Origin of the sequence: Sediminibacterium roseum, from assembly GCF_009939005.1 — a bacterium.
GTDB lineage: Bacteria > Bacteroidota > Bacteroidia > Chitinophagales > Chitinophagaceae > Sediminibacterium > Sediminibacterium roseum.
In genome coordinates this window covers 173014-403699 of the sequence record NZ_JAACJS010000011.1, presented here as the reverse complement: position 1 = coordinate 403699, position 230686 = coordinate 173014, and the positions used below count along the sequence as shown (strand labels likewise).

Below are 230686 nucleotides of genomic sequence, written 5' to 3'. Positions count from 1 at the left end.
GTTTGCCATCTGCAGGCGAAGTGAAAAAATGGAAGGAAGCCTCATTCGACGCCACCGGCTGGCAACACATGAAAGTGCCGGGGTTATGGGAAACGCAATCGCTGCAGAATGTGGATGGCGTTGTATGGCTGCGCAGGGAATTCCATATCGACCCCTCGATGCATAAGGGCAATGCCGACCTGCTGTTGGGCATGATCGATGACAACGATGAAACCTATATCAACGGCGTACTGGTTGGTTCTACAAAAGGGTACAACCTGAAACGCCTTTACACGATTCCGCAGGGTACTTTACGCGATGGAAAGAATGTGATCGCCATCCGCATCGACGATACCGGTGGCGGTGGCGGTATATACGGTGAGCCGGGCGATGTAAAAATGATCTTTGCAGGGTCATCATTGCCACTCGCAGGCGACTGGCAATACCGTGTAGAATCGGTGATACAAAGCAATGCAGTTGATCCCAACAGTTATCCAACGCTTTTGTACAATGCAATGATCAATCCCCTGATCCCATACGCCATCAAAGGCGCCATCTGGTACCAGGGCGAGAGTAACGCAGGCCGCGCATACCAATACCGTACCGCTTTTCCATTGATGATCGGTGATTGGCGCAGCCGTTGGAAACAGGGCGATTTCCCTTTTTATTTCGTTCAGCTCTCCAGCTTCAATGCAAACGGTGGAACCGTTGAGAAAGGAAGTGAATGGGCCGAACTGCGCGAGGCGCAGGCGCTTAGTTTATCGGTTCCCAATACAGGAATGGTTGTTACAACAGACATCGGTGAGCCCAAAGACATTCATCCACGCAACAAACAGGAGGTTGGTAAAAGGCTTGCTGCCGTTGCATTGAACAAGACGTACAAACGATCAAACGAATTCAGCGGGCCTGTTTTCAAGTCGATGAGAATTGAAGGAAACAAAGCGATAATCGATTTTGATCACAAAGGCGGCGGGCTGATCACCACCGACCCCGGAGGATGGGTAAAAGGATTTGCGATCGCAGGCACAGATAAAAAATTCATACCTGCAACCGCAATGATAGAGGGCGAGCATATTGTTGTGAGCGCAGCCGGTGTAAACGGTCCGGTTGCCGTTCGCTATGCATGGTCCGATTTTGCAGGTGATGCAAACCTTTACAACCTTGAAAAATTTCCCGCCGTGCCATTCCGTACAGACAAGTGGAGCGGTATTACGGACCTGCGCAAATACAGGATCACGGGTAAGTGATCATCATACACCACAATTCACAACCATGAAAAAAACAGTTTTGGTCTTGCTCCCGGTATGCGTCGCGCATTTTGCTTTTGCGCAAACCGCTGTTCTTGCGTTGCGTACAGAAAATGCGGTGAACCCGCTTGGCGTTGATGCGGTAACGCCGCGCTTCAGCTGGCAATTATCGGGCGCAAAAAGAAACACGATGCAGACGGCTTACGACATAACTGTTTTTTCGCCCGATAAAAAGATCGCCTGGCATTCGGGAAAGACCAGTTCGTCGCAATCTGTTTATGTTCCCTACGCAGGTTCGACGCTGGAAAGCGGGAAGAGATACAAATGGATCGTTCAGGTTTGGGACAACAACGGCACCGCACCATCGAAAAGTGACACCGCTTTTTTCCAGATGGCATTCCTGAATACAGGCGACTGGAAAGCGAAATGGATAGGGCCCGGATTTACGGAGGATAGTACGCGCCCGAGCCCGTTGCTGCGAAAGACGTTTACAACCAATAAAAGAATTGCATCGGCAACAGCATACATCACGGCGCACGGCATGTACGAGGCACAAATCAACGGGCAGCGGGTGGGAGATGCCTATTTCACACCGGGATGGACATCCTACAACAAACGCCTGCAATACCAGGTGTACGACGTTACAAAGCTTCTTGTGAACGGAACAAACGCGATCGGTGTAACGCTGGCAAACGGCTGGTACCGCGGGTTTATAGGGTTTTCCGGGCAACAGAATGTGTACGGAAAAGACATTGCATTGCTGATGCAGATTGAAATCTCTTACAACGATGGCAGCACAGAAAGGATCATTACCGACGAAAGCTGGAAATCATCAACCGGTGCGATCCGTTCTTCAGAAATATACAATGGAGAATTCACAGACAGGCGATTGGAAAAACAGGGCTGGTCGCTCGCGAATTACGATGATTCAAAATGGGATGGTGTGAGCCTTGTAAACGGCGATATGAAAACACTCATCGCCACTTACAATGAACCGGTGCGGCCAATTGATACGATTGGTGTAGCCGAGGTTTTAAAAACACCAAAAGGTGAAACGGTGATTGATTTCAGGGTCAACGCAGTTGGCTGGGTTGCCTTTAAGCTTAAGGGCAAAGGCAAGGCCGGCGACAAGATCATCATATCACACGCGGAAGTTTTAGACAAGGCAGGGAATTTTTATACAGAAAACCTGCGCGCAGCAAAAGCACAGGATGTTTATATTTTAAAGGGCGGCGAAACAGAAATATTACAGCCGCATTTTACCTGGCACGGCTTCAGGTACATCCGCATCGAAGGATACCCGGGCGATATCAATCCTGGCGATTTTAAATTGATCGGGTTTCATTCCGATATGGCGAACACTGGAACATTTACGTCTTCAAGCAATTTGGTAAACCGATTGCAAGGAAACATCAGGTGGGGGCAAAAGGGGAACTTTATTGACGTCCCAACCGATTGCCCGCAACGCGATGAACGGTTGGGATGGACCGGCGATGCACAGGTTTTCTCGCGCACCGCATCGTTCAACATGGACGTACACAATTTTTTTGTGAAATGGCTGAAAGACGTGGCGGCGGATCAACTGGAAAACGGAAGCGTTCCGCATGTGATCCCCAATGTATTGGGAAAAGGAGCGGCAGGTTCTGCAGGATGGGCGGATGTTGCAAACATCATTCCCTGGAACATGTACCTCGCTTACGGTGATAAAAAAATACTGGAGGATCAATACCCGAGTATGCAAGCATGGGTGAATTACATCACCGGTGTGAGCAAAAATGACCTTTGGAACACCGGCTCCCATTTTGGCGACTGGCTCTTCTATCGCCCCGACGATGACAACGATGGGCGCGCGGCCGTTACAGACAAACACCTGATCGCCCAATGTTTTTATGCCAACTCAACACAACTGCTCATCAATGCAGCGAAAGTGTTGAACAGGACAGAAGATGTAAAAACCTATGAACTGTTATTGAAAAGGATCAAAGACGCTTTCATCAACGAATACATGACCGCGGGCGGCAGATTGGTATCGGGTACACAAACTGCATTGGTGCTTGCACTGAACTTTGATATGCTTCCGGAAGGATTGCGACAACAGGCTGCACAGCGTTTGGTCGACAACATCAAATCATACGGCAACCACCTCACTACAGGATTTCTTGGAACGCCTTATCTCTGCCATGTGTTAACACGTTTTGGCTTTACAGATGTGGCGTATAAATTATTGCTGCAGGAAACTTATCCTTCCTGGTTATACCCGGTAAAAATGGGCGCCACTACCATATGGGAGCGCTGGGATGGCATCAAGCCAAACGGAACTTTTCAAACACCGGGCATGAACTCATTCAATCACTATGCTTACGGCGCGATCGGTGATTGGATGTACCGCGTGATGGCCGGACTGGATACCTACGAAGACGGCCCTGGCTACAAGCACATAAGGATTCAACCGCATATCGGGGGCGGGTTTACAAATGCATCCGCAACCCTCAAGACCTTTTACGGCACGCTCAGCAGTGGCTGGAAAATAGAGGGTGGCAAGCTTATGATGGATGTAACCATTCCTCTAAATACAACAGCTACTTTGTTCGTTCCTGCATCCAATGTTGACCAGGTTACAGAAAATAACAAACCGCTCGGTTCCATCAAAGAAATAAAGACCGGGGAAGCGGGCAGTGGCTATCTTTCGCTTACGCTTGGTTCGGGCGAATATCATTTCGTGGTAAACGGTGTCCCGGATCAGAAACCCGCAAACAATTAAACCTATTCATCAATCTATAAACATCACATGAAAACAAAAGTTCTTTCCAGCCTCTTCCTGTTGTTGCTAAGCGTACTCTCTGTGCAATCGCAGACACAAACGATCGCCCCTGTTGCGCCTGTGTGGCCGATAGAGAAGGCCAATGCTTGGTACGCCAATCACAAATGGTTAACGGGTGCAGACTATATCCCGGCCAATGCGATCAACCAGCTCGAAATGTGGCAGGCAGAAACATTTGATCCGGCAACCATAGACAAAGAACTGGGCTGGGCAGAAGGCATCGGTTTCAATACGATGCGCGTGTTCCTTCACAGCGTTGCATACAAACACGACCCGGAAGGATTTAAAAAAAGAGTGGACCAGTTCCTCGGCATTGCAGCGAAACACAAGATCGAGCCGATGTTTGTTTTCTTCGACGACTGCTGGAACAAGGAATCAAAACCAGGCAAACAACCCGAACCCAAAACAGGCATACACAATTCGGGCTGGCTGCAGGATCCGGGACAACCCGCTTCCAGCGACCCGAGAAATTTTCCTGAACTCGAACGCTATGTGAAAGACGTGATGAAACATTTTGCACACGATAAACGCATACTGCTCTGGGACCTCTACAACGAACCTGGCAACAGCGGCAAAAAAGATTCTTCATTGCCCCTGCTCAGGAAAGTGGTGGAATGGGCGCGCTCAACAGGCGTTGACCAGCCGATCAGCATTGGTTTGTGGGATTGGAGCTTTGAAAAATTAAACGCGTTCCAGGCGCTCAATTCAGACATCATCACGTATCACAATTACGATGAGCCCGATAAGCACCTGCGCGTGATCCAGCTGCTCAAGGCATTCGGCCGCCCGTTGATCTGCACGGAATACATGGCACGCATCCGCAACAGCCGCTTTTCAAATATCCTTCCCTTGTTGAAAAAAGAAAATGTGGGAGCGATCAACTGGGGATTTGTTGCAGGGAAAACCAACACCATCTATGCATGGGATACACCACTCAAAGACGGATCACAACCCATCGAATGGTTCCACGATATTTTTCATTCGGATGGAAAAGCATACAGGCAGGATGAAGTGGACCTGATCAGGAAAATGAACAAACAATAATATCCGGCGATCGTAAATTTTTGAGTAATACGCCGTCTTTGTTTCACTGATAAGTTTTTTGTATGAAGCTGATTTCATCGGTTGTTCTGCTGTTTGTTTCGGTTTGTTCGTTTGCACAGGATGTAAAGAAAATCAATCCTGCATTGCTCAACGATTACTGGAACGCATCGTGGGTTACGTGTCCTGATGTGGCCCCGCGCGATTACGGCGTATACCATTTCAGGAAGAACCTGAAGCTTGCGGAAAAACCCGCATCCTTTATCGTTCATGTGTCTGCCGATAACCGCTACCGCCTGTTCGTTAACGGCGCTGCCGTTTGCAGTGGGCCCGCGCGCGGCGACCTGTACAACTGGTATTTTGAAACGATCGATATCGCTCCTTACCTGAAAGCCGGCGACAACACGATCGCCGCACTGGTATGGAACATGGGCGTATATGCACCGGTGGCGCAGGTAACCAACCAGACAGGATTCGTGTTACAGGGAAACACCAGCGCAGAACATGCGGCCAATACAAATGACTCCTGGAAAGTATTTCACGATACGGCTTACAAACCCTGCTCAACAGACAACGGCGCACGGCTGCGGACGTACATGGTGATTGGTCCCGGCGATGAAGTAAATGCCGCAGCCTATCCATGGGGATGGGAGCAACCCGGATACGCCGATACGATGTGGGCGAAGGCCAAACGCATCGCGAGCCCGGTGCCATCGGGCATCGGTTCAGACAATCTCTGGACACTCGAGCCGCGCAACATCCCGTTGATGCGTGAAACGATGCAACGCATTTCAAACGTGCGCCGTGCAACAGGCATCGCAGTGTCGAATGAACTTTTAGACGGGAAACACGCCCTTACCATCCCGGCAGACACAACCGTATCGATCCTGCTCGACCAAAGCTTCAACACGGTTGCATACCCCGAGTTTGTGATCAGCAAAGGGAAAGGCGCAAATGTGAAAATAACATACGCGGAAGCCCTTTTTGCGAAAGACGGATCGAAGGGGAACAGGAACATCGTCAACGACAAGGAGATCAAAGGCAACTACGATGTTTTTCTGCCGGATGGCCAGGAGAAACGGCATTTCCGCCCGTTGTGGCAGCGCACCTACCGTTTCATACAACTCGATATCAAAACGGGAAAAGAACCTTTGGTGATCGATGATGTTTTTGGATATACGAATGGTTACCCGTTTGAAGCAAAAGCATCTTTCACGAGCAACGACGAATCGCTGCAGGATATATGGGATATTGGCTGGCGTACCGCGTTGTTGTGTGCAGGTGAAACTTATTTCGATTGCCCGTATTACGAGCAATTACAGTACGAAGGCGATACACGCATCCAATCGCTGATCTCTTTATACGTAACCGGCGATGACCGTTTGATGCGCAAAGCGATCCTTGATTTTTATCATTCACGTGTACCTGAAGGGTTAACACAGGGGCGTTACCCCAGCAGCAGGCTGCAGGTGATACCGCCGTTTTCATTGTTCTGGGTGTCGATGCTGCACGATTACTGGATGCACCGCAAGGACCAGCAGTTTGTTTCCGAGATGCTGATCCCTGTAATGGGTGTGCTGGATTGGTTTGAAAAACACATCGACAAAAAAAGGAACATGCTGGGCCCGATGAAGTGGTGGAGTTTTGTAGACTGGAACAAGGCATTTCCCGGAGGTACGCCGGATGGCGCTATGGATGGCAATTCGGCCATCATCACACTTCAGTATGTAAACACATTGCAACAGGCCGCTGAATTGTTTTCGTTTTTCGGGAGAACAAACGATGCACTGCATTACAAACAACTGGCGGATCAGTTGAGCAGGTCCACCTATGCACAGTGCTTTGATGTGAAGAAAGGTGTGATGGCAAATACGCCTTTGAAAAAAACATTCAGTCAGCATGCAAGCATCCTCGCCGTGCTCACTGGCGCCGTTCCGCAGGCGGAAACAAAAAATCTGATGAATAAAATACTGTACGATACCTCGCTCAGCCAGGCAACCTTTTACTATCGTTTTTACCTGAACCGTGCGTTGAAGAAAGCGGGTATGGCAGACTTATATTATTCACAACTCACCCCATGGAGAGGAATGATCGCAAACGGATTAACCACATTCGCAGAAGAACCCGACCCGACACGCTCAGATTGCCATGCCTGGAGCTCCAGCCCTAATTATGATTTCCTCGCAACCATATGTGGGATCGTTCCAGCATCGCCGGGGTTCTCAACCGTACGTATAGAACCGGCGTTGGGAGAACTAAAAGAAGCAAAAGGTAATATGCCACATCCCGACGGTGAGATCAAAGTTGCGCTGACAAGGAAAGGGAAAGACGGCATAGAAGCAGAGATCTCATTGCCGGCAAAACTGAAAGGGGATTTTATCTGGAAAGGAAAGGCCGTAAAACTAAACGGCGGCTTGCAAAAGATCTCCCTGTAGCAATGGTTGTTCTGCATGGTTGAATGGCTAATGGCCGTTAGTTACACGCGTACGCGGGGGATACCGCCAAAATATGATCCGGACTGTTATACCAGTCATACAAAAAACCCACAAAAAAAACGCGAAAATAATTGTCTATTGAAAAAGTAGACTATATTTGTTTTAATCTATCATTTAAGTAGACTGATATTCATGCGTAGCACGTTCACTATATCAAAGAAGACCTGTTGTTGGTAATACAATACCCGACCGGTCTCAATATACCTCTCACAACATGCCACCATGGAAGCATCAGCACAATCGATAAACACCTTAGCAGCACAGATAGATTCGCTTACGATCAGCGAATCGCTCAGGCGTTTGACCGAAGCATTCCCTGGTAAGGTAACTTTTTCAACCAGTTTCAGTTTTGAGGACCAGTTGATCACGCACGAGATCCTCCACAATGCACTGCCCATCCACGTTTTCACCCTCGATACCGGGCGTTTGTTTGCAGAAACCTATTCTGTTTGGAACAGTACCAATACGCGTTACGGTTCGAATGTGAAAGCCTATTATCCAGACCGGTTGGCGCTCGAAACCTATGTTGAACACAACGGGCCGAATGCATTTTACGAATCTGTGGAACTGCGTAAACAATGTTGCCACATAAGAAAAGTGGAGCCCCTGAAACGCGCGCTGGCAGGGAACGCAGTGTGGATAACGGGTTTGCGCGCTGAACATTCCGCCGCAAGAAACGACCTGCGGTTGCTGGAGTGGGATGCGGCCAATGCGATCATTAAATACAATCCCCTCTTGCATTGGACCACGGCCCAGGTACGGGAATACATCGATCACCATAACATTCCTTACAACCCGCTGCACGACCGCGGCTTTGTGAGCATCGGATGTGCCCCCTGTACGAGGGCGGTAAAGAACGGCGAAGATTTCAGGGCGGGGCGCTGGTGGTGGGAAGACAACAGCAAGAAGGAATGCGGGTTGCACGAAAAACAGATTGATCATGCATTTATAAATAACAAAGATGTCGAAATACAGGCTGGATCATCTTGATCAACTCGAGTCGGAAGCGATCCATATCATGCGGGAGGTTGCAGGGCAGTTTGAAAAACCTGCTTTGCTGTTCAGTGGTGGCAAGGATTCCATTACGCTGGTTCATCTTGCGCTCAAAGCGTTCAGGCCCGGTAAATTTCCTTTTCCACTGGTGCATATCGATACAGGGCACAACTTTCGTGAGGCAATTGATTTCAGGGATGCACTAGCCGCGGAGATCGGCGAAAAACTGATCGTGCGCAAAGTGGAAGATACCATCAAACAACAAAACCTTTCGGAACCCAGGGGCAAATTCGCGAGCCGCAATGCACTTCAGACCTTCACTTTGCTCGACGCGATCAACGAATTCAAGTTCGACGCCTGTATTGGCGGCGCAAGGCGCGACGAAGAAAAGGCAAGAGCGAAGGAAAGGATCTTTTCCGTACGCGACGAGTTTGGCCAATGGGATCCCAAGCTGCAACGCCCTGAACTGTGGAACACTTACAACGGCAGGATTCACAAAGGTGAAAACGTGCGCGTGTTCCCGATCAGCAACTGGACAGAACTGGATATCTGGAACTACATCAAAAGAGAGAACATTCCACTTCCATCCATCTATTTCGCACACGACCGTGAAGTGCTTGAACACGAAGGACAGCTTGTTGCCGTGTCGGAATTCATCAGGCTGGATGAAACAGATACAACGAGCACCCGGAGAGTGAGGTACAGAACCGTAGGCGATATGACCTGCACCGCCGCAGTAGAATCGTCTGCTTCAACCATCGACGATATCATCGCCGAGATCATCGCCACCAAAACCAGCGAACGGGGCGAAACCCGGATCGATGATAAAGTATCGGAAGCGGCCATGGAAGACAGGAAGAAGAGCGGGTATTTTTAAATCAATTGTCAACCAGCGATCAATAAAAAAACACCAATGGACATACTAAGATTCATCACCGCAGGAAGCGTAGACGATGGGAAGAGCACGTTGATCGGGCGGTTGCTGTACGACAGCAAATCGATCATGATCGACCAGCTCGAAGCGATAGGAAGGCAGACGAAGAACAGGGAGGACGGCGGGATAGACCTCGCTTTGCTTACAGACGGCCTGCGCGCCGAAAGAGAGCAGGGCATTACGATCGATGTGGCGTATAAATATTTTTCAACGCCGAAAAGAAAATTCATCATCGCTGATGCGCCCGGGCATATACAGTACACACGCAACATGGTAACAGGCGCATCCAATGCAAACCTGGTGATCATTTTGATCGATGCAAGACAGGGTGTGATCGAACAAACAAGAAGACATTCCATTATCGCTTCTTTGTTGAACATTCCGCATGTTGTTGTGGCGGTGAATAAGATGGATATGGTGGATCATTCGCAGGATACCTACAACAATATAGTGATCGATTATGCGAATGTAGCGGACACGCTTGGTTTGAGAAACGTAACCTATATCCCGATCAGCGCATTGAATGGCGACAATATTGTTGACCGCTCGGCGAACATGCCCTGGTATGAAGGAGACACATTGCTGCACCTGCTCGAAACCGTAGAAATCGCGACAGATATAGACCTGGAACATGCCAGGTTTCCCGTTCAGTATGTGATCAGGCCGCAGTCAGATGACCTGCACGACTACCGCGGTTATGCAGGGAAACTCAACAGCGGCATTTTCAGGAAAGGTGATAGAGTTACGGTGCTCCCATCGGGTGTTCAAACCTCTGTTGCAAAAATAGAAACGGGAGGAAAGGAGATCGAACTTGCATTCGCTCCGCAAAGCGTTGTGCTTCATCTTGCAGATGATGTGGATGTAAGCCGTGGCGACCTGATCGTTCCTTCAAATGACCTTCCCCAAACAACCACGGAGCTCGATGTTTTGCTTTGCTGGATGGGGAGCAAACCATTAACAGAAGGGAACCGTTATCTGCTCCAGCTCAACAGCCGTGTAGTGAAAACAGTGGTGAAAGAGATCCGGTACAGGCTCGATGTAAACGCATTGCAACAACAGGCTTCGCCAGGATCGGTTGGTTTGAACGAGATCGTGCGTGCTTCCATCAAAACAGCAACGCCTGTTTCGTATGATGCTTATAAGGACCTGCGGGCAAACGGAGGCGCGATCCTGATCGATGAAACAAGCAACGTAACCGTTGGCGCCTGTATGATCCAGTAACAATTTTACAACGAATACATGAACAACAAAACGCAAACAGGGAAAGTGATCCTCGCCGGCGCCGGTCCGGGAGACCCCGATCTTGTTACGGTAAAAACCGCGAATTATTTGCAGCAGGCAGATGTTGTATTAACAGACAGGCTTGTGAGCAAAGTAATTCTGAAGCGTTATGTACGCCCGTCTGCAGAAATCATTGAAGTGGGCAAGCAATGCAGGAGAGGCGTTTCAACACCCCAGCAAACGATCAATGAACTATTGGTAGCGTATGCATTGCAGGGCAAGTTTGTTGTTCGTTTAAAAGGCGGCGACGTTTCTTTTTTTTCAAATGTGCTGGATGAATTGCAGGCATTGCAATCGAACGGCATCCCGTACGAGATCGTACCGGGTATTACCGCTGCTTCAGGCGCTGCGGCATATGCAGGCATTCCCCTTACGGGCCGCGATCATGCAACGGCGGTTCGCTTTCTCACTTACTATAAATCAAGCGTGGTAAGCGATGCCTATTGGAAAGAACTGGCGGAAACGGATGATACCCTCGTGTTTTATATGTCGTCCGAAACGATCGATGCATTGATCGATAGACTGATCATACACCGGATCTCACCCGATAAAAAGCTGGCTGTGATCGAGCAGGCCACCACCACTTACCAGCAGGTGTATGTTTCGGATATCTATGCATACAAAGAGACTTTAAAGGGACAATCTTTTCTTTCACCATCGTTGATCGTGATCGGCAAAGTGGTGAACCTGCAGGAGAAATACGGTTGGTTTGCGGGCAACGGGCTAAGAGAATATTATTTCAAACCATTGACCAGTGCGGTAAAATCAATCGCACCGGGCGCATCAATCGCAGGGTATGTTGGACGCGCATAAACAAAAGAACATAGAACAACTGGTGGCCGGCGCGTCCAAAGATGAGCTGATCTGGATGAACGGCTATATCTCTGCCCTTATCAATGCCCTGCCACAAACCCAGGCACCCACGGCGGCGCCGAAGAAGATCACATTGGTGTATGGAACGGAAACGGGCAATTCAAAACGTGTGGCCACTGATCTTGCGGCCAGGGCCAGGAAAAACAACATCGCGGTTAAGCTGGCCAGTCTTGACCAATACCGCCTCACCGATATTACGCGGGAAGAAAAATTGTTCGTGGTGATCAGCACACAGGGCGATGGAGAACCCCCGGTTGCCGCGCAGAAGTTTTACGATCACATACACCGCAACGGATTTCGCCTGGATCAATTGCAATACAGCGTGCTCGCCCTGGGCGATACGTCTTATCCCTTATTCTGCAAAACCGGAGACGATGTTGATGCGCAACTCGAGAAGCTCGGCGGTAAACGCATCGTTCCGATCCGCCGCTGCGATGTTGATTTTGAAAGGGATGCAGACGCATGGTTTGCAGATGTATTGCGCGCTGTTGAACAATCGGCGGGCATTGTTCCCGCGGTACTTAAAGTTGAAGCAAAGGTTGAGCGAACGGCCAGGAAAATACATACCGGTGTGGTGGCTTCCCATACCAACCTGAACGATATAGGATCGGAAAAAGAAACCTACCACATCGAATTGATCGCAGACGAAGTGGACTACCTGCCGGGCGACTCGGTTGGCATTGTTCCCGGGAATGAGATCCGTCTTGTGAACGAGATCATTTCATTGACGGGGATCGATGCAGGGAAAACCGTTTCTTTCAAAGAGAATACCTATACGGTTTTTGAACTGCTGCAAAAAAAAGTATCGATCGTTCACCTGCACGAACGCGTGGTGAAAAAATATGCAGCGCTTTCAGGGCAGGAAATACCGGAAGTAAAAATGGACCTGTTGCGGTTGCTGCAACTCTATCCCCTTCAATCACCCGCGCAGTTTGAAGAGCTGATCGCGTTGCTGCCGGCGCAGTCGCCAAGGATCTATACGATCGCTTCATCACCCGCTGCGCACAGTGGAGAGATCCATCTCACGGTTGAGAAAGACAGGTTCGAATGCAATGGAGAAAAAGGGTCCGGTCTGTGCTCTTCTTACCTGGGTTTGTTGAAGAATGAGGACAGAATAGATTTTTTTGTCCAGAAAAACAAAAGGTTCCGTCTTCCCGAAAATGACCGCGACATAATAATGGTGGGCCCCGGCACAGGCATTGCGGCGTTCCGTTCTTTTTTGAGTGAACGTGCTGCCGTTGGTGCTACCGGTAAAAACTGGTTGTTCTTTGGTGAGGATCATTTTGTCTCGGATTTTCTTTACCAGACGGAAATACAGGATTGGCACAGCACCGGCGTTCTTACGAAGGTGTCGCTTGCATTCGCAAAGGACCAGGATGAAGAAGTATTTGTGAACCAGAAATTGATTGCCGAAGGAAGGGAAGTGTTTGGGTGGCTGCAGTCGGGCGCATATTTATATGTGTGTGGACAAAAAGCGCCCATGAGTGTTGAGGTGGAAAATGCCTTGCTTGAAATATTTCAGCAACATGGATCATTGAGTGAAGCAGAAGCAGTAAAATATTTTGAGAAACTCAAAGAAGAAGGGCGGTACGCAAAAGATGTTTACTAGGATGATGGTTGCGATAATAAAACAGGAAAGATCATCAAGAAATTAACCGCCGAAACAAAACGGTAAATCATACAGAACATGCCTGATAAATCCCCGATAGAAAAGATCAAAGAAAACAGCGAGCACCTGCGTGGTACGTTGAAGGAAAGCCTGCGGGATGAACTGACGGGCGCCATCCGCGAAGACGACCAGGCGGTGATCAAGTTTCATGGCATGTACCAGCAGGACGACCGCGACAGGCGCGAGGAACGGGCCGCGAAAAAGCTTGAGCGCCTGTACTCATTTATGATCCGCCTGCGTTTGCCAGGTGGTTTTTTAACGCCGGAGCAATGGATCGCTGTGTATGAAGTTGCCGGCGCCCATTCAACAGGCGTGATCAAAATTACTTCGCGGCAAACTTTGCAACTGCACGGTATCATCAAGTCTGCTGTCAAACCAACGATCAGCTCGTTCAACGAGGCAAAACTCGATTCGATTGCCACCTGCGGAGACATCAACAGGAACGTATTGTGCAGTTCGCATCCCAAACAATCTCCTTTGCATGCAACGGTTTTTGCGTACGCCGATAAGATCAGCCAATTGCTCATGCCCAAAACAAAAGCGTATTACGAGATCTGGCTGGACGAAGAGGTTTTGGTTGATAAGAAAAAAGAGGAAGACCCATTGTACCAGGACCGTTATCTCCCCCGTAAATTCAAGATCGCGATCGCCGTTCCTCCAAACAATGACGTGGATGTTTTTGCAAACGATATCGGTTTGATCTCGGTGATAGAGGATGGCGCCTTAAAAGGATTCAATATAGCGATCGGTGGAGGTTTGTCGAGCACGCATGGAAACCCCGAAACCTATCCGCGCCTTGCAAGCATGATCGGTTTCGTAGATACCGAAGAAAAATTATTAAAGGCCGTTTACGAGATCGCAACCATACAGCGGGATTACGGCAACCGCAACGACCGGAAACTTGCGCGTTTGAAATACACGGTTGACAAGTTTGGATTGGATTGGTACAAAAAAGAACTCGAAGTAAGAACAGGGTTCGCACTTCAACCCGCAAAAGAATATGTTTTCAACAGCCGGAAAGATTTTTTTGGATGGGAGCAGAACGATGAGGGTCTTTGGTATTACACTGCGTTTGTAGAGAACGGCAGGATCTGTGATGATGAATCGACTCAGCTTAAATCGGCGCTGCTCGCCATTGCAAAAACGGGTAGGGCAAATTTCCGGTTCACCTGCAACCAGAATGTGATCATCAGTGATGTAACGCCAGCGGACAAACACCTGATCGACGGGATCATTGTATCGTTTGGTGTTGGTGCGCATACTGAACAGACTTCAGTGGTCCGCAGGAATTCGATGGCATGCGTTGCCTTGCCTACCTGCCCGCTTGCGCTGGCGGAGGCGCAGCGTTACCTGCCTTCGCTGATCGATAAGATTGAAACGCTGCTGGATAAACATAGGCTGAAAGAAGAAGAGATCATCATCCGCATGACCGGCTGCCCCAACGGCTGCGCCCGGTCATATGCAGCGGAGATCGGTTTTGTAGGAACGGCGCCGGGTAAATACAATATGCACCTGGGCGGCGACCGGATAGGGGAGCGGCTCAATAAAATTTACAAGGAAAACATTGGTGAGGAAGAAATATTGCGCACACTGGATCATTTGTTTGGTGAATACGCTGCAGGAAAAAATGACAAAGAAACATTTGGCGATTTTGCATTGCGTATGCAGGTGGTCTAACGTACTGTTGTTTTGTGAATGATCGTAAAACGGATCTGCCTTACAGCAGGTCCGTTTTTTTTGACTGGCCAATTCTATCGCTGTGAAAGAATATCTTATAGAGACGAAAAATATTTTTATAAAAGTCTACTAAATTAGTAGGATTATAATATCTTCGTCACCTAACCAACAATCACCTTATGATCAGGAATTCAAAAAGACGATGTTGTGCTTTTTCTGCTGGTAATTAGAACCCGTTTTCCCACTTAAAATTTATTTCACTATCGCATCGATAGTTCACATAGCCGCCGGGTGCGGCAGGGCATCTTATTGCCCGGTAAACCAGGATTAACATGAATCGCATAGTTGTATTATTGTTTTTATTTGTGCCGGCCGTCGCGCAGTCGCAGCTGAATGGCGCGCTTATTTTATCCGGCAAAATTGTTGGTGAGAACCATGAGGGACTTCCCGCTGTAAGTGTTGCCGTGAAGAATACCACTAAGGGAACAACGACCGATTCAGCGGGGTCGTTTTCTTTGATCATCAACCAGAAATTACCTTTTACATTGGTGATCAGCTCCATTGGTTTTGCAACGCAGGAGGTGGTTGTGAAAAATACGAGCGGCCATCTTACCATTCAACTGGCAACGCAAACTTACATTGCCAACGAGGTGGTGGTAACGGCAAGCCGTACACCGGAAAAAATACTCCGTTCCCCGGTTGCCGTCGAAAAACTTGACCTGCGGGCCTTAAAAGAGACGCCTGCCGCCAGTTTTTACGATGCATTGGGCAATGTGAAGGGAGTACAGCTCACAACATCGTCCATCACTTTCAAAGTGCCGAACACACGCGGGTTCAACATACCAAATAATTTTCGGTTTATGCAGTTGGTAGATGGCATTGACATGCAGGCGGCCACGCTGGGTGTACCATTGGGCAATGCGATAGGGCCTACTGAACTCGACATCCAGAGTATCGAGATCACACCCGGTGCGGCTTCTGCTTTGTATGGGATGAATGCGATCAACGGGATGGCCAACCTCATCACTAAAAACCCATTCAATGCCCAGGGCCTGAGTGTGTTTCACCGCGCGGGTATAAATCATGTTGATGGCAAGGATCAGCCGGCGAGCTTCTTAACAGAGACGGCGATCCGGTATGCAAAAGCATTTGGCAACAGGTTTGCATTCAAGATCAATGCAAGCTATATGCGCGGTACGGATTGGGTGTCTGATACAAGAACCGATCAGAACCCGAACAGCCGCATCACTGCGAACCCCGCGTATCCCTCGCTTAACGGCAACAACAATATTGCCTTTGACGGATGGAACAAGTATGGAGACGATGCGCTGGCAGGCAGCAATACGGTTTCGATCACGGGCCTTACCATCGACGGGCAGGCCGATAAAACCTTGACCGTTGCACGCACCGGTTATTGGGAAAAGGACCTCGTTGATCCGAAGGTAGACAATCTAAAATTTGATGCGGCGCTGCATTACCGCTTCACGCCTTCAACAGAGCTGTCATACTCGTACCGCATCGGGAAAATGGATGGTGTGTTTCAGCGGGGCAACAAAGTGAAGCTGGATAATGTGGTTGTGCAGAATCACCAGCTCGAATTAAAAGGCAAGAACTTCACGCTGAAAGCGTATACCTCCAATGAAAATACCGGCGACTCATACAATGTGAAACCCCTTGCAGACAACCTGGACCTATACACCGGCGGAAGCGCCAATGCATGGGCGGCGAAATACAAAACCGCTTTGCAGAATTATGCAGGCACGCATGGCGGGAACCTCACCTCGGCCAATCTTGCAGATGCAACGGCGTATGCGCGGCAGCAGGCCGATCTCGGCCGTGTGGAGCCCGGCACAGAACGGTTCTACCGGGTGAAGGATTCCATCATTAAAATCAACAACTGGGATATCAGGTCGTCTTCTATCCCGAACGCACCTGTTACGGGTGGTGCGGCGCTGGTGCAGAAAAGTAATTTGTACCATGCAGAGGGCCAGTGGGATCTTACACCGTACATAAAAACGGTCAACGTTTTGATCGGTGCAGATGCGCGTGTGTACGAACTCATCCCTGATGGAAATAATTTTGTCGATTTTTCAAGACCCATCGCGGAGCGCAATACGGCTTTGCCGGATGGCAGTTTCGGAAAGAATACCTACTATAAAAAATTTGGCGGCTTTGTACAGGCAACCCGCACTTTTTTCGGCGAAAAGCTAAAGCTGAATGCATCTCTTCGTTTTGATGATAACCCTGAATTCACCACGAAACTCACGCCGCGGCTTGCCATTGTTTACACAGCCGCGGAGAAACACAATTTCCGGTTTACCTATCAACAGGGATACCGGTTTCCCGCGTTGTTCGAGGCATTGTCTTATGTGAACAATGGCAGGGTGAAAAGGGTCGGAATTCTCCCGGTGATCAATGAGGGGCTTGGCTACCGCAACAACAGTTACACGCAGGCATCCGTTGCCGTGTTCAATGCTGCGGTGAAAGCTGCAGGCAACAGCGATGCGGCTGCGCTTGCAAATCGTTCGCTGCTGCAACCAGGCAACCTGCCCGATGGAAAGCCGGAAGGGATCAAGTCTTTCGAAGCCGGGTATAAGACCGTTTTGTTCGACAACAGGTTCATCGTAGACTTTGATGCCTACACCAATATCTACGACGGGTTTTTAGGGCAGGTGCAGGTATATGTTCCCATTGGTGAAACGATCGGTTCCGATGCAGCCGTGATCGCTATGGTTGACCGCAACAGGGATGCCACTACTGCCGCCAATGGAAATGCCGCAAGCAAAGGGCAGGAGCGCTACCGTGTTTATACGAATGCAACAAATACCTATACAACTTACGGTTCATCATTAGGGCTGACCTACCAGTTTTACAAGACCTGGGCCTTGTCTGGCAACATCAACTACAACACCATCAAAGGAAACGCTGCTGCGGATCTTTTTGTGACCGGGTTCAACACACCGGAATGGACAACCAATGTATCTTTTGGCAACCGTGCCGTAACGCGGAGCCTTGGGTTCAATATTGTCTGGAAATGGCAGGACAGCTACCTCTGGGAGAGCCCGCTGGTAACCGGTGGGATCAATGCGATCAATAATATTGACGCACAATTGACACTTCGTTTGCCCGCTTTGAAATCAACCATTAAATTTGGGGGCACAAATATTTTCAACAACCGCCACATACAATACGCCGGCGGGCCAACCTTAGGCGCGTTGTATTATGCGGCGATCACATTAGACGGATTACTGAATTAACCCCCCGACCATGAAACGGATACTGATTTGTATTTTTATTTTTTTAGAAGCCGGAACACTTGGCGCGCAAACAAAGACCACCACCCAGGTAAACCAGGTATGGCTGGGTTATTTTAACCAGACCCGGTTTTCCAAAAGATGGGGAATGTGGGCAGACATACAATTGCGCACCAAGGAAAATTTTTTCGATAACCTATCGCAATCGCTCAACAGGGTGGGACTCACGTATTATCTTACCGATAATACAAAGCTTACACTGGGCTATGCGTTCATCAATCATTTCCCGGGAAACAACCACGCAAATGTTTCGAGGCCGGAGCACCGGATCTGGCAGCAGATCCAGTGGCAGAACAAGTACCCACGTTTGCGGTTGATGCAGTGGTTCAGGCTGGAAGAAAAATTCATGCGCAAGGTGCTCAACAACGATAACCTTGCAGATGGCTATAACTACAGTTGGAAACTGCGCTATAATTTTTTACTCAATACACCACTCGGCCGCAAAGCGTTCACGCCGGGTAGCTTGTCGTTTGTGTTGAACGATGAAGTGCATATCAACTTCGGAAAAGAGATCGTATACAATTATTTTGACCAGAACCGTTTTTTTGTCGGCTTCAATTACCACAACAGCGCCTCGGATAACATCCAGTTTGGGTATATGAACCTGTTTCAACAGCTGGCTGCCGGCAACAGTTACCGCAGCATCCACACGGCGCGGATCGCCTATTTCCATAATCTCGACCTCAGGAAGAAATAGCTCGTCGTCGGGGCCACCGTGTCCTCCGTGAAATCCGTGGCAAAAAATATTCCCAACGAAAAGTCTACTATTTTTGTAGATTTAAGTATTTTGCATCGATGCCCCCACCAATCGACAGTCCACAGATCACAAATGCTGATACAAACCAGCTGTTCCCGGTCTTTCTTAAACTTGAGCAACTTTCCCTGCTGATTGTGGGTGGGGGAAATGTTGCGCATGAAAAGCTGCAGGCGGTATTGAAGAATTCTCCTTCGGCCACAATAAAAATCGTTTCCCCTGAAATTGATGAACGGATCGCAGCGCTTGCCTTGCAATATCCCGGTATCAGGATCGATGTAAAACCTTACGATGCATCCGACCTGCAGGGCGCCGGTCTTGTGATCGTTGCGGTAAACGATGTTGCCTTGAGCGCCGTGATCAGGGAAGAGGCGAACCGTGTTGGTTTACTGGTAAACGTTGCAGACAAACCCGCGCTCTGCGATTTCTATCTTGGCTCGATCGTTCAAAAAGGAAACCTCAAAATTGCGATCTCCACCAATGGTAAATCGCCCACCGTCGCCAAACGCCTGAAGGAAGTGTTGAACGAAATGATCCCTTCTGAAATGGACGAGGTGCTCAACGACATGCAGCAGATCCGCCAACGGCTCAACGGCGATTTCTCCGACAAAGTGAAACAGCTCAACGAACTCACGCGTTTGCTCGTCGCAAAAAAGATATCGCTCCAGGATATTCATCTCCAGCAACCAAAGGAAAAAAAATGGCAGCAGATTGTTAAATGGTGCCTGTTTGGCTTTGTGTTCATGATCATTGGTGGAACGGTGTTTACTTTTTTTCCTGCCGGCGAGATGGTTGATGCGGTAAAAACGATCCCTCAATACATCGATGTTTCTTCCTTTCTCGTAATGCTGCTCACGGGTTTTCTTGCGCAGATGGTTGATGGCTCCCTCGGCATGGGTTATGGAACGATTTCCACCACGTTCCTGCTCGCCAATGGTGTATCCCCCGCGATCGTGAGCAGCCGCGTTCATTCGGCGCGCGTTTTTTCCAGCGGGGTCTCGGGCTACAGTCACCACCGCTTTGGTAACATCAACAAAAAATTATTCAAAACCCTGGTGGTGCCTGGGATCATCGGTGCCGTTACGGGGGCAACGCTGGCTTATGTTGGACAGAAATACGCAACCTATGTAAGAATTCCATTGTCTGTCTATACCTGTTTTCTCGGCTACTTCATCATAAAAAAAGCGCTGCGTAAAAAGATCGCGAACGATAAGGTAAAGAAAGCAGGTTGGCTCGCCGGTGTTGGCGGTTTTATGGACGCATTTGCCGGTGGTGGCTGGGGTGCGTTGGTTACAGGTACGCTGATCTCTAAAAGAAAAAATCCACGCTATGTGATCGGGTCTGTTTGTCTTGCGGAGTTCTTCGTTGTATTCGCAAGCGCCGTTACGTTTTTCATCCTGCTCAAACACATTCCGGTTGGCGATGTGCTGGGCCTGATCATCGGTGGTGTGATCGCAGGGCCGATCGCCGCCCGGCTGGTTGGAAAGCTCCCGCTTAAAGCAATGTATTATGCAGTGGGTGGTTTTGTGATACTTACGAGCCTGTTCACCTTGTTCAAAGTGCTCAAAGTATTGCTGTACTAAAGGTTTATATTTCTTAAATTGATCCTTTAAACAGGCCACATGAAGAGATCCGTTCTTTTGTACACCATTGTGTTTTTGTTTTTTCAACAGTTTCTTTCCGCACAGGTTGTGCAGCGCGACCTGCTCACTAAAAAATATCCGTACGCCGCTGTTAAACAACTGCTGATCCCGCAGGGCCAATGGAAACCTTTTCCCTTGCAGCCGGATGAGTGGGCGAAGAAAGTTTCCGACAGCGTGCGTGCAGGTATCATCAAACAGGCAGAAGCCATTGCAGGTAAGCCTTTCACCAGCATCCCGGCCACCGTTACCCTTGAATACACACGCAACGGCAACCGCGTTAATTATGAACGTTTGTCGTTCGACAAAAGAAACCGCCTCTTCACACTGGTGCTGGCCGAGTCGATGGAAAACAGGAACAGGTTCACAGACGACATCGTAAATGGCGTTTGGAACATCTGCGAAGAAACCTATTGGGGTGTTACTGCCCACATCGGTGCACAGAAAAAAGGCAGCGGCCTGCCCGATGCTGCCGACCCTACTGTTGATCTCTTCGGCGCAGAGACCGCTGCAGTATTGGCGCTTACGGATTATTTCACCGGCGCCAAACTCGATAAGGTGTCGCCGCGCGTGCGTGAAAGGATCCTCTACGAAGTAAACCATAAGATCCTGGACAGCTATGAAAACGAAACGGCGCGTTATGGCTATTTCGGAAACGGCAAAAGAACGGTCAAAGTAAACAACTGGGATCCATGGGTGGTGAGCAATTGCATGACCGCCTTTTTACTGCTTGAAAAAAATGAGGAGAGAAGGGCAAAGCTCACCACGCATTCCATGAGCCTGCTGGATCTGTACATCAATGGGCTTGGCGACGATGGCGCAACAGACGAGGGGCCTTCTTATTGGTTCGCCGCAGGGCTCGCTTTGTTCGACGGGCTGTCTATGTTGGCTGATGCCACCCACCAGGAAGTATCCATCTTTGATCATCCTCTGATCAAACAACTCGGCTCTTACATCTACCAGACACACATCGACGGGGAATATTTTGTAAATGTTGCAGACGCTTCTCCAAAGATCAAGGCAGATGGCATAGGCATTTACCGTTTCGGAAAAGCAGTGAACAACAAAGCGATGATGGATTTTGGCGCCTGGGCGTTTCATACCATACAGGACAATGCGCCGAAGATCGAATCTTTCTTCAAGCCACGGCAATTGTGGAACCTGGCTTACGCGGCAGAAGTGGCCGCCGCCCCGCAGGATGAAGTGAAGTTGCCATCCGTATACCTGCCCAGCGTTGAGCTGATGACAGCACGTACCGCCAACCACCTTTTTATCGCTTCGCATGGCGGTAACAACGCCGAGAGCCACAACCACAACGATGTTGGCGATTTTATTGTTTACGCCGATGGTGCACCCGTGATCGTTGATGCGGGAAAAGGAACGTATATGGCCATTACCTTTTCGCGCGACAGGTATAAGCTTTGGTACAACACGTCGCCCTACCACAATGTGCCGCTGGTGAACGGTGTTGCCCAGCAGGCCGTAGCTGCGGCGAAAGCGAACAATGTTCAATTCAATTCATCCAACAACGTCACTACGTTTTCAATGGATCTTGACAAGGCATATCCCGATAGCGCGGGCATAAGGGCGTGGAAAAGGTCTATCAGGGTTGATCACCTTGAAAACAACATCGAAGTCAAAGACAAGTACCAGGTCGCAAACGCCGACCGGTTAACACAGACGTTTATGACGGTTTGTTCAACAGACATTACCACACCCGGCAAGATCATCTTTACCACGGAGAAAAATCAGCGCGTGCAACTAAAGTATGATGCAAATGAATGGACGGTAACGAAAGAACAAATGAAACTCACCGAGCCGCACGAGCAACTGCTGAAAGCAAACTGGGATAACAAACCCGTCTGGAGATTGTTGCTTACGAATATCTCGCACAGGAAAGAAGGGCAGTTTGTTTATTTGATCTCAAAATAAGGATGGTTGTTGGTGCCCGCGATGAGTGCTTCTATTCTTAACCGTTATTCCCAGAACTCCCGTTCAAGCGAAGTTATTTTCCATTTGCCCTTGTCCTTTTCCAGTAGCGCGCGTTCGGCTCCTTGTTTTAATTTGTGGAAATAGACAAGGCATTTGTTCCCATCTTTTGTGGTGAGCATAATCAAAAAGTCTATTATTGATGCCCCTGTTAATGATTGTTCCCTTATTTCCAAACTATCTCGTGCGGTTAAGACGTGATTTACATATCTCACATTCGACGCCGCCTTCTCGGATGTATCCAGAAAAGCGCTTTTTCCCAGCAATTTTCTTACAGATATGGTATCAGGGAGATTGAACTCATTTTTTACCAGTTTAATAAATTCGGGTGAAAATTTTAAGACATCGTCAATATGTGTTTGATCAATCGAAGTGTGAATAAATACAGGGTGGTTCCTGCTGTCCTTCGTCAGCAGGCCCTTAATGATAGCTGAACTTAAAGAGTCGTACGATGCCTGGTCTTTGTTGCCATCTGAACAGCCGAACAGGAAAAGTAGTGCTATTAGTATGAAATGTTTCATCGTATTTATTTGAAAGGTACACGAATATTGCCACCCATAGAATTCGGTTTAAAAGCCGCAACCCGATATGGGGGTGCGAGTGCCATGAATACCGTTTAGCACTCTATGCTGACGATTTACTAACTCATAATGTTCTATATAACTTCCCGGCATTACAGACCATGCGCCGGCGAGATCATTTTGGAGCCCACCCCATGCTAGGCCCAAAGCATCCTGTAGGGGTAAATCCGGGAAAAGCGATCTAAGCGCATTCGCCATCATTGGTACAAAGAGGTTTGCCATCGTAACATGCTGATCCGGCGTATATACTAAAGAGGGGTTTGCGATAAGAAAGGCATGTAGAGCTTCGTGCATCATTGTTACAGCAGCATATTCCTGAGAAACATACGGAAGTATCGTCGAGTTCAATGTAATATTCGCGTGCCATGTATAACTTCCGCCCTCTAATATTGGATTAGTCGATCCGTCTATATTCGAGGCTAGCGGAGCTTCCATAAAATTAAGAGCATATTTCGAACCTGGCGCATATGTCGATGCAAGTGTCTTGGTTAGTTCGGTTACATCAGACATAACTGCATTGAGGATCTTTTTCAAACAAGGATCGTTTATATTATTCCATAGGCGAACGATTGGTGTAGGATTTGTTGGGGCTCCACCTCCGGTTTCGCAATTTACTTTGACATAATATTCCCCCGTTCTAATACTGACCGCCAAACTTGGTGGCAAACATTCAGGTGGCGTGGCAGGGCCATTGCCGTCGGGGGTACATTCATACCATGTTGCGATTAATTCCACGTGATTTTCGAATATTTGAAATAATCCCATTAATTCGCAGCTTTCTCCATCACGTTTTACTGGAGTTGGAGTTATGCCGTCTGTTTTTACTGTTGCTTTCTGCGATTTAGCTGGGGCTTGAATAGTCATTGAGTAAACCTTTCCATCAACAAACTCATAGTTATAGCGGAAGATGTTCTTTAATGAATGCGCTGTTATAGCGCCTGTGAAGGCATTCGATGCATCTTTTTTTAGCACTGCATTTTCATAGTAAGCCCTTATTGCTACATACGGTGCGACCTCATTTTGACCGAGTACAGTTTTGTTTATTTTAACAATATTACCACTGTCTATGACCTGCGCTTGTTCATCACAAAACAACTCCAATCCCACGCCGTGTGATCCTAAAGGCAAGTAGATAAGCTGCTTACCATTCGATGCGGTTTGTTGGATCGAACCCTCCCATTTCGCGTACACGAGTATTGAATCTAAAAACTTCTTTTGGCCGGTATTTAAGTGTTCCTTTTGATTTACTAACCATTCCTCAATGACGGAGATTGTAGCGGCTTGGACTTTTGTTATTTCTTCTTTATTGTTGATGATCTTTCTGCACCCATAAAACAAGGGAATGCAGGAGAGTAGTGTAACAAAAACAGTAAATGTTAGTCTTCTCATAGTGCTTTTTTTAGTTTCAGAAAATTAGATTGAAAAAAATAATTTCAATAGGGGCTTTTCCCCTGTTTTTAGAAGTTAAAAAATTCCTTGAGCGCGACTTGCGGGTTGTGGCAAATAGTTAAGTTCGCTATAACTGTAGTTATTCTCGGTATTTCATTTTAAAAAAAATATTCAGGAGATGGATTTAGTGTACCCACATATTTTGGTGACAATTTATGAAAGCAAAAACCTGTCGGATAATTTTGCAAGTTGCCGCATTGCGACGAGAAATTGTAGCTATCGGGGCACAAATAGTTTTTTTTATCCGATAAGTTCTATGAAGTATAAGAAACATTTTCTATCCGATAATCAAATAGTGATCAGGAACGATCGACCTGCTTTGATATGGCGGGGTGGTTAAGCGGGATCAATGATATCATAGCATCTGCTTTCGCTCCCCTTAACTTAGAAGTAAAGGAAATTTCTTAAAAGATATTTCTTTTGAGCAGTTGTAGCTCACTGGCCAACAAAATCATCACGATCTTTTTTGATACACCCTAACATAATCCACTTCCATTCTCCTCGGAAAAGACGTTTTTTCAACACTACCACCGTTATCTCCACCAAGCGCAACATTAAGCAACATATAATGCGGTTGCTTAAACGGGTTGAACCCGCTGCCATCTTTGTTCTCCAGTTTTTCCATCGGAACTTTGTTAAGCAGGACATCGTCAAGGAACAGGGCAATGTATGCTTCGTTCCAATCCATTTTCCAAATATGAAATTGGCTCGACCATTTTTCGCCGCCGAGCGAATCGGTAGAAAAGCGGTTGCTGAACCATTCTGCCCTTTTATCGGGCTCTGCACACGCGATGTTGGCAAGCAGCATGCCACGGTAGTATTCCATAATATCGATCTCGCCGTTGGCGGGCCATCCCTTGCTTACACCGAGCGTCCACCAGGCGGGCCAGACACCCGCGCTGATGTCTATCCGCGCGCGCATTTCAAAGCGGCCGTATTGCCATGACCTCTGTCCCATGGTACGCATACTCGTAGAAGTGTATGTTATCGAAGGGCGGTTTTTTCTCCAGTCGTTGCTGCCTTCCACGTAACCGGGATTGGGTTTGTTCTCTTTTCTGGCTTCAATCACCAGGTTTCCCTTTTCGCACCACGCATTTTCAGGCTGGTAGTATTGCAGTTCATGGTTCCTCACGAATCCATTTTCAAAATTCCAGTTAGTGGGGTCAGGTGCGCCGTCGTTGTTGAACTCATCTGACCAGACAAGGGTATACGCTTCTTTTTTTGAAGAAGAAACATTCAGTAAAAACAAAAGGCAGCAGGAGAGGGTCAATAGTTTCATAAAGCGATCGGTATAAATGAACACGTTTTATTTTATGGTGAAAGGAATGGTATGGTATTCCTGTTGGGAAGGTGTTTTTGTTTTGGTCACATCCCTGTCGAACGGCCGGTTGATGTTATTACCGCAAAGGTCCTCGAGTTTCGATGCGATCACCATGTTGTAATTTCCCGCCACCCATGCCTGCGCAGGCGTGAAGCGCGCACCGCGGTCTTTGTTGACCGCCGTTATTTTTCCTTTGATCCACTCGCCCGACGCATGCCTTATGTAGAGCGCATCGCCGAGTAAAAAATGATCCAGCGGTTTGTCGAACGAGATCCATACCGGTTCCACTGATGCCGCCGCCGGCAGCACCAATTTCCATTGGGAAGGGTCGGGAGAAGTTTCGTTCCTCATAGTGGTAACGAGTGTTCGGCTGAAATCCTTTTCCATTGAACGGCCCTGTGCGGCGGGCCATCTGGCTGATACGGTTATTTTGTATTTGTGATTGGCACGCAGTGGGGTACCCAGTTTTAAATTGGGTTGAAGATCGCGTTTGATCCTCCCGGGGTCGAGCCAGAGTGTGAGAACGGTCCTGTTCTCGCTCCAGAGTTCGGGTTGTAGATCGAGGAACACATCGCGCAGCGTATCGCCTTTTTCATTTGTGATGGAAATACAATCCTTCGATCTTCCTTCGCTCATCGGTTGCGAAAATTCGATATAGGTCTTGAGGAGATTTTCCGGAACCGTATCTACGCCCGGGTAAATGGCTTTCACCACCGGGAGGGGCCCTGTTTCAAAACCGATGTTGAAGGTTCCAATCTTCTTATCATGCGCATACACTTCGTAACTCATGCCGCGTGTAAATGGAATGAGTGGTTCGAATAAAAAAGAACGGTCTTTTAAAGTATAGGTTCCCAGGATGGGTGTTTGGGCAGGGTCTTCAGCAGAAACGAACCGGATCACCTGCGTGATGGAGTCTTTATCGATCCTTCCCACCCAGTTGTAATCGATATCGATGGAAGCAGCTTTGCCATCCTTCCATTCAATCGTCCATCGTGGTTCCTGGTAACAGGTAGTACATCCCATGGAAAGCACCAGTACAAAAACAAAGAGGTTACACCAATGGTATAACCTCTTGCCGGAATATGCTATGCCAAATTGCTTAGAGTGCATTGTTGGCTTGCGTGGTAAGATCTACTGCACCGGTTTCATTTTTCCGGATAATGACTACATGATCTTTATCCAGTTTGTCCATCTGCATTACTTTTGTAAGCGTCGGTATTACATTGAATGTGGTTCCTGCGGTTCCCGCAACTTTTTCAGTCAATGTTCCTTCAAATGCCGCAATGGTTTTGTAGGTTACTTCTGAAACGCCGCGCGCGGTGTTGCCCATGATCAGCACGGTTTCACCGTTTTTGGTAATGGTGGTCATGTCGATCGGTGTATTGCCCGCGCCCATTTCTGCAACGGTCCTTCCTTTCACGTGTGTTCCTGGCTTAAGCTCATCGAGTGGGTAGAGTACAAGCGGTGTGCAGGTATAGCTGGCGATCAGGTAATCTTTTCCATTGATCTTTCCTGTTGTGAAGGTACGGATCGGCGATGTGGTTTCGAAACGGCCGTGCGATGCATGGTACATTTCGAGCGATGCCTGTTCCTGCTTATCCGTAAAAGGGAAAGGAATGCTGCGGAGCGTTGAACTGAATTCTTTGTTTGATAACCCGCTCACCAGCACTTTGCCCTCGTTGAAGCCGAGATCGGAAATGGTAGACACGCGCAGCGGGCGGCCCCTTCCATCCTTAGCATCTTCTGCATAGGCATCGTTGAGTGCAACGCTTGAAAAAGCAACGTCTTTCAGCGATACGGCCGCCAGCTTGTCGCCCTCCACTTTAAGCAACGCGGGCGATCCGTCGCTGCTTTGTACAGCGATGTACAATTTTTTAGACAACGGGTTTACCGCCATGTCTGTGATCGTTATGTTTTCTTTCTGCGTACCCAGGGCCGCAGCGATCTTCTGATCGATATCGCTGATGTTGACCATTGCCGCGGCCGCATTGATTTTGGCATCTTTCGTATCGATCGCAAAAACAGAAGCTGCTTTTGAATCGCCGATGAAGAGGATGCCGTCTTTGCCAAACGACAAAGCGCTGATCGATTTGATATCCGGCGTGCCGAGGGCAAGACCATACGGCAGGGGCTCGACAGGCTTGATCGCTGCCAGCAGGGCGATGCCTGCCAAAAGCATAACGAAGTAGAAATAGTTCTTTTTCATTGTTACTTTTTAAAATGGTTAATGATTTGAATATCTATACGGAATAAAACGGGTCGGGGTTGTTCGCAGTTATCTCTTGCCGCCTTGTTGCCTTGTGCTCATGATGTCCCTGTCGAAAAGATAAAGGCCGCTCTTGTCGTCGCCGATCAGTTCCAGCTTGTCGTTCAGCACCCGGGCGCTTCTTTCTTCTTCTATCTGTTCGCTCACGTACCATTGCAGGAAGTTGTGCGTTGCAAAATCCTTTTCGCGCAGCGCCATGTCTACAAGCTCATTGATGCTGTTGCTTACATGCTGTTCGCCCTTGAGAAAGTCTTCAAACATGTTTTTGAGGCTTTTGAAAGTAAGTACCGGTTGCTCCAGCGTTGGAACCAGCGCAAACCCGCCGCGTTCGTTGATGAAGCGCATCAGCTTGAGCATGTGAACGCGTTCTTCTTCACTCTGCTGGAAAAAATATTCAGCCACATTGTCGAGCCCGGGCTGTATTTCCGCCCAACTGGCCATTGCTAAATAAGTGTGTGACGAAGCCGCCTCGAGCTTAACCTGGTTGTTGAGGGCCTCCTGCATTGATTTGGATAACATGATAGCTGGGTTTAGCTAAAATTACGGAAAATACCCATTGGCCGTAAGACCGTTGCCGGCCCTCACTTACCGTGACCGGCCGGCGCCGGGCTGGCATGATTTTTTCAACCTAAAAGGCTTATCGGTAAAATGTTATGAAAAATGACCAATGGGTACTGCCAGCCCTGTTCCTGGCAATGGTTGCGCTGTTCGCTTTTGTGAAGCACCAACAGCCAGACCGTGCAGTGGTTAAAGGAAGGGTAAAGCCATACAACGCCGCACTACATGTGTGGGCCGTCTCTGAAAACGACACATCGGTGGGCGCCGTGCAGAACGGGCAGTTTGAGATCAGGAACCTGAGACCGGGTAAATACCGCGTGATAGCAGAAGGACTTCGTCCTTACAAAGTAACCACCAAACCAGACATCACACTCAATGCCGGGGCAATCGTGGATATTGGGGAGATCGTTCTCGACCAGTGATCTTTTCGTTTAACAACCTGACATACACAAGGACCGGTTTAAATGCCGGTTTTTTATTTCCGGGAATCAATGAACAGGAGTCTGAACGGCCAAGCCTGAACAATAGCCCAATTACGCACAATTTTTTGGGCGAACTTCAAAAACAAAAACTTCGGTCGTTTGCGGTAAGCTTTTGAAACCGAATACATTATTGCAACCAAAGTTTTTCCGGGAACATGCGCCGGGGAAAAAATAAAAAATACCGTGTAAATACGGGGTGGGCAAGGGGGAGACTTTTATATTTTTGTCCGGGGCAACCAGTGATTTAATTAAAGGGGTTTACAATGGGGCAAAACATTCGTGTTTTAATTGCAGATGATCACCAGGTTTACCGGGAAGGGCTGAAATCCATTATCCACCGTTTTCCGGGTATTACCGTTTCGGGAGAGGCAGGTACCGGCAGCGAAGCGGTGTCTTTTGTGCGGGACCAGCAACCGGGCGTTGTTTTGATGGACATCATTATGCCCGGTATGAACGGCATTGAAGCGGCCCGCATCATACGACAGGAATTTCCAAAAACATCGGTCATAGCGGTTTCAAGGTTTACAGATCGTATACATGTAATTGACATGATACATGCCGGGGCGATGGGTTATTTATCGAAAGGCTGTACCAAAAAAGAATTGCTTGATGCCATCTATTCCGTTTCGCAGAATATTCCGTATTACTCAACAGAAGTGGCCCTGATCCTGAACCAGCTTACGGGGCACCGGAATTTCCAGGTAAACAAAGACGGTCATGAGTCTGGCCTGTTCACCCGCAACGAGCTCCGCGTGATCGAGCTGATCTGCCAGCAAAAAACGGCAAAAGAGATCGCCGAAACCCTTTGCCTGGGCGTGAGAACGATCGAGGGCTACCGCAAACGCATCGAAGAAAAAATGGGTGTGCGAAACACGGCGGGGATCGTTGTTTACGCGATCAGGAAAAAGATCTTTTTGCTTCCGCCGGAGTAATTGCGGGCGATGCATCATCCAATTCGGGTAGAAGTTGCCGGGGTATTCACCCTTTCTTTGACGGCATCGTGCAAAATGAAAAAAAATAGTTTGCTATAAAAAACAGAACCGCTATTTTTGATTTACAGGCGGTTTTTTTACAGTCCTTGATCATACATCACTAGCAACAAATCACACAAAATTTTAAGGTAGTACATCCTGCATTTACAATGCATGGATACGCGCGTGTTCCCCCAATTAAGATTAGGCAACCCTAAACAACCGCTTATGCAGAAACATATATTATTGATTGACGATGACCCCGACGAGATAGATATTTTTATAGACGCTTTCCGCGATGCGGGGCTCGATTACAAATACGATGCGGCACCCAATGCCCTGGAAGGATTGAAATTCCTGCGGGAAACAAAACCCGATTACATTGTACTCGACTACAAAATGCCCAAAATGAACGGGCTCGAGTGCCTGGTGGAGATCAAAAAAATGCCTTCCCTGGAAGATGTTCCCGTAGTGATGTATTCGTCGTCCCTCGACGAAGAGATCATCGAAACCGCACAGATCCTGGGCGTTTCGGGTTGCGTGGTAAAACCGTTCGATATGCGGATGCTGCCATCGTTGCTGCAACCCTATTTAAAATAAAGCTGATCAAAATATAGCTTGTTTTATCCGGGACTTTATTATCTTTGTTCAACCGCTGAAAGGCTGGAATTACTACATACTATCTGCTTTATTTGGGTCTGCCAAAGTGCATTTTCATCTTCTTTTAATTTTTACCTGCATACTTTTATCGCTCCAGATACTTCGCTGATGGTGTGAACTGATTGCGGCAATGGACTTATAGATATGGACAAACTAACTGACTTACCTGGGAGGAACCTTCTCCAGGCGATTTTTGATACCTTTAACAGTGGTATACATGTTTACACCGCCATACGCGATGAACATGACCAGATCGTTGACTTTGAGCTCGTGATGATGAGCAAGAAAAGCGCTGCTTTCAAAGACAGGGCCGACGCCGTGGGCAAAAGACTGCTCCGCGATTTCCCGGAGTTCATCGGCCAGCTCGAAAACTTCAAACAGGTTGTTGAAACGGGTATTCCCAAGAGCTACGAGGTGCACCAGAATTTTGGCGGCGCCAATATGTGGTTCCTGGTTTCCGATTCCAAATTCGGGGATGGATTCATCAATGTATGGGAAGACATTACTGAACACAAACAGGCCGAGGAAAAGATCAAAGAACTCAACCGCACCCTGCAGATCAACAACCGCGAACTGGCATCGCTCAACTCCGAGTTAAAGACCTTTAACCAGATCGCCGCAACAGACTATACAGACACGCTGAAAAAATTATACACCAATCTCGAGTTCATCATTTCGAATGATGCAAGGAAAATGTCTGATGAAGGCAAGGCCAATGTGCGCCGCGCGCAATCGGCCATTCAGAAAATGAAATTGCTTACGGAAGACATCGTTGCCTATTCCAGCATACAGACAAAAGACACCGATCTGCAACAGGTGAACCTGGTTGTAATGCTGCAAAGCATCCAGGAAGATATGACGCGTGTTTGGCCGGGTATAGAATTTAAAATGGATTGCCAGGACGAGATGCCGCTGATCTGGGGATACCCGTTCCTGCTCACGGTGCTTTTCAACCACCTGATCGACAATGCCATTAAGTTCAGGAAAGACAGTTCAAACCCGCTCATCCACATCGGTTGCGCCGAAACCGATACGCCTGCGCTGGAACACCCTGCGGCCATACCGGGCACGCGTTACAATCATTTTACGATCGAGGATGAAGGCATTGGCTTCGACAGCAATTATGCGGAAGATATTTTCAAGATCTTTTACCGCCTCCATCCCAAAGGCGCCTATAAGGGTTCCGGCATCGGGCTGGCGATCTGCCGGAAGATCATGGACATACACGGCGGCTTTATCACTGCCGAAAGCGGTGAGGGAAGAGGGGCAAAGTTCCATTGCTTTTTCCCGGTAGAAAAGATATAGGTTTGGGATGGGTTAAAAATGGTGTCTTTTCGCAAGAGAAGCGCTTCCTTTGTTCTTGCATATTTAGTACGGTTCACTTATTTAGTTCAATTAACCCCATCATCCGGCTAATAACTGGAATGAAATTTTAATACCATCCCAAAACACCATTGGATTCTCTTACACACATAGCACTCGGCGCCTGTATGGGCGAAGCGTTTGCCGGGAAGAAACTCGGAAAGCGCGCGATGATCTGGGGTGCAGTGGCACAGAGCGCGCCGGATATCGATTTCCTGGCATCCCTGTGGATGAACAGTTCTTCCAACCTGCTCGCGCACCGCGGGTTCACACATTCTTTGCTGTTCTGTTTGCTCGCTACCTTTTTCCTCGCCTTCCTTGCCGAACGGTTCCATCGCCCGCACAACATCAGTTTCAAAAAATGGGCTGCGTTTTTTGGTGCCGTTATCTTTATCCACGTGTTCATCGACGCATTTAACAACTATGGTGTTGGATGGTTTGAACCTTTCAGCCACTGGCGGGTTTCGTTCAATGCGATCTATGTGGCCGACCCGTTCTTTTCTATATGGCCCGCCATTGCCTGCGTTGCACTCGTTGTTTTGCGGAGATCGTCTGCCGCCCGCAAAAAATGGTGGCGGTTTGGTTTGAGCATCAGCGGTTTTTACCTGTTGTATTGCCTGCTCAATAAAACCGTGATCAACACAGAGGTAAAAGACATCCTGCGCAGGCAGCATATTTCCTACACCCGTTACTTTACAACACCCGCTCCATTGCAGAACTGGTTGTGGTTTGTGGTTGCGGGCAACGACAGCGGTTATCACGTTGGCTACCGTTCGCTGCTCGATCAAAAAAAAGAAATGCATTTTCAATATTTCCCCCGCAACCAATACCTGCTGAAACCCGTGGACAAGCAGGAAGACCTGCGCCAGCTCATACGCTTCTCCCAGCAATTCTATACCGTTGAAAAATACCAGGACACGCTTGTGTTCAACGATCTCCGTTTCGGACAGGAAGTTGGTTGGTACAACCCGCGCGGAAAATTTGCCTTCCACTATTACCTCAATTTCCCTGGAGAAAATACGCTTGTTGTACAAAGGGGAAGATTTGCAGGCTGGGACGCAACAACGATGAATGCTTTTTTAAGAAGGATAGCAGGAGAGTGATTTGGTGAATGAGGGAGTCAACACAACCATCTAAATACGTCCGAGATTCTCACCGTCTTTTATAGTAAAACGTTGCCACATAAAACAGGGTCCGTATGGCCTGGTACGACGCCCATCTTATAAATTGCTTGAAGATGTTTTTGGTCTTTTGCAGTGTTTCCGTGGTAATGAGCGTAGACTCGTTCTGGATGATGTCTTCCAATGTGGCCTCTACCTGCGCTGCGAATGATTTGTTCCTGATATCTACATTGAGCTCGATGCTGGTGTAGGCGCTTATGTTGTTGATGTTGTACGACCCGATCGTTACCCATTTGCCATCGCACACGGTTGATTTTGCGTGCAGCACCGCCGGCTCATACTCGTAAACCTGGATCTTGTTGCGCAAGAGCCAGTCGTACAGCCACCGCTCGGCATTCTTCGACAACTTTACATCCGATCTTCCCGCCACGATCACCTTGATCACCACACCCCGCCTTGCAGCTGCCCTGAGGCGGTCGCGTATGATTTTTCCCGGCAGGAAATAGCTGCAGAGGATGGTGATATGCGACTCGGCTTTGCGGAGCATTTCGGTGTAGGTAGACGAGATCTCGCTTTTCCGCCGCACCCAATCGTTCCGCCTTACGCGGATCTCAACGCTTTCGGAAGGGTCGTAATGAAAAGTTTTGTTTTCGTTGCAGGTGATTGACCCGGGCTCCATCCTGAAGCCGTTCCATGTTTTGACGCAGACAAGGCAGAGTTCTTTTGCGGCATCGCCCTCTATGTACACATTCAGATCGAGCCATGCCTGAACGCCCGGCATATCGTTGTACCGGTTCGAGATGTTTTTGCTCCCCGTTACTGCGCACTGTGCGTCTACAACAAGGATCTTATGGTGCATCCGCCTGCCGAAATAAAAATGTTCGCTTTTTAACAGGGGTTGAAAGAAGCGGAATTGTACGCCTGCACTCTCCAGGTCGCCGATAAAGGTCTTCGATAAGGCCTGGGATGCATAGCCATCTACCATCAGGTAAACCTTTACGCCTCGCCGCGCAGCTGTCTTTAACGCGTCTGCAACGAGACGGCCGGTTTCATCGTCTTCAAAAATATAGGTCTGCAGGTGAATGCTACTGCTTGCCTGCGCAATCAGCGAAAGGATCTTCTCAAAATACTCTTTCCCGCCACGGATGAGCTGGGCCTTGTTGTTGTGCGAGTATTGTTTGGAGATCTTTCTTTTCATCAAGGTTGGCGGATTTACGCTTCGGTTATGCTAGTAACGGTTTGCAAGGCGGTATTGTTGTATGCTGAAATGCGCTCGGCCGTAAAAATGACCCACACACCCTACAATATCCTTAATAAAAAATTGTGCCTGTGAATATTGTGGATCGCAGCGGGTTGAGGCGAGGGGGCGGGGTTGAATGGTTCGCGTGCAAAACGCAGGGTGGCCGTGTTCAGGCGTTTGGTTCAGATGATCTTCCCCGTGATCAGCTGCATCAATTCCGCTTTGTAAGAATCTCCGATCAGGATCTCTGCGTTCACATCCTTCAGCAAAATAAGATTGCCCTTGATGCCGCTGATCTTTTTGATGGGTATGATGAACGACTTGTGTACGCGGATAAAACTGCTTTTGGGCAAATGGTCCTCTATTTCTTTCATACTCGCGTATACCAACGTTCTTTTCGTGCCCGAAGTAAAGGCGATGTAATTCTTCATCGCTTCGATGTAATCGATGTCCTCGAAGTTTAAGCGCTGCAGCTCGCCCTTTGTCCCGGTTTTTACAAAAATATGATCGTCTTCGGTAGCAGGTAAAGACGCATGCGGCGCTGCCGTATTTTCTTTTTTCTCGCTGATCCGCTCTTCAGCTTTCTGTATCGCCTGCAGGAAACGAGCGAACCGGATGGGTTTTACAAGGTAATCCACTACATTCAGGTCATAGCCTTTTAAGGCAAACTCGCTGTATGCTGTGGTCATGATCACATGGCATTTTCCCTGGAGCGTTTCCACGAAATCGATTCCTGATAACTCGGGCATCTGTACATCGAGGAAGACAAGCTGAATATCGTTGCCCGACAAAAAATGCAATGCCTCTACCGGGTTTGTAAACGTTGCTTCGAGCCGGAGGAGCGGGGATTGTCCTACATGATTCACCAGCACATCAATGGCCGGTTGTTCATCGTCTACTATAATGCAGCGTATCATAGCGAATTGATGATTAGTTCTGTTGAATAAAAATTGGCGTCCTCATCCACTTTATAACTGTAGGCATCGCCGTACATGATGTCGAGCCGTTTTAAAATATTCTGTAACCCGATGCCGGTTGAATGGTCTTTGAACCCCGGGTTCTTTTTGTTCCAGCAAAAGAAATACAACCGCCTGCCGTCTACCGTGATCCTGATGGTAAGCGGTTTGGCAGGGTCCTTCATGTCTCCATGTTTGAATGCGTTTTCAACCAGCGTGATCAGCACGAAGGGAACGATCTTCGCACCGGCGGTAACACCACTTACTTTAAGCTCTACATGCAGGTTGCTGCTGAAACGGAACTGGTTGATGCGGATCACATTCTCGAGATGCTCTATCTCGTCTTTCAACAATGCTTTTTCATCCTTGCCACCTTCGTTGAGTGCGTAGCGCATAATGTCTGACAAACACAAAATGCCCTCCGACAACTCCGGGCTCAGTGGCAGGGCCTTCGCATAAAAAAAATTCAGTGTATTGTGGAGGAAATGGGGGTTGATCTGTGCTTTCAGGAAATTGAAATTTGCCTGCGAATTTTGTATCTCCAGTTCCAGCTTTTGATTTTCAAGGATCTTGTTCTTTTTCTGTTCATCGCGCAGGCTCGTCAGGTAAGCGATGAGGAAACCGATCGCCGTCATAAAACAGGCTCCCAGGAAAGTGGACACACCCACCACTACCGGGCTTAGATCCTGGCTGCTTTTCTCAGGAAAAATATGCAAAACCGTTACATAATACGCGCTGTATACACCCATGATCAGCAAAGTGAGCGGAACATATTTCTTGAACGGTTTACGGTCGGCTGCGAGCGAGTAATAGGTATTTACAACGTAGTAATAAAAAGTGGACAGGAAAAGAAAGGCAATGCTGTGCGACAACAGGCTGCGCAGGGTAAACAGCGACCGAACTTTGCCTCCGTCGGGCAACAGGTACGTAAAAAGCAACTGCAGCAAAAACATCACCAAACAAAAAATAGCAGTAACGGCTGCCACTCTTTTGAAGGAATATCTTTTGCGCTGTTTCAGATCGTATAATTGCTTGTTTCGTAAAAATAAGGAATTAGCAAGATCTTTTGTCATAACTGCCGCGGTTTGCGTGAGGCGAATAACGAATGGTGAACAGTAAATGGATGTGGCCCCTGGCAAATGGTGAGTGGTGTGTTATCACCAGACTACTCACCACTTACCGCATTGCCACTTACCACCCACCGTTCACCATTCACATTATTCTCTGCTCACCATTCATATTCACTAATTTCCACCGATACCCAATCCACCGGAACCACTGCCTACGCGTTTATTTTCTTCTTCTGTACTGTTTGCGCGCTGGCGGGCGGCTTTTACGCCGTTGTTACCAAAGCGGTAGTTGAAGTTGATCCTGATCTGGCGCGTTTCGCCCTGTTGAACAAGCTCCGTACGCTGACCGGAGAAATTGATGTTTCCACGGAACTTAAGCGTATTGAACGGATCGCTTACGGATACTTTGATAGATCCTTTGCCCTGCATGATCTGTTTAGACAAACCTGCATTGATGCTGTAGATCGATTTTCCTTCAAAGCTTCCCATGTACACGGTAGGTGCATTGTAGAAAGCCGTAAGTTCTGCGCCCCATGTTTTTGTTTTACCAAACCTCAGGTTGTTCTGGATCACTGCATTCAAACCAAATGCATTCAGGTCAACGATACGGCCTGAACCGTAATCGGCTTTGTAATGCGAGTAGTTTGTATTAACACTGGTGAACATGCTGAAATTTCCTTTCTGGAACGGATAGCTGATGCTGAGGTTCACGATATCCTGTGTTGCAAGGTTTTGTTTCGAAATAAATGTTTTCGATTTGCTCGCTGTATCCAGCAACATCGTGAACAGGTCAGATACATGGCTGTAGCTCAATGTGCTCACAAGCTTGCCCTTGTATACATTCGTTACGCTGTATGCATTGGTGTATTGCGGGCGCAGGTTGATGTTTCCTTTTTGCGAAGTGTACTCATCCAGCTTGTTTTCAAACGGGTTCAGGTCCTGGTAGCCCGGCCTGTCGATACGGCGGCTGTAAGAGAGCGTCCACTGGTTCATCGGGTTCTTTGTAAAGCTGATCGATGCACTTGGGAACAGGTCCGTATAATGCCGCTGGAAGCTCGAATCGTAATTTACATAAGTGCCTCCTGCGTTTTTCAAACCGGTAGAACGTCCGTCTGTATTGGTATTTTCCATACGGAGGCCAACCTGGATCATGATCGTCTTGAACGGACGCATATAGCTCAGGTATGCTGCATTGATGTTTTCTTTGTAACGGAAACGGTTGCTGCGGTCCTTGTCGAGGATCTTACCCGAAGTAAACACATCGTAACGCTGGAAATCGTTGTCGGTTTCAACAAAAGACGATTTGCCGCCGAAACTGATCTTTCCTTTTTTCAGGTTCTTGTCCCAATCCGCCTTCACCGAATTGATGGTGATGTCTGATGGTGTCATCATCTGGTAAATCACGCTGTTGATCACGGTTGTTCCACCCGGGTTGTAATAATAGTTGGGTTGGAGCTGGTCGCCCGTGATGTGGTAGTTACCATGGTCGGCATTCAAAGCGAATACGTTGCCATTCGTGTTGGTAAAAGTATAGTTCAGGTTTTCGTTCAGGTTGTTCCTTACGCCGGCGCTTTTGTTGTTGGCAACAAGTACACGGTTGGTAACGCCTGTTGGAATGTATGCGATCGGCGTGCTGCTGTTTGTCTGCGCGTCAAAATCTACAAACGAACCGTTCACCATCACACCGAAAATGCTTTTCTTGTCGATGTAATAGTCCATACCCACTTTCACATTGTGCGAAGGCTGGTTTACCAGGATCAGGCTTTTCTGGTCAAACGAAGAATCCGCTACTGTCCTTTTCAAGGAAAGGCGTTGTTCGTTCCAGCCTGTATTGTAGCTGTAGGTTCCGAACAGGTTCACTTTTGTGTCGCGGTAGTTGAGCGAAAGGCCCGCATTGTATTTTGCAAAGGTACCGATGCTCCATCCTGCATTGACAGAACCGTTTACACCGAGTGATTTATTTTTTTTCAGTTTGATGTTGATGATACCCGCATTACCTGCCGCTTCATAACGTGCAGAAGGGTTGGTGATCAGCTCGATCGATTCGATCTGGCTCGATTGTAATGTTTTGAGGTAGTTGGCAAGATCCTGTCCGCCCAATGGTGAAGGGCGTCCATCGATGTAAACCTGCACACCTGTTTTGCCAGCGAGACCGAGGTTATCGTCTTTATCAACCGAAACACCCGGCGATTTGCGCAGGAGCTCCAACGCATCGGAACCGATGGCGTTGATGGTAGATTCAACGTTCACAACCATTTTATCCGCTTTCACTTCAACCATTGGTTTGCGCGAGGTAACGGTTACATTGCCGAGGTTGCTCGTGATCTTGGAAAGCTGTAGCGGCGCCACTTTCACATCAGCGCCCGATAAAGTAAGCGGGGCAGAGAAAGCAACTGAAAAACCGGTGAACGATGCGTTCACGAGGTAATTACCCGCGGGCATGTTGACAAACAGGTATTCACCTTTGTCGTTGCTCACGCCGAATTTGGCAATAGAAGAGTCTTTTGCTCTAAGCAGTGAAACGGTTGCGCCTTTTACAGCCGCACCGGTTTCGTCTTTCACCGAACCTGAAACAGTCTGCGCCTGCAGTCCTGCAACGATCAACAACTGAAGCAGTAAGGTGGTAAACAATTTTGGCATAAAATTCATATTATAGGGTTAAACTTTTATTCAGGCCCAAACTTAGAAACGCCGCCGGGGCCCGCGAAAAACATTATACAAAAAGGGTTATTGCCGCTATAAACAGGTCGTCACCGGTTCTTACGGCCTTATTGCCGGTATAAGTAGCCGTTTGAAGGCGATTATTACAAAAAAAAGCCATGAAAAGCCGAAATAGCGGTTCACAGGTATAAAAAGGGCAAAACGGCCGCCGCGGCCAGGTGCACAATTATTTAACATGGAGCCGTTGCAACGTTGGCAGAACCCTGCGGGTCAGTATCAAAAATCCTGGTATGAAACGTTTCCTGGCCGCCGCCTGTATTTTATTTTCCGTCTATGCCTGCACAAAGGAAGACAACGCCAACGGGCTCCCGCCCGCACTCCGGGCGATGATCGACAGCTCTGGTAATTGTACCTGCGAGCCCTTCATCAACAAATACGAATGGAGGGAGAAGATCGTGTACCTGTTTTCTGTAAAGGGCCCTGCCTGTCTTTCAACGCCGTTTTTCTTCAATGAAGACGGAACAAAGTTGGGCCTGCCGGCGAATTATACTTACGCAGATTTTTCATTGGAGGCGAAGTTTGTTGCGAAGGTTTGGGAGTGCACGGAGTTGAGAAATAACAATTGAGGCTTTGTATTATATATTGATGGGCCGCTTTGTTCCTGCTCACACCAACTGTCACACAACAGTCAGTTTCCCTTTTGCGTAAATAGCTTTTCCCGTTTTTGACAATGGCGCCATTCTTCGGCCTTTACTTTCGCGGCCGTTAATGGAAAACGCTATGAAAAAAATATACAGTACGGTTATTTGTTTTTTTGCTTTGCTTTTATCGGTTTCGGCTTCAGAAACGGTGGAGGGCAATGCGGTGATCAGGGGAAGGATCACAACGGCCGAAGGTTCCGCCGCACCCGACGTTGCCATCCAGGTAAAGGGTTCTTCGAAGGGTGCCATCAGCGACGACGGCGGTAATTTCCTGATCCGCGGTTTGGCGGCAGGTTCTTACGAGCTGCATATCTCGCTGGTGGGTTACCAGGAGGTAAATGAAAAAGTGGTGCTGGGCGCCAATGAAACCAGCGTGATCAACATCCGTCTCCAACTCACCCAAAAAGAACTGCAGGAAGTGATCATCCGTTCGGGTGTGCGCAGTTACAGGGCGGCAACGGTTTCATCCTCGCTGCGTTTGCAGGCGCCTTTGCTGGAGATCCCGCAAAACATACAGGTGGTTACGGGCAAAGCGTTGAGCGACCAGCAGGTCATCAGCATGAGCGATGGCGTGATCCGCAATGTGAGCGGCGCAGTGCGCATGGAACATTGGGGCGATATGTATACCAACATTTCCTCACGCGGCTCGCAGATCCAGGCTTTCCGCAATGGGTTCAATATGGTGAACTCTTATTGGGGGCCGCTTACCGAAGACATGAGTTTTGTTGACCACATCGAATTTGTAAAAGGGCCGGCAGGGTTTATGCTGGGCAACGGCGATCCAAGCGGCATGTACAATGTTGTGACAAAGAAACCCAGCGGGCAAACAAAAGGCGAAGCGGGTTTCACCATCGGCAGCTTCGACCTGTACCGCGCTACGCTCGATCTTGATGGAAAACTGAGTGAAGACGGAAAATTATTGTACAGGTTCAACCTGGCGGGCCAACAGAAAAAATCGCACCGCGCCAACGAATTCAACAACCGTTACACGTTTGCGCCGGTGATCTCTTACCAGCTCGATGAAAAAACCAAACTCACCGCCGAATACACATGGCAATATGCAAAGATGAGTGATGTCGGATCGTTCTACGTGTTCTCAACAGATGGTTTTGCAACGCTGCCGGTTGGCTTTACGCAGTTGCCCGCAGGATTGCCCGCTACCAACATCAACGACCACAGCGCATTGCTCAACATCCAGCACCACCTGGGCAGCAAATGGAAACTGACCGGGCAACTCGCATACTCTAATTATTACCAGAACGGAAGCTCGATGTGGCCAAACGCAGTGAACACCAATGGAACCATGATCCGCGCCGTAGGGAGCTGGGAAGCGAAAAGCACCATGACGATGGGGCAGTTCTTCCTGAACGGCGATGTTACCACGGGCACGGTTCGCCACCGGATATTGGGAGGTATTGATGTTGCAAACAAAGAATATTTTGCAGACTGGGGACAATCACATGCACTCGATACCGTTGGCGCGGAATTCGACACACGCAATCCATACCTGGGAACGCCGGTAAACGGCTACCCGCATTTCGATTACAGCACACCACTCGAGCAACGCGCAACCGCGATAGGTGGCACGATGGCGCTGAGAAACACGGGTGTTTACCTGCAGGATGAACTGGGTTTTTTCGAGAACCGCATCAGGTTAACACTCGCAGCGCGCTATACAACCGTAACACAATCGGAATGGGGCGGCGCACCCACTACGGCAGACCGTTTTACACCACGCATAGGGCTTAGTTTTTCTTTGGATAAACAAACCACGGTATATGGGTTGTTCGACGAAGCCTTTATTCCACAGGCGGGAAAACTGGCAGGTGGCGGAAAGGTAAAACCGATCACCGGGAGCAATCTCGAATTCGGTATCAAACACGATTGGGCAGGCGGAAGGTGGAACACCGGTTTGAGCGTGTACCGCATTCTCAAAAACAATGAACTGACCGCAGACCCGTTCAGTGCGCCAACATCGGGACTGAGCATTGTAATGGGACAAAAGAAAGCGCAGGGTGTAGAGTTCGATCTCAAGGGGCATATCGCAAAAGGGCTTGACCTGGTTGCCAACTATGCATATACGGATTCAAAAGTTACAAAAGTAGCAGCGGGCGTAACATCGATCAAAGTGGGGGATGTGGTTCCGGGTTATGCAACACATACCGCAAATGCATGGATCACTTACCGTTTGCAGGATGGCGCCTTGAAAGGGCTTGGTTTCTCAGCGGGCTACATGTTCCTCGATGGAAGAAATACATTCTGGGATGTTTCGCCGGATCCAGCCAAAGTATTACCGGCGTATCACAAAGTGGATGCGGGCCTGTCTTACGAAAAAGACAAAATGACCATCAGCCTCAACGTGTTTAATGTGATGAACAAATACCTGTACAGCGGTTCGTATTATGCATGGCTCTCTGCATACAACTGGCAAACAGATCCGCCAAGAAACCTGCGGTTGGGCGTGAACTTTCGATTTTAATGGCTATGAAGTTTAAGAAGATAATCGGTTTTATCCACCTATGGCTCGGGCTTGTGTCCGGGCTGTTGGTTTTGTTCCTGGGGTTAACGGGGTGCATGCTTGTGTTCCAGCGCGAGATTGAAACGGTGACCAATCCCTTTCAATACATCAAAGAAAGATCGGGAACAGACATGCTGCCTTCGGCGCTTAAAACCATTGCGGAAAAACAATTGCCGGGCAAACATCCCCACAGCATCCTGTACCAGGAAGGAAAGGCTGCGCAGGCTATTTTTTATGGAGATGAGTATTACGATATCGTTTACATCCATCCATACACCGGCGCTGTTCAGAAAGTGAAGAACATGAACCGTGATTTTTTCAGGATAGTGATCGGCGGGCATTACAACCTGTGGCTACCGGTAAGCATCGGGCAACCGATCATAGCCTCTGCAACGCTTGTGTTTTTGTTTATGATGATCAGCGGTATCGTTCTCTGGTGGCCCAAAAACAAGGCCGCGCGCAAACAGCGTTTCAAAATAAAATTAAACGCGCGCTGGCGAAGAAAAAATTACGACCTGCACAATGTGCTCGGGTTTTACATGTCGTGGATCGCGATCTTTATTGCGATCAGCGGGCTGGTAATGGGCTTCCAGTGGTTCGCAAAATCTTTTTACTATGCAACATCGGGCGGCAAACAGATGACGCCTTATTACGAGTCTGTGTCGAAGAAAACCAAACAAAGCGACACAACTTTTTCAGCGGCCGATGCGGTGTATGCAAAGATGCGTGCGTTCTATCCCGATCGGTCTACCAGCATCGAGATCCATTTTCCTGTATCGGATACCTCGGCCATCGAAGGCGCAGCCAACCCCGATCCGGGCACATACTGGAGAGCTGACTACCGTTATTTTGATCAATACAGTTTAAAAGAGATCGATGTTACGCATCCATACGGGCGCTTTGCAGGTGCGAAAACAGCAGATAAGATCGTCCGGATGAATTATGATGTGCATGTGGGATCGATCGGCGGGTTGCCAACAAAGATCCTTGCTTTTTGCGCGAGCCTGGTGGCGGCGAGTTTGCCGGTAACAGGGTTTTTGATCTGGTGGGGAAGAAGAAAAAAAGCCGTTAGTACAAGCGTGTAACGTTTATGCCGCAGCATCCGCGCTGTTGGCAAAGTTGAGATCCAATAGCTGCTCCGGAGTTTTTTTTGCCCGCAGGTGCCGTACGTCATTGCATCGTTTGCATAAAAAAAACTCCCGCATTGCTGCGGGAGCCTGGTGGATCACCACCCTTGCTGTTATCTCCGATTGCTTGTCTGAGCTATTTTAAAAGTGAATTCACTTCTTCGTTAAATTCTTTGATAAAGGCCTCGTAATGTTCGCCTGTTGCAGGGCCAGAAAAACCGGTGTGGATCTTTGCCACTTTCCCGTTGCGGTCAACAAAAATGGTTGTGGGAAAAGAAACAAAATTCTGCAACGCGGGAAGCGACGCAACCACAGCCTGTTTATCGGCTACGCCGCCGAGCAGCAACGTATAATTCAGGCTGTATTGTTTTTGAAAACGGTTGAAGGTCTTTTTTACAAAAGCCGCATCTGTCTGGCGTTCGTATTGCAAGGCGATCACCTCGATGCCGCGCGATTTATTTTTCTCATACCAGGGCCCGAGAAAAGCTGCTTCGTCCATACAGTTCGGGCACCATGTGCCGCCGATGCTGATGATGAGTGGTTTGCCTGCGAAACGGGCATCGGAAGAGCTCACTGTTTTTCCCTCAGCGTCGGGGAAACTGAAACTGATCCTGTCGTTGCCTTCTTTGAGTTTGGTAAGCGCATATGCATCGGGCAGCGCTGCGTTCTTGTTAAACGTTGCTTTGAAGGGAAGGGCTCCGCGTGCGTTTACGTTTTCACCCGAAAGACTTCCATCTGCATTGATCACTGCAGTATAATAAGAAGGAGAGGAGCCGATGAAGGCAGACAACTGGATCTTGTTGTCTTCAATGGTTCCTTCTAAAAAACGGGAATCGCCGGTAACCCGAAGAAAGGTGGCGGTGAGTTTGTTTCCTTGCTGTTTGAAGATGCCCACGGCTTTTTCCTGACGCTCGCCATTGCCAAAAACAACATCGTAGGTGCCGGTGATGTCTTTGGTAGCGGCGGAACCTGTTTCGTCAAAACGGTAGCGTTGGCCTTTTTCGGCTTTTACAGGCGTTGGGTTGCCGCGCAGGTCCTGCCTGCGCAGGATGCCGTTGAGTGTTCCGTTCTGGTAACCGAGCGCGAGTTCGTTTTCAAACAAAGGGAAAGGAACAAACAGCGAATCGCCTTCGATGCGGAAAGGGCCGGCGGGAAATCGTTCATCGCCGTTCAGCAGGAACACGTTGCCATCCTGCTCCACCGCAAAATGGAAAGGAACCTGTACGCCGGGTTTGATGGTAAACAACCCTCTCCAGGTGCCGGCCACCAACGCTGGAACAAGAACAGGGTTTGGTGCTTTTCTCAACTGGACATTTATTTCATCGTTACCTGACAATCTGATCTCCTGTGTCTGGTACGAATCGTATTTGAACACCAGTATGGAATCTTTTTCAGAAACGGGAATGGTAAAAATGCCATCGGTTTGACTGCCCGATTCGAGTTTACTGTTCTGCGCCAGGATGTGCACGCCCTCCAATGGAACCGAATTCAAAGCATCGGTAACCACGCCGCGGATGATGCGCTGCTGCGCGTTGGCGGACTGAGATAATATAAGGACAAAGGCGAGAAATAGGTTTGCGTTTTTCATAAAATAATTATAATCCTACTAAATTGGTAGACAAATATAAAACCCCGTACCGGAGTTCGGAAAAATATTTTTTCATTATGTAATGGATGAGTGTGAAGCGGGCTTTTGCATTCGTACTTGTTAATACATAGGAACTCCTCACCAGGTTTGTTTTGACATTTACAGTGTTGATGATCATTTTGCAAATACAAGAATTTTGTTCGTAGCGAATTATTTTTGTAATAAGTTGTACTTTCTACGAATTTTCTTTTTTAATATTCGATATTTTGTATATTTGAGCAAGAGTCTGCCACAATTCCCCCCCCCGAGGCTCCTGTCGTTTTTTTCCGCAAACAAGAATGACGATAACAGAACACTAATACCTCCGTTTGTAGATTTCGTGTCTAGAAAGGCGTTTCCGGAAAAATGCTGGTTATATCAGCATATATGGCGATGACCGGATTTGAGTTGTATGTGATTTAGCAAAAGTGAATGTGTGGCTTGGGAAATCTGCCAATTAGCGACAAAAACTTTTTATATCGCTCATAAGTCACTTTAGCAAAGATTTTTCTTTACTTAAAACTCAAAACAATGAAAAAACACCTGTTAGTCGTGTTGATCTGCATCATTGCCGCTTCGACACTTTTTGCTGCCGCTACACCTAAAGCAGATGCATCCTCAAAAACCACGGTTAAGCCTGCAATGGTTAAATCAAAAGAAAAGAATGCTGTTAAAACTGAAGCTAAGAAGTTTCGGTATGAATGCAGGTCTTTTCCTTATACGGCCGTTTGTGAAACTATGCCAATGGATGCTACTATCTGCGGCAATAATCTTCCACCAGAAGATGATGAAAACGATGTTTGGTGGCACATGATGTTATCTGTTATGTACGAAATAGATGATATCCTTTGCCCTGGTTACTGGAGTATCCCGTAAATTAGATTCATTTTCGGGGGGGTGGTCGTATTCGTCAATCACCTCCCTGATTAACATACGCACCGTTATGAAAAATCTTGCCTTTATTACGCTTCTTTCAGCTTTATGTCTTAACCGACAGAATGTCTCGGCGCAACCGACCTTCTCTGAAACGGCCTTATATAAGGTGGCCTATAAATTTATCTACTCCTATGATACAACGGACTTTAGTAAGAAATCGGTTGAAAACATGAATTTATACATAGGGCCATCAAGTTCGGTTTACCGCTATGCAGAGTTTGAGTCGTATCAAAAGGAGTCTTCAAGAATGAGAGAGGAATATAAAACGATGTTGAAGACTGGTGACAGATCGAAGCCACTTTCGCATAGCGCCAACTTCAGGAGATCTTCGCCTACAGAACTATTCAAAAAAAACATGGACAACAAACTCTATCGAAAGGAAGTATTGGTGGGCATGGAATATGTTATTGAAGACATATTGCCGAATATTAAATGGGACATACTGCCCGAAACAAAAATGTTTGGTGCCTTAAAGGGCCAGATGGCAAAAGGCCGTTTCCGTGGGCGGGATTATACCGCTTGGTTTACAATCCAATATCCCATCAGCGCGGGACCTTGGAAACTTTCCGGATTACCGGGCATTATACTCGAAGCGTATGATGATAAAAAGGAGGTTGTGTTTGAATTCGCAGCTTTTGAAGTTGCAAAAAAGGAAGGGCCAACATTGATAACCCTAGCTTCTAATTATATCAGGATCAAACAGACAGAATTTGATAAATTGCAAAAGTTTGCGCGGGAAGATATAGCCGGTTTCGTAACCAGCAGGCAGGCACAACAAGGGATTTCTGTTACCCTGGATGGAAAAAGTCTAGAAACTGTCTACAATAGCAAACCAAGGTCTAAGGTGGAGAAATCGCCTATCAACAATAAAATCGAAAAACAGTGATCGTAAAACCAAAATGAGTCCTCGCATTATGTTGTTTCCTAGTATTCGTTATAAATGTCTAAATCATTTCAAAATCCTGCTTATTACTTCCTGATCTTAGTTGCGGTACTATGCCATGCAAGCACCTGTGAAGGACAATTCATCGATGGAAAGCTGGTCGACCGAGAAACAGGCGTTAACATTCCTTCCGCGCTGGTTTCCCTTCAGGATAGTGGCTCTGGACTTGTATTATCCTACACTACAACCGATAAAGCTGGCCTTTTTAAAATACGATTTGCGAACACACTCGGTAAAACCCTTTGGCTCAAGTTCAATGCTTTAGGTTTTCACCAGGATTCTTTACGGGTTGGGAATCAATTGGAAGGTTTGTTGATTAAACTGGTTCCCTTTGTAAAAGAGCTGCCTTCGGTAACTGTGAAGAACAGGAAATCGTTTCTGAATAGTAAGCCAGATACATCATCTTACAACGCCGAAGCATTCACGCAAAAGCAGGACCGCACTATAGAAGATGTCTTGAAAAATGTGCCTGGAATTGAAATACAGGAGTCCGGACGAATATCTTACAACGGAAGAGCAATCTCCAATTTTTATATCGATGGCGATGATATTGTAAGCGACCGGTACACGATCGCAACCAGGACTATCCGCCCCGAAATGGTTGATAAAATCCAGGTCATTGACAACCACAATGCCATCAGGGTTCTTGAATCGGCCGTACTCAGCAACCAGGTGGCATTGAACCTAAGTCTTAAGAATGAAGCTCGACTCGCCCTACTTGGAAATACAAAAGCTGGTGCAGGCAACAGAGATGTTTATACCTTAGAGGCGAACTTGCTCAGTTTTAAAAAAAACCTGAAGTTTATAGACCTCGTGAATGCCAATAATGCAGGGGTAGAGATTGCCAGCCAGTTATCCGCGCACAATATCACTGAACTTGCAAGAAGACTGGACCACAACACCACGAGAACTTTACTGACTCCGGTCGGTGCGGGTTCTCCGGAGATCGGGCAGCAACGATACCTGTTCAATCATACCGGGCTTGTTACGCTGAACAACAGTTTTTCGGTAAAACCGGAGACTAACATCAGATTCAATATGTATTACCTGCAGAACAATAAAATGGTTTCGTCGGATTCCAGATCCGTTTTTTTTCTGCCAACATCTACCATTACTTACAATGAAAATAAATCGCAGAAATACAGCGAGAAAAGTTTCAATTCCGAATTAACGGCTACTGTTAACAAAAAAGATATTTACCTAAACAATATATTATCCTGCAATGTGTCTAACCCTTCAGTTGCTGCCAGCCTGGTACAAAATGGGAAAGCGTTTGCGCAGCAATATGCCAATAGAAACTGGTACATTTCAAATGACCTGAGTGTGATTAAAAAAAGTGCAAACAGGAACCTCTCCGAATTTACATCGTATTTCTATTATAAAAAATCTCCTGAAAAATTATCGTTGTCGCCGGGTCTTACTGATTCAATATTCAATTCGGGCGTGCCTTATCAACGGATCACCCAATCTGTAATGCTTTCAGATTTTTTTTCAAATCAAAGTTTTTCATACCGGGTCGTAAGCGAGTTCTTGGTGCAGCATTATAAGGCAGGGGTGATTGTGCAAGTACAGCAACTTGGGTCGGATATGACTACGATCGACGATCTGGGCACGCTTAAAATACTAACTGATTCGTTTGCAAACAACATCCTTTGGAAGCATTACAAAGCCTATATAAAGGCAGATTATGATATCATCAACGGCAAGCATCGTGTTTCAGTATCTTTCCCTGTGTACCTGCATATCATAAGCAAAGAAAGTGCAGACGGAGCCAAAGAGGAACGTTTTACCAAACCGATGTTTTCGCCGCTGTTCAGATGGCGCTACGATATGGGTAAAGAAAATACTATTTCCACAAACTACCAGTTCGCCATCTCTCCCACCAGTATTTACGAAAGTTATGACAACTACATCCTTTCAAATTATTTGTTGCTTCAGTCATGGAAAATACCTGTAACAACCAATACACGCCATTCTTTTTCTGTTGGCTGGATGGGCCGCAAATCGGCCAGGTTGCTGACCGGAAACGCGTCTATCGGATTTAACACTGGCGTGAATGGATACCTTCCAGGCAATTCCTATAGAAATGCTTTAGAAATACAGAATAACGTGGAGGGAATGGTACGAACAAGCAATTTGATTTTTAATTCAGGTATATCCAAACACATCTTTTTACTTCGTACCAACTTCTCGGCGAACTTGGATATTCAGAAAAGTGATTATGAACAATTGTTACAGGAGCAGTTAAGTAGGTTCGTGGAGGTTCGCAGTTCAATTTCCCTAAAAGCGCAAACAAAAATAGCTGTATGGTTAACGGGCCTCTACAATATCAGCTATACAGTCAGTAAAAGCAGGAACCGCAACTATGAAATAATACCGGAACAATCTGCGTCGCAGGTTAATCAGCACTTTGAATTAAATATTTTTCCGATGTCAGGGCTATCTATGAAGCTTAGTGGAGACAAGTATCGGACTATCAGAAACCAATCCGTGCTGTCCGGCGCTTTTTTTACAGACGCGCAGGTCTTATACAATTTTGGGAAAAGAAAGATTGAACTGTCTCTCAACGCAACCAACATTACCAATCCTACGGATTTCACAACGTTGACAATAAGCGGGAACAACAGTAAACAAGTGAGTTTCCCGCTCCGGCGTTCCCAGGTTGTTTTTTCGCTGCGTTATTGGTTTTAGATGGCGTTGAAACAATGGCATCGTTGTGGCTCCTGCCAGGCAATGCCGACTTGTGGCCAGCTTGGAATTGGCAGATCGAGGAACAGATGTCCGGATCGGTCAACATTTATCTGGTTAAGGTGGTAAATCCTTCCGGGCTGGGGGTTGACCTCGAGATCAAAGATGAGCGCGGCAGCCAGTTGTCCCAGACATCTTCCAGGCAACCACGTTTCAGCCAGTTCGTTGATTTTTCACAGGCCGTTGATGGAAATTATGTACTAACGATTACCGATGGCATCAGCACCATTCGTAAAAACATACCTGTAAAAACCAATGTGGTTACCGTACGGGCGGTGGGAGTTGAGTAAGGAAGGAGGATTGAGTCAATAATAACATTTGGCGGATAAATGCGTCCGTCGCCAAAAACAAATGCGATCGCTTTATGGGCTGGTCGCATTTGTTTTCTGCATCTAATATTTGCTTTGGCCTCTGCAGCGGGCTGACTTTTTGGATTTTTTTGAAGGGAAATCATGCTGATCCCACGAGTAATCCTTTGAAATGTGCACAAAAAAAGGAGTATGTAAAAACATACTCCTTGTGATCCCGCTGGGGCGTCTTAGCACTTTTCTTACTTGTCATTAGTTGTCATTACTTGGATTTAAACTGTTTTCATCCTGAATTTCGCATTACGTCGTGAATGTATTGATCCTTACGCCATTGTCTTTAATATCAAAGGATGAGATGTAATTTCGCGATTTGAGTATTGAAGCTAGTTCCGAATTATATTCCGTCATTGGTAATAGTGGCCGTTTCCCTTTGATAGTGATATCCGAATAAGGCTCGTCTAACCCGTTCAGTAATTGATCGATATTGTTATCTGGCACCTGGGACTGCTTCCATTTAAAAATGCGTATGCGTTGTTCCACGCTAAGTCGCAGGTTCAGCAAAATGGCCTCTACCAAACTGTCAGACACGCGGTAGGTATTGTTGCGCAGGATCATCTTGCCCACTTCCTCAAGCGAGCTGCCATTTTGCTTTAATAAAGCTTCGTCGCATTTTTCTGTAATCAGGTTTTTTTCCGCATCAGAAAAAGCTCCCGACTTTATCACCAGGTTAAGATCACCAGCGTCAATGGAGACGGCTGATATATCCAGGAGGAATTTTGTCCGATACTGCTCGATAAAACGAATATGGTTGGATCCATTTTCTTTTAGCGCATCAAAGTTGGCCTGGTTGAAACTGAGTTTGCGATGCTCCACGAGGCTTTTTACTTTCTTACTGGTAAGGTTCTCGATTGTCAATGAACTGAAAGAATAAGCTACAGCCGCCAGTATTTTATCATAGGCGTCGTCCTCAATTTCATCACACAGCAGTAGCTTCACGATAAAATCCCTATAAGTCCTTTCTTCGCCGCTATCTTGCGGAATCTTGGTTTTTGCAAGTGCTTCTGCGTTTTCTCCAATGCTGATATACTCCGCAAGCGGATCTACCGAAGTACTTCCGTCAGCCTGGTAATAGTCAAAAACATTGGCCCATGTCGGCAACATTTTATTACTGTTAACGACCAGCAACTTGGTTTCGGGTGTCTGAATACTTTGCAGATCGCTGATCTTAGTGGAAGTCATCTCCAGTATTTCAACGAGATAAGACTCCGCAATCGATGGTTCATTCAGCAATGAAATAAGGTCGGCTTCTACTTCTTCAGTATTGTTCTCGAGTTCCAAATAAGTAGCGGACAGGTAACTGTCCAGGTTTGCCTTGACGTATTCGATCAGCGAGGACGCCCCCGAATTCCTGATAAAATGATAATTACGTGTGGTAAAACCCAGCTCTTCATACGCACCTCTTGCATCCAGTACCAGCGCAATCATTTTCGGGTTGAGCTCGTAATAATTGTTCTCGTAAATAAATGTGATTAATTCTTTTGGAGACAATTTGATATCCAGGTGAGTAAATCTAAGATTCAGCAGTTTGATCACAGCCTTGATTCTGTCAGGGTTATCAACAATCGATAGAAAATCAGGGTAAGCGTAGAGCGCTTTGCTGAATAATTCCTGATCATACAATAGTTTAATATCCGACAGGTCCGCGTGTGCAATAATCAATTGAAAATATTTCTTTTTTCTGTCTTCTGTATACTGCGATTTGTTTTCCAGGTAGGTCCAGCAGCCTTTCCATTTTTTTAACAGTAACGCAATTAGTTTGCCGGGTTCGGAGCCGTTATCGAGGTAGCCATCAATAAAGCGGACTGAGGTAGCAGATTCACTGGCCAGGGATGAGAGTAATATATCCAATTTGTCACCAAAAGCTTTGACGGAAAGTAAGGAGTCGGCCAGTTGGTAATTCAGTACAAAGGTCGTTTCAAAATCACAGATGTTTATTTTTCTGATCAGATTTTTGGTTTTAGACAACGAATAGTCGAATGGAGTATCAACTCCTGTCTTGATATTTACCAGGAACTGGTAATCCGATTTGGTAATTGTTCCTTCATAAAACAATGAAATGTATTCGTTGTAATTTTCGTCGATGAAGCCATTGCGAATCAGGAGATTTACCAATGCGGCCTGTTTCTCGTTTTCGAAGGAAAAAATGTGCCTGCTATTCACAACCAGTTCCCGGAGTTTCAGGCGACGTACAGCGTCGATCTTCTTTCCATTCTCAGCGATCGATCTTTTAAGCGCTTCTATTCCACCATTACTGATGTCTTTGAGATCTTTTTCCCGATCTAAATATTTTTTAGACTTATTTACCTCCTCTTCAATCTGTTTGAATTTGTTTGGAATTTTTTCGGTTCTCCTGTAACTGTACTGGTATTCGACGAAATAGGTGTAGCTGCATTCATCTTTCATCAGCCGCTGAAAATTTGCATCTTCGGCCATGTCTTCCATCGTTACATCCGTGCCGTTAATAACAAAACTCACAAAACCTTTTAGTTTTGACACATAAAGTAAAAGATAGGTGTATCTCAGTTCTGTAAGATCATCGAGCATAATGGATTCAAGCTCCCCGATGCGTTGTTTTGCTTTTTCAACGGCTTCTTTCAGATTTTTTATTTGGTCCTCCTGCAACTCTTTTTTTGTTTCACCGAAAACCTTGTAAAGATTTCCCTTGTTATTACTTAACTGTGCAAAATCATTCGGGAAAAGGTTTTTATAAACAATAAGGGCGAGGAGATTGTCCTGTGTCAACGACTGGTTGATTTTCAGCCGGTACAGGAAAAACTCGTTGGTAATATTGTGCAGCAACCTCATGTCATCGATGAATCCGGAAACACTGTCAATCAGGTTCTCGGAAAGTTTGTATTGCGCCGTCGAGGCTTTTGCCAATAGTTTCTGACTGGAGTTATTCGGATTAATGATCGGGATAATGGGTATGATGAATTCGAAGAACTTGGTTCTTTCATTATCTTCCCGAAACATATCATCCCTTACGGCATAGATGAAAACGATCTCCCTTTTTATTTTTTCTGAATTGTTAATCAGCAGGTTGATTTCGCGAAGTTTCGTGAAAATATCTGTTTCGCGGAAGCGGTCGAGGTCTTCGATTACCACCACATTGTATTTGGTGACTTCAAAAAAGTAAAGGATTTCATCCAAATGATGATTGAGTATTGATTTGCTGATGTTTTTGTCAATGTTTATTTCCGCATTGTGAATTTTGAGCTTTTCGATGCTTATCCCACTTATCAGGCGAATCGAACGGTAAATAATCAGCAGTAAACCAAGAATGAATATTACGATGGATGTCCAGTGGATCGCATCGGGAACCTTGTAGTCCTTCTTCAGCAATAATCCCGATGCAACTATCGCGGGAAAAAACAATTCCAGGCAGGCCAGTGCAAATAATAACAGACATACTGTTGTCAGCAATAACTGCCAGAAAGAGAAGCTTTTAATCTTTCGGAATCTCGAATCCGGGATTTTCCGGTCGTTTTCATGATAGAAGATTTGCTGCAGAATACTCAATTCAATCAGGCGCAGGAGTTCGTTTTTGACGGGTGGGGTTGCGGGGTTTTCCTGCGCTTTCTCTTCCTGAAAGGTGGCCAATGAAATAGGCAGGAAAGTATTTCCCTTTCCTTTCCTGCTTTTCATATAGGTTTTCAGGATACTGCTTTTCCCTGAACCGTAAGGTCCTGTCAGGGCAATATTGTAAATTCCATACTTTTTACGATGCTCAATTGCCCAGTCAATGGCCTGCAGGTATTCATCTACGTTTTCCGCTGTATCACTGGCGGAAAGCGGGGCGTACGGAAGTTCGGGACGAGCCGAAACATTCCATTTTGTTTGAAGATTTTGCAATCCTGCTATCAGTCTGTTGAGCGCCGAAAGCGCCATTTTAGGGATTTTCATGCTGAGGAAATTTGAAAAATGAAAGATTCGCGGGGACCCGCGGGGACACGGGGTATGGGATGGGGGGAGTGCCAAATTAACCATAATACTGAGAAATTCAAAAGTCAGATATCTACAAGCGAGAGATGTTACACTATCGTTACTGAGCCGTTATCCATTCCGGAATCCCACTCTTTGTGCGGCGAAGGGTTTATTTTCTCAGCAACGATGTACAACAGTTGTTTCAGTAAAGCAGTTTTAAACTGCTTTTTTTACGCGTTGTACGTGATGAAAAAATTATGAAATGCCTAGTGAGTTTTGTAACTTTACTAAGTGTCAAACGGTGATGCAAAGTCACAACAAGTTACACCAACTAAACAGCTCTTTTACTCCACAGATAGACAACAGATAGACCAAAAAAAAAGAATACCGTTGATTTTCAACGGTATTCCATGGTAATTAGTGATCCCGCTGGGACTCGGACCCAGGACCCATACATTAAAAGTGTATTGCTCTACCAACTGAGCTACGGAATCGAACCTTTCCGGCGGAAAAAAGGGGTTGAGGCTTTTTTCTTTGGGAGTGCAAAAATAGGAGAAAAAGAAAACCAGCCAAATTTTTATAAAACTATTTTATGCTAATTACTCACACTTCGTCAATAACTCAGGTGCGAACTGCTTATTTTTGCTGCATAACAGTTCCTCATGTCTACATTCAAGAATAAAGTTGTGGTGGTTACCGGCGGATCCGAAGGGATCGGTAAGGCGCTTGTCGACGCTTTTCTCCATGCCGGAGCCAAAGTAGCCACCTGTGGCCGTAATTACGATAAACTTTACCAGCTGCAGTCTACCTACCCCGGCCTTCCCCTCTTCATCCATTCTACCGATGTGAGCAAGGAAGCCGATTGCCAGAATTTTATCGATGGTGTGATCAAGGAGTTTGGTACGATCGATATCCTCATCAACAATGCCGGTATCTCTATGCGCGCCGTTTTTGCTGAGGCAGAACTGGATACCATCCGCAAAGTGATGGATGTGAATTTCTGGGGCACCGTTTACTGCACCAAATTCGCCTTGCCATACATCACCAAGAACCAGGGAACCATTGTGGGCGTGTCTTCCATTGCCGGTTACCGCGGCCTGCCCGGGAGAAGCGGGTACTCGGCTTCCAAGTTTGCGGTGAACGGATGGCTGGAATCGCTGCGCACAGAACTGCTTGACAGCGGCACCAATGTAATGTGGGTGTGCCCTGGCTTTACCGCATCCAATATCCGCAACGCGGCCCTGAACGGGGAAGGAAAATCGCAGGGGGAAACACCAATGGACGAAGACAAAATGATGAGCGCAGAAGAATGCGCAGCGCATATCCTCGATGCCATTACCAAAAGAAAACGTACACTCGTACTCACTTTCACAGGTAAAAGGGCCGTTTTTATGAACCGCTTTTTCCCGGCAATGGCCGATAAACTCGTCAGGAAATTTTTCTTCAAAAACGGTGAGTTGGTGAAATAACTGTACGCTTCATACGTTTAACTGTCACCATGCCCATTCTAACGTTGACAACAGACTTAGGCCAGCGGGATTATCTCTCCGGCGCTATCAAAGGACAGTTCCTTAGCCTGTTGCCCACGCTGAACATTGTAGACATCACCCATTATCTATCGCAGACCAATTTTCCGCAGGCGGCATATACGTGTAACAATTCGTTCAAACATTTTCCTCCGGGAACTTTTCACCTGGTGATCGTTAACTTATTCGAGTCGCCCGTTGATCATTTGCTCATCGCGAGACACAACGAACAGTTTATCATTTGCCCAGACAACGGTTTGCTCACCATGATCACAGGCAACAAACCCTGGGAACTTGTATCGTTTGAAGTGGGCGCCAAAAATACGTTGCTTGAAATAACACAGCTGGTGGCTGAAAAAGTTGCTGCGATCGCTGATACCGGCAATCTCTTATCAGGCGGTCAACCGGTTAGCGACATCGAAGAAAAATACCCGCTCCGCGCCACGCTTGGCCCCAACTGGATGGAAGGGCAGATCCTGTTCATTGATAATTTTGAGAATGTTGTGATCAACATCACCCGCGAAGAATTCAACGAACAGCGAAACGGGCGCAAATTCAAGATCGTGTTCAAGCGGAACGAGGTGATTGAAACGATCAGCGATAATTATACTTCTGTAACCGAATCGGAGAAACTAGCCTGGTTCAATTCTGCCGGCTATCTTGAAATCGCGCTCCGCAATGGAAACATGGCCGGGCTCTTCGGCCTGCAGGGTTTTAACGAGCAAATGCAGCAAACAGGATCGGCCTCGGGAAACAAATGGTTCTACCAGACGGTGCGGATCTTTTTTGAATAGTGCAGATTTGCATGTTTGAAAGCAAGAGCCACAAAAGCCATTGCTCAAAACTCAATTGCCTCCCGCTGCCGATGGCAACACCACCGAGATCACCATATTTTCTTTTTCTATTGCAGCTTTGATCTCTCCCTTGTGTAAGAGAATGATCCTTCGTGTAAGCGAAAGCCCGAGACCGTAACCGCGCTCATTGGCGGCGTTGCTGCCGCGCTGGAAGGGTTGGAAGATCTTGTCAACCTCATCCGGCCGAAGCGATTGGTAAGCGTTTGAGAAACGGATGGTGATCCGGGAACCGGTAAACGACAATGAAATATTCACCGCATGGTCCGGCGCATACTTGCAACCATTTTCAGCAAGATTGCGGAAGGCAGACAGCAACAGTTCGTAATTGCCATCGATCATGCACAATTTTTCATTCTCCGGCAGTTCATCAAACAAAAGTTTGGCGGTGTAATTCGGTGCGATTTTTTTGAGAAGGGAGGGAAGCTCCATCAGGATCTCGTCTACCCTCGTCGATTCAGTATTCACCACACCGCCACGCGTTGTTCGTGCAATATTCAGCAACTGCTGGGTAAGCGCGCTCATGTGCTGCACATCGTCGCGCACAGAATGCAAGACTTCCAGGTATTCTTCATTGGTCCTGCTTTTTTGAAGAATGACATCGATCTGGTTGCTCACCGCCGTTAGGGGGGTTGACAACTCGTGGGATGCATTGGAGATGAAACGCCCCTGCAGTTCGAAAGAATCCTGCAGGCGCTGCAGGAGGTTGTTGAATGTGACGGCGAGTTTGTTCCATTCATCGTTCACCGTTGATTCGGGAAGACGGTTCTCTATGTTGTTTGCGGAGATATTGTTTACCGTGGTTGCGATCTTATCTACGGGTCTTAACAGTTCTGCGCTGAAGATCCACCCGATCAAAAACGTAAAGGCGATCGCTGCGAGGAAGGCGAGGGACAATGTTTTGGTAAGTTCCGAAAGATTCTTTGATCCGTTCTCATCGATCGAAGAGATCAATATCGTGATCGGTTTTGCGTGATTGTAATGAACGGCGAGCAATTGCCTTTCGCCGATACTGCTGCTCGATGTTCCGAATTGCCTTGCGTCTGTAAGAAGGGAAGGATCTACAGAAAAAGTATCGCCGGGCAACCGCGAGAAATGATAGATGGATTTGCCTGAATCATCGTAAACGGAAAGCGTTAACCGGGACAAAGAATTGCTGTTGGTTGCGCTGTCGAGCTTCGACAGAAAAGCATACCCGCTGCTCGAAGGGAGTTTCGCAAGCAGGGAAGCAACCGTGGATGTACGGTTGTGCATGCGTTTGTAGAAATCGCGCTGCTGTTGTTTATCCGTTATATAATAAGTAAGGATACAGAGCGCTGCCAACAGCGTTACGGTAAAGAGTACGAAAGCAGCGGTGATCTTGTAGCGGACCTTCATCAGGATTCATTTTCTTTCATAATGTAGCCAAACCCCACTTGTGTATGGATCAGTTTAACCGGGAAATCCTTGTCTATTTTTTTCCGCAGGTAATTGATGTACACTTCAATCGTATTGGTATTCGTATCAAAATCGATGTTCCATACATGTTCCCCGATGGCAGTGCGGCTCACTACTCTTTTTTTGTTGCGCATGAGATATTCGAGCAGCTGGAACTCTTTTGCAGTAAGCGGGATGGTAGTGCCCGAACGGGTAACCTGTTTGGTATCGAGATTCATTTCAAGATCTGCAAACTGGAGAACATTGCCCACCGGTAAATTTTCATTGGAACTTCTTTTGAGCAATGCCCGTATGCGAACGGTAAGCTCCGCAAAGGAAAAAGGTTTCACCACGTAATCGTCTGCACCGGCGTTGAAGCCCTCCACCTTATCAGGAACGGAGCCGAATGTGGTAAGCATCAACACAGGAATGGATGTGTTTTTTGAACGGATCCTTTTGCAAAGCTCTAGGCCATTGATCTCGGGAAGGTTGATGTCGAGTATAACCAGGTCGAACGATTGGTGGTTGAACAATTTTTCTCCCATTTTCCCGTCGTATGCGATGGTTACCTCGTAATCGAGTTCTTCGAGGCCCTTCTTCAGCGAATCCGCAATTTTCTTTTCGTCTTCTACAATCAGGATGGTCATGGGATAAAGGTAACGGTGAATCGTGAATGGTGGATCGTGAATACTTCGTGTGAATGAGCCTGATCCGTAACTACACCAGGCGTTCTAATCTCTTTCTAATCTCATTCTAATCGCAGGCTAATGCTGTCCTAAGAAGATTTTAAGGCGGCAGTTCGTAATTGCAGCATTAGGCGGACAGGTCTGCTTAATGGCTTGGGATGATTATCCTGTTTAAGATCCGGTATCCTGTAAAGCCATGTCTCATGCATAGCATTGATCATAGATTTTTCTCTACCCGTACAATGATGAGAAACGGTTTGCTCCGGTACTTCCTACTTTTCGGTCTTCTTTTTTTGTTTGCGTTTAATGCTAATTCCGCCAACCGTTTTGCAGTTGCTTCGGGTGCCTGGAACGCTTCCATATGGTCCACTACTGCAGGGGGCTCCCCAACGGCAAGCGTGCCGGGGTCGGGCGACCAGGTTACGATCAATGCGGGCGTTACGGTAAACATTACGGCTGCGGCCAACGCGGCAACGCTCACCGTTAGCGGAACGCTTAATTTCAACAGTGGTTTCGACCTCACCATCGCCAACGGAGGAAATGTATCGGTGCTGAGCGGCGGTGCATTGATATTTGATGCAAACGGCCAGATCGTCGGCGGTGGCGCTACGGGTACAACGGGGGTGGCGGTGAAGATCAATTCCGGGGCCACGCTGGTTACCGCCAATGCAACCGGCTTTATGGCAGGTGTAAACAATACCGTGCTTACCGGGAGCATCGCCATCAACAGGGGGGCGAGGATCGGGCCCGTATACAATACCGGGGTCGATTATGTCTACAATTCGGCCTCCGCACAAAACATAGGAACCGGCCCAACCACCATGGGCGATCTTACCATCAGCAATACCGGCGTTGTATCGGCTTCAGGAAACTTTACCGTGGCCGGGATCCTTACGATCGGAGACAATGCAACGCTTTCCTTATTAACACGTACACTCACGCTGTCTGGCGGCGGAACAACCCTCGCCATGAGCAGTACCGGAACGCTTTCACCAGGTACCAGCACGGTTGTTTACAGCGGAACCACGGCGCAGGACATAACCGGCACCACTTACAACAACCTCACTTTTTCAGGAGCGGGCGCCAAAACCTTTCCTGCCGGCAGCGATGCTTCTATTGCAGGCAACTGGGTCACGGGAACGGCAAACATAACGATGAGCGGTGATGCCAATGTGAGCGTTACAGGCGCGATTTCCGGCTCGGCGCAGATCACCATGGGATCGGGATTCCTGACCGTTGGTGGCACAACCACCGGCGCGTTCGGTAACTCGGGAACCTTTAATGCAGGAACGGGAACGGTGATCTACAACAGGTCGGGCGCACAAACACTAAAACTTGCCACTTATAATAACCTTACGCTGTCAGGCACCGGCACCAATGTAAAAACCATTTCCGGCGCCATAACCGTGAACGGCACCCTTACAATGGAAGGAACCGCAACGGTGGCCACCACGACTCCGGGTTACGGCGCCGCAGCCGCATTGGTGTACAGCTCAACTTCGGCAAGAAATACGGGACTGGAATGGCCCGCGCAAATGACGCCCACCGGCGGCATAACGGTAGCGGGCACGGGTGCGGTAAGTTTGAACGCGAACAAATTGCTGCAGGCAGGCGTTCCGTTGATCATAAACAGCGGGGCGACATTAACCACGGGGAACTTTGATCTTGTGCTGCGCGACGATCTTGTGAACAACGGCACATGGACCACCTCAACCGGAGATGTTACGGTAAACGGAACCGCCGCGCAGGCCATCGGAACCTTCAGTACAACAGGGGCATTTATATCAACCAAGACAGGCGGAACGGCAACGCTGACCGGGGACATCATAGCAGGTACAATGACCATCAACGGCAGTAACGGAACGGTAAACCTGGGCGCAGGAAGAACACACGAAGTGGTTGGCGCCGTAACGCTCACGACCGGAACACTGAACGGCAGTACCAGTGTTCTGAAAGTAGGGGGAAACTGGACCGGCACGGGCACCGTCTTCACCGCCACTGGTGGAACCGTAAATTTCTATCGCGCAGCGCAAACATTGTCGGCCTCCGGTGCAAAAACATTTTACAACCTTACTTTCTCGGGCGGCGGCAACAAAACAACAAGTGCGGGAACCACGGTTGTGAACGGAGTTCTTTCACTCGAAGACATTGCCGCACCCGCCGGCACCTTCCCAACCTACGGCACGAATGCGACCCTACGTTACAATACATCGACCGGGAGAACCGCCGGCAACGAGTGGCTGGCAACTTTTACAGCTTCAGGCGGGGTGATCATCGATAATACGGGAACGATCGCCATCGGCGCCAACAAGGCTTTTGGCGTAAACGCACCGTTCACGATCGCCAGCGGCGCAACCTTTAATGCAGGCGCATTCGATATGAATTTCGGCAACGATTTTATCAACAACGGTGGTACCTGGACAGCCAACTCGGGCGATGTAACGCTTTCGCTCAACGGCACACAAAGCATTGCAGGATTTACCACAACCGGCCTGTTCAGCATGCTCAAAAATGGCGGAACCGCAACCCTGCAGGGCAATGTCAACTCCAATGGTTTTACACTCAATGGCGCAGGCGGTACGCTCGACCTGGGTGCAGGATTAACGCATACTTTCAATGGAACCTATACAAATACGGCAGGCACCGTGAACGGCAATACAAGCACGATGAACCTTGCGGCAGATGTAGCATCATCAGGAGGTACCTTCAACCCGCAAACGGGAACCGTTAATTTTACGGGTAATGTGCCGCAGGCGGTCCCGCCCGTGACCTGGTACAATGTCGGGTTTTCGGGAACAGGGCTGAAAGTAATGGTAGGCGAGGGCGGTGCTTCCAATGTGATGACGATAGAACCCGGCGCCACGGTTGATATGGGTGCCTTTACATTCACTCTTTCAGGAGCCAATGATCCGCTTGTGATCAATGGCAACGGAACGCTGGTTCCTTCCACTTCGGTGATCGGGTTTACCAACGCAGGGGCGGTAAACATACCGCCGATCAATTATTACAGCCTGTATGGAAGCCTGGCCGGTGGCACGCGCACCTTCAGTTCATCCGGCCCCTATGGCATCGCGGGAACGTTTACGCCAGGACCCGCCACGTACAATGTAACAGGCAGCACGGTAGATTTCAACGGCGCAGGCGATCAACCCATTCCGGCCTTCACTTTCCACCGGCTGGTCGTGAGCAATAATGGCATCAAAAGGATCCAGGCTTCGGTTGTGGTGGCATGTCAAAGCATCGATATCAACGACAACGCTTCGGTAGAGGTGCATACAGACGCTTTGGCCAAATTAAACATCACGGGTCCGTAGCATCGGAACCTTGGCCATTTTGCAGGTAAACAGTAATTTCTTCCTCCCGGTGATCAGAAGCCCGCAGCCCCGCCCGGCAGCTGCGCCCAACAGCTTTCTTTGCCATGTCGGCACAACCAAGTATTTTTGCAGCCTCAAAAGAACTTCTCACTCAATCAAAATAATAGTATGGCATACGATGTAATTGTACTAGGCAGCGGTCCGGGCGGTTATCCGGCGGCGATCCGTGCTTCTCAGTTGGGATTTAAAGTAGCGATCATTGAAAAAGAAAGCCTCGGCGGTATCTGCCTCAACTGGGGTTGTATCCCTACCAAAGCGCTCCTGAAAAGTGCGCAGGTTTTTGATTATATGAAACACAGCACCTCTTACGGCATCAACGCTTCGGATGTTTCTGCCGACTTTGGCGGTGTGATCAAACGCAGCAGGGGCGTAGCCGATAAAATGAGCAAAGGTGTCCAGTTCCTGATGAAGAAAAACAAGATCGATGTGATCATGGGTTTTGGAAAGATCAAGGCCAAAGGGCAGATCGAGGTTACGGGCGCTGATGGCAATAAGCAGCTGGTAGAAGGAAAATACATCGTGATCGCAACCGGCGGCCGTGGTAAAGAATTGCCCAACCTGAAACAGGACGGCAAAAAAGTGATCGGTTACCGCGAAGCAATGGTATTGCCCGACCAGCCGAAAAGCATGATCATCGTTGGAAGCGGTGCGATAGGGGTTGAGTTTGCTTATTTCTACAACAGCATGGGAACAAAAGTTACCATCGTAGAGTTCCTGCCGCGCATCGTTCCGGTAGAAGACGAAGAAGTTTCAAAAGAACTCGAAAAACAATACAAGAAACAGGGTATCGAGATCATGACCAATTCTTCTGTAGAATCGGTTGATACAACCGGCACCGGTGTAAAGGCCACTGTAAAAAAACAGGATGGCAGCACCACCACGCTTGAGGCAGACATCGTGCTCAGCGCAGTGGGTGTGGTAGCAAACATTGAAGGGATCGGTTTGGAAGAGAACGGCATAAAGACAGAAAAAGGAAAGATTGTTGTGGATGCTTACCAGCAAACTTCTGTTCCCGGTATCTATGCGATCGGTGATTGCTCACCGGGCCAGGCGCTTGCGCACGTAGCCTCTAAAGAAGGCATCAATGCGGCAGAGCACATCGGTTACAATGAGAAGAAAACAAACCACCTGCCGGATGTCATGGATTACAACAACATCCCGGGCTGTACCTACTGCTCACCCGAAATTGCAAGCGTGGGCTATACCGAAAAAGCCGCGAAAGAAGCAGGATACGAACTGAAGATCGGCAAGTTCCCGTTCATGGCCAGCGGAAAAGCAAGCGCTGCCGGCGCAACGGAAGGTTTTGTAAAAGTGATCTACGACGCCAAATACGGCGAACTGCTCGGCGCACACATGATCGGTATGAACGTTACCGAATTCATCGTAGAAGCCGTAGTGGCACGCAAACTCGAAACCACGGCCCACGAAATACTGAATTCAAGTCACCCGCACCCAACCATGAGCGAAGCTTTCAAAGAAGCGACAGCAGTTGCTTACGGTGAAGCAACGGATATTTAACGAGCAGCCCGGCGAATGATGTTGAATGCTTCAACACATCGCCAGACTAAATTACTCAACCAATGCCCTTTGGGCAACGGTTTGCGGCCCCGTAGGGGCGATACATAAAGCAGATGGAATGTCTCTTAACGTGTCGCGTACTACGGGGTCTTTTTTTTTACCAGCTTTTTGTTACAGCATGTTCCTTCCCCCCAGGAACAAGTTTGGTAACATCGGAGCCCGTTAACCGGTAACCGTTCCCCGCGTTCGCCGATAGCGGTATCCGCATGTTCTATAAGTGTTTTTTAATAATTGAAACCAATACCAATACCGGTCTTTTTTTTATATTTATCAGTGAGGCTACAGTATACAGCGGGAAACGGGATATGCCGGCGCAGATCCTGTTTTGCCGCCAGATACCCGGCCCATCAACCAAACCATTCGCGTGCAAAAGCCTGATGCAGATATTTCGTTTCCATTTCAACTGTTGTCGTCAACGGTGTTCTACGTTGTGTCAACAGATGCGGATGGCCGCATCAAAAATGCAAATGCCTTGTTCGGGGATCATTTCGGAACGGGTATTGGTAACGGGGCGGGACAAATGTTCAGCGATGCTTTGCCTGCGCAGGATATTCCCTCTTACTATGCGGCGGTAGTGAACTGTTTGCTGTTTCCATCGAAGAGCATCACGATCAACCTCAGGAAACGGCAACTGGTCTCGAACCGCCCCGACGAATGGGTGCGTTGGGAGCTCTCGGCTTCGGCAGACGGGGCGAAGACGATCCTGCACATTGGCCATGCCATCTCCTGGGCCGAGGCAAAAGAAACGGAGCCGCAGGAAGGGATAACAAGTTATGACCTTGACATCACCAAGCTAAAGGCGCTGGTGAACCACATACCTGGCGCTATTTACCGCTGCCGCGGCGATGAACATCTCTCCCTCGAATTCTTCAGTGATGAGATCGAAAAACTCACCGGCTATACGGTTGACCATTTTATGAAGAACCAGGCTACGGGTTATTCGCAACTGGTACACAAAGACGATGCGGCGCAGTTGAAAGAAACCATTCACAACGCCGTAATTACAAAAGAGAAATTCGAGATCGAATACCGCATCGTTAAAAAAGACGGGGAGATACGTTGGGTATACGAAAGCGGGCAGGGCGTGTACGATGATGAGGACAAGGTAGACTACATCGACGGTTGTATTTTCGACATCACCCGCAGGAAACAAACCGAAGCCGCTCTCGCCAAAAGCAAAGACGAGCGCCGCGATACCCTCAAGCGACAGGAGGAGCTGCTTCAGCGCTTAACACTTGCCACCGATTCAGCGGAGATAGGCATTTTTGAGATCGACCTCGGTACAGGTGCCGTGATCTGGGATGACCGCATGTATGAACTGTACGGTTATCCCAAAGACACGCCACTCAGCCTGTACAAAATATTTTATACCGCCATGCATCCGGATGATGCGCAGCGCATGAACGACATCATCAATGAACTCATCTCCCGGAAAAAAGAAGTGAACGGCGCGGTGTACCGGATCGTTTTGCCGGATGGGAGGGTGCGCCACATCGAGTCACATGCCATCATTAAAAAATCAGAAAGCGGTGGATTGGTTAGCCTGATCGGTACCAACCGCGACGTAACCGAGGCTGTGCAGGTGCAGGAGAAGATCAAGATGCAGAACAAAGTGCTGCGCGAGATCGCCTTTATCCAGTCGCACGAAGTGCGCAAGCCCCTTGCCAATATACTCGGTGTGATCGAGATCCTCAAGGTAAGCGGCGCCATTCATGAACTTGAGATCTGGGAGCACCTTGTTGAAAGCGCCAACGAACTTGACCAGCAGATCAGGGTCATCGTAAACAAAACAAACAATATTGACGACGATGTTTTCAGGTAAGTAAACCGGAAGCACGATGTCTGGTCCTGGAATTCCGTTCCCTGTTTTATGGATCAGCTGCTGCCAGGGCCGTCTTTAATTGCCGCCGCCAAACACTTTCTTCAGGATCTCCGATGTTCGGGCCACCGGATCTTTCCGTATGCTTTTTTCTTCGAGCGCCACCTGGTAAAAAATGCCGTTGAGGGCCTTATTGGTAACATAGCTCGAGAGATCGGGGTCGATCTTTTGTCCGCCGCCGAATATGTTTACTTTATTATAGGAAGTGATCAGCGTGTTCCAATATTTTGTTGCATTCACTTTCTCAAGCGATGCCTTGATCACCGGCATGAAGGCCGTTGTCAGTTCTGCAGTGGTTTTACCGCGCAGGTAACCTGTAGCCGCGGTGTCTCCGCCTTTGAGAATGCCAACCGCATCCTGGAAGCTCATTTGTTTGATGGCGTTCCCGAAAATGGGTGCCGCGCTTTTTGCCGCGTCTTCAGCGGCGCGGTTCATGCTGAGGATGGCATCGTCTACCTGCTTGCCCAGGCCCACCTTGCGGAGCGTAGCCTCAACTTTCTGCGCTTCGGGAGGTAGTAATATTTTGAGCGCGGCATTGGCAAAAAAACCATCCACCTGCGATAATGTATTCGAGCCTTTCTGCGACCCCTGTATCAAAGCTTCTTTCAGCCCGGATACGATCTCGTCGGTACTTAATCCTGTACCTTGTTTGCTTCCCACCGCGTCTTTGGCTTTGTTAAGCAATCCTTTTAAACCCTGGGCCTGTGTTGTTGCGGCAACGCTTACCGCGATCAAAAAAAGAGTAATGATTTTTTTCATGAGTTGGCTTTATCACGGAACCAGGCCAGGCATTGGCCGCTTCCGTTCATCAAATATAAAAGCAGCGGGGTGAACAGGGTGTGAAGGATTTGCTATCTTTAGTAACAAACAAAAAATCACCAAACCAATCCACCAGGATATGAAAAGAATATTTTCCCTTTTGCTCGCCGCCGTTTGCCTCACCGTTGGTGTGAATGCCCAGGATGCGTCGAAGCCCGCTACATATATTTTGGTGCGCCATGCGGAGAAACAGGCAACGGGTGGGGCAGACCCGGCCCTCACGCCGGAGGGTGAGCAGCGTGCGCAGAAATTGATCGAAACTTTGAAAGGTTATGTGCCGGATGCGGTTTATTCAACCAATTACATTCGTACCCGTTCTACGGTAACGCCGCTGGCAACGAAATTCGGCAAGGAGATCCAGTTGTATAATCCCGGCAAACAGGCAGAATTTGCCAACCAGTTGCTCGACATGAAAGGGAAAACGGTGGTGATCGTGGGCCATTCCAATACCATCCCTGCACTGGTTAACCTCCTGGCCAAAAACACCAAATTCCCCGACTGGAGCGATTCGGTATACGATCACTATTTTATCGTTACCGTAAATGCACAGGGTGAGGCTTCCGCAAAGGAGCAGACGTTCTGATAAAAAAATAAAGGGTTGTGAAATTCCCGCCCGTTACTCACTCACGATCCCGATCACCGTACTCACCGGCCCGTACAGGAAATCGCTTTCGCGGATCCAGTAGCGTTTGTCGGAAAGGCGCGACCGGTACGTATAAACATGGTTCTGGCTATTGAGGCCCAGCGCCTCGAGCTGGTCTACATAATGGCCGCGGTCGAAGATCCAGAAACGGTTCTTGGCGCTGCGGATGAACACGCAGGGCTGGTCGGAGCCAAGCTCCACCGCTTTTTCTTTGTTGCGCTCCGCCGTTGAAAAGCCGGGCAGCAGAAAATACTTCTGCAATGCATGCACATACACAATGAAATCGCCGTTCTCAAGCGGAACGGTCTCAAACTCTGTGCTCTTCAGGAAGTATTCCGTGGGTTTGTGGTAGAACCAGAAAGTATTGTTTTCTGAACGCATCCATTTCAGATCCTTGTAATCGATTTTGGCCAGGTCGGGCTGCTTGCCGGGCTGATCGCCCTGCGAAAGACCGAACAGGGGAAACGCTAATATTACCAGTAGTTGTCTGATCGCCATTTTGTTTCTGTATGGATCGCTAAAACCGTGCCTTTGTGGGGGCGGACGGCGGATTACCGATGCGCATTCACCGATAAGTTACAGGTTATTTTTTTTAATTGGGTGGTTTTTCACCCCGTAGCACCCCTTTGCGTACTTTTGCCGCCGTTATGAAATTTGAGAAAGAGATCAACAGGCGTAAAACCTTCGCCATCATTTCGCACCCGGATGCCGGTAAAACCACTTTGACGGAAAAGTTGTTGTTGTTTGGAGGCGCGATCCAGGTGGCGGGTGCAGTGAAGAGCAATAAGATCAAGAAACATGCAACCAGCGATTTTATGGAGATCGAGCGGCAGAGAGGCATTTCTGTGGCCACCTCCGTAATGACCTTCGAATACAAGGACACCCTGATCAACCTGCTCGATACGCCCGGCCACAAAGACTTTGCTGAAGATACGTACCGTACACTTACGGCGGTAGACAGCGTGATCCTGGTGATCGACAGCGTGAACGGGGTAGAGGCCCAGACCCGGCGGTTGATGGAGGTATGCCGGATGCGCGATACACCCGTGATCGTGTTCATCAATAAAATGGACCGGGATGGTAAGAACCGCTTCGACCTCCTGGAAGAAATCGAAAAAGAACTCCATATTTCGCTGCACCCCATGACCTGGCCGATCAACAGCGGGAAAGAATTCAAAGGTGTTTACAATATTGATAATAAGAGCCTTAGGCTGTTTACTGCAAGTACAAAAGCCGAAGAAGACGATGTGATCGGCATCAGCGACCTCAACGATGCGACCCTCGACGCGATGGTAGGCGACCGCGATGCGGCCCAATTGCGTGAGGATGTGGAGCTGATCGATGGCGTTTATGGCGAGCTGAAAGTAGACGACTACCTGAGCGGGCGGATCGCGCCGGTGTTCTTTGGTAGTGCGGTCAATAATTTTGGGGTGAAGGAGATGCTCGACACCTTCATCCGCATCGCCCCGGTTCCCCGTAGCAGGGAAACCTCTAAACGTACGGTGGATGTGGGCGAGGACCAGTTCAGTGGTTTTATTTTCAAGATCCACGCAAACCTCGACCCCAAGCACCGCGACAGGATCGCGTTTATGCGCGTCTGCAGCGGCCGGTTCGAGCGCAACAAATACTATCACCATGTTCGCCTCGACCGCGACGTGCGTTTCAGCAATCCTTATAGTTTCATGGCACGCAGCAAGGACATCATCGACGATGCCTATGCCGGCGACGTGGTGGGCCTCTTCGATACAGGCAATTTTAAGATCGGGGATACCCTCACCGAGGGCGAAGACTTCTATTTTTCCGGGATACCTACCTTTTCACCTGAAATTTTTAAAGAGCTGGTGAACAAAGATCCTATGAAAACTAAGCAGTTAGAGAAAGGCGTCAGCCAGCTGACCGACGAAGGCGTTGCCCAACTTTTTACGCAGTTCGGTGGTAATAAGAAGATCATTGGCTGCGTGGGAGAGCTCCAGTTTGAGGTGATCCAGTATCGTTTGTTACAGGAATACGGAGCCGCAGCCGAGTTCAGGCCGCTTCCCTTTTACAAAGCCTGCTGGCTGACGAGCGAGGACCCGAAGAAACTCGATGACTTCCTGCGCTTCAAACAGCAGAACTCGGCCGAAGACAAAGACGGGCACCCGGTTTACCTCGCCCAGAGCGAGTGGTTCCTGAATACCGAGATCACCAATAATCCCGACATTAAGTTTCATTTTACCAGCGAGATCCATAAATAGGATCTCTTCCTGGAATAAACTGCGCGGCAGCTCCTGTCGGTCCCTCGTTGCTTACGGGGACTGGTAGGAGCTGTATTACATTCTACTCCGTTCGGGTCATCGCTTTACTTGCAGACCCCGGTCGTTTGAACTTCAATTAAAATTTAAAGTAAGGATTCTTTGTTACCGCATCCTTGCCAATGGGTATATTTTGGATGTAGTAAAATCCGATTTAGTAAATTGATTGGTAGATAATTATAATGATTTACTTAACTAAAATTATCGATTAGAGTAAAATATCGACAATTGGGATGCTATATTGGCAGTTCGGGTGATTAAATTTTAAATAAATCAATGTAAATAATTAAAAATCAGCTAAATGGTGTTTTATTATAGATCCATATAAGTGATTTTACCCGACTGCTTGTTTGTTTAACGACATTTACTAGTTTCGGCTCCGCAAAACACAATTATGGTCATATTTGAAACAGAGCGCCTCGTTGTACGCAGGTTCGGGCCGGAGGATGGTGAGTTGTTTTTCCAGGTGAATGGAAGCCCGGAAGTGATGCATTTTATCCGCCCCCCAAAATCCCGCGAAGAGAGCGACGCCTTCTTCAGGGAGAACCTGGACTTCTACCTCGACCATTCGCTGCTGGGCCGTTTTGCTGTTTTCGCCAAAAACGATGGAGCTTTTGTGGGAACCTTTTCTTACCTGTATTTGTCCGGCGAAGCCGATTTTCACCTCGGTTATGCATTGGTGCCCGGGGCCTGGAACAAAGGCTACGCGACCGAGCTGGTGCGGATGGGCATTCCTTATTTTTTCGAAAACACCCCGCACCCGGTTGTTCACGCGATCGTTTCGCCCGAAAACCATGCCTCTCAAAACGTGTTGAAAAAAACCGGGTTCCTGTATAAAGAACGCTCGGAACAGGCCGGCAGCCCGGTAGATGTATTTTACATTAACAGGAACTTAGGCACAGGATCGGCCATCGCAGGGCGATAAAGTCGCGCCGTATCTGTACTTTTGCGCCGCGTATGAAAGCAAGAACCCTCAAGAAAGACAAAGTAAACATCATTACCCTCGGATGCAGTAAGAATCTCGTGGACAGCGAAGTGCTCAGCGGGCAACTGGCGGCGAACGACATCAGCGTGGTGCATGAGAATACGAAACTTGACCACAACATTTCGGTGGTAAATACCTGTGGGTTCATCGACAAGGCCAAAGAGGAAAGCATCAATACCATCCTGGACCAGCTGGAGCTGAAACGGAGGGGAAAACTGGATAAGGTTTATGTAACGGGTTGCCTGAGCGAGCGCTACCGCGCCGATCTGGAGCAGGAGATGCCCGAGGTGGATGCCTGGTTCGGCACCCTTGAACTGCCCCTGATCCTGAAACAATTTGATGCCGATTATAAAACCGAACTGCTCGGCGAGCGCCTGCTCAGTACCCCGAAACACTATGCCTACCTGAAAATAAGCGAAGGCTGTAACCGCACCTGCTCGTTCTGTGCCATTCCGCTGATGCGCGGCCAGCACGTGAGTAAGCCAATAGAACAGCTGGTGGCCGAAGCCGAAGGGCTGGTAAAGAAAGGGGTAAAGGAAATTATGCTGATTGCCCAGGAACTTACTTATTATGGGCTGGACATTTATAAAAAACGGGATCTTCCCAGGTTGCTCAATGCCCTTGCAGATGTGAAGGGCATAGAATGGATCAGGCTGCATTATGCCTACCCAAGCAAATTTCCGCTGGAGATATTGGATGTGATGCGCGAGCGCGACAACATCTGCAAATACCTCGACATGCCTTTGCAACACGCCAGCAACAACATGCTCAAGGCCATGCGCCGCAACATCACCCGCGAGGAAATGGGGGAACTCATCAAAACCATCCGCGAAAAAGTACCTGGTATTTGCCTCCGCACCACCCTCATCGCCGGCTTCCCCGGGGAAACGGAAGAAGACATTGAAGAACTGAAAGGATTTTTACAGGAACACCGTTTCGACCGCGTAGGGATCTTTAATTACAGCCATGAAGAGAACACTTCCGCTTACGACCTCGCAGACGATGTACCGGCCGACGTAAAGGCCGAACGCGCCCAATCCGTTATGGAAATGCAGCAGGAGATCAGTTACGAAAAGAACCAGGAAAAGATAGGCAAGGTATTCAAAGTGATCATCGACAAAAAAGAAGCCGGCCGCTACCTGGGACGCACCGAATTTGATAGTGTTGAGGTAGACAACGAGGTTGTGATCCACTCAACCGGCAAACTGGCCATCGGCGAGTTCGTGCATGTACGGATCACGAAGGCATACGACTACGATATTGAAGGGGAAGTGGTGATCGAATAGCAATAAGAATTCTTTCCAGCCATTTATTGTCGGACGCAATCCCCGGATCACCCCGCCACCTGCACATAATAATCAAACAAAAACGCCGGTTTCAGCTTTTCTGTCTGCAGTACGGACAGGTTCTGTTGTTTAAGGAATGCTGTGTATTCTTCGAGGTCGTACTGGCAGGGATGGAGGATGTCTCCCGGCAGCGCGCGGAAAATGTATTTAAAGATCTTATGGTTGTGTGCATCGATGGACACAACCAGCCTTCCGTTTGGTTTTAGCAGCCGCGCAAGGTTGGCGTAGCTTTTTTTTATGTCGGCAACATGGTTGATGGCATTCATGCAAAAAATGACATCGTACTTTTCTCCATTGTCAAAATCTTCCAGTCCGGCTGTTTTGAAACGCACATTCGGGTAAAACGATTTTTTAAAATGCGGCAGGTCGGCCTCGTAAGACTCGATCAATGGATCGAACGCGGTCACATCGTGTTCGGGAAATGCCATGTAGATGCCCGCGGGCCCGCAACCCGCATCGAGGATCTTTGACCCGGGGTGGATATCCAGGTGCGAAAGCTTTTCCAGCAGTCCTTTCCAATAGTTCAGTTTCCAGGACCGGTAGCTGTCCACATCTTTGTTCTTCAGGTAACGCTGCCACCATTTACGTTCTGCCTTTTGGGCAATTTTCCAGAGTACACTCAAGCCGGGTCTTTTTATTCGGGGTGAAAGTAGTGCACCGCGCCCGAATTTTCAAACAACACAACATTTTTCAGCCGCCCTTGTTTTGGTTATCTTAGCGGTGTTCAGTTAAGAATCGCTAAATATTTATTACTTACGGGAAATAGGTGCGGGTTCGGATCCTTCAACTTTGCGTCCGGTAGGTAATGAGTGGCCGGGATCAACCAATAGATGGATCCGCGCTGAATTCACCTTGAAACGCATCTTTTACGATCACAAAAAACATCAACATGATAAATAAAATTATGCAGCAGTCTGCCGAAGCCTTTGTTTCTTACCGCAAAACCTCTGCAGAGAGCAGGGCGGTGTTCCTGGAAACGATTGCTGCCAATATCGAATCGCTGGGCGAGGAATTGATTGGCAAGGCGTCTGAAGAGACCAATCTCCCTGCGCCGCGTTTAACAGGCGAGCGGGGAAGAACCACGATGCAGCTGCGTATGTTTGCCCAGATGCTCCGCGAGGGCAGCTGGGTAGAGGCATCGATCGATACCGCAAACCCCGATAAGGTGCCTGCAAAACCCGACCTTCGAAAAATGCTGATCCCGATGGGGCCCGTTGTTGTTTTTGGCGCCAGTAATTTTCCTTTCGCCTATTCAACGGCGGGTGGAGATACGGCCAGCGCGCTGGCTGCGGGATGCACGGTTGTGGTAAAAGGACATCCCGCGCACCTGCAAACCTCCACCCTGGTGGCCGGTGCAATAGAAGCGGCGATCGTTGCCTGCAACATGCCGGCACATACATTTCAACACGTAACCGATTCATCGTTCGAAGCGGGAAAGGCGCTGGTTCAGCACGATGAGACCGCTGCGGTTGGTTTTACAGGATCTTATACAGGCGGCAGAGCGTTGTGGGATTATGCCGCGGCGCGTAAAAACCCGATCCCTGTGTTCTCTGAAATGGGAAGCATCAACCCGGTGGTACTGCTGCCTGATACGCTCGACGTAAACACAGAAAGCGTTGCAAAACAATATGCCGGATCGATCACGCTGGGTATGGGACAATTCTGCACCAATCCCGGCCTGCTCATCGCCATCCAGGGCGAAGGGCTCAACCGCTTCCTCGATGTTCTTTCGAAGGAAATAGACGCGGTTGTGCCCGCAAAAATGCTGCACAAAGGAATTCACAAAGCATACTTTGAAAAAATGGAAGCCGCGCTCAACCAGAAAGGTGTGAAGCTGGTGGCAAGATCGTCTGCAACACCCGGCGACATGGAAGCGCAACCCTCGGTTGCTACCGTGGAAGCCGGCGTTTTCCTGGAAGATCCATTGCTGCACGAAGAAGTATTCGGCCCTTATTCTTTGCTGGTGATCTGTAAAGACGAAGCCGAACTGAAAGCGGTATGGCGCTCGCTTACCGGCCAGCTCACCACTACGTTGATGGGCACGGATAAGGATTTTGCAACGCATCATTCTTTACTGGACATTGCACCATCTATTGCAGGGCGCATCGTGTTCAACGGCGTTCCAACAGGAGTGGATGTTTCAGCAAGCATGGTGCATGGCGGGCCGTACCCTGCATCAACCGACAGCCGTTTTACCGCGGTAGGTGTGAATGCTGTAAAAAGATGGGTGCGCCCCGTGTGCTACCAAAGTTGCCCTGATGCACTGCTTCCCGATGAACTGAAAGCAGCCAATCCATTGGGCATCTGGCGCCTGGTTGACAATGTGTGGAAGAAGGATTAACGTGGATACCGTTTCAGGAACGGATTTTGCTGAACTTAGAACCATCACCCAAGGCCACAACATGCGGATCCTGATCGTTTTTCTTACCTGCGTTATCAGCAGTTGCTGTTTTGCCCAGGCAAACCGCAAAACGGTAACGTTAAAAACAAAGACGCCGTTTCGCAACAGCCGTGTTGTTCCGGTGAAATTGCCTGTAACAAAAGCTGCCGACCGCATCGCGGGTGTTGTGATCGCAGGTGATCAAAACATTGATTCTGTTTTTTCTCTTGTAACGGGCCTGGTCATCAGGATCGAAAAAGTAGGCAATGCGGATATGGTCTCCGTAAGACATGGCCGTTATGTTGTTTTTCTAACCGGCGTGTTCGAAAAGCTGATGGCTAAAGAATGGCAGTGGGTAACAAAGGGCCAGCCCCTTGCCGTGATGCGCGCCGCCGGGCAGGAAACAAACCAGGTAGATGTGGCGATATACAAAAAAGACAAACGGCTGTCGGAAAACGAGGTACTGGAGTATTTGAAGGCACTGTGATTAACAACCTGGCACCACTTGCTTATAAATAAAGTTGAAAGAAAAAGCGATCATGATGTTCTGTTCATGATCGCTTTTTTATTGAGGCTAGCTCCCGCAGTGTTAAACAGGCTGCGTTGATAGATCTCTTTCTTCCCAAAAAGAAAAATAAAGAAACGATACGAACGACAAAACAAAATATCCGATCAATACAAAATTGATCAAAGGCGAATATTGGTTGGTTCCAAACCAATCGCCATTGTAAAGGATGAGCCCGATGCCAAAAACGGCTTTCAACATCTCCCACACCCATGCATAGGAATTGCCATCCATTAATTCAGTAAAGGAGTAAACATAAAGGAACACGAATGCGCCGTAGAAAAAGATGCCCGGCGCCTTGATCTGCGCCACGTGTCCAAAGAAATAACTTACAAACAGCAGGAGGATCGAGATCTGTATCCACACGCAGGTGAGCAGGGCGGTACTTGTTTTGGTTTCGTACTTGTCAAAAGCATATACATCTTCTATTTTGTAAACCGGGTATTTCTCCGCCACATCTTCCGGCCTCCAGCCAGTTGGCATGAACCATACACGGAGTTTGTCTTTCACGCTTCTCGTGCGCCATGCGTCTTTCATCATCAGCGCCATGTGCTGGAAATTTATTTTGATGGGGTTCCAGGTCTGCACCGGCCGCGTGATGCCGTACACAGGTTTTACTCCTGGCAGTTCTTCCTGGAAAGTGCCAAACCATTTGTCCCAGAAAATAAAGATCTGCCCATAGTTCTTATCTAAATATTCTTTGTTGATGGCGTGGTGAACCCTGTGGTGCGAAGGCGTAACAATGATCTTCTCCAGGAAACCCATTCTGCCGATGTGCTCGGTATGGTACCAGAACTGCGCAAACAGATGCAAGGGCGCCACTACCGCAATAACCTGCGACGGAACGCCAAGCAGTGCAGCCGGCAATAAAAACACAGTGAACACCCTTATGAAAATGGAAATGTTCTGGCGCAGTGCGCAGGCCAGGTTAAAATCTTCGCTGCTGTGGTGAATGATGTGGCTGTTCCAGAAGAAGTTGATCTCGTGATCAATGCGGTGGGTGAGGTATCCTGCAAGATCCAGCGCAAAAAACGCGATGATGTAAACCCAAACCGTTGACCTTACATGAACGATGGCCACATGGTCAACCAGCCAGCCGTATGTGATGATGGCGATGCTGAGCCCGAGTACGTCTTTGGTAGAATTGGTGATGCCCGAACTGAGGCTCGAGATCATATCCATCGGCCGCACCGTATCTTTCCCTTTGCGCCAGCCCCACCATTTTTCAAAAAGAACCAGGGCCAGGAAGGCGGGCATCGCAATCAGTAATATTTTTCCGTACTGTTCCATGACAATCGTAGATGAAAATAAGCAGAAGTGGGTAAAAAGGGGGTTAAAATTGCAGCGATTTTGTTTACGGTTTTAAGCGGTGAGCCGATCGGCGGCTTTTTAGCGCCCGCTGCGCGTGGTGCAAGCTCAAAACCGCATCATTTCGGGTAAAATCCGAAAAGTTCTTTTGTACCCAATCCCTAATCTTTGTAAGATCATCCTTTTTAAACGAACTCTTGTAAATAGCACCACTTAATGAAAGCGAGCCCACTGCCGTATACCATGCCTGTTCCCGGTCATCTCTCCGGCCATATTTTCTCCTGTATAGATGCACACACCTGCGGCAATCCCGTTCGTGTGGTTGCGATAGGTGGTCCGGAGCTGGAAGGCGAGACCATGAGTGATAAACGCCAGCATTTCCTGAGGGAGTACGACTGGATCCGCAAGGGGCTGATGTTTGAACCACGTGGGCACGACATGATGAGCGGGAGCATCCTTTACCCGCCTCACGACCCCGCAAACGATGTGGCCACGCTTTTTATTGAAACCAGCGGTTGTTTGCCCATGTGCGGGCATGGCACCATCGGCACCATCACCATCGCGATTGAAGAAGGGCTCATCACCCCCAAAACGCCCGGCATCGTGCGCATGGAAGCGCCAGCAGGACTGGTACACATCGAGTACAAACAGGAAGGTCGAAAGGTAACCGCCGTTAAACTCACCAATGTAGCGGCTTACCTTGACTCGGAAGGATTGGCGGTTGAATGTCCCGACCTGGGAGAAATAACCGTGGACGTTTCTTACGGTGGAAATTTTTATGCGATCGTTGATGTGCAGGCCAATTTCAAAGGACTGGAAAACTACGCCGCGGATCAGCTCATTGCATGGTCGCGCGAGTTGCGCAAACGCATCAATGCAAAATATACATTTGTTCACCCGGATAACCCGACGATCAATGGCTGTTCCCATATTTTATGGGCGGGTGCGGTGATCGATCCAACATCAACCGCGAGAAATGCCGTTTTCTATGGCGATAAGGCGATAGACCGCTCACCCTGCGGCACCGGAACCTCTGCCCGCATGGCGCAATGGTTCGCCAAAGGGAAACTCAAAGAGGGCGACAGCTTCATCCACGAAAGCATCATCGGTTCCAAGTTTACGGGCAAGGTAGAACGCGTTACAACCGTTGGCGGCAAACCGGCCATCATACCCAGTGTAGAGGGTTGGGCAAAGGTGTATGGCTACAATACCATTTCCATCGACCCGGCCGATGATCCATATGCACACGGGTTCCAGGTGATTTGAGTTGGATGAGTGAAAGAAGCGCTTACATTTTGCAACGCCTGCGCCAAACCCACAACTCCTCGATTTTTTCCCGACCTTGCGCTCAAAACCAAAACACACGCATGAAAGTTGTAGTCATTGGCGGGGGCATCATCGGTTTAAGCAGCGCTTATTATTTACAGCAAAGCGGCCACGAAGTGACCGTTATCGATAAGACCGATATGAGCAGCAATTGCTCTTATGGTAACGCAGGGTATGTTTGCCCGAGCCACTTCGTTCCCCTCGCCACACCCGGTATTGTAAAACAGGGATTGAAATGGATGTGGAACTCCAGGAGCCCGTTTTACGTACAGCCGCGTTTGAGCTGGAGCCTGATCGACTGGGGAATGAAATTCATGCGTTCCGCCACACCCGAAAAAGTAGAGAGCGCCGCGGTTCCGCTGCGCGATATTGCCATATTGAGCCAGAAACTTTACGAAGACTGGACACAACTCCCGCAATTCAAATTCTCGTACGAGCACAAGGGACTGCTCGAGGTATTTCAGACAGAAGCAGGCGCAGAGCACTCACGTCACCTCGTAGAAAAAGCACACAGGCTCGGTTTAACCGATACGGCTTTGCTCGATTACAACCAGCTGCAGGCGCTTGAGCCGCAGACCAGGATCAATGCACTCGGGGCGGTGTGGTTCAAGTGCGATGCGCATCTTTACCCGAACAAATTAATGCAACAGTTGTTATCAGACCTGGAACAGAAGAATGTGAGGCTCGTAACGAACGAGGAGGTGAACAGGTTCGAACATACCAACGGAAAGATCAGGAAAGTGATCACGGATAAAAATGCGTACGATGCAGATCACATCGTGGTTGCATCCGGATCGTGGAGCAGGGAGCTGGCGGAGAAAATGCAGGTAAAGATTCCATTGGTGCCGGGAAGGGGTTATTCGGTTACGCTGGAGGATTCGCCGTACAGGATCAATTACCCGGCCGTTCTGGTAGAGGGCCGCGCAGCGTTAACACCGATGGATGGCAACAAGATCCGTTTTGGCGGTACGATGGAAATCACCTCCACCAAAACACCCCCGCGGATGAACCGTGTAGAAGGATTGCTGCAGGCCGTTGCCCGCTTCTATCCTGAATTCAAGGTTCCGGTGCCAACGGAAGACAGGATCTGGTTTGGCTACCGGCCCTGTTCCGCAGATGGATTGCCCTACATCGGTAAAACAAAAAAATGGAACAACGTAACCATCGCAACAGGGCACGCCATGTTGGGCCTGAGCCTTGGCGCCGGCACCGGCAAGCTGGTGAGCGAAGTGGTGAATGAAGAAAAGCTGAGCATGGATATCACACCGTTTGACCCAAACAGGTTTGGTTAGATCATAACACGGGCGTCTTAAACAACCGGCGCTCACAAAAAGTATGAACGGCGAACACGAAATGCGCTAAATCGTACTTTTACCAATCATTATGCACCAGGAAGCTACCTATTTACCTTATAAGGATACCGGCTTTTTTTCAAAGATCATCACAGATTATTTGTCGAACGCCCCAGCGCTGCAACCGTTTTACCGGCTTTCCCCAACATTGGAGGGCATCAAGGCTTCGATCGCACAAAGACAACAATTCAATACGCCGCGTGCGCTTTTATCGGAAGTATTGGAAGAGCAATATGCATCCATCCAGCAAACGGCAAAACTGGCGGAGAACATCCGCCTGCTCGCAGATCAAAATACATTTACCGTTACCACGGCGCACCAGCCGAATATTTTTACCGGCCCGCTTTATTTTATTTACAAGATCCTGCATGCCATAAAACTGGCGGATGAATTATCCGGGCAACTGCCGCAATACAAATTCGTTCCCGTTTATTACATGGGCAGCGAAGACGCGGATCTTGATGAGCTGGGTTTTGTAAATGTTGGCGGGCAAAAACTGGTTTGGGAAACCAGTCAGACCGGTGCCGTAGGCAGGATGAAAGTAGACAAGCCGTTACTGAAACTGATCCACGCCATACATGGCCAAACCGGTGTTCTCCCGCACGGAAACGAGCTCACCGAACTGTTCACCCGGTGTTATACCGAAGGAAAAACGATACAGCAGGCAACGCTTGAACTGGTAAACGAACTCTTCGGAAAATACGGGTTGATCGTACTCATTCCCGACAATGCAAAACTCAAAAATGCGTTTGCGCCCGTCGTAGAAAAAGAGTTGACCGAAAGGTTCTCGCACACCATAGTGGCCGCAACCATCGAAAAGCTTGGTGAACATTACAAGGTACAGGCCGGTGGCCGCGAACTGAATTTATTTTACCTCCTTGGCGATAAACGCGAACGCATAGAACTGGAAGGCGATCGCTTTGAAGTGAAGGCACTGTCGCTCAGCTTTTCAAAAGAACAGATCCTGCAGGAGTTGAAAGCGCATCCCGAACGGTTCAGCGGCAACGTAATTCTCCGCGGCGCGTTCCAGGAAACCGTACTGCCCAATATCGTGTTTATCGGTGGAGGAGGGGAGATAGCGTACTGGCTGGAACTGAGATCGGTTTTTGAGGCCGTTCACATCCCATATCCCGTGCTCATGCTGCGCAATTCTTTTTTGCTGATGAAAAAGGAGCAACTGGAACGGATGAAAAAACTCGGGTTCACGCAGGCCGACCTGTTCTCCGGTGAACTCACGTTGCTCAATACGCTGGTAAAACGCGAAAGCGATCACCAGCTCAATCTTGAAAAAGAATTGCAGCAGGCAAAAGATTATTATGCGCACCTGCGTGTGGTAGCGGATGCCGTTGATAAAACATTATCCGAACACATTTCCGCCCTCGAAAAACAATCGCTGAAAAAACTGGAAGCGCTGGAGAAAAAATTGTTACGCGCAGAACGCACCAGGTACGATGCGCAAAAACAACAGATCGCAAAACTCAAAAACGATCTTTTCCCAAACAACAGCCTCCAGGAGCGCGTAGACAATTTCTCGCTGTCTTATGCACAATACGGTAACGCATGGATCGATAGGGTATATGCCGTGTCTACCGGCCTGAACCAGGGATTTGGTGTGGTCACGATCTGATCAACGTTACTGTATCATTATTCTTGCATTAACATGCTGCTGCCGGCGTGACGGTAATCTTGTCCACCGAATCCCGGCTCAATTATCATTTCGTTAACAACAAACGGATTGAAAATTGTATCTCACGGAAACAAACCAACTCGCCCGGATAGATTTCTACACTGATCGTTTTATTATCCAACCTCCAATCATCAGTTATGAGATCTGTTTTAAAGATTGTATTGCTTTTCCTTGTCGTTTCTTTTTCATTCGCCCAAAGCCATGCACAGAGCCCCTATCGTTTTGAAGCGGGCATCAACATCGGAACATTGTTGTACCAGGGGGACCTGATCGAGAGCCCGTTCGGCTCATTCAAAGGCGCCCGGCCGATGGTGAATGTATGGCTGGCAAAACCCTTTACCCCGTATTTTTCCTGGCGGGGAAACCTTACCATCGGTTCGATGAGTGCAGACGAGGCACGTTTTCAAAACCCTTCGTGGAAACAGTACCGGAGATTTGCCTTCAGTACACCGGCTACTGAAATAACGGGTATGGTGGTGTTCAATCCCTATGGCGACAATGGCAAATCATCCGACCGCACCCTCACGCCCTATGTGATGATTGGTGCTGGCGCAACGTTTCTCAACATCAGGAGAGACTGGAGCAGTCTCGATTCAAATGCCGCGCTTAAATCATCCCTGCAGTCGGGCTACACAAAAGACTCTGCCCATGCATTGCCCCGCGTATTGCCTGTTGTTCCCGTTGGCGCGGGAGTGAAATGGATGGTAACACCAAACATCGCCGTAAACGCGGAGGCTACGCTCCGGTTTGTGTTTACAGATTATCTTGATGGCTTCAGTTATACCGCGAACCCGGGGCGCAAAGACAGCTACTACGGCATATCGGTGGGTGTGAGTTTTCTTTTTGGAGGAACAGGGGTGAAGTGCCCGGTTGTACCGAGGGAATAATTTACCGGGATAAGTTTATTTTTTGCAGCTTTTATCTGTAACAACACTCATCCCTCCCAACATGTTTGTAACGTTTGTGAAGCCATTCTGCGTGAGCACATAACTCGCCTGCGGGCTTCTGTGGCTGTGCGAGCAAAACACAAGGATCTCTTTGTTTTTAAGATGGCCAATGGATGCGATCTTGCTTTTCAGTTCCTGGATCGGGATATTGATCGCATTTTTTAAAGTGCCGAAATCAGGGTTGGCGCGCCCTTCAAATTCTTCTTTTGTACGAACATCCAGGAGTACGGCAGAGGGATGGTTTTTGATATAGGTACAGATCTCCGATGCCGGGATGTTTTTAAAAACCACTCCACCCTTCTTCACCAGTTCCATTCCGCAGGAAGCACAGTGTCCGGCTTTGTCGTAAGCCTTTTTATCACATGCCTGTCCGCAGGGTGTACATTGGTAAGAAACGGCGCTTGTTTCCTGCGCATGCAGGCCTGAAAAAAACAAAAGGGAAAAAACGAGGGAAAGGGTACTGCGTCTGCGTTTCATGGTATGTGTTTGAGGTTGAAATTGTTTTCCGAAAAAGTATTTACAACAACACAGTGCAACCATACTAGCTCACATCAAACCCATTGTTCCAGTCTTTTTTCAGGTTTGCCACTTTGCCGCTTACCTCGTGGTTCATTTCTTTTTTATAATGAGCGATGGCGGCAGCAATGTTTTCGTCTGATGTGCCCAGGATCTGCGCGGCCAGGATGCCTGCGTTCTTCGCTGCATTCAATGCCACCGTTGCAACCGGGACACCGTTGGGCATTTGTAAAATGGAGAGCACAGAATCCCATCCATCTATTGAATTGGAAGATTTGATCGGCACGCCTATCACAGGCAACGTGGTGATCGATGCAACCATTCCCGGCAGGTGCGCCGCACCGCCTGCACCGGCGATGATCACTTTCAATCCTCTTTCTTTAGCAGTAGTTGCATAATCCACCATACGCAGTGGTGTGCGGTGTGCGGATACAACTGTTAACTCGAAGGGGATCTTGAACTGCTCCAGTATTTCTGCCGCAGCTTTCATTACAGCCAGGTCGCTGTCGCTTCCCATGATGATACCGATGATAGGAGTAGGTGTTGGCATAGGTGCAAGATAGTATTTTTGGTTTATTGGTTTATTGGTGTGTCCCGGTTTTGCCCGGTTTCGCGGGAAAACCAATGGCACCCGGTGCCCTTCGCACCAATAAACCAATAGACCTGAAAATACCGGCTAGTTGATGTCCTTGCCTTCCTTCAACATCGCCTTGGATTTGGTGATGTTGTTTTTATTTACCGCATCCGTTGCGAGCGGTTCCGCTTTTTCGAGGTAACCAAGTGCTTTTGCATATTCGCCAACGGCTGAGTAACCTCTTGCGAGACCCATCAGCGTGGTAAACTGGTTCGGGTTTTTCTCGTGGTTGAGGATGAATACTTTCAACGCTTCTGCATTTTGTTTTTGCGTGAGCAGTGACCGGCCGTATTGGTGCAGTTGCTGCATGTTGCCCATCGGCAGCGCTTCGTTCATAATTGAGATCGCCTCTGCGCCGCGGTTCAGTTTGTTGAGCACCTGTGCTTTTGTAGAGAGCGTGGTAAAGTTGCGGTTGCCGGCCACGCGTGTATCCATGGAAAGATCGGCCCAGCGCAATGCTTCTTCGAGGTTGGTGTTGTGGTCTACGCTCCACTGCGCCGCATTGTTCCAGCTTTGCCATGCGAAGCCTTTGTCTGATCCCAGTTCACTGCGAAACTGTGCGATCTGTGTTTTAACCAGGTCCACTTCCACCGTAAATGGAATGATCAGTTTCTCCCACATCAGGTTAACCGTTGCAGAGGTTTCTTTCTGGTTGGTGAATTCGTATTTCAGCCATTCTACGGAACGGTCTGTTGCAACGGGTTTTACTTTTACGCGCAGCGCATCGTTTTTGGGATCGTAAAAGAAACTGCCCCAGTTGTTGCTTTCTTTTGAAAAGATGATGGTGCTTTCATCTGCGCCGTAAACAACGTACAGGCCATATTTTCCTTTTGCGAGCGGTTGCCCTTCCACGGATACATCGGTGCTGAATTCGATCGATGTGGCCTCGTTCGCGCCTGCGCGCCATGGCGAAGATTTGGAAGTGCCATATCCTTCATCGTTAAATCCTGCGGGAACGAGCTGTCCCCAGATCTTTCCTTCGCGGCCCTTTACTCCCGGCCTGTTGTAGCGGATGGTTACATCTGTGATGCCGATCATTTCACTTACGGCAGCTTTCTTGTTGCCGCCGGTGGGCACACCCGTTGTGAGAATTTTCTGCGCATGCATGGCAGTAGATGCCAGCAATGCTGTTGCAAGTAGCAGTCGTTTCATGTTGTGTGGTTTAGGGAAACAAACTAACACTTCTGCGCACAGCTCCATTTGCCTAAAATGACCAAAGCCGGTATGCGGTGATGAGCGGAAGCTGCCGGTGGCGAAAAAATACATCGCATCCTTTGGCGAACAGGAACACCAACCGCCCTGGTCAGATCCGGTATGCCGAGATCCCGCGAAGCACCGGCGCCGCTTTCGATTGCCGGATAGTAATGCGGAGCCTGCCCGTTTGCTGTTCGTTAAAAGATGCTATCTTTTTTCTCCCGATCGTGGTTCCGTTGTATACCGTTTTGAATGCAGATCCATCAAATGCTTCTATCGAAAAATCAACAACGCGTTGGCCATAAGCGATCATTTCTTCCAGCACCACAGTATTGATCCTTGCCGGTTTGGGAAGCGTGATCACCAGTTCCGTATTTTCCTGTTGCGGCGATACCCAGCAGGTGTTGATGTTGTGGTCGAGCAACGCGTTGATGTTCTTTGTTCCGCCATTGCTGACCTTTGCGCCGCTGAGCAGGTCCTTTGAAAACGCTGCATCACGCAGTTTCCTGAAACCCATCAATGCCGCTGAATCCACAGCGTTGATGCGGCCCGTTCTGTCGGGCGGAACATTCAGCAAAAAATTGCCGCCATTGCCTACGGAGCGCAGGTAGAGGTCAAATAATTTTTCGGGTGATTTTACTTTTGCATCTTCTTTCTCATGGTAGAACCATCCCGGCCTGATCGAAACATCGGCTTCCGCCGGTATCCAGTTTTTCCCCCACATGTTCCCGCGGTTCAGCGTGTCCTCGGGCGGCGCGCCCAACCCTCTTTTAAATCCCGCCGTATCCAGCAAGTTCCAGTTGGTGCTGTTGATGATCCCTTTTTCATTTCCGCACCAGCGTACACCCGGACCGATATCGCTGAAGATCACAAGCTGTGGCTGCCAACTGAACGCCGAGTCTTCGAAGCGGTGAAAATCGTATTGCTGTTTTTTGCCGTTGGGCCCTTCGCCATTCGCGCCATCCCACCAGAGCTCGAAGAATTTTCCATAGTTGGTGAGCAACTCTTTCATAGACGAGAGATACACATCGTTGTAGGCGGGCGTTCCGTACTGGGGGTGGTTCCTGTCCCAGGGAGAAATATACACACCCATCTCGATCCCTGTTTTCTTACAGGCTTCAGACAATGCTTTTACCACATCGCCTTTGCCGTTTTTCCATTTGCTTTCCCTTACGGTATGCCTGCTGAATTTGCTTGGCCACAAACAAAAGCCATCGTGGTGCTTCGCGGTGAGTATGATCCCTTTTGCCCCGGCTTTTTTTGCAATACGCGCCCATTGCTCGCAATCCAGCGCGGTGGGGTTGAACACAGAAGGGTCCTCGGTTCCTTCGCCCCATTCTTTATCGGTAAAAGTATTAGGCCCGAAATGTATAAACAGGTAAAACTCTTTCTCGTGCCATTTCAATTGCTGCCTGGAAGGCAATGGCAATACGGGTTTGATGGACTGCGAAAAAACGGTTGCGGTTGAGAGAGATAGTAGCAGGATCAATGCGTTTCTCATAAGATCGTTTGAGAAACTAATGTACGCATTCTGCTTCAGTGATGGGTTGGCCGGGAAATTTGAAAGGATGCCTCATCAAATTTCCCGGTTAATGTTATTTGGGATATGCGATCAGTGTTTGTAGAAAGCCGCGTCGAGGCTATACTTGCCCGGCCCGGTAAAAAGCAAGGTAAGAAAAGCAACGCCGAACAGCGTGGCGGCCTGTCCCTTTCCCGTAACATCACCATCGTGCGCCGAGAGCAAGGCAACAGACATGGCGATGATCACCGGCACGCATGCAAAGCGTGTGAACAATCCCACCAGCACAAAAAGCGAACAGAAGAATTCTGCAAAAATGAGCAGACCCAAAGACAGGGCGGGCGAGAGTCCCGCAAATGAAATGAACTGCTGCGACATTTCATTGTAATGCACGATCTTATCATACCCATGCACCATCAGCAGGCCGGCAAATGCGATGCGAAGCAGCAGCAATCCAAAGCTGGTGATGGGGAGGGAGGCGGTATAACTTAACAATCGTCTCATGGCGGGTGTATTTAGGGTGAAGGGGCAGTATGGATGTATAAAATCCATGCCAGCCGCTACAGGGAAACCGCTCTCTTGTACATCTGCACCGCGTTCTCGTATCCTAAATAAACAGCATCGCAAACAAGGGCGTGGCCAATGCTCACTTCATCGAGGGAAGGAACATGCTGTGCAAAATACCTCAGGTTGTCCAGGTCGAGGTCGTGCCCGGCGTTGATGCCGAGCCCCAGCTCTTTTGCTTTTTGCGCCGCGGCAACATAAGGGGCAACTGCATCGGCGGCATGGCCGCCGGCAAAATGTTTTGCGTAGCCTTCGGTGTACAGTTCAATGCGGTCGGTTCCGGTATCGGCCGCGCCGTTTACCATACGGATATCGGGGTCAACAAAAATGGACACGCGTATACCGGCTTTTTTGAAAACAGAGATGATATCGATGAGATAATCCTTGTGCCTGATCGTATCCCATCCATGGTCGCTGGTGAGTTGCCCGAGTGCATCGGGTACAAGCGTTACCTGGTGCGGTTTTGTTTCGAGTACAAGGTCAACAAATTTTTGTTCGGTAGGGTTGCCCTCGATGTTGAATTCGGTTGTGATGATCTTCCTGATCTCCCGCACATCATGGTACCTAATGTGCCGTTCATCGGGCCTGGGGTGCACCGTAACGCCGTCTGCCCCAAAACGCTGGGCATCTATAGCGGCCTTTACCACATCGGGATTGTTTCCTCCGCGGCTGTTACGCAGCGTCGCGAACTTATTGATGTTTACGCTGAGTTTTATCATGTGTCAAAGGTACGGAGTTGGCGTTACTCCCCGTTCAAACGCTTACCTTTGCCCCATGCCTTACCACTCTCTCGAAGAATGTTTGCTCGATCTTGAAAAGCATGGCCACCTTGCCAGGATCACCGAAGAGATCGACCCTTATCTTGAAATGGCAGCGCTTCACCTGCGTGTTCATGAAATGGGCGGGCCCGCATTGTTGTTCGAAAAAGTAAAGGGCTCGAGGTTCAGGGCAGCCTCCAATATTTTCGGCACGATCGATCGCAGTAAATTTATTTTCAGGGATACGCTGCAGCGTGTGCAGCAACTGATCGAACTTAAGAACGACCCGGTGAAAGCATTGCGCAGGCCACTGGCCAATATCAAAACAGGCCTCGCCGCCGCCAAGGCCTTCCCGAAAAAAGATCCGTTCCACAAACCTGTTCTGTACGAAGAGATATCGATCACCGACCTTCCGCTGATCCAGCACTGGCCAATGGATGGTGGCGCATTTGTTACGCTGCCGCAGGTATACACGGAAGACATCGATCAGCCGGGCATTATGAAAGCCAACCTCGGTATGTACCGCATACAATTAACAGGGAATGCGTATGAGGCCAACAAAGAAATTGGCCTGCATTACCAGCTGCACAGGGGAATAGGCGTTCACCAAAGCAAGGCAAACGCAAAAGGACAACCACTTAAAGTAAGTTGTTTTGTGGGCGGGCCGCCGTCGCACAGCGTATCCGCGGTAATGCCTTTGCCCGAAGGCATCAGTGAAATGACCTTTGCGGGCGTTCTGGGCGGACGGCGTTTCCGGTATTGTTACAAGGATGGATTCGCCATCAGCACCGACGCAGATTTTGTGATCACCGGCGAAGTTTATCCAGGTGAGAACAAACCGGAAGGGCCGTTCGGCGATCATCTCGGCTATTATAGTTTGCGGCACGATTTTCCCGTCATGCGCGTGCACAAGGTATACGCAAAAAAAAATGCGGTGTGGCCGTTTACCGTTGTTGGAAGACCGCCGCAGGAAGATACAAGCTTTGGCCAACTCATCCACGAATTGACAGGGGCGGCCATTCCGCAGGAAATTCCCGGGCTGAAAGAAGTGCACGCGGTGGATGCGGCAGGCGTTCACCCTTTGCTGCTCGCTATCGGCAGCGAACGCTATACGCCCTACACACCAGCCCGGCAACCCGCAGAGATCCTTACCATCGCCAACCATATCTTAGGAACCGGGCAACTCAGCCTCGCGAAATTCCTTTTTATCACGGCTGATGATACGGGCGGGTTGTCGACACACAATACAAGAACATTTATGGAATATGTGCTGGAAAGGATCGATCTGTCGCGCGATGTTCATTTCCACACCAACACGACTATCGATACGCTGGATTACTCCGGTACCGGGTTGAACACCGGGAGCAAAGTTGTTTTTGCAGCTTACGGTGATGTAAAAAGGAAATTGTGTACAGAGGTTCCGGCCGCGTTACATGAATTATCGTCGTTCGGTAACGCAACACTGGCGATGCCGGGTGTGGTGGCCCTATCGGCCGAACGGTTCTCTTCGTATGAGGATGCCCACAGGCAGATGGATCTTTTGAACCGGGAGCTGCAACCGAAAACCGACCAGCTTGATCCGGTTGCCCTGATCGTAGTTTGTGATGACGCGCATTTTATGCAGCATACTTTCAGCAATTATCTCTGGGCAGCTTTTACACGCTGTAATCCTTCGCATGATATTTACGGGATCAACGCATTTACCGAAAACAAACACTGGGGCTGCCGCGGGCCATTGGTCATCGATGCACGGATCAAACCCCACCATGCACCGCCTGTTGAAAAAGATCCCGCGGTAGAAAAAAACATCGACCGTTTTTTCGCCAGGGGAGGGAGCCTGCATCACTTGTTAAAATAAGGCTACACATTTTTCACAAATGCACCTGTTTTATTGAAATGATTGTTAAAACGAACCATCGCCCTAATCAATTCCTCTCTTCCTGCGTCTTATAGGTAAAGTTCTTCTAACCAATTTTGACCAGGAGGCAAAGCTGATGACGTTAAAGAAAATCATTGTTGTGTTTGTGAGCGTGCTTGCGATCTTCGCATTGCTTGCACTGATCCGTCGTGAAACCAACATGTTGGTATCTGCCAGACAGCAGCAGCCAACTGCAGAAAAAGTACCTGCAAAACAGGCATCCATTGCAACAAGGGATGTGTAATTGTTTTGATGATAATGAAACCTATGGATGAAGGGCTGGCGTTGTATACGTCGGCCCTTGTTTTTAAAAAGATCTTCACCGTTTTGTTCGCCCATCGTTTTAATTTCAGCGAGCTCGTCTTAGTTCACCACCGCAAAATCCGGGCGTTTGATGAGTTGGCTGATGTATTTAAAACGCAGATCGGTGTTCAACGTAACATTGAACTGGCTCATGGTTCCCGTGATACGTGGATAGTAATAGGCTTTTAATTCGATGGTCCCGAAAACCAGGTTCTCGTTCCTTGTTCTCGCACCGCCGCCGATGGCCGCATAGATATCACCCGTTCTCACATTCTGCCCGATGGTCTTTAGATAACTCAAGTTCGAAAAAACAAAAGGCGCAAAACTGAATCCAACCAGTTTCCATGTGTTGTAAAAAACGGTTTCTGCATTAAAGGTAAGGCGTGTAGACGCAGACAGTGTGGGGTTGTTGAGTTGCGGGATACCATAGTCGCTTGACAGCCGCAATGGATCGTTCAACACCGTTTTCGCCAGTTGGGTGATGCTGCCGCTGAGAAAATGGCGCACGTACCATTTGCTTTCTCCAAATCGCCGCAGCTTGGTAAAATATTCAACACTCGTCAGGAAACTGATGTCTTCAAACCGCCCCGAATTAAAAGAGGCGCCTCCCCGCAGGTTGTAGTTGATGTAGTTTTTGCGGTTGGAAAAATATCTGCGCTGGTATTCAAACCCGCCATAGGGGCGTGAGATCTTGTTCCGGTTGCTCCACCCGCCAACAAAGGAAAGGCTGAAACCTTCGGGCACGTCTTCGTTCCTTCCAAAACCGTATAGAAAATTGGTGTGGTAATAATCCTGTTCAAAAATAGTGAAGGCGCCAAGCACCGTTACAAGATCGGAGTAATTGATGTTGTAAACATCTTTGAAATACACGGGGATCTCCCTGAACATCCGGTGCGCCGCACGGATGGATAACATGCGTTTGAACCTTGATCGGAAATTCTCCTGCAATTGTTTGCGGGCGCCGATGTTGTAGCCGATCCATCCATCAAAGATCCTGTATTGGTATTTTAAAAAGTTCCGGTACATCGAATCACTCACATACCCGTTCTCTGTAAAATGATCCGCGATCTCGAATGCGCCGGTCCAGGCATGGTACGGGCTCACCAAGGGAAGGTCGCCCTGTATGTAAACATTTTTCTCCTGCCTGAGCCCGCTGTTGAATGCCGGCGCCTCGTTCCTGTACCCGAAAGCGATGTTGAGAAAACTGCCGCCCACATTGCGTTTGAGAAATTCAAAGCCGATGCCGTAGTCCGGGTTTCTTTTCGAGTCCCAGAAATTCCTTACCTGCAGCCGGTTGCCGCGCCCGAAGAGATTGTCATCGTTCACCTCAAAACTCGCCATGCTGGCCGAGCCGGCATCCATGCTGCCGCCGAAGGGAAATACATCTTTGCAGATCACGATCACATCCACGGAATCGGGGGTGGCCGTTTCCTTTACCGTGATCCGTGCATCCTGCAGGTAGGTAAGCTCGCGCAGGAATCTTTCGTTGTCTGCAAGAAGGTAAGGGTAAAGCGTATCACCCGTTGTAAAAAAAAGATTGTTCAGTATGGTGCGCCTGGATGTGCTGGTGTGCAGCGCATTACCCATGTCATTGAAAAAGTTGCGCGTCACTTTCGTCGTATCGTTCACCGACCGGTTAAAACCCAGCTTTTCTATAACGATGTTGCGGATGATCTTTCCCTTGTACGGGTTGAAAACGGTTTCATTTTTCACGGCGCCTTCTTCCACAACCGGGTCAGGATTGTTCACCGAAAGGCTCCTGCCGATCTTTCCCAGCAAACCTTTTTTATGGGCCAGGAAAAATACAGTATCCGCCGGTTCCTCCTTCTGCGCCTGCGCCGGAACATTGGCAATGCAGAGGGCCAGCAGGCAGGCAATCTTCATAATAACCCGTATATGGAACAATCGCCCTTGCATGTTCAGTCTTCACAGTTTGAGGAAGTGGAAGTTAGTCAAATTCGTGCTTCAGGCTGTGCGCCGGCGGCTTTTGTTACGGCACCATTAAAAAAAGTATACCGTTGCCTCACAATGATTTCTCCATCACCACGAACTCCAGTTCCTGCTTCGGCAGTCCAAAAGATGGATCGGCAGGAAAGGGTTCGGTTGCGCCGGTTTTACGGTAACCGTGGCGCTCGTACCAGGCAATGAGTTTGTGGCGGACAGAAATAACGGTCATCGTGATGCCATCGCAGTTTTTTTGGCGTGCGTATTCTTCAGCGGCAGACAGTAGTTTTTTCCCTATGCCCTGTGCCTGCAGTTCAGGATCCACGGTGAGCATGCCCAGGTATAATTTGTTTGCTTTTTGTTTGAGAAAAACACAGCCTTGCAGCAGGCCCTGTTCGCCGGTGTAGGTGAGGATCACCGCGGCGGGTTCCGACATCATATTTTTTAGGCCATTGGCGTCGGTTCGTATACCGCCCAGGAGATCGGCTTCGGTGGTCCAGCCTTTTTTTGAGTGCTCGCCACGGTAGGCACTGTTCACCAGTTGTTCGAGGGCTGGGATATCGGTTTCGGTGGCGACGGAAAAGTTGGGTATTGACATGAGCGAATTTATCTAAAATTCCGGATCGCATGTACGATCCGTTTCATGCATCAATAACGGTGATGTGTTGCATCGCGCGAAAACTGCGGATCGCTTTAAAGGATCGTCAGGTTGCTTTTCCGGAAAGGGTCCAGTCGTTGATCAGACGGGTCCAGTTCTGTGATGAGCAGGTCGATGTCCTCAACCCCGCAAACACGTATGCGCTGGTGCGAGTTCAGTTTTTCTGAAATAGACATGACCACCGTTTGCGACGATGCTTCGATCATCGCGCTTTTGACCTGTACAACATCCCAGTCGTTGTCGGTGATGCCATGTTCGGTATCAATCGCATTGATCCCCAAAAAACAAAGATCGGCCTTGATGTGTTTGATCCTGGTAATGGCTTCCCCGCCCACGGCTATCTGCGATTTCTTCGAAATCTTGTCGCCGATGAAGATCACTTCTATATTCGGGTGCTGTGCATATTCATAGGCGGCTGGTATGCTGCCCGTAAGAAAAGTAGCTTTTAAGTTTTCAGGGAGGAGGCGGGCAAGTTCGATCACGGTTGTGCCGCCGCCGGTGAGCACAAACATGCCGTCCTGTATGAGCGAGACGGCTTTTTCGGCGATCACTTTTTTGCTGTCCACATTGTAAACATCCGACCGCAGGTAAAAACTGTTGAAAGATTTCGAAAGCGCCCCTCCATGTACTTTGATAACTTTACCGCTCTCTGCAAGCTCGTTCAGGTCGCGGCGGATCGTATCTTCCGAAACATTGATCGAATTACTGAGATCGGCCGATAAAACGCTGTTGTGAAGGCTCACCTGGTGTAAAATATACGCCTGTCGTTCTTTTTTGAGCATACGCCGCAATTAGTTGGCTACTAATTTGCATTTTATTTTTAATAAAACAAACAAAAAGCTGCAAATTGACGCATCGAATCGGCTAAAATCAACAAAAACCTGCACAATGAACCAGAATATCAGCAAACTTTGCGGCATTGCGGGCAAAGAATCGCGGCTCATCATCGGGCTCATGAGTGGTACATCGCTTGATGGGTTAGACATAGCCCTATGCCGGTTTACGGGGAGCGGGCAGGATACAGGCATCGAGATCCTTGCGTTTGAAACGGTTCCTTATGAGGATCATTTCAAAACGGAAGTGCGCGCCGTTTTCTCCAAAAGATCGGTAGACCTCGAAAAGGTTTGCCTGCTCAATGCCTGGATCGCACAGCAGCATGCGGGGATGGTACTGGATTGCCTGGAAAAATGGAAGGTTGCACCCGACGAAGTTGACCTGATCGCCAGCCACGGCCAAAGCATCTACCACGCACCCAAAATTTTACACAGGCAGGAGGGATTTGGCAACGCCACCTTGCAGATAGGCGACGGCGATCACCTGGCCGTAGCTACCGGCATCATTACCCTGAGTGATTTTCGCCAGAAACACGTGGCGGCCGGCGGCGAGGGTGCGCCATTGGCGGTATATGGCGATTATTTTATTTTCAGCAAAAAAGGAGAGAACCGTCTCATGCTGAACATCGGCGGCATCGCCAATTTCACGTACCTGCCGGCAAACCTGGATGCGACCGCCATCTTCAGCACCGATACCGGCCCTGGCAATACGCTGATGGACGCGTTTGTACAGGAAAATTTCGGGCTGCCCTACGACCGTGATTCCCTGATCGCCCGAAAGGGAACGGTGAATGGGGCCTTGCTCAATGCGTTGATGGATCACCCGTTCTTCGAAAAAGATTTCCCCAAAACAACCGGTCCCGAACTTTTCAATCTTGCGTATGTGGATGAGGCCATCAACCGCGCCGGTATTCTTGAAGCCGGGAAAGAAGACATCCTTGCCACCCTCAACCGTTTCAGCGCAACAACCATCGCGGGGGCGATGAAGCGTACGCTGGATAAGGCCAAAACATTTTCCATCTACTCCAGCGGCGGTGGTATGCACAACCCGTTGCTGATGGAACAGCTCCAGGCCATGCTTCCCGGTTATGCATTTCAAACAACGGCCGCACTCAACATCAACCCCGACGCAAAAGAGGCGCTCCTGTTCGCCATCCTCGCCAACGAGGCCGTTGCAGGGGGCAATACAAGGATCGGCGACGGGAAGAAAGTGCCGGGCGTAAGCATGGGCAAGATCAGCTTTGCCAGGTGACCCAACCGGTTACGCCAAGCCGGTTACCCGCAAAAAAAAGCCTCGCGAAAAAATCGCAAGGCTTGTTTTGTATATAGAGAGGGATGATACTAAAGAACTGAACCCTGGAAAACTTCCACACGGCCGTTTTCGTTGATCTCCAGAACTACGGTGCCTTCTTCTGTTTCGAAAGACGCGAAGTATTTTTTATCGTTGTCTGCATTTACAAACTCGATGCACTCTTTCAACTGATAATCAGGGAAAGTATAAGTAGAAGTGATATACTCGATGGCTGATTTCGGCAGTTTGTCGAAAGCAAGGTTTTTAGTGGTACCAACGAGGTCGCCGTACACATCGTAGTAAGCCGTAACTTTTTCTTTGTTCAGAACAAAGCTTACTTGCTGGAATTTGCCGTTAGACGTCCAGGTAACATCCTGAGCCTTGCTGAATGAGCTTGCAAAATGGTTCTGAACTTTTGTTTTAACTGTAGAAGGTCCTGCAAATGCAGTGGTTCCGATTGCGAGGGCTGCTAAAGCCGCGATGAAGAATTTTTTCATTGTGTTTAGATTAAGTGTGTTTAAATATTGTTTTTGTTCGTTTGTTTTAATTTGATAAGTCAAAAGTAAAACCGGATGCATAATAGACGCCGGAGATTGTGATTAGTTACATCCCCTGTGGGGTGAATGGTATGAGCGGTTGAACGGTAAACGTTAACAGATGTTAAAATATCCCTGAAACCCAATGGTAGCAAGCATTTCAGCGATTTCTTAATGAAATCATAACGGCCGTTTTTTCAGTGATGAACATTGTGTACGGAGTGTACGGTTTTGGATGAGTGGTTGACGGGTCGGCGAATAATTGCTTCGGTTCAGCAGTTTTTGAACCGGGAACTTTAAATCGCAACTTTGTGGGGTGAAAACCGGCTGATCCGAGCAGAAACAACCGAAAACCGGGCACCCCGTGGTGTGGAATAAATTCCCCCGCTCTTTATATACTATAGTGTATCGTGTTTTTACGCCTTTCTTTCCACATGGCACAGGTTTTAATGTATTGGAGCAGATAGAACAATATCCTCCATACTAAACCAACATTTATGCAACATCTATTACGGCGTATATCATTGCCGGTATTACTGGCAAGTTTCGCAACAGCGTCTTTTGCACAGGAGAGTGGTACCATGACAACCACGGGAACCATCACCTCAACCAGTGTTTCTACGCAGAAGAATGCCAAACTGTTTTCAGGTACCAGCGCTTACCGCGTATGGTCGTTCGGTATTCATGGCGGCGCGCTCTGGGGTTCGCTTCCTTTCGGAAGGAACGATTTCAACAAATCAAATCCAACCATCGGTTATGGTGCTTACCTGAAAGCACAGCTCTCTCATCACTTTGGCCTGCAGGCAGATTTCCTGAAAGGAAAAGTGAAAGGTGAGAACACAACCATGCCAGGCGATGCTTACAAATCTTACGAAACAGACATCAACTGGTCGGCCGCTTTGAAAGGCGTATTCACGCTGGCAAACATCAACTGGACACAATTGCACACCGGCGTGCAACCTTACATCGGTATCGGTGCAGGTGCAATCAACTACAACCCGCGGATGGTAACACAAAGCGGCGCCAATGTTGAGTTTACACCAAACGGAAGCAATACGAGCCTGTTTGTGCCCATCGACCTCGGACTGAAATTCAACGTTAGCAAAGACATTAACATTGATCTCGGTTATTCCATGAATTTTGTGGATGCTGATAATTTCGATGGTTTCTGGAAAGTGCCGGTATACAATGCCGATAAATTCTCTTACGCCCATGCAGGGCTGGAGTTTGCGTTGGGCGACAGAACAAAACCACAACTTGCCACACACAATGCACCGGCAGCGCTGGCGCAGGACCTGTGGGATAAGAACGCAGCATTGCAAAGCTCACTGGATGCAACACAGAGCCAGATCAGCAAACTCAACAGCGACATCGCCTCTCTCAACAGCCTGAAAGACGAGATCGCAAGAATGAAAGCAGATGCTGATGGTGATGGAGTACCTGATGGATTCGACAAATGTCCGAATACACCGGCAGGTACAAAAGTGGATGGTTCAGGATGTCCTTTGCCAACCCCACCGCCGCCAGTGGCAAACAAGGATACAACGATCGTTCAGAAATTCTACATCACGGAAGAAGACAAACGCATCGTGAACGAGGCGATCAGGAACCTTGAGTTTGATTTCGGTAAATCAACCATCCGTTCAAGGTCATTGCCTTACCTGCAAAGAGTAGCAGACATCCTGAGAACAAAAGGCTTCAGCCTGAAACTCGCAGGACACACAGATAACGTAGGTTCAGACGCAGCAAACATGAAATTGTCTAAAGAGCGTGCAGAATCTGTAAAAGCAACGCTTGTATCGCAGGGTGCAAATCCTTCAAGGATCGAAGCCGTTGGTTATGGCGAATCACAACCGATCGCAACCAACAAGACCGATGCAGGCCGCCAGAAGAACAGGCGTGTTGAATTCACTTTGTTCTAACAGTTACATCTATATAGGCCGGAGCCCATTTCAATGTTGAAATGGGCTCTTTTTTAGTGGCGGGCATGGTTAGGTTTGATGCTTTCGATTGCCACAGATTGCACAGATGAACACAGATGGGCATAGAGGCATGTTCGTTAAAGTGCAAAACATCTGTGTTCATCTGTGCAATCTGTGGCAATTATGATTTTGGAGTGTTAATAACTAAACCCCATTCAACAAACTAATCACACCCACCCGCAACCGGCAAACCCAACAAAAGGCTTCACTATCTTTGAACCCTAATAATCCAGTTTATGAATTTCACAAAACTCTTTACCCGTACAGGATTCGGCGTATTGTTCCTGGTTGCCGTGGCAGCCTGCAACAACAACAAGGCCGATAAAAAAGCAGGCGATTCTACGGTAGCGGCAGCTCCTGCCGGTGCGGCAACGCCGGGCACACCGATCAAATACGATAGTTCAAAACGATACATATACCTTACCTGGGACGATTCCCCGCAACCACCCGGAACGGTGATGTCTAAAAACGTGTTCAGGGAAGAAGGCATCAAAGCAACTTTCTTTTCTGTAGGATTCAACCAGGTTGGCCCGCAGAAAAAACGTTTGATCGACTCTTTGAGAAACGGGTACCCGCAGTTTCTCCTTGCCAATCACAGCTTCTCCCATGGATTCAGGGATCAGTATTCGAAATTCTATTCGCCTGCCATGACAGACAGCGCCTTCAATGATTTCATGCGGAACGAAAAAGACCTGAAGATACCGGTTAAGATCATCCGTCTCCCGGGCAACAATACATGGGCGTCCAATGGACAGATAGACGGCCAGAAATCGGAGAACGCGCTCGTAAAAAAACTGGATGCGGCAGGATACAAGATCATTGGATGGGATCTCGAATGGCACCAGGCCGCCAAGGCAAAAGCGCCAAAAGAATCAGTGGATGAAATGCTGAAGATGATCGAGCAACGTTTCCAGGATGAGTATACTTACCAGCCGAATTCGATCGTGATACTTTCGCACGACAGGTTGTTCGAAAAGAAAGAACATGCAGATTCGCTCCGCAAATTCATTTCTGAGCTGAAGAAAGATCCCAGGAACGTGTTTGAAACCATTGATCACTATCCTACGGTACAGAAGAAATAAAAAGTAATACACATTGAATTGAAAAAGGAAGAAGCAGGTAACAATTGCTTCTTCCTTTTATATTGTAAGAAAAGGTTCCGCAAGGACTTATGATCCTGCTGTTCATCGTGCCAGCAACACCATTTTACCTGAAACGTTCAGAGATCGTGTAGGCCACTTTATCGTTCACCCGCCTGAACACATCGTCGTTGATCTTTCTCAGTTTCCGCACCTGCCGGCTGGCCAGTAATCTTCCTTCGCTGTCGAAATACTGCGGTTGGGAGTAGAAGGTGAGAATATAATATTTCTCGGAAGTGAAAGGCAGGCGGATGGCCACGTGCCTGATCGACATAAAGATCAGCGAACGTTTCTGGTTGTTTACGTAATAATCAAGGTTATTGATCCAGATGCAATGAATGGCGCTCATCTGGTTGATAAGGCTCATTACGCCTTCCACAGGAAGCTGGTATTTTGTAAGGGTATCCTGCAGTCTCGGCTCGCTGGTGTTGAACTGGTAAATGTATTTGATGGAATCCGTAATGATCTCGAGCGAAATGTATTCAAATGATTTATCGGTGAACTCTACAGAAAAATGTCTTTGCTGGTTGATGTTCTTGTACAGTTGTTCTATCGCTATCAAGGTTTTTTCATGCTCGTTGTAATAATTGGTCGAAAACACTTTGCGCGATGCGCAGGAGCTCACCAGCGCGGCAACGCAGATCAGCATAATGGTCAGCTGCTTCCTATTTTTCATGCGTCGTCTTTTTTGTAGCGTGAGAAATACCGAAAATGATCTTCTTCAAAAATTTTTCTGTCAGCACCTGCCTGCTCCTGAAACCATAATCCCAATAAGTGATGGCTATTTTGTCGTCCTCCGTTTCTTCAACACCCAGCAGGATCACGAAATGTGTTGGCACGCTGAATTTTAAACGCGTGTGGTTTTTCTTGTAGAGGTCAAGGTTGTTCACGAACAAGGCCACGGTGCCGGTTTTCAGCCGGTCCGATAAGTACTCAAAAATATCGCGCACACCCGGGCGGAAAATATCCGAACCGATCGCATCTACCTTGTAATTGAAAAGATTCCGCACCATGCGGTTGTATTTTGAAAAATTGACCGCCGCCCACATTTTGTTCTCATCGCCCTGGTTGTAGTGTTTGTCGAAAAAATTAAGGTAGCCCTTGAAATGATCGGCGAGTGAGAGGAACCAGAGCTGGTCGGCAGGACGAACATCCAGTTCTCCTTTAAAGATCAATGTACCCGCCGCTAGTTTGACCTCGCGGCTCGGTTCAAAATATTCAATACCATATACTGCTTTTCCCTGCGTATACAATTTTACAAGGAAGCTCACAAACGTCAGCGGATCATCGTGCAGGGGTAAATACGACATGGCAGAATACGCGCAGAAATTGGTGCTTCTTCCTTCGTAGATGCCGATCGGGTTCTCTACATTCTTACGCAGGTTTTGCAGGAAAGCCGCCGGTTGCACATTGGGCCAGAACTTACTCGGTTGAAGGTCCTTTTGTTGATCGAGATAAGCGAGGGCCTGTTGTTTGGTGGAAAGGGGAGTGGTATCGTTACGGTCGCCGGCAAACAGCGCCGGATGCAGCAGGGAGAAACAACAAAACAATAAAATAGGAATGATGTTCTTTCGGGTCATCCGGTTGCCTGTATTGGTAGCTGTGGTTAAATTAAAAAGTGTACTGAAAAATCCTTGCCAATGGCGGGTCTGAACTTTTGGAAAGTTTGAAACTTTCCAAAAGTTACAAAAAAAAGCCCGCTTCAAACGAAGCGGGCCTGCTCAAAAAAACTTATCTGTTAATAACGGTACATTTCTGATTTGAAAGGGCCGTTCTTGGCAATGCCGAGGTATTCTGCCTGTGCGTCGGTCAGCTCGTCCAAGACCGCGCCAACTTTAGCGAGGTGCAGACGGGCAACTTTCTCATCGAGGTGTTTAGGGAGAACATAAACTTTATTCTCATAGTTGCTGTGGTTGTTCCACAACTCGATCTGTGCCAGGGTCTGGTTTGAGAACGAGTTACTCATCACAAAAGATGGGTGGCCCGTAGCGCAACCAAGGTTAACCAGGCGTCCTTCTGCAAGAACGATCACGTCTTTTCCTTCAATGGTATAAAGATCTACCTGTGGTTTGATGGTATTTTTGGTAGAACCGTAAGCCTTGTTCAACCATGCCATATCGATCTCGATATCGAAGTGGCCGATGTTACAAACGATCGCCTTGTCTTTCATCAAACGGAAATGTTTTTCGGTGATGAGGTCGCGGCAACCTGAAGCAGTAACAATGATATCGGCTTCTTTCACTGCTTCGATCATTGGTTTTACTTCAAAACCTTCCATTGCGGCCTGCAGTGCACAGATCGGGTCGATTTCTGTAACGATCACGCGGCATCCGGCGCCTTTCAGCGAAAGGGCAGAACCTTTACCCACATCGCCATATCCGCCAACAACCGCAACTTTACCGGCCATCATCACATCTGTAGCGCGACGGATCGCATCCACCAGTGATTCCTGGCAACCGTATTTGTTATCGAATTTCGATTTGGTAACAGAGTCGTTCACGTTGATCGCAGGGATAGGCAAGGTACCTTTCGCCATGCGCTCATACAAACGGTGAACGCCTGTAGTTGTTTCTTCAGACAATCCCTTGATGTTCTGGATCAGCTCAGGATAGGTATCGAAAACCATATTGGTAAGGTCGCCACCATCATCCAGGATCATGTTCAACGGGCGGTCTGCGCCACCAAAGAACAGCGTCTGTTCTATGCACCAGTCTGCTTCTGCCTGTGTTTGTCCTTTCCATGCAAATACACCAATACCCGCAGCGGCGATAGCAGCAGCGGCCTGGTCTTGTGTAGAGAAGATATTGCAAGAGCTCCATTTAACTTCAGCACCCAATGCAACCAGTGTTTCGATCAATACGGCGGTCTGGATGGTCATGTGCAAACAACCCGCAATGCGCGCGCCTTTCAAAGGCTGGCTTGGGCCGTACTCGGCACGGATAGACATCAGGCCCGGCATTTCTGCTTCGGCTAAACGGATTTCTTTGCGTCCCCAATCTGCGAGGCTCATATCAGCCACCTTGTACTTCAGGCTGAAATCGATGGATTTTGATAATGTAGACATTAATTTGATGTTTTAGGAAGTACAAATGTAGTTTAGTAGAATAAAACACCAACAAATTAAATTTATTTGGAACAAATATCCGTTTTGTTACCTTTGGTTAGAATAAAACAGGTGTTTATCATGGCAAAAGCGGCAATAAAAGACGAATCCACTAATGGTTCTTTTTCACTGGATGAGAAGGATCTTAAAATACTCCGTGTGCTCCAGCGCAATGCCCGCGCCACGGTTAAGGAGATCGCCGATAAGGTGCACCTCAGCACCACCCCCGTACACGAGCGCATCAAGCGCATGGAAGAGTCTGGCGTGATCAGGCAGTATGCAACCCTGCTCGATCATTCCAAGGTAAAAAAAGGGCTTATGGTGATCTGCTACGTGTCGCTCAAACAACACAACCGAAATGCAGGCGAACGTTTCATCAAAAGCATCCAGGAAATGCACGAGGTGATCGAATGTTACAACATCTCCGGTGAATTTGATTTTATGCTGAAAGTGGTGGAGGAAAACATGGACGCGTATTACGATTTCCACGTGAACAAACTAAGCCAGGCAGAGAACATCGGGCATGTGCAGAGTGTGTTTGTGATGGGAGTGATTAAGCAGACACATGTGTTGATTCATTGAATGAATTAACAATTAGGAATTAGTAATTAGGAATTAAGAATTAGGAATTGAGTTTAAAATTATTAATTCCTAATTACTAATTCCTAATTGTTACGCAGTAATTTATTCACCCAATGCGCCACATACGCACTGCCGCTTCCAATAAGGGCGGCTATGAGAACATCAGAGGGGTAATGCTGGCCGAGGTAGATCCTTGAATAACCAACACAACTTGCCCAGGCCAATGCGGGTACGGTGATGTACCATTTCTTTGCAGTCAGCGAAACAGATACCGCGGTTGAAAACGCCACCGATACATGCCCTGATGGGAAGGCATAACTGTTCTCCACATCATTCACGTAGATCTCCGTGTAAGACTGGTAGGGGCGCGGGCGTTTTACGATCTGTTTCAAAACTTCCGTAGTGCCCGCAGCGATCGCAAGGCTGCCCAATGCTTCGAGGGCATGGGATTGAAGTGTTTTGTTTTTTTCGATCAGTGCAACGGCAAACATGCCCACCGGCACCGCAACCGAAATGGGTTTTGCCGTAGAACTGAAAGTCTTCCATACATCAGATGACGGATGTTGCGGGTTGATGCCGCGCACAACATTTACTTCCCAGGTGGATTGGGCATTTACACTAACGGTTGCAAAAAGAAAAACGATCAGCAGTTGGCGCATGGTATCGATTGATTGGTTGGCGTGGCTTTGAAAAGCTGCAAACTTTCCAAAAAAAAATTAAAACCGTTAGCCGAGATTCTGCAGGCTCTCTTCAATTGTTTTGATCCTTGCTTCTGCATCAGCCTGCTTCTTTCTTTCCAGCTCAATCACTTCGGGTTTTGCATTCTGTACAAAACGTTCGTTGCCGAGTTTTTTCGCTACGCTTTCGAGGAACCTGCGCTGGTGCTCCAGGTCTTTCAGCAGTTCTGCTTTTAAGGCCGTGGTATCAAGTTGTTTTTCTGTTTCGATGTAGAATTTGTCTTTCTCAACCGCCACCACGATGGTATTGGCGATCGTATGATCTGTATACGAAATGCTTTCCGCATTTACCTGTTTCAAAAGGATGTTTTCGATCGGAACATAATTCTCTTTGGCATGCGGCTGGATATGCAGTTTGATCGCATCTTTCGGCTTTACCTGGTTCTTGTTCCTTGCATCACGAAGCGCAGAGATCACCTGTTTCAGCAGTTCGCCGGCCGCAAGAACCGATGGATCTGCCGGGTCTATGGGTTGCGATTGCTTCACGCAAAGATCATCGTTGTTGTTTCGGAGCAAATGATAGATCTCTTCGGAAATAAAGGGCATGAAGGGATGCAGGATCTCCATCAGTTCCTCGAAATAACCTACGGTCTGGTCGTATACATGGCCATCGATCGGCTGCTCAAAACCGGGTTTGATCCATTCGAGGTACCAGCTGCAGAAATCATCCCATACAAGTGAATAAATGGTTTTGAGCGCCTCGCTTAAGCGGAACTGCTGCATCATTTCATCCACTTCCGCTTTTACCCGGTTGAGGCGGTTGGCGAACCAAGTGATGGCGAAATTATTTTGCGGATCGTGTTGTGCGGATGGTTGGTTTCCCTCTTCCTTACCCGCGGCCGGTTGACGGCTCACGCCGCGCCCTTCCCACATCTTCAGCAGCTTCAGCGCGTTCCAGAGTTTGTTGTTGAAGTTCCTGCCCTGTTCGAGCGATGCTTCGTCAAACAGGATATCGTTCCCGGCAGGTGAGGCGATCATGATGCCGAAGCGTACCGCATCTGCGCCGTATTGATCGATCAGCGCAAGAAGGTCTGGCGAATTGCCCAGGCTCTTGCTCATTTTTCTTCCCTGCTTGTCGCGCACGATCCCCGTGAAATAAACATCCCTGAATGGCTTCACATCCATGTATTCATATCCCGCCATGATCATACGCGCTACCCAGAAGAAAATAATTTCGGGAGCGGTAACAAGCGTGTTGGTGGGGTAATAGTATTTTATTTCTGCATTGCCGGGTTCCGACAATCCCTTGAACACCTCGAAAGGCCAGAGCCAGCTGGAGAACCAGGTGTCGAGGCAATCGTCGTCCTGTTTCAACTCATCGATATGGAGCGAAGGTTGTTGTGCTTTTAATTGTTCAAACGCTTCTTCTTTTGAAGCTGCCACTGCGAAACTTCCATCGGGCGCGTAATAGGCCGGAATGCGGTGCCCCCACCAGAGCTGGCGGCTGATGCACCAGTCTTTGATGTTCTCCATCCAGTGACGGTAGAGATTTTTGAATTTCGCGGGGTGGAAGTTGATCTCTTCATCCATCACAGCGCTCAATGCCGGCGCCGCAAGATCTTTCATGCTTACCCACCATTGCAGGCTTAGCCTTGGTTCCACCACTGCATCGGTTCGTTCGCTGTAGCCAACTTCGCTGGTGTACTCTTCTGTTTTTTCTAAATAACCCTCTTCTTCAAGTTGTACGGCGATCTTCTTTCTTGCCTCGAAACGATCAAGGCCCACATATATTTCTGCGGCAGAATTAAGTGTTCCGTCTTCGTTTAAAATATCAACCACATCGAGACCGTGTTTTTGCCCGAGCTGGTTGTCATTCATATCGTGCGCCGGCGTTACTTTCAATGCACCCGTTCCAAAATCCATCGTTACGTATTCGTCTGTTATGATTGGGATACGCCGGTTGATCAATGGTACCAGTGCAAACTTTCCGTGCAGGTGTTTGTAGCGGTCGTCGGCAGGGTTCACGCAGATCGCCGTATCGCCCATGATGGTTTCGGGCCTTACGGTTGCGATGGTGATGTGCTCCCCGGTATGGGAACCATCTGCATGCACGAGTTTGTATTTTAGATAGTACAGTTTTTGTTTGGTTTCTTTCCTGATCACTTCTTCATCGCTCAGCGCGGTCTTTGCGCGAACGTCCCAGTTGATCATTCTTTTGCCGCGGTAGATCGATCCTTTGTTGTAGAGGTCGATGAAGACTTTGATCACCGATTGGTAATAATCGGGATCCATGGTAAAAGAGGTGCGGTCCCAATCGAGGCTGCAGCCGATCTTCTTTAACTGCTGGAGAATGATGCCGCCGTATTTTTCCTTCCATTCAAATGCATACGCCAAAAACTCATCCCGGCTCAGTGATGATTTTGTGATGCCACGTTCGCGGAGCATGGCCACTACTTTTGCTTCGGTGGCAATGGATGCATGGTCCGTTCCCGGAACCCAGCAGGCATTCTTGCCATGCATTCTTGCACGGCGCACGAGTATATCCTGGATGGTATTGTTAAGACAGTGCCCCATATGAAGCACCCCTGTTACATTGGGTGGTGGAATGACGACCGTATAGGGTTCGCGGCCATCGGGCTTGCTGCTGAAATAATTCTTATCCAGCCAGTGCTGGTACCATTTTGCTTCTACTTCGTTGGGAATGTAATTCTTGCTCAGTTCCATAAGGCTGCGAAATTAGTGAATTAAGGAGCATGGAGCAAGGCGCAGCCAAAGGGGGATAAGGGTTACCAGGTATGGATCAGCTGCATCTGCGGTTCAAAAACCGCAACGGGCGTATTTTCGGAGGCAGCGGGCAAGTAGGTCCGGAAGCTTGCGGGTGCATGCTGCCTGGAAAAGGGGAGGTTGACGCAACATTGCTTTACGGTATAGCCGATCTTTTTTACTGCACGACCGGCGGGACTGCTGCAACCGGCGAGCAGAACGATCACGAGGAAAGAAAATAAGTATTTCATAAGCTATAGATGCGTTACAAAAGTAAAACCCGTGCAGGTTAACCCATGTTAATTATAGCTAACGTTGGTTTATGTTTAAAGTTACAGGCTTACCCCGTTTTTTTTTTAATAACCTGTATGCAGAAACGGTTTATTACACCCAAAATCCCGAATTTGCACGACTAACTTCTTTTGTTTCATGCAGTTTGCGATTGTAGATATTGAGACCACGGGTGGATTTCCTTCACAGCACGGTATTACCGAGATCGGGATCGTGCTGCACAATGGAACGGAGATCGAGGGCAAATATGAAACATTGGTCAACCCCCACCAGCCCATTCCTCCGTTCGTAGTAAACATGACCGGTATTACGGATGCGATGGTGGCCGTAGCGCCTTCGTTTGGGGAGGTGGCGCCCTATATATACAACCTTCTCAAGGGCCGCATCTTTGTGGCCCACAACGTAAATTTTGATTATTCGTTTGTGAAGCACCACCTGCAGGAAGCCGGTTTTCACCTGCACACCCCAAAGCTTTGCACCATCAGGCTCAGCCGGAAGGTATTTCCCGGTTTCCGGAAATATGGCCTTGGCCATTTGTGCCGGGAGCTGGGCATTACCATCGAAAACCGACACCGGGCCTCGGGCGATGCAATGGCCACAACCGAGGTGCTAGATATGGTACTCAGGAACAATGGCGGAATGGTGATCAAGGAAATGCTGAAAAAAGAGAACCGCAGCCAGCTGCTGCCCGCCAACCTCCCGGAAGAATATGTTAAAGACCTGCCCGATTGCCCCGGCGTATACTATTTCCACGATGCGAAAGGGAAGGTGATCTATGTGGGTAAAGCAAAGAATATAAAGAAAAGGGTGGTGAGCCATTTCACAGGGCTGGATATCTCGCAGAAGCGACAGGATTTTCTACGCAGCATTTATTCCATTACACATAGTAAATGTCCCACAGAGTTCATCGCCTGTTTGCTCGAAAGCGTAGAGATCAAACGGTTGTGGCCCATTCACAACAAGAGCCAGAAAAGGTATGAGCAGTTGTGGGGTATTTATATGTTCGAGGACAACCGTGGTTACCACCGCCTGGCGATCGACAAGAAAAGAAAATATTCAACGCCCGTTGCTTCTTTTGCCTTGCTGGTAGATGCGCACCGGACGTTGTGGAAGATGGTGCGGGAGTTTGAGCTCCATCCCGTATTGTGTTTCCTCGACAACACCGGGGCACGCGAATTTCCGGATGTGGCCCTGTACAATGAAAACGTGATGAAGGCGCTGGGGTGGATGGATGCGCAAAAAGAAACTTTTCTCATACGCGACAAGGAAAGCTGTGTACTGGTAGAAGAAGGAAAATTCTACGGTATGGGCAGGCTTTCTCCCGATGCAGATCTTTCCCTCATCGAAAACATCAAGGCGCAGCTAACCGAATACCCCGAAAATGAAGTGATCAGGTCGATGATCAGGAACTACGCGGAAAAGTTCCCGGGAAAAGTGGTGAAGTGGGCGGTCGGGAGTTAGCACTTCAGTTGCGAAGCAGGTAGCGCGTTCCTGCGTGGTTACAACATTCGGCACACCTGCAATAAATCCTCTAGTGTTTAAACAAAAGCTTCACCGCGCCGTTCGAAACCTCGTTCGACGAAAGATTGATCTCGTAACGCTTGTTTTTACAAGTAAGTACGACAAGGGCAGTATTGGGGGGTATACTGCCCAGGTTGTTTGCGTACAATTCTAAAATATGTTCAGCAGACAGGTCGGATACGTCCAGCATCAAGGTTGCAGCCTTTGTGCTGAGGAGCTGTTTATCGATAACTGTTTTTCCATCGAATAGCAATGATGCAATGTCTCCGTCTACCTGCCCGTTGTCGTATAACTCAATCTTTATGTGCGATGTATCGAGCACGATCGTGCGCTGGATCTTCCTTTCACGCGCAATTTCATATTTCACCGTGTGAATGACCCTTTCTTTCGGGCGGGCCACTGCAGAAACGGTATCCCTGTATACTGCGTTGGCAACGGTGTATTCCTGCCTGGGCGCCTGTCCTTCCATATCAAACCTGATGCGAAGCGGGAGGATGTGCATGTCGTTGGTACCGGCATTCCTGCTCAGGCCGCCGCCTTTGAATGATCCGATCCATTCCATACTTGCATTGCTGTTAAGGTGAGGACTGGCAACGCCTGTAATGGTAGAGCCATTTCCGCTTCTTGACACCGATACATCGTAATAAACACTGTCGGGCCTCATAAAAGTGAGATAGCTCTCAGACGTGTCGGGCCTCGACCTGAAATGCGTTACAACCAGCAAAAGTTTGTTGGTACCCGTATCATATTTACCGGAAATAATAAAATTCTGGTCGCCGCCTTCGTGCGGTATAATGGCTTTGGATTTATAACTCGTAATAAGCTTCCCGCTGATGCACCCTTCATTACTAATCGAGAATTCGATCCTTTTCTCGGCGGCCATCTGCCTCATCAATTCTGAAACCGACATGCCCGGCAGGTACTCGCCGGCACCCGTCCACCGGCCCGCAGGCTGCTGGCCATAGCCGTTTGCAAAAAATGACAACAGCAAAAGCGCTGCGAAGATCCTTTTCATAATCAGTTCCCTGGTTTGGTCGGTATAATACTCAGCATTTCCTACACACTGTAGTATTTACACTACAAAGAACGGATATTCGTAGAATTTAGTTTCAAAAACAGATTAAAATCTTATTAACCTTTGTATTTCGCATGGTACAAATGCACTATTTCTCCGGTAGAATGTGTGCTGCAGAGCTGATTTTTTGTAAATATTGGGTAGAAACCGGAGTATAAAGATTTGGGTTACAAGATTATACTACAAGCCTCTGTCCGTGGAATCTGCGCTGCGACTATCACACAAAGCTGGCGCAGATGTTGGCCTATGCCGGTCGGGCATTTAGGGTTACCGGGTTGTTTCCGGGCCTGGGAGCCGGTTGTTGGTGATGGTACTGCCATGAATATAAGCGTCGCAATGTCTCCATTCACGGCACCGTTATCACACAGGTCGGGTTTGGCCTGGAAAGTATCAGCCGGCTAATTGCTGGGCATAAATAAATCGCGGTTATTTCGGCTCCTTCAATAAAGATACCCCTACATTCGCAACCCTGATAAAACAAAAAACAACAGCATCTTTTTATGACGGCATTTGCTCCATTGATCGCATCCAGGATCAACATCAGCACAAAACAGGTTGACGCAGTATTGCAACTCTTCGAAGAAGGTTCCACCGTTCCGTTCATTGCCCGTTACCGGAAGGATATGACGGGCGGTCTCGACGAAGTACAGATCTTGCAGATACAGGACGAGGCAAAATTTCTCAAGGAATTCACCGAGCGCAAGGCATTCATCGAAAAATCCATCACCGAGCAAAACAAGATGACGGAATACCTGCAGGGAAAGATCAATGCCGCCACTACATTGGTTGAACTGGAAGACATTTACCTGCCTTACAAATCCAAACGAAAAACAAAGGCGCAGACCGCCCGCGAAAACGGATTGGAACCGCTTGCGTTGTGCATGCTAGAACAGCGGCAGCAGCTGGACATCACCGAAGAAGCAGGTAAATACATCAACGAAAAGATCCTTACCAAAGAAGACGCACTGCAGGGTGCACGCGATATCATTTCAGAAATGGTGAACGAAGACGTAAACCTTCGCGCCAGGATGCGCAAGCTTTTTGAAGACAAAGCGACGTTGCAAAGCAAGGTGCTCGCCGATAAAGAAGCAGAGGGTATCAAGTACAAGGATTATTTCGATTTCTCGGAACCCATCCATAAGATACCATCGCACAGGATACTCGCCGTGCTGCGCGGTTTCCTGGAAGGCTTTTTGCGGATGGCCATCTCCCCTTCGGAAGAAGAAGCGTTGGAACTGCTGGAGGAAGCCTATGTGAAAGCATTGACCCCATCAACAGAACACGTAAAAAAAGCGGTACGCGATGCCTACAGGCGTTTGATGCAACCTAGCCTCGAAAGCGAATTCAGAACGGCGCTCAAACAAAAAGCCGATGAGGAAGCGATCGCCGTGTTTGCAGAAAACCTCAGGCAACTGCTGCTGAGCTCGCCGCTGGGCAGTAAAAGAATTCTTGCGATCGATCCCGGTTACAGGAGCGGGTGCAAGGTGGTTTGCCTGGATGAGAAAGGCGACCTGAAAAAAACCGACCTCGTTTATGTCCACGAAGCAAACCGCATCTCAGACAGCGAATACAAAATAAGATCGCTGGTAAAAGAATACCATATCGAGGCATTTGCCATCGGCGACGGCACAGCCGGGAGGGAAACGGAGCAGTTCATTAAAAAACTCAACCTCGGGCTTCCTGTTTTTTTGGTGAATGAAGATGGCGCCTCCGTTTACTCCGCATCAGAAACTGCACGTGAAGAGTTCCCGTCCGAAGACGTTACGGTACGCGGTTCGGTAAGCATCGGAAGAAGGCTGATGGACCCGCTTGCGGAACTGGTGAAGATCGATCCCAAAAGCATTGGTGTGGGACAATACCAGCACGATGTAAACGCTTTCCGTTTGAAAGAAAGGCTCGACCAGACGGTGGTAAGCTGTGTGAACAATGTTGGCGTGAACCTGAATACAGCGAGCAAACATTTACTCGGCTACGTGAGCGGTATTGGATCAACGCTCGCTGAAAACATTGTCAAATTCAGGAACGAAAACGGCAAATTCACGAGCCGTGAGCAATTGTTGCAAGTGCCACGTCTTGGCGGGAAAGCCTATGAGCAGTGTGCCGGGTTTTTGCGCATCAAGGAAAGCGCCAACCCGCTGGATGCAAGCGCTGTTCATCCTGAAACCTATCCACTGGTTGAAAAAATTGCTGCGGATGCAGGTGTTGCCGTGAAAGAAATGATCGGCAACGAAGATTTGCTGAAGAAAATTGATGTTAAGAAATATGTGTCCGAACAATTTGGCGAGCTCACCATCAAAGACATCCTCAACGAACTAAAAAAACCAGGACTTGATCCGCGCAGTGAACTGGAGCAGTTCGAGTTTGCCAACATCTATAAAATAGAGGACGTACAGGTAGGAATGGTTGTGCCGGGGTCGGTTACAAACCTCACCCGTTTTGGCGCGTTCATTGATATTGGTGTAAAACAGGATGGCCTGGTGCATGTAAGCGAGATCGCGCACAAATACATCACCGACCCGGGCGAAGTGCTGAAACTCGGGCAGAAAGTAAACGTAAAGATCTTAGAGGTTGATGTGGCCCGCAAACGCATTGCCCTGTCCATCAAACAAACCCAGGAAGCGCCCCCGCGCGAACAACGGAGAGAATTCAAAGGCCGCGATCCAAAACCAAAAAGGGAAGAAGTTGAGATGAGTGTTGACGATGCGCTGAGTTTACTGAAAAAGAAATTCGGCAAATAGAACGGCACCATTGCGCGGTAAACTTTTTAAAAGGAGTTGTTTTATACGCATAAAAAAAGCCTGGTGAATTTTTCACCAGGCTTTTTTACGGCTCAATGGCGCTGCCACAACTTATTTCAGATCGCCATAGAATCTCCAGTTCGAAACAAAATCCCGTTTCAGGGGTTGGTTCAGAACGATCGCCCTTACCATTTCAACAGGCATGGCGTTTTCTTTGAGTATCATGTCGTGGAACTGTTTGTAACTCATTTTGCCTTTGTCAACCACTTCTTTCTTCAGCGCCCAGAATTGGAACGCGCCGGTCATGTAAGCCAGCTGGTAAAGCGGGCCGTAGTTGCCGGTGAAGGAGCGTCTTACTTCGCCTTCAGCGTTTGCCCTTTCGTGGCCAACTTTGTCAACGAGGAAGTCGATACACTGCTGCGGTTTCCAATTGCCGAGGTGGTAGTTGAGCGAGAAGATGATCCTTGCGCAGCGGTGCATTCTCCAGAACAGCATGCCCACGCGGTCCTCTGCCGATCTTGGAAATTTCTGATCGTACAAAACAAATTCCCAGTACAGCGCCCAGCCTTCTGTCCAGAACGGCGTACGGAAATTGCGGTACGATTTGTATCGGTCGTTCATGTACTGTTGCAAACGGTGTCCCGCAATCAGTTCGTGGTGCACGGTTGCCCTTGAGAAGTGGGGGTTGTTGCCACGCATGCTCATGGCGCGTTGTGCAGAATCCATTCCGAAAGTGGGGTAGGCAACGAGCAGTTGCTCGCCCCCCAGGAAGAATGGGCTCACGAGTTGTTGCTGCGCAGACATCATGTTCATTCTCCAGGTTTCTTCGGCCAGTGGCGGAACGGTAACAAGGTCGTTCTTTTTGAGGAAGTCGACCGACTCGTTGTAAAGCCCCATGATCATTTCCGGTTGCCTTCCTTCGGGAACGAAGGTGTTCTTTACTTTTTCGAGCGCTGCTTTCCAGTTGTCGCCAAATCCCATTTCACGCGATGCCTTGAGCATTTCGGCCTCGCACCATGCAAATTCCTTGTTGGCTATTTTGATGAGTTCATCGGGTGTATAAGGGATCATTTCATACTGCAGTTGCCTGATGAGTTCGTCTTTGCCAATCGGGTTGCCTACTATACCGCTGCCATCGTCTTTCTGCAAGGTTGCCTTGTTGCCTTTCTCTTTCAGCTGTGTGGCGTATTTGCCAAGTGCCGCATCCAGCGGTGTGTACACAGCGGGAACGGATTTGGTGAAGGGTGGATCGTATCCATTGTAAAAAGAGTAGTAATTCTTCAGCACGTTGCGCAAGCCGTTCACCGTTGCCTCGGCGCGGATGGCGAGCGGCATATCGATAAGGCTGTTGTCTTGTTTGAGCGCAGCCGATGCGGCATCAAGCTGTTTCTGTATGTTGCTGAGTTTTGAAACAACATCCGGAACGTTCTGTGTAACACCGCGTCTTCTTCCTCTTTCGAGTTCGTAGATCGGGTCTGCGAAAGAAACGTATTTGTAGATCGCATTGTATTCTTTTTCTTCCTGCGCAAACGTGCGGATATCGTTGTTGAGTGCGCGTTTGAAAAGAATAAAATCGACCTGGCTGCTTGTTTTCATTTTTTCAAATGGAAGCGCCTCGAGTTGTGCGAGGTAGTCTACAGCCAGTTTCTTCAGCCTTTCCCTTCTTTCGGGAGAGCCGGTAGAGCTGTTGCCGCCGCCTCCAAACCCGCCACCGCCGCCAAAGCCGTTGCTGTTGCTGAAAGAACGGTTGAGGCTTCCTTTGTCGGCTTCGTAAGTAGCCATCAGCGGTTGTACATCGCTGGTCTGGTAATAAGGATCAGTGATCTTGCCGTTTTGCGCCGCACTGTCTCCCGATGCGAGCACCATGCACAGGAGCGTGCAGCAGAACAGAATTTTTCTCATGTCAGTTGTTTGTGATTGTTTGCATGAATGTAAGGAAAATGTGGATGCTGAACGTTTTGCCCCAAGCGTTCAAATAACCTATCTTGGGCAGATAAAATAAACAAATCATTCATATGAAACGGATCGCGATATGGATCGGCCTCTGCCTGGTTGTGGTAACCGCCGGTGCGCAAAACAAGGTAAACCCCCTGGTCAAACATTTTGGCAACATTACCGAAGTGCCTTTCTCTGTAGAAAACCCGGATCCCAAACTCGATTATAAGATCGTAGTGGAGGTGAACAGCGACAATCCCAAACCCGAAACCGTTCACGAGTTCTTCGACAAAGTGGCTGCCGTTGTAAACCTGCACGCGCTCGGTGGCGTTCCTGCGAGCAAGCTGCACGTGGTAATGGTGATACACGGCCCGGCGGCAAATTTTGTATTGAATGATGAAGCCTATAAAACGAAGTACAACACCGCCAACCCCAATATTCCTCTTTTCAAGGAGTTGACAGATGCAGGGGTGAAGATCTTTGTTTGCGGACAGTCGTTGAACAAACGCAACATCGCCAAAGAGAACGTAGCAGGCGATGTGAAAGTTGCGCTGTCGGCGATTACTACCTTAACAACCTACCAGTTGAAAGGGTACGCGATGCTCAAATACTAGCGATTGCTTTTCTGTACATCTTTTTGCCCGGGAGCAATTGTCTCAGGCATGGAGTGAAACTTTTTTACCACTCCTTGCCGCTTCATAGATCGCCATCAGGATCCGCATGTCTTTCAATCCCTCCTCACCATTGATGTGCGCGGGAAATTTTCCTGTTGCAGTAAATTCTTTGCAGATCCCATTCAGCATGGCCGTCTGGTGGTGTACAATGGGCAGGTTCAATTCGCCTTCCTGTGTTCTTCCTTTCAGCGGGCCATAACCATAGGCCGGCCCAAGCTGGAGCCAGCCCCTGCTTGCAGAAACATAAAGCTGTTCGATATTCGATTTGTAGGAAGTAAATCCATTCACCATTGCATTATTCGGGAATTGCATTTGCCACGAAACGGATTCTTCAACGGTTGCAAAACGTTCTTTGTCTGTAACCGGTCCAAACTGTGCCGTAACCCAAAGCGGTTCTTCCCCGGTAACGTACCGCGAGGCCTGTACGCAGTAAATGCCAACATCCATCAAGGGGCCACCCCCGGCAAGCGCGTGTTTCAACCGCCACTGCGTTGGGTCGCCGATGGAGAAGCCAAAATTGGTCTGGAGAAAACGCACATCACCAAAGACCTTTTGCTGTCCGATGCGTTTTGCTTCGAGATTGAAAGGCTCGAAGTGTAAGCGGTAACCGATGCCGAGCTGCACATTTGCTTTTTTGCACGCAGCCACCATTTCTTCCGCTTCTTTTACCGAAACCGACATCGGCTTTTCGCACATCACATGCTTTCCCGCTTTTGCGGCGCGCAGCACATACTCATGGTGCATGGAATTGGGGAGCACAACATACACGATGTCGATCTCCTTGTTGTTCGCGATCTCGTCAAAATTCTGGTAGTTGTAGATGTTTTTTTGCGGGATATTGTATTTCCTGCTCCATTCCGCTGCTTTGGCGGGCGTTCCGGTAACGATGCCTGCAAGGTAACAGTCGTCCGTTTTTTCCAGCGCAACAGCCAACTGGTTCTTTGCATAGCTGCCGAGGCCCACCAGCGCGATGCCCAGTTTCCGGCCCGTATTTGTTTGCCTGGCAAGCGCCGGGAACGCCGATACCGTGGCTGCTGTTCCGATTCCGATTCCCAAAGTGTGCAGGAACTTCCTGCGTGATGCCTGATGGATCATGTTGTATGAGTTGATGCTCTTAAATTACAACCGGAAGTCCGGAAAAGCAATAAAAAAGGGACGCAATCGCTTCCCTTTTTAAAATCATCACCGCAGGTGATCAAAAAACAGGGTTCACACCCACGTAATTCGACGGCGTTATGGCTTTGAGTTCTTTTTTAACGGCGGGACTTACTTTCAGTTTGGCAATGAAATCCTGCATCGCCTTCCTGTCTATTTTATGGTTGCCGCGGGTGAGGTCCTTCAACGCTTCGTAAGGATTGGGATAGTTTTCGCGGCGAAGGATCGTTTGTATCGCTTCGGCCACCACGGCCCAGTTGTTTTCGAGATCGGCTTTCAGTTTTTCTTCGTTGAGAACGAGTTTGCCGAGGCCTTTCTCCAGCGACCTCAATGCGATAGCCACATGCGCAACAGGAACGCCAATGTTTCTCAATACTGTAGAATCGGTAAGGTCGCGCTGCAACCGGCTCACGGGCAGTTTCGCCGAAAGATGCTCCAGCAAAGCGTTTGCCATGCCCAGGTTCCCTTCTGCATTTTCAAAATCGATGGGGTTTACTTTGTGCGGCATGGCCGACGAGCCCACTTCGCCCTTCTTTGTCTTTTGTTTGAAATAATCCATGCTGATATACGTCCATATATCACGGCACAGATCGATCAGGATGTTGTTGATGCGTTTGATGGCGTCAAAATGCGCCGCAAGGCTGTCGTAATGCTCTATCTGCGTGGTAAACTGCATGCGTTGCAAACCCAGCACATCTTCTACAAAACGGTTGCCCAGCGCAACCCAGTTCTTTTTAGGGAAAGCAACCTGGTGCGCGTTGAAATTACCGGTGGCGCCTCCGAATTTTGCTGCGTACGGAACGCTTGCAAACAGTTCTACCTGGTTGTTGAGGCGTTCAACAAACACCATGATCTCTTTTCCCAGTATCGTTGGAGAAGCAGGCTGGCCGTGTGTTCTGGCGAGAAGCGGTATGTTTTTCCATTGGGCAGCTAGCTGGTACAGGTGATTCTGGAGGTTGATCACGGCCGGGAGGTATTCGTGTTCCATGCAATGCTTCCAGCTGAGCGGGATGGCGGTGTTGTTGATGTCCTGCGAAGTGAGCCCAAAGTGGATCCACTCTTTCAGCTGGCCGATACCGGCCTTGTCGAGCTGCTCTTTCAGAAAATATTCCACCGCTTTTACATCGTGATTGGTAATGGATTCGATCTGTTTGATCTGGAGCGCATCTTCCGGGCTAAACTCATCCAGCACTTTTCTCAGCGCGGCCCTCGCTTTAACGGGCAGCTTGAAAAATTTCTGGTCTGCCAGAAAGAAAAAATATTCGATCTCCACCAATACACGGTACTTGATCAATCCGTATTCAGAAAAGTATTCATCGAGATGTTCAGATTGTTTGCGGTACCGGCCGTCGATGGGAGAGACGGCAGTGAGTTGGGTGAGTTCCATAGAGAATTTTTAATTAGGAATTAGTAATTAGTAATTAATAATTGACCAGGCGAACGATCAATTATCGCAAACTGAATCGGGAAGGGTAATTACTAATTATTAATTCCTAATTCGTAATTATAACGCTCTCCCGTGTACTTTTGCTGCAAATTTAGACGAATTGAACAAGAGAATACGAGTTGGGGCCGTAAGTTATTTGAATACAAAGCCATTATTATACGGGATAAAGCGTTCGGGGCTGATGGAAAGGATAGACCTGGTGGAAGAATACCCCGCCCGGATCGCCGCTATGCTGGTGAACGACGAGATAGATGTGGGTCTTGTGCCCGTTGCCGTCATCCCGTTGCTGAAGGAGGCGCATATCATTACGGATTACTGCATCGGAACGGAAGGGGAAGTGGCGTCTGTAGCGCTTTTTAGTGAAGTGCCGGTGGAACAGGTAGAGACGGTGCTGCTCGATTACCAGAGCCGCAGTTCGGTTAACCTGGCTAAAATCCTGCTCCGCGAATACTGGAAAAAAGAGGTGGAACTGGTTGATGCGAAAGAAGATTTCCGTTCAATGATCAAAGGCAAAACAGCGGGTATCGTGATCGGCGACAGGGCGCTGGAACAAAAAACAATATCTCCTTTCGTATACGATCTTGGTACAGCCTGGAAAGCGCATACCGGGCTGCCGTTTGTATTTGCGGCATGGGTGGCCAATAAAGAACTCGGCGCCGATTTTGAAGACGCCTTCAACCGCGCCAATGCGTTCGGGGTTTCGCATATTGCAGAGGTAGTGGCGGAAAACCCATATCCTGTTTACGATCTTACTGAATATTATACAGAGAACATCAGTTACCGGTTAACAGGAGACAAACGCCGGGCGCTGGCCTTGTTTCTGGAAAAAATAATGGCGAATGGCTGAAGCGATCGCATAAGGCATATTTCGTAGTATTGTATCCACCATGAGCACGCTCACCGTTATTACCATCTGTTTCAATAACCCCGCCGATGTTGAGCGCACCTGTGCATCCGTTGATGCGCAGACACGCAAGCCGGATGAACACTGGATCATCAACGGGTCTACAAAACACGACATCGCCGCCTGGCTCGAAAAAACGCCCCAGCCGCCTTACCGCAAATGGATCTCGGAAAAAGACAACGGGATCTACGACGCATTCAACAAGGGCCTCCGCAAAGCAGGCGGGGAGGTGATACATATACTCAATTCCGGCGACCGCTACGCGGCGGATGACGTGATCGCTGCGGTGATGGAAGTGTTCGAAAAAAACAAGGACATCCAATGGCTCAGCGGGAAGATCCGGATCATACGCGGAGGCATACCGGTGGTGATCGGTAAACCCTTCGACCCAGCCAAATTGTACCGCGGTATGCGCAGCGTATCGCACCCAACCTGGTTTGTAAAAAAAGAAGTGTACGACAGGGCAGGGGATTACAAAGAATATAAGATCGCAGGGGATTATGATATGATGTGCCGCATCAGCAACGAGCCCTACGTTTTTCTTGACAAAGTGATCGCGGTATTTGATGATACGGGCGTGAGCTCAACAGGTGCGGGCTATCTTCAATCGCTCGACGAAAACAAAAAAGTGTACCTATCGCATTTCGGATCCTCTCTCAAACTGGATCTCTGGCAATTGCGGCTTAAAACACTGCATTATCTTTTGCGCACAGGGGCAGGGAAGTGGTTGTTCAGGCTGAAGAAAAAGTTGGGTCTGGAGAATATGTAGGGGTTCTGCAGCTACCGCGACGGGTTCATCCATTCATCAATCGCAAGTATCACTTTCTCCGCGGGAACAGACGCGTAAGGCACATCCACTACAAATTCATATTTTTCTTTTGCCACCGCACTGTTTTTCAGTTCTGCTTCTACGGCATCAGGATAGATGGCGTAAAAATTTTCTGCCACTTCTTTCGGGTATGGCGCGAACCGCTTGTATTGCGATCCGTTGAAAATGCCGAATACCGGGCAACCCGCAGCTGCGGCCAGGTGCACGGAACCTGTGTCTACCGATAGCAAACACTGCGCCTCCGAAAACAAAGCCACCATTTCGGGCAACGATGTTTTTCCCATCAGGTTCACCGTTTTGTTCCTGTATTGCCGGCAGAAGGAATCGATGTAAGGCGCGTCGTTGCCGGTTCCGCATACAACCGCGGTGGCGCCGGTGGTTTCAAAAAGATAGTTGCTCACCAATACAAAATTTTCTGTGGGCCAGATCCGTTTTGCACTCCTCGATCCGGGAAATACAACAAAGAACTGCGTTGGTTTTTGGATCGGCGAAGCCGGCAACAAAGCCCGGTCAATTTTCGTACCTATTCGCCCGAGTTTGCCTTGCACAAGGAATTCTGTAAAAAGTTTGTTCCTGTAAAATTCAAAAACCGGTTTTTCAGGATGATCAAAAAGCCTTGTATACAGGTCCCGGTCGTATCCCTGCTCATATTCCGCCACCGTTTCAAGATTGGCGCGCATCCCGATCGTTTCTGCGCCAGCTGCGGCTTTTACGATGGCATCATCATAGCGCTTGTCGCGCGAGAACGTGGGATTGATCACCACTTCAAATCCCTGCCTGTAAATGTTCCGCAGGAACGTAAAGCGGTAAAGCATTTCTTTTTTGAAACGCGTTTTATCGATCCAATGGGTTTGCTTTACGAATTGCGCGTCGAACGTATGGAACAGGGATTTTGTGCTTTGGTTGCCGCAGAAATGAATTTCATATCCTTTGAATGGAGCGGAAGTTGCAATGTCTTCGATGAACATGTGCCACAGCATAAAATCGCCGATCTCATCTACCCGTACGATCAGCAACTTTTTTACCGCGGCCTTCTGCCGCGGGCCTTTTGCTGCCAGCCACCCGATGCAGTCGTATACAATGCCTTTTAGTCTGTTCATGTTCGGTTGTTGCCCATTTTGCCGTATTAAAGGTAAGGCGCGGCCCTCATCCGCGCTCTTTAATTATTGGGCTTTTGTATCTATATTTGGCCTCTTTTCTGATCGCTTCAAAAGTACAATTCCATGGGATATTTCAGCCGGTTGAAGAACAAACTGTATACAAAACTGCGCCGCACGCTTTACCTCGAACAGATGGATACAAAACTGTTCCAGCTTCATACGCTCGAAGTGCAGAATTACCTGCAACGCAACCTGTTTGAGAACCCGAGGTACAGGCAGAACGACCGAATGCCCATCTATGAAAAACAGGTATTCTCGCAGTTTGGTGAGGATGGGATTCTGAAAGAGATCTTCGACCGCATCGGCACCACCAATAAATATTTTGTTGAGTTTGGCGTGGAAACAGGGATCGAAACAAATACCACTTACCTGTTGCACAAAGACTGGAAAGGTTTGTGGATCGACGGGAGCCCTGACTATACTGCCACCATCAACCGTCTCTTTTCAAAAGCGGTTGCTGCAAAACGGTTAACGGTTCTTACCAGTTTCATTACTGCAGAAAACATTGAGTCGCTTTTTGCGCAGGGCGGTGTGCCCGCGGAGTTTGATCTTTTATCGATCGATATTGACCGCAACGATTATTATATCTGGAAAGCGATCACCCACTACAAACCGCGCGTGGTTATCATCGAATACAATTCCATCTTCTTGCCCGGCGACCATTTTGTTGTGGACTATGATGCCAATGCCATGTGGGATAAGACCAGCAATTTCGGCGCAAGCCTTACCGCCCTCGAAAAACTGGGTGAAGAAAAAGGGTATAAGCTTGTAGGCAGTTCGTTTGCGGGCTTGAATGCATTCTTTGTAAGGGAGGACATCGTTGCCGGAAAATTCACCGGCCCATTCACTGCCGAGAACCATTACGAAGAGCCGAGGTATTTCCTTTACACAAAGAACGGGCACCCCAGGAGTGTGAGCCTTTAAGCAGGGATTCTATGCAGGCCGTACGGTTTTGGTGAATGCATCCTGCAGTTCGCCGTCGTTCTCGTGAAACAAACAAACATCGTAATAGCCTACCTGGCTCACGCCGTCTTCTGTATAGTTGTGCAGTTCGCCGATCAATGAATGGTTGTGGATGGGAGCTGTGAGCATATAGCGGCCGTAATTATCGAAATACATAACGGACCTGTAGCCGTATTGCTCAAGTGAGAGGAGGGTTGACATACCATCTTCGTTGATGGCATTCATGTTTGTTTTGTTGTATTCAAAAAAGACAACCGGTTTCTGCGTTTGCAGCAGGGCCGTTGCACCCCTTAAAATGATCGTATCGAAACCTTCACAATCCACTTTCAACACCTTGATCTCGCGGGTTGATAGTTTTTGCTGTTCGAGCAATTCATCCAGCGTAAGCAAGGTCAACTCCTGTCCTTTGCCTTCCGAAGGAATGAGCGTTGTGTTCCACCCGCTTTTTTCAAGCTCAACATGCATGGTCTGTTTTTTCTCACCCAGGAATTGTTTGAGGATGGTGAGGTTTTGAAATTGGCCCGCATTTCTTTCCAGGAACTTATAAGAAACCGGGTCGCCCTCGATGCCGATCACCGGCACTTCAATAGCAGTCTTGATCACGGCAATGGTATCACCCACATTTGCGCCGATATCGATCACGGTAAGGCCCGGGTATTTTTTTGAAACGCAAAGTGCTAAAATGCCCAGCAGGTTGTTTGCATCGGGCCTGTATTTGTAAGTGCTGATCTGTACGTTGTTGCCGGGCATATCGATCAGGTAGTTACCCACTTTCACCTTGCTTATTTTGTGGGCCTTGCTGTCGTCGTGCACATTTACCTTCACAAGATCATAGCCTACCTTGTTTAATAAATTGCGGATCAGTTTTCTCATGGTCGTGGTTTTGTGTTGAATTTATTTATCCAGCAGTTCGCCCAGCATTTTTTCAAATTGCGGCTGGTAGCAGAACTCATGCGCGCCGGGGCCCTCGGCAATTACATTCGGGCATTGGTAATACACTTCCAGCAAACGGTTTGCCTTCAGCGCTTCTGCCAATGCAAAAGGAAAGGATTGGTTGCCGATGAACAGCCTGCTCCCTGCGATCACCGCTGCCAGTTCGTGAAAATCGTTCACACTTTTGTATTCCATATGCGGAACATGCGGGCGCATGTCTTCAAACTCGTCGGGCAAACCCACAAACACAACGCGCGGGTACTTCTGCAGGATGCTGTAATCGATGCCGGGCGTACGGTAACGGCTGCTGCGCGCCAGTACCACCGCATCGTTGAAGGAGGCATCCGGTGTTACCTGCAGCCAGGGTTGATCAAGCGGGAAGGAAACGCCAAACGTAAAAAGAAAATAACGTGTGATGCTGCTCATCCGGTAATCAAAAGGGAAGGCCTTGAACATGGAGAGGTCGTAATGCACCTTCTCATTGCCCAGCGCCGCAAACGTGTTGATACCCGGCTGTTTTGAAAGAAGCGGTGCAAAAAGTTTCACGCTTTTTTCGGTGAGCATCACGTTGCCGTTGGGATGGCGCATTTTTTTGGTGAACTCGGTGGCGGGCTGGTTGAGCCGCAGGTAGAGATTGATCTTCCGTCCTTTTGCGAGCGCATACATGGCAGGCATCGCGTAGATCACATCGCCCGTATGGCCGCTGTGCGAAAAATTTACCTCGTCGCCCTCTATCTCGGGGTGCAACAGGTCGGGCACATGCCGCAATGCATTTACAAAACGGGATTCTTTCTGGGCCACATCAAATTCCGTTTTCCATGCCATCAATATCTTTCGTAGTCTTCCCAAAGGGCATTGTTTGGCGCGAAAATACGGGAAAAAGGGTTGCCACAGGTTGCACGGATGGACACAGACAGACACAGACCGGCTTGGGCAGGCCGGTTATGCGCTTTTCCTGATCTTCAGAACGATCACCACGTTGTAATCGATCTCGCAGTTGCTCTGGAAAAGTATGTCGTAAGAAATGCCTTCGAGCTCATTGATCTTTTTCATCATGAAATCGTAGCCCATATCTGCGTGAATGTGGTAGGGGTTCATCGGTATGCCGGCCGCATCGCACATCGCTTTGTATTTGGGTTGATCGGGGAACACAAGGATGAGGTTGCCGCCGTTTTTGAGGATGCGGATGAATTTGCGCAGGGCGTCTTTGGTGTCTACAAAATCTTCGATCAGGTGACTGGTATACACGTAATCGTATGTGTTGTCTGCCACAGGGATCTCATTGTTGATCACGTCAACACCGATGTCTACCTTATCGGTACCCGTTTTGGTATAAGGCTGGGGGAAATCGATCCCTTCGCAATCCGTTTTTTTGATCTTGTCCCCGCCAAAACCTACGTCGCATCCATGTCCCTCGCAATACGGAAGCACCCAGTTGCGCACTTTCGAGGTTTCTGAACGCGATTGAAAGGTGATCCCGAACCAGCGGCTCAGTGTTCCTTTTACTTTTCTTTCAAATTTTGACGGGAAGCTCATATTTCTTTGGCTTTGTTTTGATCAATGGTTCAGCAAACCTTTCAGCGCATCTATCCTGAAGCGGATCACCGGCATGGCGCGCTGTGGTTTGCCCTGCAATGTATATTTTATTCCAAGTACAACCGATGCGCCGAGTTTAAAAATGTATTCGACGATCTTTTTAAAAAACGCCCATCCGCCTTTTTGTTTCATCCGTACGCGCTCGCCCCTGCCGATGCCGCTGGCCACGCGGTACATATACTCGCGTGTTAGCTTGGCGGTTTCTACCACGTGCTGTACGCGTATGGCGGGATCGTAATAAACGGTGCGCCCCAATTGTTTCAGCCGCAGGAAAAAATCCTTTCCTTCACCGCCGATGCGTAAGGTGCCTACCACGCCGGGGAGGGCCGCATTGAAACCGTTGATCGCATCGAAATCTTTTTTGCGTATGATCATGTTCGATTCGAGCGGGTATTTGGTGGGAGCGAACTCGCTTACTTCATCGCTGTAATGAAAATGACCAACCAGCGATGACACGTAATGGCTCATCCATACGGGTTCCGACGGGATGTATTTCGGTATGATCCTCCCGCCCAGGCCTCCGGCATCGGGATGCGTTTCAAAAAAAGTCACAATGCGTTCGAGGTAATCCGGATCCGCTACGGCATCATCATCCATAAAGCAAAGCAAGGGCGACCTGGCAGCGGCTGCGCCTGTATTCCTTGCAAAAGAAGCGCCCTGCCTGGGTTCGTTGAAATAATAAAACTGTGCATCGCTGTGTGTGGCTATAAACGATTCGCAGACCTGTTGCGTGCCGTCGGTTGAATTGTTGTTGACTACGATCACCTCAAAATGTTCATGCGGCAGCGTTTGCCCGTACAGGCTATCCATGGCGTCTTTGATATACGCAGCACGGTTATAGGTACAGATCACCACAGATATTTTCAGCGCGTTGGTCATAAGGTTTGCAAAGATAACAGCGCTTTTTGTACAATGGCGTCCCAGCTGAACATTTGGTAAAATGCGGGCAGCGTGTCTGCCTGCACCACCATCATGCTTTTCACGCGCATGCTGTTGGCAAACGCGGGCCAGTCGTAATCGGGCACCACCACGAGATTGGGGCCAGCCGTTTCAACCGGGATCCCTTTTGCGCCGCTTTCTGTAGAGATACAGGGCTGGTTGTAGGCAAGCGACTCCACAAGTTTGGTTTTGATGCCACTACCCAGGGTAACGGGATTGATCATGCAGTCGGTTCCTTTGCAGTACATGCCGATGTCGTTCACAAAGCCTTTGTAAATGATCTCCGGGTAACCGGCGAGCACACGCTGCCATTTACCGCTGAGCTTGTTTCCGCAAACAAATATGCGGAAGGGGAAGCGCATCGCCTGAAGCAGCCCAAGCAGTTCTGTAACAATGATGCGCAGTGCATCTGTATTTGGTAAATAATCGAGTGTGCCGTTGAAGAGGAACAACCGTGTATCGTTCCGCAGGTGGTGTTCTGCAATGAGCTGGTTGCGGAAACCCAGCCGCTCGTTTTGTGCGATGGCTTCACTGATGGTTGTTCCGCAGGTAACAACGGACGACCTGCCTGCCTCCAATTCGTAATGCCCGATGGCCCATTGCCGGTCTTCCTCCGTGATGAAAAAAGAATGATCCGCCTTGCGGTGCGCCCATTTTTCATACACCATGTACACGCGCCACAAACTTTTGTGCATATCGCGGAAACGGTGCGCTTCTATATTGTGTGAATGGATAACGAAAGGCTTTTTCGTAAGCCACCGCAATACAACGCCCAGCCAGCCCAGGTAGGAGTGGTCGATGCAGACCACATCAATGTTTTCCTGTTTGATGAGTTTACGCAGGCGGAACACGCGCAGCAGGTTGGCAAAACCCCAGCGGTGGTGGTATAATATCGGGTGAATGTTCTTTACCGTTTCATCAACGGCCGTATTGTCTTTTGAAACCGCGAGCACAACTTTTGTGTACCTGGCGAGGTGCGCATAAAATTGGCTTGCGCACTTCTGTCCGCCCATCTGCGCAGGAAATACTTTGTATGATATGATACCCAGTACAGATGGTTTCTCCATTAAGCCGTTTCGTTTGGTTTACGGAAGCTTGCGATCAGGGCGCCGATGAGCAATAACCAGATGACCACGGAAGCGCCGATGCCTGCCCGGTTGCTGTTGATGAATGATTTGGGTTTGAACTCAAACACGATCGAATGGTTACCGGCAGGAACCTGTAACCCGCGCAATACATAATTGGTGCGAACGATCGGCGCCTCTTTGCCATCGATCTTCGCGATCCAGCCCGCATCGTAATAGATCTCGCTGAATACAGCGAACTCTGTATTTTTTGAAGACGACTGGTAAGCGACCACATCATTGTCGTTGAACAGCATTTTGATGAACGCCGTGCTGTCGCGCTGTGCGCTTGCTGTTAAGTTCCCTTTCACCGCTTCGTCCAGCACCGCTGTGTCTTTCGGGTTGAAGCTGGTAAGCGCCGCCATAACCGCAGCTGGCCCTTTTTTGAAGTCGAGCGCTTTTACAAACCATACGGGTCCCAGCGCTTCCGGGTTTACCTGTGCCTGCAGTCCCTGGTTGTTCTGCTGTTGCGATGTGATCACGTATTTCACGTTGAGCATATCGATCACAGGCAAACAGTTCGGGAAGTTGTAGAGTTGTTTTTCGATGAGGTCCTGGTAAATGCTGAGTTTGGCCGGGTGGTACCCACCGATCGAATGGTGGAAATAGGAGGTAACCGGCCCGCCGTTGAACGCCTCTCTCACGCCATAAGAAACATCGAACACGCGGTAATATCCTGTGTCTGCCATGATCTGCTGGTCGGCAGGCGTTGGCCTGAATGTGTTTTCCGTATCTGTTTTATCAACAAAATGATCAGCATTGAGGTACTTGGTATCTATCGTGATCACATCGATAAATGCGAATACGCCAACAAGGATCGTTGCAACCAGTGCATTCATTTTTCCTTTCACATACGCCCATATCGCGCCTGCTGCGATCACAACAAACAACAGCGAACGCAGGATGTCGCCCATGAACAGGCCTTTGCGGTCTTCCTTCATTCCATTGATGAAACTGCGGATCGGTGTTTCTATTGCGGAACGTTGTTGCGCGTCCTGGATCTCTGATACGGTTTTGAGTACGTTCCTGTCCGCATCGGCCGTAAAATCTGAAGTGGCATAAACAAGCAGTGCAACCACAAATGCCCCGCCCACGAAGAGCATTCCTTTTTTCAGGCGTTGGAAGAGGATGTCTTTGTTATCGTATTTCAGGATGGTATCCAATGTCATGATGGCCATCATGGGCAGCAAGAGCGTAGGAACAACGATGATCATGCTTGGCGCCCTGAATTTGCTGTACATCGGGAGTATGTCGAGCATAAGCCGGCTGAAGCCATCGAAGTATTTACCCCAGCTCAGGATGATGGTGAATATGCATGCGGCGAGGATCCACCATTTGTATTTTCCATCGAGCAATACAAAACCAAGCAATGCGAGGAAACAGATGATCGCACCAACATAGGGCGGGCCGGCTGTGCCCACGCCATCGATACCGCCCCAATAGAAACGCGCCAGCCCAGCCTGTTGCACCTGGGAGGCCAGCTGCTGCGGCATCTGTTGCAGCGCCTCGATGGCTTTTGATTTCTCCTGTTCTACCTCAAAGTTAAAACTGCTTCCGCCATACATGCGCGGGAACATCATTACCAGTGGCTCTGTTTTGTATAAACTGTAACTGAGTGCGTAATCCTGGCTCAACCCTGTTTTGGTGAAGGAGGCTCCTTTGTCGTCTGCCAGTTCGCTTCCGCCACGGATCGTTCTTTTGGAATATTCGTAGGTGCTGAACAACGACACGGCATTGACCAGTATGCCAAGCAATGCAGCTATCACTGCAAAAGCTGCGGCCTTGGTAAGGTGTTTGAAGTCTTTTGCCCTGATCCATTGGATGCCCATGCCCACGCTCATGAATACGGCAATGAGCACGGCGTAATAAGTGATCTGCAGGTGGTTCGCTGAAACAAGCAAACCCGTGAACAGCGCTGTTAAGGCCGTTCCCCATAAATATCGTTTGTTATAGATGAGCAATAAGGAAGCGATGAAAGCAGGCAGGTAGGCAATGGCCTGCATCTTTGTGTCGTGGCCGGCAGAAATGATCACCGGGTTATAAGTTGCATATGCGTAAGCCAATGCGCCGAATAAACCCACATAAGGGTTGGTTTTAAGCACCTGGCTCAGGAAATAAAAACACACGCAGGCGAGGAAAAAGAAACTCACCGGTTTGGGCAGGTTCAATGAAAGTACATTTCCGACTACAACAATGGAAACGGGGTTGGTGCCCACGCTGGTGATCTGGAATGCGGGCATGCCGCTGAACAATCCATTCGACCACAAGGGAAACGCTCCGTGCTTCTCACGGTATTCAAAAGAATTTTGCGCCATGGCTTTCCAGCTGGCTACGTCCGACTGGTTCATCACTTTGCCGTCGAGCACGGGTTTGCAGTAAACCAGGGCAACCACCATAAAAACCACCACGGCGATGGCGTGTGGCAGCAATTTTTTCCATTGAAAATTTTTCATCGTTTCCGGGTTAAGTGCAGCAAATTAATGGTATTTTGAACGAAATTTTTTATGAAGGGGCTTTTATTTTTGTCGCGGCTGGCGCTCATCTGCAACCTGCTTTTTGCTGTCTGCCTTGTGTTTCAGCGCATACCCGAGACGGGTTTGCCGGATGCGGTAAAAGGAACGGTACTGGTGTTGGGGTGGATCCTGCCGGTGTTTATTAACTTTTCATTGATCATTGCCTACCTCATCAATGCCCTGCTGAGAAAGGCAACGAGCGTTCCCGCATGGCTCATCATAACCAATATCCTGTTCTTTATTGCGCAGGTGCTCATTCAAATCGTTTTTGCATAATGATACATTCCATTCTGAAAGACAGGCCCACCAAGCTTTTCCTGGGCATCATGGCGTTCTTTGTTGCCAATGCGTTGATCGCGGAATGCATCGGCGGCAAGATCTTTTCGCTTGAGAAATTATTTGGGATGGCGCCCTCGGGGTTCACCATTTTCGGGCAGAGCGGCCTTTCGTTCAACCTTACCTGCGGTGTTTTGCTCTGGCCGCTTGAATTCATCATCACCGATATCGTGAATGAATATTACGGGCCGAAAGCGGTTCGCAGGATCAGTTATACGGCCGTTGTATTGATCACTTACGCTTTCATCATGTTTTATGCGGCGATGAAGATCCCGCCCGCAGATTTCTGGATCGGTTCCAAACAGGACAGTGGCATTGCCAACATGCAGGATGCGTTTGGCGGGATTTTCGGCCAGGGCATGTGGATCATCATCGGGAGCCTTACTGCGTTCCTGGTGAGCCAGATCATAGATGTAACCGTTTTCCACAAGATCAAAAAAGCAACCGGTGAAAAATGGATCTGGCTGCGTGCAACAGGCTCAACACTGGTTTCGCAGTTGGTAGACAGTTTTGTTGTACTGTTCATCGCTTTCAAGATCGGCAATGGCTGGAGCTGGCAATTGGTATTGGCCATCTGCCTTGTCAACTACGCCTACAAATTCACCATGGCCATACTCCTCACACCACTGATCTACCTGATCGAAAAATGGATCGACCGGTATATAGGACATGAGACTGCGATGGAGATGAAGAAAACAGCGATGGGAAAAGGAAGCAGTTAGTAATTAGTAATTAGGAATTAGGAATTAGGAATTTAGATTTTTAGTGGTTGTTGACGGGAATTAAATATTTACCCAATTATTAATTCCTAATTATTAATTCCTAATTCTAAAATGGTGTTTTGTTCTTAATTAATTTTATTGTCGCTTTATCAATCGGCAGCGACATACACTCTTCATTCAGTTCGTCCCAATCGATCCACCTGAAGAGTTCGCATTCGCCGTTTGGGTTTGCCACCTGGTGGGGGGCGAAATCGAAGGCGGTGGTTTTTGTTTCGAGAGAGATGGGGAAGGGCGCTTCAACACGGTAGTAGATGGAGATGATCTGGTCGGTATTGTTGAATGCGGAGATCTGGAAGAAATCGGTTGTATAGATGTGATCGGTAACTTCAACGGCGAGCCCTGTTTCTTCCATGAATTCCCTGCGCAGGCAATCGCGTGTTCCTTCGCCAAATTCCAGTCCTCCGCCGGGAAGCTTGGTGTAATAGTTGCCGCGGATGAACTCATCGCTTACGAGCAGGCGGCGATTTTCATCAAACAGCAATCCATAAACGCGTACGTTGAACAGCGCCATTGTTTAAAACCATTTTTTCTTCATGAAATACCAGGAGATGATGAGCGAGATCGCCACCGACAAAACGATCGGAATATAGAATGAGTAGGGCGATGTATGGTAGGGGATATGATCCACGTTCATTCCATAAATGCTGGTTACCAGGATGGGCAGTGAGAGAATGATGGTGATCGATGTGAGCCTTTTCATCACACTGTTCAGGTTGTTGCTGATGATGCTGGCAAAGGCATCCATGGTACTGCTGAGGATGTTGGTGTAGATATTCGCCATTTCGAGGGCCTGGCTTGTATCAACGATCAGATCCTGCAGGAACTCTCGTTCTTCTTCGTTCAGTCCTAAAAAGTTGGTGCGCTCCAGCTTCATCATCAGCATTTCATTGCTGCGCAAGGCAGTTACAAAATAAACAAGGCTTTTCTGGATACGCATCAGGTTTAACAGGTCCTCGTTGCTGTTGCTGTTGTACAGGCTGCTCTCATATTGGTTGCGGCGGTAGTTGATCTCTTTGAGGAATTCCATGAAATTCTGCACCACCTTCTCAAAAACTTTCAGCACCATCATGTTCTTCTTGTCCGGATGGCGCTTCTGAAACGAATTGAGAAATTTTTTGATCGCACCATTGTCGAAAGAGTTCACCGTTACGATCTGCGTATGTGTTAAGATGATGCAGATGGGAATGGTGATGTAAAATGCATCGCTGTCGTTGAAAGAATTGTTCTCCGTAGGCGTTTTGATGACCACGAACTTTACGTTGTCTTCGGCCTCGTAACGCGGACGCTCATCTATATCCAGTGAATCGCGCAAAAACTCGATCGGTATGTCCAGGTCCTCGCTCAGCTCAATAAATTCCTCTTCCTTGAACGGCGGCACAAGGTTCACCCAAACGCCCATGTCCGGCTTGTCTATTTCGAGGGTCTGGCCTTCTATGTTTTTGAAGTACTGGATCACGGAGTTATAAATTAAAAATCAGAAGTAAATATTCAGTAGCCAATATTAAGCGTTGCTACAATACTGAATTACGCGGTGAATATAACGAATCGTGAAACCGGAACGTGTTAATAAATTCCCCCAACCTAATTACCATTAATAGTTACCAATTTCTAATTCTTAATTCCTAATTACTAATTATATCGATTTCTCCTTTGAAAACAAACACCGCCGGTCCGCAAAGCCAGATGTTTTCGAAAGATTGTTCCCCGGTCTTGTCGAACTCTACTGCCAGGTGGCCGCCCCTTGTTTTTACTTCGATGCGGTTGAACCCGTTCTCGTTGTGGGCAAATACGAGGGCGGAGGCGGTAACACCTGTTCCGCAGCTGTAGGTTTCATCTTCCACGCCACGTTCATAGGTTCTTACGATGATGTTTCGGTTGTCAGACTCCACGAAGTTCACGTTGATGCCTTTTGCCTCAAAGTCTTTGCTGCAGCGGATCTCCCTGCCCTCGGCATACACATCCATGCTGTTTACATCGGCAACGCTTTTTACGTAGTGGGGCGAGCCTGTGTCGAGAACATGATCGCCGTGGTAATTGTGGATGCCTGAAACATCTTTCATTTTCAGGTTGATCCAGCCATGATCGCCGAGGGTGGATTCATGCTCCCCGTCTACGGCGAGAAATTTATAATTGTCGCGGTGGATGCCCCTGTCGTGTGCAAACCTTGTCAGGCAACGCCCCCCGTTGCCGCACATACTGCTTTCGCGGCCGTCGGAGTTGTAATATTTCATTTCGAAATCGTACCCGGGCAGTGTGTTCAGCAACATCAGTCCATCTGCCCCGATACCGAAGCGGCGGTCGCAGAGATGTTTTACCTGTTCGGTAGTGAATGTGATCTTTCCATCCCTGTTGTCAAAGATCACAAAATCGTTTCCTGTTCCCTGGTATTTGTAAAAGGTATGGGTCATGGATGTAAAGATAAGGATTGAGGGTGATGGCCTCTTAGATGCCGCCGATGATGCCAAGTGTTTTTACGATCAGGTTCTCTACTGCTTTTGCGCCGTCTTTGCTGAATTCTTTCTGCACGCGGTTGGCTACAATGGCGCTGAGGCTGAGGCATTGGTGGCCGAGCAGTTTGCCAAGGCCGTAGATGCCGCTTGTTTCCATTTCAAAATTGGTGATGCGGTGGTTGCCGTACCGGAAATTGGTGAGCTGGTCTACCAGGTCTGGGTTGGTAAGGCCCAGGCGCAGCACTCTTCCCTGCGGGCCGTAAAATCCCGGGCAGGTGATGGTAATGCCGTGGTGGAAGCCATCCACGAAATGTTTTTGTACAGATGGGCCGGCAGAAGCGATATAGGGCGTGGCCATTTTGCTGCCCATCTGGGTATGCGTAACAAAAGCGCTCACCAGCTGGAGTTCTTCTTCGTTGTTTTCCTGGCGGTAGAAATTCAGTAGGTTGTCTACGCCGATGCCATGGGTGCTCGCCACGAAAGCATCAACCGGCACATCGGCCTGTAATGCGCCCGAGGTGCCTACGCGAACGATGGTGAGCTGTGTAAGTTTCGGTTTGATGGTGCGGCTCTCAAAATCGATGTTTGCAAGCGCATCGAGTTCATTTAATACGATGTCGATGTTGTCTGTTCCGATACCGGTTGACACGACCGACACCCGTTTTTTGCCAATGTACCCGGTATGGGTCACAAATTCGCGGTGGTGGCGTTTGGTTTCTACAGAATCGAAATGCTTGCTTACCTCGGCCACGCGGTCGGGGTCGCCAACGGTAATGATGATTTCGGCAAGTTCTTCGGGTCTTACGTCGAGATGGTATACCGCGCCGCGGCTGTTGATGATCAATTCACTTTCTGCTATCCTGTTCATGGGGTCGTTGTTAGCCGCCAAATTTCGGGGTTTTCAGATTTAGAATTTTAATTTTAGTTTGATTGCTTTATTTTCGCTCCCCGAAAGGAACCAAACGGTTAATAATAGGTCCTGTGACCGAGTGGCTAGGTAGAGCTCTGCAAAAGCTTCCACAGCGGTTCGAATCCGCTCGGGACCTCGTAGTAAGGTTTTCACGAAAGTGAGAACCTTATTTATTTACCCCCCCGGGGGCGGCTTATCATCCACGTTCGTTGATCCAATTCCAGGTTGCCGGAGCCTTGTTGGAACGGTCGAAAAACCGATCGCCGGAATTAAAAAAATAAAGGCGGCCAATGGTGGGAGAAGCCGCAGCCACCATTAATCGCCTTTACGTACGAAAAATACATCCGTTTATTTGTCAGCAGGAGGTGTTTTTGCACCCGTTGTTGACCTGGCCGTTCGATGTTGAACATTCGCCATTTGTACATGTAGCATTGGTATCCGGTGCTGAGCAGGTGGCATTTGAACAATGGTCGTTGGTGCAGCTGTTGTTCGATAACGGCTCATTTCCACCCAAAATAAACTGTGAGGTCTTATCTGAGATATTTTCATACCCGGATTGCGTAGGGCCCTCTACTCCCTGATTCAGCTTTTCAAAAAGGCTGTATAGTTTTTTTGACATCGATTAGTTTTTGCAAATGAATAAGCAGGTTAATATTTTTCGGATCAGTAACAAAAAGAGTTTTTGCAACTGATATTGCCCATATCGTCACCACCGCACACAAAGTTAGTGCAGCCGTCGTTTACCCCATGATGGCAACTGTAGTTGTCGCAGGTATTGTTCTGCCCCGGTACCGGTTCGTTCCCGCCGAACATGGCGGCTGCAAACGCGTCGCTTAAATTGACCTGCCCCGAGGGAAAGGAAGATTCTGAATTCAGAAGATCTTTCAGCGAGGCCAGCTTGTTTTGTTTCATAGGTCGATATTTATTATGAATAAGGATGTGAAAGTACAGTGACGATTCGTAGAACAGAAGCCCTGCCACCAGCTTACACATATTAACAACAGAAAGATATGTAATGACGCCTATAAATGGAAATTTTTTTCAATAAATTTTTTTTATAATCTGAAAAGGCCCTCTTTGCCGCCCACTGTTTTGGTGCCGAATTTCCTGATGTTATAAGTTAAACTGATGAGAAAATATTGCCGGATCAGTTGTGTCTCCGTCACCTGGATGATATTCTCGGTAATCATCCTTGCGATGCCCGTATTCTGATTGAGCAGGTCATAACCCGAGAGCTTCAGCACCCCGCGGTCGTCTTTCAAGAAAACATAATTCACAGCTGCATTAAGCAGGGTCATATCCTTTCTGATTCCGACCGGTAACATTGGGTTATACTGGTAGTCCACACTGGCCTCGAACACCAGGCGTTTAACCAGGCGCAGCACGAGGCCGTTCTCTATGCGGTGTGTCGTGTAATGCAGGTTTGAAAACGACGGGTCTTCATATGCGGTATTGTTGTTTGCGAGGCTGTATTTGGGATAAAATTCAATTTTGTCCCTCCAGTTGAAATTGAACTCGATCGAAGGCGTGTTTGTAAAGGTTTCTGAAATACTGCGTTTGTTGTTTACCAGCACTACATTGTGGAAATAGCTGGAAGTGTTCAGTAGCCGCGCAACAAGTGTCCAGTCTTTGTTGAATTTGATCCGGTCAGACACGCCGCCATAGATGCTGAATGAAGAAACGCCATCCACATTAACCGGTTGCGAAAATTGAACGCCCTTGCTGTCTATCGCCCTGGCCCTCACGATGGCATCCTGGAAAATAGTATAGGTCAGGCCGATATTGAAAGTAAGTGGTTTTCTTCCATCGTACTGGCCTGTAGTAAAACCGATCGTATGCAGCGTGTATGGCTTTAGGGAAATGTTCCCGAGTGTAAGAAAAAGCGGGTTGGTGTTGTTCAGTACGGGCTGGAGGTCTGCAGCCTGCGGCTCAATGGTGCGGGCGTTATACGACAAAACATTGCGCCGCAGTTGCAACCGTACGGCGGGCCAGATGTAATGGTAATCCTGGCTGATGGTGGGCTTACCCTTAAACTTATTCTGTATATTAATCCATTGCCAGTTGGCCCCGATATTCAGGAACAGGTCATTGTTGATGGTCCATGACAATGTACCGTTCACAAGGCTTTTATAACCGGTGCGGCTGAACTGCCCAGAAACAGAATCAACTTTAGCAGTATAATCGTTGGTTGTATTTTCTTTGTTGAACGTTATGATATCCTGTTCATCTGAAAAATTATCTATGGAAGCCATTCCCGTCAGCCTGGTTTTTTTCGAAAGGGGATTGGCATAAGAAAAATTTGACCGCGACAGGAACGATGGTGCGTCCGTTCTGCGCAGTTGAGTCACAAAAGTACTAACGGCGGTTGACACGTAATAGGTTGCGTCGTAACGGTTAAACTGGTTTGACAATCCGTTGGAGGCTGAGAAGCTGTTTGAAATGCGAAACACGCCTCCGGGTTTCCTGAAACGCGAATCGGTATAGATCAGGTCATGGCTGTATTCCCACCGGCTGCGCAGTATATTTTCCGCATTGTTCACGACACTTACCAACCCGTTTTTATTGGTTACCGCAGAAGTTGATATGCCCGCGTCACTGGCCATATTTATGTAATTGACTGTCGGTTTGAAATAAAGATTGCGCGAAGGCGAATACACCTTACGCAACGACGCGGAAAGCTGGTGAGAATTGGTGTTTACGGTGGTGAGCGACTTAGAGAGGGTTGAAAGAGTAGTGTCTTTGATAAACTGGTCCGCTTTCACCAACCTGTCGATATTGGTATGTTCATTACCGTAAAAATACTGGAGGTTGAAAACAACGCCTTTGCCAAGGATCGTATTGATGTTCGTTCCGAGACCAGCCTGGCTGGCTCTGCCTGTTGTTCCGCCCCCAAACGAAACCCCGTCAATATTCAGCGCACCCGACCCATTGCCGTTCATGTTGTTGAATCCGCTCCTGTTGAACCCGCCGAGTTCTAATAGGTCTTTGGAGCTGAAACCCGTTTTATTGATGTTGTTTGCAAAACCGATGAAGCTCATCTGCAGCGTGTCGCGGAATGAATTAATCATTGCGCCTGCTTCGTACTGTTTATGGGTGCCATATCCTCCGAACACTTTACCAAACCATCCTTTCTTGATGTCCTTCTTGAATTTCAGGTTGATGACCTGTGGTATTTCCCATTCAAGCGCAGTAGGGTTGATGTATTTTGCATCCTTATCGTCGGTAACCTGGATCTTATCAATGATGTTGGCGGGAAGATTACGCGAAGCAATCTTGGGATCACTTCCAAAAAAATCGCGTCCGTCGACCATGATTTTATTAACCCGTTTGTTGTTGTAGGTAATATTCCCGTCCCGGTCAACAAGCAAGCCGGGCAGTTTTTTGAGCAGATCCTCTACCAATGCGTTCGGTAACGTTTTGAAAGCCGCGGCATTGAACTCAACCGTATCATTGCGAACAATTACCGGGGGAATCTCGGCCCTTATGATCACTTCGCCCAGCGATGCCGTGTCTTTAGGCATCACCACTTTACCCAACGAAACAACCGCAACAGAACTGATCGTGAATTCCTGCCTTATGATTTTTCGTCCTACGTGCGTAAATAGTATCCGCAGCGGAAGCCCCAGTGGCAAGTCAGGTATTGAAAACTCTCCATTGTCGTTGCTCAACCTGTAAGTAATCAGGGAGGTATCCTTTGCATTGAAAACAGTAATGGTGGCCAGCGCCACGGGCTTCGTTCCGCCGTCCTGGACGAGCTGTCCTTTGATCGTTCCCTTAGAAACCTGGGCCAGTGCCGCTCCGAAGACGCATGAAATAAGCCAAATAGATATTAAAATCTTTCTCATAGGTTGGTGGGATAACGATAGGTTAAATATCCTGAAAAATCCGATAGTAGGGATAGTTATTATATAAAAAATAAAATATTCATAAAAAAATCAAGATATAATTTTTTTATATAACTTCAAGGTATTAAAATCATTTTTTATGTCAAAACTCACCCGACTCAAGGCCTCAATTCTTAACAGTAACGGGCTGCCAGGGGATCAATTTATTAACATCTCCGAAAATATGGCGCTTGCGATGTACGGGGGAAACGAGCCGACGGTTAACGGGAACTGCACAAATTCAGCGTGTAACAACGCCACTTGCGTTGATGGGAAAAATGACAGTTGCAGTAACGACACCTGCCATGGAAACGCAAGCAATACCCTTTGTAATAACAATCATTGTACGAACAATGGTTCATGTGAGTAATAAAGTGTCAATTTATTTTTAAACCTAAATAAACAGTTATGAACGGGACCAAGATCAAAGTTCTGATGTCACGCCTTGCTGGTGAGCAGGATCCGTTGGATCCTGGGAAAGGCATGTGGAACATAACAGAAATGCAGAGTATCGCAATGTTTGGCGGAAATGAACCGGAAGAACCACCGCTGGCAGATTGGGCATGCACGAACCAGTCTTGTACCAATAACGGTTGTGCCACATCTTCCACCAACTATAACAATATTTGTACGAACAACCAGTGTACCGGCAACGGGAACCGTGTTTGTACCTAAAATGAATCGGCACCGGCCAATTCATCAACTGTCCTCCACCTAAACGGAGGGCAGTTTTATTTTGCAACCGGCAACCTGCCCCGGCTCGAAAGTTTATCGGACAGGATCGAAAAAAGCATTTTATCGCTAAGCGGAAGGGTGCACGTCAGTTGATTCGAATAGGCGGCACTGAGCAGCAGGGCAAAAGGTGCGGTCTGACCGGCGGGAGAGATAGCCAGGTGAAACGATGCGCCGTTGCCTGCGGGTGTCTTTGCCGTTATTTTTCCGCTAAAGGTTGAACGGGCGCCGTTGCCTGCGGCGGTGATGGTAACCAGATCGCCGATGTGAATGCGGTCGGCCAACGGAGTTGAAACGGTGCTCTGGAAAGACGGAATGCTGTCCCTGCATACCACAATTGCTTTTTGATCCTGTATAATTACATCAAAACGATATCCGTTCTCCCTGGTGTCCTTAACATCAACGGCGTTCAAGGGGTGGGGGCCGGTAGCCGGCATTACCTGCCCCAGCTTTCTGAAAAACCGTGTACTATCATCACCAGCTTTCGGAAAATAGATGCCGTAAGCTGCGTTCATATTGATGGGTAGCGGAACCTCTTCATGATAACGGATGAAATTGGAGGCCAGGATAAAAAGCACGGTAAGTACAAAAAAAACCAGCAGTCCATTCCTGACGAGCCAAGTTGGCCTTTCGGTAATAATGGAAGAAAAAAAATCGGTGGCAGGGCTGTCTTTTCTATTTCTCATAGCGGTATCGTCAGGAACCAAGTTCCAGTTGGTCTTTGATCAGGTTGAAATAAAATCCTTTTAATTTGATAAGCTCATTGTGGCTACCGCTCTCTACGATCCGGCCATTGTCCAGCACCAATATTTTAGCGGCATTCTTAACGGTGCTCAAACGATGCGCGATCACAACGGCCGTTTTCCCTGCGAGCAGGCTGTTAAGGTTGTTCACGATCATCCGTTCGTTGTTTGTATCCAGCGAACTGGTTGCTTCATCGAAAAAGAAGAATTTCGGATCCTTGTAAACAGCCCTGGCGATCAGGATCCTTTGTTTTTGCCCGGTACTCAGCCCTGAACCGCTTGCGCCTATTTTGGTCTGGTAGCCAAACGGCGTACCGGTTATATAATCATCGATGCAGGCTACTTTCGCAGCCTGCATCAACCGTTCAGGTTCTGCAGTTTCCTGGTTTGTGATGATATTCCGTTCAATGGTATCGGAAAAAACAAATCCTTCCTGCATTACAATTCCGCATTGCCCGCGCCACCAGTAAGCAGATATATCTTTAAGATCTGTACCACATATAGTAATGGAGCCTGAGCGCGGTTCATAAAATTTAAGCAGTAATTTCAGAAGCGTCGTTTTGCCGCTCCCGCTGGATCCGACGATCGCTGTGGTCTTCCCGATGGGTATATCCACAGAAAGATCATTCAATACCAAAGGCGACTGTGGCCCCTCATATTGAAAATTTACATTCCGGAAGCTTATGAATTCCTGATAACCGGGATCGTTGGGTGATGGAATTGCGTGATAAAGGGCATTCTCTTCCTCGTCGGGTTTTACGTAAACTTCGTTCATCCTGTCCAGGCTTATTCTGGCAAACTGGTACGATTTGAAAAAAGAGATAAATTCCTCCACCGGGTTATTCATTTGGCCTATGATCATTGTAATGCTCAACATCATACCCAGCGAGATATCGCCGTTGATCACCGCTTTGGCGCTGATGTAGGTTACCAGAATGTTCTTCAGCTGGGTAAAAAAGACCGAGCCGATTGTCTGGTATTGTTCCAGTTTCGTACTTGCCAGGCTGATCTCAAAAAGTTCCACCTGGTTCTTCTGCCATTCCGTTTTCTTATAGGCTTCAAAGTTATTCAGCTTGATCTCCTGCATGCTGTTTACCATTTCATACATCTTCTCCGTGGTAGAAGACGATGTTCTGAAGATCCGGTAGTCCATTTCCTTCCGTTTCTGCATAAAAAAATAGACCCACACAAAGGTGCAGGCGGTTCCTCCCAGGAAAACAAGCAGGATGGTCTTGTTATAGTAGAACAGGAGGGCTGTAAGCACGGCGAAGTTGAAAAAAAGAAGCACTGTATTGAGAACGGAGCTCGTGATAAAAGTTTCTATCCTCTTCTGGTCGTTGATCCGGTTTATGATATCGCCAATATTTTTCGAGTCGAAGAACCGGATCGGTAACCGCATTAATTTGGCGAGGAAATCGGATATGATTGATATATTGATCCTTGCGCTGATGTGTATCTGCAGTTGCCTCCGCAAAAGATCGAGCGTTGTACTGCTCAGGAACAGCACGAGTTGTGCGATCAATATCAATGATATAAAACCAATGTCTTTTTTATTGATCCCAATGTCTACGATATTCTGGGTCAGAAACGGGAAGATCAGCGCTATCATTGAAGAGGTAATAATTCCCAGCAGTAACTGGAAAAAATACCGCCGGTACCTCAAAATATAATTCAGGATGAATTTCAGATCCGAAGGGCGTTTTATTTCAAGCCCCTTTTCGTCAAGCAACGTGTCGAAATTTTCTGAAGGTTCTACCAGCAGCGCCACTCCCATGTCTTTTGAATCGGGTGCGATCCAATGGTGCAGAAAATCCTTTTTGCTGAGTTTTACAAGTCCTCTTTTAGGATCAGATACCCGGAGGTGCGTAATCTCTCCTGATTTATTTTTTTTTACTTCATACAATACCACGTAATGGTTGGTATCCCACAACAGGATCGATGGAAGTGGAGCATCGGACACCAAACGATCGAATGTGATCTTCAATTTCAACGTTGTATACCCGATGTGTTCGGCCGCCTGGGCGAGCGAAAGCAGGCTCACGCCTTCTTTGTTGATAAAACAGAGCCCGCGCAGGTAGTCAAGCGCGTAATTCTTTCCGTGAAACCTGGCAAGGATCTTCAAACAGGTCGGACCACAATCAACGCTGTCAAGTTGCTTATAAAAAGGAAACTTCATCGCTTAAATATAATGTGTTGCACGTATCGGGACACATGAATTTACACCCTTATCAGGGGCGCCCGGTAATGTACACCGTTTTTGGCTGCCCGGTTCGCAGGCAGCCCAAACAGGTTCGTCAATCGATCGTCTGTACTGTTTCGAGAAAAGATTCTTTCGTCGAAAGGTAAGAGAGCATCAGTTTTTCTTTGATGTTGAACTTATTGGAAGGGCACGCACGCATATCTTCACTCCAGGATTTCGGACAGGCACCGCCGCAGACCGGAAGCATCCGACAGGAAGAACAAGGAATACCGTCGTTTAATATCCGGTCGTTCCAATCGCTTAAAGGGCGCACATTTGTGTCGAGGGTTGGCGTATTTAGGTTACCGAGCACAAATCCCGATTCTACGTATTTCGGAACATAAGATACTTCTGTGCAATTAAAAATGTTGCCGAATGCGTCAAACATCTCCGAGGTTTGCGAAACCGCCAGGCAAACAGATTTGACACGCCCCGGAAGCAGGGAAGGCCTGAAGCCAACTTTGATCATTTCTATCAGCCAATCAATTTCTTTTTCTGCGAACTCCTCTTTTGTCAGAGAACCGGTATGCGCATCATTTCCCCAGGAATAAACACCGATAGGATAGAAGTAAGCCAATTTTTCTACGAAGCCATTGTCTGCCAGTAGTTGGATAAGCGGGCTCACTCCTTCCCAGTTCCGTTTGTCAACATTGCACCGGATGGAAAGCCGGTAATTTGCCTTTGTAAAATCCTCCCTGTCGATGATCGTTTTGAGGTTTTTGAATATAATATCAAACGTGTTCTCTTTTGATTTTGTATGGCGCCGCTGGTCATGGAACTCCGCGATACCATCAAGGGTAACCTCGAATTCGCGACAGCTGAGTTTCTGGGTCAATTCCTCGAATATGTTTTCTTTAAGGCTTAGCCCGTTGGTAACAATCTTGGCTGAATACTTAAGTTCGTGTTTCTCCGCAAAATCCATCAACAGGGCAGTCAGCTCCCGGATCTGGGTCATCCCAACCAATGGCTCTCCACCAAACCATCCTATGCGGAGCGCTTTGTGTTTTCCGGGTATGAATTTTTTTTCGAGACGTTGCAGGATCGAATCATATGTTTTATGCGGCAGGTTTTTCTTAACGTGCTCCTGCCCGCAGTAATCGCAACCCAGTTGGCAGTAAGCAGTAGGCTGGATCACAAAATAAAGAAGGGAATCGTCCTGTATGGTTGCTTTGTTCTCTTTGATAATCTCGGTCAGCTCATTCGCTTCGTCGGGTACAATAAATCCGTGTTTCGTCAGTTCATCCATTACATCGGACTCAATATCATCATATTCGCCCACCTGTAGCTGCCTGCAGATTTGGCTTGACAAAAGCAGTGACTGCCTGGACCTGGTAGAAAAGGCGATCTGTTTTTCGTATTCGATACCATTCTGGAACTCTGAAAAAGGATCAGTAAAAATAATGTAGTGAGATGTTTTCATAGCAGTTATATTTTCGAATTTAAAATACGTTTTTTATTTTATATTATTTTTTTTAAATGAAATATTTATTTTATACATTTGGTACAGATCTTGTTTCTTGTTATTCAAAGTGCGCCCGATGAAAAAGCTTGTTGTTTTATTACTAAATGTTCTGGGAACGTTTGCCTTGTTTGGACAGACGGCAGGAAGGGTAGGAAATTTGTTTATTGGTATGACCAAGGCCCGGATGATCGAGGCGGTAGGTTTACCTGTACGGATCGTGAATTCAGCGAAGCAGCCATCACAAGGGACGGGAGAAAAAGAGATTTTAACCCGATACCCAATCCCCGATACCACGGGTTTTGTTTACATTATTGAAAAGGAAGACAGCAGGAATCTTTATCGCTTCTTCGGGCGGGAATTGTTTTTTGAACTCGGGAAAAAAGGGATGGAGCCGGTTTTTGTTCCCTGGCTCAAAGGAGATGGGATTACGTTGAAAAACGTCTGCCTGGTATTCCGGAACGACAGGCTCATCATGATCCAGCCAGACGCCACACCCGAAGTTTATGAAAAGTTGGCGGCAGCCCATGCCTCAGCCGAGATTACAAACAGGGTGGATACCCTCGCGTGCAGAACAACGCCTGCGGCACCCAGGGAGACGAAGGTCGGGCGCACCACGATCATAAACTGGGAAGACGCTTCCTCCAGCGCGAGGTTGATTCACCGGGTGTTCATAGACAATGCCTGCCAAACAGGTGAACTGTATTCTTACGTGGTTCTTGAAAAAGGAATAAAGGACCTGATCCTTGATTCCAGGCAGAATAAAAAATAGATTTCGCATTATAAACTAAACTATATGACAAGGAAGCTCGGACACCTTATTGAAGCGCTAACCGGAAACCTTGGGGTTAATCATGTTCAGGATCTGCAAACCATTGTCACTGCGCGAGCCATCCTGATCATCGGAGGCTTTGAAAAGGAAGGCGAAAGCAAACCCAATGGAAATTGTTCCAACGAGTTTTGTGCATGGGGATATAATGGCAGCTGCTACAATGCAGGATGCGATGCATCTGGAAATGGCACCATCAATGATTCCTGTACCAATTCAGGTTGTACCGGTTAATGCCAACATGCCAGTTTGATAGACCTGGTGTTTTTTTCTGATTAAAATCCTTTCTATGTCTGGAAAAATAAACCTGCTGTTAGCAAAATTAAAAACAGGTGCGTTTGGAAACCTGTCTTCGGAGTGGAGACAAATTTCTCCCGGTATGGCCGTATTGTATCATGGTGGTTCCAATGAACCGAAACCGAATCCGGCGTGTAATAACGATGGTTGTACCTCAGGTTATAATACTGATTGTTCAAATACCGGGTGTTCGGCGTCAGGGGATTCAGGTACCACCAACGAGTCTTGCTACAATTCAGGTTGTTATTAATAGTCATCAACTCATCCGTAGTGCGCTTGATGATTCGATGGTGCCAACGCATTACCTGTCAATGTCTTTATCAAAATAAATACAATGAAAACCAAACTCACTCTTCTTCGTGAAAAACTTTATGCCGGTAACCAGGCCTTTACCGGGAGTTTCGTGAATCTCTCCGGTATCCGGGGAGGGCTTAATCCGCAGGAAACAGAACCTCCATGTGGAAATGATACCTGTAATAACAATTTCTGCAACGAGGGATACAATTTTAGTTGCGGAAACAACCAATGTAATGCAACTGCAACCGGAACCGATAATGCCGGATGTAACAACACATCCTGTTTTACCTAGGAAGATTGCTGTTCAACTATAAAAGTTTACGTATGCCGACCAAACTAACAAGATTGGCAGAAAAATTGCGGAGCGGTGCCGGGCGCCCGGCCGCAGATCTCGTGATCCTCACCTCGGTTTTAACGAGGGGTGGGTTTTCTGAAGGCGAGAATCCCAATCCTTCCTGTTCCAACCCTTCCTGCAATAACCGTGGTTGTGATTCCGGAATGAATGAATCGTGTACAAACGAGGCCTGTAGTTTTGCCGGAACGCTTGTTAATCAAAACTGCATAAACAATAACTGCATTCCTTAATCACAATAAAAAGACCGCTTACAAACCGCCGGCATCGGGATTAAAACAAATACCATGTGCAGCGGTTTTTTTGTTTTGGATTAATTTGGTGTACAACATCATATAAATTGATGCGAGGGTTCAATCACCACCACGCCTGGATTTTCATGCGGATACCCCAACTCGGTTTGTCAGTGTGGATCGTCTTTCAAGATCTGCAATGTCTTCGCGTCCCTCACTCCTTCAAAAAAAACAGCAAGCACTTTTTTGAATACAGCATGGTATTCGCTGGTCACAGAACTAAAAAGCGTCATCGACGATCTGAGTTTCATGTTGTCGGGTGATCCGAATACTTTTAACGCATCATTTTCCCCCGATTCGAGGAGTGCCTCACAAATCTCACGTAGCCGCGGGCCGAGTATGGGATGCTGAAGATAGGCGGATGCTTCGTTGCGGCTGCGGATGGCATACAATCTTGCATACTCACTGTTTCCCAGGCCCGCAACCTGCGGAAAGACATACCACATCCAGTGAGATGTTTTCTTTCCCGAGCGGATCTCTGAAAGCGCAGCCGCATAATTACGCTCCTGCGCTTTCAGAAATCTTTCGAGGTTGTAATTGTCTTCGGCGGCATTTGCTTCCATGCCCCAAAATTATGTCTTCCTGCGCTATGGTGTTACCTGGAACCAGGCATTACGCAAGGCAACCTGCGCGCTTGTGGCATTTCCATCAAGCTTGAGAATGTTGTACCTCTTCTGCGGCACAAACTGGATGGGTTGCTGCAGGGTTACGTGTTCGGATTTACCGTTTACGGTCCTGATCACTTCCATCGATAATTCGTCGCCGGGTTTTGCGGTCGCTGCGATCTTTGCAGTAACGGCGCCGAAATTTTTAGGGGTCACTGCGGTGCCGTTCACAGACACAACCGTATCTCCCTGCTGGTAGCCCATCTTCCTTCCGAAGTCGTCCGGCGTAACCATCGCAAAGTAAACGCTGTTGCCCGCGGCACGCGCACGGAAACCGCCGAAAGAGAACACTTGTACGGTGGTGTCTTTGGTCCAGCGGATACCCGTTGCATGAAAGATCTCTTCCAAAGGCAATGGCGTGTTGCCGCCAACATAAGTTTGCAGGAACTGCTGGATCTCTGGGTAAGTAAGTTTACCGATCACAGGAAAAAGATCTGCGTCTTTGAAAGGTTTGCCTTTTCCGTATTTGGCAGAAAGATCTTTGATCAGATCGATCAGGCCATATTTGCCACCGGAAAGCTGTCGCAGTTTTACATCAAGGCAAAGATTGATGAGTGCGCCTTTCTGGTACACGTTGCCATATTGTTTCTCATAAGCAGTGTCCAGAACGTTCTTGCTCATGAAAGTGAACGGGAGCGTATCGTTGAACTGCAGGCGAGAGCTCGTGATCTTGGTCCCCATCACTGAAAGAAAACGGTCCACGCTGATCAGTTTCGCCTGCAATTGCGCTTTGTGCGCGTGGTACTCGGTTGATCCTTCGTACAACCACAGGTGCTCCGACATTTTCGGATCCGTAAAATCAAAATACTGTATCTCTTCCGCATGCACACTCAATGGTGTAAGGATGTGGAAGAACTCATGCGCCGCCACATCCTTGAAATTCTGCGCGAACGCTTCGGGGTTGCTTTCTCCAAGACTGTAAAGCGACGAATACGAATGTTCAAGTGCGCCCGATGCGTTGGAGATCGGTTGTTTATCAAACAGGTAGATCAGGTACGCATATTTGTTCACCGGCAGTTTTCCGCCAAGGTATTGTACCTGCGCCCGGGTGAGACTGTCGAGCCTGGTAGCGAGAAACTGCGATGTGATCAGTTTGTTGGGCGAATAAACCGAGATCAGGATGTCTGCGCCCCCCACTTTAATGGTGGTGGTGTCGGGCCTTGTATACATGATCGGGTTGTCTGCCATTTCATGGTAGTTCAAACTGGTGAACACATCTTTATCGGAAGCATCGTCCGCATCCTTCATGGCCGTGGAGCCGTAGAAATCGGGTTTGTGTTTTACAGTGAGGGTGTAGGGCAGTTCTTCCATACCCGTAAAATAACCCATCACGGTGTAAGTATTCATTACGTAGGCTGTGTCGTGTTGCACACTGCTGCCGGTTGGTTCAAACACTTTTTCCTTGCGTGTCCTGTCGTCGAAAGTATCGTCTACTTTGTAGGTGACCTTCGCAAGTTTTTTGGCGTTGTCTATCTGCCAGCTATTGGCATCAACACGTGTTACCGTAAGTTCGTTCCCCTTGCTGTCGAAGGCTTTCAGCTCATTGGCAAAATGGCCGTAGTCGTCGTTCGAATACGTACCCGGAACGGTTTTGGGCAGGTGGAAAACGATGGAGTTTGATTTGATGGCGGGTGTGACCAGTTCAACCCAGAATTTATCATCCGAAGAATTGTTCAGGTCGATGGAATATTGATATCCTTTTGGTTTCTGCGCCATGGCCGTGTTCGACAGGAGAAGCACGGCAGCGATAATGATCAGGTTACGCATCGGTGAATTTTTGGTAAATGTGTTGAAAAAAACAGAGATCTCCTGCTAAAATCGGATGAATGGCAATACCCGCGCAACAAACAACCGCTCCGGCTTTGGCGCCGATTGTTTAATTTCGTGGGGCAACTGCAAACAGGATAACCCAAAACAATTATGGTACGCATCTTTATCACCGGCGGCACATTCGACAAAGAGTACAACCTGCTCAACGGCGAATTGTATTTCAAGGAAACGCATATGGATGAGTTGCTCTCGAAGGGCCGCAACCAGGTACCGGTAGAGATCACAACATTGATGCTGAAGGATAGCCTGGATATGACGCAGCTCGACCGCGAGCTCATTGCCCGCTGGTGCGATGAATGCGAGGAAGACAAGATCGTGGTTACCCACGGAACCGATACCATGACGGAAACCGCGCGTGTACTGGCCGGCAAGGTAAAAAACAAAACGATCGTATTAACAGGGGCGATGATACCGATCAAATTCGGCAGCTCAGACGGACTCTTTAACATCGGCTCAGCAATGGCTTTTGCGCAGGCGCTGCCCAACGGTGTTTACATTGCCATGAACGGGAAATATTTTGATTACGATAAAGTGAGGAAGAACAGGACCACGGGTATATTTGAAGCAGTATAACAGGCACGGTACATTCAGAATCCCATTTTTTTCAGGGCGATCCTTACCTCCGCAGCCGTTTTGTATTTTGCTTTCGATCTTTTGTTTCCAATGGTTCCTTCAAACCCACTTTCCAGTTTTTTACTGGGCCCTTTTAAAAACAACAGTCTTTTGGGCGGGTGCAGCAGATCGGGTACATCGTAGATGTGCGTCGCATAGAATTCTCCCCATACCCTGGCGCCGTTGTGTTGTACGGTGTTCCTCGTCATCACTATGATTTCTTTTTGTGCATCAGGGTCTGCGTTGGCAAAGAATACGGTATCTATAAACACCGGCCCTCCATCCTCATAAAATGTATCTATTAACACGCGTTCATAACCATTATCATTATGCGGAACCAAGATGTAGCCGTTCACTATTTCCGACTCTGCTGAAACCAGTTTTTCAAAATAGATGACCACGTTCCGCGAGCTGTCCCATTCTTTCGTTTCGATTACATGGTAAGGAAGCTTGTCCTGCCGTGCAATCCTTTTCACAAAAGCTTCCTCGCGCTCCCCCTTGTACCGCGTAAATGGCTGGGCGGGGAGGGAACCTGCAACAAGCAGGAAAAAAACCAACATCACCGGTTTTGGGAATAGGAACATGATGATTAAATATACAGAAGTTGTAGTTTAGTTCATTGCTCTACCATCAATTCAAAACCATGCTCCCAAAAAGATCTTTTGTTGTTTGCCTGCTGCTGGCCTTTTTCCATCTTTCCGCGCAGCAAAACCCGATGAGGCTCTGGTACAACAAACCCTCGCAGAACTGGAACGAGGCCCTGCCCGTTGGAAACGGCAGGCTGGCCGCCATGGTGTTTGGCGATCCTGCAATGGAACGCCTGCAACTCAACGAAGAAACCGTTTGGGCCGGCGAGCCGGGCAATAATGTTCCTGAAGACAAATACGACAGCATCCGGCAGATCCGCAAACTGATCTTTGAAGAAAAATACAGGGAGGCGCAGGACATGTCGAACCGCGTTTTCCCAAGGGCCGCACCCGCCAACAGCAACTACGGAATGCAGTACCAGCCCGTTGGAAACCTGTTGATCCGCTTCAAAGGGCACGATGTTTCATCGGAATACAACCGCGCATTGGATATTCAAAATGCCATCGCTTCCGTAACCTACAACAGCAACGGCGTGCAATACAATCGCGAAGTGATCGCTTCGCTGGCAGACAATGTGATCATGGTGAGGTTAACCGCCAGCAAACCCGGGAGCATCAACTGCGAGGCGTTCCTCAACAGTTTGCATACTGTCAAGAACATCCGTGTTGCAGGAAAACAGCTCAGGCTTTCCGGTACGGGCAGCAATGCCGACAACAAAAAAGGAAGGCTGCAGTTTGAAACATTTGTGCTTCCCAAAACAGAGGGCGGAACCATCGCAGCAACCGATAGCTCGCTGGTGATCAGCCATGCAGATGCAGTTACGTTTTACATCAGCATCGCCACCAATTACAAAAATTACCACGACATTTCGATCGATGCCGCTGCAAAAGCGGAGCGGATCCTGAAACAGGCATTGCTTAAAACATTCGCCCGGTCGAAAGAAGAACATACCAGGATCTACCGGAAATATTTTGACCGGGTGAAACTGGATCTCGGCAACACAACGCAATCGGGCAAACCAACCGATCAGCGTGTGGCCGAATTCGGTTCGGGCAACGACCCGCAGCTCGTATCGCTGTATTTCCAGTTTGGCAGATACCTGATGATCTCCGGTTCGCAACCCAATGCAAACCCCACCAACCTGCAGGGCAAATGGAACGATAAGTTGACGCCGCCATGGGACAGCAAATACACCATCAACATCAACACCGAAATGAATTACTGGCCCGCGGAGCCAACCAACCTCAGCGAGCTGCACCGGCCCTTGTTCGAAATGCTGAAAGACCTTGCCGTAACGGGGCAGGAGAGCGCCCGGAAATTATACCATGCGCGCGGCTGGAACGTTCACCACAACACCGACCTGTGGCGCATTACCGGACCGGTGGATGGCGGATTTTACGGCATGTGGCCGATGGGCGGCGCATGGCTCTCGCAGCACATCTGGTATCATTACCTCTATACGGGAGATAAAAATTTTCTCAAGGAAATGTACCCGGTACTCAAAGGCGCCGCTACGTTTTATGTTGATGTTTTACAGGAAGAACCATCTCAAAAATGGCTGGTGGTTGCGCCGTCTATGTCGCCTGAAAACACTTACCAGGGCGGTGTGGGTATTACTGCCGGCACTACAATGGACAACCAGCTTGTGGCCGATGTTTTTTCAAATGCCATCGCCGCGGCGAACATTTTGAAGACGGATACACGGTTTGCAGATACATTGCTGAACATGCAGAAAAGATTGCCACCCATGCAAGTTGGGCAGTTTGGCCAGTTGCAGGAGTGGTTGCAGGATTGGGACAAGCCCAACGACAAGCACCGCCATGTTTCGCATCTCTATGGGTTGTATCCTTCAAACCAGGTCTCGCCTTACCGCGATCCTGCACTGTTCCAGGCGGCGCGTACCACACTCGTGAGCAGGGGAGACCAGTCAACGGGCTGGTCGATGGGCTGGAAAGTAAATCTCTGGGCGCGATTGCTCGATGGTAACCATGCGTACAAATTGATCTCTGACCAGTTGCGGCCGGCGCCGGTGGAAACATCTGGGCAGAACGGCGGCACCTACCCCAATTTATTCGACGCGCATCCACCGTTCCAGATAGATGGAAATTTCGGATGCACATCCGGTATTGCTGAAATGCTTGTTCAGTCGCACGACGGCGCGATCCATATCCTGCCCGCACTGCCCGATGCATGGCCCGATGGAACCGTGTCGGGCCTGGTAACACGCGGCGGTTTTGTGATCGATGTTACCTGGGTGGCGGGCAAACCAAAAACGGTTAACATCAGGTCAACACTCGGCGGCAATTGCCGTTTGCGGTTTTACGATGAGGTTAATGTGAAAACGAACACAAAACTGAAGGAAGCAGCGGGCCCCAATACCAATCCATTTTTCATGGCACCGGAAGTGAAGCGGCCCCTTGTGTCGCCAAAAGCCCCATCGTCTGCTGCGCCGGTTGCAAAGGTGTATGAGTATGATATGGGTACGAAGGTGGGCGGAACCTACCGGATCGATTTTTAATTGAAAGGAATTGTCTTACGCCTTTCCCAAATAAAAAGCCCCGTTAGTTGGCGGGGCATAGAATCTATTGGGTTGGTAACGTCGTATCACGCTGTTGTTATAAACGTGAAAGTTTGTTCATTATTGTTTGGACCGTTCTTTTTCCTGTACCGTTTTCTTTCCTTCTTCCACCTCCACCTGCCTTACGGTAACCGCGAACTGGCTGGGATGGATGGGTTCTCCGTACAATACGGCCCATGCCTTCGTAAACTCGGCGCCGAGGAATAATATGATGGATGAATAATAGATCCACACGAGCAGCACCACCAGCGATCCCGCTGCGCCGTAGGTGCTGCCTACTTTTGCCTGGGAAACATAAAGCGAGATCGCAAATTTGCCTAGCATAAACAAAACGGCGGTTACGAGTGCGCCGGCCCTTACATCTTTCCATCTGATATTTGCATCGGGCAGCACTTTGAAGATCACGGCGAAAATGAGCATGCTGATGCCAAGCGTGAGCAATAAATTCACCACATAAAAAAGCGCGACGGTAACGTCGGGAAACCGCGCCTGCAGACGGTTGCTGATGGCCTCAACGATGCCGGTGATGGCGAGCGATACAAGCAACAGGAAGCCAAGGCTCACGATCACCGAGAAGGAGAGGAACCGGTCTTTCAGAAATTTCACCCATCCTTTTTTGGGTTTCGATTTCAATCCCCAGATCTGGTTGATCGAATCCTGTATCTCGGCAAACACCGATGTGGCGCCGATCAACAACGCAACACCACCGATCACAGCCGCCCACGTGCTCTTGCCGCTTAACGATGCATTGCGGATGATCTCCTGTAACTGTGCGGCGGTGTCTTGTCCCACAAACCCTTTCAATACCTCGTACACTTTCCCCTGCGCGCTTTCTGCCCCCAGGAAGATCCCGCATAAAGAGATAATTACGATCATCAACGGTCCCATCGCAAAAACGGTTGAGTAAGCAAGCGAACCGCTTAATTTGATGACGCGGTCTTCTCCCAGTCCCTTAACGGTATTGCCCAGGATCTCTTTGATGCCTTTGAAAGTGAGTTTCTTTTTTTTCGTCATGGTAATGGCGCGGGTACTGGTGAATAGCCGGCAGACCAAACCACCCGCTACCAATTCCGTTCCACCCCTTTCTCACCACGGTATAAAAATTGAAGGGAGGAGGTCATGCGCATCGCTACATACAATGTCAATGGGGTAAACGGCCGGTTACCGGTTTTGTTGAAATGGCTGAAAGAGACTTCGCCGGATATCGTGTGCCTGCAGGAGCTAAAGGCGCCGCATGAGAAATTTCCTTTGGCGGCGATAGAGGATGCGGGGTACAATGCCATCTGGCACGGCCAAAAATCGTGGAACGGTGTGGCCATTCTCGCAAAGGGGATGGAGATCAAAGAGCTCCGCCGGGTATTGCCCGGTGATCCCGAAGATGCGCACAGCCGGTACATCGAGGCCATTGTTGGTAACATGATCATCGGCTGTTTGTATTTGCCGAACGGCAACCCGGCACCCGGGCCAAAGTTCGATTACAAACTTGCCTGGTTCAAACGGCTACACAAACACGCGCGTGCTTTGCTGAAAAAAGAATTGCCGGTGATACTGTGCGGCGATTACAATGTGATCCCGACAGACCTCGACGCCTACAAACCAGCACACTGGAAAAACGACGCATTGTTTTTTCCTGAATCAAAAAAAGCCTACAAACGGCTGGTTGACCAGGGCTGGACAGACGCGCTCCGCGAACTATATCCTGAAAAAAGCATTTATACATTCTGGGAGTATTTTTACAATTCCTTCGCCCGCGATGCCGGCATACGCATCGATCACTTCCTGCTCAGCCCGCAAGTGGCAAAAAAATTAAAGAAAGCCGGCGTAGACAAACAGGTACGCGGCTGGGAGAAAACCAGCGACCATGCACCGGTGTGGATCGAACTGGGCAGTGGGTTCAAGGCGAAAACAAAAAGCTGAAGGAACGATTACACAAAAAGATCCTGAAGTTAACAGGCATAAAATGCTAAAATAATTAGCAATTGTAAAAAACTCCCTAACTTTAGGGCATGAACCTGTTCAATAATTTTGTGCTTTTTGATGAGGGATGCCGCGAATACATCGACTACAATCTGCCGGATGCGGAACTGAAGTTGTGGCGGCAGTTTTTCGGGATCTCGGAATCGGATCATTATTTCAAGACATTTCTGTCGACTGCGCCCTGGAAACAGCGGGAACGGAAGATGTATGACAAGATCGTTCCCGACCCCCGGCTCACCGCGTTCTATGGCATCAAGGGAGAACCGTTTACGCGCGAGTTGCTCGAGATCAAAGAACGGGTTGAGGTTACGAGCGGCTGCAGTTTTAATTATGTGCTGCTGAATTACTACCGGGATGGGCAGGATTCTGTTTCCTGGCACAGCGATACATTGCCCTCGTCGGGTAAGCACCATGCCATAGCTTCCGTTACGTTTGGCGAGCGCCGCGTGTTCAAGGTGCGGCACAAAACGGATAAAACGTTTACCCAGCTTGATATACCGCTTACCCATGGCAGTTTCCTGCTGATGGGCGAAACCATGCAGAACCATTATGAGCACCATGTTCCCAAAACGGCCAGGAAGATCGGGCCGAGGATCAATCTCACGTTCCGTGTCTCCGATAATCCATCGCTTTATTGAAATGGTTAAAGCCCGCGCAAAACAACGGCCCGGAACAGGCATGCGCACCGGGAAATATTCGTTCTTCACCTACTCCTGCGCTTTGTCTTCATAATTATCTTATTTTCCATCAAATATTTTCTACCAAAAAATCAAATGAAACGTGGCGGCTGAAACTTTTGACGCAATTGTAATTGGTTCCGGGATCAGTGGCGGATGGGCCGCTAAAGAACTCACGGAAAAAGGCCTGAAAACATTGTTACTGGAAAGGGGGCGTGACATCAAACACATCAAGGACTATGTAAACGCAAACAAGGACCCCTGGGATTTTCCGCACCGCGGCGAACGTACCCAGCAGATGATCAAAGACTATCCTGTGCTCAAAAGAAAATATGCACTGCAGGAAACGAATCTTGATTACTGGGTGAATGAAAAGGAGAGTCCGTATACTGAGATCAAGCGTTACGACTGGACACGCGGTTACCATGTTGGCGGCCGCTCGCTTATGTGGGGCAGGCAAACCTATCGCTGGAGCGATATTGATTTTGAGGCCAACCTGAAGGAAGGCGTTGGCATCGACTGGCCCGTGCGTTACAAAGAGATCGCGCCCTGGTATGATCATGTAGAAAGATTTGCCGGCATCAGCGGTAATCTTGACGGGCTCCCGCAATTGCCCGATGGACAATTTCTTCCGCCCATGGAAATGAATTGTGCAGAGAAAGAAGTGGCCGCGCGCATCAAACAATATTACAAAGACAAACGCGCGATGATCATCGGGCGCGTTGCCAACATCACTGTTGCACACGAAGGCAGAACGGCGTGCCAGTTCAGGAACAAATGCTGGCTGGGTTGCCCGTTTGGCGCGTATTTCAGCACGCAGTCGTCTACTTTGCCTGCTGCCATGAAAACAGGGAACCTCACGCTCAGGCCATGGTCTATTGTAACAAAAATTCTCTACGATAAAGACAAAAAGCGCGCAACAGGTGTTGAGGTACTTGATTCTGAAACAAACAAGACCTACACCTTCAATGCCAAAATAATTTTCCTCAACGCATCAACCATGAACTCGGCATGGGTGCTTATGAATTCTGCCACCAATGTATGGCCCGATGGTTTGGGAAGCAGCAGCGGCGAACTTGGCCACAACCTGATGGATCACCACTCGGAAGCAGGCGCGAACGGAAGGATAGAAGGGTTTGAAGACAAATACTATTACGGGCGCCGCGCCAACGGCATCTATGTTCCGCGCTTCAGGAACCTGTTTGGCGAGAAACGCGATTACCTGCGCGGCTTTGGTTACCAGGGCAACGCAAGCCGGCAAAACTGGGTACGCGGCGTGGCAGAAATGAGCATCGGTATGGATATGAAAGAAGCACTCACAGAACCCGGGCACTGGACAATCGGTTTGGGCGGCTTCGGAGAAACATTGCCGGATCACAACAACAAGGTTACCCTCGACAAAACAAGAACAGACAAATGGGGATTGAACATACTTGCTTTTGATGCAGAGCTCAAAGACAATGAACGCAAAATGCGCATCGACATGAAGAACGATGCGATGGAAATGCTGGAAGCCGCAGGTGTTAAAGACGTGAAAGGTTATGAGAACCCCGGTTACCCCGGGCGAAGCATACACGAAATGGGTTCGGCACGCATGGGGCATGATCCTAAAACATCCGTACTCAACAAACACAACCAGCTTTGGGATGCACCAAATGTATTTGTAACGGACGGATCGTTCATGGTCTCATCATCCTGCGTAAACCCATCCCTTACCTATATGGCGTTCACGGCTAGGGCAGTTGACCACGCGGTATCAGAATTGAAAAAACAGAATTTGTAGCAATAATTTGAGTGTTGTTTTTTTTGGTTGTGTTTTTATTCCAGGATCATCACATCGATACAAACGATAAACAATACACCAACCAGATAACGGGTAACAAGCCAATCACAAATAAACCCATAAACCAACTGTATGCCTGCTTCGCCAAAACCGAATTACCTGATCCCGTTTGCATTGGTTACCACGCTGTTTTTTTTATGGGGTTTTATACACAACGTAGACCCGATATTAATCCCGCACCTGAAACGTTCGTTCAGCCTCTCAACGCTCGAATCGTCGCTGGTCGATTTTTCTGTGTACATCGCCTATTTTGCAATGGCCTTGCCTGCCGGAATGTTAATGCGCAAATATGGATACAAAGCAGGCATCATTACAGGTTTGCTTTTGTTTGCCACCGGTTCCTTCCTTTTTATTCCTGCCGCAAATACACAACTGTACGTGTTTTTTCTTGGCGCACTTTTCATCATCGCCTGCGGCCTGACCATACTTGAAACAGCGGCCAATCCGTATGCATCGCTGCTTGGCGATCCCAAAACAGGAACCCTCCGTTTGAATTTTGCGCAATCGTTCAACGGGCTCGCCGCAGCCACCGCGCCCATCATTGGCGATGCGGTGATCCGTACAAATGGTTTTTCGGATAAAGAACTGGCTACCATGACGGCGGCCGCAAGGCAGGCTGCATTGGCATCCGAAGCATCAACTGTAAAAACACCGTACCTGGTTCTTGGCAGTTTTATTCTGGTGATCGCGTTCTTGTTTGCGCTGATCAAATTACCGGAGATCAAAGAAGAAGAAACAGGAAGATCCGAACGCAGGAATGTGTTCCATGCCTTGCGTCATTCGCACCTGCGCTGGGCCGTGATCGCACAATTCTTTTATGTGGGCGCACAGGTTTGTGTGGGCAGCTTTTTTATTTTGTATGCGGCGAAGGCGGCGGGACTGGATGGTAAATCTGCCGCGCGTTACCTGGGGCTTGGCTACGGAATGGCATTTATGATCGGCCGGTTCTTCGGTACGTTTCTCATGCGGTACATCAAACCTGAAAAATTGCTTGCATTGTATTCGTTGATCAACATCGGGTTGTGCGCGGCAGCGATGGTTTGCCATGGAATGTTAGCGATATACGTTGTGATAGCGATCGGTTTTTTTATGTCGATCATGTTCCCCACCATCTTTGCACTCGGCATCAAAGACCTTGATGCAGATGCGAAGATCGGCAGCAGCCTTATCATCATGTCGATCGTAGGAGGCGCCGTATTATCGTTGATCTTTGGCCGCATCGATGACATCACCGGCAACATACAGACTGCGTATATCGTGCCGCTCGTATGCTTTGTTGTTACATTGGTATTTGGTTTGAAAACGCATAAGGTGATCGCTCCGAAAGAGGTGATGGCAGAACCCCAGTTGTAAGTAGGTTGGAAGGCGTTGTTTTACGAAACCATAAAATCAACGATCGCATTTACGTGGATCGCAATTGTATCAAACACTTTGACCGGCACGTCTGTTTGTTTGATCAGCAGGGGTATTTCAGTGCAGCCCAGTACAATGCCTTCGGCGCCGGCTGCAACGAGTTCGTTCATAATGGCGATGTAATTCTTTTTTGTTTCTTCCCTCAGCACACCACGGCCCAGCTCTTCCTTTAAAGTTTGCTGGATGTAATTTTTTGTTTCCTGCAGGGTGGGTACCAGTACTTCAATGCCGAGTGCGTGGAATTTTGCTTTGTAAAAATCTTTCTGCATCGTATGGACCGTTCCGAGTAAGCCGATCTTTTTCAGGCCGGATCGTTGAACCGTTTTGGCAGTTTCCTCCCCGATGTGTATCAGGGGAACACCGATGCCGGCCCGGAGTTCGTCGGCAAACAGGTGTGCGGTGTTTGCACACAAGGCGATCGCGTCAACATCTGTTTGGGTGAGCGTTTGGGTGGCTTCGCGGAGGAGGCCGTACGCGTTCTCCCAGGTGTGTTTCTGGATGTCATCGAAATTCAGGGACACGATCACGCATTCGGCAAAATTCAATCCGCCAAGCTTTTCATTAACCCCTTCGTTGATCAACCTGTAGTATTCCAGGGTTGATGTCCAACTGATGCCGCCAACCAATCCGATCTTTTTCATCTGTTGCGTGTGCTTCTATTCAACTACGATGCGGTAAAAATAAATGAATCTTTACAAAGGGCGGTCTCCTCGTCGCGCAGCAATGTTTTTGAAATCATCCGCGGAGGTAAAATAATGCAGTACAGGTAACCAGCCTACTCGCCGGGCGACATAGAGGTAATCGGTACGATAGGAGACCAGCAACAAAAGTATCGAGAGGACTAGCTTTCGCAAACACATCCCCGCTGCGGTGGAAGTGAAGCGACACCAGGCATACAGGTTTTGTAGCGTTTTTTCCCCGGCAGACACCGGTGTTTTAACGGTGCAAAACGCCCCGTTATGCCCGCGAAATATCCATTTTGCAAATAATAAAATTAATTAATAAGTGGTATTGATACTACATAAATGTAGTGATGAAGTTTGATTTGTTTGTAGTTTTTAGGCGCAAATGCCCCTTTTGATTAAAAATATTAACAGTCATTTTACCAGGCCCGTTTGTTTGGAATAATCCATTTTTTTAGTGGACTTTGAAACAACCTAAAATGATTCATTAATATTTGATAATCAATGAAATACAAACATTTTTAAATTATCATTGGTCTACACGGCCCAGGCGCCGTGGAAATCGTATTCCCAACCCTTATCCAGTACTGTGGAAATCTTTTTTAAGTTTTCTTTTAAAAAGAATTGCTAAATCGATGTTTTTAGTACATTTGTAGTGTAATCTTTACAGGTCGACACTTGTTGTCGACGTTTAGGTTACCCGAACGGAAGATCAGGATGTTGCGGTCTCTGTTCAAAAAATCTAAAAGTTCTTAAACATTCTGAAATGCGCCGGTGCTTAGCTGGTTTGGGTTTCAGAAGATTTAACACTTTGGATTCGGTTTCAGATTTTGAAATAAAAACGATGGGAGGTAAAAATAAACCGACCGTCAAATTTGATTAAGTTATGAACCTGAATTTTTACGCAAAGGCAATCTTAAGGCTGAACTCACTCCGAAAATCACTTGCATTTTGCATGCTTGCAGTTGTTTTGTTTGTGAATAACACACAGGCACAACAGGCGGGCGCGCTGAGTTTTGATGGACAGAACGATTACGTTATCATCCCGGTTAAGCCTGCGATGAATGTAACTTCAAACCTGACCATCGAAGCCTGGATCAAACCGGCAAAGTCGACGGGTGTGCAGGATGTGGTTTCCAAATCTGCCGCTGCTGCGAGCAACAGTTATATCTTCCCGAGAACGATCAATGGCTGGACCACGATCGAGTTCCTGCTGAACATCAACGGTGCCGGCTGGAGAACTTTGAGAATTCCTTACGGTGCAGACAAGCTGAATGCATGGCACCACGTTGCCGCTACTTATGATGGATACACAATGCGTATTTACATCGACGGCGTTCAATCAGGTTCATTGAACTTTTCAGGTACCATCACTGTTAACAACAACCCGCTTGCATTGGGTAACCAGGCAGGCCTTGGCGAATACTACGGCGGTGCCGTTGATGAGGTCCGCATTTTCAACCGTGCACTTTCAGGTTGCGAAATTTCAAGCAGCATGTTCTGCGAACTTTCAGGCAACGAAAACGGGCTGATCGCTTATTATAAATTCAACCAGGGAATCCTCGGAGTACCCAACCCGCTTGAAACAGGCTTGAACGATTCAGGCCCTAACGGTGCCAATGGCACCCTTACGAATTTTGGCCTGTTGGGTACAGGTCTTTTGTCTAACTGGACAGACGGCAACCCAGCCATTTCTTCAACTGTATGCACACCGGTAACACCTCCTACCGTAACTGCAGGCGCATTGCTTTCACTGGTTCCGGTGAGCGGCACATTAAACCTGACCGCAGAGAGTCTTCCGGGAGCCACTTATTCATGGACCGGCCCCAATAACTTTACTTCCAACCTGCAGAACCCATCTATTGAAGGTGTTGGTTTGAACGCAACAGGTACCTATACAGTAACGGCAACGGTTAATGGATGTTCAGGTACATCCAGCGTTGTGATCACCGTTGCGCCGAGAGCGAGTGGATTGAACCTTGATGGTATCGACGACTATGTTTCAACCGGCTACAACGAAAAACTGAACAGCGATGCTTTCTCTGTAGAAGCATGGATCTATCCTACAGATGCCAACATCACAAACCAGAACGTAGTAACCAATTCGGATATCTACAGCCAGACCGGTTTCAAATTCCCTAAAACAAACGATAAATGGAACTCTTTCACATTTGAACTGTCGGTCGACAATTCATGGAAAGAACTGACAGCGAACTTTCCAAGTTCAGCGATCAACAAATGGAACCACCTCGCTGCAACATTTGATGGCTATTTCATGCGTATTTACCTCAACGGTATTCTCGTAGGAACACAGGAAGTAACAGGCACCTATACCAAAAGCAGCAGGAACCTGATGATCGGAAACAACGATGAAAGGTCCGAGTTCTTCAAAGGAACCGTAGATGAGGTTCGCGTATGGGGAAGGGCTGTTTCTCAATGTGAGATCATCAACAACATGAAGACATGTGAGTTGAACGGAGACAACAATGGCCTTGCCAACCAGGTTGCATTGACGGCTTACTACCGTTTCAACCAGGGGCTGATCAACGTAGACAATGCCGCTTATGCTACACTGGCAGACTCAAGCGGAAACAACGCACACGGTACTTTACAGAACTTCAGGTTAACAGGTACAACTTCGAACTGGGTTGATGGTAAAGTATATGGTCTTTGTGATTACTTCCCGCTTCCATTGCTTACCGCTTCAGCAAACGGATCTGTATTCCAGACAGGAAGTACTGCCAAACTGTTTGCAGAGTATGGAAACAACGATGTGTACAACTGGGAAGGACCTAACTCATTTGCATCTTCAACACAAAACCCTGTCCTGAACAATGTTCAGGAAATACAGAGCGGTACTTATACCGTAAGCACACCGTATACAAACTGTGTGGTCACAGCAAGCACAAGGATCAAGGTTTCAGACCTTCCGCAGATCATCGCAGACGGCCCGACTTCATTCTGTCCTTCGGGTTCTGTTCAGTTGACGAGCGCAACTACAGGAACTGCTTACCAATGGTTTAAAAACGATGTGGCGATCAATGGTGCTACTTCTGTTTCATACGTTGCATCACAAAGCGGCAATTACTCGGTTAAGATCACAAACGGATCGGTGGTGATCATCTCTGCTCCGCTCGTGGTAACGGTTGTTCCGGATGTAACGGCTCCTGTTCCGAATGTTGCTTCATTGCCAACCATCAACGTAACTGCACCGGCTACCGTAACCACGGTACCAACAGCTACCGATGCATGCCGTGGCGCGATCACCGGTACAACTACCAGCCCGCTTACATTCAACACAAGCGGTACCTATACTATAGTATGGAACTACAACGACGGCAACGGAAATACTTCTACACAAAACCAGACAGTGATCGTGGCACGCCCTGTGGATGTTACGGCTCCGGTTCTTACCGTACCGGCCAACATCACTGTAGCTGCCAACGGCGCAACCTGCAATGCTGTGGTAACATTTGCAGCAACTGCAACTGAAGAATCAGAAGATCCGACTGTGATCATTACCTACAGTCAGAACCCAGGCACTGCGTTCCCTATCGGAACAACAACAGTGAATGTGACCGCTAAAGATGCAGCAGGCAATACTTCAACAGGAAGCTTTACTGTAACCGTAACTGCAAGCGTGGTGGCGCCGATCACCGGAACAACAACCGTATGTCTGGGGTCTTCAACAACACTCGCAACTACAAGTACAGGCGGTACATGGAGCAGTTCTGATCCAACGGTTGCTACCGTAAACGCATCGGGTGTTGTAACAGGTGTGGCTGCAGGTTCTGCAAACATCACTTATACAAATGCATGCGGTGCATCTGCATCGGCTACAGTAACCGTTAACGCGCGTCCGGTTGCTCCAACAGTAACAGCGGTTAACAATTGCGGATCAACCGTATTGACAGCTTCCAACACAACAGGTACGGTTAACTGGAACACCGGCGCAACGGGTTCATCGATCACCGTAACAACTGCAGGAACCTACACTGCCACACAAACCGTAAACGGTTGTGCAAGCACTCCAGGTACAGTGGTTGCTGCTCCTAAAGCGGCTCCGGCAACACCGGTGGTGAACGTGGTAAACAACTGCGGCACATCAACACTTACCGTTGCCAATCCTACCGGAACACTGGTATGGAGCAACGGCGAAACAACTACATCGATCACTGTTTCAAACAGTGCAACTTATACAGTAACACAAACATCGAACGGTTGCACCAGCGCGGCAGGTTCAGGTGTGTCTGCTCCTAAGGCAGCGCCATCAGCACCAACCGTAACCGTGGTGAACAACTGCGGAACATCAACACTTACTGCTTCCAATACAACAGGTTCTATCCTGTGGAGCAACGGTGCTTCAACTGCGTCGATCAATGTATCAGCAGCAGGAACCTATACAGTAACACAAACCGTGAATGGCTGCGTAAGCGCAAACGGTTCGGGTGTTGCGGCTCCTAAAGCGGTACAGGCTACACCGGTGATCACAGTTGCCAATAACTGCGGATCTACCACACTTACTTCAAACACCAGCGGTACATGGAGCAACGGCGCTACCGGAACTTCGATCACCGTAACCTCAGGAGGTAATTACTCAGTAACCGCTACCAATGCAGCAGGTTGCTCAGCTGCCGCTACAACAGCAGTAACGGTAAATACCAATCCTTCTGTTGCCGCGATCACAGGTAACACAAGCGTGGCAGCAGGCGCAACAACACAATTGTCTGACGCTACCACAGGCGGCGTTTGGAGCAGCAACAGCGCAAATGCTACGGTGAATGCTTCAGGACTTGTAACCGGTGTAAACGTAGGTACAGCAACGATCACCTACACAGTCACCAATGGTGCGGGATGTTCAACATCTGTAAGCACAGTGGTAACGGTAACACCGTCGGTTCCAACATGTACTGCACCGGTATTTACTTCAGCAGCATCAAATATCTCAGTGAACAGTTGTGCAAATGCAACTGCATCCTACAGCCTCACCGTTGGAGGAACATCTCCGGCGCTTACTTATACATTCTCAGGCGCCACAACAGCCAGCGGCTCAGGTACAGGAAGCGGTGCAATATTCAATGTAGGTGTTACAACCGTAACCGTAAGGGCTATCAATAACTGCGGTAGCATTTCACAAACATTCACCGTAACAGTGAAAAGCCTGGCAGCACCGGTGCCAACAGTGGCAAGCCTGCCAACGATCACCGGCCAGTGTTCTGCAGGACTCACGATCACTTCAACGCCAACAAACAACAACGCATGTAACGACGACTGCCGTTGCTGCCGCACGGTTTGCCATTGCAAAACAAGTTCATGCAAATGCCGCGACTGGAACCTCAGGAGCATCGTAGCCTACCTGTTCAACCTTTACTTTGGTGGTTCTTCAGACGATAGCCACGATTGTGATGGTGACGACAACGGCGGTACAGGCGGAAACACTGCAGGCAATGCGCCAACAGCGCGTGATGCATGCAGCGGCGCAACGATCGTAGGTACAACTACAGATCCATTGACTTACACAGCACAGGGAACCTATACCATCAACTGGAAATTTGTTGATGCAAGAGGAAACGTAACCATACAACCGCAAACGGTGATCGTTAACGATACACAGGCGCCGGTTCCACAGGTGAGCAGCCTTCCGGCTATCACAGGAACATGTGGCCTGGCCATCACATCAGTGCCTAAAGCAAACGATGCATGCGCAGGTGTGGTTAACGGTACAACTACAGATCCTTTGACATACACAGCAAAAGGTACCTATACCATCCGCTGGACTTACACCGATGGCAACGGAAACACAAGCACACAAAACCAGACAGTGAACATCACTGGTGGCCCGGTAGCTACAATTACTGCAACAGGTACATCAAATGACCTGTGTGGCGGATTGGTTCTGACCGGTTCATCATCAGTAAGCGGCGCATCTTTCAAATGGATGTCGGGCAACACGGTACTGGGAACAAGCTCACAATTGAGCCTCGGCCAGGACGACCAGGAGGGAACTTACTCATTGTATGTAACTGCAGGCGGTTGCACAAGCACGGCGGCCACTTACACCTACAGCAAACAGGGCCTGGCAGGCAGCTACACCATCCTGGCCAGCAAAAGCGCGATGTTTGGTAAATATTCTAAAGTGTCTTCAGGAAGCGTAGGCATCACTACAACATCGGGTTCGGTTAGCTTCAAAGGATATACAGCGGTAAATGGTGCGGGATCTTTTGTGAAAGCACCGTATATCTCTAAGACATCTTCTGACAATATCCTCAAAACAGTGAGCGGTGTTGCAACAGTAACAGGTGTTCCGGCGATGCAGTACAACACTTCAAATGCAAACAGCTACTCAAACTACACAACCGCACAATACGCTACGGTTTCTTTGAGCGGCAACTATAAAACACTCAAGATCAAAAAAGGTACCTACGCCACTTTGAGCGGTACGATCTTCGGAACGATTGACCTTGAAGAAGGCGCAAGCGTAAGGTTTACCAACTCAACCATCAACATCGATAAACTGTTGGTTGAAGACGGCGCAAGGGATGGTTACTACAGCTATGTACGTTTCGCTCCAAACACAAGCGTACGCGTAAGCACACAGGTTAGCATCGGCAGCCAGGTATTGGTTAACCCGGATAACTACCGGGTAACTTTCTTCGTAGACGATAAATCTTGTGACGAAGAGCGCTTCACCGTAAAAGGTGCAGACACCAGGTTCAATGCAAACATCATCATGCCTGATGGCAAACTGTTTGTAACTTCTACAGATTGCGACAACGATTATAAGAGCAACTGTGGCCACGGCGCACACTCTTCATGGCAATGTCCGCACAACGGGCACAACCACAAGGCTTGCGACCACAGAAGCCACAACACTTCAGATTGCAACGATGATGTTTACATGACAGGTACATTCGTAGTAGAAATGCTGGAAAGCAAAGGCAACACAGTGATCTGGAACAGTTACGATTGCAGTTCTTCACCTGTACCGGTTACAGTGGTGAACAAATCGGTTCCGGCCGCAGTATCTACACAGGCGGTGACCTCGGAAAGCGCAAGTGCTGCTACATCAGAAGAAGAACTGAAAGTAACCGTAATGCCAAATCCAAGTACTACTTACTTTACATTGAAATTTGAAAGCAAGTACGAAACACCGATCAACATGCGTGTGATGGATGCAAACGGACGCGTGGTTGATGCCCAAACTAAGATCGGTTCCAACAGCACCATCCGTGTGGGCGCTAACTATGCAAGCGGTACCTACTTCGCAGAAATGACACAAGGTGGAACACGCAAAGTGATCCAGCTGATCAAAGTGAGAGGATAATCTTCAAAACTTCTATACAGTTGAGCCCTCCGTTCTGAACGGAGGGCTTTTCTTTTTTAAAGGCAGGCCGTCCCGGTTCTCGGGAACCGCGTTTGAACCGCCGTTCTAACCTCGCCGGGAATACCGGGGTGGCTCATTTTTACCGCCGAAGGCCCCCTAATACGGTCAGGCCATTTCTGCCCAACCAGCCGGCTCGCGCGGGTAGCGTTTTTCAAGTGACCGTTATAAGATATTGGATTTCCGGTGGTTGTATTTTCGGTTTCAGCTGATTTTTTGCGGCAATTTTTCCCCTGTTTTTTTGGAATTTTAAAAAATGTTGTATCATTATCCTGTCATTTGGGGATAACCTGGTGATTTCTATGAAACCGATTACATGTATTTTCTAAGGTAGATTTAGTGAGATAGGGCCCTTTTTCACGGTGAAAAAGGAGGAGTTTGACCGGCAGGAGATAAGCAAAAGTTCAAAAACCAGGACCAGCAGAACTGTTTAGGCCGTTGTGCTGGCAGGGTTAGTTTTAATACTAAATCCAGTACCATGAAAAAAAGTCTACAATCACCCCTCTGTTTTGTTGCCTTGTTTTTTCTTCTTCTCTCATCCGTTGCCGGGGCTGAGCGCCCGGGTACGGATCAATCCGGTAAAAACCGTTTGAACCCGGTACGTTTGGTTTTGGCAGACGGCAGGTCCGTAACCTTTAATGCGCCTGCAGATATTACCGTGAGCACCGATCCCTGGCTGAACATAGCTACCAATGTACCCCTCGGCGCCGCTTCTGTTTCCAGTGGAGACGGCCGCAGCGCATTTACCATCTCCAACAACGCACCCAATGGTTTTCCGATCGGTACGACCGATGTTACCTGGAAAGCAGCCGATGCAGACGGCAATGTGTTGACAGCGGTTCAGAAAGTAACGGTTGTAGACACCGAGAAACCCTATATCGCAAGAATGTTCGAGATCTCGGTGGTAAACGACCCCGGCCAGTGCGGCGCGGCGGTGCAGCTTTTTACACCGGATTATTACGATAACAGCGGCAGCGTAACCTTTACAAATGATGCACCCGCTTATTTCCCCGTAGGGTCATTTCTTGTTACATGGACGGGTACCGACCGATATGGTAATTCGGATACCGCTACGCAATGGATCACGGTGATCGATAACGAACTTCCTTCCATCAGCACAACAGATATTACTGTAAACAGCGAGCCCGCGAAAAACGGCGCAACGGTTAACCTCGGCACACCGGTGACAGCCGACAATTGCGGCGTTGTTTCTGTAGAGAACGATGCACCTGCATTTTTCCCGATCGGCACAACCGTTGTTCACTGGACGGTGACCGATAAAGTTGGTTATACAAATGTTACGACACAAACAGTTGTTGTCGTAGACAACGAGAAACCAAAGATCACCCCGCCGGCGACCATCACCCTCAACAATACGCCGGGCCAATGCGGAAGCAGTGCAGCACTTGCCCCGCCGGCAGTTTCCGATAACAGCGGGTCTGTGGTGATCAGCAACAACGTAAACGGCCAGCTGCCCACAGGAACAAATCTTGTGACCTGGACGGCAACCGACAACAGCGGTAACCAAACTTCCGCCACCCAAACCGTGATTGTGAAAGATGCAGAGGCGCCCGTATTCACCAACGCACCTGCCAATGCAACAGTGAGCTGTGATGGCATTCCGGCGGCAACCAAACCTGTGGTGAGTGACAATTGCACCGCATCGCCCGTTGTTACTTTCAGCCAGGTAAGCACGCAGGGATCGGGTACAACTTCGGTAACACGTTACAATTATGCCATCACACGCACATGGACAGCGAAAGATGCGGCGGGCAATACGGCCACTGCAAAGCAGGTGATCACCGTGCAGGATCGTACGGCGCCGGTGATCAGCGTTCCATCCAACATCAGCAAAGCGAATGACCTGAATGCCTGCGGTGCAGTGGTAACCTATACGGCATCTGCGGTTGACAATTGCGGAAGTCCCGTTACGCTCACCTACAGTAAAAACCCGGGATCAACATTTGCAACGGGCTCAACTGTTGTTACCGTTACGGCGAAAGACGTAAGCGGGAACACCAGTACAAAATCGTTTACCATAACGGTAACAGACACGCAGAAACCTGTACTGAAAGCTCCATCCAACATCAGCGCATCAACCGGCAACAGTTCGGTTTCCAATGTGAACCTGGGTACGCCAACAGCCAGCGATAACTGCGGCATCAGGAGCATAACCAACAATGCACCGGCAAGCTACCCGGTTGGCACAACAACCGTAACCTGGACCGCCACCGATGTAAACAACAACACCACAACCGCAACACAAACCGTAACCGTAACATCCACCAGGAAAAAGGCAAGCAATAATGCAGCTGTTGCGTTTGCAGGCGGTTTAAAAGAAACTGCCACAGAAGAAGCCTTGCAAATAACCGTGGCGCCAAACCCAAGTACGGGTTATTTCACACTCAAGATACAGGCAAGAAACGGACAGCCGGTTTATCTCCGCGTGGTAGATGCGCAGGGAAGAGTGGTGGATGCAAAAGCAGGACTGGCAGCCAACAGTACCATCCAGGTGGGACACTCGTACTTACCGGGCTCTTATTTTGCCGAATTCATACAGGGCAGCGAGCGCAAAGTGATACAGTTATTAAAGGTGCGATAAACCCACGCAAAGCAACAACCGGCACAACAGGAAACAGAAGATGGTGTGATTTTGACACGTAATCACATCTTTTGTTCCTTGTTGTGCGCGGCCGGTTTGCCGGTGACGTTTTCTTTGTGTAGTCGATGCACTACGCAAAAACTCTTTAGTACCACATACATTGTTCCCTGTAGTCTATTTTTTGAGGATGAATTAATCCATTATTTTATGTTTTATTCCTTATACTCTAAAACAGCCAGGATCAACCAGCGCTATATAAAAATTTATTCATGAATACAACGTTGGTTATGGATGCAGAAAATTCTGTGAAAGAGTTGAGAGCGAAGTACGACCAATTGCGTTATGCATATTCAGCATTACTTGCCGATAACGAAGCGTTGCGAAAAGAAGCCGCGCTTGCGGAACGGTTACAGGCCGGGAAAGAAACCTCTACAGAAGAGGCCCTGCGGGTCAGCAACGAAAGATACCTCTACGCTACCAAGGCAACATTTGATGCCATTTGGGATTGGGACATTGTAAACGACCATTTATACTGGGGCGAAGGGTATGAAAAGATCTTCGGGTATAAAATTTCAGGCATTACAGAGAACCATATCCACTCTTTCGATAACATCCATCCCGACGACCGCCCCTCTGTTTTTGCAGGCATCGATGAGCTGGTTGCGGGCACTGCTTCTAACTGGATGGGCGAGTACCGGTATAAAAGGGTGAACGGTGAATACGCCTATGTGCAGGACCGCGCCGTGATCATACGCGATGATGCGGGCAAAGCGGTACGGATGATCGGGGCCATGCAGGATGTAACCGACCGGAAAATGGCAGAAGATGCCATCAGGCGCTCGCAGGAGAAATTCAATTCGCTTGTAAATACGATCGACGGAATTGTTTGGGAAGCCGATGCCGCTACTTTCCAGTTTACCTATGTAAGCGATCACGCAGAAAAATTACTCGGTTACCCAAAAAGCGACTGGACAGGTGACCCGCATTTCTGGACCTCACACATCCATGAAGAAGACAGGCAGTGGGTGGTGCGTTTTTGTGAGAATTATACGCGTATGAAACGCGAACACCAGTTCGAATACAGGATGATCGCGAAAAACGGGCGCGTGGTATGGCTCGCAGATTTTGTAAGCGTGGTGGTTGAAGACGACCGCCCTGCAAAACTGCGGGGTGTAATGGTAGACATTACCGCGAGAAAAAATGCGGAGAATGAATTGCAGCAAAAGAACGTGCAGCTTAAAGAGTTATCGGCGCACCTGCAGAACGTAAGGGAAGAAGAACGCCGTTACCTCGCGCGCGAGGTGCACGATGAGCTCGGGCAGCTGGCTGCGGTTGTAAAAATGGACATCGACTGGATCAAAATAAAAATGCCCGAGCTGCCGGAGAATCATGCAAAGCGGATCGCGCATGCTTCTTCAACAACGGATCTCCTCATCAACACCATACGCAAACTGGCATCGGAGCTTCGGCCCGGAATGCTTGATGAACTGGGGTTGAATGCATCGCTCGAATGGCAGTGTAAAAAATTTGAAGAAATCAATGCCGTGGCTTGCGGGTTTGAATGTTTTTTTAACGACGAGAACCTCGATACGCAGGTAAAAACCGCGCTTTACCGGGTTTGCCAGGAATCGCTCACCAACGTGAAGCGGCATGCGCATGCAACAAAGGCGATGGTAACGATCTACGAAAAAGATGCCCATATCTTTCTCCTGATCCGCGACGACGGAAGAGGGTTTGAAGTGGCAAAAAAAATAAATACACTTGGACTGATCGGCATGCGCGAGCGGTGTGTGTCGGTGAACGGTTCGCTTACCATAGAAAGTGAGCAGGGGAAAGGCACGGCGGTTTGCGCGATCATTCCAAAACAAAATTCACACTGATGCGAATACTGATTGCAGATGACCACACCATTGTGCGCGAAGGGATCAGGATGCTGCTGACCGAAGCCTACGCTGATGCGGCGATCGTTGATGTTTCCGATGCGGCCGAATTGATCCGCCAGGTAAACAGGGAAAAATGGGACGTGATCATTTCAGACATCTCGATGCCGCCGGGCGATTCGGGGCTGGAGGCACTGCAAAAGATCAAGATCATTTCCCCTAACACGCCTGTGATCATCCTGAGCATGCAGGCCCCCGAACAATACGCCGTACGCGCCATGAAATACGGCGCCTCCGGATATCTTACCAAAGGGGCGGCCACGCTTGAGCTGGTAAACGCAGTGAACATGGTGCTGGCAGGAAGAAAATACATCAGCCCGGAAGTGGCCTATATCCTGGCAGACGCTTTCGAAAACAGCAGCCACAAATTCTCGATCGATAAACTTTCGGAGCGCGAGCTCGAAGTGTTTAAACTGCTCGCCGCAGGAAAAACGATCTCTGAAATTTCGAAGGTGCTTTCGCTAAGCAGCAATACCATCAGCACCTTCCGTGGAAGGATCTTCGAGAAGATGGGTTTTCACAACAATATGGAACTGATCAAGTACGCGATCGACAATAATTTATCTTAAACACATACTATAAACCTTTGAATACACGTTAGAACGTAGATTGTTTCCCCCAAATTAATAAATCCTATGAGAATTCTGATTGCCGATGATCACACGATTGTTCGACAAGGCGTTAAAATGTTGCTTACAGAAGCGTATCCTCTTGCAGAGATCACAGACGTTTCCGATTCTGCAAGTGTGATCAGGAACGCATCCGCCACCAAATGGGATGTTATTATCTGCGACATTTCCATGCCGCCCGGCGATTCCGGACTGGAAGCCATTAAAAAGATCAAGGAGCATGCGCCTAAAACGCCTGTCCTTATTTTGAGTATGCATGCGCCCGACCAGTATGCCTTGCGCGCCATCAAAGCGGGTGCAATGGGCTACCTCAACAAGGGTGTTGCCACACTTGAGCTCGTTACCGCGGTGAACCGCGTGATGTCGGGTAAAAAATACCTGAGCGAAGACGTGGCCTACATACTCGCCGATGCGGTTGAGCAGAAACACGACCATTCCATAGAACATCTTTCTGACCGCGAGTTCGAAGTATTCAAACTGCTGGCCTCCGGGAAATCTGTTTCGGATATCTCCAAACAACTCAACCTGAGCACCAACACCATCAGCACATTCCGCCTCCGCGTATTTGAAAAAATGGGTTTCAGGAACAACCTGGAACTGATCAAGTATGCGATCGATAATAAGATTGTGAACTAGTTTTCCGTTGCGGGTACAGCCGTAACAGATGTAAGAAAACCATCCCGGGGATTCTTGTACAAAGGATCACAAAAAATAGAAGGCTATCACGGCTAAGGGGTGGCCTTCCTTTTTTTGCGCATGCAATACTTTGGCAATTTAAAAGCATGCCCCATTCGTGGCTACCACTCAACTTCCAAACCAGCCACTAAAAAAAGCCGTATATCAAAAAAAACGATTATCTTAACTATACCTTGATATAGCCCTGGATAGTATATTTTTTAAAGATCCTGATATGCGTTTATCTGAGAAAATTCGGGCCGGTGTTTTCATGTTGCTGTTGCTGGGCCTGGTCATTTTTCTTTCGTACAAAAATTCGGTCGTCAACAAGGGCTGGTTTATTTTACTCGCCGGCTGCCTGCTTGTGATCACAGGCTGCTGCCTGTTCCTTTACAAATGTTTGCTGGCAAAAGAGAAAAAGGAAAAACACCTGCTGAAGGTGAACCGCTCGCTCGAAGAAAACCGGCAGCTGATCATGAAGGCATCACTCGATGCGATCATCTGTACAGACGACCATGGCCACATCACTTTCTGGAACACGCAGGCAGAAAATCTCTTCGGCTGGACCTTTGAGGAAGTGAAAGGGAAAGTACTGTACAAACTCATCGCACCCGAAAACAAACAGGCCATTTACGAAAACCAGTTGGCTCAATACCACCAGACCGGTTCTGCACCCTGGATGAACAGTTTGCTTGAAACGAATGCAGTAGACAGGTACGGCAAAGAGTTCCCGGTAGAGTTCACTGCGTTGGCGATCGATCGTGCGGATGAAAAATTCTTCTGCACGTTTGTACGCGACATCAGCGTTCGCAAAGGCGCTGAAGATGCGCTTAAAGAGAAGACCAAGGAATTCAGGAACCTATCCGCCTACCTGCAGCGCATCCGCGAAGCGGAACGCAAACAGATGGCCAGGGAAGTGAACGATGAATTGGGGCAGCTGGTATCGGCGCTCAAAATCGACATCGACTGGTTGAATACACGCATCCAGTCGCTCGAAGAGAACGAAAAGAAAAGGCTCGCACACGCTTCGAACACGCTGGAGATCCTGATCCTTTCCATCAGGAAGATGGCATCGTCGCTCAGGCCGAGTATACTGGATGATTTCGGGCTGAACGCAACCATCGAATGGCAATGCCGTGAATTCACGGATGTGCACGATATCGATTGTGAATTTTATTGTGATTACGACGACAACGGGCTGCCGGTAAAGTTGAAAACAGAAATGTTCCGCATCGTGCAGGAATCGCTTGCCAACGTGGTGCATCATTCGGAAGCGAAGAAAGTTAAGGTGACCATCACCTCTGAAAAAGAGGAACTGCACATGAAGATTGAAGACGACGGGAAAGGGTTCGATAAAAACTCGAAAAAAGATACACTCGGATTGATAGGCCTGCGTGAACGCGCCGCTTCTGTAAACGGGAAACTCAGGATAGAGAGCGCACCCGGCAAGGGAACGGTTGTTCATGCCATCATACCCAAAAAACAGAACCCATGAGAATACTGATTGCCGATGATCATACCATTGTACGCGAGGGTATCAAGATGTTGCTCAGGGATGCGTATCCCAACGCGGAGATCGTTGATGTATGCGATTCGATCGACCTGATGAAATGCGTATACAAACAGAAATGGGACGTGATCATCTGCGATATCTCGATGCCGCCTGGCGATTCGGGACTGGACGCGATCAAACAGATCAAGGAAAATTCGCCCAAAACACCTGTGATCATCTTAAGCATGCACAAACCCGACCAGTATGCCGTGCGCGCCATCAAGGCCGGCGCAATGGGTTACATCAACAAAGGCGCAGCCACTCTAGAACTGGTGAAGGCGGTGAACCAGGTCATGTCGGGCAGGAAATACCTCAGCGACGATGTTGCAGATGTTCTTGCCGACGCATTCGAGCATTACAACAACGCAACAGGCGTTGAAACGCTTACCGACAGGGAGTTTGAAGTGTTCAAGCTCATCGCCTCCGGGAGGTCGATCTCTGAAATTGCAAAACAGCTGGTGTTGAGCAATAATACGGTGAGCTCGTTCCGCACGCGTGTTTTTGAGAAAATGGGTTTTCAGAACAACCTGGAGCTGATCAGGTACGCGGTAGATAATAAGTTGATCTAGGCGCCTGGCGATCGCGCAATTGTCAAATCAACGCTATATTTATCCCTCAATCCAATATCAATGAATGCAAATCCCCCCGTGCACTCAAATGAAATGGACAGGTTGCGCAGCCTGTCTGTTCTTGACCTTGATTATTCCGATGCGCAGGAATCGCTTAAGGGACTTACGATGCTTGCCGCGCGCATTGCCGGCACTTCTATCTCGCTCATCAACCTGATCGATGCATTTACGCAATGGAACGTATCAAGCTACGGATTGTCGATCGGCCCACTGCTGCGCGGAGACAGTGTGTGCCAATATACCATTCTTTCCGAAGAGAATTTTGAAGTAAAGGACCTGTCGACGGATGAACGCTTCCGCGATAAATCTTATGTAGCCGATGAACCCAAACTCAAATATTATTTTGGCGTTCCCATTCAAACCAGCAACGGGTTCAACATCGGCGCCTTGTGTGTGATGGATAAAGTGGGGAAGGAGATCAGCCCGGAAAAAGTTGAACTGCTCAAACTCATCGCGCACGAAGTGGTGAAACGGCTGGCGGCGTTCCAGATGGTGCAACGGTTGAAACTGGAGCTGAAGGAATCAAAAGAAAAGCAGCGCCGCGTGGCGCACGATATACGCGGGCCGTTGGGTGGGATTATCAGCCTGAGCCAGATCATCACCTCGCAGGGTGAGAACAATAAAATAAGCGATGTGCTCACGTTCGTGAATATGATCCAGAAAAGCGGCACATCGCTGCTGGATCTTGCCAGTGAGATACTGAGCATGCCTAAAACCAACGAGGTTGCTGAAAATATATTCATCGAAGAATTCAATCTTTCTGCATTCAAAGAGAAGATCGAAAAATTATACATACCGCAGGCGCTTTCCAAAAACATCACGCTTACGGTACAGGTGCAGGAAGGGAACGAAACGATACCCGTTGCAAAGAGCAGGTTGTTGCAGATAGCCGGCAACCTTATTTCAAACGCCATCAAATTCACACGGCACAACGGAACGGTAGAAGTGACGCTTTCGCTCGTGCCAGCCGATAAAGGGAACCTGGTCATCCGGGTCAAAGACACGGGGAGAGGGATGGATCATCAAATGGTTTCGCAGGTAATGGAGGGAAAAGGTTCATCCAACAACGGCACCGATGGCGAGCAGGGGTTTGGTTTTGGTCTCGCGCTTGTGCAACACCTCGTAAAAGAGCTTGCAGGCACGCTTCAACTGCAATCTGCAGCGGGAGAGGGGACGGTTTTTGAAGTGATCATCCCTCAATAACTCATATATTTTCTTTAATCGTTTTTTAAGAAGAAAGAAGTTTGCAAAAGCCGCGTTGCTGCGGCTTTGTTTTTTTCGAGCCGCCGCATGCAAACGTTGAAAATTACTGTAAGAATCCGTACCGCCCGGGATAGGGCATATACTACACCGTTTCCTCAAACCCATACAGTTTTCTCCGGAGGGTTTATGACTTGTTTTTCACGTTAGCTTCTATTGTTTTCGCCTTGGTTCCGGCGTCTATTTGTATCGTAATCGTTCCACTGAAAACCAAACGGCGTTCTTATGAAAAGAAGATTTTTACGTTTCGACTTTTTACTGATCGTTTTGCTTGCTTCCCTTGTATTTGTATCATGCAGGAAGACAATGGAGATCTCGGTTGCACCCAAAGAAGTTACGGGCTTCCGTATCTCGGAATCTTCATTGGTTTTATTGCAGGGCAATGTTGCCAACAAGGCTGCCACGTTCAGTTGGGCAGCTACCGGCCCCGCTGATATTTATACGGTTGAAGCAGACGTAAGCACTTCTTATTTTTCCGATCCCATCGAACTCGCTACTACCAAAGCAACCAGCGTAACGTTTACCGTTGGGGAGTTCAATGCGCTGATGAGTAAATTATTGTATGCAGGCAATCCGGGCAGGATCGATTTCCGTGTAAAGGTTCAGCACTCCGGTTCGGCGCCGGTTTATTCAGAGCCTACGGCGATGGATGTTACCACGTTTAAAAACTACGTTACTTACGATGGATCCAGAACCTTCAAGGTGCCGGGCAATTACCAGGGATGGAACGTGGCCACCGCACCTAAACTGATCGCAGCAAAAGGAGAGGGCGAATACGAAGGGTACATCAATTTCGTAAACCCATCGCCACAGGTATTGCTGGTGAAAGGAAATGTTTCGAAGTGGGACGATAAGTTCACTTATTATTACATCGGTGGTGATATGTTTGGGTTCGGCGGATCCATCATGACATTGCCTTCCGGATCGGGTGTTTATCTTTTCAGGGCAAATACGAATACGAACCGGTGGTCGTCTGTAAAGATCACCAGCTGGGGCATTGCGGGCGACGCGCTGAATGCAAAAAGCAAGGCAACCATGAGTGATGAGGAAGGCAATCTTTCCTGGAGCGTAACCACTGACCTGGTGCCGGGCAGTTTCCGCATCCGCGCCAACAACAGCAATTCGATCAGCTTTGGCCACAAGGCGGAAGACGAGGCGGGCGTGCCTAGCTACGATGGCGAAAACATCGTGATCAGGAAAGCAGGCAATTACACCATCGAACTTTCGCTCGGCGTGGCGGGAAATTATTCTTACAGCATACGCCGCAACAGTTAACGGCTTCTGCAGTTGTTTATCTAAAAAGTTATACGTTTGTGAACAAGCCCCGTTCACATGAAATATTCTCAACGCATAGGCATCGTTGCCGCCGTGGCTATAATGGCCGTTTGTTACCTGCCCTGGAGTTATATCGCCGGCCCGAACATTTCCATTTCGGGTTTCCATACAGAAGGTACGAGCTTCGGCAGGCCCGGGTTGATGAATACGGCACTGTGCGTGCTGATGCTCATCTTTTTTTCTGTACCCGCCATCTGGGCAAAACGCACCAACGTTTTCATTGCCGCGGTTAACCTTGCATGGTCGTTCAGGAATTATTTAATGGTAACCGCATGTATGATGGGTGTATGCCCCGAGAAAAAGATCGGCCTGTATCTTTTGCTGTTCTTTTCGGTGGTGGCGCAGGTAATGGCCCTGTTGCCGAAGATGCCCGTAACAAAACAGGATCGCCCCGGCAACGTTTAATTTGCAGCGCCCAACTCCGCGAGTGCCTCGCCGATCACCCTCACACAATCCCTCACCTGTTCTTCATTGATGAGCAAAGGCGGTGCAAACCTGATCTTATCGCCGTGCGTGGGTTTTGCGAGTATGCCTTTTTGCATGAGGTTGATGCAGAGGTCCCATGCAGCATCAGGATTTTCATGATCGATAACGATGGCATTGAGCAATCCCTTTCCCCTTACCAGTTTGATATGTGGCGATTGCAGCCTGGTGAGTTCTTCGCGCAGCAGCGCCCCCATTTTTTCTGCATTGGCCGCCATGTCTTCTTCTTTCAGAACCGTAAGCGCCGCCATGGCCACCGCACACGCCAGCGGGTTTCCGCCATACGTGGATCCGTGTTCGCCGGGCTTGATGGTCATCATGATGAAATCATCCGCCAGTACTGCAGAAACAGGCAGTACGCCACCACTCAATGCTTTGCCCAGGATGAGGATATCGGGGCGCACGTTCTCATGATCGCAGGCAAGCATTTTACCCGTGCGTGCGAGGCCGGTTTGTATCTCATCTGCGATGAACAGCACATTGTACCGGGTACAGAGATCGCGGACACCCTTCAGGTAACCCTCATCCGGCACCACAACACCCGCTTCGCCCTGGATGGGCTCTACCATAAAAGCGGCAACGTTTTCATCGCGCAATGCTTTTTCCAAAGAAACAAGATCATTATACGGCACAAGCTCAAAGCCAGGCATGTATGGTCCGAATCCCCTGTAACTCGATGGGTCAGTTGATGCAGAGATGGCAGCCAGCGTTCTTCCCCAGAAATTACCTTCGGCGAAAACGATCTTTGCTTTGTTTTCTGCAACGCCTTTTGTTGCGTACGCCCACCTTCTTGCGAGTTTGATGGCGGTTTCGCCGCCTTCCACACCGGTATTCATCGGCAGCACTTTATCGTAACCAAAATAGTTGGTTATGAATTTTTCGTATTCACCCAGGAGGTTGTTGTGAAACGCGCGGGATGTGAGTGTTAATTTAGTGGATTGTTCCGTCAGCGCCGCAATGATCTTCGGATGGCAGTGCCCCTGGTTAACGGCAGAATAACCGCTGAGGAAATCGTAATATCTTTTGCCATCCACATCCCAGAGAAAAACGCCCTCGCCTTTTTCGAGAACCACGGGTAGCGGGTGATAGTTGTGCGCACCATATCTTTCTTCAAGATCGAGAAACGACTGCGTACGGGATGATAACAGGTATGACATCTTACAATGAATTAAATGATCAGGAAAAAACAAACAGGCATGAGGAGAAACAGCGGTACCGGAACCATCGCACAACAGTTGCCGATGCCCCGGGGCGTTAGTGGTTCAGTATGTCAAGGTTCTGACGGAGAAAATGCATAGATGCAAGTTATTCGATATTTTTATGGTAACCAAAACTCATGGCCATGAAGATCGTCCGCCGGATCGTTCGCGTATTGCTGCTCATCATCCTTGTTTTTTCAGCCTATGCATTGCTCAGTGGAAAAACATACCTGTTCAAGGCGGTCGCCTATAATTTTGCGAACATCGACGACTATAAGAAATTCTCCAACAATACCGTTGCCGTAGGAACGCCGCAGCCATGGCCGGTTTCGTCGCTTTACAACCAAACCAAAATCCCGGATTCATTGAGCAACCTGCTGGAAACACTGGGCTCTGTTGGCTTGCTGATGATCCGCAACGATTCCATCGTTGTGGAAAAATATTGGGATGGGTATTCCGACAGTTCCTTGTCCAACTCCTTCTCAATGGCAAAAAGCATCACCAGCCTGTTAACGGGCGTTGCGTTGAAAGAAGGAAAAATAAGATCATTGCAGGAGCCTGTTGGCAATTACCTGCCCGAATTTAAAACGGGCCCAAAATCGAAGATCAGGATCATCGACCTGCTTACGATGAGCAGCGGATCGGATTGGAATGAATCGTATGCCAACCCTTTATCGGTTACCACCGAAGCCTATTATGGATCCGACCTGTATAAAACCGCAACCGGTGTTTCGGCAAAATCGGAGCCGGGCACTTTGTTCAGCTACAAAAGCGGGGATACGCAGTTGCTTGGCCTGGTACTCGAAAAAGCAACCGGTCAATCGCTCAGCGATTATGCCGCGGAAAAACTATGGAAACCCATCGGCGCACAACACCCTGCCTTGTGGAGCACCGATAAAGAGAAGGGCGATGAGAAGGCCTACTGTTGTTTCAATTCCAATACCCGCGATTTCGCGCGCATCGGCAAACTCATGCTCGACAGTGGAAAATGGAAAGGCGTGCCTCTTATCGACAGCGCGTACTATGTAAACTCGATCAAACCCTGTGGCACACCCGATGAAACCCATCAGAAATGCGATTACTATGGATACCAGTGGTGGATAGACCCCGTGCACCCGGAAATCTTTTACGCGCGCGGCATCCTGGGCCAATACATCATCGTGATCCCGTCTAAAAAAACGATCATCGTACGTCTTGGAAAAAAGACATCGCGCATACGGGTGCATACGGTCCCTTTGGAGGTGAGGTACCTGGTGAATTGGGGGCTTGGGGTATAAAGTCCGCGGCTGCTTCCAAAACCTTATTTTCGCACAAACAGCAGAACTTGTCAACGGCACGCATAGCAGTAGTCATTCTTAATTACAACGGAAGAAAACACCTCGAAAACTTTTTGCCATCGGTGTTGGCTTCAACCTATGCGGGTATGCGGGTGGTCGTAGCCGACAATGCCTCCACAGACGATTCGGTGGCTTTTGTAAGGGAGCGTTTCCCATCGGTTGAAATCCTCACGCACGAGCGCAACGAAGGTTTTGCAGGCGGGTATAACTGGGCATTGAAAGAAGTGGAATCGGATTATTACGTGTTGCTCAATTCGGATGTAGCCGTTACGCCTGGCTGGATAGAACCGGTGGTTGCGCTTATGGAATCGGATCACAACATCGCGGCCTGCCAGCCCAAAATACTATCGTATCATCAACCTGAACTATTCGAATATGCGGGCGCTTCCGGCGGATGGATCGATTCGCTCGGTTACCCGTTTTCGCGCGGGAGGATCTTTGATGTGTGTGAAAAGGAAGCGCATCAATACGACGACGCGCGCCCCGTTTTCTGGGCCTCGGGCGCAGCCATGTTTGTTCGTGCGAATGTCTACCATCGTTTAGGCGGGCTCGATGCCTCATTCTTTGCGCACCAGGAGGAGATCGACCTTTGCTGGCGCATGCAGCTGGCAGGGTATAAGGTGATGGTTTGCCCGGCCTCGGTGGTGTTCCATGTTGGCGCGGGCACATTGCCGCGCGGGGGAAGAAAAGTATACCTCAACTTCCGCAACAACCTGGTGATGTTGTGCAAAAACCTGCCCTGGTACGAAAAGGCCTGGAAGCTGCCCCTGCGTTTTGCGCTGGATTCGGTTTCGGCATGGAAAGGGCTTTTTACGGGCGACCGGCATTTTTTTACCGCTATTTTGAAAGCGCACATGTCGGTATTGGCGTATTTTTTTACCCGCCGCCCCAAAAGGCAATTTGCCCGCAAACCCTTACGGGAGCTGGATGGTGTGTACCGCGGATCGGTGGTATGGCAATATTTTGTGAAGCACCGCACCCGTTTTCAGGAAATTATTGGAAAGAAGGCATGATAATTTGCCGGCGAACCTTATTTTTGCACTGCAACTAACCACTATGTCACAACACGATACCCACGAGCACAACGAAAAAGATTTTACCAAGAATTGGGTAAATTCATCCAGGTTCCTGTTTTACCTGCAGGTATTTTGCATTTTAGCATTTGTATTGGGCGGATGTTACCGCTTGTATAACCAGCGCTACAAAGGCAAACCCGATGTAGAGGTTCAAAAAAGTTCGGAGTTCAAACCTGACTATAAATAAAATCTCCAAAAAAAAATTTTGCCGGGAACGCTGGATGTTTATTTTTGCACTCCCAATTTAGTTCTTTTTAATCACCGATCTCGATCACCGAAGCTTCAGCGCAGGTGATAAGCAGATAATCGTTTTTTTCGTAGGTGATAGACGATAGATAAGATCCACCTTCGCTGAAGCTTTGGTATAGGTGGTTGAAATAGGTAGAATCCACCTTCGCTGAAGCTTCGGTGGATGAACGCGAAAGTAGCTCATTTGGTAGAGCACGACCTTGCCAAGGTCGGGGTGGCCGGTTCGAGCCCGGTCTTTCGCTCAGGATCCCGTCAAGCCGGTGGCGTGACGGGATTTTTTTTTGGATTTATTCCAGGAGGCCCCGGTGGTGGAACTGGTAGACACGCAGGACTTAAAATCCTGTTCGCCGCAACGCGAGTACGGGTTCAATTCCCGTCTGGGGCACGAGTTATAGCCGATCAATTTTGATCGGTTTTTTTGTGCGTGGTTGTGATGTGTTATACGCTTCTGTTTAATTTACAGAAGCTTAATGAAAAAGGACATAAAGATGACTGTAATAAAAAGAGCATTACATCGCTTCCTATATAAACACGGTAGTAAAAACGTTCATTGGGTGAAAATTATATCGGTGGCAGTTGTTGTCGCCGGATTTGCCGTCTTTGTTTTATTCAATAATGCAAGGCTGAGTAGATTAAAAAAAGAACGGGATACATTTCCGCGCTATACAATTGGATTTACCACAGGTGAGCACAACAATATACGAGGAAGCATGGTTGTTGACTATGTATTTTTCTATAGACATCACAGATACTAAAATTCTAACAGCACAAAGATTGGCTAATCGGAAAGCCAAAAACCAAAGGCGGGCGTTATCTCGTATGGTTTGCATCTGTCAACCCGGAAAATGCAGCGTTGCTGTTTGACCTTCCTGTTCCTGAGAAAATTCAAAATGCGCCGGATTCAGGTTGGACATCCCTCCCAAAAAAGTAATTGGCATGAAAGAGCAAATGAATTGTCGTAAAACCCTGCCCGCAGTCATCACAATAAATCTTATTTTGTAACAGCAGCATTCATAAACCTGCCATACCCATGCATAGAAATCAACTGCCGGCACTACTTGTTGTAATGGCGGCCCTTTTTATAAATACACCCAATACCAGCCGTGCACAGGCTCACAACCCCATCATTTTCGCAGACGTTCCGGATCTGTCAATCATACGTGTGGGCAACAATTATTACATGAGCAGTACTACCATGCACATGAGCCCGGGGTTGCCCATCATGCGCTCAACAGACCTGGTCAACTGGAAGTTGGTTGGCTATTGCTACGATACGCTTGTCAACAACGACCCCATGAACCTTTCAAACGGCAACAGCACCTACGGCCGTGGATCCTGGGCCAGTTCGATCCGTTACCACAATGGGCTGTTTTACGTGTCCACTTTTTCCGCAACCAGTGGCAAGACGCATATTTATTCCACTGATAACATCGAAAAGGGACAATGGAAAGAAAGATCCTTTCGTCCCGCTTTGCACGACCATTCCCTGTTTTTCGACGATGATGGAAAGGCCTATCTTCTTTACGGAAACAAAAAACTTACGCTGGTGGAACTGAATCCCGATTTGTCGGGGATCAAACCTGGCGGCGTAAACCAGGTTGTTGTTGAAAATTCGACGGCGCCTACAGACAGCATCGGCAGCAGTGGACTGGGAGAGGGCTCGCAGCTGTTTAAGATCAACGGTAAGTATTACCTGTTCAACATCACCTGGCCGAGAGGCGGTATGCGAACGGTTGTGGTGCATCGCGCAGACAGGATCACGGGCCCTTACGAAGGCAGGATCGGGTTACAGGATCTTGGCGTTGCACAGGGAGGATTGATCGATGCACCCGATGGCAACTGGTACGCCTACCTGTTCCGCGACTTTGGCGCCGTGGGCCGCATCCCTTACCTCGTGCCCGTAACATGGAAAGACGGCTGGCCGGTAATAGGCATCAATGGAAAAGTGCCCGATACATTACACCTTCAAAAAAACAAAGAACTGATACCAGGCATTGTTGTATCTGATGAATTCTCCCGCGGGCCGAAAGACCCATTGCTGCCGCTTGCCTGGCAATGGAACCACAACCCTGACAACAGCCTTTGGTCGCTCAAAGAAAGAAAAGGATTTCTCCGGCTGCACACGGGAAGAACAGATAGCTCGTTGCTCCTCGCCCGTAATATGCTTACCCAAAGAACCTTCGGTCCCGTAAGCGAAGCGATCGTGGCTATCGATGTTGCCGGGATGAAAGATGGTGACATTACGGGGCTTTGCCTGCTTCAAAAAAATTATGGCTATGCAGGTGTAAAAATGGATGGATCAAAAAAATACATTGTGATGATCAACGCAGGCAGCGGCACGGCAGTTGAGGCCGCTTTGGTGCCATTGGAGCAGGAAAGGATCTACTTTAAAACGGTTTGTGATTTCAGGAACAGGAAAGATACCGCGCATTTTTCTTACAGCCTTGACAATAAGATATGGCATCCCATCGGAACCACTTTGCAAATGAAGTATACCTTGCCGCATTTTATGGGATACCGTTTTGGCCTTTTCAATTATGCAACAAAAACAACCGGCGGGTTTGCTGACTTTGATTTTTTCCGGGTTGCTTACGGGCAATAGAAATCATAAATTCCGCAACAAGGCACTAACAATGCCCTGTTCTTATCTCACCTTGTCAAAAACATTTTCATCCAGATCCTCTGGCGTCAGCGGATCAGCTGGTTCATTTTGTACGATCGCATGTTCCTCCACATCATCCGGTTCATTTACGATCTCTCCATTCACATACCTGTCGCCGCTGTCCCCGTCGTGCGTAATTTCCTCCAGCCATTGCCCAGCCAGCGAAACCACTTCTTCCCATCCCGGTTCATTACAGATGTAATGGCTTCTTGCGGGAAATACATGGTATAATACGTTTGATTGATCCTCGTAGGCTTTTGCATTCTTTTCTACCAGTTCATGGGGGATGATCTTGTCTTCTTTGCCGGTTACAAAAAGCAAGGGTACGTGTTCTTTGTCCAGGTCCACGTGCCCGGCATCCGTTAAACAATCGCGGAAAATATTCCGGCTGTCGTGCAACGCGGTTTCTTCAAACGCTGTTCTTGCCGCGGCATCATCCAGTGTGTTGCAAAAAGAGCCATGGAACATTTCGGGGTCTGTATAGATGGGTTCATCTCCTTTCAATGGATTTGCGATGACGGCGCTGTTTTTGAAAAAGTCCCAGTCGAATGTCATCATCTTATTCGGTGCCACCGGGCTCACACAAACTGCAGCACTGGCCAGGCCTTTGTTGGCCAATACCTGCGCGATCAATCCACCAACCGAATGCCCGATCACGACCGGTTTGGCGGGAAGCGTTGCAATGATCGCTTCCATTTTATTGATCACAGTTTCAAGTCCGAGCTTACCCAACCCTTGGGGTGGATCGGCGCGCAGCGTTGCCGGATCGCCTTCGTGCTCCGGCCAATCGGGAACAATACATTGGTAACCCCGCGATGTAAAATGCGTTGCCCATTTTTGCCAGCTCTTGCTGTTCTGGAACATGCCGTGTATAAAGAGGATCGTCTTTGTCATAGGATCTTTTTATAGATCACCTCCAATAACATGCCCGCATGGAAAACGTGGAAAGAAATCACCACGGATTTTACCTGCGATTGCCATGGCACGTCAACCGAAATCGTTGTCCACGCAATCTTGTGGCCTGTTCCTGACTGTGCACCCGCGCTGGTATGGATTCTGTATGGATATTCCAAACATTACTATGCATCTTGGATTTCATGGGGCAGCGCGCACGGTTACAGGTTCGAAGCATGTGCTTACACTTCAGAATGGATATAAGATCTTATTGGATTGCGGGATGTTCCAGGGAATGGGGCTGCAGACCACGCGGCTGAATGAACATTTCGGATTTGATCCCACAAGTATTTCCTGTGTGATCTTATCCCATGCGCACATCGATCACTCCGGGTTACTGCCCAAACTCGTTAAAGAGGGATTCAAAGGAGCCATATACAGCAGTGCGGCTACACGCGAGCTCACCGAGATCTTGCTCTACGACAGCGCCTCTATACAGAACTGCCACCACGATGGTTGCCACCCGCTGTACAATGCAGACGATGTAGCGGCCACCATGCACCAGTTCCGCGATATTCCGCTTGATGAATATTGCGAGATCACCAAAGATGTTTCTGTAATGCTTACAGGTGCGGGACATGTAGTAGGCAGCGCCGCCGTTAACCTGGCCGTTCATGAAAACGGGAAACAAACAAAAATACTTTTCACCGGCGATATCGGAAGATACCGCAGCGCATTGATGCAGGGCCCATCGCCTTGTCCGCAGGCCGATGTGATCATTATGGAAAGCACATACGGCAATTGCCTGCACGACATCCACGGCAATGCAGTTGATAAATTATACGAGGCCATCACCGAAACCTGCAGCAGGAACGGCGGCAAACTCATCATCCCCGCATTCAGCGTGGGAAGAACGCAGGAGCTTTTGTATGCACTCAACCAGCTGGAACTGGAAAAACGTTTACCAGCCGTACCCTATTACGTAGACAGCCCGCTGGCGCACAAAGCCACATCGGTTACCTGCAGCCATCTTTCTTATTTTAACGAACGACTGCAGAAGATCCTGGAGATCGATGACAACCCTTTTGATTTCGCCGGGTTGAAATACATCGACGATCCTGCGCAGAGCCAGCAGATCACTTCGTCAAACGAACCTTGTGTTGTGCTTGCCGCGAGCGGAACCGCAGATGCCGGTCGTGTGGTTCACCACATAAAAGCATGCGCGGGCGATAAGCGGAACACGATCCTGATGGCGGGTTTCTGTACGCCGAAAACGATCGGCGGTAAATTGTTACGCGGCGTTCGCAGGCTGCGCATCCACGAACAGAACATTGCTGTACGCGCAAAGGTAGGCAAGCTCGAAGGCATGAGCGCGCATGGCGACCAGGATGATCTTCTTCATTTTCTCCAGTGCCAGGATCCGGCACATGTAAAAAACATCTTCCTCGTTCATGGTGAATATCCTGTGCAGCTTGATTTTGCGGAGAAGCTGGCAAGAGCGGGTTTTCACAACGTGAACATTCCGTCGCAGCACAGGCGCGTAAACCTGGAGCAAGCAAGAAGACCGCGACGTGTAAGGAAGGTGGCGGCTTAACCTGTTCAAGGGTTTCTACATAATCCATGCAGGCCGCCCGACAAATTGGTGGCAGATATTTTGTGCCTTGATTGGTACATCAAAAATTCATTGTATGGAAAGCACAAAAAAATATGCACTCATTACCGGTGCAACCAGCGGGATCGGGTATGAGCTTGCAAAGCTTTTTGCAGGGGACGGCTATAACCTTGTGATCGTTGCAAGAACGCAGGACGACCTTGACAGGGTTGCGGAAGAACTTGGCGGAACCGGGATAGAGGTGATTACACTTGCGAAAGACCTGTTCATTCCCGAAAGCGCATCACAGATACACGGGCTGATCTCGGCACGCGGTATAAAGATCGATGTGTTGGTAAATGATGCCGGGCAGGGGGTATACGGGGAGTTTGTAAACAATGAGCTTTCACGCGAGCTCGACATCATCCAGTTAAACATTTCAAGCCTTGTATCGCTCACCAAATTTTTCCTGAAAGAAATGGTGCAGAGAGGGGATGGAAAGATCCTGAACGTTTCTTCGATCGCCAGCAAGGCGCCTGGTCCCTGGCAGGCCGTGTACCATGGAACAAAGGCCTTTGTACAATCGTTTACAGAAGCCATCCGCGCAGAGGTAAAAGACAAAGGCGTTGTGGTTACAGCATTACTGCCCGGCGTAACCGATACGGATTTTTTCAACAAGGCAGACATGACCGAAAGCAAGGTGGCCCAGGACGAACAAAAAATGGCCGACCCTGCAGATGTAGCCAAAGATGGCTATAAAGCCTTGATGAACGGCGATGATATGGTGGTGTCGGGATTAAAAAACAAGCTCATGGTAGCAATGGGTGCGATCACGCCAGACAGTATACAGGCCAAACAGATGCAGAAAATGCAGGAACCTGTTGGACATGAAGATGCAAAATAACAACAACGCTCACGCGATTAACTCAACCTACAAAAAAACAGCCATATGCCAACCAGGAAAACTCCGGTGGATGCGAAATCTGCCGAGCTGCAACCGGATCGTGAATCACCTGCCGATCAGTTTATGACCACCAACCAGGGTGTAAAAGTAAACGACGACAACAACTCCCTCAAAGCGGGTGAAAGGGGCAGCACGCTGCTCGAGGATTTTATCCTGCGCGAGAAGATCACGCATTTTGACCATGAGCGGATACCCGAACGCATCGTGCATGCGCGCGGTTCGGCGGCACATGGATTTTTTGAATTGTACGAGCCGATGGGCAAGTTCACCAAAGCAGGGTTTCTCAACAACACCAATATCAAAACGCCCGTGTTTGTAAGGTTTTCAACCGTTGCGGGCTCGCGCGGTTCAACCGATCTTGCGCGGGATGTTCGTGGATTTGCCGTAAAATTTTATACGGAAGAAGGCAACTTCGATCTTGTTGGCAACAACATGCCCGTCTTTTTTATACAGGACGCCATGAAGTTTCCCGACCTGGTACACGCCGTAAAACCTGAGCCCCACAACGAAATGCCGCAGGCCGCTTCTGCGCACGATACATTCTGGGATTTTATTTCACTCATGCCCGAATCGGCGCACATGATCATGTGGCTGATGAGCGACCGCGCCATCCCGAGAAGCTACCGGATGATGGAAGGGTTTGGTGTGCATACCTTCCGTTTTATCAATGAAAAGAACGAGGCAAGTTTTGTGAAGTTTCACTGGAAACCTTTGCTGGGCGTGCATTCTGTTGCATGGGACGAAGCCCAGAACATTTCAGGAAAGGACCCGGATTACCACAGGCGTGACCTTTGGGAAGCAATAGAGTCGGGCAATTTTCCACAATGGGAACTCGGTGTTCAGATCGTTGCAGAAAAAGACGAGCACAGCTTTGAATTTGACCTGCTCGATCCAACCAAGATCATACCCGAAGAGATCGTTCCCGTGCAACGCATCGGTAAACTCACATTGAACAGGAACCCGGATAATTTCTTTGCTGAAACGGAACAGGTTGCTTTTCATGTAGGACATATCGTACCCGGTATCGACTTTACAAACGATCCATTGTTACAGGGTCGCTTGTTCTCCTACACCGATACGCAGCTGATCCGCCTGGGCGGCCCTAATTTCCACGAAATACCGATCAACCGCCCGGTAGTGCCCGTTCACAACAACCAACGTGATGGAGCTATGCGGCAGCAGATCAATACAGGAAGAACGAGTTACCATCCCAATACGCTTGGCGGTGGTTGTCCCTTCCAGGCCAAAATGAAAGAAGGTGGTTTTACCTCTTACGCAGAACGCATCGATTCAAAAAAGATAAGGGAACGCAGTGAAAGTTTCCTGGATCATTTCAGCCAGGCCACTTTGTTTTTCAACAGCCAGTCAGATGAAGAAAAAGAACACATCGTTAAAGCATTCACCTTTGAGCTGAGCAAGGTGGAAACGCTGGCGGTGCGCGAGCGGATGCTGGGCATCATCGCAAAGGTTGACAAAGGACTGGCCGCAGCCGTGGCCTATGGCATCGGTGTTTCCGTTCCTAAAAAAGTGGCGCAATACAATTTTAGTGTGCCCGCAGATGCATCGCCAAAGTCGTACGAACCGGTGATGAAAAAAAGTTCGCTCGACAGGTCGGAGGCATTGAGCATGGCAAACACACGCAAAGACTCAATCGCTACAAGAAAGATCGCATTCCTGGTAGCCGACGGCGTAAACGCAGCTTCTGTTGCCGCAATGAAGAAAGCGCTGGAAGCAGCGGGAGCGGTTGTAGAGATCGTTGCGCCGCGACTCGGGCCCGTAGTGGCAGAAGACGGAACAGAGATCAACCCGATCAAAACCTTTACCAATTCGTCTTCGGTGTTTTACGATGCGTTGTATGTGCCCGGCGGCACAAACAGCGTGGCCACACTTGCAGACGATGCAGACGCGGTACATTTTTTAAACGAGGCATTCAAACACTGCAAAGCCATCGCTGCCGATGCGGATGCTGACCAGGTGCTGGAGTCAACTTATTTCATTAACAAGATCGAAGGTGATGACGGTGTGATCGTTGGCGAACCGAAGAAGATCGCGAAAGATTTTATCGGCGCCATTGCACAACACAGGTTTTGGGAAAGGGAGCGGCCAAGAAAAGTGCCGGCTTAAAATACAAACGATGCCCTGTATATGCGGGGCATCGTTGTAAAATCAATGTGAGCTATGAATGAAATGTTATCAGACCCGTTTGTTATTGGTATTGCCGCAGGCGTGTGTACCGGCATCTCTATGTTGCCGCAACTTGTCATGATCATCGGCAAAAAGAAAGCCTCCGATATTTCCCTCGGTATGTTGTTGATACTGCTCTGCGGTGTAGGGTTGTGGGTGTATTATGGAATATTGAAAAAGGACTGGCCCATCATAGCAACCAATGCTTTTTCATTTTTGGTGAATCTGTTGATTCTGTTTTTCAGCCTTAAATACAAAAAACGCAAAGGATAAATCATGTTGTATTGCGGTACTTCCAATATTGTGCTGCCGGTTAAGAACAAGACTTTTTTTCCACCGGAATTCAGCGAAGCGTCGCGGTTAACCTACTATGCTTCCCTGTTCAATTCGCTCGAGGTGAACCAGACGTTTTACAAACTTCCGTTGGAACGCACGCTGGCGCGCTGGCGCGATGAAACGCCCGCATCTTTCCGCTTTACGCTCAAGCTGGGAAAAGAGATCACCCACAACAAAGGACTCCTGTTTGATGAGGCCGTACTAAAAAGATACATGCAGGTGTTTGATGCCATCGGTGAAAAAAAAGGATGCCTGCTGATCCAGTTTCCGGGCGGCACAAAAGCGGATGCATTCAACCAGCTGGAACTGTTGCTCGAGCTGCTTGGCGATATGAATACCGGCTGGAAATTATCTGTCGAGTTCCGCGACAATTCCTGGTACATGGGAGAGGTGTATGAGTTGCTTGCGTTGCACCATGCACTATTGGTTGAGCACGATATGCCCAAATCGGCCACGCCGGCAAAAATTCCTGCCGCTGATACGCGTTTTTTCCGTTTCCACGGGGTGGAAGGCGATTACCGCGGCACCTATACAGATGAATTGATCGGATCGTATGCAACAAAAATTAAGCAGGCCATTGCTGCGAAACAGGATGTATATGCCTATTTCAACAACACCATCGGCGAAGCCGTGCACAACGCCCTGGCCCTGCAAGGAAGGGTGGCCGGTACTACCTGATACAGCTTTTATTGCTCAGGATCGGTGGTGGCAGACTTCGATCCGCCTGCATTCTTGCTTCCATCGTATTCCTTCGGAACAGAGGGGTCTGCTTCTGTGCGGCTGCTTCCTTCATCCATTCTTTTATCGCGCTGGTCGGTATCAAACAGCGGGTCGTTGATATCCCGGTTGCCCACCTTTTCCCGGTTGATGCTGGAGGGATCGGCTTTCTCTTTGTCTTTGTAATAACTCATGATCTGCATCTTTCCTTATGAATATAAAATAGCGTGCCGCTTTGGTTTTTACGACCTGATGATGAGGAATAAACAGCAGGATGATCTTTCGTTTAGTAACTTCGGCCCATGGAATCCCATTACGAGTTCAACGACGAATCATTTGAGCGCGCATTTGCCGGCGGATCGTTCCCCGCGTCTATCTTTAACCACGAAGCCCATGTGCGGCTGGCATGGTTGCATGTGATAAAATACGGGGTAGACCAGGCGGTTGAAAACGTGAATACGCAGCTGCTTGCATTCGTAACGCAACTCGGCGCCGCGGAGAAATACAACAAAACGCTTACGACCGCTGCGGTGAAAGCAGTGCATCATTTTGTATGCAGATCGGGCTCAAAAAGTTTTACTGGTTTTATAGCTGAATTTCCGCGGCTGGTTACCGGTTTCAAGGCATTGATGGCCGCCCATTACGATATTGACATCTTCAATTCGCCCCTGGCGAAGAAGGAATACATAGCGCCGCAATTGTTGCCCTTTGATTGACGTGCGTAGGGTGCAGGTCAATTTCCGGTGATCCTGTAGAGCTTCGCGCCGTGTTTGTTTACAACGGAAGAGAACGACCCGGCATATTGCCCGATGTTCTTTTTGTTCCAGAGATCCCGGAACAAACATTTTCCATTCATTCCAATCTCTTTCAAGTCAACACCCACCGTTACTGCATCTTTATCAGACGAATTGAACAACGCGAGGTATTTTGCCCCGCTTTGCGGATCGTCTGCGATCCAGGCAACGGTGCTGTCTGTGGCAAACAATTGCCTGTTGTTAGAACTGCGTTTCAGAACGTTCAATACTTCTTCGTTGTTCAGCAACGACAACGTAAAGTCGTCGTTGTCGGGCAGGTTCCCGCCAAACATCAATGGAGAACGGAAGATGCACCACAACGTCATCAACGTGTATTGTTCTTCTTTTGTAAACGCGGTCATCCTCGGGTTCCCTCTTTCTGCGCGTATACCGATCCTGCCCAATGGCAGCATGTCGCCATCCGGCCAGCCGCCGGCAACACGGTAGCCGTTCCATTTTTCAAAAACCGCGAAATGATCCCTGAGCATTTTCCAGTTGTCCCAGAAATCATCTACCGTTCTCCACATGTTCGCATGTTGCTGCACATGCGGCGCCGATGCGATCGGCGTTTCGCCGGGAGAGGTGCTCAATACGATCCTTCTGCCCGAGAGATCGATCGCTTTCCTGATCATTTCTATTTCTCCGGCATGGTAGGGCCGCGAGAGATCATCCACTTTCACAAAATCAATTCCCCACGAAGCATACAGTTTGAAAAGCGAATTGTAATATTCCTGCGCGCCGTTCCTGCCCGCAACAACGGTATACATGTCTTTCAGCCATTTGCATTGCAGTTCGGTACTGTAAATGTCTTTTGCCGTTGCGTTGCTGCCCAGCACCGGGAGATCCTTGTTCACCGCCTGTACCGGTATGCCGCGCATGATGTGGATGCCAAACTTCAATCCTTTTTTGTGAATGTAATCTGCAAGCGGCCTGAAACCCTTACCACCTGCGGCTGAAGGAAAACGGTTTACGGCGGGTTGGAACCTTCCGTATTTATCCATTACATAGTCCGGGTCCTTTTCGTTGTAGCCATGCGCTTTGTCGTTTCCCACATACCAGCGTATATCCACCACAACATATTCCCACCCGTATTTTTTCAGGTGCTTTGCCATGTAGTCTGCATTGGCTTTCACTTCCTGTTCCACTACAGTAGGGCCAAAACAATCCCAACTGTTCCAGCCCATGGGCGGGGTTTTGGACCATTCTTTAAAACCCGTTTTTTGCGCGTTGGCGGTGAGTGAAAACAGGAGCAGTGCCGCAAGGATCTTTTTCATGTTGTGGTGGTTGGGATAAATATAATGAATTGTTGCGTGGGGCGCCCAGGCCGGATTTCCAAAGAAAACTACTATCTTAACCGCATCGATGAATACCATGTACCGTAACCGAAAAATATTCCTGGTAGTCGGGTTGCTCGCTCTTATATGCATCATTTTCAACCGGTGTATCAACAGCAAAGCCGGTAATGATCCACGGGGGCCGTTGTATGCAGGATCCGCATCCTGCATCGGTTGCCACAAGGATGTAGCGGGTTCTTATGCGCATACCAATCATTTCAAAACATCAGGCAAGCCTGTTGACAGTATCCTGGAAAAGAACTTCAATACCGCCGGCCATATTTCCTATTACACAGATGGATCAATGGTGACGCTCGAAAAGACGCGCGAGTATATTTACCAGGTTCACCTGAAGAACGGGAACAGGTTGCATGCTGAAAAAATTGATTTCGCTATCGGATCGGGAGAGAAGGCGCAGACCTATGCTTATTGGAAAGATGGACAACTGCTTCAATTGCCGCTTACTTTTTTTGCCGGTATAAGGAGCTGGACCAACAGCCCGGGTTATCCCACCGACCAGGCTTTTTACGACCGGGTGATATTGAGCCGATGTTTTGAGTGCCATGCATCGTTTGTTGAAAAAACAGATGTGCAGGCAGGCTCATTGCAACTCTCAGAAAAACTTGCAGAGCAGACCATTGTGCCGGGTATTGATTGCGAGCGGTGTCATGGTGCGGCTGCCGAACATGTGGCATACCAGCAAAAAAATCCATCGGTAAAAGAAGCGAAGTTTATTACATCCATCAAATCGCTCACGCGAAAACAGCAACTTGATCTCTGCAGTACGTGTCATTCAGGAAACGACCTCGATGTACAACGCACCCTGTTTGCTTTTCAACCCGGGGATACGCTGGCCAATTATTATTTTCCGCATTTTGGCGAGGGCAAGCCCAATCCTGATGTGCATGGGAAACAAATGCAATTGCTTCAGCAGAGCAAATGTTTTGCCGGGAGCCAGATGACCTGCGGCACCTGCCACAACACGCATGTTGCGGAGAACGATCCCAAAATATTTGTTGCAAAATGCATGAGTTGCCACCAGTCGTCCAAACACGCCGTGCAGCAACAAACCGCCGTAAAAAATTGCATCGATTGCCATATGCCGCTGCAGGCATCAAAGGCGCTCGACTTTAACAATGGCAAAGAAAGAAAGCGTATCCCGTACCTTTTGCGTACACACAGGATCGGCGTGTACCTGGAAAGTGTGAAGTGAGCGATCTGGTCTCTGAACCGGGAAACGGAGAACCTGTTGGTTGCATCTCCCGGTTCGGAAATTGAAAAATAGTTAAGAAGCTTCTTTTACCTGTCCTGCATGCTGCAGGTACAACGAATCCTGGTCCATATAGCGCAGCAGTTTTATTTGCCTGGCTTCGGTTGCCTGTGTAAGCGCTATGATGCCGGGCTGGTCCTGGTGGAGCAGCACCATATCCGGCTCCAGGTATTGTAAAATTTCAAGGGCGTGGGCAGAATTTTTTGCCCAGGTACATTTGGCATTTTCGTTGGTTTCATTTTTAACACGGGCTGTAACGATCTTCATCCGGGTGTCGTCTTCGTCGATCAATAAAAAGTGCATTTCCTGTCAGATTAAGTGGTTTAATAATGCTTGGTGCGCAAGGCTTAAAGCTGAACGCGTGTTAACAATAATAAAAAACTATGCCGCGTTGGTTTCTACATTCCGGGAGGTATAATTTTTTCAGTCTTTTTCAAAAAGAGATTCCTATGCACGCGATAGACAGAACCGAGCACCAGATGCTGCTGGAAGAACTTGATGCGCTCGATCATGAAACGATAGAGGTGGAGGGCAGGAGAATGAAACCGAGCCAATGTTACCATGTAAGTGTAGACCCTGTGCATGTTCTCTTTAACGAGAACTGCCCCGAAAGCCTGAAAGAAAAGGTAAATACGATTCTGAAACGCTACAGGTATTTTTCTGTATGAAGGTGGTTCACAAACAGGACGAAAGCATTGCAGACCTTGTTGTCCAGGGCAAAGAAGCCGAGGCAAAAGAGGAATGGGGCGATGCCGGAAAGATCTACCACCGTATTTTAAAGCGCGACAGCAATAACCTGCATGCCTTCCGGCGCTTGATGATCATTTACAGGAAACAGAAAATGTTTTCAGAGGAACTTGCCGTCATCAACAAAGCCCTCGAAGCGTTTTCGAGGCTGTATACGCCCAGGGCGGCCCACAGCAAAAAGGTACAAACCCTTTCTGCAAAGATCAACAGGGCCTTTGGGATGGTAGACAGGAAGGGCAACAGCATATATGAACCCGGTCCCGTTGCGGTTTGGAAAAAACGGCGGGCGCTGGTTGAAAAAAAGCTGAAAGCAGGTTAAACCGGGGTTGCCCATTTTTATCTACAGTTTCTGCATCGGGTATTGTCTCTTTTCATGCGCCATTCGTGCGTCTGGCACAGAAATTTATCTTCTCTATTCATAAATCCAATCTTATGAAAAAGTTATTGATCATACTCGTTTCCATATTCATTGTCACCGCCGGGCTCCTTGCTTTCAGGGGAACTTATGCGGGATCGATCACGGGTATAGTGGTTCCTACCGATGCGGCATCCGGCGCATGGGCCGTTTCTGCAACAGATACGTTCCGCGCAAATGTGGTACAGGGATCTTTCCAGATCACCGGTGTAAAACCCGGCACCTACCGCGTGGTAATTGAAGCCGTGACCCCTTACAAACCGGCTTTCAAGGAAAACGTGCTGGTATCCGAGGGCCTTGCGGCCGATGCAGGAACTTTCCTGCTGAATAAATAAAAGTATAGAAACGTGGAGAGCCAACGGCTTGATACAATCAACTCAAACCCAAACATACAAGCCCATGATCAGGCAATTAACAGGCGTGCCGGCCAATATGGTGGCATTCAGCGCAGAAGGCGAGGTAACGGAAGACGATTTTAAATCGGTGGTTTTCCCCGCGGTTGAAAAATTGGTGACACGCACCGGCGAGCTCAATTACCTGATGGTGATCAACACACCGTTGACCTCCTTCAAAGCAGGGGCCTGGCTGCAGGATGCTGTGCTCGGGCTAAAACAACTCACCAACTGGAACCGCGTAGCCATACTTTCCGATTCGGAGGCCATCAATACGTTTACCAATATCTTCAGCGTACTTGTGCCCGGGGAATTCAAAGGGTACGAAAAAACCAAACTGGATGAGGCCGTGGAATGGGTGAGTGGTGGATAAAACCGCTTTAAGACAGCAGGTTTTGTCTCGCCAAAAACTCCAGCTTTTCATTTGCCTCGAGTAATTTCTGCGTGAGCTCTTTGTTCTTCATGCGCAGGTCGTATACTTCGAACGAGTTGCGGATCGAAGTTTTTACTTCTTCTTCTATCCATGGCTTGGTGAGGTACTTGTAAACCTGGCCGAGATTGATCGCATCGATCACCGCATTGATATCTGTATAACCCGTGATCAGGATCCTGATCGGGTCGGGGTGCGTTTCGAGGATGGATTGAAAGAATTCGATCCCGGTTGTCTTGGGCATACGTTGGTCACTAAGGATCACATGAATCTCTTCCTGCTCCAGCACTTTGGTTCCTTCTTCCGCCGATTCGGCCGAGTAAACGTTGAATACCCTTCTGAATGCTGCCTTAAAGGAGACAATGTTATTCGGTTCATCATCAATGTACAACACATTGATCTTTTGTTCTTCCATAGTTACGATGGGGTTTCGTACCGTAAAAGTAGCCAAAACATGCATTTATACAATAATTTAATAGAAAAGGGTATAATTTCGTTATTTTGCTCCTATCAAAAGTAAACAAGGGATGACGCATGTGGACCAGTTGGATAAAGACATCAGGATCAGGGCTTTCAGGGCTATTGATGAGCCGGAAACCTGCCTGAAATTTATCGAGGGCCACAGGCGGGTTTTATCGATATACGGGATCGAAAACATTACCACCAACACCACCGACTGGATGTACCAGCGTTCGATCTACGTGATTGTGGTGGAAACCCTTGACCGTCAGAAGATGTACGGGGGCGTACGCATCCAGGTGGCAGACGGGATAAACCCCCTGCCCATTGAAACCGCCACCGGCGATATGGATGCGGGTATTTACCGCATCGTGCGGGAACATGCGAGAAACGGCGCCGCCGAGTTATCCGGGTTGTGGAACTCGAAAGAGGTGGCAGGGCTTGGTATCGGGAGCCTTTTCCCGTCGAGGGTGGCCGTGGCCATTGCTACGCAGATCGGGATCAATACCTTTTTTACCCTCTGCTCGCCAACAACCGTCCGTTTCAAGGATTGGATGGGCGGCAGGATCATGACCGAAGTGGGTAAGGAGGGAACCTTCTACTATCCAAAAATCGACCTCCTGGCCACCGCACTCTATTCGGATGATATGTTCAACCTTTCAACCACGCACCCGCGCGAAAGGGAAAAGATCCTGTACCTGCGCAACAATCCCGAACACATCGCCCAGGAAAAATCGCCTTTCAAGGATTTTTACATCAACATACACTATGCGCTGAAACTGGAGAATGTTGATCCGAATGAGTATCACATTTCGTACGAAGCTTACCCGGAAACGGAAAAAAAGAAATAACTATGCGCAAGGTCGTTCTCGCAGTGATCAGTAATTCCCTGATGATCATCCTGCCCCTGCTGGGCAATCCCCAACTGATACTCAATCCCAAAATACTCATCATCATCGCCGGAACCGTTTGCATCTGGCTCACACAGCCTCCCGTTTCGGTGAAAGAAACCGATGATAAAAAAAGCAGCGACCGGTTCTCTGTTGTGCTGATCCTGTTGATGTCGTTTGTAAGCGTGGTTGTTCCGCTGGTTGACTGGGCCTATTTCAAAACGGAACACGATGGATACAGCATTTACACAGCTATTGCAGTGGCTATGATCGCAATAGGCATCACTTTCCGCGCGTGGGCGGTGCAAACGCTGGGTAAATATTTTACAGCTACCGTGCAGATCTCCGACGACCACAAGCTCATCAGGTCGGGCCCCTACCAGATCGTTCGCCACCCGAGTTACACAGGCGCGTTCCTGGCCATTGTTGCGGGTGGGGTAATACTGGAGAGTTTAGCGGGATTTATTATATCTTGTATCGCAATGATCGTTGCTTATTACGTTCGCATCGGGATCGAAGAAAAGGAACTCATCGCGCGTTTTGGCAAAGATTACCTCGCTTACAGGCAGGAGACCAAAATGATCATACCTTATGTATTCTGAAAGAAGGCACCGCTTCTTTTTTACAGCACATTTTGTAAAACAATGGTTACTGCTGTTGTCTTTCGTTGTACCCGCTTCTTTTTCCTTTGCGCAACAGGCCATCATTACCGATCGGTCGCCGGCTTACACCATTTCCGCGAATATGGATGAGCTCGTAGACAAAACGAATGCACTCACGGCGGAGCAGGTGGTTCAACGCAAGGATTTTGTAAACACGCAGGGCCGCATCCCCATCTATCCAAACGACATTAAAAACGTCTGGTTCCGTTTTTCGGTGAGCAACAACTCGGGAGCTGCGCGGCTTTTTTTGAACATTGCTTTTTCGAATCTCTCACACGTTACGCTTTACCGCGTGGATGGATCAAAACCCGTGCTGCTCGAAGAACAGGGCAATGCGATACCCGTTAGCAACCGCTTTGCCGGCTCACCCAATTTTGTGTTTGACCTGAAGAGCCCGCCCGGCACAACCGCGCAGTACCTGCTGCACGTGAACAGCACGCACCCCATCATTGTTCCGGCACGCGTGCTTACCACAGATGGTTTGTATGCGGATGTAAACCTGCAGAACATCATCACCAGCCTTTACCTCGGGGTGCTCGCCGTGATGTTCCTGTACAACCTGTTCCTTTTCTTCGCTACAAGAGACAACAGCTATATTTTTTACGTTGCGTATATTTTCCTGCTCGCTTTGGCGCAGACCACTTTCACGGGTTACGAGGCCAAATACCTCTGGCCCAACAATCCCGGGCTCAACAAATACGCGGTTGTGATAACCTCGATACTTTCTTCCGCTGCGGGATTGGTGTTCAGTATGAATTTCCTCCGCACAAAAGAACTCGCGCCACGTGTACACAAATGGCTGCAGTTGCTGGTTCTTGTTTACCTGGTTGGATTGGCGGGGTGCCTGTTCTCCAATGTTTCGGTCGGTTACCAGATCCTCAATTTCAACGGTATTCTCGGTGTGATCTCGGTATTGGCCACAAGCTTTTACATGGCACGGAGAAATTTCCGCCCGGCCTATTTTTACCTGGCGGCATGGATGTTCTTCCTCATCACTTTCGTGATCCTTATCCTGCGCAACCTTGCCGTGCTGCCTTATAACAATTTTACCACCTACATCATATACGTGGGCTCTTCACTGGAAGTTGCGTTGCTGTCGATCGCCCTTGCCGACAAGATCAATGTATTGCGCAGGGAGAAAGAGCAGTCGCAGGCCGAGAGCCTGCGCCGTCTCGAGATCAACCAGCAGCTCGTGAAGGAGCAGAACATCACGCTCGAGCGGAAAGTGGCGGAACGAACAGAAGAACTGCAGTCATCCAACAACAACCTGAGTGTTGCGCTGCAGGATCTGAAGGACACGCAGATACAACTCGTTGAGGCGGAAAAAATGGCCTCCCTCGGTCAGCTCACCGCGGGTATCGCGCACGAGATCAACAACCCGATCAACTTTGTAAAATCAAACATCAAACCCCTGGAGCTCGATATCAACGACCTCATCGAGATCATTGATGCGTACGACGGATTGCATACCGCCCCGGAAGCAGAGATCCAGGGAAAACTTGCACAGATCGATAAACTCAAAAAACAGATCGATGTTTCTTATGTACGCGATGAGATCCGGAGCCTTGTAAAAGGCATCCATGAAGGCGCGGAAAGAACAGCAGAAATTGTAAAAGGGCTCCGCACATTCAGCAGGCTCGATGAGAGCGAAGTAAAGATCGTTGATGTGCACGAAGGCATCGATTCAACCCTGGTGATCCTGAAAAACGCCATGCCGGCCAATATCACCATCAAAAAAGATTTCCAGGCGCATGCCGAGATCGAATGTTACCCTGGTAAACTGAACCAGGTATTCATGAACATCCTCAGCAACGGCATACAGGCCATCAAGGAAAAAACGGAACAGGGCGATGAATCGATTACCATTACTACACGTGACCTGGGCGACGACAAGATCCAGATCAGCATCAAAGATTCGGGAATGGGTATGACGGATGAGGTGCGCCAGAAAATATTTGATCCGTTCTTTACCACCAAGGAAGTAGGAGAGGGAACAGGACTCGGATTATCAATCGTTTACAAAATCATCCAGAAACACGAGGGCAAAATAGAAGTGGTATCGTCGAGAGGGAATGGAGCGGAATTCATCCTATCTTTATACAGAAAGCTGCCTCCATCGGCTTTTGACTAACCAACACCTGCAATGAGTCATCCAATGGAACCAAAGATCCGTATCCTCTACATCGACGATGAAGCCAATAACCTGTTGGCGTTCCAGGCGAGTTTCAGGAGGCTTTACGAAATATATACCGCGGAGACCGTGGCCGACGGACTCAATATTCTCAACGACAAAGACATACAGGTCATCATCGCCGATCAGCGCATGCCCAAGACCACGGGAGTTGAGTTTTTTAACATCGTAAGAAAAGCGCATCCCAATCCCGTGCGCATCCTGCTCACCGGATATACCGATCTTGATGCATTGATCGATGCGATCAACAAAGGGGAGATCTTCCGCTACATCAAAAAGCCATGGGATGAAATGGAACTGAAAACGGCCATACAGAATGCCTTTGAATTGTACCAGACCCGGAAGCAGTTGCGCGCAAAAGTAGACGAACTGCAGAAGGCAAACGATGAACTCAACCGTTTTGTATACAGCACCTCCCACGATCTCCGTTCGCCGCTCGCCAATATCCTGGGCATACTCAACCTCGCCAAGCTGCAGCAGCCAGGTAAGGAAAAAGATGTGAACGAATATTTCGCGATGATAGAAAGCTGCGTGAACAAGATGGATGTTTTCATCCACAAAACCATCGAATACTACAAGGGTATCCGGCTCGACGATGTAAACGAGGATGTTGATTTCAAAAAAATGTTCACCGACAGCATCGAGCTCTGCAACATGCAGAACCCGCAAATCGTTTTCGATGTGCATGTAGACCAGCCCGTGGCCTTCAGGTGCGATGGGTTCAGGCTTTCTCTCATACTCAATAACCTCATCTCGAACGCTGTAAAATACCAGCGGGTAGACGAGGCCAATCCAAGGGTAAAACTCAGTGCGGTTGTTTCAGAACGGCAGGCGGTGATACACATCGAAGACAATGGTGTAGGTATCATTGAGGAACATCTCAACAAGATCTTCCAGATCTTTTTCCGGAGCACCGATTTCAAGAACGGCCTTGGCATAGGCCTGTATATCGTTAAAGAAGCATTGACGAGAATAGGTGGTGAGATCTCGGTTAAATCCGAGTTCGGCAAGGGCACCTCGTTTGCATTGACGGTCCCCAACCAGGCAAAGGAACCTGAAAAATAGCGGGTCTCTTAAAAAAGCCTAGAACTCATAAACATACTCGATCCTTCCAACCAGGTTTTTTTGCCTGTCGTAACCCACTTCTTTTTGTTTCAACCCTTTTTCATTGTAGGTATAGTGCCAGATAAAATAATTGGCGGTGTTCATCGCTACCTGTGTCATCTGGCTTACGCGGCCCTTGTCGTCGTACTCGTATTGGTAATCGGGAAGCAGTTTTTTCAGGCGCGTGTTGAAGCGGACGATGTCGGTTAACTGTTTTGCATCGTTATAGTAATAATAATAATTCTCGATCGTGCGGTTCTTTCTTTTCCATTTCTCTTCGATGATGAGGCCCTGTTCGTCTTTTACGAGATCGATGAGGGTAGTGTCTGTCCTGTTTTTGATCTTCAGCATCGAAGCAGGCTGTCCATCCGCACCATACCGCCATTCGTGCGCTTCAACCAATGACGACTTCAACACGGTATCGGTAGTGGTGAAGACAATGCGCTGTACCTGTCCTTTTTCGTTGTAGAAATATTCGGTCTTATTGTCGATGTTGTTCAGGGTTGATTGTGTCCTTTTCAGTTTGCTGAGCTCATAAAAGCGGTTGGTTACCGAAGGTTTGCCGGGCGAGGTGGCGGTGGTGAGCACAATGCGTTTGCCATCCAGGCTGATCTCTTCTTCCAGTGCAAAACCGGGGGTAAGGGTATTGTCGGCCTCGTAGCTGTTGGCAATGATCTTTTTAACCTTCCCTGCGCGCAAGAGCCTGTACTGCTCGTTGCTGAGGTTGGTAGATACGATATCGTTAAAATAATACTGACTGAATGCGCCGGTAAACGCAAAACAACAAACAAGCGCCAGCAATGATCTCATGAAGGTCCTTTTTTGCCAAAGGTACAGGTACAGTTTACATGATCCCAAAACATTCGCCCGCAGCATACGGTTTTACCGTTTTTTTAAGTGAAACCACTGGTTTGTCAACAACCCTGCCCCGCACGGGTATAAAAGAGGCTTTTTCACGCGCCATCTTCACGAATTCGGAAATAAAATTTGAAAATCGCAGTCTATTCTTGCGGCAATGAGATAGTTCTGTATTTTTAGCCAAACGTTAACAAGTGTCGCATCTCACAGAAAGAAAAGAAAAGGATTGTCTCAACTGCGGGGCTGTTGTTCAGGGCCGTTATTGCCATGTCTGCGGGCAGGAAAACATTGAACCGAAAGAAAGTTTCTGGCATCTTACTACACATTTTGTATACGATATCACCCATTTCGACGGGAAGTTTTTCAGCACATTAAAATACCTGCTCTTCAGGCCCGGTTTTCTTTCGCACGAATACCTGAAGGGAAGGCGCGCCTCTTACCTGCACCCGATCCGGATGTATGTGTTTACATCGGCATTCTTTTTCCTGATCTTCTTCAGCATAGACAATAACCAGATGATGAAGATCAACGACAGCGAAAGAACCGCGGCGCAGCAGATGAAACGCCTGGAGAAAAAGAAAAAAACGCTGGAGGAGAGCATCGCAGAGACCGATAGCACGCAATTCGGAGATTCTACCATCATGGCGAGGGTCAAAAGGCCACTGGTAAAAAAACTTGCACTGGTTGATTCAGAGATTGTGAGGCTGCGGAAAGACACGCTTTACAAAACAAAGATCAAATCACTGAGCAACGACAAGGATTTCAACAATTTCCTCAGCGGACAGGAAGATACCGTGTTCAAAAGCGTGGCAGCCTACGATTCGGCGCAGGCCCGGCTGCCCAAGGATAAACGCGACGGTTATATAGGAACGCGGTTCATGCACCAGAAGCTGCATCTCAACGAAAAGTACAATGGCGATGGTAAGGCGATCTGGAAGGCGGTGCTCGAGAAATTCAACCACCTTGTTCCGCAAATGCTGTTCGTTTCCCTGCCATTGTTTGCTTTGATACTCCAGTTGATGTATGCAAGAAGGAAATCTTTTTATTACGTGAACCATGTTGTGTTTACGATCCATTTGTATTGCGGAACCTTTATCATCATCCTCGCGGGCATGCTGGTAGATTACCTGCTGAATAAAATGGGCTGGATGGTGGGATGGGATAACGTGGTATTCGGGTTACTGACCCTTTTCTTCATGTATAAATCCATGCGCAATTTTTATCACCAGCGAAGGGCGAAAACGATACTGAAATATTGTATCATACTGTTCCTGTCGCTGTTCATTATGACGTTCCTGTTTACGTTCTTTTTTATTTTCTCCGCAATGACCATTTAATTCGTTTTTATGCAGCAAACAGCAGATAGTTTTTTGAGATTGGTAAAGATCATGGATGAGTTGCGGGAGCAGTGCCCGTGGGACAGGAAACAGACCATTCATACCCTTCGCCCGCTAACACTGGAAGAGACCTACGAGCTCACCGACGCCATTACAGACGAAAACTGGCAAGGCATCAAAGAGGAGCTGGGAGACATTATGCTTCATCTCCTGTTCTATTCGCGTATTGGAAGGGAGCAGGAAAAGTTTACGTTGGATGAAGTGATCAACGGCGTTTGCGAAAAACTCGTTTACCGCCACCCGCATATTTACGGCGACGTGAAGGTGAACGATGAGGAAGATGTAAAACGCAACTGGGAAAAACTGAAAATGAAAGAAGGCAAAGGCAAGACCTCGGTGCTTGCCGGCGTTCCGCCGTCGTTGCCTGCTGTGGTTAAGGCTACGCGCATCCAGGAAAAAGCAAAACAGGTGGGTTTTGAATGGGAAAACAAGGAAGATGTGTGGAAGAAAGTGGAAGAAGAGATCGGCGAGCTGAAAGAAGCCATCGCGATGGAATCGCAGGAAAAGATCGATGAGGAATTCGGTGATGTGCTGTTCAGCCTGGTAAATTATGCACGGTTTTTGCAGGTAGATGCAGAAGGCGTACTTGAACGCACCAACAAAAAGTTCATCCACCGTTTTCAGCAGATGGAGGCCATCGCCGCCGCAACCGGCAAAAAATTACAGGATATGACGCTGGAAGAAATGGATGCCATCTGGAACGAAGTGAAAAAAGCAAACCATACATAGTTGATCAACTCATTACGACAGGCAGCCTACAAACACGGATATCTCATCATCACCGCCGCCTGGCTGTATACGATATCTTTTATATTCAGCAATTACTGGAGCTACCACTCCTCTCCCGAAAAAGTAAGCAGCAAGCTGCAGGAGCGCCTGCAGCACCAGGAAGCAAAATTCAATGATGCGCTAAAGGATACTGCAACGCTTTCTGCACTGCTCGCTCAATCGCCAAAAGCGGTTGACCCCTTGAAAGAGGACATCGGGCTCTTTATGTACGCAACCGGGAACGAAGAAGACGGCCCGAAACTCGCGTACTGGAACACCAACCACATGTATGTAAACAGCGAAGACCTTTACCGCGGCGAGGGAAATTATTTCATCGAGAACCAGAACGGGGAATTCGAGATGATCCGCAGGGAAATAAAGCTGGGTGGAAAGGATGTATCTGTTATCGCGATGCTGCCCATACGCTGGTCGTATTTTATGGAGAACAAATACCTGCATTCGGAATTTGCAGGGTACAGCGGTATCAACGACCAGTATGAGATCAGCGGCGCAGCAGATGCTTTTCCTGTTGTTAACGGGAAGGGAGAAACGCTGTTCAGGGTAAAACTGAAACCCGGCAAATCGTTCATCGCCTACGATTCCGTTACGGTGCTGCTGCGTGTGCTCGCCATTATTTTATTGCTCGTATTTCTCAATTCGCTTGCGCAGGAACTGGTGCACCGGTTCAGTTTTAAAACGGGATTTGTTTTTTTATTGTCGGCGGTGCTTTTCATCAGGCTTGTTTCGTACCTGTTCCCTTTCCCATTCGATTTTAACAAGCTGCCGTTGTTTGATCCTTCGGTGTACGCGTCAAACCTGTTGCATCCCTCGCTCGGCGACCTGCTGGTCAATTCGGTGCTGTTGTTCTGGCTCGTCAGTTTTTACAGAACGCATTCAGATGGTGTGGCATGGTTCAGGCCGAGGTTCAGGCCGAGGTTTTTTGAATACATCAACCTGTTCGTGCTTACGGTTATCGCGTTTTTACTGGCGGGGGTGATCATCAGCCTGGTGCGCGATTCAAAAATTCCCTTTGACGTAACGAATTTCTTCGGGCTCACCATTTACAGTGTGATCAGCTTCGTTGTGCTTTGTTTCCTGGTGCTTTCCTTTTTTCATTTCTCGCAGATACTGGTGCAGCCCGCCATAAAAAGCAAGCTGCCGGTTTACATGCAGTGCCTCGCAATTTCTTTGTACGGGCTCGCCTACATCGTTCTTTTTGCATCAACAACCGATACGCGTGTTTACCTGGCCGTATTGATCTGGCTGATGGCGTACCTGTTGCTGCTGAACCTGCGGCAGAGAGATATGTATGTGCCGCTGCTGCGTTCGTCTTTTTTTATTTTCTGGGTGATGATCTTTGCGATGTCGATCGCATCGATGGTGATCTACGAGAACGGCATTGTGGAATTTGAACAACGCAAACGCATTGCCGAGAAGCTTGCCCTGCAAACGGACCCCTCCGGCGAAAACCTGTTGAATATAGCCGCCACCAATTTCGACGACCAGTTTCTTGTGAACAATTTCCATCGTTTATCGGAAGGGGAGTCGGCAAATAAGTTCATCAAGGATAGCCTGATCAATGAGAATTTCTCGGGCTATCTTAATAAATACGATACCCGTATATATACCTTCGATAGCCTTCACCACCCTTTATTCAATGAAGATTCGGTAAGTTATGCGGCCATCAAAACCATCATAACCAACAAGGCAAAGCCTACTGCCATACAAGACATCTTTATTTATGAAAACACGGTGGACGGGTTCAGTTATGTGTACCAGAAACCGATCGTTCAGAAAGATTCGGTGCTGCTGGGATACCTTTTTGTGATCATCAAATCGAAACGGTACAAAAGCGAGGCGCTTTACCCCGAGTTGTTCAACCAGGTATCTGATGTGGCATCCGATCTCAATACCAACTACGCCTACGCTGTGTATACGCGCGGGCGGATGATCAACCACTTTAATACCTATAGTTTCCCTTCGCAGCTCGATAGAAAACAACTGAGCGGTTTTGAGTTCTCCTACCGGAAGGCGGGCGATTACAACGAGCTTTGGTACAACGGCATCAACAACAAACAGGTCATCGTTGTAAAACGCGATACCTGGTTCATTGAAGCGGTTACCCTGTTTGCCTATTTGTTCTGCTCGTTCCTGTTCATCATTTTTCTTTTTCATTTTGGCAATTACCTGCTGGTTGCAAGGTTTAAATGGAACGAGTTGCGGAAGATGCTTCGGCTCAACATACGGTCGCAGATCCAGTCGACCATCATTTTCCTGAGCGTATTCTCCTTTATCGTGATCGGTATAGCAACGATCTCGTTCTTCATCCTCCGTTTCAACCGGAACAACGAGGAACGTCTGTCTAAATCGATCCAGGTAATGGCAAACGAGGTAAACACCAAGAAGAATTCGCTCCAGGCGTTTGACGATGTTCCCGACAACAGCGGGGTGAGGGCGGAGCTGGAAAAAACAATTGCGGATATTTCCGACCTGCACAATGTCGACATCAATTATTACGACCTCGATGGGAACCTGGTCATTTCCACGCAACCTTATATCTACAACAAACAATTGCTGAGCTCAAAAATGGAGCCGCGTGCCTACCGTGCCCTGCAGACGGGGCACAGCATCCGCTTCCTGCAATCGGAGAGCATCGGCTCGTTTCAGTACCTCAGTATTTATGTGCCGTTAACAGACGACCAGGGCAATAACTATGCGTACCTCAACATCCCATACCTTAATTCGCAAAATGAACTCAACCAGGAGATCTCGGGTTTCCTGGCCACGTTGATCAACCTGAATGCATTTATTTTCCTGATCGCCGGGGCGATCGCATTTTTCCTGACAAGCAGGATCACCGAATCGTTCAGCCTCATTGGCCGCAAAATGCAGGAGATGAACCTTGGCCAGATCAACGAAGCCATTGAATGGAACCGGACGGATGAGATCGGGATGCTGGTTGACGAGTACAACAAGATGGTAAAGAAGCTGGAGCTCAGTGCGCAGGCGCTTGCACAAAGCGAGCGGGAAGGCGCGTGGCGCGAGATGGCGAGACAGGTTGCCCATGAGATCAAGAACCCGCTTACACCCATGAAACTGAGCATTCAATACCTGCAGAATGCGATACAGAAAGGCGCGCCGAATGTGAAAGAATTATCAGAGAACATGGCGGTAACTTTGATCGAGCAGATAGACCAGCTGGCAAAGATAGCCGGCGATTTTTCGCAGTTCGCCAATATCGGCAATGCACGCATGGAGGTGTTTGATATTACCGATGTGTTGTCGTCGATCGTTCGCCTCTACAGCACCAATCCACGCATACAGATCGACTGGAAAAAAGAAGAGGGGCACTACCAGGTTTATTCAGACCGCGTGCAGATGAACAGGCTCTTCACCAACCTGCTTCAAAATGCGATCGAGGCAAATACAGAGAAAGACCAAATGGTGAACGTTGCGATCACCCAAAAACACGAGGAAGAAAACATACTGATCTCGGTGAGGGACGATTCCGGCGGCATACCCGCAGGCATGCACGGAAATATTTTCACACCCAATTTCACCACCAAATCTTCCGGCACCGGCCTGGGGCTCGCCATCTGTAAAGGCATTGTAGAGCAGGCCAATGGCCATATCTGGTTTGAATCCGAAGAAGGGAAAGGAACCACCTTTTTTATACAGCTCCCGCCTGCGGATGTTGTTGCGGCAGAAGAAGCCGGTTAAGGCCCGGTAAACGTTTCTACGCGTTTTTAAATGGTTGTTAAACAGGTAACAACCATTTACGATCTAGGGCGTTTTGCTCTTTGTCCAACCAGGAATTGCTCAAAATCTTCCAGCGAAAAGCTGCTCAGGTTTCTTTCTTTTGTCAATCCTCCTTTCTGCGCGATCAGGATGCCGTACCGGCAGTCGTCATATCCATCGGTGGCATGCGCATCCGGGTCTATCGAGATGAGTACGTTCTTTTCAAGCGCGTATTCGATCCATCTCCAGTCGATATCAAGTCTTCTCGGGTGCGCGTTCACTTCTATGACCACATTGTTTGCCGCGCAGGCGTCAACGATCTTTTTGTGGTCTACCGGGTAGCCGTTCCTGCTCAGGAGCAACCTGCCGGTCATATGGCCGAGGATCGAAGTATAGGGATTTTCGATCGCCTTAAGCAAACGCATCATGGCCTTTTCTTCCGTCATTTTGAGATTGGAATGAACAGAGGCGATCACCAGGTCGAAACTGCCGAGCACTTCGTTGCTGTAGTCGAGGTTGCCATCGTTCAGGATATCGCTTTCGATGCTTTTGAATATTTTAAAAGGGGAAAGCCTTGTGTTGAGTTCATTGATCTGCTGGTGTTGTGCGAACACACGCTCCTCGCTGAGGCCATTTGCATAAAACGCGGTTTTGGAGTGGTCGCTGATCACGAGGTATTGCAGGCCCTGTTGCTGCGCATGCGTGGCCATTTGTTCGAGGGTATGAACACCGTCGCTCCAGTTGCTGTGACTGTGAATGATGGCGGTAATATCGCCGGGTTGAATCACCTGCGGCAACGGCGCGGCCAACGCTTTGTGGATGATCTCCGGGTTCTCGCGTTGAAAAGCGGGGATGAAATGACAGTTCACAGCGCTGAAGATCTCTTCTTCCGATCCGTAAGCAGCGCCGGCATCCCAATAGGTTGCCGCGCCCCAGGCCCTCAGGAACGCCTCGCTGCACGAGGTGGCGAAGAGCTGCGTTGCAAAGTTCTCTTCTTCGGTTGAATGGAAGCCCATGGTTACATTTTCCTTCCCCTTCACGGAAATATATTCGCCGGTTTCCGAAATCACTTCGTATCCATTGCCGGTAAAAAATGCTTTAAGGCCGGGCACGGGTACCGTAGTTACCCATTCGAGAGTGTTTACGATCTCGAGTTGTCTCCTGTATTCGCCCGTAAAAGAAAATTGTTCGCCGGGGAACGAGCTTTTTAATTTTTGATCCACCGCCGTGGCAAATGGTTCTATCTGCTGGTATAGATAACTGCCCAGCGTTCCGAAATAAAATTCAATGGATTCACGGATGTTGTTCTGGGTTTTTTCGCCAAAGCCCTTGTAGAGGGTCAGGCGGTTTTCATTGCATGCATACAACAGTTCGCCGAGCGATTCCACTTCAAGCTCTTTCCAGATCGTTGCGATCTTCTTGGGACCGATGCCTTTGATGTTCAGCATCTCGAGAATGCCGGGCGGCGTTTTTTCCAGGTATTCGCGCAGGATACCGAGTTCCCCGGTTTCGAGTTGTTCAACCACTTTCCTGCCTACAGAATCGCCGATGCCACGGATCGCGAATATTTTCTCCGGAGAAAGCTCGGAAAGCGGGGTAGGGAGCTTGTCGATCGTAAATGCGGCCGACGCATACGATTTTGCCTTAAAGCTGTTGTCGCCATGAATATCCATCAACTTACCTAACAAGGCAAAGTTCTCTGCTATTGCGTAGTTGTCCATGGTTTCGAAGTTAATACTTAGCGGCGAGCTGCGAGCCATGGCCGGCGTCCCTGATTTTTTTTGAATACCCAAAGAATGGCTCACAGCGTACAAAAAAAAACCTCCCGCAATTGCGGGAGGCCTTAAATCTATTTCTGCGTTAGCAGCAAGAAGACTATTTCTTCTTAGCGGCTTTCTTAGCAGCTTTTTTAGGAGCAGCTTTCTTAGCAGCTTTTTTAGGAGCGGCTTTCTTAGCGGCTTTTTTAGGAGCAGCTTTCTTTGCAGCTTTTTTAGGAGCAGCTTTTTTTGCAGCTTTTTTAGGAGCAGCTTTTTTAGCCGCCTTTTTTGCAGTTGCCATGTTTTTTAGATTTAATGGTTAGTTAATACATTAAAAGTAAAAACAAATTTGGAAATACAAAAAAATATTTTTACGCCACTACTTCCACCGGTGTTACAGAGATGGTGGTTTTGTCGTTCTTTCCTTTTTTGAATTCAACCAAACCATCTGCCAATGCGAACAAAGTAAAGTCTGTTCCCACTCCAACATTTTTTCCAGGATGGTACTGTGTACCTCTCTGGCGAACGATGATATTACCAGCGAAAGCAGGTTGTCCGCCATATATCTTTACACCTAAACGTTTGCTTTGTGAATCACGGCCGTTCTTTACGGAACCTTCACCTTTTTTGTGTGCCATAGTTTTTTGTTTTAAACTAAAATCTAAATAAGAGAACCAGATCTCTATTTATCTTTTAACCGACCGCTCAATTAAGCGATGCTTTCAATTTTAATTCTTGTGTAGTGGGTTCTGTGACCATGCTTCTTGCGGAAGCCTTTCCTTCTTTTCATTTTGAAAGCGATCACTTTGTCGCCCTGAACGAGATCAGAAATAATTTCTGCTTTCACGATCGCCTTTACAGCTTCGCCGGCAGCAATTTTTCCGGCATTGTCTGTAAACAACACCTCGTTGAACTCTACTTTGTCTCCGGTTTTACCTGACAGGTGAGGAACATACAGGCTTTGACCTTCCTGTACTCTGAATTGCTGACCTGCGATTTTTACAACTGCTAACATAGTTACCAAAATTAGGACGGCAAAGGTAAGGCGAAAGGCTGAAAAAATACAAACATTTTTCAAATAAATCTTGTCCACAAGTGTGGAGAGCGGGCCCCGCCAGCCCGAAGCCGGGTGTTTTGGCGCAAAAATGCAGTAAATAGCGTTAAATCGGGTTGCATACGGTTCAAACTCCCGCTTCCAACTCCAAACTTAATGCTATTTTTGCGCTCTTTTAACGATCGTTGACCCCATGAATTTAAAATCCTTGTTGGCGCGGCCTTTTGCCAATTATATATATAATAAGACAAAAAAAGGAATGCTCTCGGCGCTCGACGACCAGGAGGCCATTCTTAAATCGCTCGTCAAAACCGGAAAATCCACTGTTTTTGGGAAAGAACACAGGCTGGAAGGCGTGTCGGACCATGCTTCTTTCGCGGATGCGGTTCCGGTTCGGGATTATGAGCAGTTCAAGCCCTATATCGAACAGGTAAAGGCGGGGAACGCCAATGTGCTCTGGAAGGGCCGCCCCATCTATTTTGCCAAAACCAGCGGTACCACCAGCGGGGTAAAGTACATTCCCATTACCAAAGATTCTATCGATAACCACATCAATACCGCCCGCAATGCCCTGCTTTGTTACATGGCAGAGACGGGAAATGCTGCATTTGCCAGTGGTAAAATGATCTTCCTGAGCGGATCGCCCGAACTGGAACGCATCGGCAATATTCCTACGGGGCGTTTAAGCGGGATCGTGAACCACCACATCCCCAGCTACCTCCGATCCAACCAGTTGCCGAGCTATGAAACCAATTGCATAGAAGACTGGGAAACCAAACTGGATAAGATCGTTGCCGAGACCATCAACAAAGACATGACCCTGATCAGTGGCATACCACCGTGGATGCAGATGTATTTCGACCGGCTGATCGAAAAAAGCGGCAAACCGGTGGGCGAACTGTTTCCCAATTTCAGCGTAATGGTACAGGGGGGGGTGAATTTCGAACCATACAGGGCGCGCCTTACCGAAAGCATCGGCCGGAAAGTAGACTCGATCGAACTTTTCCCCGCGAGCGAAGGCTTTTTCGCTTTCCAGGATTCGCAGGAAGCGGAGGGGTTGCTGCTGAATACGAACAGCGGCATTTACTACGAGTTTATCCCCGCAGGGGAGATATTTTCTGAAAAGCCAACCAGGCTGAGTCTTAAAGATGTTAAAGTAGGCGAGAACTACGCGCTCATCATCAACAGCAACGCGGGCCTGTGGGGGTACAATATCGGCGATACGGTAAAGTTTGTCAGCACCGAACCCTACAGGCTGGTGGTGAGCGGCCGTACCAAACATTTTATATCGGCCTTTGGCGAACATGTGATCGGCGAGGAAGTGGAAGCGGCCCTGCTCAAAGCGGCGCGCGAAGAGCATATAAAGATCACCGAGTTTACGGTGGCGCCTTTTATACGGCAGGAAAAAGGAAAAAGCTACCACGAATGGTTCATCGAGTTTGAAAACGAACCGGCATCGCTGCAGCAGTTCCAGGCAAAACTGGACCAGAACCTCAGAGAGAAAAACGTGTATTACGACGATCTCATCAGCGGTAATATTTTAATGCCGCTGCAGGTAAAAACGGTGCGTAAGAACGGGTTTATCGACTATATGAAATCGGTGGGTAAACTGGGTGGACAAAACAAAGTGCCGAGGCTGAGTAACGACAGGAAGATCGCGGACGATCTTGCCGCATTTGTTTCTTAAGTAGCCGGGCACCATTAAAGTACTGAAAACGGGAGCAGGACCCGGCGAATACGGGTACATTTTAACAAGTATAAATTACCCGAACTTGTATCTTGTATTCCTGTTCCTTGTATCCTTGCATTAAAAACCAATTGATGAGTCAAAAACGCATTGCAATATTCGGTTCAACAGGGTCCATCGGCACACAGGCGCTGGATGTGATTGCTGCGAACCCGGATCTTTTTACCGCAGAAATCCTTACCGCGCAGACCAACGATACATTGCTCATCAGCCAGGCGCTCCGGTTCAACCCGAATATTGTGGTGATCGGTGATGAGCGCAGGTACCCCGCCGTTAAAGAAGCGCTCGCGGGCACATCCATCAAGGTATTTGCCGGCGAAGCCGCGATAGAAGAAGCGGCGGCAATGGATTGTTATGATATGATGCTGGCTGCCATTGTTGGCTACGCCGGCCTGCGACCCACGCTGCGTGCCATCGAGATCAGCAAGCCCATCGCCCTGGCGAACAAAGAAACACTGGTGGTGGCGGGCGATATCATCATGCGCAAGGCGATGGAGAAAAGGATCCCGATCATACCGGTAGACAGCGAACATTCTGCCATATTCCAATGCCTGGTGGGCGAGGGCAGGAACAAGATCGAAAAGATCGTTCTTACTGCAAGCGGTGGCCCGTTCCTGGGCAAGAAGCCGAATTTCCTCGTTAATGTGAAGAAGGATCATGCACTGCAGCATCCCAACTGGAGCATGGGGGCAAAGATCACGATCGACTCTGCCACGCTGATGAACAAAGGACTTGAGATGATCGAGGCAAAATGGTTGTTCAACCTCAGCTACGAGCAGGTACAGGTGATGGTACATCCCCAAAGCATCATACACAGCATGGTGCAGTTTGAAGACGGCAGCATCAAGGCGCAGATGGGATTGCCGGATATGAAACTGCCCATTCAATACGCAATGGCATTTCCCAACCGCATTGCCAATGATTTTCCACGGTATGATTTCAAAAAACCGGCAACGCTTACGTTCGAAGATCCGGACATCAAGACCTTCCGCAACCTGGCCCTGGCAATGGAGGCCCTGCGCCTGGGCGGAAACATGCCGTGCATACTGAATGCAGCCAACGAAATAGCGGTGTATGCTTTCCTGAAGAACAGGATCGGCTTCCTCGATATGACGGAAGTGGTGGAACAGACCATGGCAAAGATCGCTTTCATTGAAAACCCTACCTTAGAAGAGTATTTTGAAACCGATGGTGAGGCGCGTAACTTCGCGGCCTCGCTGATTCACATGTAAGGAAGCGGCACAACCAACATTAAATCAATTTCCCAAAGTATAAATATGACTTTATTAGCAATAGACTGGGCAGGTGTGGGTGTAAAAGCGGGCCAATTTATTTTATCGTTCTCGATATTGGTGGTACTGCACGAGCTCGGCCATTTTATTCCCGCGCGTTTGTTCAAATGCCGCGTTGAAAAATTTTACCTCTTCTTCAACCCATGGTTCAGCTTATGGAAAAAGAAAGTGGGCGAAACGGAATACGGGATCGGTTGGGTTCCGTTTGGCGGTTTTGTAAAGATCTCGGGGATGATAGACGAGAGCATGGACAAAGAACAGATGAAGCAACCGCCCCAGCCATACGAGTTCCGCGCAAAAAAAGCATGGCAGCGCCTGATCATTATGTTGGGTGGGGTGATCGTGAACGTTGTACTGGCCGTGATCATCTTCATCGGCATCAAATGGGTTTGGGGCGAAGAAAAACTGCCGATGAAAAACCTGTCTTACGGCGTATACACAGATTCGATCGCAAAAACCATCGGGTTCAAAGACGGCGACAAACTCGTGTCAATGGACGGAAAACCCATTGAAAATTTCGGAAGGCTCGAAGCAGACATCGTGTTCAAAGAGATCAAAACAGTAGGCGTGGAGCGCGATGGACAACCGGTGAACATCACCATTCCCGCAGGCTTCAGCAACAAGATCAAAGGAAGGAAACTGGTGACTTTGTTCTTCGCGCGGTCACTGGCGGTTGTGGATACGGTAACCAAAGAAGCGATCTTCTTCAGCGATACCAGGCTGCAGAAAGGCGACAGGGTTGTGGCCATCAACAACCACCCGATCACTTATCTTGATGAGTTTGCACCCGTGCGCGACAAATACATCGGCACGGTGGCAGATTTCAAAATACTGCGTGGCAGCGATACGCTGCATTCAAAAATGCTGCTGAACAAAAGGGCCTTGGTAGACAAGAACGCGGTAAGCATGGGCTTTGCGTCTCCTTACAAACTGCTGGGCACGGTAACCACAAAATATACGCTTGCAGAGGCCATTCCGCGTGGCTGGAACTCGTGCTGGGAAACACTCGACAATTATGTGTCGGGGCTCGGGCGCCTCTTCAAAGGAAAGGACAAGCCAAGTGAATCATTGGGTAGTGTGATCAGCATTGGCAACACGTTCCCCAGTGAATGGGATTGGGAAAGGTTCTGGACACTGACCGGCATTTTCTCCATCATCCTCGCGTTTATGAATGTATTGCCGATCCCTGCGCTGGATGGCGGTCACGCGCTGTTTACCCTTTACGAAATGGTAACCGGCCGCAAACCGAGCGACAAGTTCATGGAATATGCGCAGATGGTGGGCATGGTATTGTTGCTGGGATTGATGGCCTACGCGTTGGGGCTTGATTTCTGGCGGATATTCACGAAGGGATAGACAAGATCTACAGTCGGAAATAGTTAAGGGAATGCAAACGCATTCCCTTTTTTGTTGGCGAACAGATGCGAAGCGGTTGGTATCTTTTCAGTAACTTTGCAGTTGGTTATATGGGGTCGTATTGGTTTTGACAGCATAGGCCGCGGTTGGTGTAAGCATGCAGTGCGTTGTGTAATTAGCACTTAAATCTGAATGCTCAAACTTCAAATGGCAATACACAGTATGCCATGGCTGCTTAATCAGTGATTGAGTAACCATTCGGGCCGCCGCACAGGTTAGCTTTTTTCCAGGTGCCGCCGCCGACTCAAAACAAAAGAAGATGCTGCAACAGTAGGCTGTGCCTGTTGCTTAAGACCATCCAGCTAAGTGTTCCGTTGGTCTGTTCATGTCCTGCGAAACGCCGACAACCAATCATGAAATAAGCATGTAGAAAGCTAATGGCAGCGATGTTTGGACAGGGGTTCGACTCCCCTCGACTCCACAGATTAAGGAAATGCGTAATGCATTTCCTTTTTTGTTACCATCCTTTAAAAGGATATTCTTTTATAGCGTTTTGGATTTCTTGAATGAAGCTATGCGGACTGTTTGGTGTAACGCGGCAGGCATATTACGAAGCATATAATTACGACACAGAACGGAAGCCCTTATGAAAACGCACTGGCGGAACGAATGAACGGAATTATTAAATCCGAATTTATACCGCGCCGGCTCTATCGTAATCACGACGAGGCCAGAAAAGCAATCGACAATATTGTAATGGCATACAACAACCAGCGACCTCACGTCAGATTGAATTATCTGACGCCGGAAATCGCATATACAACCGAAGGAACACTGCCAAAAAGATGGGAGAAATACAAAAGATCAATTGAACCGATAGAAACGTAAATTTGGTGTAAAGGGAATACCAGGATTATCTCTTAACCATGTAAGGTTTTTTCAGGACGAGTCATTCGTCAAAATCGAACTGAGGTGGTCAATGAAATCGGTTTGTGCAATAACTTCGTATGTTGTAAGTTTAATTTTGAACATATTTTAATGTACCTGCAACCTTATTAAAAACCGTAAAAAAATAGGTGTGTCTGAAATCTTCAAAAAACATATAAACAAATTCGTAGAAGTCTCTGACGGTGAATTTGAAGAAATTAAAAAGTTCTTCAACGTGAGACAAGCGTCTAAAAAAGAAAACTTATTAGAAGAGGGGCAGACTTGTAGATATCATTATTTCGTTTTGAATGGCTTATTGCGAAAGTTTTTTGTCAACGAAAAAGGCATTGAACAAACCACTGAATTTGCCATAGAAACTTGGTGGCTAACTGATAATTTTGCCTACGAAAATCAAGCCCATACAGAATTTTATATTCAGGCGGTAGAAAAATCAACAATACTTTACATCACACAAGAAAAACAGGAACAACTATTAGAGAAATTCCCAGTAATGGAACGATATTTTCGTTTTGTTTACCAGCGGGCTTATGCAGCGGCCCAAAAACGTATCAAATTTCTTTTTTCGTTTTCGAAAGAAGAATTTTATTTCCAAGCCGTTAGAAATCACCCCGAATTCGTTCAGCGTGTTCCCCAATACCTAATCGCTTCCTATCTAGGATTTACCCCCGAATATTTAAGCGAAATCCGAAAGAGGCTCCTTTCTTAAACCAGTTTAAGTTTTTTCTTTTCCTTATTCTCGAGTTTTGCATTAAACAATTAAAAAATAATACAATGCAAAAAAGATTTAACTTTAAGGAAGTTGCACCAAATGCACTAAAAGCGATGGTTGGTTTAGAAATGTATCTTTCAAAGGCTTCTATCTCAAATACAACCAAAGAACTTATAAAAATCCGTGCTTCACAAATCAACGGCTGTGCGTATTGTATCAACACTCATACTCAAGACGCAATTAAAAATGGCGAAACAAATCAGCGTATTTTTTTATTGAATGCGTGGAGAGAAGCTGAAGGTATTTTTACGGACGAAGAAAAAGTAGTGTTGGCAATAACGGAAGAGATGACATTAATCCATCAAAATGGATTATCAGATGAAACCTATTCTACCGCATTACATTTTTTTAGCGAAACCCAAATTGCAGATATTATAACTGCCATAATTACCATCAACCTTTGGAATAGGGTTGTGTTAAGCACCCACCTATTGATAGGACAAAGCCTTGCATAGGCTATTATATATTTATTCTCCATTATAGAATGGTTTTAATCCCTTTAGGATCTTCTAATATTACACATCATTTAAACCTTCAAAAAACGTTAAAATAGGAATTAGGGGTTCGACTGCACCCCCTTCCACTACACCCGCCCACCGAAGCCGAAAGGCGTAGGTGGACTAACATAAAACGTCTTTAACATTTCCTTTTTTATTAAGACTGCCTGACCGGAAATTCCTTTATTCCATTTTGTATTCACCCCCGCAGCATCAGGGCATGATAATTTCATTGAACAGGCATGCGCCTGATCGTAGTGATACTAGCTGTTTTAAATTCTTTTGTCACCTACGCCCAGGAAGCAGCCGGGGTGGTCATCCCCGCAGCGCCTGTAAAAAGACGCGACACGACCGGGCAAACCGATCTGATCGATATAGCGAGCCGCCTGTTAAAACTGCGGATCCCTAAACCTGTGCAGGAGGAACGCGGTAAAACCATTTATTTTTCGTTATTGCCTTTCAACAGTTCCGTTCCCGGGGGAAGCGGACGTGCACTGATCACTTCCACAACTGCGGCAACCTATTTTGGGCCGCGGAGAACGACCAACCTTTCGAGTGCCACTTTTACGCCGTACTGGAATTTCAACGGCCGTTTCGGACTGCCGCTGAGAACCAGCGTTTGGTTGGCCAATAATGCATGGACCATACAGGGTGATATGCGTTTCCTTGTTTACCCGCAATACACCTGGGGCGTTGGAGGCACCCGTGCTGAAGAAGAAAAATTGCTGGTGGATTACAAATACATCCGTTTTCACCAGGCGGCCTTGAAAAAGATCACACCTTATTTTTTTGCAGGGATCGGCTACAACCTCGACTATCATTTTAATATCAAAACAGAAGATACGCTTACCAGTGTTAAGCAGTTTACAGGATATGCCTACGGAACCGGTGCCAACTCTTTTTCATCGGGTATCTCTGTTAACCTGCTGTACGATACGCGGAACAATTCAATCAATCCTTTGCCAGGAGTATATGCAAACCTGGTCTACCGCGTCAATCCCAAATCACTCGGAAGCAATGATAGCTGGCACTCACTTTACCTGGACATAAGAAAATATATTTCCTTAAACACCACACGTCCGCGGCAGCAAAATACACTTGCATTGTGGTCGTATGTATGGACCGTTTTCAATGGCAATACTCCACTATTGGATCTACCCGGTATCGGCTGGGATCCTTACAACCGATCAGGCCGCGGGATAGACCAGAACCGCTACAGCGGCAAAACCTTGTGGTACTTCGAAAGCGAATACCGGCGCGATATCACACAAAACGGCCTGTTTGGTTTCGTGGTTTTTGCCAATGTAAATAGTGTGACCGATCTTAACAACCGCTTTACGGGTATCAATCCAGCAGGTGGCGCCGGCCTGCGCATCAAATTCAACAAGAAGTCCAGGACCAATATCGGTATTGACTACGGATTCAGCAAAGACTATCGTTCCATTATCCTGAACCTTGGCGAGGCATTCTGATCTGGTTGAATTGCCACCATGATCGCATGAATGTTATAGGCAAATTCGATGCATTAACCTATTGATCCGATTTTCCTGAAATCAATTTTAGCCGATTTACTAGCCCGTTAACTACTCATGCAAACTCGTTTGAAATCATTTGCGATTACCTTCTTTCTGTGATTGAATGGCTTCCCTGATACAGCGCTCCAGGTCAAAGAGATTGTTCTGCCTGCTGTCATCGCTGGCCCAGATGATCAGTCCTAATTTTTCTTCGGGGTGAAGTGAACACAGGGTGATCGAACCGTAATCAAAGCCGCTGTGTTTGATCCATCTGCCTTTGCCAAAATCATCGGTTACCTGCCAAAAAAATCCCAGCGAAAAAGTTTGCGGATCACCCCATTGCGGTGTATGAGAGAGCCTGATTTCCGGGAGTTTCTCTTCCACGTTTGATGCAACGAATTTCAACATGTCGGCCGTTGTCGTTTTCATGGTATAAAGCGATGGGGTCATAAGAGGGGTGCGTGGCATAAGTTCTCCTTTCTCGTTATATCCGTCTGCAAAATGGGAGAGATCCGCAGGGTCAGAAATAAGCTTTGTATTTTTCATATCGAACGTCTTTCCATAATACCCGCGAACAATTTGATCAAGTGGCTTATTATATACTTTTTCCAGCGCCAGGCCGATCAGTAACATTCCGCCGATATTATAATGATAGCGTATGCCGGGGACTGTATCGATCTTTATCAAATGCATGTCGCGGTATAAACTATCCATCGTATAAGACTCGTAGTAACGTTGTTGCTCCACGGGAGTCATTGCCTCGTAACCCGATGGAAAAACATTGATGCGGAACCTGCCAAAACCCCAGCTATGGGTGGCCAGGTCAACCAATCTTACCGGGCGACCCTGGTATTCGAGATTGGGAAAACTGCCATCCAGGTATTTGCGGATATCATCCTGCAGGTTAAGCTTATGTTCTTCGACAGCCTTGCTGAGTAAGAGACCTATTAAAGGTTTTGTAACAGAACCCAGTTGGTAAATCGTTTTCGTATTCGGAACCTCGGTGCTGCCTTTTTTGGTTTCTCCATAATTATACTCGTACATTTTGCCATTCAAATAGATGCCGATCGATAAGGCGGTAGCTTTGGGGTTACTCATATATACGGACGCATACCTCTGAACAATTGCGTCGAGATCAGTTTTACGAGGATTATCGGTAGGTATGGTTCGCGGCGCCCACCCGGGTTGTGTAACAAAATCATTAAACTTCAACCGAACGATATCCATTCCCTCCATCCATAATTCAAAATTAAGGTCCGCTTTTTCACCTTTCCATGTAAAATGAACCACCTTGCCAAGATCATCTGTTATTTTCGATGAAACAATATTCCCGGTAAACTTTTTATCATCCCGAAGATCTGATATCAACCCACCCTCCCGCGTATATTTTTTGTTCGCGTCGCCAATCATCGTATAGATGCCCTTATAATCTCCCCTGTTAAACCTGGCAACTACTGTATCGTTTACCTCTTTGAATATAGACAAAGAAGCATTCTGGGCGTTCAGGGTCATACCAATACAAATCTTTATGACAAGAACTACTATTTTTTTCATAGCGAAAGAGTTACACTACGCTAACGTAAGTGGTCACATTTTGTTACAGGCCGGGCTGACCTTTATCTTTTGAAAAGAGCGGGGGCCTGACCATAATAGCTGCCTGCTGAAGCTTTTATATGGCTAATGGAAAGTAAAAATGATCGTAAGGCTCGATTCCCTTCCCGACTCAACCCGTTCACCGAAGTCGGCAGGCGGATTAATGGCGGGCGAGAAGCCGTTGACTATAAAATTAGTTGTCAAACTAATAAAATAGTTATAAATTGTTTTCAAAACAAAGTTTATGCGACGTATCATCCTGCTTTTTTTGATCGATTTATGCGTTGGCGTGCCATTATCACACGCACAATCTGACAGCGTTTTTGCTACCGTAGAATACGCGTTTTCACATATCGATGATACGACACAACTTACTTTTCCCAAGAAGGGTAAAATGAAATTGTATCTGGCAAAAAAAATGAGCCTGTATATCGATTACGACAGGATGAATGGTGCACTCGCTCAGGCAACCCGGTTTCCGAACGCACAGCCGATTGATGAGTGGAAAAGGTATTCATTGACAGACAGCTATACCAAAAACTTTGACACCGATCAACTGATCTTTATTGCGCCTGCCGGATTGAGCACTTATTCCATTGCTGAAAAAATCCCGGTAATTGATTGGGTAATCTCGCAGGACACTAGAACGATCAAAGGCTTTGCATGTCAGAAAGCCTCTTGTACATTTCGCGGCAGAACTTATGAAGCTTGGTTCTGCAGCCAGATCCCATACAGCAATGGCCCGTGGAAATTGGGTGGTTTGCCCGGCCTCATACTCGAGGCCTATGATGTAAACAAGGATGTAACGTTCACTTTTGTCGGGTTTGAGAACGGAACTGATCACGCTGTGATCGAAATGCCAACAGGGTTTGAAAAGAAAACGGCTAAAGAATACAGGCAATACCGCGAGGCGTTGAATCGGGATACCAATGCAATGCTGGGTGCCTCCACGGCGGGCGGTGCGGTAATGGGCCGTTCATCAGCAGGTGGGCCGGCGCGCCGAATCAAAATACTCAACAATCCACTGGAAAAAACAGATAACTAAAACTGTTTTTCTTAAACAAACACCTTTTTTTGGAAAGAACTTTGCTTCATTCCATTACCCTCAACTCCACTCGTCCACCGAAGCCGACAGGCGTAGGTGTACTGAACAAAAAGGAAATGCATTACGCATTTCCTTTTATCATTTTTATTAACCACTAACCCCTTCACCGGATCTTCGACTTAATATCTGTAATGGAATTGGCAGTGATGTCTAACGAAAAAGCGCCGAGGAACAAGAGCAGCATTTCTCGCTCTGTTCCCATCCATGTATTGCCCAGCGACTGGTAGGCACCCAGTGCGATGAGTAACATCAGGATCAGGGTTTGCAGGGAGGTGAGGAGCCAGTAACGGGCTTTTGTTTGTACGATGGATTCGCTCAGGGTAAGCGGCCGGGCAGGTCTTTGCAATAAATAGTTTACAGGTGTGGCGGATTGCTCCAGCAGGGTGGCCAGTGGTGCAGCGAGATGGAAGGCCAATGCAGGATTTGCCATAACCTTACCGGCTTTTGCGGAAAAAGCTTTCATCCCTGGATTCACCGCAGCCGTCCAGGCGGCGTTCAGATTGGTCGCCAGTTTGGATGGGAGATAGAAGCCGGCATTCGTTACCGCGTTTGGGTTGATCGACATATTCTTGAATGCATCCGTAAACGCATGTAATGCATGTAGGAAACCACTGTCCTGCGCGGCTGTGCCATCGATTGCCGTGAAATCGCCCAGGAGCAACTGATAGATCAGGTCTGCCACGCCGCCGGCGATCGATTGCAGTTGATCCATCTGGGTCAGCGTTTGCCCGGGATTGGTTGAAGGGATCGATAGCTGTGCGCTCAGCGTTGTTAGATCCGATGCCTGCTTTCCCAATGCAGATTTTGTTTCAGGGCGCGTCTGCATGGGCCAGAAATTTCCCTCCGTGATCAAAGCCGCTATGCTGTTGATGTATAGGTGGTAGTTAGATACAACAACACTGAAATGATTCTGCGCATCGTCCAGTACGGGATCGGCTCCACTCAGATCGAGCGCGTCCAGGTGAGCTTTTGCTTCTAACAGGCAACTCCGCACTGCATACAATTGTCCCGCAATTGGCTGGCGATTCATATTGAATACCGGTTGCGCCAAGCGATTATAATCGATACGATGGGTCTCCAGGGATTTAAAAAACTCCGTTCGCTCTTTTTGATATTCCGTACGGGCTGAAGCAACGGCGGCGGCCTGTTGACTTACTACTGATCGCGGCTCAAATGCTTTGTGCATTGCATCAAGCAAGGCGGTTATTCTTTTTTGAAAATCGGCGTCGTGCATCTTGCGGCTGTCCTCGCGGATCTCCTTTTCGAGAACCAGCGCGTTGAGCCGCGCACCTTCTGAATCTGTTTTTGATTTCAAACCCGTTCGCACGGCCAGGCCTGTTAAAGCTCCCAGCAATACGATCAAGAAGATCCAGGTCCTGGTTCGCTTGTGGGTAAACTCCACATCTACTGAGAAAGTCCCGGCCGTTAACGAAGGAGAATTGAAATATATTTTGCCCTTATAAGATCCGATCGGCAATGAAGCTGCATGCTTCTCATTCACTTTGTAGGTGATGTTTGCCTCACCGCCTGCCGGAAGGTTGTATTCCGGCGCTGTAAACGTAAACAGTTCAGCAGCGCCGATCTGTTCAAAGATCTGTCTGCCAGGTTTTAAATGCGGGATGCCCGCCCGGCCGGTGCTTTCGTGTAACCAGATGGCATTGCCATAAGGCGCACTGCCGATCATACCCGCGCTTATCCTGGAATTACTTTCTGGCAACGCAGGCGGACGGTTAACGGTAAAGGTGAGTGTCTTTGGTTGCGCCGTGTCCGTTCCAAAACCATACATCAACTCAACCGTATAGGTGCCGGCCCAATGCAGGTCCTTTAGCCGCACGGAAAGTATTAACTCACTTGACCGTTTTCCCGAATCGATCGTAAAAGCATCCCGGAACATAGGCTGCGCAGATGTATTGAGCCTTACCATAGAAGGCTTGTTGCCCATTATGTGAAAGCCTTTAAAAGAAGCATTGGCCGGTTCTATCTTTAAAGGAACGATGATGGCCACGGAATCGTTTGCATCCGTTGCAGACAGGTCCAACGTAGTTGTACCGTTAACAGATACGGTTTGCGCTTTTACGCTTACAGCTGCCGTAACCAAAAAGACGAAAGCCAATATCTTTTTCATACAAAACTATTGTTTGATGGAGAGTTGAATGGTTTGCGTAACCTTGCCTGTTGTCATGCGGTCTGCAGAAACTTCGATGTAGACCGGCAGGTTTTTGTTGAGGCCCCCCGTATCGCCATAAAAATTGACGGCAGGCACCGCCCCGCTGGCATCACTGATGGCAGCGGCAGTATTTGTAAAGCGGCCAACGGCAACCCTGGTGGTTCCATTGAGCTGGTAAGCAAAAAAAGAGGCTTGTGTACCCACGCTCACTTTGGCATTTACCTGGTTCTTCAAAAGCCGTGTGGCAATGATCACAGGCGTGCCGACCGTATCCACTTTGATGGCCGATGGTTCGGCGATCAGTGTATCCGGCAAACTTACTTTGGGGGTAAAATTCACGACCGCAGTTGTATTGTCCTGGAAAGCTGCCGTGATCGTATACGGCGTTACCGTGTTACCCACTTGTAATACAAATGACCCGTTGCCCTGATCGTCCAGCGCCACGGCAAGTTCTTGTGGTGCGGAAGCATTGAGGAAGCTTCCCTGGTTGGTCTTGACCTTTACCGATTTTTCAGTCACATATTTCGCGGTTATGTTAAAGGTAACCAGGCTCACACCGTCAGCGGCGGGTGCCGGTGCAGTGGGCGTGAGTTGTAATTTATCGCTGTAAGACAAGGCACCCAACACGATGGGTATATCCGCTGTTTTGGCAAGCTGTGCGCCGGTGCCCACCTGTGCCGAAACGAAATAACTGCCCGGCAGGGCGCCTACCTTGAAAGAAATGACTGCCGTGCCCGATGCATCTGCTGCTACGGTACTGCTTGTTGAGGATGCGCTGCTTAGAAACGTTCCGAGGCCTGTACTTAAATTGAAGATTACATTCCGATACGCATCCGCTGCATCCTTGTCGATATGCGCCGTGAGGGTCACTACACGTTTGCCATCCGCTTTCAGACCCGCGGTATCGGCAACCGTAAGCCGGATGATCTGGTCCTGTGTAATGGACGCCTGGTCTTTGCTGCATGCATGTAATAACAAGAAGCACGCAGCCATGTATAGAGTAATGTAGATTTTATTTTTCATACAAATGTTATTGTAGGGTGACGGAATAAGAACGTATGTCGCATCGTTGAACCATAACCGGATCAGCCATATCATACACACACAGCATAAAAGAAACGGGAAAAGCTTGCCCGATGATCTGCGAAGTGGTTTCCAGCGAAAAATCAAAAGTGAATTGATCGCTTTGCTGGTTCAGCAATGCCCTTCTTGCCGCGTTGGGCGTACCACCCACAACATGATAAGGGGCGGCTGTTGCGCGTAAAAGTGCGATGAAATGAATATCCGGCCGGCCTTGCAACCAGGCGTTATCGGTAACCCCATAGGTGATCTGCAGGTTGGCAGAAACGCCTTTTTGGGTTTCATGGTTGAAAACGATTGCAATGGGCTCAACTGGGTTGAGGGAAACGATGGTTGGTTGTAGAATGCTCATATGATTTGATTTATTTGATTCCGATTTTGGTTAAAAAATTGCCGATGGCTTTCATCGACACGAGGTCGAACGTGACCGATGCAGTGGGCCTGTATGCCAAACGTTTGTGATCGATGAGCGGGTTAACGTCTTTTTCAAAAAAGAGCATCTCTCCCCAGTTCACATGAATGAACCGGTTGATCCGGAAACCTGCGCCGATCATGATGCTGCCGACATTGTTGATCAATGGCTCATACAATTTGTTAGGCGTGCCCATTACACTTTGCGTCAGGCCGAGGTGAATTGAAAAACGTTTTGCAACCTGCCTCCAGAATCCATGGATTGTCGATAGGGGCGCGTTCTTGTTGATGGGCACGAGGTAAAAATTCACACCCTCGTATAAGAATATTTGATGCCCATACGCATAAGTGTCTGCAAAACCAAAATCGAGGCCGATGTATGCATTGTCCTGTGCGGTTACATCCGGGTTGGACCGATCCTGTACATCAAAACTGCTTATCACGTAATGGCTCGCGATGATGTCCGGGAACTCGTCCACCAGTTTACTGCGGGTTACGATCTGGGAATGCCAGTCTGCCTGAAGCCCGATAATATTATCTACATTTATCAGGAGTTCGCGGATGAACGCTTCATCTGGCTGAAAATAATTAACGCCGTCTTTTTTTCTTATTTCTTTGTTGTCCAGCACGGTCAGAAAGGCAGTCAATAATTTAGCCGAAGGTTCATGAAATTCGTTAACGGCGATCGTTCTTCCGTTCTCGATCTTCCGCAATCCTTTCAACACTGCCTGTATCGGTTTGGTCGGATCAACCCATAATTTTACCAGGTCTGTCATGGTCAGCGTTTTGAAATCAGCGAGGTCAACGGAAACGGGAGCCTTGAGCATCGCTTTTGTAGTTGCGTTGAGCAAGCCCGTATCACTCCGTAACGTTTTGAGGCGACTTAAAAAACCGGCGTATCTGGGATCCTCGCAAGAGGGAATAGCGGCGTAGATATTGGTACTGTCTTTTGTGATTTGATTTTGGATATCTATCATCTGCCTGGTGAACTTTTGCATTTCAGGATCCATGGCGTTGACCTTGTATTCATTTCCTGTTTCATCATAAAGCTTGGAACCGATCATTTTCGTGATCTGTGTGTTCAACTCATTGCTCAAACTTGCTGGATTGGTAAAATCGTGTCCCTTTATATAAGCATCGATCGAATTGAACAAAGAGCCGTACAGGGTCTTCTTTTTGGTGGCATCGATGATGGGTGTGCTGAAGAACCTGAAATGGAACGTGTACGACGTGTTGGGATAGATAGCTTCCATCGCCAGGGTAAATTTGTTATCCGCAGAGGACCTGCCCGCTTCTTTTGTCCAGGGAGAGGTTGTATGTAAATTTTTATCGGCAGCGCTCATCCACTTTTTATAAGAGTTAACCTTATAAGTCAATGTGACTTTTTTCAGGTTTTCAGCGATCGGTCCGCGGATGTTGAAGGGAACATCGAAAGGAAGACCGACAGCGCCGGTAAAGACCGCACTTCCAGGGTCTACATCCACCGATACTTTGGGCAGCGTTGCCTGTGCAAGCAACAGCTGAATGTTCAATACCAGGATTCCGGCAAAGATTGTTAAACGTAATCGCATAGTTAGTAATGATTGGTAGACCAGACCGCGATACCCCGCAATCGATCCAGGTGAAAAAAAATTTAAAAAGAGGAAGCCGGAAGGTGCAACAGGGGAATACAAGTGATCAGGCGGTAGAAACCGATACCTTGTTGTGTCACCCTCCTCAACCATACGGTCATCCGGTCAAATGAAATCCGGGGATCGTATGTATGATTAAAATGGCCTTAAGCATTGCAGCAAGTGGGTTCATAACGTATGTTTGAATGAAGGGATCGTTGTGTGTACCGGAAGCCGTGATACAAACGTACCGCGGGGCGCAGGCTGTGGAAAGAGGGAAAGCACGGTTTTACGCCAAGGGATTTCCCTGCTTTCTATGAAGTATTATCCTGTTTCGACCGGAAGCGGTTGTCTGCCAATAAAATGCATTGTAGTTTGTAGCATTCATTCACTTTAAACCAAACCGTATGAGCAAAAATTATTGCCAGAACATGAACTTCATCCTGTCGCCCGAAAGCCTGGAAAAGATAAAGGCTGCGCTGGACACAGGCGACTACAACTCACTCGTGCTATCGCTTGCGGTAGACGACGATGCAAAAGTATTTGTAACCGTTGCGCCATCCCTTATTTCTGAGGAACAGCAGCAAAACGCGATCGTAAAAGTGTTGAAGTTTTCGCCCGACGATCCTGAGGAGGCGATCCCAAATCCACCCGGCGCCCATAACACCAATCATGTTGTACTGGACGGGAAAAATTTCACGATCATTACATACAGCGAAGAGGCCAGCGCCAAATGGAAAGAGTACTTTAAGTAAACCAGACCGTTCTTTTAAAATCCAATCCTGTGATTAACAAACTACTTTTCTTTTACCTGGATGGCATCGCGCCCTTCCTTCCGCTATCGGTCTTCCTGGTCAGGTACAGATCGATCGAGCTCAAGGGGAAACATTGGGCGCTGCTTTTTTTCGTGATCTGTTGTGTCGGATTTCTGACGGCAGATTATATTTACGACAAGGGGGATAACAATTTACGCGTGTACAATGTTATTCCCCTTCTTTGGACGCTGGATATGTTCTTTTTCTTCAGGCAGGTTTTCCGGAAAGAGGCATACCGCTATGTGAATGCTTTTTTGTTGTGTGCCATACTGGTGTTGTACGCCACATCTACCGGGTATTTCATCGATAACAATTCCTTTGCAAGCATCTATTACATTTCGTTCAGTCTTTTTATTCTTATCAACGTCGTGTGTTATTACATACAGGAGTTTACCATGATGGAAGAGGTACCTGTATGGCGCAAGAAAGAATTCTGGTTCCTTTCCGTTATCTTGTTTTATGCCGCCATATCTGCCGTGATCTGGTCGTTCTTCAAAATGCTGGTCGACCGGGGCAAACTCAACAATTACAGTAACGACGAGTTGAAGTACGTTGGCGATCTTTGGAAATTGCATAATTTCGTTTTTGCATTCTCCTGTATCATATTTTCGATCATTCTTTTTCGTAAAAAATGAAAGACGAAACCCTTACCATAGCCCTGGCCGCGCTTTTCTTTTGCGGGTTCGTTATTTGTTTTTTTGGGTTCCTGATCTTTTATTTTAAGAAATTTTACCGCCTCAAAGCCGAAAAGAAACAGATGCAGCTGTTGTTCGAAAACGAGCTGTCGAATACACAACTCGAAATACAGGAACAGATCTTCAATTCAATCAGCCAGGAGATTCACGATAATGTGGGGCAGATATTAAGCCTCGTGAATGTACAACTCAACATCATAGATGAACGTGAAACGACAGACAAGTTGCTACTCAATGATGCCCGGGAAAACGTGAGCAAGGCCGTTACCGACCTGCGCGATCTGGCAAAAGGATTGAGTGGCGACAGGATCCGTATTTTAGGGCTCGTTCCGGCAGTTGAACAGGAAGTACAACGGATCAACCGGATCGGCATGATGAACGTAAGCCTCGAGGTACAAGGCCACGAAGAGCGCATCAATAACCAGAAAGAACTTATTTTATTCAGGGTAATACAGGAATGCCTTCAGAACATTGTGAAACATGCATCGGCAGATGCTGTTATGATCGTATTCTCGTATCGCGAAGGGGCGTTGCAGATTTGTATCACGGACAACGGAAAAGGGTTTAACTTCCATCAGGAAAGAAAACAACATTCAGGCCTGGGTATTCAGAATATTTTTAAGCGGACAGAAATGATCGGTGGCAATGCGGAGGTCCATAGTATTCCCGGGCAGGGAACAACTGTAAAAATAAAGACCGATTATGTCTGACATGATATCCGTTGCCATCGTGGACGATCACACCCTGTTCCGCAAAGGGCTCGCTTTGCTCATCGGCGTTTTCCCGAACTACAAGGTCATCATCGAAGCGGCAAATGGTAAGGAATTCATTGAGGCGCTCAACACTGCTGATCTGCCCGATATCGTGCTGCTCGATATCTCGATGCCCGAAATGGATGGGTTCGCCACCTGCGAATGGATCAAAAACAACCATCCCCAGGTAAAAGTACTGGCATTGAGCACGATGGATTCCGATACCGCCATTATTAAAATGATACGGTGCGGGGCGAAAGGATATATTTTAAAAGATGCAGACCTGGCAGAACTCAAACTTGCATTTTCAGAATTGCTGTCCGTCGGTTTTTTTTACAATGATATCGTTTCGAGAAAAGTGATGCGGTCCATCAACCAGATCGTAGACGAAACCAGCGACCTGAATGGCTTTATGCGCTTGAATGAAAATGAACTGACCTTTCTTAAACTGGCATGCAGTGAAAAGACCTACCAGGCGATCGCCGCCGAGATGTTCAAAAGCGAAAAAACGATCGATGGATACCGCGCAGAGATCTTCAAAAAACTGAACGTGAATTCGAGGGTCGGAATGGTATTGTACGCATTGAAAAACGGGTATGTTAATTTATAGCGGCCCTCATACCATGCCGGGGCTGACCTGTTTGTATAGGGTATTTTTAATGCAATGCCCGGGTCTTGAGGATAACAATAGCTGCTCCAGGTAAAAGCATAATAAAAATGGCCGGTGCAAACAGCGGCAGGTTACCAGGTACCTGGCTGAATGATTTAAAAAAAAGCCCGGTAATAGAAATGCCGATACTGGTTCCGATCGTGTATAAGGATGATTGCATTCCGGCAGCTGTTCCTTGATTTTCTTTCTTTACACCTGTAAGCGAAAGGATGGTTAGCGCTGGATAGGCGATGGCAATACCCAGGCTGTTCACCAATGCAATTGCTATAACAAGCAGCGGTAAGCAATGGAACTCCAAAGTGATCAGCAGCAATGCCGACCCGATAAAAAGCATGGTAAAAGCGATACCTGTCGTGTTAACCACACCCGTTCGGGCGAACAACAATGGCAACAGGTATTTTGATACCAATGCGGAAACAATGCTGAACGGGAACAACACGAGGCCTATCGTTTTACTGTCTAAATTAAATTCCTGCGACAGTGCAAGCGTGGCAATAAAAACAAAACTTAAAAATCCTGCCCCAAGCAGTACGGAGCACAATTGTGCCTTTAAAGCTGCAGGATTAAAGATGTTCTCATTGAAAAAAGGAGCTTTTGTTTTACGGTCGTAACGCAGCAGTGCATATATTGATACCAACGCAATCCCGATGCCGGCAATGCCTTTCCACTGCAGCAAGGGCAGTTCGTGTGTAGCATAACTGAGCAGGATGAGCGATGCAATCAGCCAAAGCGAACTTGTGTATGCAGGCATTCCAACACCAGCCGGCGCATCGTTCGGGATCAGTATTCCTGTAAAAAGGATCAGGATAAATGCGGGAACATTAATGCTGAAGATCCAGTGCCAATCAACATATGCAGTGATGATGCCGCCGAGTGCCAAGCCCATTGCGAACCCCAATGCTGCAAAAGACCCGAAGATTCCAAACGCAGTATTTCTTTCTTTTCCTTCCCCGAAATAAGCGGAAAGCATGGCAATCCCGGCAGGCATAGCAAGTGCGGCCCCAAACCCTTGCAGGCCCCTGATGAGCAGGAGCGGGGGTAGGCTGGCGCTCAGGAAGGCAAATGCAGATGCGGCGCCAAAGATCCCCATTCCCGCGAGATAGATTTTCTTGTGGCCGTAGGCATCTACCAATCTTCCGCCCAAAAGCAGGAAGCTTCCAAAACTGACAAGGTAAATGGTCTGTATCCATTGTGCATCGGCCAACGACAAATGAAATCCGGCAGCTATTGTCGTGAGCGAAAGGTTTACAACAGACACGTCGAATGCTTCAAAGAATATGGCACAACAAGCAAGACAGAGAATGATTGTTTTCTTTTTGCTGGAGATTATTTTCATCAATGCAACATAAATTGATTTTAAATTTGTTCTGCTGATGCGGAAAAATAAGAACAAATGATGATTTTGTAATTGATATATAAGAACAAATGGTCTTACCCTTAAACTTTTCAATATGAAGAAAGAACAACCTTCGCAGGGGTCGTTTGCACTTGATTCAAACGATTGCAAAATTCTAAACGCGCTGCAGGACGACGCCCGGATTTCGATCCGGGAACTGGCCAGCAGGGTCAATATGTCTCCGACACCTGTACATGAAAGGCTGAAGAGGCTTGAAGCAAATGGCATCATCGATCGCTACGCAGCCATTTTAAACCAGGAAAAATTTGAGCAGATCGTTGTTTTCTTTGTGAACATTGTTTTAAAAGAACATTCTTCTGTAAATGGGCGAAAGTTCATCAAGGCCATTACCTCCTTTCCGGAAGTTGTTGAATTTTACACGGTTGGAGGAGAACATGACTTTATGATCAAAGTGATTGTACACGACATGAAGTCTTACCGTAGTTTTTTCGTTGACAAGTTGGGAGAAGTCTCCAATATCGCAAAACTGCAGAGTACGATTGTACTTGATACGATTAAACGTGATATCAGGATTCCGATAACAAATCCCTAGGTCTTTTGAGCAGATTGCCCGGCCGATCAACTGAACCGCTGTAGTGCGTTTAATTGCGGGAAATCACTATCGTTCGGGAAATTGATTGGTGTCAATTTATTGCATCGGTAGTGCCCAACAGTAACAGAATGGGCATCACCGGTTCGATTCCATTCCCTCTATTGGACTCGTCCACCGATCCGATAGGCGTAGTTGGACAGGCATAGACGGACATATGCTAATTAAAATTTATATTAGTTTAATTGGGTATTGAGCGATCACATCTCAGGCGGGAATGTATTCTCGATATTTTTATTAATTTTACAGTAAAATGTTACCCGATGATACCCGAAAGAGAATTGAAAATATCACTGCAGGAACTGTCATTGAGGGGCCATCGGATACTTGCACAACAATCAGAAATCTCCTATCAGCAAGCTTTGCTACAAGTACAACGGTTAAAATTGACTTCGAAGGTAAATCAGTCATCAAAGAAGAGCAGGCCCAACTGCTAGAAAAGTACAGTACGGAAAATAATTTATGGGTTACGGATCTCCCGGGTGAAGATCGATTTCTGACGAGGGGTGGAGAAGCGCGTGTTTATTTGGCAAAAGATGGGAAGAACGTGATCAAAGTGAATGATGCCGTGTACTACGCAACATGGCTTGAGTTTTTTAACAGCATTCTTTTACATAATCTTATATTTCCAAATACTGCCTATTCACTGGTTGGATTTACAAAAGAGAACGATGCCCTGCTTGCCGTTATGAAGCAACCATTTATCGTGTCGGACGCCCAGGTTGAGATCGATAATATAAAAAAATTATTAGCTTATAACGGGTTTGAAAATACCCGAAGAAACGATTACCTTAATAAAGAGTTGGGACTGATTTTAGAGGACATGCATGATGAAAACGTTCTTGTAAGTTCTGCCACATTGTTTTTTATTGATACGGTATTTTACACAGTCTCCACCATCTCCTTACAATCCTGATAGATCGTTTGAAAGTGAGTTTCACGCTGGTTTCAATTTTATCGGTCCACATTATTTTTGCATTTGAAAAAATGCCGCCAGCTTAGTGATAATTTTACCCTTTCTGCGAATCATAGTGTATGCTAAAATTGATAGAACCCTATAATCCCGGTTGGAAGACTGAATTCAAAAGCATCAGCGGTGTTATATCAATGAAGCTGACGGGGATAAACATAGATATCGAGCATGTTGGTAGTACCGCTGTTCCGGGGCTATGTGCTAAACCGATACTTGATATTGACATCATTGTGCTCCACGTTTCGCAGCTAAGTGAAATTGAGCAGAGACTGATCACGCTAGGGTATTATCCAAAAGGTGAACAGGGTGTAAAAGGACGCTTCTCGTTCGGCAGGGTGGATGATCACGTACCCTTTGCTGATCGATCAAAAAAGTTCCAGGCCCATCATCTTTACGTTTGTATGGCAGACAGCCTGGCCCTCAAAAATCACATCACGTTCAGGGATGCCCTGCGGAAAGACCCGGGGCTCGTAAAAAAATATGCCGGCCTCAAAAAAGAATTGACAGAAGACAAGGAAATGACCCGTGAAACGTATTCTGTACAAAAAACCGGGTTTATCATCTCGGTGCTTAAAACCTGCGGTATGAACGATGCGGAACTGGAGGATATCTTGAACGCGAACCGATAAGAAGGCGGAACAGCAATACTGTTGTTTATCAGATTCGGAACGAACCTGGTCGCGAAACCAGGGATCCAATCTCATTATCTCGCGGCTGCATTGTCTACCTAAGCCGAAAGGATTAGGTAGACTGATAAAAAATGTATTTAGCCTTACTTCTTCATTTTGGTTTGCGTCAAAATCATTTGCGTATCAATAATGGACTTGCCAGGAACAACTAAAAAACCGTAACAATATGCCCGGCGTTTTTAGCGACCAACCTCCCAAAAGAAACAGGATCATGTTTTGAGACGTCGTTTTGCCTCCAAATATTTTCGAATGCTTCTGCATGAGATTCCTCTATTGCCACCAGCAGGCCACCACTGGTCTGCGGATCGGCCAGTATGTATTTCTGCTCATCAGAGAGGCTGCTGATCTTTGTTCCATAACTGTTCCAGTTACGCGTGGTGCCGCCGGGGAAACATTTCTGTTCAAGATAGTAAGGCACCGAAGGAATAACAGGCACTTTGTCAAATTCGATTTCCGCTGCCAATCCGCTGCCTTCGCACATTTCTGTGAGATGACCCAATAAGCCAAAACCTGTTACGTCTGTGAGGGCCGTTACGTATGATAGCTTGCCGAATAATTCACCTGCCTTGTTAAGCGTTGTCATACTGCGTAACGCGACAGCAGCGTCTTCCTCCCGCAATATTCCTCTTTTCTGCGCCGTAGACAAAATGCCAACGCCCAGCTCTTTTGTGAGGTACAGGCGACAGCCTTCGGTAGCCGTTGAGTTTTGTTTCAACTGGTGGGTATTTACCAGGCCGTTCACGCTCAACCCGAACACGGGTTCCGGGCAGTCGATGCTGTGGCCACCGGCAAGGGTGATGCCTGCTTCTGCACAGATGGCGCGGGCGCCTTTCAACACTTCCTGCGCGATTTCCGGAGCCAGTTTGTCTATCGGCCAACCCAGTATTGCAATGGCCAATACGGGTTTGCCACCCATCGCATATACATCACTGATCGCATTGGCTGATGCAATACGGCCAAAATCATAAGCGCTGTCTACGATGGGCATGAAGAAGTCGGTGGTGGAGATCAGTGCGGTTCCATTCCCTAAATCAAGCACGGCCGCATCGTCGCGCTTGTCGTTACCAACCAGCAGGTTGGGATCAATGGTCCTCGCAACATCGCTGTGTAGTATCCTGTCCAATACAGCGGGACTCAGTTTACATCCGCAACCCGCGCCATGCGAGTATTGTGTCAGTTTAATTTCCTGTGTGTTCATGTTTTGCTATTAGTTCAAGTATATGTGCCGCCTGTTCTGCCGCATCTGTATGATCGAAGTCAACAGACATTACACTACCCGGCGGCCGGTTGTTCAATCCCGTTGTATAGGTTTTGTCATAATAACGGAGCACCTCACGGATGAAGTCAGCCATACGGTCCTCCTGTATTGCCGCTACAGCACGCTTGGTTTGTTCGGGGCCGAGCCGTTTCCATATCCGCCCGGTGCATGCTGCGAGGAACGATTTATCGAGGCTGCCATACTCCGCAACAAGGGTATTAACGCGTTGTTCAAAAGGAATGCTGATATTCAGCAAAGGAACTTCACGCATCTGTTTCCAGAATGAGCGGGGTATACTGCATTTGCCGATCATCGCGCTTTCATCTTCCAGCCATATACGCCTGTTTG

At 48.2% G+C, this 230686-nt stretch carries 189 protein-coding genes, 4 tRNA genes and 1 other RNA gene (2 of these 194 running past the window's edge); 115 read left to right on the top strand and 79 right to left on the bottom strand.

What is annotated here, in order from left to right; all coding sequences use genetic code 11:
* From GWC95_RS07020 to GWC95_RS06955, 14 genes are all read left to right on the top strand, one after another.
* A protein-coding gene (locus tag GWC95_RS07020) for a sialate O-acetylesterase (RefSeq protein ID WP_161817978.1) crosses the window boundary here: on the top strand, positions 1-1226 show its 3' portion. 739 nt of this gene lie to the left of the window's left edge; the window shows 1226 of its 1965 coding nt (coding positions 740-1965); its start codon lies off the left edge, out of view; its stop codon occupies positions 1224-1226.
* A gap of 25 nt (positions 1227-1251) precedes the next feature.
* A complete protein-coding gene (locus GWC95_RS07015; RefSeq protein ID WP_161817977.1) occupies positions 1252-3987 on the top strand; it encodes an alpha-L-rhamnosidase in 2736 nt (911 codons plus the stop codon).
* A 27-nt stretch (positions 3988-4014) separates the two neighbouring features.
* Positions 4015-5091, top strand: a complete 1077-nt coding sequence (locus GWC95_RS07010) for a glycoside hydrolase 5 family protein (RefSeq protein ID WP_161817976.1) — start codon at positions 4015-4017, stop codon at positions 5089-5091.
* A 62-nt stretch (positions 5092-5153) separates the two neighbouring features.
* The gene (locus GWC95_RS07005; protein WP_161817975.1) at positions 5154-7523 is read left to right on the top strand and encodes an alpha-L-rhamnosidase-related protein; all 2370 of its coding nucleotides are present in this window, start codon (positions 5154-5156) and stop codon (positions 7521-7523) included.
* A 282-nt stretch (positions 7524-7805) separates the two neighbouring features.
* Positions 7806-8573: a phosphoadenylyl-sulfate reductase gene (locus GWC95_RS07000; RefSeq protein WP_161817974.1), complete on the top strand. Its 768-nt coding sequence runs from the start codon at positions 7806-7808 to the stop codon at positions 8571-8573.
* Complete coding sequence (gene cysD, locus GWC95_RS06995) at positions 8545-9453, top strand: sulfate adenylyltransferase subunit CysD (RefSeq protein WP_161817973.1); 909 nt, start codon at positions 8545-8547, stop codon at positions 9451-9453. The genes GWC95_RS07000 and cysD overlap by 29 nt, the downstream gene beginning before the upstream one ends.
* Positions 9454-9489: 36 nt before the next feature.
* Positions 9490-10731 carry a sulfate adenylyltransferase subunit 1 gene (locus GWC95_RS06990; protein WP_161817972.1) on the top strand — a complete coding sequence of 414 codons (1242 nt, stop codon included), beginning with the start codon at positions 9490-9492 and terminating at the stop codon, positions 10729-10731.
* Between the two features lie 18 nt (positions 10732-10749).
* The gene (gene cobA, locus GWC95_RS06985) at positions 10750-11604 is read left to right on the top strand and encodes a uroporphyrinogen-III C-methyltransferase (protein WP_161817971.1); all 855 of its coding nucleotides are present in this window, start codon (positions 10750-10752) and stop codon (positions 11602-11604) included.
* Positions 11588-13273 carry a diflavin oxidoreductase gene (locus tag GWC95_RS06980; RefSeq protein ID WP_161817970.1) on the top strand — a complete coding sequence of 562 codons (1686 nt, stop codon included), beginning with the start codon at positions 11588-11590 and terminating at the stop codon, positions 13271-13273. Before cobA ends, GWC95_RS06980 begins: the two co-directional genes overlap by 17 nt.
* Before the next feature lie 78 nt (positions 13274-13351).
* On the top strand, positions 13352-15010 hold the full coding sequence (locus GWC95_RS06975) for an NADPH-dependent assimilatory sulfite reductase hemoprotein subunit (protein WP_161817969.1): 1659 nt from the start codon (positions 13352-13354) through the stop codon (positions 15008-15010).
* Positions 15011-15342: 332 nt separating this feature from the next.
* Positions 15343-18267, top strand: coding sequence for a TonB-dependent receptor domain-containing protein (locus GWC95_RS06970; RefSeq protein ID WP_161817968.1), 2925 nt, complete (start codon positions 15343-15345; stop codon positions 18265-18267).
* Between the two features lie 10 nt (positions 18268-18277).
* On the top strand, positions 18278-19021 hold the full coding sequence (locus GWC95_RS06965) for a DUF2490 domain-containing protein (protein ID WP_161817967.1): 744 nt from the start codon (positions 18278-18280) through the stop codon (positions 19019-19021).
* Positions 19022-19119: 98 nt separating this feature from the next.
* Positions 19120-20661, top strand: coding sequence for a TSUP family transporter (locus GWC95_RS06960; protein WP_161817966.1), 1542 nt, complete (start codon positions 19120-19122; stop codon positions 20659-20661).
* A gap of 39 nt (positions 20662-20700) precedes the next feature.
* A complete protein-coding gene (locus GWC95_RS06955) occupies positions 20701-22650 on the top strand; it encodes a heparinase II/III domain-containing protein (protein ID WP_161817965.1) in 1950 nt (649 codons plus the stop codon).
* Between the two features lie 44 nt (positions 22651-22694).
* On the opposite strand, the gene GWC95_RS06950 is transcribed toward GWC95_RS06955, so the two are convergent.
* The 6 genes from GWC95_RS06950 to GWC95_RS06925 all read right to left on the bottom strand — a co-directional run bounded on the left by GWC95_RS06950 (position 22695) and on the right by GWC95_RS06925 (position 28843).
* On the bottom strand, positions 22695-23228 hold the full coding sequence (locus GWC95_RS06950; RefSeq protein ID WP_161817964.1) for a hypothetical protein: 534 nt from the start codon (positions 23226-23228) through the stop codon (positions 22695-22697).
* Positions 23229-23276: 48 nt separating this feature from the next.
* Positions 23277-24677, bottom strand: a complete 1401-nt coding sequence (locus GWC95_RS06945) for a hypothetical protein (protein WP_161817963.1) — start codon at positions 24675-24677, stop codon at positions 23277-23279.
* Positions 24678-25191: 514 nt separating this feature from the next.
* On the bottom strand, positions 25192-26016 hold the full coding sequence (locus GWC95_RS06940) for a glycoside hydrolase family 16 protein (protein ID WP_161817962.1): 825 nt from the start codon (positions 26014-26016) through the stop codon (positions 25192-25194).
* Positions 26017-26043: 27 nt separating this feature from the next.
* Entirely contained in the window at positions 26044-27081 is a 1038-nt protein-coding gene (locus tag GWC95_RS06935; protein ID WP_161817961.1) for a hypothetical protein, read from the bottom strand.
* 76 nt (positions 27082-27157) lie between these two features.
* On the bottom strand, positions 27158-28264 hold the full coding sequence (locus GWC95_RS06930) for a hypothetical protein (protein ID WP_161817960.1): 1107 nt from the start codon (positions 28262-28264) through the stop codon (positions 27158-27160).
* Between the two features lie 69 nt (positions 28265-28333).
* Positions 28334-28843, bottom strand: a complete 510-nt coding sequence (locus GWC95_RS06925; protein ID WP_161817959.1) for a ferritin — start codon at positions 28841-28843, stop codon at positions 28334-28336.
* Positions 28844-28977: 134 nt separating this feature from the next.
* Here GWC95_RS06925 and GWC95_RS06920 point away from each other — a divergent pair, with 134 nt between their 5' ends.
* The 5 genes from GWC95_RS06920 to GWC95_RS06900 all read left to right on the top strand — a co-directional run bounded on the left by GWC95_RS06920 (position 28978) and on the right by GWC95_RS06900 (position 33460).
* On the top strand, positions 28978-29304 hold the full coding sequence (locus GWC95_RS06920; RefSeq protein ID WP_161817958.1) for a carboxypeptidase-like regulatory domain-containing protein: 327 nt from the start codon (positions 28978-28980) through the stop codon (positions 29302-29304).
* A 323-nt stretch (positions 29305-29627) separates the two neighbouring features.
* Positions 29628-30296 carry a response regulator transcription factor gene (locus GWC95_RS06915; protein ID WP_161817957.1) on the top strand — a complete coding sequence of 223 codons (669 nt, stop codon included), beginning with the start codon at positions 29628-29630 and terminating at the stop codon, positions 30294-30296.
* A gap of 267 nt (positions 30297-30563) precedes the next feature.
* Positions 30564-30935, top strand: coding sequence for a response regulator (locus GWC95_RS06910; RefSeq protein WP_161817956.1), 372 nt, complete (start codon positions 30564-30566; stop codon positions 30933-30935).
* Positions 30936-31139: 204 nt separating this feature from the next.
* A complete protein-coding gene (locus GWC95_RS06905; protein WP_161817955.1) occupies positions 31140-32300 on the top strand; it encodes a sensor histidine kinase in 1161 nt (386 codons plus the stop codon).
* 149 nt (positions 32301-32449) lie between these two features.
* Positions 32450-33460: a metal-dependent hydrolase gene (locus tag GWC95_RS06900; protein WP_161817954.1), complete on the top strand. Its 1011-nt coding sequence runs from the start codon at positions 32450-32452 to the stop codon at positions 33458-33460.
* Between the two features lie 49 nt (positions 33461-33509).
* On the opposite strand, the gene GWC95_RS06895 is transcribed toward GWC95_RS06900, so the two are convergent.
* The 4 genes from GWC95_RS06895 to GWC95_RS06880 all read right to left on the bottom strand — a co-directional run bounded on the left by GWC95_RS06895 (position 33510) and on the right by GWC95_RS06880 (position 39384).
* Positions 33510-34676: a phospholipase D-like domain-containing protein gene (locus GWC95_RS06895; protein WP_161817953.1), complete on the bottom strand. Its 1167-nt coding sequence runs from the start codon at positions 34674-34676 to the stop codon at positions 33510-33512.
* Positions 34677-34900: 224 nt separating this feature from the next.
* Positions 34901-35635, bottom strand: coding sequence for a LytR/AlgR family response regulator transcription factor (locus tag GWC95_RS06890; RefSeq protein WP_161817952.1), 735 nt, complete (start codon positions 35633-35635; stop codon positions 34901-34903).
* On the bottom strand, positions 35632-36747 hold the full coding sequence (locus GWC95_RS06885; protein ID WP_161817951.1) for a sensor histidine kinase: 1116 nt from the start codon (positions 36745-36747) through the stop codon (positions 35632-35634). The genes GWC95_RS06890 and GWC95_RS06885 overlap by 4 nt, the downstream gene beginning before the upstream one ends.
* Before the next feature lie 171 nt (positions 36748-36918).
* The gene (locus GWC95_RS06880) at positions 36919-39384 is read right to left on the bottom strand and encodes a TonB-dependent receptor (protein ID WP_161817950.1); all 2466 of its coding nucleotides are present in this window, start codon (positions 39382-39384) and stop codon (positions 36919-36921) included.
* A 311-nt stretch (positions 39385-39695) separates the two neighbouring features.
* Here GWC95_RS06880 and GWC95_RS06875 point away from each other — a divergent pair, with 311 nt between their 5' ends.
* The 3 genes from GWC95_RS06875 (at position 39696) to GWC95_RS06865 (ending at position 43709) form a co-directional block, all read left to right on the top strand.
* Complete coding sequence (locus GWC95_RS06875) at positions 39696-40031, top strand: hypothetical protein (protein ID WP_161817949.1); 336 nt, start codon at positions 39696-39698, stop codon at positions 40029-40031.
* Between the two features lie 154 nt (positions 40032-40185).
* Positions 40186-42585 (top strand): TonB-dependent receptor, encoded by a 2400-nt coding sequence (locus GWC95_RS06870; protein ID WP_161817948.1) that lies wholly within the window; start codon positions 40186-40188, stop codon positions 42583-42585.
* The gene (locus tag GWC95_RS06865) at positions 42585-43709 is read left to right on the top strand and encodes a PepSY-associated TM helix domain-containing protein (RefSeq protein WP_317164098.1); all 1125 of its coding nucleotides are present in this window, start codon (positions 42585-42587) and stop codon (positions 43707-43709) included. The genes GWC95_RS06870 and GWC95_RS06865 overlap by 1 nt, the downstream gene beginning before the upstream one ends.
* Before the next feature lie 178 nt (positions 43710-43887).
* Here GWC95_RS06865 and GWC95_RS06860 read toward each other — a convergent pair whose 3' ends face one another.
* Positions 43888-45339, bottom strand: a complete 1452-nt coding sequence (locus tag GWC95_RS06860; protein WP_161817946.1) for a redoxin domain-containing protein — start codon at positions 45337-45339, stop codon at positions 43888-43890.
* 570 nt (positions 45340-45909) lie between these two features.
* Here GWC95_RS06860 and GWC95_RS06855 point away from each other — a divergent pair.
* The 4 genes from GWC95_RS06855 to GWC95_RS06840 all read left to right on the top strand — a co-directional run bounded on the left by GWC95_RS06855 (position 45910) and on the right by GWC95_RS06840 (position 50295).
* Positions 45910-46254: a hypothetical protein gene (locus GWC95_RS06855; RefSeq protein WP_161817945.1), complete on the top strand. Its 345-nt coding sequence runs from the start codon at positions 45910-45912 to the stop codon at positions 46252-46254.
* 67 nt (positions 46255-46321) lie between these two features.
* The gene (locus GWC95_RS06850; RefSeq protein ID WP_161817944.1) at positions 46322-47200 is read left to right on the top strand and encodes a GLPGLI family protein; all 879 of its coding nucleotides are present in this window, start codon (positions 46322-46324) and stop codon (positions 47198-47200) included.
* Positions 47201-47254: 54 nt separating this feature from the next.
* Positions 47255-49948, top strand: a complete 2694-nt coding sequence (locus GWC95_RS06845; protein ID WP_161817943.1) for a TonB-dependent receptor plug domain-containing protein — start codon at positions 47255-47257, stop codon at positions 49946-49948.
* 119 nt (positions 49949-50067) lie between these two features.
* On the top strand, positions 50068-50295 hold the full coding sequence (locus GWC95_RS06840) for a hypothetical protein (RefSeq protein ID WP_161817942.1): 228 nt from the start codon (positions 50068-50070) through the stop codon (positions 50293-50295).
* Between the two features lie 318 nt (positions 50296-50613).
* On the opposite strand, the gene GWC95_RS06835 is transcribed toward GWC95_RS06840, so the two are convergent.
* Together GWC95_RS06835 and GWC95_RS06830 are read right to left on the bottom strand one after the other, a co-directional pair.
* The gene (locus tag GWC95_RS06835; protein ID WP_161817941.1) at positions 50614-54276 is read right to left on the bottom strand and encodes a YobI family P-loop NTPase; all 3663 of its coding nucleotides are present in this window, start codon (positions 54274-54276) and stop codon (positions 50614-50616) included.
* Positions 54277-54718: 442 nt separating this feature from the next.
* Positions 54719-54791 (bottom strand) — tRNA-Lys (locus GWC95_RS06830).
* A gap of 168 nt (positions 54792-54959) precedes the next feature.
* Here GWC95_RS06830 and GWC95_RS06825 point away from each other — a divergent pair.
* Together GWC95_RS06825 and GWC95_RS06820 are read left to right on the top strand one after the other, a co-directional pair.
* Positions 54960-55766 (top strand): SDR family oxidoreductase, encoded by an 807-nt coding sequence (locus GWC95_RS06825; protein ID WP_161817940.1) that lies wholly within the window; start codon positions 54960-54962, stop codon positions 55764-55766.
* Positions 55767-55795: 29 nt separating this feature from the next.
* Positions 55796-56617 carry an SAM hydrolase/SAM-dependent halogenase family protein gene (locus GWC95_RS06820; protein ID WP_161817939.1) on the top strand — a complete coding sequence of 274 codons (822 nt, stop codon included), beginning with the start codon at positions 55796-55798 and terminating at the stop codon, positions 56615-56617.
* Positions 56618-56668: 51 nt separating this feature from the next.
* On the opposite strand, the gene GWC95_RS06815 is transcribed toward GWC95_RS06820, so the two are convergent.
* Together GWC95_RS06815 and GWC95_RS06810 are read right to left on the bottom strand one after the other, a co-directional pair.
* Positions 56669-58051, bottom strand: a complete 1383-nt coding sequence (locus tag GWC95_RS06815) for a sensor histidine kinase (RefSeq protein ID WP_161817938.1) — start codon at positions 58049-58051, stop codon at positions 56669-56671.
* Positions 58051-58737 carry a response regulator transcription factor gene (locus GWC95_RS06810; RefSeq protein WP_161817937.1) on the bottom strand — a complete coding sequence of 229 codons (687 nt, stop codon included), beginning with the start codon at positions 58735-58737 and terminating at the stop codon, positions 58051-58053. Before GWC95_RS06810 ends, GWC95_RS06815 begins: the two co-directional genes overlap by 1 nt.
* Positions 58738-59021: 284 nt before the next feature.
* Between GWC95_RS06810 and GWC95_RS06805 the strand changes: the two genes are divergently transcribed.
* The 3 genes from GWC95_RS06805 to GWC95_RS06795 all read left to right on the top strand — a co-directional run bounded on the left by GWC95_RS06805 (position 59022) and on the right by GWC95_RS06795 (position 65550).
* Positions 59022-62090, top strand: coding sequence for a beta strand repeat-containing protein (locus GWC95_RS06805; protein ID WP_161817936.1), 3069 nt, complete (start codon positions 59022-59024; stop codon positions 62088-62090).
* A 168-nt stretch (positions 62091-62258) separates the two neighbouring features.
* Complete coding sequence (lpdA, locus tag GWC95_RS06800) at positions 62259-63668, top strand: dihydrolipoyl dehydrogenase (RefSeq protein ID WP_161817935.1); 1410 nt, start codon at positions 62259-62261, stop codon at positions 63666-63668.
* Between the two features lie 424 nt (positions 63669-64092).
* Positions 64093-65550, top strand: a complete 1458-nt coding sequence (locus tag GWC95_RS06795; protein ID WP_161817934.1) for a PAS domain-containing protein — start codon at positions 64093-64095, stop codon at positions 65548-65550.
* Positions 65551-65625: 75 nt separating this feature from the next.
* Here GWC95_RS06795 and GWC95_RS06790 read toward each other — a convergent pair whose 3' ends face one another.
* Complete coding sequence (locus tag GWC95_RS06790) at positions 65626-66366, bottom strand: DUF4197 domain-containing protein (protein WP_161817933.1); 741 nt, start codon at positions 66364-66366, stop codon at positions 65626-65628.
* 139 nt (positions 66367-66505) lie between these two features.
* Between GWC95_RS06790 and GWC95_RS06785 the strand changes: the two genes are divergently transcribed.
* A complete protein-coding gene (locus GWC95_RS06785; RefSeq protein WP_161817932.1) occupies positions 66506-67009 on the top strand; it encodes a SixA phosphatase family protein in 504 nt (167 codons plus the stop codon).
* Positions 67010-67042: 33 nt separating this feature from the next.
* Here the strand turns inward: GWC95_RS06785 and GWC95_RS06780 are convergent, their stop codons facing one another.
* Positions 67043-67567 carry a hypothetical protein gene (locus tag GWC95_RS06780; RefSeq protein ID WP_161817931.1) on the bottom strand — a complete coding sequence of 175 codons (525 nt, stop codon included), beginning with the start codon at positions 67565-67567 and terminating at the stop codon, positions 67043-67045.
* Positions 67568-67716: 149 nt separating this feature from the next.
* Between GWC95_RS06780 and GWC95_RS06775 the strand changes: the two genes are divergently transcribed.
* The 3 genes from GWC95_RS06775 to rimO all read left to right on the top strand — a co-directional run bounded on the left by GWC95_RS06775 (position 67717) and on the right by rimO (position 71631).
* Positions 67717-69303 carry a peptide chain release factor 3 gene (locus GWC95_RS06775; RefSeq protein ID WP_161817930.1) on the top strand — a complete coding sequence of 529 codons (1587 nt, stop codon included), beginning with the start codon at positions 67717-67719 and terminating at the stop codon, positions 69301-69303.
* 451 nt (positions 69304-69754) lie between these two features.
* Positions 69755-70285, top strand: coding sequence for a GNAT family N-acetyltransferase (locus tag GWC95_RS06770; RefSeq protein ID WP_161817929.1), 531 nt, complete (start codon positions 69755-69757; stop codon positions 70283-70285).
* Positions 70286-70317: 32 nt separating this feature from the next.
* Positions 70318-71631 carry a 30S ribosomal protein S12 methylthiotransferase RimO gene (gene rimO / locus GWC95_RS06765; RefSeq protein WP_161817928.1) on the top strand — a complete coding sequence of 438 codons (1314 nt, stop codon included), beginning with the start codon at positions 70318-70320 and terminating at the stop codon, positions 71629-71631.
* Between the two features lie 47 nt (positions 71632-71678).
* Here rimO and GWC95_RS06760 read toward each other — a convergent pair whose 3' ends face one another.
* Complete coding sequence (locus tag GWC95_RS06760; RefSeq protein WP_161817927.1) at positions 71679-72314, bottom strand: class I SAM-dependent methyltransferase; 636 nt, start codon at positions 72312-72314, stop codon at positions 71679-71681.
* Positions 72315-72580: 266 nt separating this feature from the next.
* Between GWC95_RS06760 and GWC95_RS06755 the strand changes: the two genes are divergently transcribed.
* A complete protein-coding gene (locus GWC95_RS06755; protein WP_161817926.1) occupies positions 72581-74032 on the top strand; it encodes an aldehyde dehydrogenase (NADP(+)) in 1452 nt (483 codons plus the stop codon).
* Positions 74033-74093: 61 nt separating this feature from the next.
* Complete coding sequence (locus GWC95_RS06750; protein WP_161817925.1) at positions 74094-74558, top strand: hypothetical protein; 465 nt, start codon at positions 74094-74096, stop codon at positions 74556-74558.
* 102 nt (positions 74559-74660) lie between these two features.
* On the opposite strand, the gene GWC95_RS06745 is transcribed toward GWC95_RS06750, so the two are convergent.
* A complete protein-coding gene (locus GWC95_RS06745; RefSeq protein WP_161817924.1) occupies positions 74661-75926 on the bottom strand; it encodes a sterol desaturase family protein in 1266 nt (421 codons plus the stop codon).
* A gap of 234 nt (positions 75927-76160) precedes the next feature.
* Between GWC95_RS06745 and GWC95_RS06740 the strand changes: the two genes are divergently transcribed.
* The 4 genes from GWC95_RS06740 (at position 76161) to GWC95_RS06725 (ending at position 81196) form a co-directional block, all read left to right on the top strand.
* A complete protein-coding gene (locus GWC95_RS06740) occupies positions 76161-77210 on the top strand; it encodes a 4-hydroxyproline epimerase (protein WP_237722091.1) in 1050 nt (349 codons plus the stop codon).
* A 5-nt stretch (positions 77211-77215) separates the two neighbouring features.
* Positions 77216-78562 (top strand): NAD(P)/FAD-dependent oxidoreductase, encoded by a 1347-nt coding sequence (locus GWC95_RS06735; RefSeq protein WP_394351250.1) that lies wholly within the window; start codon positions 77216-77218, stop codon positions 78560-78562.
* Between the two features lie 91 nt (positions 78563-78653).
* The gene (gene bshC, locus GWC95_RS06730) at positions 78654-80249 is read left to right on the top strand and encodes a bacillithiol biosynthesis cysteine-adding enzyme BshC (protein ID WP_161817922.1); all 1596 of its coding nucleotides are present in this window, start codon (positions 78654-78656) and stop codon (positions 80247-80249) included.
* A gap of 197 nt (positions 80250-80446) precedes the next feature.
* A complete protein-coding gene (locus GWC95_RS06725; protein ID WP_161817921.1) occupies positions 80447-81196 on the top strand; it encodes a DUF6089 family protein in 750 nt (249 codons plus the stop codon).
* A 15-nt stretch (positions 81197-81211) separates the two neighbouring features.
* Here GWC95_RS06725 and GWC95_RS06720 read toward each other — a convergent pair whose 3' ends face one another.
* The 6 genes from GWC95_RS06720 to GWC95_RS06695 all read right to left on the bottom strand — a co-directional run bounded on the left by GWC95_RS06720 (position 81212) and on the right by GWC95_RS06695 (position 86402).
* Entirely contained in the window at positions 81212-81733 is a 522-nt protein-coding gene (locus tag GWC95_RS06720) for a rhodanese-like domain-containing protein (RefSeq protein ID WP_161817920.1), read from the bottom strand.
* A gap of 64 nt (positions 81734-81797) precedes the next feature.
* Positions 81798-82322 carry a 5-(carboxyamino)imidazole ribonucleotide mutase gene (gene purE, locus GWC95_RS06715; protein ID WP_202630234.1) on the bottom strand — a complete coding sequence of 175 codons (525 nt, stop codon included), beginning with the start codon at positions 82320-82322 and terminating at the stop codon, positions 81798-81800.
* A 126-nt stretch (positions 82323-82448) separates the two neighbouring features.
* Positions 82449-83558 carry a DUF2911 domain-containing protein gene (locus tag GWC95_RS06710; RefSeq protein ID WP_161817919.1) on the bottom strand — a complete coding sequence of 370 codons (1110 nt, stop codon included), beginning with the start codon at positions 83556-83558 and terminating at the stop codon, positions 82449-82451.
* 151 nt (positions 83559-83709) lie between these two features.
* The gene (locus GWC95_RS06705) at positions 83710-85101 is read right to left on the bottom strand and encodes an alpha-L-fucosidase (RefSeq protein WP_161817918.1); all 1392 of its coding nucleotides are present in this window, start codon (positions 85099-85101) and stop codon (positions 83710-83712) included.
* A 111-nt stretch (positions 85102-85212) separates the two neighbouring features.
* On the bottom strand, positions 85213-85623 hold the full coding sequence (locus tag GWC95_RS06700; RefSeq protein ID WP_161817917.1) for a DoxX family protein: 411 nt from the start codon (positions 85621-85623) through the stop codon (positions 85213-85215).
* Between the two features lie 56 nt (positions 85624-85679).
* Positions 85680-86402: a pyridoxine 5'-phosphate synthase gene (locus tag GWC95_RS06695; protein ID WP_161817916.1), complete on the bottom strand. Its 723-nt coding sequence runs from the start codon at positions 86400-86402 to the stop codon at positions 85680-85682.
* Positions 86403-86457: 55 nt separating this feature from the next.
* Here GWC95_RS06695 and GWC95_RS06690 point away from each other — a divergent pair, with 55 nt between their 5' ends.
* The gene (locus GWC95_RS06690; protein WP_161817915.1) at positions 86458-88299 is read left to right on the top strand and encodes a UbiD family decarboxylase; all 1842 of its coding nucleotides are present in this window, start codon (positions 86458-86460) and stop codon (positions 88297-88299) included.
* Positions 88300-88435: 136 nt separating this feature from the next.
* Entirely contained in the window at positions 88436-88603 is a 168-nt protein-coding gene (locus GWC95_RS06685) for a hypothetical protein (protein WP_161817914.1), read from the top strand.
* A 119-nt stretch (positions 88604-88722) separates the two neighbouring features.
* Here GWC95_RS06685 and GWC95_RS06680 read toward each other — a convergent pair whose 3' ends face one another.
* The 3 genes from GWC95_RS06680 to GWC95_RS06670 form a co-directional block, all read right to left on the bottom strand.
* The gene (locus GWC95_RS06680) at positions 88723-90546 is read right to left on the bottom strand and encodes a hypothetical protein (protein ID WP_161817913.1); all 1824 of its coding nucleotides are present in this window, start codon (positions 90544-90546) and stop codon (positions 88723-88725) included.
* Positions 90547-90685: 139 nt separating this feature from the next.
* Positions 90686-91204, bottom strand: a complete 519-nt coding sequence (locus tag GWC95_RS06675; RefSeq protein WP_161817912.1) for a GNAT family N-acetyltransferase — start codon at positions 91202-91204, stop codon at positions 90686-90688.
* Positions 91205-91299: 95 nt separating this feature from the next.
* A complete protein-coding gene (locus GWC95_RS06670; protein ID WP_161817911.1) occupies positions 91300-92046 on the bottom strand; it encodes a DeoR/GlpR family DNA-binding transcription regulator in 747 nt (248 codons plus the stop codon).
* A gap of 106 nt (positions 92047-92152) precedes the next feature.
* On the opposite strand from GWC95_RS06670, the gene GWC95_RS06665 reads away from it, so the two are divergent.
* The gene (locus GWC95_RS06665; RefSeq protein WP_161817910.1) at positions 92153-93349 is read left to right on the top strand and encodes an anhydro-N-acetylmuramic acid kinase; all 1197 of its coding nucleotides are present in this window, start codon (positions 92153-92155) and stop codon (positions 93347-93349) included.
* A gap of 89 nt (positions 93350-93438) precedes the next feature.
* Here GWC95_RS06665 and GWC95_RS06660 read toward each other — a convergent pair whose 3' ends face one another.
* Positions 93439-93885 (bottom strand): hypothetical protein, encoded by a 447-nt coding sequence (locus tag GWC95_RS06660; RefSeq protein WP_161817909.1) that lies wholly within the window; start codon positions 93883-93885, stop codon positions 93439-93441.
* A 536-nt stretch (positions 93886-94421) separates the two neighbouring features.
* On the opposite strand from GWC95_RS06660, the gene GWC95_RS06655 reads away from it, so the two are divergent.
* Together GWC95_RS06655 and GWC95_RS06650 are read left to right on the top strand one after the other, a co-directional pair.
* On the top strand, positions 94422-95846 hold the full coding sequence (locus tag GWC95_RS06655; RefSeq protein WP_161817908.1) for an OmpA family protein: 1425 nt from the start codon (positions 94422-94424) through the stop codon (positions 95844-95846).
* 296 nt (positions 95847-96142) lie between these two features.
* Complete coding sequence (locus tag GWC95_RS06650) at positions 96143-96988, top strand: polysaccharide deacetylase family protein (protein ID WP_161817907.1); 846 nt, start codon at positions 96143-96145, stop codon at positions 96986-96988.
* 124 nt (positions 96989-97112) lie between these two features.
* Here the strand turns inward: GWC95_RS06650 and GWC95_RS06645 are convergent, their stop codons facing one another.
* From GWC95_RS06645 to ahcY, 3 genes are all read right to left on the bottom strand, one after another.
* Positions 97113-97721 carry a hypothetical protein gene (locus GWC95_RS06645; RefSeq protein WP_161817906.1) on the bottom strand — a complete coding sequence of 203 codons (609 nt, stop codon included), beginning with the start codon at positions 97719-97721 and terminating at the stop codon, positions 97113-97115.
* On the bottom strand, positions 97711-98625 hold the full coding sequence (locus tag GWC95_RS06640) for a hypothetical protein (RefSeq protein WP_161817905.1): 915 nt from the start codon (positions 98623-98625) through the stop codon (positions 97711-97713). Before GWC95_RS06640 ends, GWC95_RS06645 begins: the two co-directional genes overlap by 11 nt.
* A 158-nt stretch (positions 98626-98783) precedes the next feature.
* A complete protein-coding gene (ahcY, locus tag GWC95_RS06635; RefSeq protein ID WP_161817904.1) occupies positions 98784-100109 on the bottom strand; it encodes an adenosylhomocysteinase in 1326 nt (441 codons plus the stop codon).
* Between the two features lie 120 nt (positions 100110-100229).
* Between ahcY and GWC95_RS06630 the strand changes: the two genes are divergently transcribed.
* A complete protein-coding gene (locus GWC95_RS06630; protein ID WP_161817903.1) occupies positions 100230-100730 on the top strand; it encodes an Lrp/AsnC family transcriptional regulator in 501 nt (166 codons plus the stop codon).
* An 83-nt stretch (positions 100731-100813) separates the two neighbouring features.
* Here the strand turns inward: GWC95_RS06630 and GWC95_RS06625 are convergent, their stop codons facing one another.
* The 3 genes from GWC95_RS06625 to GWC95_RS06615 form a co-directional block, all read right to left on the bottom strand.
* Positions 100814-101389 (bottom strand): phosphatase PAP2 family protein, encoded by a 576-nt coding sequence (locus GWC95_RS06625; protein WP_161817902.1) that lies wholly within the window; start codon positions 101387-101389, stop codon positions 100814-100816.
* A 66-nt stretch (positions 101390-101455) separates the two neighbouring features.
* On the bottom strand, positions 101456-104131 hold the full coding sequence (locus GWC95_RS06620) for a valine--tRNA ligase (RefSeq protein ID WP_161817901.1): 2676 nt from the start codon (positions 104129-104131) through the stop codon (positions 101456-101458).
* 62 nt (positions 104132-104193) lie between these two features.
* The gene (locus GWC95_RS06615) at positions 104194-104421 is read right to left on the bottom strand and encodes a hypothetical protein (protein WP_161817900.1); all 228 of its coding nucleotides are present in this window, start codon (positions 104419-104421) and stop codon (positions 104194-104196) included.
* Positions 104422-104599: 178 nt separating this feature from the next.
* Here GWC95_RS06615 and GWC95_RS06610 point away from each other — a divergent pair, with 178 nt between their 5' ends.
* Complete coding sequence (locus tag GWC95_RS06610; protein WP_161817899.1) at positions 104600-105922, top strand: exonuclease domain-containing protein; 1323 nt, start codon at positions 104600-104602, stop codon at positions 105920-105922.
* A gap of 70 nt (positions 105923-105992) precedes the next feature.
* On the opposite strand, the gene GWC95_RS06605 is transcribed toward GWC95_RS06610, so the two are convergent.
* On the bottom strand, positions 105993-106997 hold the full coding sequence (locus tag GWC95_RS06605) for a hypothetical protein (protein ID WP_161817898.1): 1005 nt from the start codon (positions 106995-106997) through the stop codon (positions 105993-105995).
* A gap of 560 nt (positions 106998-107557) precedes the next feature.
* On the opposite strand from GWC95_RS06605, the gene GWC95_RS06600 reads away from it, so the two are divergent.
* Positions 107558-109795 carry a Tex family protein gene (locus GWC95_RS06600; RefSeq protein ID WP_161817897.1) on the top strand — a complete coding sequence of 746 codons (2238 nt, stop codon included), beginning with the start codon at positions 107558-107560 and terminating at the stop codon, positions 109793-109795.
* A 111-nt stretch (positions 109796-109906) separates the two neighbouring features.
* Here the strand turns inward: GWC95_RS06600 and GWC95_RS06595 are convergent, their stop codons facing one another.
* Positions 109907-111697 (bottom strand): DUF885 family protein, encoded by a 1791-nt coding sequence (locus GWC95_RS06595; protein WP_161817896.1) that lies wholly within the window; start codon positions 111695-111697, stop codon positions 109907-109909.
* Positions 111698-111810: 113 nt separating this feature from the next.
* Here GWC95_RS06595 and GWC95_RS06590 point away from each other — a divergent pair, with 113 nt between their 5' ends.
* The gene (locus GWC95_RS06590) at positions 111811-112344 is read left to right on the top strand and encodes a DsrE family protein (RefSeq protein ID WP_161817895.1); all 534 of its coding nucleotides are present in this window, start codon (positions 111811-111813) and stop codon (positions 112342-112344) included.
* A 42-nt stretch (positions 112345-112386) separates the two neighbouring features.
* Here the strand turns inward: GWC95_RS06590 and GWC95_RS06585 are convergent, their stop codons facing one another.
* Both GWC95_RS06585 and purB read right to left on the bottom strand, forming a co-directional pair.
* Entirely contained in the window at positions 112387-113499 is a 1113-nt protein-coding gene (locus tag GWC95_RS06585) for a Gfo/Idh/MocA family protein (protein ID WP_161817894.1), read from the bottom strand.
* 100 nt (positions 113500-113599) lie between these two features.
* Positions 113600-114946, bottom strand: coding sequence for an adenylosuccinate lyase (gene purB / locus GWC95_RS06580; protein WP_161817893.1), 1347 nt, complete (start codon positions 114944-114946; stop codon positions 113600-113602).
* 160 nt (positions 114947-115106) lie between these two features.
* Between purB and GWC95_RS06575 the strand changes: the two genes are divergently transcribed.
* Entirely contained in the window at positions 115107-115853 is a 747-nt protein-coding gene (locus GWC95_RS06575; RefSeq protein ID WP_161817892.1) for a menaquinone biosynthetic enzyme MqnA/MqnD family protein, read from the top strand.
* A gap of 40 nt (positions 115854-115893) precedes the next feature.
* Positions 115894-116679, top strand: a complete 786-nt coding sequence (locus tag GWC95_RS06570) for a glycosyltransferase (protein ID WP_161817891.1) — start codon at positions 115894-115896, stop codon at positions 116677-116679.
* Positions 116680-116690: 11 nt separating this feature from the next.
* Here the strand turns inward: GWC95_RS06570 and GWC95_RS06565 are convergent, their stop codons facing one another.
* A complete protein-coding gene (locus GWC95_RS06565) occupies positions 116691-117839 on the bottom strand; it encodes a glycosyltransferase family 9 protein (RefSeq protein WP_161817890.1) in 1149 nt (382 codons plus the stop codon).
* A gap of 123 nt (positions 117840-117962) precedes the next feature.
* Between GWC95_RS06565 and GWC95_RS06560 the strand changes: the two genes are divergently transcribed.
* On the top strand, positions 117963-118823 hold the full coding sequence (locus tag GWC95_RS06560; protein WP_161817889.1) for a class I SAM-dependent methyltransferase: 861 nt from the start codon (positions 117963-117965) through the stop codon (positions 118821-118823).
* A gap of 9 nt (positions 118824-118832) precedes the next feature.
* Here GWC95_RS06560 and GWC95_RS06555 read toward each other — a convergent pair whose 3' ends face one another.
* The 6 genes from GWC95_RS06555 to GWC95_RS06530 form a co-directional block, all read right to left on the bottom strand.
* On the bottom strand, positions 118833-119735 hold the full coding sequence (locus GWC95_RS06555) for an FkbM family methyltransferase (RefSeq protein ID WP_161817888.1): 903 nt from the start codon (positions 119733-119735) through the stop codon (positions 118833-118835).
* Positions 119736-119756: 21 nt separating this feature from the next.
* Positions 119757-120644: a glycosyltransferase family protein gene (locus tag GWC95_RS06550; RefSeq protein WP_161817887.1), complete on the bottom strand. Its 888-nt coding sequence runs from the start codon at positions 120642-120644 to the stop codon at positions 119757-119759.
* Positions 120645-120737: 93 nt separating this feature from the next.
* Positions 120738-121331 (bottom strand): class I SAM-dependent methyltransferase, encoded by a 594-nt coding sequence (locus tag GWC95_RS06545; RefSeq protein ID WP_161817886.1) that lies wholly within the window; start codon positions 121329-121331, stop codon positions 120738-120740.
* Between the two features lie 21 nt (positions 121332-121352).
* Complete coding sequence (locus GWC95_RS06540) at positions 121353-122270, bottom strand: glycosyltransferase family 2 protein (protein WP_161817885.1); 918 nt, start codon at positions 122268-122270, stop codon at positions 121353-121355.
* The gene (locus GWC95_RS06535; RefSeq protein ID WP_161817884.1) at positions 122267-123397 is read right to left on the bottom strand and encodes a glycosyltransferase family 4 protein; all 1131 of its coding nucleotides are present in this window, start codon (positions 123395-123397) and stop codon (positions 122267-122269) included. The genes GWC95_RS06540 and GWC95_RS06535 overlap by 4 nt, the downstream gene beginning before the upstream one ends.
* Positions 123397-125907, bottom strand: a complete 2511-nt coding sequence (locus GWC95_RS06530; RefSeq protein ID WP_161817883.1) for a YfhO family protein — start codon at positions 125905-125907, stop codon at positions 123397-123399. The genes GWC95_RS06535 and GWC95_RS06530 overlap by 1 nt, the downstream gene beginning before the upstream one ends.
* A 51-nt stretch (positions 125908-125958) precedes the next feature.
* On the opposite strand from GWC95_RS06530, the gene GWC95_RS06525 reads away from it, so the two are divergent.
* Positions 125959-126243 carry a hypothetical protein gene (locus tag GWC95_RS06525; RefSeq protein WP_161817882.1) on the top strand — a complete coding sequence of 95 codons (285 nt, stop codon included), beginning with the start codon at positions 125959-125961 and terminating at the stop codon, positions 126241-126243.
* A complete protein-coding gene (locus tag GWC95_RS06520) occupies positions 126243-127025 on the top strand; it encodes a queuosine precursor transporter (RefSeq protein ID WP_161817881.1) in 783 nt (260 codons plus the stop codon). The genes GWC95_RS06525 and GWC95_RS06520 overlap by 1 nt, the downstream gene beginning before the upstream one ends.
* Before the next feature lie 106 nt (positions 127026-127131).
* On the opposite strand, the gene GWC95_RS06515 is transcribed toward GWC95_RS06520, so the two are convergent.
* The 4 genes from GWC95_RS06515 to GWC95_RS06500 form a co-directional block, all read right to left on the bottom strand.
* Positions 127132-127596 (bottom strand): NUDIX domain-containing protein, encoded by a 465-nt coding sequence (locus tag GWC95_RS06515; protein ID WP_161817880.1) that lies wholly within the window; start codon positions 127594-127596, stop codon positions 127132-127134.
* Between the two features lie 3 nt (positions 127597-127599).
* A complete protein-coding gene (locus GWC95_RS06510) occupies positions 127600-128541 on the bottom strand; it encodes a magnesium transporter CorA family protein (protein WP_161817879.1) in 942 nt (313 codons plus the stop codon).
* A gap of 166 nt (positions 128542-128707) precedes the next feature.
* Positions 128708-129493: a diaminopimelate epimerase gene (dapF, locus tag GWC95_RS06505; protein ID WP_161817878.1), complete on the bottom strand. Its 786-nt coding sequence runs from the start codon at positions 129491-129493 to the stop codon at positions 128708-128710.
* Between the two features lie 34 nt (positions 129494-129527).
* Positions 129528-130403, bottom strand: coding sequence for a nucleoside phosphorylase (locus tag GWC95_RS06500; RefSeq protein ID WP_161817877.1), 876 nt, complete (start codon positions 130401-130403; stop codon positions 129528-129530).
* A gap of 107 nt (positions 130404-130510) precedes the next feature.
* Here GWC95_RS06500 and GWC95_RS06495 point away from each other — a divergent pair.
* Positions 130511-130581: transfer RNA gene (locus GWC95_RS06495), tRNA-Cys, on the top strand.
* Between the two features lie 527 nt (positions 130582-131108).
* On the opposite strand, the gene GWC95_RS06490 is transcribed toward GWC95_RS06495, so the two are convergent.
* Together GWC95_RS06490 and GWC95_RS06485 are read right to left on the bottom strand one after the other, a co-directional pair.
* Positions 131109-131357 carry a hypothetical protein gene (locus GWC95_RS06490; RefSeq protein WP_161817876.1) on the bottom strand — a complete coding sequence of 83 codons (249 nt, stop codon included), beginning with the start codon at positions 131355-131357 and terminating at the stop codon, positions 131109-131111.
* A 143-nt stretch (positions 131358-131500) separates the two neighbouring features.
* Positions 131501-134290, bottom strand: a complete 2790-nt coding sequence (locus GWC95_RS06485) for an outer membrane beta-barrel protein (protein WP_161817875.1) — start codon at positions 134288-134290, stop codon at positions 131501-131503.
* A gap of 447 nt (positions 134291-134737) precedes the next feature.
* Between GWC95_RS06485 and GWC95_RS06480 the strand changes: the two genes are divergently transcribed.
* A complete protein-coding gene (locus GWC95_RS06480; RefSeq protein WP_161817874.1) occupies positions 134738-135004 on the top strand; it encodes a hypothetical protein in 267 nt (88 codons plus the stop codon).
* Positions 135005-135060: 56 nt separating this feature from the next.
* Here GWC95_RS06480 and GWC95_RS06475 read toward each other — a convergent pair whose 3' ends face one another.
* From GWC95_RS06475 to GWC95_RS06465, 3 genes are all read right to left on the bottom strand, one after another.
* Positions 135061-135747, bottom strand: a complete 687-nt coding sequence (locus GWC95_RS06475; RefSeq protein WP_161817873.1) for a hypothetical protein — start codon at positions 135745-135747, stop codon at positions 135061-135063.
* Positions 135748-135757: 10 nt separating this feature from the next.
* A complete protein-coding gene (locus GWC95_RS06470; protein ID WP_161817872.1) occupies positions 135758-137980 on the bottom strand; it encodes a peptidase domain-containing ABC transporter in 2223 nt (740 codons plus the stop codon).
* Positions 137981-138098: 118 nt separating this feature from the next.
* Positions 138099-139463, bottom strand: coding sequence for a radical SAM/SPASM domain-containing protein (locus GWC95_RS06465; protein ID WP_161817871.1), 1365 nt, complete (start codon positions 139461-139463; stop codon positions 138099-138101).
* 118 nt (positions 139464-139581) lie between these two features.
* On the opposite strand from GWC95_RS06465, the gene GWC95_RS06460 reads away from it, so the two are divergent.
* Together GWC95_RS06460 and GWC95_RS06455 are read left to right on the top strand one after the other, a co-directional pair.
* Positions 139582-140274: a hypothetical protein gene (locus tag GWC95_RS06460; RefSeq protein WP_161817870.1), complete on the top strand. Its 693-nt coding sequence runs from the start codon at positions 139582-139584 to the stop codon at positions 140272-140274.
* Between the two features lie 24 nt (positions 140275-140298).
* Positions 140299-140565, top strand: a complete 267-nt coding sequence (locus GWC95_RS06455; RefSeq protein ID WP_161817869.1) for a hypothetical protein — start codon at positions 140299-140301, stop codon at positions 140563-140565.
* 1115 nt (positions 140566-141680) lie between these two features.
* On the opposite strand, the gene GWC95_RS06450 is transcribed toward GWC95_RS06455, so the two are convergent.
* Together GWC95_RS06450 and GWC95_RS06445 are read right to left on the bottom strand one after the other, a co-directional pair.
* Positions 141681-142133 (bottom strand): DUF1810 domain-containing protein, encoded by a 453-nt coding sequence (locus GWC95_RS06450; RefSeq protein ID WP_161817868.1) that lies wholly within the window; start codon positions 142131-142133, stop codon positions 141681-141683.
* A gap of 24 nt (positions 142134-142157) precedes the next feature.
* Entirely contained in the window at positions 142158-144002 is a 1845-nt protein-coding gene (locus GWC95_RS06445) for a M61 family metallopeptidase (protein WP_161817867.1), read from the bottom strand.
* A gap of 153 nt (positions 144003-144155) precedes the next feature.
* Here GWC95_RS06445 and GWC95_RS06440 point away from each other — a divergent pair, with 153 nt between their 5' ends.
* On the top strand, positions 144156-144638 hold the full coding sequence (locus tag GWC95_RS06440; RefSeq protein ID WP_161817866.1) for an asparaginase domain-containing protein: 483 nt from the start codon (positions 144156-144158) through the stop codon (positions 144636-144638).
* A gap of 14 nt (positions 144639-144652) precedes the next feature.
* Here the strand turns inward: GWC95_RS06440 and GWC95_RS06435 are convergent, their stop codons facing one another.
* Positions 144653-145261, bottom strand: coding sequence for a hypothetical protein (locus GWC95_RS06435; RefSeq protein WP_161817865.1), 609 nt, complete (start codon positions 145259-145261; stop codon positions 144653-144655).
* A gap of 59 nt (positions 145262-145320) precedes the next feature.
* On the opposite strand from GWC95_RS06435, the gene GWC95_RS06430 reads away from it, so the two are divergent.
* Positions 145321-147783 carry a glycoside hydrolase family 95 protein gene (locus tag GWC95_RS06430; RefSeq protein ID WP_161817864.1) on the top strand — a complete coding sequence of 821 codons (2463 nt, stop codon included), beginning with the start codon at positions 145321-145323 and terminating at the stop codon, positions 147781-147783.
* A gap of 120 nt (positions 147784-147903) precedes the next feature.
* On the opposite strand, the gene GWC95_RS06425 is transcribed toward GWC95_RS06430, so the two are convergent.
* The gene (locus tag GWC95_RS06425) at positions 147904-148857 is read right to left on the bottom strand and encodes a YihY/virulence factor BrkB family protein (RefSeq protein WP_161817863.1); all 954 of its coding nucleotides are present in this window, start codon (positions 148855-148857) and stop codon (positions 147904-147906) included.
* Between the two features lie 105 nt (positions 148858-148962).
* Here GWC95_RS06425 and xth point away from each other — a divergent pair, with 105 nt between their 5' ends.
* The 4 genes from xth to fucP all read left to right on the top strand — a co-directional run bounded on the left by xth (position 148963) and on the right by fucP (position 153693).
* Positions 148963-149760, top strand: coding sequence for an exodeoxyribonuclease III (gene xth, locus GWC95_RS06420; RefSeq protein ID WP_161817862.1), 798 nt, complete (start codon positions 148963-148965; stop codon positions 149758-149760).
* An 89-nt stretch (positions 149761-149849) separates the two neighbouring features.
* Complete coding sequence (locus GWC95_RS06415) at positions 149850-150458, top strand: alpha-ketoglutarate-dependent dioxygenase AlkB family protein (RefSeq protein WP_161817861.1); 609 nt, start codon at positions 149850-149852, stop codon at positions 150456-150458.
* Positions 150459-150600: 142 nt separating this feature from the next.
* The gene (locus GWC95_RS06410) at positions 150601-152280 is read left to right on the top strand and encodes a GMC oxidoreductase (protein WP_161817860.1); all 1680 of its coding nucleotides are present in this window, start codon (positions 150601-150603) and stop codon (positions 152278-152280) included.
* Positions 152281-152412: 132 nt separating this feature from the next.
* The gene (fucP, locus tag GWC95_RS06405) at positions 152413-153693 is read left to right on the top strand and encodes an L-fucose:H+ symporter permease (protein ID WP_161817859.1); all 1281 of its coding nucleotides are present in this window, start codon (positions 152413-152415) and stop codon (positions 153691-153693) included.
* A 20-nt stretch (positions 153694-153713) separates the two neighbouring features.
* Here the strand turns inward: fucP and GWC95_RS06400 are convergent, their stop codons facing one another.
* Positions 153714-154394 carry an aspartate/glutamate racemase family protein gene (locus GWC95_RS06400; protein ID WP_161817858.1) on the bottom strand — a complete coding sequence of 227 codons (681 nt, stop codon included), beginning with the start codon at positions 154392-154394 and terminating at the stop codon, positions 153714-153716.
* Between the two features lie 997 nt (positions 154395-155391).
* Here GWC95_RS06400 and GWC95_RS06395 point away from each other — a divergent pair.
* The 10 genes from GWC95_RS06395 (at position 155392) to GWC95_RS06350 (ending at position 172844) form a co-directional block, all read left to right on the top strand.
* The gene (locus tag GWC95_RS06395; RefSeq protein ID WP_161817857.1) at positions 155392-161760 is read left to right on the top strand and encodes a LamG-like jellyroll fold domain-containing protein; all 6369 of its coding nucleotides are present in this window, start codon (positions 155392-155394) and stop codon (positions 161758-161760) included.
* 535 nt (positions 161761-162295) lie between these two features.
* Positions 162296-164419 carry an HYR domain-containing protein gene (locus GWC95_RS06390; RefSeq protein ID WP_161817856.1) on the top strand — a complete coding sequence of 708 codons (2124 nt, stop codon included), beginning with the start codon at positions 162296-162298 and terminating at the stop codon, positions 164417-164419.
* A gap of 269 nt (positions 164420-164688) precedes the next feature.
* Positions 164689-166299, top strand: a complete 1611-nt coding sequence (locus tag GWC95_RS06385) for a PAS domain-containing protein (RefSeq protein ID WP_161817855.1) — start codon at positions 164689-164691, stop codon at positions 166297-166299.
* On the top strand, positions 166299-166928 hold the full coding sequence (locus GWC95_RS06380; protein WP_161817854.1) for a response regulator: 630 nt from the start codon (positions 166299-166301) through the stop codon (positions 166926-166928). The genes GWC95_RS06385 and GWC95_RS06380 overlap by 1 nt, the downstream gene beginning before the upstream one ends.
* A gap of 66 nt (positions 166929-166994) precedes the next feature.
* On the top strand, positions 166995-167624 hold the full coding sequence (locus GWC95_RS06375) for a response regulator (RefSeq protein WP_161817853.1): 630 nt from the start codon (positions 166995-166997) through the stop codon (positions 167622-167624).
* Between the two features lie 274 nt (positions 167625-167898).
* Positions 167899-169158 carry a PAS domain-containing sensor histidine kinase gene (locus GWC95_RS06370; protein WP_161817852.1) on the top strand — a complete coding sequence of 420 codons (1260 nt, stop codon included), beginning with the start codon at positions 167899-167901 and terminating at the stop codon, positions 169156-169158.
* Positions 169155-169784, top strand: coding sequence for a response regulator (locus GWC95_RS06365; protein WP_161817851.1), 630 nt, complete (start codon positions 169155-169157; stop codon positions 169782-169784). Before GWC95_RS06370 ends, GWC95_RS06365 begins: the two co-directional genes overlap by 4 nt.
* Positions 169785-169844: 60 nt before the next feature.
* Positions 169845-171047 carry a GAF domain-containing sensor histidine kinase gene (locus tag GWC95_RS06360; protein ID WP_161817850.1) on the top strand — a complete coding sequence of 401 codons (1203 nt, stop codon included), beginning with the start codon at positions 169845-169847 and terminating at the stop codon, positions 171045-171047.
* Positions 171048-171329: 282 nt separating this feature from the next.
* A complete protein-coding gene (locus GWC95_RS06355) occupies positions 171330-172379 on the top strand; it encodes a SusE domain-containing protein (protein WP_161817849.1) in 1050 nt (349 codons plus the stop codon).
* A gap of 57 nt (positions 172380-172436) precedes the next feature.
* Positions 172437-172844 carry a hypothetical protein gene (locus GWC95_RS06350; protein ID WP_161817848.1) on the top strand — a complete coding sequence of 136 codons (408 nt, stop codon included), beginning with the start codon at positions 172437-172439 and terminating at the stop codon, positions 172842-172844.
* On the opposite strand, the gene rocD is transcribed toward GWC95_RS06350, so the two are convergent.
* Positions 172841-174079, bottom strand: a complete 1239-nt coding sequence (gene rocD / locus GWC95_RS06345; RefSeq protein WP_161817847.1) for an ornithine--oxo-acid transaminase — start codon at positions 174077-174079, stop codon at positions 172841-172843. The two genes, GWC95_RS06350 and rocD, sit on opposite strands and share 4 nt — an antisense overlap.
* 185 nt (positions 174080-174264) lie before the next feature.
* On the opposite strand from rocD, the gene GWC95_RS06340 reads away from it, so the two are divergent.
* From GWC95_RS06340 to GWC95_RS06315, 6 genes are all read left to right on the top strand, one after another.
* Positions 174265-175398, top strand: a complete 1134-nt coding sequence (locus GWC95_RS06340; RefSeq protein WP_161817846.1) for a serine hydrolase domain-containing protein — start codon at positions 174265-174267, stop codon at positions 175396-175398.
* A gap of 47 nt (positions 175399-175445) precedes the next feature.
* Positions 175446-176471 carry a glycosyltransferase family 2 protein gene (locus GWC95_RS06335; protein WP_161817845.1) on the top strand — a complete coding sequence of 342 codons (1026 nt, stop codon included), beginning with the start codon at positions 175446-175448 and terminating at the stop codon, positions 176469-176471.
* Positions 176472-176514: 43 nt separating this feature from the next.
* Complete coding sequence (locus tag GWC95_RS06330) at positions 176515-176721, top strand: hypothetical protein (protein WP_161817844.1); 207 nt, start codon at positions 176515-176517, stop codon at positions 176719-176721.
* A gap of 231 nt (positions 176722-176952) precedes the next feature.
* Positions 176953-177025, top strand: a tRNA-Gly gene (locus tag GWC95_RS06325).
* A gap of 57 nt (positions 177026-177082) precedes the next feature.
* Positions 177083-177168, top strand: a tRNA-Leu gene (locus tag GWC95_RS06320).
* 645 nt (positions 177169-177813) lie between these two features.
* Positions 177814-179385 carry a glycoside hydrolase family 43 protein gene (locus tag GWC95_RS06315; RefSeq protein WP_161817843.1) on the top strand — a complete coding sequence of 524 codons (1572 nt, stop codon included), beginning with the start codon at positions 177814-177816 and terminating at the stop codon, positions 179383-179385.
* 42 nt (positions 179386-179427) lie between these two features.
* On the opposite strand, the gene GWC95_RS06310 is transcribed toward GWC95_RS06315, so the two are convergent.
* Complete coding sequence (locus tag GWC95_RS06310) at positions 179428-180339, bottom strand: alpha/beta hydrolase (RefSeq protein ID WP_161817842.1); 912 nt, start codon at positions 180337-180339, stop codon at positions 179428-179430.
* 187 nt (positions 180340-180526) lie between these two features.
* On the opposite strand from GWC95_RS06310, the gene GWC95_RS06305 reads away from it, so the two are divergent.
* The 5 genes from GWC95_RS06305 to GWC95_RS06285 all read left to right on the top strand — a co-directional run bounded on the left by GWC95_RS06305 (position 180527) and on the right by GWC95_RS06285 (position 186092).
* Positions 180527-181933: an MBL fold metallo-hydrolase RNA specificity domain-containing protein gene (locus tag GWC95_RS06305; protein ID WP_161817841.1), complete on the top strand. Its 1407-nt coding sequence runs from the start codon at positions 180527-180529 to the stop codon at positions 181931-181933.
* Between the two features lie 94 nt (positions 181934-182027).
* Positions 182028-182834 (top strand): SDR family NAD(P)-dependent oxidoreductase, encoded by an 807-nt coding sequence (locus GWC95_RS06300; protein WP_161817840.1) that lies wholly within the window; start codon positions 182028-182030, stop codon positions 182832-182834.
* Between the two features lie 45 nt (positions 182835-182879).
* Positions 182880-185018: a catalase gene (locus GWC95_RS06295; RefSeq protein ID WP_161817839.1), complete on the top strand. Its 2139-nt coding sequence runs from the start codon at positions 182880-182882 to the stop codon at positions 185016-185018.
* A 54-nt stretch (positions 185019-185072) separates the two neighbouring features.
* Positions 185073-185351 carry a SemiSWEET transporter gene (locus tag GWC95_RS06290; RefSeq protein ID WP_237722090.1) on the top strand — a complete coding sequence of 93 codons (279 nt, stop codon included), beginning with the start codon at positions 185073-185075 and terminating at the stop codon, positions 185349-185351.
* 3 nt (positions 185352-185354) lie between these two features.
* Positions 185355-186092, top strand: a complete 738-nt coding sequence (locus GWC95_RS06285; RefSeq protein ID WP_161817838.1) for a DUF72 domain-containing protein — start codon at positions 185355-185357, stop codon at positions 186090-186092.
* An 8-nt stretch (positions 186093-186100) separates the two neighbouring features.
* Here GWC95_RS06285 and GWC95_RS06280 read toward each other — a convergent pair whose 3' ends face one another.
* Positions 186101-186325 carry a hypothetical protein gene (locus GWC95_RS06280; protein WP_161817837.1) on the bottom strand — a complete coding sequence of 75 codons (225 nt, stop codon included), beginning with the start codon at positions 186323-186325 and terminating at the stop codon, positions 186101-186103.
* A gap of 108 nt (positions 186326-186433) precedes the next feature.
* Between GWC95_RS06280 and GWC95_RS06275 the strand changes: the two genes are divergently transcribed.
* Complete coding sequence (locus tag GWC95_RS06275) at positions 186434-186847, top strand: hypothetical protein (protein WP_161817836.1); 414 nt, start codon at positions 186434-186436, stop codon at positions 186845-186847.
* A 17-nt stretch (positions 186848-186864) separates the two neighbouring features.
* Here GWC95_RS06275 and GWC95_RS06270 read toward each other — a convergent pair whose 3' ends face one another.
* The gene (locus GWC95_RS06270) at positions 186865-188199 is read right to left on the bottom strand and encodes a glycoside hydrolase family 27 protein (protein ID WP_161817835.1); all 1335 of its coding nucleotides are present in this window, start codon (positions 188197-188199) and stop codon (positions 186865-186867) included.
* Positions 188200-188296: 97 nt separating this feature from the next.
* Between GWC95_RS06270 and GWC95_RS06265 the strand changes: the two genes are divergently transcribed.
* Entirely contained in the window at positions 188297-189472 is a 1176-nt protein-coding gene (locus GWC95_RS06265) for a multiheme c-type cytochrome (RefSeq protein WP_161817834.1), read from the top strand.
* A 72-nt stretch (positions 189473-189544) separates the two neighbouring features.
* Here the strand turns inward: GWC95_RS06265 and GWC95_RS06260 are convergent, their stop codons facing one another.
* Positions 189545-189832, bottom strand: coding sequence for a hypothetical protein (locus GWC95_RS06260; RefSeq protein WP_161817833.1), 288 nt, complete (start codon positions 189830-189832; stop codon positions 189545-189547).
* Positions 189833-189978: 146 nt separating this feature from the next.
* Between GWC95_RS06260 and GWC95_RS06255 the strand changes: the two genes are divergently transcribed.
* The 4 genes from GWC95_RS06255 (at position 189979) to GWC95_RS06240 (ending at position 191456) form a co-directional block, all read left to right on the top strand.
* A complete protein-coding gene (locus GWC95_RS06255) occupies positions 189979-190197 on the top strand; it encodes a hypothetical protein (protein ID WP_161817832.1) in 219 nt (72 codons plus the stop codon).
* Positions 190194-190595, top strand: a complete 402-nt coding sequence (locus GWC95_RS06250; RefSeq protein WP_161817831.1) for a tetratricopeptide repeat protein — start codon at positions 190194-190196, stop codon at positions 190593-190595. Before GWC95_RS06255 ends, GWC95_RS06250 begins: the two co-directional genes overlap by 4 nt.
* A gap of 113 nt (positions 190596-190708) precedes the next feature.
* Positions 190709-191026 (top strand): peptidase associated/transthyretin-like domain-containing protein, encoded by a 318-nt coding sequence (locus tag GWC95_RS06245; protein ID WP_161817830.1) that lies wholly within the window; start codon positions 190709-190711, stop codon positions 191024-191026.
* A gap of 64 nt (positions 191027-191090) precedes the next feature.
* The gene (locus GWC95_RS06240) at positions 191091-191456 is read left to right on the top strand and encodes a SpoIIAA family protein (RefSeq protein WP_161817829.1); all 366 of its coding nucleotides are present in this window, start codon (positions 191091-191093) and stop codon (positions 191454-191456) included.
* Between the two features lie 7 nt (positions 191457-191463).
* On the opposite strand, the gene GWC95_RS06235 is transcribed toward GWC95_RS06240, so the two are convergent.
* Positions 191464-191928, bottom strand: a complete 465-nt coding sequence (locus GWC95_RS06235; RefSeq protein WP_161817828.1) for a response regulator — start codon at positions 191926-191928, stop codon at positions 191464-191466.
* A 112-nt stretch (positions 191929-192040) separates the two neighbouring features.
* On the opposite strand from GWC95_RS06235, the gene GWC95_RS06230 reads away from it, so the two are divergent.
* Genes GWC95_RS06230 through GWC95_RS06215 form a run of 4 tightly spaced genes read left to right on the top strand, consistent with a single transcriptional unit; the run spans position 192041 to position 196780 of the window.
* Complete coding sequence (locus tag GWC95_RS06230) at positions 192041-192823, top strand: hypothetical protein (protein ID WP_161817827.1); 783 nt, start codon at positions 192041-192043, stop codon at positions 192821-192823.
* A gap of 2 nt (positions 192824-192825) precedes the next feature.
* Entirely contained in the window at positions 192826-193464 is a 639-nt protein-coding gene (locus GWC95_RS06225; protein ID WP_161817826.1) for a methyltransferase family protein, read from the top strand.
* The gene (locus tag GWC95_RS06220) at positions 193454-195655 is read left to right on the top strand and encodes a sensor histidine kinase (protein ID WP_161817825.1); all 2202 of its coding nucleotides are present in this window, start codon (positions 193454-193456) and stop codon (positions 195653-195655) included. Before GWC95_RS06225 ends, GWC95_RS06220 begins: the two co-directional genes overlap by 11 nt.
* Before the next feature lie 12 nt (positions 195656-195667).
* A complete protein-coding gene (locus tag GWC95_RS06215; protein WP_237722089.1) occupies positions 195668-196780 on the top strand; it encodes a hybrid sensor histidine kinase/response regulator in 1113 nt (370 codons plus the stop codon).
* Positions 196781-196798: 18 nt separating this feature from the next.
* Here GWC95_RS06215 and GWC95_RS06210 read toward each other — a convergent pair whose 3' ends face one another.
* Positions 196799-197629: a hypothetical protein gene (locus GWC95_RS06210; protein ID WP_161817824.1), complete on the bottom strand. Its 831-nt coding sequence runs from the start codon at positions 197627-197629 to the stop codon at positions 196799-196801.
* A gap of 242 nt (positions 197630-197871) precedes the next feature.
* Here GWC95_RS06210 and GWC95_RS06205 point away from each other — a divergent pair, with 242 nt between their 5' ends.
* The 3 genes from GWC95_RS06205 to GWC95_RS06195 are packed head-to-tail and all read left to right on the top strand — an operon-like array spanning position 197872 to position 203562.
* Positions 197872-199014, top strand: a complete 1143-nt coding sequence (locus GWC95_RS06205) for a DUF3667 domain-containing protein (RefSeq protein WP_161817823.1) — start codon at positions 197872-197874, stop codon at positions 199012-199014.
* A gap of 9 nt (positions 199015-199023) precedes the next feature.
* On the top strand, positions 199024-199803 hold the full coding sequence (mazG, locus tag GWC95_RS06200; RefSeq protein WP_161817822.1) for a nucleoside triphosphate pyrophosphohydrolase: 780 nt from the start codon (positions 199024-199026) through the stop codon (positions 199801-199803).
* On the top strand, positions 199804-203562 hold the full coding sequence (locus GWC95_RS06195; RefSeq protein WP_161817821.1) for a sensor histidine kinase: 3759 nt from the start codon (positions 199804-199806) through the stop codon (positions 203560-203562).
* Between the two features lie 56 nt (positions 203563-203618).
* Here the strand turns inward: GWC95_RS06195 and GWC95_RS06190 are convergent, their stop codons facing one another.
* The 4 genes from GWC95_RS06190 to rplU all read right to left on the bottom strand — a co-directional run bounded on the left by GWC95_RS06190 (position 203619) and on the right by rplU (position 206352).
* Entirely contained in the window at positions 203619-205301 is a 1683-nt protein-coding gene (locus GWC95_RS06190; RefSeq protein ID WP_161817820.1) for a DNA polymerase/3'-5' exonuclease PolX, read from the bottom strand.
* 154 nt (positions 205302-205455) lie between these two features.
* Entirely contained in the window at positions 205456-205638 is a 183-nt protein-coding gene (locus tag GWC95_RS06185) for a hypothetical protein (RefSeq protein ID WP_161817819.1), read from the bottom strand.
* 70 nt (positions 205639-205708) lie between these two features.
* The gene (gene rpmA / locus GWC95_RS06180; protein ID WP_161817818.1) at positions 205709-205975 is read right to left on the bottom strand and encodes a 50S ribosomal protein L27; all 267 of its coding nucleotides are present in this window, start codon (positions 205973-205975) and stop codon (positions 205709-205711) included.
* A 71-nt stretch (positions 205976-206046) separates the two neighbouring features.
* Positions 206047-206352: a 50S ribosomal protein L21 gene (rplU, locus tag GWC95_RS06175; protein ID WP_161817817.1), complete on the bottom strand. Its 306-nt coding sequence runs from the start codon at positions 206350-206352 to the stop codon at positions 206047-206049.
* A 232-nt stretch (positions 206353-206584) separates the two neighbouring features.
* On the opposite strand from rplU, the gene GWC95_RS06170 reads away from it, so the two are divergent.
* The 8 genes from GWC95_RS06170 to GWC95_RS06135 all read left to right on the top strand — a co-directional run bounded on the left by GWC95_RS06170 (position 206585) and on the right by GWC95_RS06135 (position 214472).
* Positions 206585-208078: a GH3 auxin-responsive promoter family protein gene (locus tag GWC95_RS06170; RefSeq protein WP_161817816.1), complete on the top strand. Its 1494-nt coding sequence runs from the start codon at positions 206585-206587 to the stop codon at positions 208076-208078.
* Between the two features lie 134 nt (positions 208079-208212).
* Positions 208213-209370, top strand: a complete 1158-nt coding sequence (locus GWC95_RS06165; protein ID WP_161817815.1) for a 1-deoxy-D-xylulose-5-phosphate reductoisomerase — start codon at positions 208213-208215, stop codon at positions 209368-209370.
* 45 nt (positions 209371-209415) lie between these two features.
* Positions 209416-210786: an RIP metalloprotease RseP gene (gene rseP / locus GWC95_RS06160; RefSeq protein WP_161817814.1), complete on the top strand. Its 1371-nt coding sequence runs from the start codon at positions 209416-209418 to the stop codon at positions 210784-210786.
* Positions 210787-210898: 112 nt separating this feature from the next.
* Positions 210899-211270: a transfer-messenger RNA gene (ssrA, locus tag GWC95_RS06155) on the top strand.
* A 122-nt stretch (positions 211271-211392) separates the two neighbouring features.
* Positions 211393-211674 carry an integrase core domain-containing protein gene (locus tag GWC95_RS20060; protein WP_394351255.1) on the top strand — a complete coding sequence of 94 codons (282 nt, stop codon included), beginning with the start codon at positions 211393-211395 and terminating at the stop codon, positions 211672-211674.
* A gap of 190 nt (positions 211675-211864) precedes the next feature.
* Positions 211865-212440, top strand: coding sequence for a Crp/Fnr family transcriptional regulator (locus GWC95_RS06145; RefSeq protein ID WP_161817813.1), 576 nt, complete (start codon positions 211865-211867; stop codon positions 212438-212440).
* Positions 212441-212505: 65 nt separating this feature from the next.
* Positions 212506-212958, top strand: coding sequence for a carboxymuconolactone decarboxylase family protein (locus GWC95_RS06140; protein ID WP_161817812.1), 453 nt, complete (start codon positions 212506-212508; stop codon positions 212956-212958).
* Between the two features lie 284 nt (positions 212959-213242).
* Positions 213243-214472 (top strand): BamA/TamA family outer membrane protein, encoded by a 1230-nt coding sequence (locus GWC95_RS06135; RefSeq protein ID WP_161817811.1) that lies wholly within the window; start codon positions 213243-213245, stop codon positions 214470-214472.
* Positions 214473-214607: 135 nt separating this feature from the next.
* Here GWC95_RS06135 and GWC95_RS06130 read toward each other — a convergent pair whose 3' ends face one another.
* On the bottom strand, positions 214608-216068 hold the full coding sequence (locus tag GWC95_RS06130) for a serine hydrolase domain-containing protein (RefSeq protein WP_161817810.1): 1461 nt from the start codon (positions 216066-216068) through the stop codon (positions 214608-214610).
* 283 nt (positions 216069-216351) lie between these two features.
* Between GWC95_RS06130 and GWC95_RS06125 the strand changes: the two genes are divergently transcribed.
* Positions 216352-217152: a GLPGLI family protein gene (locus GWC95_RS06125; protein ID WP_161817809.1), complete on the top strand. Its 801-nt coding sequence runs from the start codon at positions 216352-216354 to the stop codon at positions 217150-217152.
* A gap of 163 nt (positions 217153-217315) precedes the next feature.
* Here GWC95_RS06125 and GWC95_RS06120 read toward each other — a convergent pair whose 3' ends face one another.
* From GWC95_RS06120 to GWC95_RS06105, 4 genes are read right to left on the bottom strand one after another with little or no spacing between them, the layout of a single operon-like run.
* Positions 217316-219337, bottom strand: coding sequence for a hypothetical protein (locus tag GWC95_RS06120; RefSeq protein ID WP_161817808.1), 2022 nt, complete (start codon positions 219335-219337; stop codon positions 217316-217318).
* Positions 219338-219343: 6 nt separating this feature from the next.
* Entirely contained in the window at positions 219344-220402 is a 1059-nt protein-coding gene (locus tag GWC95_RS06115) for a hypothetical protein (RefSeq protein WP_161817807.1), read from the bottom strand.
* Between the two features lie 7 nt (positions 220403-220409).
* Positions 220410-220811, bottom strand: a complete 402-nt coding sequence (locus GWC95_RS06110) for a hypothetical protein (protein WP_161817806.1) — start codon at positions 220809-220811, stop codon at positions 220410-220412.
* Positions 220812-220821: 10 nt separating this feature from the next.
* The gene (locus GWC95_RS06105; protein WP_161817805.1) at positions 220822-222441 is read right to left on the bottom strand and encodes a hypothetical protein; all 1620 of its coding nucleotides are present in this window, start codon (positions 222439-222441) and stop codon (positions 220822-220824) included.
* 446 nt (positions 222442-222887) lie between these two features.
* On the opposite strand from GWC95_RS06105, the gene GWC95_RS06100 reads away from it, so the two are divergent.
* From GWC95_RS06100 to GWC95_RS06085, 4 genes are read left to right on the top strand one after another with little or no spacing between them, the layout of a single operon-like run.
* On the top strand, positions 222888-223235 hold the full coding sequence (locus GWC95_RS06100) for a hypothetical protein (RefSeq protein ID WP_161817804.1): 348 nt from the start codon (positions 222888-222890) through the stop codon (positions 223233-223235).
* A gap of 29 nt (positions 223236-223264) precedes the next feature.
* On the top strand, positions 223265-223930 hold the full coding sequence (locus GWC95_RS06095) for a hypothetical protein (RefSeq protein WP_161817803.1): 666 nt from the start codon (positions 223265-223267) through the stop codon (positions 223928-223930).
* Positions 223927-224700, top strand: a complete 774-nt coding sequence (locus GWC95_RS06090; protein WP_161817802.1) for a sensor histidine kinase — start codon at positions 223927-223929, stop codon at positions 224698-224700. The genes GWC95_RS06095 and GWC95_RS06090 overlap by 4 nt, the downstream gene beginning before the upstream one ends.
* On the top strand, positions 224693-225352 hold the full coding sequence (locus tag GWC95_RS06085) for a response regulator transcription factor (protein ID WP_202630233.1): 660 nt from the start codon (positions 224693-224695) through the stop codon (positions 225350-225352). The genes GWC95_RS06090 and GWC95_RS06085 overlap by 8 nt, the downstream gene beginning before the upstream one ends.
* A 46-nt stretch (positions 225353-225398) precedes the next feature.
* Here GWC95_RS06085 and GWC95_RS06080 read toward each other — a convergent pair whose 3' ends face one another.
* Positions 225399-226748, bottom strand: coding sequence for an MFS transporter (locus GWC95_RS06080; protein ID WP_161817801.1), 1350 nt, complete (start codon positions 226746-226748; stop codon positions 225399-225401).
* Between the two features lie 115 nt (positions 226749-226863).
* Here GWC95_RS06080 and GWC95_RS06075 point away from each other — a divergent pair, with 115 nt between their 5' ends.
* The 3 genes from GWC95_RS06075 to GWC95_RS06065 all read left to right on the top strand — a co-directional run bounded on the left by GWC95_RS06075 (position 226864) and on the right by GWC95_RS06065 (position 229020).
* The gene (locus GWC95_RS06075; protein WP_161817800.1) at positions 226864-227361 is read left to right on the top strand and encodes an Lrp/AsnC family transcriptional regulator; all 498 of its coding nucleotides are present in this window, start codon (positions 226864-226866) and stop codon (positions 227359-227361) included.
* A gap of 310 nt (positions 227362-227671) precedes the next feature.
* Positions 227672-228334: a putative polyvalent protein kinase domain-containing protein gene (locus GWC95_RS06070; protein ID WP_161817799.1), complete on the top strand. Its 663-nt coding sequence runs from the start codon at positions 227672-227674 to the stop codon at positions 228332-228334.
* 119 nt (positions 228335-228453) lie between these two features.
* The gene (locus tag GWC95_RS06065; RefSeq protein WP_161817798.1) at positions 228454-229020 is read left to right on the top strand and encodes a GrpB family protein; all 567 of its coding nucleotides are present in this window, start codon (positions 228454-228456) and stop codon (positions 229018-229020) included.
* A gap of 208 nt (positions 229021-229228) precedes the next feature.
* On the opposite strand, the gene selD is transcribed toward GWC95_RS06065, so the two are convergent.
* On the bottom strand, positions 229229-230278 hold the full coding sequence (gene selD, locus GWC95_RS06060; RefSeq protein WP_161817797.1) for a selenide, water dikinase SelD: 1050 nt from the start codon (positions 230276-230278) through the stop codon (positions 229229-229231).
* A protein-coding gene (gene mnmH / locus GWC95_RS06055; protein WP_237722088.1) for a tRNA 2-selenouridine(34) synthase MnmH crosses the window boundary here: on the bottom strand, positions 230259-230686 show its end. The gene runs 676 nt beyond the window's last position; 428 of the gene's 1104 nt are visible here — the last part of the coding sequence; its start codon lies beyond the right edge, outside the window; it ends in the stop codon at positions 230259-230261. Before mnmH ends, selD begins: the two co-directional genes overlap by 20 nt.

Coding starts and splice junctions, on each gene's coding strand:
- GWC95_RS06370 (WP_161817852.1), top strand. CDS start 167,899: ATGCGTTTATCTGAGAAAATTCGGGCCGGTGTTTTCATGTTGCTGTTG.
- GWC95_RS06750 (WP_161817925.1), top strand. CDS start 74,094: ATGCGGATCCTGATCGTTTTTCTTACCTGCGTTATCAGCAGTTGCTGT.
- GWC95_RS06790 (WP_161817933.1), bottom strand. CDS start 66,366: ATGAAAAAAATCATTACTCTTTTTTTGATCGCGGTAAGCGTTGCCGCA.
- cysD (WP_161817973.1), top strand. CDS start 8,545: ATGTCGAAATACAGGCTGGATCATCTTGATCAACTCGAGTCGGAAGCG.
- GWC95_RS06315 (WP_161817843.1), top strand. CDS start 177,814: ATGCATAGAAATCAACTGCCGGCACTACTTGTTGTAATGGCGGCCCTT.
- GWC95_RS06825 (WP_161817940.1), top strand. CDS start 54,960: ATGTCTACATTCAAGAATAAAGTTGTGGTGGTTACCGGCGGATCCGAA.
- GWC95_RS06700 (WP_161817917.1), bottom strand. CDS start 85,623: ATGAGACGATTGTTAAGTTATACCGCCTCCCTCCCCATCACCAGCTTT.
- GWC95_RS06285 (WP_161817838.1), top strand. CDS start 185,355: ATGTTGTATTGCGGTACTTCCAATATTGTGCTGCCGGTTAAGAACAAG.
- GWC95_RS06705 (WP_161817918.1), bottom strand. CDS start 85,101: ATGAGAAACGCATTGATCCTGCTACTATCTCTCTCAACCGCAACCGTT.
- GWC95_RS06615 (WP_161817900.1), bottom strand. CDS start 104,421: ATGAAATACTTATTTTCTTTCCTCGTGATCGTTCTGCTCGCCGGTTGC.
- GWC95_RS06595 (WP_161817896.1), bottom strand. CDS start 111,697: ATGAGAAAAATTCTGTTCTGCTGCACGCTCCTGTGCATGGTGCTCGCA.
- GWC95_RS06235 (WP_161817828.1), bottom strand. CDS start 191,928: ATGGAAGAACAAAAGATCAATGTGTTGTACATTGATGATGAACCGAAT.
- GWC95_RS07015 (WP_161817977.1), top strand. CDS start 1,252: ATGAAAAAAACAGTTTTGGTCTTGCTCCCGGTATGCGTCGCGCATTTT.
- GWC95_RS06210 (WP_161817824.1), bottom strand. CDS start 197,629: ATGAGATCATTGCTGGCGCTTGTTTGTTGTTTTGCGTTTACCGGCGCA.
- GWC95_RS06350 (WP_161817848.1), top strand. CDS start 172,437: ATGAAATATTCTCAACGCATAGGCATCGTTGCCGCCGTGGCTATAATG.
- GWC95_RS06110 (WP_161817806.1), bottom strand. CDS start 220,811: ATGAGCATTCTACAACCAACCATCGTTTCCCTCAACCCAGTTGAGCCC.
- GWC95_RS06910 (WP_161817956.1), top strand. CDS start 30,564: ATGCAGAAACATATATTATTGATTGACGATGACCCCGACGAGATAGAT.
- GWC95_RS06690 (WP_161817915.1), top strand. CDS start 86,458: ATGCCTTACCACTCTCTCGAAGAATGTTTGCTCGATCTTGAAAAGCAT.
- GWC95_RS06980 (WP_161817970.1), top strand. CDS start 11,588: ATGTTGGACGCGCATAAACAAAAGAACATAGAACAACTGGTGGCCGGC.
- GWC95_RS06500 (WP_161817877.1), bottom strand. CDS start 130,403: ATGAACAGGATAGCAGAAAGTGAATTGATCATCAACAGCCGCGGCGCG.
- GWC95_RS06190 (WP_161817820.1), bottom strand. CDS start 205,301: ATGGACAACTACGCAATAGCAGAGAACTTTGCCTTGTTAGGTAAGTTG.
- GWC95_RS06215 (WP_237722089.1), top strand. CDS start 195,668: ATGAGTCATCCAATGGAACCAAAGATCCGTATCCTCTACATCGACGAT.
- GWC95_RS06340 (WP_161817846.1), top strand. CDS start 174,265: ATGAAGATCGTCCGCCGGATCGTTCGCGTATTGCTGCTCATCATCCTT.
- GWC95_RS06695 (WP_161817916.1), bottom strand. CDS start 86,402: ATGATAAAACTCAGCGTAAACATCAATAAGTTCGCGACGCTGCGTAAC.
- GWC95_RS06385 (WP_161817855.1), top strand. CDS start 164,689: ATGAATACAACGTTGGTTATGGATGCAGAAAATTCTGTGAAAGAGTTG.
- fucP (WP_161817859.1), top strand. CDS start 152,413: ATGCCTGCTTCGCCAAAACCGAATTACCTGATCCCGTTTGCATTGGTT.
- GWC95_RS06540 (WP_161817885.1), bottom strand. CDS start 122,270: ATGACCAACGCGCTGAAAATATCTGTGGTGATCTGTACCTATAACCGT.
- GWC95_RS06390 (WP_161817856.1), top strand. CDS start 162,296: ATGAAAAAAAGTCTACAATCACCCCTCTGTTTTGTTGCCTTGTTTTTT.
- GWC95_RS06600 (WP_161817897.1), top strand. CDS start 107,558: ATGACGGCATTTGCTCCATTGATCGCATCCAGGATCAACATCAGCACA.
- GWC95_RS06275 (WP_161817836.1), top strand. CDS start 186,434: ATGGAATCCCATTACGAGTTCAACGACGAATCATTTGAGCGCGCATTT.
- GWC95_RS06490 (WP_161817876.1), bottom strand. CDS start 131,357: ATGAAACAAAACAAGCTGGCCTCGCTGAAAGATCTTCTGAATTCAGAA.
- GWC95_RS06220 (WP_161817825.1), top strand. CDS start 193,454: ATGTATTCTGAAAGAAGGCACCGCTTCTTTTTTACAGCACATTTTGTA.
- GWC95_RS06630 (WP_161817903.1), top strand. CDS start 100,230: ATGGCAAAAGCGGCAATAAAAGACGAATCCACTAATGGTTCTTTTTCA.
- GWC95_RS06880 (WP_161817950.1), bottom strand. CDS start 39,384: ATGCCAAAATTGTTTACCACCTTACTGCTTCAGTTGTTGATCGTTGCA.
- GWC95_RS06685 (WP_161817914.1), top strand. CDS start 88,436: ATGACGTTAAAGAAAATCATTGTTGTGTTTGTGAGCGTGCTTGCGATC.
- GWC95_RS06415 (WP_161817861.1), top strand. CDS start 149,850: ATGAACCTGTTCAATAATTTTGTGCTTTTTGATGAGGGATGCCGCGAA.
- GWC95_RS06860 (WP_161817946.1), bottom strand. CDS start 45,339: ATGAAAAACGCAAACCTATTTCTCGCCTTTGTCCTTATATTATCTCAG.
- GWC95_RS06950 (WP_161817964.1), bottom strand. CDS start 23,228: ATGAAACATTTCATACTAATAGCACTACTTTTCCTGTTCGGCTGTTCA.
- GWC95_RS06470 (WP_161817872.1), bottom strand. CDS start 137,980: ATGAAGTTTCCTTTTTATAAGCAACTTGACAGCGTTGATTGTGGTCCG.
- GWC95_RS06570 (WP_161817891.1), top strand. CDS start 115,894: ATGAGCACGCTCACCGTTATTACCATCTGTTTCAATAACCCCGCCGAT.
- GWC95_RS06185 (WP_161817819.1), bottom strand. CDS start 205,638: ATGGCAACTGCAAAAAAGGCGGCTAAAAAAGCTGCTCCTAAAAAAGCT.
- rocD (WP_161817847.1), bottom strand. CDS start 174,079: ATGTCATACCTGTTATCATCCCGTACGCAGTCGTTTCTCGATCTTGAA.
- GWC95_RS06120 (WP_161817808.1), bottom strand. CDS start 219,337: ATGAAAAAGATATTGGCTTTCGTCTTTTTGGTTACGGCAGCTGTAAGC.
- GWC95_RS06945 (WP_161817963.1), bottom strand. CDS start 24,677: ATGAGAAGACTAACATTTACTGTTTTTGTTACACTACTCTCCTGCATT.
- GWC95_RS06740 (WP_237722091.1), top strand. CDS start 76,161: ATGAAAGCGAGCCCACTGCCGTATACCATGCCTGTTCCCGGTCATCTC.
- rimO (WP_161817928.1), top strand. CDS start 70,318: ATGAAAGCAAGAACCCTCAAGAAAGACAAAGTAAACATCATTACCCTC.
- GWC95_RS06395 (WP_161817857.1), top strand. CDS start 155,392: ATGCTTGCAGTTGTTTTGTTTGTGAATAACACACAGGCACAACAGGCG.
- GWC95_RS06970 (WP_161817968.1), top strand. CDS start 15,343: ATGAATCGCATAGTTGTATTATTGTTTTTATTTGTGCCGGCCGTCGCG.
- GWC95_RS06560 (WP_161817889.1), top strand. CDS start 117,963: ATGGGATATTTCAGCCGGTTGAAGAACAAACTGTATACAAAACTGCGC.
- GWC95_RS06290 (WP_237722090.1), top strand. CDS start 185,073: ATGAATGAAATGTTATCAGACCCGTTTGTTATTGGTATTGCCGCAGGC.
- GWC95_RS06355 (WP_161817849.1), top strand. CDS start 171,330: ATGAAAAGAAGATTTTTACGTTTCGACTTTTTACTGATCGTTTTGCTT.
- GWC95_RS06885 (WP_161817951.1), bottom strand. CDS start 36,747: ATGACAAAAGATCTTGCTAATTCCTTATTTTTACGAAACAAGCAATTA.
- GWC95_RS06925 (WP_161817959.1), bottom strand. CDS start 28,843: ATGTTATCCAAATCAATGCAGGAGGCCCTCAACAACCAGGTTAAGCTC.
- GWC95_RS06545 (WP_161817886.1), bottom strand. CDS start 121,331: ATGAGCTTCCCGTCAAAATTTGAAAGAAAAGTAAAAGGAACACTGAGC.
- GWC95_RS06400 (WP_161817858.1), bottom strand. CDS start 154,394: ATGAAAAAGATCGGATTGGTTGGCGGCATCAGTTGGACATCAACCCTG.
- GWC95_RS07010 (WP_161817976.1), top strand. CDS start 4,015: ATGAAAACAAAAGTTCTTTCCAGCCTCTTCCTGTTGTTGCTAAGCGTA.
- GWC95_RS06240 (WP_161817829.1), top strand. CDS start 191,091: ATGATCAGGCAATTAACAGGCGTGCCGGCCAATATGGTGGCATTCAGC.
- GWC95_RS06255 (WP_161817832.1), top strand. CDS start 189,979: ATGCACGCGATAGACAGAACCGAGCACCAGATGCTGCTGGAAGAACTT.
- GWC95_RS06375 (WP_161817853.1), top strand. CDS start 166,995: ATGAGAATTCTGATTGCCGATGATCACACGATTGTTCGACAAGGCGTT.
- selD (WP_161817797.1), bottom strand. CDS start 230,278: ATGAACACACAGGAAATTAAACTGACACAATACTCGCATGGCGCGGGT.
- GWC95_RS06585 (WP_161817894.1), bottom strand. CDS start 113,499: ATGATCCATCAGGCATCACGCAGGAAGTTCCTGCACACTTTGGGAATC.
- GWC95_RS06660 (WP_161817909.1), bottom strand. CDS start 93,885: ATGAAAAAATTCTTCATCGCGGCTTTAGCAGCCCTCGCAATCGGAACC.
- GWC95_RS06425 (WP_161817863.1), bottom strand. CDS start 148,857: ATGACGAAAAAAAAGAAACTCACTTTCAAAGGCATCAAAGAGATCCTG.
- GWC95_RS06610 (WP_161817899.1), top strand. CDS start 104,600: ATGCAGTTTGCGATTGTAGATATTGAGACCACGGGTGGATTTCCTTCA.
- GWC95_RS06270 (WP_161817835.1), bottom strand. CDS start 188,199: ATGAAAAAGATCCTTGCGGCACTGCTCCTGTTTTCACTCACCGCCAAC.
- GWC95_RS06640 (WP_161817905.1), bottom strand. CDS start 98,625: ATGACCCGAAAGAACATCATTCCTATTTTATTGTTTTGTTGTTTCTCC.
- GWC95_RS06530 (WP_161817883.1), bottom strand. CDS start 125,907: ATGAAAAATTTTCAATGGAAAAAATTGCTGCCACACGCCATCGCCGTG.
- GWC95_RS06330 (WP_161817844.1), top strand. CDS start 176,515: ATGTCACAACACGATACCCACGAGCACAACGAAAAAGATTTTACCAAG.
- GWC95_RS06915 (WP_161817957.1), top strand. CDS start 29,628: ATGGGGCAAAACATTCGTGTTTTAATTGCAGATGATCACCAGGTTTAC.
- GWC95_RS06785 (WP_161817932.1), top strand. CDS start 66,506: ATGAAAAGAATATTTTCCCTTTTGCTCGCCGCCGTTTGCCTCACCGTT.
- GWC95_RS06245 (WP_161817830.1), top strand. CDS start 190,709: ATGAAAAAGTTATTGATCATACTCGTTTCCATATTCATTGTCACCGCC.
- GWC95_RS06475 (WP_161817873.1), bottom strand. CDS start 135,747: ATGAGAAATAGAAAAGACAGCCCTGCCACCGATTTTTTTTCTTCCATT.
- GWC95_RS06515 (WP_161817880.1), bottom strand. CDS start 127,596: ATGGCGCTGTTCAACGTACGCGTTTATGGATTGCTGTTTGATGAAAAT.
- GWC95_RS06815 (WP_161817938.1), bottom strand. CDS start 58,051: ATGAAGGTCCGCTACAAGATCACCGCTGCTTTCGTACTCTTTACCGTA.
- GWC95_RS06105 (WP_161817805.1), bottom strand. CDS start 222,441: ATGCGATTACGTTTAACAATCTTTGCCGGAATCCTGGTATTGAACATT.
- GWC95_RS06075 (WP_161817800.1), top strand. CDS start 226,864: ATGAAGAAAGAACAACCTTCGCAGGGGTCGTTTGCACTTGATTCAAAC.
- GWC95_RS06445 (WP_161817867.1), bottom strand. CDS start 144,002: ATGCGTAACCTGATCATTATCGCTGCCGTGCTTCTCCTGTCGAACACG.
- GWC95_RS06850 (WP_161817944.1), top strand. CDS start 46,322: ATGAAAAATCTTGCCTTTATTACGCTTCTTTCAGCTTTATGTCTTAAC.
- GWC95_RS06965 (WP_161817967.1), top strand. CDS start 18,278: ATGAAACGGATACTGATTTGTATTTTTATTTTTTTAGAAGCCGGAACA.
- GWC95_RS06805 (WP_161817936.1), top strand. CDS start 59,022: ATGAGAAACGGTTTGCTCCGGTACTTCCTACTTTTCGGTCTTCTTTTT.
- GWC95_RS06655 (WP_161817908.1), top strand. CDS start 94,422: ATGCAACATCTATTACGGCGTATATCATTGCCGGTATTACTGGCAAGT.
- GWC95_RS07005 (WP_161817975.1), top strand. CDS start 5,154: ATGAAGCTGATTTCATCGGTTGTTCTGCTGTTTGTTTCGGTTTGTTCG.
- GWC95_RS06535 (WP_161817884.1), bottom strand. CDS start 123,397: ATGGAGAAACCATCTGTACTGGGTATCATATCATACAAAGTATTTCCT.
- GWC95_RS06990 (WP_161817972.1), top strand. CDS start 9,490: ATGGACATACTAAGATTCATCACCGCAGGAAGCGTAGACGATGGGAAG.
- GWC95_RS06435 (WP_161817865.1), bottom strand. CDS start 145,261: ATGTTCCTATTCCCAAAACCGGTGATGTTGGTTTTTTTCCTGCTTGTT.
- GWC95_RS06085 (WP_202630233.1), top strand. CDS start 224,693: ATGTCTGACATGATATCCGTTGCCATCGTGGACGATCACACCCTGTTC.
- GWC95_RS06935 (WP_161817961.1), bottom strand. CDS start 27,081: ATGGGATGTACTACCTGTTACCAGGAACCACGATGGACGATTGAATGG.
- GWC95_RS06080 (WP_161817801.1), bottom strand. CDS start 226,748: ATGAAAATAATCTCCAGCAAAAAGAAAACAATCATTCTCTGTCTTGCT.
- rseP (WP_161817814.1), top strand. CDS start 209,416: ATGACTTTATTAGCAATAGACTGGGCAGGTGTGGGTGTAAAAGCGGGC.
- bshC (WP_161817922.1), top strand. CDS start 78,654: ATGCACCAGGAAGCTACCTATTTACCTTATAAGGATACCGGCTTTTTT.
- purE (WP_202630234.1), bottom strand. CDS start 82,322: ATGCCAACACCTACTCCTATCATCGGTATCATCATGGGAAGCGACAGC.
- GWC95_RS06650 (WP_161817907.1), top strand. CDS start 96,143: ATGAATTTCACAAAACTCTTTACCCGTACAGGATTCGGCGTATTGTTC.
- rplU (WP_161817817.1), bottom strand. CDS start 206,352: ATGTTAGCAGTTGTAAAAATCGCAGGTCAGCAATTCAGAGTACAGGAA.
- GWC95_RS06775 (WP_161817930.1), top strand. CDS start 67,717: ATGAAATTTGAGAAAGAGATCAACAGGCGTAAAACCTTCGCCATCATT.
- GWC95_RS06720 (WP_161817920.1), bottom strand. CDS start 81,733: ATGAAACGCAGACGCAGTACCCTTTCCCTCGTTTTTTCCCTTTTGTTT.
- GWC95_RS06920 (WP_161817958.1), top strand. CDS start 28,978: ATGAAAAATGACCAATGGGTACTGCCAGCCCTGTTCCTGGCAATGGTT.
- GWC95_RS06440 (WP_161817866.1), top strand. CDS start 144,156: ATGGTACGCATCTTTATCACCGGCGGCACATTCGACAAAGAGTACAAC.
- GWC95_RS06365 (WP_161817851.1), top strand. CDS start 169,155: ATGAGAATACTGATTGCCGATGATCATACCATTGTACGCGAGGGTATC.
- GWC95_RS06955 (WP_161817965.1), top strand. CDS start 20,701: ATGAAGAGATCCGTTCTTTTGTACACCATTGTGTTTTTGTTTTTTCAA.
- dapF (WP_161817878.1), bottom strand. CDS start 129,493: ATGACCCATACCTTTTACAAATACCAGGGAACAGGAAACGATTTTGTG.
- GWC95_RS06555 (WP_161817888.1), bottom strand. CDS start 119,735: ATGAGAAAACTGATCCGCAATTTATTAAACAAGGTAGGCTATGATCTT.
- GWC95_RS06090 (WP_161817802.1), top strand. CDS start 223,927: ATGAAAGACGAAACCCTTACCATAGCCCTGGCCGCGCTTTTCTTTTGC.
- lpdA (WP_161817935.1), top strand. CDS start 62,259: ATGGCATACGATGTAATTGTACTAGGCAGCGGTCCGGGCGGTTATCCG.
- GWC95_RS06855 (WP_161817945.1), top strand. CDS start 45,910: ATGAAAAAACACCTGTTAGTCGTGTTGATCTGCATCATTGCCGCTTCG.
- GWC95_RS06380 (WP_161817854.1), top strand. CDS start 166,299: ATGCGAATACTGATTGCAGATGACCACACCATTGTGCGCGAAGGGATC.
- GWC95_RS06780 (WP_161817931.1), bottom strand. CDS start 67,567: ATGGCGATCAGACAACTACTGGTAATATTAGCGTTTCCCCTGTTCGGT.
- GWC95_RS06870 (WP_161817948.1), top strand. CDS start 40,186: ATGAAAAAAATATACAGTACGGTTATTTGTTTTTTTGCTTTGCTTTTA.
- GWC95_RS06480 (WP_161817874.1), top strand. CDS start 134,738: ATGAACGGGACCAAGATCAAAGTTCTGATGTCACGCCTTGCTGGTGAG.
- rpmA (WP_161817818.1), bottom strand. CDS start 205,975: ATGGCACACAAAAAAGGTGAAGGTTCCGTAAAGAACGGCCGTGATTCA.
- GWC95_RS06665 (WP_161817910.1), top strand. CDS start 92,153: ATGAACCAGAATATCAGCAAACTTTGCGGCATTGCGGGCAAAGAATCG.
- GWC95_RS06485 (WP_161817875.1), bottom strand. CDS start 134,290: ATGAGAAAGATTTTAATATCTATTTGGCTTATTTCATGCGTCTTCGGA.
- GWC95_RS06890 (WP_161817952.1), bottom strand. CDS start 35,635: ATGATACGCTGCATTATAGTAGACGATGAACAACCGGCCATTGATGTG.
- GWC95_RS06525 (WP_161817882.1), top strand. CDS start 125,959: ATGAAGGGGCTTTTATTTTTGTCGCGGCTGGCGCTCATCTGCAACCTG.
- GWC95_RS06070 (WP_161817799.1), top strand. CDS start 227,672: ATGTTACCCGATGATACCCGAAAGAGAATTGAAAATATCACTGCAGGA.
- xth (WP_161817862.1), top strand. CDS start 148,963: ATGCGCATCGCTACATACAATGTCAATGGGGTAAACGGCCGGTTACCG.
- GWC95_RS06680 (WP_161817913.1), bottom strand. CDS start 90,546: ATGAAGATTGCCTGCCTGCTGGCCCTCTGCATTGCCAATGTTCCGGCG.
- ahcY (WP_161817904.1), bottom strand. CDS start 100,109: ATGTCTACATTATCAAAATCCATCGATTTCAGCCTGAAGTACAAGGTG.
- GWC95_RS06565 (WP_161817890.1), bottom strand. CDS start 117,839: ATGAACAGACTAAAAGGCATTGTATACGACTGCATCGGGTGGCTGGCA.
- GWC95_RS06115 (WP_161817807.1), bottom strand. CDS start 220,402: ATGAAAAATAAAATCTACATTACTCTATACATGGCTGCGTGCTTCTTG.
- GWC95_RS06975 (WP_161817969.1), top strand. CDS start 13,352: ATGCCTGATAAATCCCCGATAGAAAAGATCAAAGAAAACAGCGAGCAC.
- GWC95_RS06295 (WP_161817839.1), top strand. CDS start 182,880: ATGCCAACCAGGAAAACTCCGGTGGATGCGAAATCTGCCGAGCTGCAA.
- GWC95_RS06130 (WP_161817810.1), bottom strand. CDS start 216,068: ATGAAAAAAATAGTAGTTCTTGTCATAAAGATTTGTATTGGTATGACC.
- GWC95_RS06895 (WP_161817953.1), bottom strand. CDS start 34,676: ATGAAAAGAAAGATCTCCAAACAATACTCGCACAACAACAAGGCCCAG.
- GWC95_RS06930 (WP_161817960.1), bottom strand. CDS start 28,264: ATGAAAAAGAACTATTTCTACTTCGTTATGCTTTTGGCAGGCATCGCC.
- GWC95_RS06305 (WP_161817841.1), top strand. CDS start 180,527: ATGCATCTTGGATTTCATGGGGCAGCGCGCACGGTTACAGGTTCGAAG.
- GWC95_RS06675 (WP_161817912.1), bottom strand. CDS start 91,204: ATGTCAATACCCAACTTTTCCGTCGCCACCGAAACCGATATCCCAGCC.
- GWC95_RS06360 (WP_161817850.1), top strand. CDS start 169,845: ATGAATGCAAATCCCCCCGTGCACTCAAATGAAATGGACAGGTTGCGC.
- GWC95_RS06940 (WP_161817962.1), bottom strand. CDS start 26,016: ATGAAACTATTGACCCTCTCCTGCTGCCTTTTGTTTTTACTGAATGTT.
- GWC95_RS06260 (WP_161817833.1), bottom strand. CDS start 189,832: ATGCACTTTTTATTGATCGACGAAGACGACACCCGGATGAAGATCGTT.
- purB (WP_161817893.1), bottom strand. CDS start 114,946: ATGGAACTCACCCAACTCACTGCCGTCTCTCCCATCGACGGCCGGTAC.
- GWC95_RS06820 (WP_161817939.1), top strand. CDS start 55,796: ATGCCCATTCTAACGTTGACAACAGACTTAGGCCAGCGGGATTATCTC.
- GWC95_RS06845 (WP_161817943.1), top strand. CDS start 47,255: ATGTCTAAATCATTTCAAAATCCTGCTTATTACTTCCTGATCTTAGTT.
- GWC95_RS06670 (WP_161817911.1), bottom strand. CDS start 92,046: ATGCTCAAAAAAGAACGACAGGCGTATATTTTACACCAGGTGAGCCTT.
- GWC95_RS06140 (WP_161817812.1), top strand. CDS start 212,506: ATGCAAAAAAGATTTAACTTTAAGGAAGTTGCACCAAATGCACTAAAA.
- GWC95_RS06465 (WP_161817871.1), bottom strand. CDS start 139,463: ATGAAAACATCTCACTACATTATTTTTACTGATCCTTTTTCAGAGTTC.
- GWC95_RS06770 (WP_161817929.1), top strand. CDS start 69,755: ATGGTCATATTTGAAACAGAGCGCCTCGTTGTACGCAGGTTCGGGCCG.
- GWC95_RS06450 (WP_161817868.1), bottom strand. CDS start 142,133: ATGGAAGCAAATGCCGCCGAAGACAATTACAACCTCGAAAGATTTCTG.
- GWC95_RS06065 (WP_161817798.1), top strand. CDS start 228,454: ATGCTAAAATTGATAGAACCCTATAATCCCGGTTGGAAGACTGAATTC.
- GWC95_RS06710 (WP_161817919.1), bottom strand. CDS start 83,558: ATGAAACGACTGCTACTTGCAACAGCATTGCTGGCATCTACTGCCATG.
- GWC95_RS06520 (WP_161817881.1), top strand. CDS start 126,243: ATGATACATTCCATTCTGAAAGACAGGCCCACCAAGCTTTTCCTGGGC.
- GWC95_RS06125 (WP_161817809.1), top strand. CDS start 216,352: ATGCGACGTATCATCCTGCTTTTTTTGATCGATTTATGCGTTGGCGTG.
- GWC95_RS06875 (WP_161817949.1), top strand. CDS start 39,696: ATGAAACGTTTCCTGGCCGCCGCCTGTATTTTATTTTCCGTCTATGCC.
- GWC95_RS06625 (WP_161817902.1), bottom strand. CDS start 101,389: ATGCGCCAACTGCTGATCGTTTTTCTTTTTGCAACCGTTAGTGTAAAT.
- GWC95_RS06165 (WP_161817815.1), top strand. CDS start 208,213: ATGAGTCAAAAACGCATTGCAATATTCGGTTCAACAGGGTCCATCGGC.
- GWC95_RS07000 (WP_161817974.1), top strand. CDS start 7,806: ATGGAAGCATCAGCACAATCGATAAACACCTTAGCAGCACAGATAGAT.
- GWC95_RS06225 (WP_161817826.1), top strand. CDS start 192,826: ATGCGCAAGGTCGTTCTCGCAGTGATCAGTAATTCCCTGATGATCATC.
- GWC95_RS06430 (WP_161817864.1), top strand. CDS start 145,321: ATGCTCCCAAAAAGATCTTTTGTTGTTTGCCTGCTGCTGGCCTTTTTC.
- GWC95_RS06605 (WP_161817898.1), bottom strand. CDS start 106,997: ATGAAAAGGATCTTCGCAGCGCTTTTGCTGTTGTCATTTTTTGCAAAC.
- GWC95_RS06735 (WP_394351250.1), top strand. CDS start 77,216: ATGAGTGAAAGAAGCGCTTACATTTTGCAACGCCTGCGCCAAACCCAC.
- GWC95_RS06725 (WP_161817921.1), top strand. CDS start 80,447: ATGAGATCTGTTTTAAAGATTGTATTGCTTTTCCTTGTCGTTTCTTTT.
- GWC95_RS06620 (WP_161817901.1), bottom strand. CDS start 104,131: ATGGAACTGAGCAAGAATTACATTCCCAACGAAGTAGAAGCAAAATGG.
- GWC95_RS06590 (WP_161817895.1), top strand. CDS start 111,811: ATGAAACGGATCGCGATATGGATCGGCCTCTGCCTGGTTGTGGTAACC.
- GWC95_RS06135 (WP_161817811.1), top strand. CDS start 213,243: ATGCGCCTGATCGTAGTGATACTAGCTGTTTTAAATTCTTTTGTCACC.
- GWC95_RS06960 (WP_161817966.1), top strand. CDS start 19,120: ATGCCCCCACCAATCGACAGTCCACAGATCACAAATGCTGATACAAAC.
- GWC95_RS06310 (WP_161817842.1), bottom strand. CDS start 180,339: ATGACAAAGACGATCCTCTTTATACACGGCATGTTCCAGAACAGCAAG.
- GWC95_RS06280 (WP_161817837.1), bottom strand. CDS start 186,325: ATGAGTTATTACAAAGACAAAGAGAAAGCCGATCCCTCCAGCATCAAC.
- GWC95_RS06300 (WP_161817840.1), top strand. CDS start 182,028: ATGGAAAGCACAAAAAAATATGCACTCATTACCGGTGCAACCAGCGGG.
- GWC95_RS06170 (WP_161817816.1), top strand. CDS start 206,585: ATGAATTTAAAATCCTTGTTGGCGCGGCCTTTTGCCAATTATATATAT.
- GWC95_RS06460 (WP_161817870.1), top strand. CDS start 139,582: ATGAAAAAGCTTGTTGTTTTATTACTAAATGTTCTGGGAACGTTTGCC.
- GWC95_RS06905 (WP_161817955.1), top strand. CDS start 31,140: ATGGACAAACTAACTGACTTACCTGGGAGGAACCTTCTCCAGGCGATT.
- GWC95_RS06745 (WP_161817924.1), bottom strand. CDS start 75,926: ATGGAACAGTACGGAAAAATATTACTGATTGCGATGCCCGCCTTCCTG.
- GWC95_RS06100 (WP_161817804.1), top strand. CDS start 222,888: ATGAGCAAAAATTATTGCCAGAACATGAACTTCATCCTGTCGCCCGAA.
- GWC95_RS06755 (WP_161817926.1), top strand. CDS start 72,581: ATGATAAATAAAATTATGCAGCAGTCTGCCGAAGCCTTTGTTTCTTAC.
- GWC95_RS06810 (WP_161817937.1), bottom strand. CDS start 58,737: ATGACCATCCTGATTGTAGAAGACGAAAAGAAAATTGCGGATTCGCTG.
- GWC95_RS06645 (WP_161817906.1), bottom strand. CDS start 97,721: ATGAAAAATAGGAAGCAGCTGACCATTATGCTGATCTGCGTTGCCGCG.
- GWC95_RS06250 (WP_161817831.1), top strand. CDS start 190,194: ATGAAGGTGGTTCACAAACAGGACGAAAGCATTGCAGACCTTGTTGTC.
- mazG (WP_161817822.1), top strand. CDS start 199,024: ATGCAGCAAACAGCAGATAGTTTTTTGAGATTGGTAAAGATCATGGAT.
- GWC95_RS06265 (WP_161817834.1), top strand. CDS start 188,297: ATGTACCGTAACCGAAAAATATTCCTGGTAGTCGGGTTGCTCGCTCTT.
- cobA (WP_161817971.1), top strand. CDS start 10,750: ATGAACAACAAAACGCAAACAGGGAAAGTGATCCTCGCCGGCGCCGGT.
- GWC95_RS06230 (WP_161817827.1), top strand. CDS start 192,041: ATGACGCATGTGGACCAGTTGGATAAAGACATCAGGATCAGGGCTTTC.
- GWC95_RS06455 (WP_161817869.1), top strand. CDS start 140,299: ATGACAAGGAAGCTCGGACACCTTATTGAAGCGCTAACCGGAAACCTT.
- GWC95_RS06835 (WP_161817941.1), bottom strand. CDS start 54,276: ATGAAAATCCCTAAAATGGCGCTTTCGGCGCTCAACAGACTGATAGCA.
- GWC95_RS06865 (WP_317164098.1), top strand. CDS start 42,585: ATGGCTATGAAGTTTAAGAAGATAATCGGTTTTATCCACCTATGGCTC.